Annotated in this window: 210 protein-coding genes, 1 tRNA gene, 3 pseudogenes and 1 riboswitch (2 of these 215 cut by a window edge); of the genes and pseudogenes, 85 read left to right on the plus strand and 129 right to left on the minus strand. The window is 71.0% G+C overall.

The window, feature by feature from the left end:
* The 6 genes and pseudogenes from nac to OG303_RS09815 all read left to right on the plus strand — a co-directional run.
* Positions 1–902 carry the 3' portion of a nitrogen assimilation transcriptional regulator NAC gene (gene nac / locus OG303_RS09790; protein ID WP_405866885.1) on the plus strand. 28 nt of this gene lie to the left of the window's left edge, so only the last 902 of its 930 coding nucleotides appear in the window; its start codon lies off the left edge, out of view; the stop codon is at positions 900–902.
* A 125-nt stretch (positions 903–1,027) separates the two neighbouring features.
* On the plus strand, positions 1,028–1,978 hold the full coding sequence (locus OG303_RS09795; protein ID WP_405866887.1) for a 2-hydroxyacid dehydrogenase: 951 nt from the start codon (positions 1,028–1,030) through the stop codon (positions 1,976–1,978).
* A gap of 76 nt (positions 1,979–2,054) precedes the next feature.
* Positions 2,055–2,267, plus strand: a pseudogene (locus OG303_RS09800) (ArsR/SmtB family transcription factor); the annotation flags it as partial.
* 285 nt (positions 2,268–2,552) lie between these two features.
* Positions 2,553–3,488, plus strand: coding sequence for a metal ABC transporter solute-binding protein, Zn/Mn family (locus tag OG303_RS09805; RefSeq protein ID WP_405866889.1), 936 nt, complete (start codon positions 2,553–2,555; stop codon positions 3,486–3,488).
* A 59-nt stretch (positions 3,489–3,547) separates the two neighbouring features.
* Positions 3,548–4,354 carry a metal ABC transporter ATP-binding protein gene (locus OG303_RS09810; protein ID WP_405877159.1) on the plus strand — a complete coding sequence of 269 codons (807 nt, stop codon included), beginning with the start codon at positions 3,548–3,550 and terminating at the stop codon, positions 4,352–4,354.
* Entirely contained in the window at positions 4,351–5,226 is an 876-nt protein-coding gene (locus tag OG303_RS09815; RefSeq protein ID WP_405866891.1) for a metal ABC transporter permease, read from the plus strand. The genes OG303_RS09810 and OG303_RS09815 overlap by 4 nt, the downstream gene beginning before the upstream one ends.
* 14 nt (positions 5,227–5,240) lie before the next feature.
* Here OG303_RS09815 and OG303_RS09820 read toward each other — a convergent pair whose 3' ends face one another.
* From OG303_RS09820 to OG303_RS09845, 6 genes are all read right to left on the minus strand, one after another.
* Entirely contained in the window at positions 5,241–6,389 is a 1,149-nt protein-coding gene (locus tag OG303_RS09820) for an acyltransferase family protein (protein WP_405866893.1), read from the minus strand.
* Positions 6,390–6,533: 144 nt separating this feature from the next.
* Positions 6,534–7,454, minus strand: a complete 921-nt coding sequence (locus OG303_RS09825) for an SGNH/GDSL hydrolase family protein (protein ID WP_405866895.1) — start codon at positions 7,452–7,454, stop codon at positions 6,534–6,536.
* Between the two features lie 186 nt (positions 7,455–7,640).
* Positions 7,641–9,041 (minus strand): acyl-CoA reductase, encoded by a 1,401-nt coding sequence (locus OG303_RS09830; protein WP_405866897.1) that lies wholly within the window; start codon positions 9,039–9,041, stop codon positions 7,641–7,643.
* Positions 9,038–10,381, minus strand: coding sequence for a hypothetical protein (locus OG303_RS09835; protein ID WP_405866899.1), 1,344 nt, complete (start codon positions 10,379–10,381; stop codon positions 9,038–9,040). The genes OG303_RS09830 and OG303_RS09835 overlap by 4 nt, the downstream gene beginning before the upstream one ends.
* A gap of 10 nt (positions 10,382–10,391) precedes the next feature.
* Positions 10,392–11,117 (minus strand): ABC transporter ATP-binding protein, encoded by a 726-nt coding sequence (locus OG303_RS09840; protein ID WP_405866901.1) that lies wholly within the window; start codon positions 11,115–11,117, stop codon positions 10,392–10,394.
* 16 nt (positions 11,118–11,133) lie between these two features.
* The gene (locus tag OG303_RS09845; RefSeq protein WP_405866903.1) at positions 11,134–12,375 is read right to left on the minus strand and encodes an ABC transporter substrate-binding protein; all 1,242 of its coding nucleotides are present in this window, start codon (positions 12,373–12,375) and stop codon (positions 11,134–11,136) included.
* A gap of 186 nt (positions 12,376–12,561) precedes the next feature.
* Between OG303_RS09845 and OG303_RS09850 the strand changes: the two genes are divergently transcribed.
* Complete coding sequence (locus tag OG303_RS09850) at positions 12,562–15,261, plus strand: ABC transporter permease subunit (RefSeq protein ID WP_405866905.1); 2,700 nt, start codon at positions 12,562–12,564, stop codon at positions 15,259–15,261.
* A gap of 310 nt (positions 15,262–15,571) precedes the next feature.
* Here the strand turns inward: OG303_RS09850 and OG303_RS09855 are convergent, their stop codons facing one another.
* The 5 genes from OG303_RS09855 to fabG are packed head-to-tail and all read right to left on the minus strand — an operon-like array spanning position 15,572 to position 21,070.
* Positions 15,572–16,366: an SDR family NAD(P)-dependent oxidoreductase gene (locus OG303_RS09855; RefSeq protein ID WP_405866907.1), complete on the minus strand. Its 795-nt coding sequence runs from the start codon at positions 16,364–16,366 to the stop codon at positions 15,572–15,574.
* A 16-nt stretch (positions 16,367–16,382) separates the two neighbouring features.
* Positions 16,383–17,591, minus strand: coding sequence for an acetyl-CoA acetyltransferase (locus tag OG303_RS09860; RefSeq protein WP_405866909.1), 1,209 nt, complete (start codon positions 17,589–17,591; stop codon positions 16,383–16,385).
* Positions 17,588–19,027 carry an OB-fold domain-containing protein gene (locus tag OG303_RS09865; protein ID WP_405866911.1) on the minus strand — a complete coding sequence of 480 codons (1,440 nt, stop codon included), beginning with the start codon at positions 19,025–19,027 and terminating at the stop codon, positions 17,588–17,590. The genes OG303_RS09860 and OG303_RS09865 overlap by 4 nt, the downstream gene beginning before the upstream one ends.
* A 1-nt stretch (position 19,028) precedes the next feature.
* Complete coding sequence (locus OG303_RS09870; RefSeq protein ID WP_405866913.1) at positions 19,029–20,279, minus strand: acetyl-CoA C-acetyltransferase; 1,251 nt, start codon at positions 20,277–20,279, stop codon at positions 19,029–19,031.
* 44 nt (positions 20,280–20,323) lie between these two features.
* A complete protein-coding gene (fabG, locus tag OG303_RS09875; protein ID WP_405866915.1) occupies positions 20,324–21,070 on the minus strand; it encodes a 3-oxoacyl-ACP reductase FabG in 747 nt (248 codons plus the stop codon).
* Positions 21,071–21,183: 113 nt separating this feature from the next.
* Here fabG and OG303_RS09880 point away from each other — a divergent pair, with 113 nt between their 5' ends.
* From OG303_RS09880 to OG303_RS09890, 3 genes are read left to right on the plus strand one after another with little or no spacing between them, the layout of a single operon-like run.
* Positions 21,184–22,461, plus strand: coding sequence for an acyl-CoA dehydrogenase family protein (locus OG303_RS09880; RefSeq protein ID WP_405866917.1), 1,278 nt, complete (start codon positions 21,184–21,186; stop codon positions 22,459–22,461).
* Between the two features lie 46 nt (positions 22,462–22,507).
* Positions 22,508–22,756, plus strand: coding sequence for a hypothetical protein (locus tag OG303_RS09885; RefSeq protein WP_405877161.1), 249 nt, complete (start codon positions 22,508–22,510; stop codon positions 22,754–22,756).
* 15 nt (positions 22,757–22,771) lie between these two features.
* Positions 22,772–23,956, plus strand: coding sequence for a flotillin family protein (locus tag OG303_RS09890; protein WP_405866919.1), 1,185 nt, complete (start codon positions 22,772–22,774; stop codon positions 23,954–23,956).
* Here OG303_RS09890 and OG303_RS09895 read toward each other — a convergent pair.
* Together OG303_RS09895 and OG303_RS09900 are read right to left on the minus strand one after the other, a co-directional pair.
* Positions 23,953–24,522, minus strand: a complete 570-nt coding sequence (locus OG303_RS09895) for a DUF2889 domain-containing protein (protein ID WP_405866920.1) — start codon at positions 24,520–24,522, stop codon at positions 23,953–23,955. The genes OG303_RS09890 and OG303_RS09895 overlap by 4 nt on opposite strands.
* On the minus strand, positions 24,519–25,337 hold the full coding sequence (locus OG303_RS09900) for an enoyl-CoA hydratase-related protein (protein WP_405866922.1): 819 nt from the start codon (positions 25,335–25,337) through the stop codon (positions 24,519–24,521). The genes OG303_RS09895 and OG303_RS09900 overlap by 4 nt, the downstream gene beginning before the upstream one ends.
* A 138-nt stretch (positions 25,338–25,475) precedes the next feature.
* Here OG303_RS09900 and OG303_RS09905 point away from each other — a divergent pair, with 138 nt between their 5' ends.
* Positions 25,476–26,279, plus strand: coding sequence for a FadR/GntR family transcriptional regulator (locus OG303_RS09905; protein WP_405866924.1), 804 nt, complete (start codon positions 25,476–25,478; stop codon positions 26,277–26,279).
* A 115-nt stretch (positions 26,280–26,394) separates the two neighbouring features.
* Positions 26,395–27,576 carry an amidohydrolase family protein gene (locus OG303_RS09910; protein ID WP_405866926.1) on the plus strand — a complete coding sequence of 394 codons (1,182 nt, stop codon included), beginning with the start codon at positions 26,395–26,397 and terminating at the stop codon, positions 27,574–27,576.
* Between the two features lie 35 nt (positions 27,577–27,611).
* Here the strand turns inward: OG303_RS09910 and OG303_RS09915 are convergent, their stop codons facing one another.
* Genes OG303_RS09915 through OG303_RS09940 form a run of 6 tightly spaced genes read right to left on the minus strand, consistent with a single transcriptional unit; the run spans position 27,612 to position 32,457 of the window.
* Positions 27,612–28,709, minus strand: a complete 1,098-nt coding sequence (locus OG303_RS09915; protein ID WP_405866928.1) for a serine hydrolase domain-containing protein — start codon at positions 28,707–28,709, stop codon at positions 27,612–27,614.
* Positions 28,702–30,174, minus strand: coding sequence for a class I adenylate-forming enzyme family protein (locus OG303_RS09920; protein ID WP_405866930.1), 1,473 nt, complete (start codon positions 30,172–30,174; stop codon positions 28,702–28,704). The genes OG303_RS09915 and OG303_RS09920 overlap by 8 nt, the downstream gene beginning before the upstream one ends.
* Entirely contained in the window at positions 30,171–30,593 is a 423-nt protein-coding gene (locus tag OG303_RS09925; RefSeq protein WP_405866932.1) for a MaoC/PaaZ C-terminal domain-containing protein, read from the minus strand. Before OG303_RS09925 ends, OG303_RS09920 begins: the two co-directional genes overlap by 4 nt.
* Positions 30,590–31,036: a MaoC family dehydratase N-terminal domain-containing protein gene (locus OG303_RS09930; protein ID WP_405866934.1), complete on the minus strand. Its 447-nt coding sequence runs from the start codon at positions 31,034–31,036 to the stop codon at positions 30,590–30,592. Before OG303_RS09930 ends, OG303_RS09925 begins: the two co-directional genes overlap by 4 nt.
* Positions 31,037–31,076: 40 nt before the next feature.
* On the minus strand, positions 31,077–31,934 hold the full coding sequence (locus tag OG303_RS09935; protein WP_405866936.1) for an enoyl-CoA hydratase-related protein: 858 nt from the start codon (positions 31,932–31,934) through the stop codon (positions 31,077–31,079).
* A gap of 4 nt (positions 31,935–31,938) precedes the next feature.
* A complete protein-coding gene (locus OG303_RS09940; protein WP_405866938.1) occupies positions 31,939–32,457 on the minus strand; it encodes a PaaI family thioesterase in 519 nt (172 codons plus the stop codon).
* A 146-nt stretch (positions 32,458–32,603) separates the two neighbouring features.
* Here OG303_RS09940 and OG303_RS09945 point away from each other — a divergent pair, with 146 nt between their 5' ends.
* Positions 32,604–33,815 carry a CaiB/BaiF CoA transferase family protein gene (locus OG303_RS09945; protein ID WP_405866940.1) on the plus strand — a complete coding sequence of 404 codons (1,212 nt, stop codon included), beginning with the start codon at positions 32,604–32,606 and terminating at the stop codon, positions 33,813–33,815.
* An 86-nt stretch (positions 33,816–33,901) separates the two neighbouring features.
* Here the strand turns inward: OG303_RS09945 and OG303_RS09950 are convergent, their stop codons facing one another.
* Genes OG303_RS09950 through OG303_RS09965 form a run of 4 tightly spaced genes read right to left on the minus strand, consistent with a single transcriptional unit; the run spans position 33,902 to position 37,535 of the window.
* A complete protein-coding gene (locus OG303_RS09950) occupies positions 33,902–34,666 on the minus strand; it encodes an SDR family NAD(P)-dependent oxidoreductase (protein ID WP_405866942.1) in 765 nt (254 codons plus the stop codon).
* Positions 34,666–35,184: a nuclear transport factor 2 family protein gene (locus OG303_RS09955; RefSeq protein WP_405866944.1), complete on the minus strand. Its 519-nt coding sequence runs from the start codon at positions 35,182–35,184 to the stop codon at positions 34,666–34,668. The genes OG303_RS09950 and OG303_RS09955 overlap by 1 nt, the downstream gene beginning before the upstream one ends.
* The gene (locus tag OG303_RS09960) at positions 35,181–36,395 is read right to left on the minus strand and encodes an acyl-CoA dehydrogenase family protein (RefSeq protein ID WP_405866946.1); all 1,215 of its coding nucleotides are present in this window, start codon (positions 36,393–36,395) and stop codon (positions 35,181–35,183) included. Before OG303_RS09960 ends, OG303_RS09955 begins: the two co-directional genes overlap by 4 nt.
* A gap of 21 nt (positions 36,396–36,416) precedes the next feature.
* Positions 36,417–37,535 carry an acyl-CoA dehydrogenase family protein gene (locus OG303_RS09965; protein ID WP_405866948.1) on the minus strand — a complete coding sequence of 373 codons (1,119 nt, stop codon included), beginning with the start codon at positions 37,533–37,535 and terminating at the stop codon, positions 36,417–36,419.
* Between the two features lie 142 nt (positions 37,536–37,677).
* On the opposite strand from OG303_RS09965, the gene OG303_RS09970 reads away from it, so the two are divergent.
* Entirely contained in the window at positions 37,678–38,499 is an 822-nt protein-coding gene (locus OG303_RS09970) for an enoyl-CoA hydratase/isomerase family protein (RefSeq protein WP_405866950.1), read from the plus strand.
* A gap of 28 nt (positions 38,500–38,527) precedes the next feature.
* Entirely contained in the window at positions 38,528–39,028 is a 501-nt protein-coding gene (locus OG303_RS09975) for a MaoC family dehydratase (protein WP_405866952.1), read from the plus strand.
* Here OG303_RS09975 and OG303_RS09980 read toward each other — a convergent pair.
* Together OG303_RS09980 and OG303_RS09985 are read right to left on the minus strand one after the other, a co-directional pair.
* Positions 39,007–40,422 carry a family 1 glycosylhydrolase gene (locus OG303_RS09980; protein WP_405866954.1) on the minus strand — a complete coding sequence of 472 codons (1,416 nt, stop codon included), beginning with the start codon at positions 40,420–40,422 and terminating at the stop codon, positions 39,007–39,009. The two genes, OG303_RS09975 and OG303_RS09980, sit on opposite strands and share 22 nt — an antisense overlap.
* A gap of 132 nt (positions 40,423–40,554) precedes the next feature.
* Positions 40,555–41,421: a crotonase/enoyl-CoA hydratase family protein gene (locus tag OG303_RS09985; RefSeq protein WP_405866956.1), complete on the minus strand. Its 867-nt coding sequence runs from the start codon at positions 41,419–41,421 to the stop codon at positions 40,555–40,557.
* Positions 41,422–41,511: 90 nt separating this feature from the next.
* Here OG303_RS09985 and OG303_RS09990 point away from each other — a divergent pair, with 90 nt between their 5' ends.
* The 3 genes from OG303_RS09990 to OG303_RS10000 are packed head-to-tail and all read left to right on the plus strand — an operon-like array spanning position 41,512 to position 44,480.
* Positions 41,512–42,285 carry an enoyl-CoA hydratase/isomerase family protein gene (locus OG303_RS09990; RefSeq protein ID WP_405877163.1) on the plus strand — a complete coding sequence of 258 codons (774 nt, stop codon included), beginning with the start codon at positions 41,512–41,514 and terminating at the stop codon, positions 42,283–42,285.
* 36 nt (positions 42,286–42,321) lie between these two features.
* The gene (locus OG303_RS09995; protein WP_405866958.1) at positions 42,322–43,458 is read left to right on the plus strand and encodes an acyl-CoA dehydrogenase family protein; all 1,137 of its coding nucleotides are present in this window, start codon (positions 42,322–42,324) and stop codon (positions 43,456–43,458) included.
* Positions 43,455–44,480 carry an LLM class F420-dependent oxidoreductase gene (locus tag OG303_RS10000; RefSeq protein ID WP_405866960.1) on the plus strand — a complete coding sequence of 342 codons (1,026 nt, stop codon included), beginning with the start codon at positions 43,455–43,457 and terminating at the stop codon, positions 44,478–44,480. The genes OG303_RS09995 and OG303_RS10000 overlap by 4 nt, the downstream gene beginning before the upstream one ends.
* Positions 44,481–44,498: 18 nt before the next feature.
* Here OG303_RS10000 and OG303_RS10005 read toward each other — a convergent pair whose 3' ends face one another.
* From OG303_RS10005 to OG303_RS10025, 5 genes are all read right to left on the minus strand, one after another.
* Positions 44,499–45,248 (minus strand): FadR/GntR family transcriptional regulator, encoded by a 750-nt coding sequence (locus tag OG303_RS10005; RefSeq protein WP_405866962.1) that lies wholly within the window; start codon positions 45,246–45,248, stop codon positions 44,499–44,501.
* 17 nt (positions 45,249–45,265) lie between these two features.
* Positions 45,266–45,691, minus strand: a complete 426-nt coding sequence (locus OG303_RS10010; RefSeq protein ID WP_405866964.1) for a Zn-ribbon domain-containing OB-fold protein — start codon at positions 45,689–45,691, stop codon at positions 45,266–45,268.
* Positions 45,688–46,839, minus strand: a complete 1,152-nt coding sequence (locus OG303_RS10015) for a thiolase family protein (protein WP_405866966.1) — start codon at positions 46,837–46,839, stop codon at positions 45,688–45,690. The genes OG303_RS10010 and OG303_RS10015 overlap by 4 nt, the downstream gene beginning before the upstream one ends.
* 4 nt (positions 46,840–46,843) lie before the next feature.
* Positions 46,844–48,460: an AMP-binding protein gene (locus OG303_RS10020; protein ID WP_405866968.1), complete on the minus strand. Its 1,617-nt coding sequence runs from the start codon at positions 48,458–48,460 to the stop codon at positions 46,844–46,846.
* Positions 48,461–48,782: 322 nt separating this feature from the next.
* Positions 48,783–49,925 carry an acyl-CoA dehydrogenase family protein gene (locus tag OG303_RS10025; RefSeq protein ID WP_405866970.1) on the minus strand — a complete coding sequence of 381 codons (1,143 nt, stop codon included), beginning with the start codon at positions 49,923–49,925 and terminating at the stop codon, positions 48,783–48,785.
* Positions 49,926–50,010: 85 nt separating this feature from the next.
* Between OG303_RS10025 and OG303_RS10030 the strand changes: the two genes are divergently transcribed.
* From OG303_RS10030 to OG303_RS10060, 7 genes are all read left to right on the plus strand, one after another.
* Positions 50,011–50,766 (plus strand): SDR family NAD(P)-dependent oxidoreductase, encoded by a 756-nt coding sequence (locus OG303_RS10030; protein ID WP_405866972.1) that lies wholly within the window; start codon positions 50,011–50,013, stop codon positions 50,764–50,766.
* A 1-nt stretch (position 50,767) separates the two neighbouring features.
* Positions 50,768–51,547: an enoyl-CoA hydratase/isomerase family protein gene (locus OG303_RS10035; RefSeq protein WP_405866974.1), complete on the plus strand. Its 780-nt coding sequence runs from the start codon at positions 50,768–50,770 to the stop codon at positions 51,545–51,547.
* A 46-nt stretch (positions 51,548–51,593) separates the two neighbouring features.
* Positions 51,594–52,748, plus strand: coding sequence for a CaiB/BaiF CoA transferase family protein (locus OG303_RS10040; protein ID WP_405866976.1), 1,155 nt, complete (start codon positions 51,594–51,596; stop codon positions 52,746–52,748).
* Positions 52,749–52,811: 63 nt separating this feature from the next.
* Entirely contained in the window at positions 52,812–53,723 is a 912-nt protein-coding gene (locus OG303_RS10045) for an SDR family NAD(P)-dependent oxidoreductase (protein WP_405866978.1), read from the plus strand.
* Positions 53,720–54,244 carry a DoxX family protein gene (locus OG303_RS10050; protein WP_405866980.1) on the plus strand — a complete coding sequence of 175 codons (525 nt, stop codon included), beginning with the start codon at positions 53,720–53,722 and terminating at the stop codon, positions 54,242–54,244. The genes OG303_RS10045 and OG303_RS10050 overlap by 4 nt, the downstream gene beginning before the upstream one ends.
* An 18-nt stretch (positions 54,245–54,262) precedes the next feature.
* Positions 54,263–55,420 carry an acyl-CoA dehydrogenase family protein gene (locus OG303_RS10055; protein ID WP_405866982.1) on the plus strand — a complete coding sequence of 386 codons (1,158 nt, stop codon included), beginning with the start codon at positions 54,263–54,265 and terminating at the stop codon, positions 55,418–55,420.
* Positions 55,421–55,452: 32 nt separating this feature from the next.
* On the plus strand, positions 55,453–56,295 hold the full coding sequence (locus OG303_RS10060; protein ID WP_405866984.1) for a class I SAM-dependent methyltransferase: 843 nt from the start codon (positions 55,453–55,455) through the stop codon (positions 56,293–56,295).
* An 18-nt stretch (positions 56,296–56,313) separates the two neighbouring features.
* Here the strand turns inward: OG303_RS10060 and OG303_RS10065 are convergent, their stop codons facing one another.
* The 7 genes from OG303_RS10065 to OG303_RS10095 form a co-directional block, all read right to left on the minus strand.
* Positions 56,314–57,429: an acyl-CoA dehydrogenase family protein gene (locus OG303_RS10065; protein WP_405866986.1), complete on the minus strand. Its 1,116-nt coding sequence runs from the start codon at positions 57,427–57,429 to the stop codon at positions 56,314–56,316.
* Positions 57,426–58,685 carry an acyl-CoA dehydrogenase family protein gene (locus OG303_RS10070; protein WP_405866988.1) on the minus strand — a complete coding sequence of 420 codons (1,260 nt, stop codon included), beginning with the start codon at positions 58,683–58,685 and terminating at the stop codon, positions 57,426–57,428. Before OG303_RS10070 ends, OG303_RS10065 begins: the two co-directional genes overlap by 4 nt.
* Positions 58,686–58,746: 61 nt before the next feature.
* Entirely contained in the window at positions 58,747–59,895 is a 1,149-nt protein-coding gene (locus tag OG303_RS10075) for a thiolase family protein (protein WP_405866990.1), read from the minus strand.
* Entirely contained in the window at positions 59,892–60,419 is a 528-nt protein-coding gene (locus OG303_RS10080; RefSeq protein WP_405866992.1) for a Zn-ribbon domain-containing OB-fold protein, read from the minus strand. The genes OG303_RS10075 and OG303_RS10080 overlap by 4 nt, the downstream gene beginning before the upstream one ends.
* Position 60,420: 1 nt before the next feature.
* Positions 60,421–61,332, minus strand: a complete 912-nt coding sequence (locus OG303_RS10085) for an SDR family oxidoreductase (protein ID WP_405866994.1) — start codon at positions 61,330–61,332, stop codon at positions 60,421–60,423.
* A 14-nt stretch (positions 61,333–61,346) separates the two neighbouring features.
* A complete protein-coding gene (locus OG303_RS10090) occupies positions 61,347–62,066 on the minus strand; it encodes a hypothetical protein (RefSeq protein WP_405866996.1) in 720 nt (239 codons plus the stop codon).
* The gene (locus OG303_RS10095; protein ID WP_405866998.1) at positions 62,066–63,388 is read right to left on the minus strand and encodes a phenylacetate--CoA ligase family protein; all 1,323 of its coding nucleotides are present in this window, start codon (positions 63,386–63,388) and stop codon (positions 62,066–62,068) included. Before OG303_RS10095 ends, OG303_RS10090 begins: the two co-directional genes overlap by 1 nt.
* Before the next feature lie 159 nt (positions 63,389–63,547).
* On the opposite strand from OG303_RS10095, the gene OG303_RS10100 reads away from it, so the two are divergent.
* From OG303_RS10100 to OG303_RS10115, 4 genes are read left to right on the plus strand one after another with little or no spacing between them, the layout of a single operon-like run.
* Positions 63,548–64,627, plus strand: coding sequence for an amidohydrolase family protein (locus OG303_RS10100; protein ID WP_405867000.1), 1,080 nt, complete (start codon positions 63,548–63,550; stop codon positions 64,625–64,627).
* A 23-nt stretch (positions 64,628–64,650) separates the two neighbouring features.
* Positions 64,651–67,107, plus strand: a complete 2,457-nt coding sequence (locus tag OG303_RS10105; protein ID WP_405867002.1) for a GNAT family N-acetyltransferase — start codon at positions 64,651–64,653, stop codon at positions 67,105–67,107.
* Positions 67,104–68,078: an LLM class flavin-dependent oxidoreductase gene (locus tag OG303_RS10110; RefSeq protein ID WP_405867004.1), complete on the plus strand. Its 975-nt coding sequence runs from the start codon at positions 67,104–67,106 to the stop codon at positions 68,076–68,078. The genes OG303_RS10105 and OG303_RS10110 overlap by 4 nt, the downstream gene beginning before the upstream one ends.
* 16 nt (positions 68,079–68,094) lie before the next feature.
* Positions 68,095–68,634 carry a PaaI family thioesterase gene (locus OG303_RS10115; protein ID WP_405867006.1) on the plus strand — a complete coding sequence of 180 codons (540 nt, stop codon included), beginning with the start codon at positions 68,095–68,097 and terminating at the stop codon, positions 68,632–68,634.
* Here the strand turns inward: OG303_RS10115 and OG303_RS10120 are convergent.
* The 10 genes from OG303_RS10120 to OG303_RS10165 all read right to left on the minus strand — a co-directional run bounded on the left by OG303_RS10120 (position 68,628) and on the right by OG303_RS10165 (position 84,263).
* Positions 68,628–69,779 (minus strand): acyl-CoA dehydrogenase family protein, encoded by a 1,152-nt coding sequence (locus OG303_RS10120; protein WP_405867008.1) that lies wholly within the window; start codon positions 69,777–69,779, stop codon positions 68,628–68,630. The two genes, OG303_RS10115 and OG303_RS10120, sit on opposite strands and share 7 nt — an antisense overlap.
* A gap of 54 nt (positions 69,780–69,833) precedes the next feature.
* Entirely contained in the window at positions 69,834–70,898 is a 1,065-nt protein-coding gene (locus OG303_RS10125) for an N-acetylglucosamine kinase (protein WP_405867010.1), read from the minus strand.
* Positions 70,891–72,177: a 6-phospho-beta-glucosidase gene (locus OG303_RS10130; protein WP_405867012.1), complete on the minus strand. Its 1,287-nt coding sequence runs from the start codon at positions 72,175–72,177 to the stop codon at positions 70,891–70,893. Before OG303_RS10130 ends, OG303_RS10125 begins: the two co-directional genes overlap by 8 nt.
* A gap of 33 nt (positions 72,178–72,210) precedes the next feature.
* Complete coding sequence (locus OG303_RS10135; protein WP_405867014.1) at positions 72,211–73,056, minus strand: carbohydrate ABC transporter permease; 846 nt, start codon at positions 73,054–73,056, stop codon at positions 72,211–72,213.
* Positions 73,057–73,070: 14 nt separating this feature from the next.
* Positions 73,071–74,069: a carbohydrate ABC transporter permease gene (locus OG303_RS10140; protein WP_405867016.1), complete on the minus strand. Its 999-nt coding sequence runs from the start codon at positions 74,067–74,069 to the stop codon at positions 73,071–73,073.
* Positions 74,070–74,071: 2 nt separating this feature from the next.
* Positions 74,072–75,394 (minus strand): ABC transporter substrate-binding protein, encoded by a 1,323-nt coding sequence (locus OG303_RS10145; RefSeq protein ID WP_405867018.1) that lies wholly within the window; start codon positions 75,392–75,394, stop codon positions 74,072–74,074.
* Between the two features lie 149 nt (positions 75,395–75,543).
* Positions 75,544–76,761: an ROK family transcriptional regulator gene (locus OG303_RS10150; protein WP_405867020.1), complete on the minus strand. Its 1,218-nt coding sequence runs from the start codon at positions 76,759–76,761 to the stop codon at positions 75,544–75,546.
* A gap of 410 nt (positions 76,762–77,171) precedes the next feature.
* On the minus strand, positions 77,172–79,364 hold the full coding sequence (locus OG303_RS10155; protein ID WP_405867022.1) for an MMPL family transporter: 2,193 nt from the start codon (positions 79,362–79,364) through the stop codon (positions 77,172–77,174).
* A gap of 207 nt (positions 79,365–79,571) precedes the next feature.
* Positions 79,572–80,390 carry a DUF817 domain-containing protein gene (locus tag OG303_RS10160; RefSeq protein WP_405867024.1) on the minus strand — a complete coding sequence of 273 codons (819 nt, stop codon included), beginning with the start codon at positions 80,388–80,390 and terminating at the stop codon, positions 79,572–79,574.
* Between the two features lie 126 nt (positions 80,391–80,516).
* Positions 80,517–84,263 carry a helix-turn-helix domain-containing protein gene (locus OG303_RS10165; RefSeq protein WP_405867026.1) on the minus strand — a complete coding sequence of 1,249 codons (3,747 nt, stop codon included), beginning with the start codon at positions 84,261–84,263 and terminating at the stop codon, positions 80,517–80,519.
* 256 nt (positions 84,264–84,519) lie between these two features.
* Between OG303_RS10165 and OG303_RS10170 the strand changes: the two genes are divergently transcribed.
* On the plus strand, positions 84,520–85,818 hold the full coding sequence (locus tag OG303_RS10170) for a glycosyltransferase 87 family protein (RefSeq protein WP_405867028.1): 1,299 nt from the start codon (positions 84,520–84,522) through the stop codon (positions 85,816–85,818).
* A gap of 73 nt (positions 85,819–85,891) precedes the next feature.
* Here OG303_RS10170 and OG303_RS10175 read toward each other — a convergent pair.
* Positions 85,892–85,965: transfer RNA gene (locus OG303_RS10175), tRNA-Pro, on the minus strand.
* A gap of 156 nt (positions 85,966–86,121) precedes the next feature.
* Between OG303_RS10175 and OG303_RS10180 the strand changes: the two genes are divergently transcribed.
* Positions 86,122–86,829: a transketolase gene (locus OG303_RS10180; RefSeq protein WP_405867030.1), complete on the plus strand. Its 708-nt coding sequence runs from the start codon at positions 86,122–86,124 to the stop codon at positions 86,827–86,829.
* A gap of 61 nt (positions 86,830–86,890) precedes the next feature.
* Positions 86,891–87,814: a transketolase family protein gene (locus OG303_RS10185; protein ID WP_405867032.1), complete on the plus strand. Its 924-nt coding sequence runs from the start codon at positions 86,891–86,893 to the stop codon at positions 87,812–87,814.
* Between the two features lie 191 nt (positions 87,815–88,005).
* Here the strand turns inward: OG303_RS10185 and OG303_RS10190 are convergent, their stop codons facing one another.
* The 12 genes from OG303_RS10190 to OG303_RS10245 form a co-directional block, all read right to left on the minus strand.
* Positions 88,006–89,469: an MFS transporter gene (locus tag OG303_RS10190; RefSeq protein ID WP_405867034.1), complete on the minus strand. Its 1,464-nt coding sequence runs from the start codon at positions 89,467–89,469 to the stop codon at positions 88,006–88,008.
* 251 nt (positions 89,470–89,720) lie between these two features.
* Positions 89,721–90,080 (minus strand): MmcQ/YjbR family DNA-binding protein, encoded by a 360-nt coding sequence (locus OG303_RS10195; RefSeq protein WP_405867036.1) that lies wholly within the window; start codon positions 90,078–90,080, stop codon positions 89,721–89,723.
* A gap of 30 nt (positions 90,081–90,110) precedes the next feature.
* Complete coding sequence (locus OG303_RS10200; protein WP_405867038.1) at positions 90,111–90,644, minus strand: GNAT family N-acetyltransferase; 534 nt, start codon at positions 90,642–90,644, stop codon at positions 90,111–90,113.
* Positions 90,641–91,225 carry a helix-turn-helix domain-containing protein gene (locus OG303_RS10205; RefSeq protein ID WP_405867040.1) on the minus strand — a complete coding sequence of 195 codons (585 nt, stop codon included), beginning with the start codon at positions 91,223–91,225 and terminating at the stop codon, positions 90,641–90,643. The genes OG303_RS10200 and OG303_RS10205 overlap by 4 nt, the downstream gene beginning before the upstream one ends.
* Positions 91,226–91,272: 47 nt before the next feature.
* Positions 91,273–92,646: a B12-binding domain-containing radical SAM protein gene (locus tag OG303_RS10210; RefSeq protein ID WP_405867042.1), complete on the minus strand. Its 1,374-nt coding sequence runs from the start codon at positions 92,644–92,646 to the stop codon at positions 91,273–91,275.
* 36 nt (positions 92,647–92,682) lie between these two features.
* Complete coding sequence (locus OG303_RS10215) at positions 92,683–93,585, minus strand: LysR family transcriptional regulator (protein WP_405867044.1); 903 nt, start codon at positions 93,583–93,585, stop codon at positions 92,683–92,685.
* 36 nt (positions 93,586–93,621) lie between these two features.
* Positions 93,622–94,818, minus strand: a complete 1,197-nt coding sequence (locus OG303_RS10220) for a glycine C-acetyltransferase (protein WP_405867046.1) — start codon at positions 94,816–94,818, stop codon at positions 93,622–93,624.
* Positions 94,819–94,869: 51 nt separating this feature from the next.
* Positions 94,870–95,898 carry an L-threonine 3-dehydrogenase gene (gene tdh / locus OG303_RS10225; RefSeq protein ID WP_405867048.1) on the minus strand — a complete coding sequence of 343 codons (1,029 nt, stop codon included), beginning with the start codon at positions 95,896–95,898 and terminating at the stop codon, positions 94,870–94,872.
* Positions 95,899–96,023: 125 nt separating this feature from the next.
* A complete protein-coding gene (locus tag OG303_RS10230) occupies positions 96,024–96,233 on the minus strand; it encodes a hypothetical protein (protein WP_405867050.1) in 210 nt (69 codons plus the stop codon).
* A gap of 88 nt (positions 96,234–96,321) precedes the next feature.
* Positions 96,322–96,699 carry a YybH family protein gene (locus OG303_RS10235; protein WP_405867052.1) on the minus strand — a complete coding sequence of 126 codons (378 nt, stop codon included), beginning with the start codon at positions 96,697–96,699 and terminating at the stop codon, positions 96,322–96,324.
* 33 nt (positions 96,700–96,732) lie between these two features.
* Positions 96,733–97,446 (minus strand): SDR family NAD(P)-dependent oxidoreductase, encoded by a 714-nt coding sequence (locus OG303_RS10240; protein WP_405867054.1) that lies wholly within the window; start codon positions 97,444–97,446, stop codon positions 96,733–96,735.
* A 169-nt stretch (positions 97,447–97,615) separates the two neighbouring features.
* The gene (locus OG303_RS10245; RefSeq protein ID WP_405867056.1) at positions 97,616–98,554 is read right to left on the minus strand and encodes a LysR family transcriptional regulator; all 939 of its coding nucleotides are present in this window, start codon (positions 98,552–98,554) and stop codon (positions 97,616–97,618) included.
* Positions 98,555–98,729: 175 nt separating this feature from the next.
* Between OG303_RS10245 and OG303_RS10250 the strand changes: the two genes are divergently transcribed.
* From OG303_RS10250 to OG303_RS10260, 3 genes are all read left to right on the plus strand, one after another.
* Positions 98,730–99,032 carry a muconolactone Delta-isomerase family protein gene (locus tag OG303_RS10250; protein WP_405867058.1) on the plus strand — a complete coding sequence of 101 codons (303 nt, stop codon included), beginning with the start codon at positions 98,730–98,732 and terminating at the stop codon, positions 99,030–99,032.
* Positions 99,029–100,213, plus strand: a complete 1,185-nt coding sequence (locus tag OG303_RS10255) for a YbfB/YjiJ family MFS transporter (RefSeq protein WP_405867060.1) — start codon at positions 99,029–99,031, stop codon at positions 100,211–100,213. The genes OG303_RS10250 and OG303_RS10255 overlap by 4 nt, the downstream gene beginning before the upstream one ends.
* Before the next feature lie 70 nt (positions 100,214–100,283).
* Entirely contained in the window at positions 100,284–100,889 is a 606-nt protein-coding gene (locus OG303_RS10260; RefSeq protein ID WP_405867062.1) for a GPP34 family phosphoprotein, read from the plus strand.
* 11 nt (positions 100,890–100,900) lie between these two features.
* Here the strand turns inward: OG303_RS10260 and OG303_RS10265 are convergent, their stop codons facing one another.
* The 10 genes from OG303_RS10265 to OG303_RS10310 form a co-directional block, all read right to left on the minus strand.
* Complete coding sequence (locus OG303_RS10265) at positions 100,901–101,494, minus strand: TetR/AcrR family transcriptional regulator (protein WP_405867064.1); 594 nt, start codon at positions 101,492–101,494, stop codon at positions 100,901–100,903.
* Between the two features lie 57 nt (positions 101,495–101,551).
* A complete protein-coding gene (locus OG303_RS10270; RefSeq protein WP_405867066.1) occupies positions 101,552–102,133 on the minus strand; it encodes a GAF domain-containing protein in 582 nt (193 codons plus the stop codon).
* A 60-nt stretch (positions 102,134–102,193) separates the two neighbouring features.
* Positions 102,194–102,793, minus strand: coding sequence for a GTP-binding protein (locus OG303_RS10275; RefSeq protein WP_405867068.1), 600 nt, complete (start codon positions 102,791–102,793; stop codon positions 102,194–102,196).
* Positions 102,771–103,142 (minus strand): DUF742 domain-containing protein, encoded by a 372-nt coding sequence (locus tag OG303_RS10280; RefSeq protein ID WP_405867070.1) that lies wholly within the window; start codon positions 103,140–103,142, stop codon positions 102,771–102,773. Before OG303_RS10280 ends, OG303_RS10275 begins: the two co-directional genes overlap by 23 nt.
* A 2-nt stretch (positions 103,143–103,144) precedes the next feature.
* Entirely contained in the window at positions 103,145–103,582 is a 438-nt protein-coding gene (locus OG303_RS10285) for a roadblock/LC7 domain-containing protein (protein WP_405867072.1), read from the minus strand.
* A 74-nt stretch (positions 103,583–103,656) separates the two neighbouring features.
* Positions 103,657–105,795: an ATP-binding protein gene (locus tag OG303_RS10290; protein WP_405867074.1), complete on the minus strand. Its 2,139-nt coding sequence runs from the start codon at positions 105,793–105,795 to the stop codon at positions 103,657–103,659.
* Between the two features lie 389 nt (positions 105,796–106,184).
* Positions 106,185–106,595 carry a VOC family protein gene (locus OG303_RS10295; protein ID WP_405867076.1) on the minus strand — a complete coding sequence of 137 codons (411 nt, stop codon included), beginning with the start codon at positions 106,593–106,595 and terminating at the stop codon, positions 106,185–106,187.
* A 48-nt stretch (positions 106,596–106,643) separates the two neighbouring features.
* The gene (locus OG303_RS10300) at positions 106,644–107,036 is read right to left on the minus strand and encodes a helix-turn-helix domain-containing protein (protein ID WP_405867078.1); all 393 of its coding nucleotides are present in this window, start codon (positions 107,034–107,036) and stop codon (positions 106,644–106,646) included.
* Positions 107,037–107,131: 95 nt separating this feature from the next.
* On the minus strand, positions 107,132–107,935 hold the full coding sequence (locus OG303_RS10305; protein ID WP_405867080.1) for a DUF429 domain-containing protein: 804 nt from the start codon (positions 107,933–107,935) through the stop codon (positions 107,132–107,134).
* Positions 107,936–108,015: 80 nt separating this feature from the next.
* On the minus strand, positions 108,016–109,275 hold the full coding sequence (locus OG303_RS10310; protein WP_405867082.1) for an MBL fold metallo-hydrolase: 1,260 nt from the start codon (positions 109,273–109,275) through the stop codon (positions 108,016–108,018).
* Positions 109,276–109,636: 361 nt separating this feature from the next.
* Here OG303_RS10310 and OG303_RS10315 point away from each other — a divergent pair, with 361 nt between their 5' ends.
* From OG303_RS10315 to OG303_RS10325, 3 genes are all read left to right on the plus strand, one after another.
* Complete coding sequence (locus OG303_RS10315) at positions 109,637–110,815, plus strand: Glu/Leu/Phe/Val dehydrogenase dimerization domain-containing protein (RefSeq protein ID WP_405867084.1); 1,179 nt, start codon at positions 109,637–109,639, stop codon at positions 110,813–110,815.
* A gap of 229 nt (positions 110,816–111,044) precedes the next feature.
* Positions 111,045–111,335 carry a hypothetical protein gene (locus OG303_RS10320; RefSeq protein ID WP_405867086.1) on the plus strand — a complete coding sequence of 97 codons (291 nt, stop codon included), beginning with the start codon at positions 111,045–111,047 and terminating at the stop codon, positions 111,333–111,335.
* Between the two features lie 45 nt (positions 111,336–111,380).
* Positions 111,381–112,001 carry a TetR/AcrR family transcriptional regulator gene (locus OG303_RS10325; protein WP_405867088.1) on the plus strand — a complete coding sequence of 207 codons (621 nt, stop codon included), beginning with the start codon at positions 111,381–111,383 and terminating at the stop codon, positions 111,999–112,001.
* Positions 112,002–112,075: 74 nt separating this feature from the next.
* Here OG303_RS10325 and OG303_RS10330 read toward each other — a convergent pair whose 3' ends face one another.
* The 4 genes from OG303_RS10330 to OG303_RS10345 form a co-directional block, all read right to left on the minus strand.
* On the minus strand, positions 112,076–112,861 hold the full coding sequence (locus OG303_RS10330; RefSeq protein WP_405877165.1) for an SGNH/GDSL hydrolase family protein: 786 nt from the start codon (positions 112,859–112,861) through the stop codon (positions 112,076–112,078).
* A gap of 144 nt (positions 112,862–113,005) precedes the next feature.
* On the minus strand, positions 113,006–113,719 hold the full coding sequence (locus OG303_RS10335; protein WP_405867090.1) for a DUF6250 domain-containing protein: 714 nt from the start codon (positions 113,717–113,719) through the stop codon (positions 113,006–113,008).
* A gap of 172 nt (positions 113,720–113,891) precedes the next feature.
* Positions 113,892–114,815, minus strand: a complete 924-nt coding sequence (locus OG303_RS10340; RefSeq protein ID WP_405867092.1) for a peptidoglycan DD-metalloendopeptidase family protein — start codon at positions 114,813–114,815, stop codon at positions 113,892–113,894.
* A gap of 4 nt (positions 114,816–114,819) precedes the next feature.
* Positions 114,820–114,996: riboswitch (cyclic di-AMP (ydaO/yuaA leader) on the minus strand.
* 325 nt (positions 114,997–115,321) lie between these two features.
* A complete protein-coding gene (locus OG303_RS10345; protein ID WP_405867094.1) occupies positions 115,322–117,400 on the minus strand; it encodes an alpha-galactosidase in 2,079 nt (692 codons plus the stop codon).
* A gap of 170 nt (positions 117,401–117,570) precedes the next feature.
* Between OG303_RS10345 and OG303_RS10350 the strand changes: the two genes are divergently transcribed.
* Positions 117,571–118,368, plus strand: a complete 798-nt coding sequence (locus OG303_RS10350) for a tyrosine-protein phosphatase (protein WP_405867096.1) — start codon at positions 117,571–117,573, stop codon at positions 118,366–118,368.
* Between the two features lie 35 nt (positions 118,369–118,403).
* Here OG303_RS10350 and OG303_RS10355 read toward each other — a convergent pair whose 3' ends face one another.
* The 20 genes from OG303_RS10355 to OG303_RS10450 form a co-directional block, all read right to left on the minus strand.
* Complete coding sequence (locus tag OG303_RS10355) at positions 118,404–118,538, minus strand: DUF6126 family protein (RefSeq protein WP_405867098.1); 135 nt, start codon at positions 118,536–118,538, stop codon at positions 118,404–118,406.
* Positions 118,535–119,158: a helix-turn-helix domain-containing protein gene (locus tag OG303_RS10360; RefSeq protein WP_405867100.1), complete on the minus strand. Its 624-nt coding sequence runs from the start codon at positions 119,156–119,158 to the stop codon at positions 118,535–118,537. Before OG303_RS10360 ends, OG303_RS10355 begins: the two co-directional genes overlap by 4 nt.
* Positions 119,159–119,231: 73 nt before the next feature.
* A complete protein-coding gene (locus tag OG303_RS10365) occupies positions 119,232–120,617 on the minus strand; it encodes an aspartate aminotransferase family protein (RefSeq protein WP_405867102.1) in 1,386 nt (461 codons plus the stop codon).
* Positions 120,614–122,563, minus strand: a complete 1,950-nt coding sequence (gene dxs, locus OG303_RS10370) for a 1-deoxy-D-xylulose-5-phosphate synthase (RefSeq protein ID WP_405867104.1) — start codon at positions 122,561–122,563, stop codon at positions 120,614–120,616. Before dxs ends, OG303_RS10365 begins: the two co-directional genes overlap by 4 nt.
* Before the next feature lie 31 nt (positions 122,564–122,594).
* Entirely contained in the window at positions 122,595–123,770 is a 1,176-nt protein-coding gene (ispG, locus tag OG303_RS10375; protein WP_405867106.1) for a flavodoxin-dependent (E)-4-hydroxy-3-methylbut-2-enyl-diphosphate synthase, read from the minus strand.
* A 4-nt stretch (positions 123,771–123,774) separates the two neighbouring features.
* Positions 123,775–124,797 carry an adenosyl-hopene transferase HpnH gene (gene hpnH, locus OG303_RS10380; protein WP_405877167.1) on the minus strand — a complete coding sequence of 341 codons (1,023 nt, stop codon included), beginning with the start codon at positions 124,795–124,797 and terminating at the stop codon, positions 123,775–123,777.
* Positions 124,798–124,802: 5 nt separating this feature from the next.
* Positions 124,803–125,444 (minus strand): 1-hydroxy-2-methyl-2-butenyl 4-diphosphate reductase, encoded by a 642-nt coding sequence (locus tag OG303_RS10385; RefSeq protein WP_405867108.1) that lies wholly within the window; start codon positions 125,442–125,444, stop codon positions 124,803–124,805.
* A complete protein-coding gene (shc, locus tag OG303_RS10390; RefSeq protein ID WP_405867110.1) occupies positions 125,444–127,450 on the minus strand; it encodes a squalene--hopene cyclase in 2,007 nt (668 codons plus the stop codon). The genes OG303_RS10385 and shc overlap by 1 nt, the downstream gene beginning before the upstream one ends.
* A 120-nt stretch (positions 127,451–127,570) precedes the next feature.
* Positions 127,571–128,698 carry a polyprenyl synthetase family protein gene (locus tag OG303_RS10395; RefSeq protein WP_405867112.1) on the minus strand — a complete coding sequence of 376 codons (1,128 nt, stop codon included), beginning with the start codon at positions 128,696–128,698 and terminating at the stop codon, positions 127,571–127,573.
* Positions 128,698–130,128: a hydroxysqualene dehydroxylase HpnE gene (gene hpnE, locus OG303_RS10400; RefSeq protein ID WP_405867114.1), complete on the minus strand. Its 1,431-nt coding sequence runs from the start codon at positions 130,126–130,128 to the stop codon at positions 128,698–128,700. Before hpnE ends, OG303_RS10395 begins: the two co-directional genes overlap by 1 nt.
* A complete protein-coding gene (locus OG303_RS10405) occupies positions 130,125–130,262 on the minus strand; it encodes a DUF6380 family protein (RefSeq protein ID WP_405867116.1) in 138 nt (45 codons plus the stop codon). The genes hpnE and OG303_RS10405 overlap by 4 nt, the downstream gene beginning before the upstream one ends.
* Positions 130,262–131,212 carry a presqualene diphosphate synthase HpnD gene (hpnD, locus tag OG303_RS10410; protein WP_405867118.1) on the minus strand — a complete coding sequence of 317 codons (951 nt, stop codon included), beginning with the start codon at positions 131,210–131,212 and terminating at the stop codon, positions 130,262–130,264. Before hpnD ends, OG303_RS10405 begins: the two co-directional genes overlap by 1 nt.
* Positions 131,209–132,111 (minus strand): squalene synthase HpnC, encoded by a 903-nt coding sequence (gene hpnC, locus OG303_RS10415; protein WP_405867120.1) that lies wholly within the window; start codon positions 132,109–132,111, stop codon positions 131,209–131,211. The genes hpnD and hpnC overlap by 4 nt, the downstream gene beginning before the upstream one ends.
* A gap of 390 nt (positions 132,112–132,501) precedes the next feature.
* The gene (locus OG303_RS10420) at positions 132,502–133,299 is read right to left on the minus strand and encodes an ABC transporter ATP-binding protein (RefSeq protein ID WP_405877169.1); all 798 of its coding nucleotides are present in this window, start codon (positions 133,297–133,299) and stop codon (positions 132,502–132,504) included.
* Positions 133,300–133,330: 31 nt separating this feature from the next.
* Positions 133,331–134,260: an ABC transporter permease gene (locus OG303_RS10425; protein WP_405867122.1), complete on the minus strand. Its 930-nt coding sequence runs from the start codon at positions 134,258–134,260 to the stop codon at positions 133,331–133,333.
* A 96-nt stretch (positions 134,261–134,356) separates the two neighbouring features.
* Positions 134,357–135,229 (minus strand): glycosyltransferase family 2 protein, encoded by an 873-nt coding sequence (locus OG303_RS10430; protein WP_405877171.1) that lies wholly within the window; start codon positions 135,227–135,229, stop codon positions 134,357–134,359.
* A gap of 5 nt (positions 135,230–135,234) precedes the next feature.
* A complete protein-coding gene (locus OG303_RS10435; RefSeq protein ID WP_405867124.1) occupies positions 135,235–136,014 on the minus strand; it encodes a CDP-alcohol phosphatidyltransferase family protein in 780 nt (259 codons plus the stop codon).
* The gene (locus OG303_RS10440) at positions 135,992–137,053 is read right to left on the minus strand and encodes an iron-containing alcohol dehydrogenase family protein (protein ID WP_405867126.1); all 1,062 of its coding nucleotides are present in this window, start codon (positions 137,051–137,053) and stop codon (positions 135,992–135,994) included. The genes OG303_RS10435 and OG303_RS10440 overlap by 23 nt, the downstream gene beginning before the upstream one ends.
* Positions 137,041–137,793 (minus strand): sugar phosphate nucleotidyltransferase, encoded by a 753-nt coding sequence (locus tag OG303_RS10445; protein WP_405867128.1) that lies wholly within the window; start codon positions 137,791–137,793, stop codon positions 137,041–137,043. The genes OG303_RS10440 and OG303_RS10445 overlap by 13 nt, the downstream gene beginning before the upstream one ends.
* Positions 137,790–139,577, minus strand: a complete 1,788-nt coding sequence (locus OG303_RS10450) for a DUF5941 domain-containing protein (RefSeq protein ID WP_405867130.1) — start codon at positions 139,575–139,577, stop codon at positions 137,790–137,792. Before OG303_RS10450 ends, OG303_RS10445 begins: the two co-directional genes overlap by 4 nt.
* A gap of 279 nt (positions 139,578–139,856) precedes the next feature.
* On the opposite strand from OG303_RS10450, the gene galE reads away from it, so the two are divergent.
* The 3 genes from galE (at position 139,857) to idi (ending at position 142,764) form a co-directional block, all read left to right on the plus strand.
* Positions 139,857–140,843: a UDP-glucose 4-epimerase GalE gene (gene galE, locus OG303_RS10455; protein WP_405867132.1), complete on the plus strand. Its 987-nt coding sequence runs from the start codon at positions 139,857–139,859 to the stop codon at positions 140,841–140,843.
* 130 nt (positions 140,844–140,973) lie between these two features.
* On the plus strand, positions 140,974–141,915 hold the full coding sequence (locus tag OG303_RS10460) for a cation diffusion facilitator family transporter (protein WP_405867134.1): 942 nt from the start codon (positions 140,974–140,976) through the stop codon (positions 141,913–141,915).
* A 255-nt stretch (positions 141,916–142,170) separates the two neighbouring features.
* A complete protein-coding gene (gene idi / locus OG303_RS10465; RefSeq protein ID WP_405867136.1) occupies positions 142,171–142,764 on the plus strand; it encodes an isopentenyl-diphosphate Delta-isomerase in 594 nt (197 codons plus the stop codon).
* A gap of 3 nt (positions 142,765–142,767) precedes the next feature.
* Here the strand turns inward: idi and OG303_RS10470 are convergent, their stop codons facing one another.
* Positions 142,768–143,277, minus strand: a complete 510-nt coding sequence (locus OG303_RS10470) for an ATP-binding protein (RefSeq protein ID WP_405877173.1) — start codon at positions 143,275–143,277, stop codon at positions 142,768–142,770.
* 310 nt (positions 143,278–143,587) lie between these two features.
* On the opposite strand from OG303_RS10470, the gene OG303_RS10475 reads away from it, so the two are divergent.
* On the plus strand, positions 143,588–144,337 hold the full coding sequence (locus tag OG303_RS10475) for an enoyl-CoA hydratase/isomerase family protein (protein WP_405867138.1): 750 nt from the start codon (positions 143,588–143,590) through the stop codon (positions 144,335–144,337).
* Here the strand turns inward: OG303_RS10475 and OG303_RS10480 are convergent.
* Positions 144,324–144,959, minus strand: a complete 636-nt coding sequence (locus tag OG303_RS10480) for a DJ-1/PfpI family protein (RefSeq protein ID WP_405867140.1) — start codon at positions 144,957–144,959, stop codon at positions 144,324–144,326. The genes OG303_RS10475 and OG303_RS10480 overlap by 14 nt on opposite strands.
* 10 nt (positions 144,960–144,969) lie before the next feature.
* Positions 144,970–145,935: a GlxA family transcriptional regulator gene (locus OG303_RS10485; RefSeq protein WP_405867142.1), complete on the minus strand. Its 966-nt coding sequence runs from the start codon at positions 145,933–145,935 to the stop codon at positions 144,970–144,972.
* A gap of 112 nt (positions 145,936–146,047) precedes the next feature.
* Between OG303_RS10485 and OG303_RS10490 the strand changes: the two genes are divergently transcribed.
* The 4 genes from OG303_RS10490 to OG303_RS10505 all read left to right on the plus strand — a co-directional run bounded on the left by OG303_RS10490 (position 146,048) and on the right by OG303_RS10505 (position 150,743).
* Complete coding sequence (locus tag OG303_RS10490; RefSeq protein ID WP_405867144.1) at positions 146,048–146,917, plus strand: SCO6745 family protein; 870 nt, start codon at positions 146,048–146,050, stop codon at positions 146,915–146,917.
* 418 nt (positions 146,918–147,335) lie between these two features.
* The gene (locus OG303_RS10495) at positions 147,336–147,467 is read left to right on the plus strand and encodes an LPFR motif small protein (protein ID WP_405867146.1); all 132 of its coding nucleotides are present in this window, start codon (positions 147,336–147,338) and stop codon (positions 147,465–147,467) included.
* Between the two features lie 100 nt (positions 147,468–147,567).
* Positions 147,568–150,045, plus strand: coding sequence for a Tex family protein (locus OG303_RS10500; protein ID WP_405867148.1), 2,478 nt, complete (start codon positions 147,568–147,570; stop codon positions 150,043–150,045).
* Between the two features lie 134 nt (positions 150,046–150,179).
* On the plus strand, positions 150,180–150,743 hold the full coding sequence (locus OG303_RS10505) for a putative glycolipid-binding domain-containing protein (protein ID WP_405867149.1): 564 nt from the start codon (positions 150,180–150,182) through the stop codon (positions 150,741–150,743).
* Between the two features lie 10 nt (positions 150,744–150,753).
* On the opposite strand, the gene OG303_RS10510 is transcribed toward OG303_RS10505, so the two are convergent.
* The 3 genes from OG303_RS10510 to OG303_RS10520 form a co-directional block, all read right to left on the minus strand.
* On the minus strand, positions 150,754–151,230 hold the full coding sequence (locus OG303_RS10510; RefSeq protein ID WP_405867151.1) for a DUF1003 domain-containing protein: 477 nt from the start codon (positions 151,228–151,230) through the stop codon (positions 150,754–150,756).
* A 293-nt stretch (positions 151,231–151,523) separates the two neighbouring features.
* Entirely contained in the window at positions 151,524–153,164 is a 1,641-nt protein-coding gene (gene abc-f / locus OG303_RS10515; RefSeq protein ID WP_405867153.1) for a ribosomal protection-like ABC-F family protein, read from the minus strand.
* A gap of 36 nt (positions 153,165–153,200) precedes the next feature.
* Positions 153,201–154,223: an oxidoreductase gene (locus OG303_RS10520; protein WP_405867155.1), complete on the minus strand. Its 1,023-nt coding sequence runs from the start codon at positions 154,221–154,223 to the stop codon at positions 153,201–153,203.
* A gap of 66 nt (positions 154,224–154,289) precedes the next feature.
* Here OG303_RS10520 and OG303_RS10525 point away from each other — a divergent pair, with 66 nt between their 5' ends.
* Positions 154,290–155,243 (plus strand): FAD-dependent oxidoreductase, encoded by a 954-nt coding sequence (locus OG303_RS10525; protein ID WP_405867157.1) that lies wholly within the window; start codon positions 154,290–154,292, stop codon positions 155,241–155,243.
* 25 nt (positions 155,244–155,268) lie between these two features.
* Here the strand turns inward: OG303_RS10525 and OG303_RS10530 are convergent, their stop codons facing one another.
* Complete coding sequence (locus OG303_RS10530) at positions 155,269–157,212, minus strand: Xaa-Pro dipeptidyl-peptidase (protein WP_405867159.1); 1,944 nt, start codon at positions 157,210–157,212, stop codon at positions 155,269–155,271.
* 229 nt (positions 157,213–157,441) lie between these two features.
* Between OG303_RS10530 and OG303_RS10535 the strand changes: the two genes are divergently transcribed.
* Positions 157,442–158,929 (plus strand): M1 family metallopeptidase, encoded by a 1,488-nt coding sequence (locus OG303_RS10535; RefSeq protein WP_405867161.1) that lies wholly within the window; start codon positions 157,442–157,444, stop codon positions 158,927–158,929.
* A 109-nt stretch (positions 158,930–159,038) separates the two neighbouring features.
* On the opposite strand, the gene OG303_RS10540 is transcribed toward OG303_RS10535, so the two are convergent.
* Together OG303_RS10540 and OG303_RS10545 are read right to left on the minus strand one after the other, a co-directional pair.
* A complete protein-coding gene (locus tag OG303_RS10540; RefSeq protein WP_405867163.1) occupies positions 159,039–159,953 on the minus strand; it encodes a PfkB family carbohydrate kinase in 915 nt (304 codons plus the stop codon).
* The gene (locus tag OG303_RS10545) at positions 159,950–160,438 is read right to left on the minus strand and encodes a macro domain-containing protein (RefSeq protein ID WP_405867165.1); all 489 of its coding nucleotides are present in this window, start codon (positions 160,436–160,438) and stop codon (positions 159,950–159,952) included. Before OG303_RS10545 ends, OG303_RS10540 begins: the two co-directional genes overlap by 4 nt.
* Before the next feature lie 367 nt (positions 160,439–160,805).
* Here OG303_RS10545 and OG303_RS10550 point away from each other — a divergent pair, with 367 nt between their 5' ends.
* Positions 160,806–161,519 (plus strand): MerR family transcriptional regulator, encoded by a 714-nt coding sequence (locus OG303_RS10550; RefSeq protein WP_405867167.1) that lies wholly within the window; start codon positions 160,806–160,808, stop codon positions 161,517–161,519.
* Here OG303_RS10550 and OG303_RS10555 read toward each other — a convergent pair.
* A complete protein-coding gene (locus OG303_RS10555; protein WP_405867169.1) occupies positions 161,496–162,221 on the minus strand; it encodes an SDR family NAD(P)-dependent oxidoreductase in 726 nt (241 codons plus the stop codon). The genes OG303_RS10550 and OG303_RS10555 overlap by 24 nt on opposite strands.
* 146 nt (positions 162,222–162,367) lie before the next feature.
* Here OG303_RS10555 and OG303_RS10560 point away from each other — a divergent pair, with 146 nt between their 5' ends.
* The 3 genes from OG303_RS10560 to OG303_RS10570 are packed head-to-tail and all read left to right on the plus strand — an operon-like array spanning position 162,368 to position 165,963.
* Positions 162,368–163,396, plus strand: coding sequence for an ABC transporter permease (locus OG303_RS10560; protein ID WP_405867171.1), 1,029 nt, complete (start codon positions 162,368–162,370; stop codon positions 163,394–163,396).
* A 34-nt stretch (positions 163,397–163,430) separates the two neighbouring features.
* Positions 163,431–164,492, plus strand: coding sequence for a sugar ABC transporter substrate-binding protein (locus OG303_RS10565; RefSeq protein WP_405867173.1), 1,062 nt, complete (start codon positions 163,431–163,433; stop codon positions 164,490–164,492).
* A gap of 1 nt (position 164,493) precedes the next feature.
* Positions 164,494–165,963 carry a sugar ABC transporter ATP-binding protein gene (locus OG303_RS10570; RefSeq protein WP_405867175.1) on the plus strand — a complete coding sequence of 490 codons (1,470 nt, stop codon included), beginning with the start codon at positions 164,494–164,496 and terminating at the stop codon, positions 165,961–165,963.
* Here the strand turns inward: OG303_RS10570 and OG303_RS10575 are convergent.
* The 7 genes from OG303_RS10575 to OG303_RS10605 form a co-directional block, all read right to left on the minus strand.
* Complete coding sequence (locus tag OG303_RS10575; RefSeq protein WP_405867177.1) at positions 165,955–166,695, minus strand: IclR family transcriptional regulator; 741 nt, start codon at positions 166,693–166,695, stop codon at positions 165,955–165,957. The two genes, OG303_RS10570 and OG303_RS10575, sit on opposite strands and share 9 nt — an antisense overlap.
* Before the next feature lie 79 nt (positions 166,696–166,774).
* Positions 166,775–168,403, minus strand: coding sequence for a thiamine pyrophosphate-binding protein (locus tag OG303_RS10580; RefSeq protein WP_405867179.1), 1,629 nt, complete (start codon positions 168,401–168,403; stop codon positions 166,775–166,777).
* A 252-nt stretch (positions 168,404–168,655) separates the two neighbouring features.
* Positions 168,656–170,830, minus strand: a complete 2,175-nt coding sequence (locus tag OG303_RS10585; RefSeq protein WP_405867181.1) for a 3-hydroxyacyl-CoA dehydrogenase NAD-binding domain-containing protein — start codon at positions 170,828–170,830, stop codon at positions 168,656–168,658.
* Positions 170,831–170,904: 74 nt separating this feature from the next.
* Entirely contained in the window at positions 170,905–172,119 is a 1,215-nt protein-coding gene (locus OG303_RS10590; protein ID WP_405867183.1) for an acetyl-CoA C-acetyltransferase, read from the minus strand.
* Positions 172,120–172,140: 21 nt separating this feature from the next.
* The gene (locus OG303_RS10595) at positions 172,141–173,283 is read right to left on the minus strand and encodes an acyl-CoA dehydrogenase family protein (protein ID WP_405867185.1); all 1,143 of its coding nucleotides are present in this window, start codon (positions 173,281–173,283) and stop codon (positions 172,141–172,143) included.
* A complete protein-coding gene (locus OG303_RS10600; protein ID WP_405867187.1) occupies positions 173,280–174,437 on the minus strand; it encodes a CaiB/BaiF CoA transferase family protein in 1,158 nt (385 codons plus the stop codon). The genes OG303_RS10595 and OG303_RS10600 overlap by 4 nt, the downstream gene beginning before the upstream one ends.
* 147 nt (positions 174,438–174,584) lie before the next feature.
* On the minus strand, positions 174,585–174,965 hold the full coding sequence (locus OG303_RS10605) for an MmcQ/YjbR family DNA-binding protein (RefSeq protein WP_405867189.1): 381 nt from the start codon (positions 174,963–174,965) through the stop codon (positions 174,585–174,587).
* Positions 174,966–175,056: 91 nt separating this feature from the next.
* Here OG303_RS10605 and OG303_RS10610 point away from each other — a divergent pair, with 91 nt between their 5' ends.
* On the plus strand, positions 175,057–176,235 hold the full coding sequence (locus OG303_RS10610; protein ID WP_405867191.1) for a saccharopine dehydrogenase family protein: 1,179 nt from the start codon (positions 175,057–175,059) through the stop codon (positions 176,233–176,235).
* A 7-nt stretch (positions 176,236–176,242) separates the two neighbouring features.
* On the opposite strand, the gene mmpA is transcribed toward OG303_RS10610, so the two are convergent.
* On the minus strand, positions 176,243–176,389 hold the full coding sequence (gene mmpA, locus OG303_RS10615; protein WP_405867193.1) for a morphogenic membrane protein MmpA: 147 nt from the start codon (positions 176,387–176,389) through the stop codon (positions 176,243–176,245).
* Between the two features lie 89 nt (positions 176,390–176,478).
* Complete coding sequence (locus tag OG303_RS10620) at positions 176,479–177,174, minus strand: endonuclease V (protein ID WP_405867195.1); 696 nt, start codon at positions 177,172–177,174, stop codon at positions 176,479–176,481.
* Between the two features lie 42 nt (positions 177,175–177,216).
* Between OG303_RS10620 and OG303_RS10625 the strand changes: the two genes are divergently transcribed.
* Positions 177,217–177,513, plus strand: coding sequence for a YciI family protein (locus tag OG303_RS10625; protein ID WP_405867197.1), 297 nt, complete (start codon positions 177,217–177,219; stop codon positions 177,511–177,513).
* Positions 177,514–177,570: 57 nt separating this feature from the next.
* Here OG303_RS10625 and OG303_RS10630 read toward each other — a convergent pair whose 3' ends face one another.
* Positions 177,571–178,647: a WD40/YVTN/BNR-like repeat-containing protein gene (locus tag OG303_RS10630; RefSeq protein ID WP_405867199.1), complete on the minus strand. Its 1,077-nt coding sequence runs from the start codon at positions 178,645–178,647 to the stop codon at positions 177,571–177,573.
* A 249-nt stretch (positions 178,648–178,896) separates the two neighbouring features.
* Here OG303_RS10630 and OG303_RS10635 point away from each other — a divergent pair, with 249 nt between their 5' ends.
* Positions 178,897–179,310, plus strand: coding sequence for an SsgA family sporulation/cell division regulator (locus OG303_RS10635; RefSeq protein ID WP_405867203.1), 414 nt, complete (start codon positions 178,897–178,899; stop codon positions 179,308–179,310).
* A gap of 81 nt (positions 179,311–179,391) precedes the next feature.
* Here OG303_RS10635 and OG303_RS10640 read toward each other — a convergent pair whose 3' ends face one another.
* Positions 179,392–180,237, minus strand: a complete 846-nt coding sequence (locus tag OG303_RS10640) for an isocitrate lyase/phosphoenolpyruvate mutase family protein (protein ID WP_405867205.1) — start codon at positions 180,235–180,237, stop codon at positions 179,392–179,394.
* A 90-nt stretch (positions 180,238–180,327) separates the two neighbouring features.
* The gene (locus tag OG303_RS10645; RefSeq protein ID WP_405867207.1) at positions 180,328–180,999 is read right to left on the minus strand and encodes a GPP34 family phosphoprotein; all 672 of its coding nucleotides are present in this window, start codon (positions 180,997–180,999) and stop codon (positions 180,328–180,330) included.
* Positions 181,000–181,304: 305 nt separating this feature from the next.
* Here OG303_RS10645 and OG303_RS10650 point away from each other — a divergent pair, with 305 nt between their 5' ends.
* The 3 genes from OG303_RS10650 to OG303_RS10660 all read left to right on the plus strand — a co-directional run bounded on the left by OG303_RS10650 (position 181,305) and on the right by OG303_RS10660 (position 185,023).
* A complete protein-coding gene (locus OG303_RS10650) occupies positions 181,305–182,918 on the plus strand; it encodes an ABC-F family ATP-binding cassette domain-containing protein (protein WP_405867209.1) in 1,614 nt (537 codons plus the stop codon).
* Positions 182,919–183,057: 139 nt separating this feature from the next.
* The gene (ddaH, locus tag OG303_RS10655; RefSeq protein ID WP_405867211.1) at positions 183,058–183,834 is read left to right on the plus strand and encodes a dimethylargininase; all 777 of its coding nucleotides are present in this window, start codon (positions 183,058–183,060) and stop codon (positions 183,832–183,834) included.
* 214 nt (positions 183,835–184,048) lie between these two features.
* On the plus strand, positions 184,049–185,023 hold the full coding sequence (locus OG303_RS10660) for an acyl-ACP desaturase (RefSeq protein WP_405867213.1): 975 nt from the start codon (positions 184,049–184,051) through the stop codon (positions 185,021–185,023).
* Between the two features lie 103 nt (positions 185,024–185,126).
* Here OG303_RS10660 and OG303_RS10665 read toward each other — a convergent pair whose 3' ends face one another.
* The gene (locus OG303_RS10665) at positions 185,127–185,372 is read right to left on the minus strand and encodes a WhiB family transcriptional regulator (protein WP_405867215.1); all 246 of its coding nucleotides are present in this window, start codon (positions 185,370–185,372) and stop codon (positions 185,127–185,129) included.
* Between the two features lie 269 nt (positions 185,373–185,641).
* On the opposite strand from OG303_RS10665, the gene OG303_RS10670 reads away from it, so the two are divergent.
* Positions 185,642–186,427 (plus strand): VOC family protein, encoded by a 786-nt coding sequence (locus tag OG303_RS10670; protein WP_405867217.1) that lies wholly within the window; start codon positions 185,642–185,644, stop codon positions 186,425–186,427.
* Between the two features lie 108 nt (positions 186,428–186,535).
* On the opposite strand, the gene OG303_RS10675 is transcribed toward OG303_RS10670, so the two are convergent.
* Positions 186,536–187,585: a LacI family DNA-binding transcriptional regulator gene (locus tag OG303_RS10675; RefSeq protein WP_405867218.1), complete on the minus strand. Its 1,050-nt coding sequence runs from the start codon at positions 187,583–187,585 to the stop codon at positions 186,536–186,538.
* Positions 187,586–187,696: 111 nt separating this feature from the next.
* The gene (locus OG303_RS10680) at positions 187,697–188,668 is read right to left on the minus strand and encodes a multicopper oxidase domain-containing protein (RefSeq protein WP_405867220.1); all 972 of its coding nucleotides are present in this window, start codon (positions 188,666–188,668) and stop codon (positions 187,697–187,699) included.
* A 189-nt stretch (positions 188,669–188,857) separates the two neighbouring features.
* On the opposite strand from OG303_RS10680, the gene OG303_RS10685 reads away from it, so the two are divergent.
* Together OG303_RS10685 and OG303_RS10690 are read left to right on the plus strand one after the other, a co-directional pair.
* A complete protein-coding gene (locus tag OG303_RS10685; RefSeq protein WP_405867222.1) occupies positions 188,858–191,353 on the plus strand; it encodes a ThuA domain-containing protein in 2,496 nt (831 codons plus the stop codon).
* Positions 191,353–193,548, plus strand: coding sequence for an OmpL47-type beta-barrel domain-containing protein (locus OG303_RS10690; protein ID WP_405867224.1), 2,196 nt, complete (start codon positions 191,353–191,355; stop codon positions 193,546–193,548). Before OG303_RS10685 ends, OG303_RS10690 begins: the two co-directional genes overlap by 1 nt.
* On the opposite strand, the gene ligD is transcribed toward OG303_RS10690, so the two are convergent.
* Both ligD and OG303_RS10700 read right to left on the minus strand, forming a co-directional pair.
* A complete protein-coding gene (gene ligD, locus OG303_RS10695) occupies positions 193,535–194,587 on the minus strand; it encodes a non-homologous end-joining DNA ligase (RefSeq protein ID WP_405867225.1) in 1,053 nt (350 codons plus the stop codon). The two genes, OG303_RS10690 and ligD, sit on opposite strands and share 14 nt — an antisense overlap.
* A gap of 60 nt (positions 194,588–194,647) precedes the next feature.
* Complete coding sequence (locus OG303_RS10700; RefSeq protein ID WP_405867227.1) at positions 194,648–195,016, minus strand: VOC family protein; 369 nt, start codon at positions 195,014–195,016, stop codon at positions 194,648–194,650.
* Positions 195,017–195,206: 190 nt separating this feature from the next.
* On the opposite strand from OG303_RS10700, the gene OG303_RS10705 reads away from it, so the two are divergent.
* Together OG303_RS10705 and OG303_RS10710 are read left to right on the plus strand one after the other, a co-directional pair.
* Entirely contained in the window at positions 195,207–196,277 is a 1,071-nt protein-coding gene (locus OG303_RS10705; RefSeq protein ID WP_405867229.1) for an ATP-dependent DNA ligase, read from the plus strand.
* Positions 196,278–196,469: 192 nt separating this feature from the next.
* The gene (locus OG303_RS10710) at positions 196,470–197,450 is read left to right on the plus strand and encodes a DUF3048 domain-containing protein (protein WP_405877175.1); all 981 of its coding nucleotides are present in this window, start codon (positions 196,470–196,472) and stop codon (positions 197,448–197,450) included.
* Between the two features lie 14 nt (positions 197,451–197,464).
* Here OG303_RS10710 and OG303_RS10715 read toward each other — a convergent pair whose 3' ends face one another.
* Positions 197,465–197,929, minus strand: a complete 465-nt coding sequence (locus tag OG303_RS10715; RefSeq protein WP_405867231.1) for a MarR family winged helix-turn-helix transcriptional regulator — start codon at positions 197,927–197,929, stop codon at positions 197,465–197,467.
* Positions 197,930–198,139: 210 nt separating this feature from the next.
* Between OG303_RS10715 and OG303_RS10720 the strand changes: the two genes are divergently transcribed.
* The 8 genes from OG303_RS10720 to OG303_RS10755 all read left to right on the plus strand — a co-directional run bounded on the left by OG303_RS10720 (position 198,140) and on the right by OG303_RS10755 (position 205,455).
* Complete coding sequence (locus OG303_RS10720) at positions 198,140–198,895, plus strand: CoA transferase subunit A (RefSeq protein ID WP_405867233.1); 756 nt, start codon at positions 198,140–198,142, stop codon at positions 198,893–198,895.
* Positions 198,895–199,539 carry a CoA transferase subunit B gene (locus OG303_RS10725; protein ID WP_405867235.1) on the plus strand — a complete coding sequence of 215 codons (645 nt, stop codon included), beginning with the start codon at positions 198,895–198,897 and terminating at the stop codon, positions 199,537–199,539. Before OG303_RS10720 ends, OG303_RS10725 begins: the two co-directional genes overlap by 1 nt.
* Entirely contained in the window at positions 199,536–200,738 is a 1,203-nt protein-coding gene (locus OG303_RS10730; RefSeq protein ID WP_405867236.1) for a thiolase family protein, read from the plus strand. Before OG303_RS10725 ends, OG303_RS10730 begins: the two co-directional genes overlap by 4 nt.
* Before the next feature lie 20 nt (positions 200,739–200,758).
* Positions 200,759–201,532: a protocatechuate 3,4-dioxygenase subunit beta gene (gene pcaH / locus OG303_RS10735; RefSeq protein WP_405867238.1), complete on the plus strand. Its 774-nt coding sequence runs from the start codon at positions 200,759–200,761 to the stop codon at positions 201,530–201,532.
* A gap of 6 nt (positions 201,533–201,538) precedes the next feature.
* Positions 201,539–202,144: a protocatechuate 3,4-dioxygenase subunit alpha gene (gene pcaG, locus OG303_RS10740; RefSeq protein ID WP_405867240.1), complete on the plus strand. Its 606-nt coding sequence runs from the start codon at positions 201,539–201,541 to the stop codon at positions 202,142–202,144.
* Entirely contained in the window at positions 202,141–203,475 is a 1,335-nt protein-coding gene (pcaB, locus tag OG303_RS10745; RefSeq protein WP_405867242.1) for a 3-carboxy-cis,cis-muconate cycloisomerase, read from the plus strand. Before pcaG ends, pcaB begins: the two co-directional genes overlap by 4 nt.
* Positions 203,472–204,593, plus strand: a complete 1,122-nt coding sequence (gene pcaD / locus OG303_RS10750; RefSeq protein ID WP_405867244.1) for a 3-oxoadipate enol-lactonase — start codon at positions 203,472–203,474, stop codon at positions 204,591–204,593. The genes pcaB and pcaD overlap by 4 nt, the downstream gene beginning before the upstream one ends.
* A 70-nt stretch (positions 204,594–204,663) precedes the next feature.
* Positions 204,664–205,455 carry an SDR family NAD(P)-dependent oxidoreductase gene (locus tag OG303_RS10755; RefSeq protein ID WP_405867246.1) on the plus strand — a complete coding sequence of 264 codons (792 nt, stop codon included), beginning with the start codon at positions 204,664–204,666 and terminating at the stop codon, positions 205,453–205,455.
* Positions 205,456–205,557: 102 nt separating this feature from the next.
* Here OG303_RS10755 and OG303_RS10760 read toward each other — a convergent pair whose 3' ends face one another.
* A complete protein-coding gene (locus OG303_RS10760) occupies positions 205,558–208,242 on the minus strand; it encodes an ATP-binding protein (protein ID WP_405867248.1) in 2,685 nt (894 codons plus the stop codon).
* Positions 208,243–208,423: 181 nt separating this feature from the next.
* Here OG303_RS10760 and OG303_RS10765 point away from each other — a divergent pair, with 181 nt between their 5' ends.
* The 3 genes from OG303_RS10765 to OG303_RS10775 are packed head-to-tail and all read left to right on the plus strand — an operon-like array spanning position 208,424 to position 212,041.
* Positions 208,424–209,716, plus strand: a complete 1,293-nt coding sequence (locus OG303_RS10765; protein WP_405867250.1) for an MFS transporter — start codon at positions 208,424–208,426, stop codon at positions 209,714–209,716.
* Between the two features lie 4 nt (positions 209,717–209,720).
* Entirely contained in the window at positions 209,721–210,875 is a 1,155-nt protein-coding gene (locus OG303_RS10770) for an anhydro-N-acetylmuramic acid kinase (protein ID WP_405867252.1), read from the plus strand.
* Between the two features lie 50 nt (positions 210,876–210,925).
* On the plus strand, positions 210,926–212,041 hold the full coding sequence (locus OG303_RS10775; RefSeq protein WP_405867253.1) for a DUF2510 domain-containing protein: 1,116 nt from the start codon (positions 210,926–210,928) through the stop codon (positions 212,039–212,041).
* A gap of 162 nt (positions 212,042–212,203) precedes the next feature.
* Here the strand turns inward: OG303_RS10775 and OG303_RS10780 are convergent, their stop codons facing one another.
* A complete protein-coding gene (locus tag OG303_RS10780; protein WP_405867255.1) occupies positions 212,204–212,818 on the minus strand; it encodes a TetR/AcrR family transcriptional regulator C-terminal ligand-binding domain-containing protein in 615 nt (204 codons plus the stop codon).
* Positions 212,819–213,044: 226 nt separating this feature from the next.
* Here OG303_RS10780 and OG303_RS10785 point away from each other — a divergent pair, with 226 nt between their 5' ends.
* Together OG303_RS10785 and OG303_RS10790 are read left to right on the plus strand one after the other, a co-directional pair.
* Positions 213,045–213,854, plus strand: coding sequence for a phosphatase PAP2 family protein (locus OG303_RS10785; RefSeq protein ID WP_405867256.1), 810 nt, complete (start codon positions 213,045–213,047; stop codon positions 213,852–213,854).
* Positions 213,851–214,807 (plus strand): hypothetical protein, encoded by a 957-nt coding sequence (locus OG303_RS10790; RefSeq protein WP_405867258.1) that lies wholly within the window; start codon positions 213,851–213,853, stop codon positions 214,805–214,807. The genes OG303_RS10785 and OG303_RS10790 overlap by 4 nt, the downstream gene beginning before the upstream one ends.
* An 81-nt stretch (positions 214,808–214,888) precedes the next feature.
* Here the strand turns inward: OG303_RS10790 and OG303_RS10795 are convergent, their stop codons facing one another.
* Both OG303_RS10795 and OG303_RS10800 read right to left on the minus strand, forming a co-directional pair.
* Entirely contained in the window at positions 214,889–215,806 is a 918-nt protein-coding gene (locus tag OG303_RS10795; RefSeq protein ID WP_405867260.1) for a phospholipid scramblase-related protein, read from the minus strand.
* 77 nt (positions 215,807–215,883) lie between these two features.
* Positions 215,884–217,938 carry a phosphocholine-specific phospholipase C gene (locus tag OG303_RS10800; protein ID WP_405867262.1) on the minus strand — a complete coding sequence of 685 codons (2,055 nt, stop codon included), beginning with the start codon at positions 217,936–217,938 and terminating at the stop codon, positions 215,884–215,886.
* A gap of 276 nt (positions 217,939–218,214) precedes the next feature.
* On the opposite strand from OG303_RS10800, the pseudogene OG303_RS10805 reads away from it, so the two are divergent.
* The 4 genes and pseudogenes from OG303_RS10805 to OG303_RS10820 form a co-directional block, all read left to right on the plus strand.
* Positions 218,215–218,371, plus strand: a pseudogene (locus OG303_RS10805) (MFS transporter); the annotation flags it as partial.
* A 137-nt stretch (positions 218,372–218,508) separates the two neighbouring features.
* Positions 218,509–219,582 carry a Rieske 2Fe-2S domain-containing protein gene (locus OG303_RS10810; RefSeq protein ID WP_405867264.1) on the plus strand — a complete coding sequence of 358 codons (1,074 nt, stop codon included), beginning with the start codon at positions 218,509–218,511 and terminating at the stop codon, positions 219,580–219,582.
* Positions 219,579–219,779 (plus strand): hypothetical protein, encoded by a 201-nt coding sequence (locus OG303_RS10815; RefSeq protein ID WP_405867266.1) that lies wholly within the window; start codon positions 219,579–219,581, stop codon positions 219,777–219,779. Before OG303_RS10810 ends, OG303_RS10815 begins: the two co-directional genes overlap by 4 nt.
* The gene (locus OG303_RS10820; protein ID WP_405867267.1) at positions 219,776–220,711 is read left to right on the plus strand and encodes a PDR/VanB family oxidoreductase; all 936 of its coding nucleotides are present in this window, start codon (positions 219,776–219,778) and stop codon (positions 220,709–220,711) included. Before OG303_RS10815 ends, OG303_RS10820 begins: the two co-directional genes overlap by 4 nt.
* Here OG303_RS10820 and OG303_RS10825 read toward each other — a convergent pair.
* Complete coding sequence (locus OG303_RS10825) at positions 220,626–221,477, minus strand: IclR family transcriptional regulator C-terminal domain-containing protein (protein WP_405867269.1); 852 nt, start codon at positions 221,475–221,477, stop codon at positions 220,626–220,628. The genes OG303_RS10820 and OG303_RS10825 overlap by 86 nt on opposite strands.
* A 168-nt stretch (positions 221,478–221,645) precedes the next feature.
* Between OG303_RS10825 and OG303_RS10830 the strand changes: the two genes are divergently transcribed.
* The 4 genes from OG303_RS10830 to OG303_RS10845 are packed head-to-tail and all read left to right on the plus strand — an operon-like array spanning position 221,646 to position 225,011.
* Positions 221,646–222,620 (plus strand): ABC transporter substrate-binding protein, encoded by a 975-nt coding sequence (locus OG303_RS10830; RefSeq protein ID WP_405867271.1) that lies wholly within the window; start codon positions 221,646–221,648, stop codon positions 222,618–222,620.
* Entirely contained in the window at positions 222,617–223,390 is a 774-nt protein-coding gene (locus OG303_RS10835; RefSeq protein WP_405867273.1) for an ABC transporter permease, read from the plus strand. The genes OG303_RS10830 and OG303_RS10835 overlap by 4 nt, the downstream gene beginning before the upstream one ends.
* Complete coding sequence (locus tag OG303_RS10840) at positions 223,390–224,169, plus strand: ABC transporter permease (RefSeq protein WP_405877177.1); 780 nt, start codon at positions 223,390–223,392, stop codon at positions 224,167–224,169. The genes OG303_RS10835 and OG303_RS10840 overlap by 1 nt, the downstream gene beginning before the upstream one ends.
* 20 nt (positions 224,170–224,189) lie before the next feature.
* The gene (locus OG303_RS10845) at positions 224,190–225,011 is read left to right on the plus strand and encodes an ABC transporter ATP-binding protein (protein ID WP_405867275.1); all 822 of its coding nucleotides are present in this window, start codon (positions 224,190–224,192) and stop codon (positions 225,009–225,011) included.
* Here the strand turns inward: OG303_RS10845 and OG303_RS10850 are convergent.
* Both OG303_RS10850 and OG303_RS10855 read right to left on the minus strand, forming a co-directional pair.
* A pseudogene (locus tag OG303_RS10850) lies at positions 224,980–225,414 on the minus strand (discoidin domain-containing protein); the annotation flags it as partial. The gene OG303_RS10845 and the pseudogene OG303_RS10850 overlap by 32 nt on opposite strands.
* 231 nt (positions 225,415–225,645) lie before the next feature.
* Positions 225,646–226,368, minus strand: partial view of a glycoside hydrolase family 13 protein gene (locus tag OG303_RS10855; RefSeq protein WP_405867277.1) — the 3' end only. The gene runs 885 nt beyond the window's last position; 723 of the gene's 1,608 nt are visible here — the last part of the coding sequence; its start codon lies beyond the right edge, outside the window — the gene reads right to left on this strand; the stop codon is at positions 225,646–225,648.

A 226,368-nucleotide genomic window follows, 5' to 3' on the forward strand; every position in this document is an offset into this window, starting at 1 on the left:
TGAAGATCGTGGATGCCGGGAGCATCACGCGCGCGGCCGACATCCTGCACATCGCGCAGCCCGCGCTCAGCCAGCAGCTCTCCGCGCTGGAAGCCCAGTTCAAGCAGCAACTGCTGATCCGCAGCAAGCGCGGGGTCGCCCCGACCGAGGCGGGCCGCGCGCTGTACCGGCACGCCCAGCTCATCCTGCGCCAGGTCGAGCTCGCCCACTCGGCGGTCGACGTCTCCGGCCGGGCGCCGGCCGGGAACGTCTCCGTGGGCCTGGCCCCGTACAGCATGGGCGCGGCACTCGCGCTGCCGTTGCTGAGGAGCGTGCGCGAGCGCTACCCCGACATCCTGCTGCACATCAACGAGAACTTCGGCGGTGTCATCAGCGAGGCGATCATGACGGGCCGTATGGACATGGCGTTCATCTACGGTGCCGGGCCCCTGCGAGGCGTGCAGTTCGAGCCGCTGCGCACCGAGGACCTGTTCCTGATCGCCGCGCCGGGCGCGGCCGCGCCGCCCGGAGAGGGCGACGTCCCCCTCGAAGCCCTGGCCGACGTGGGCCTGCTGCTGCCCAGCCGCATCCACACCATCCGGCAGGTCGTCGACGGCGCCTTCCAGCAGGCCTCGCTGAAGCCGCGGGTGGTCGGCGAGATCGAGTCGGTGCTGACCCTGGTCAGCGCGGTCGGCGCCGACCTCGGGGCGACGGTCCTGCCCTGGTCGGCGGCGCGCGCGATCCTCGACGTACGGAATCTGGTGGTGCGCCGGATCGTCGACCCGGCCATCCCGGTCAAGCTGTCGCTGTGCACGTCGGACAGTCAGCCGCTGTCGGAGCCGGCCCTCGCGGTGCACGACCTGTTCCACGAACTGATCACGGAATTCAGTGAGCCCGGAGCGGAGCCCGATGCAGGGATATGAATTAACGATGGCGTCACGCGAAATTCTTATTTGTTGCCCTGCTGTGTGCTGACTAGCGTTTCCCGCGATTATCCGCCGTTGAATTCATCCCGTTCATACGGCTCGGACAGCCACAGGAGAGACAGATGAAGCAGCGTGTGCTCACCACCCGTGCGAGCCTTCCCGGCGGCGGTCTGGCCCGCCTGGCCTCGTCCGCGGACGTCGTGACCGACGCGGAAGGCGTGAGCGGGATTCTGGCGCTCGGCAATGACCGGGTGGATGCCGCGCTGCTGGACGCCGCGGGCCCTTCGCTGCGTGTCGTGGCGCTCGCGAGCATGGGGTACGACGCGGTCGACCAGGAGGCGGCGGCCGAGCGCGGCGTCGTCGTCACCCACACTCCCGGTGTTCTGGCCGAGACCACCGCGGATCTGACCTTCGCCCTCGTCCTCATGGCCCGCAGGCGCCTCGGTGCCGCCCGCGACTCGCTGGCCGCCGGGCAGTGGGACCTGTTCCGGATGGGCGACTACCTGGGCCTGGACGTGCACGGCGCCACGCTCGGCCTGGTCGGCTACGGCCAGATCGGCCGGGCGGTGGCACGCCGGGCCCAGGGCTTCGGCATGCGACTGCTGCACCACGACCCGTACGCACCCGCCGACGCGCTCTCCACGTCCGTGGACCTGCCCACCCTGCTCGCCGAGTCGGACGTGGTCTCGCTCCACGTCCCCCTCACCCCGGCCACCCGCCACCTCATCGGCGCCGCCGAACTGGCCGCCATGAAGCCCACCGCCACCCTGATCAGCACCTCGCGGGGTGGCGTCGTCGACGAGGACGCGCTGCTGCGGGCGCTGCGCGACGAGGTCATCCACTCCGCCGGGCTGGACGTCTTCGAGCGGGAACCGATGGGTGCCGAGCTGTCACCGCTGGTCGGTGACCCCCGGGTGGTGACGCTCCCGCACATCGGCTCCGCCACCGAGGCGACGCGGGCCGCCATGGTGGACCTCGCGGTCGACAACATCCTCGAGGTGCTCGCCGGCCGCCCGGCGAGGACCCCGCTGCCAGGAAGCGCCGCATCACCGGGCGCACCGAGCCTGGCCTGAAAGGACGTCAACCCTCAAAGGACGTCAACTCGCCTTCGAATCCTGCGCCGCAGGCTCTCAGCCGCCACCCTCCGAGTCCGCCTGCTCCCACCAGTTGCGCCTGCTGCGCAACCTCGGCCTGGTCACAGGGGAGCGCCGCGGCCGCTCAGTCATCTACGCGCTCTACGACAACCACGTCGCCGAACTCCTCGAGCAGGCCCTCTTCCACGTGGAGCACCTGCGGCTCGGTCTGCGCGACGCGGCGAGCGCTGCCGACGCGACGACGGCCCCGAACGCGACCTCGGACTGACCCGGCGCCCGGCCGACACCTACAGAGGAACCCACTCCCCCGGCTCGACGCCATGCCGAGCCGGCCTTTCGCGCACCCCGAGCAGCCCCGATTCCCCGTGGGCACATCGCCCCCGGCGTGCGAGATCACGGTGACGCGGCGCGTCAAGACTTGGCAACGGTTTTCATCTAGGGCCGGGATCGATGTAGTACTGACATTCGTTTTCATCTAGCGTGACGTGCGCCCGGCCGACACCGGACCGGCCCACCCCTCGCGAACTCCCTGTTCCCACCTGTCGGAGGACCCATGCCCACGCCCCCGTCCCGGCGCCTCGCCCTGATCACCGGCGCCTCCCTGGCCCTCCTTGCAGGCTGCGGCAGTTCGTCGGACTCCGGCAGCGACGCGAGCGGCTCGCAGAGTCCGGCCGCCTCCACCGCGGTCCCGGTGGTCGCCTCGACGAACGTCTACGGCGACATCGCCCGGCAGATAGGCGGCGCGAAGGTCGACGTCACCTCGATCATCGCCGACCCCGACCAGGACCCGCATTCCTACGAGGCCGACACCCAGAACCAGTTGGCGCTGTCGAAGGCGAAGGTCGTCATCGAGAACGGCGGCGGCTACGACGACTTCGTCGACCGGATGCTGAAGAGCGGCAACTCCTCGGCCGAGGTGATCAACGCCGTCAAGGTCTCCGGAAAGACCGCTCCGAAGGGCGGCGAGCTCAACGAGCACGTCTGGTACGACTTCCCCACCGTCGCCAGGATCGCCGACCGCATCGCCGCCGCCCTCGGCAAGGCCGACCCGGCCAACGCCGCCGGCTTCACCAAGAACGCCGAGACCTTCAAGGCGAAGCTCCGGCCGCTGGAGACGAAGGAGGCGCGGATCAAGAAGGACCACGGCGGGGACGCGGTGGCCATCACCGAACCCGTGCCGCTGTACATGATCGAGGCGAGCGGACTGAAGAACGCGACACCCGCCGAGTTCAGCGAGGCGATCGAGGAGGGCGACGACGTCTCCGCCAGGACCCTGCAGGCCACGCTGGCCCTGTTCAGCGACAAGCAGGTAAAGGCGCTGGTCTACAACGAGCAGACTTCCGGCCCCCAGACCGAGAAGGCCGAGGCGGCGGCCAAGGCGGCCGGCATCCCCGTCGTCCCCGTGACCGAGACCCTGCCCAAGGGCAAGGACTACCTCGGCTGGATGACCGCCAACGTCGACGCGCTCGCGAGCGCGCTGGACAAGTGAGCCGGCCGGCCACGGCGTCCGTGCCCGCGCCCCGTCGGGGCACCGGCGACACCGGCCCGCTGATCAGCCTGCGCGGGGCGGCCCTGTCGTACGGCGAACGCGTGATCTGGGACGGCCTCGAACTCGACGTGCGGGCAGGGGAGTTCGTGGCCGTGCTCGGTCCGAACGGAGCGGGCAAGACGAGCTTCGTACGGGCCCTGCTGGGCCGGCAGCCGTTGTCCGCCGGGACGCTGACCGTCCTCGGCCGCACTCCCCGCGAGGCCGCCCGGCACATCGGATACGTGCCCCAGCAGGCGGAGTTGACCGCGCAGGCGATGCTGCGCGCCCGCGACCTCGTGCGCTTCGGGATCGACGGGCACCGCTTCGGGCCGAGGCTGCGCACGGGCGCCGTACACCGCCGGGTGGACGAGATCCTCGAGTCCGTCGGGGCGTCCTCGTACGCCGATGTGCCGCTCGGCCTGCTGTCCGGCGGTGAACGGCAGCGCGTGCGCATCGGGCAGGCCCTGGCCACCGATCCGCGGATCCTGCTGTGCGACGAGCCGCTGCTCTCCCTCGACCTCCACCACCAGCGGGCCGTCACCGACCTGGTGGACGCCCGGCGCCGTTCCCAGGGGACCGCGGTGGTCTTCGTGACCCACGAGATCAATCCCGTGCTCGGCCTGGTGGACCGCGTGCTGTACCTGGCGCGCGGCGGTCACCGGGTCGGGACGCCGGAGGAGGTCCTGACCTCCGCATCCCTGTCGCAGCTGTACGGCACCCGGGTCGACGTCGTCCGCGTCGGCGGCCGTGTCGTGGTCGCCGGAGCCCCCGACGAACCGGCCACTCCCCCGCACCACGCCCACGAGACGGAAGCAGTACGCCCATGACGCTCGCCGACGGGGTCTGGCAGCAGATCTTCAGCTTCGACCACTACGGCGAACTCCTGGCGCTGGTCCGCAACTCCCTTGTCGCGGGCGCCGCGTTGGGCCTGGTCGGCGGACTTGCCGGGGTGTTCGTCATGATGCGCGACCTGCCCTTCGCCGTGCACGGCATCAGCGAACTGTCCTTCGCGGGCGCGTCGGCGGCGCTGCTGCTGGGGGTGAACATCGTGGCGGGCTCGATCGTCGGCTCGCTGCTCGCGGCCGGCGTGATCGGTGTCCTGGGGGCGCGTGCCCGGGACCGCAACTCGGTGATCGGCATCATCATGCCGTTCGGCCTCGGCCTGGGCGTGCTGTTCCTCGCCCTCTACAAGGGGCGGGCGGCCAACAAGTTCGGCCTGCTCACCGGTCAGATCGTCGCCGTCGACACCCCGCAGATGACCTGGCTGCTCGGCACCTCGGCGCTGGTCCTCGTGGCCCTGGCGGTGATGTGGCGACCGCTGGCCTTCGCCAGTGCGGACCCGGACGTCGCCGAGGCACGCGGTGTTCCGGTGCGCGCGCTGTCGTTCGCCTTCATGATCGTGCTCGGCCTCGCGGTCGCCCTGTCGGTGCAGATCGTCGGCGCGCTGCTGGTCCTCAGCCTCGTCGTCACCCCCGCCGCGGCCGCCGCCCGCATCACGGCGTCACCGGTGCTGCTGCCCGCGCTCAGCGTGCTGTTCGCGGTGCTCTCCATCGAGGGCGGCATCCTGCTCGCCCTGGGCAGCAGCATCCCGATCAGCCCCTACGTCACCACCATCTCGTTCACGATCTACGTCGTCTGCCGCGTGGCAGGCACGCGGCGCACCCGCCGGTGGGGAGCACGCAGGACGGCCGTGGCCTAGGCGTCTCCGGGGTGTCAGGCGTCCTGCTGCCGGACGACCCGCCGGCTCCTGGCGGAGCGGCGGCGGAGCACCAGCCGTCTCGCGGGACGCTCCACCGCCTCGTACAGGACCCAGGCCAGGCCGAGGGACACGGCGAACGCGACGGCGGTGACGGCCAGCCCCGCCACAAGACCGAAGTGGGGTTTGGTGTCGATGAGGTTGGTCCCGGCCCGCAGCACCAGCAGGTGGATCATGTAGAAGGCGAACGAGAGTTCCCCGAGCCGTACCAGCCGCCGGTGGCGCCACAGTGAGGGCAGACCGCGCAGGTCCGCGACGGCCGCCGCCGGGATGAGCAGGGCGAAGCCGATGACGGTGCAGGTGGTGGCCGGGTACCCGGAGGTGACCTGGGGGACGAGGAAGTAGCCGATGATCGCCAGGGCGAGCGAGGCCTCCAGGCCGGGTCCGCGCCACCGGTCGAGCAGCACCAGCCGGGCGACCGCGACGCCGAGAACGAACTCGGGCAGGCGTGCGGCGGGGAAGGAGGCGATCTGCTGGTCCAGCCAGTGGTGCGCGTCCACCCAGGCCAGGGCCAGGACCGCGAGCACGGACGCCCCCGCCAGCGCGGCCGATCCCCGCGCGCCGAGACGGCGCAGGAGCAGCGCCAGCAGCGGGAAGACGGCGTAGAAGAAGGCCTCGCAGGCCAGTGACCAGCTGACCGGGTCCAGGGTCTGCCACCACGGGCGCCACCAGGAGTGCACCAGCAGGACGTTGGCCGCGACCTGGTGCAGCGTCGGCTTCGTCTGATGGGCCAGCGTGTACGCCATGAGCAGCGCGATCGCGGCGGTGACCAGATGCACCGGCAGGACGCGGGCGATGCGCCGCCGCCAGAAGGCGGGTGCGCGGTCGCCCGGCCGGGCGGACCAGGTCAGGACGAACCCGGACAGCACGAAGAAGAACGACACACCCGAGGCGCCCGCCCCGAATCCCCAGGTCACGATGCGGCCCGCGGTGCCGCCGAAATAGCCGAAGTTGTTCACGTGGAGCCCGAAGACCAGCAGCGCGGCGACCCACCGCAGTCCCGTGAGGGACGGCAGTGAGGGCGCCGCAGCGGGTGGAGGACTCTTGGCGGCGGTCGCGGCTGCGGTGGCGGACGGCGTCCCGGGCGCCCTGGTCGCCGTCGTCATCGAATCACCGGCCGGGTGCTGTTCGTACTGGGCGTGAAACGGGGCATGAAGGGGAACGTTGCCCGTTCAGCACCTTTCATTCAGTCCCGTACCCAACGTCACACCAATGCCGAAGAACAACGGGCGTTCACGCCGCTCGGCCGCTCAACCGCGGCCGTGCCCCTTGTCCAGGCGTTCGAGTACGGCACGCGCCATCGCTTCCTCACCCTTCGCGTTGGGGTGGGCGGGGGCGGCGGGTGAGGTCGGCTGTAGTGGTTCGATCCAGCGGACCGCGGGCGCCTTGCACATGTCGTGGCCCACCGTGGGCCCGTAGGTGTCGACGTACTCGGCGCGGTTCCACCCGGCCACCAGGCGGAGCATCAGGTTCAGTCGCTTGCCGGTGTCCCGAAGATAGGGGAAGTCCTTGGCCGCGAACGGCACCGAGGGGTAGCAGCCGCTGCCGTCGTCGGGCAGGAGGTCCGGGTAGCCGACGACGAGCACCCGGGCGTGCGGCGCCCTGGCGTGCACGGCGCGCAGCACCCGGTCGATCTTCGGTGCGGTCTTCGCGATGTCGACGGCGAGCTGGTCGATCCCGGAGGAGGCGTAGTACCGCCGGCACGGATCGCCCGTCGGATCCTGCGAACCGAGACGCGCGCAGGTGCCGATGATGGAGCTGAATCCGACGTCGTTGCCGCCGATCTGCACCGTCACCAGATCGGTGTCCCGGTGCACGGCGTTCAGCTGGGGGTCGTTGGTGCCCTGCGCCTTCCACATGTTCTCGGTCGTCGCTCCGCTGCAACTCACGTCCTTGAACGCGGTCACCCTGCGCTCCGCCGCCACGATCGAGGGGTAATTGTGGTCGGAGCGGGCACAGTTGGCGTCCACCTGTGTCGGGATGAGCGGGCCCGAAGTGTAGGAGTCCCCGAGCGACACATAGCGCGTGTCGCGGCCGTGCCCGCCACCGTGCGCCGCCGCGGGCGTCGCGGATACGGCGAGGAGGGCACAGCTGCCGAGCGCCGCCCCCACCGCCGTCCCCCGCCGCCGCGCACGTCTCGCCGCTCCGCCCGAACGCGTGTCGTCCGCCATGCGATTCCTCCCCCTCGGACCCGGTTGTCGCGCGGAGCCGGCACCGAGGGTGTGGGCATGACACGCGACGGAGTCTGTATACCGTCCGGTATGTCTCCGGGGCCAGAGGCAGGAAGCAAGCAAATGTTCGAAGGGAGCGGCGTCCGGCTTCCGCTTCCGCCGGGCCGGGGCGCCGGCCCGGCGGGATCACTCGTCGTTCACCCAGCGCATGAGCCGCTGCAAGGGGTAGAAGCCGTCGTGGGAGAGGCCCGGTGGCATGCCGCCCGCCTTGCCGAGGGACACCACGCGCTGAACTCCGGCGCAGGCGAGGGCGTCACGCAGTTCCGCCTTGCGGGTGTCGGGGTAGACGCCGACCGTCTGGGTCGCGACTCCGGCGTGTGTGACGGCGTCGGTCAGCGCGGCGACCGGGACGACGTTGACGATTTTTCCGTCGGGGTGGAAGTCCACCGGCTCCGGGGAGCGGATGACCAGGCCGCGGCCGTCGTAGCCGCCCCACACCCGGTAGTCGGGCGCCAGGGAGCGCAACACGTCGATCTCCTCGCGGAGTTCCGTGGCGACCCGCGGGCCGTCCGCCGAGCTGAACTCCCTTGCCACACCGAGGCGTTCGCACAGCAGGGCGGCGTAGCGGTCGGCGTCCTGCTCGCAGCCCTCGACGAACTGGAAGCGACTGGCCACGCACGCCTGCTGGTTGAAGAACGTGGCGTCCGCGGCGCCGGTGTCGGCGGCGTGCGCCAGAGCCTCTTCGGACGCGAAGGCCTCACGGCCGATCAGCGAGATGGACGTCTTCGGGTCGAAGGAGACGAGCTCGAATCCCGGGCCGACGTATTTCAGTGCTCCGCGGATGGTGGCCTCGCCGCCCCAGGCCACCAGTTTGTCGAAGAACTGCGGGCGGAACAGCACGCTCTCCACCGCCTCGTCGCCGCCGCGCCAGTACACCGCGGAGAACGAGCGCACCACGGGGTGGCCGGGGGCGACCGCCGCCATGGTGCGCAGGATCGCGGTCGCGGTGAACAGGTCGTTCGAGGGCAGCTTGAGCAGGTTGACGCCCTTGGTGAGGGCGCCGCGCACGACGGACATTGCCGCGACGCCGGGTGCGTTGCCGGCGATGATGTGCACCAGACGTGGCGGGAACGCGCGGGTGGCCGCGATCCGGTTCTCGGGCAGCCGCACCTCGCGCCAGCCGTCGAGCACGTCCGCCCCGCCGAGTTCGTGGTCGATCTGGGCGTACAGGCTGTGGCGCTGGAAGCTGCGCCACAGCACGGCGTAGGCGCGCTCGAGCACCTCGCGGGGAAGCGGACTGACGCGGACCATGCGTTCGAGGGCCTCGGCGAGGAGGCCCTCCCGGTCCGCCTTCAGGGCCTCGCCCGTCTCCACCAGCAGGTCCACGATCTCCGCGGTGGGCACGTGGAAGGCCGGTCCGGGTTCGCTGCGGGGCCACACCAGGCGGTCCAGGTCGAGGGCCGGTGCGGTGAAGGCGGATCCCGGGCGGCCGTGGCCGACGGGGGCACTCTCGTCGACCTCGCCGCGGATCATGTGGACGACGGACACCGCGTCCGCCGCGGTGCTGTCGAGGGTCGTGCCGCTCATCCGTGGATCATCCCCCGCACATAGGAGTCGAGTGTCGCGGCGCAGGTGATCTTGTCGTCGCCGCCGAGGTCGCCGTAGCGCTGGATGTCCGGCAGGACGGCAGGACCCGACCTGCCGCAGCCGCACGGCGAGAAGTCCACGAAGACCCGGTCGCCGCTGATCAGTCCGCCCCAGCGGCCTGCCAGGGAGACGTCCAGGAAGGCGAACCGGCCCTCCACGACGCCGAGTTCGGGGTTGAGCAGCGTCTCGCCCGCCTGGTCGAGGACCAGCGGGATCACCCATGGCGGGATGTGGTAGTTGCCCTTCTCGCAGGCCAGGCAGGAGCCCTGGAGCTCCGTCATGCCGTAGCTGCGCACCCGCCGTACGCCGTCGTAGAAGTCGGCGAACTGCTGCTGGTAGTCGTCGGGCAGCGCGCGGCCCTTGTTGCCGCCGCCGCTGAGCACCAGGGTGTCCGGGTGCAGGCTCCCGTCCGGGACGCCGCGCGCCCGCAGTGCCTGGATCAGGTGGAACTGCTGGTTGTTCATCCCGGCGATCAGCAGCGGCTCGTCGCGGTGCGCGGCGATGTCGTCGACGATCCGGGTCACCGCCGCGTCCAACTCCTCCTCGCGGGACGCGGAGGTGGTCTCGAAGGAGCTGATCTCCTGCGGGGTCGCGGTGCCCTCCGCCATCCGGCGGCGCAGCAGTGCGCTGCTCATCAGCTCGGACACCCGCAGTGGGTCCTCGGTCAGCAGCCGGGTCTCCCCGGGCCGTGCGAAGACCTCCGCGTGCCACCGGTAACCGTCGATGGAGCGCATCGGGCCGCTCGCCGGGGCGAGCAGATAGCCGCGGCGGGCCGGCTTCGGCGGCAGCGGGTCGGGCCAGCAGGTGAGGTGCTCCAGGATGTCGCGCAGGAAACTCAGGTCGCTGGCATCGCAGTTGAGGAAGGAGACCTTTCCGGAGGTGCCGCTCGTGATGTACGGGCGGTGGCCGGCGGCCGTGATGCGGTCGGTCCACTCGTCGATGTCGCGCACACCGTCGACGTCGACGTCTCCCGGCTCGACCACCGAGACGGTCGTGTACCAGCGCAGCAGCCGGTCCCATCGGCCGGCGGTGATGAGGGAGACGGGGTACGACTTGTAGCTGGTGTGGGAGAAGAGGAGCGGGACGAGGTCCTCGAGGGCCGTGACCTCGCGGACCCCGGTCTCCTCCGCCCGGGTGCGCAGCAGCGGGATGCGCTCACGGTGGGCGGCGAAGGCCTCCCTTGCGGCTTCGAGCTGCAACTTCCGTAGTTCTTCTGCGGGTTGGTCGAAAGTGTCGTCGGACAGGACCAGGGATCGGATCTGCTCGCGTGCGCCGGGCACAGCATCCACCTCAATCGGTTACGTACGACTTCTTTTCCTCAGCGGTCTTTTCGGCGAGATACGAGGACTCGATCGCGTCCAGGTTTCCGCGCAGCTCCTTCGGGGTGCCGGCCAAGGTGATGCGGCCCCGGTGCAGGACGTAGACGCGGTCCGCGATGTCCAGCACCTTGCGCACGTGCTGTTCCACCAGCAGGGCGCCCAGGCCGCGGTCGGCCGCCTCGCGCACGGCGCGCAGGAGGCGGTCGACCACCAACGGGGCGAGACCGAGCGACAGTTCGTCCGCCAGGAGCAGCCTGGGGGTTCGGCAGAGCGCGCGTGCCAGCGACAGCATCTGCTGCTCGCCGCCCGACAGCATGCCCGCGCCGGTCCTCAGACGTTTTTCGAGTTCGGGGAAGAGTTCCAGGGCCTGTGCTGTGCTCACCCGGCCGACCCGTAGGTTGTCCGCGGTGTCCAGGCGGGTGAAGACCGCCCGTTCACCGACGTACGCCAGGCCCTGGCGGGCGCGGCGGTGCAGCGGTGCGCGGGCGGTGTCGCCCAGCCAGCGCACCTCGCCACCCATCGGGGCCAGGTCGCCCGAAAGCACCCTCAGTGTCGTGGTCTTGCCCGCGCCGTTCGGTCCGAGGAGGGCGACCACCTCGCCGGGGCGGACCTCCATGTCGAGGTCGCGTACGACGGGTTGGCTGCCGTATCCGGCGGACAGGGAGCGGGCTTCGACCAGGGGCTCGGTGTCGTGCACGGACGTTCTCCTTCGGTCAGCCGGCCGACGTCGCCGTCAGCGCCTTCCGGACGTCGACGAAGGTCGAGCCCTCCTTGGCCCACACGACCTTCCCGTCGCGGATGGTCAGTTCGGTGGCGGTCGTGTTGTGGATGCGGTTCAGGCCCTTGATGGGCAGGGCCGTCGAGGCCTTCCAGTTCAGCGGCGGAGTCAGACCGCCGGTGTCGATGCCCGACGAGGTGTTGAGTTCCTGCACCAGGGCCTTGGCCGAGATCGCGGGCAGCTTCTTGGCCGCCTCGGTGAAGACCTTGAACGCCACCCAGGTCGTCTCGTTGGCGCCGTTGCTGGTGTCGATGTCCTTGTTGCCCTTGGTGGCGTCGAGGAAGTCCTTCCAGGCGGCGTCGGAGGTCGGCGGGAAGTAGCCGGTGATCGCGGCACCCTCCAACGGGCTGCTGCTACCGCCGGTGCTTGCGGCCAGTTGCGGGGTGAGGTTGCCGACGACGCTGCCGAGCTTCGTCTTGGCACCGGACTGGACGTACGACTTCACGAACAGGTCCGAGTGCGTGCCGAGGATGACGCTGACGCAGTCACTGCCCTTGGTCGCGGCGGCGACCTGGGGGGCGAGGTCGGTGGCGGTGACCGGCACCTTCAGGTCCTTGGGCGCCGACCCTCCGGCGGAGACCGCGCCGAGCGTGAGGAACTGCGAGACGATGGCGGCGGCCGCCAGGTCGTACCGTACGCCGGAGATCTTCTTGCAGCCCTCCTGCACCAGCTGCCGGCCGTGTGCGGCGAACACCACCGGGGTGCCGCCGTTGACCGGGAACGACAGCGGGTTGGAGAACTCCGCCGCCGAGACGCCGGTCCCCCCGATGTACGGGATGCCCGCCTTTTGCAGGATGGGCATGTAGCGGTCGCCGGCGAGGCTGTACGACCCCACCACCGCGACGACCTTCTCGGCCACCGCCTGCTGGGCGCACTTCTCGGCCTCGTCGGGGTCGTTCTTCTCGTTGCAGGTGAGCACCTTCAGCGGGCCACCCTTGATCCCGCCGTTGGCGTTGATCCACTTCTCGTAGGCCTGGGCCGTCAGCCGGACCCCGGGCTGTGCACTGCCCTGGGTGTTCTCCGGTGCCCAGACCATCACCTTGACCGGCGTGCCCTTCAGCGACGAGGTCTCGGCCGAGCTGCCGGACGCCTCTCCCCCGCATCCGGCGGCAAGCAGGGCTCCGGTCACCGCGAGACAGGTCGCTGCGGCAGTTCTGCTTCGGCGTGAGTCGTTCATTGGTCCCTCCGCGGGGCTCGCGCCCGGATGGGCGACGTCGAGATGCCGACAGCATGGAGTGCCGGGATTCGTTAGTGAAGTACCTTGGACACAATTATTTAAATAAATACGCTGTCTGGCTTGCCGCGGCGTCGGGCGTTCGCTACTCATGGAGCCCTGAGAGGTAGGCCCTGGGAGGTTTCTCGGATGGACGACATCCTGCGTTTCGCACTGCTCGGCCTGGGGCTCGGTGCGCTCTACGCGCTCACCGCGCACGGCATCGTGCTGGTCTACCGGGGCTCCGGCGTCCTGAACCTCGCGCACGGCGCGATCGGGATGGCCGGCGCCTACGTGCAGTGGGAGCTCGCCACCAATAACGGTGTGCCGTACTGGCCGGCCGTCGCCTGCGGGGTGCTCACCTCCGCGGCGCTGGGCGTGCTGACCCATCTGCTGGTGATCCGGCCACTGCGCCGGGCGTCGACCCTGGCCCGGCTGGTCGGCACCCTGGCGGTGTTCATCGTGCTGACCGCCGTGGCGGTCAAACGCTACGGCGACAGTCTGGAGCTGGTGCCGGGCAAGCTGCCGACCAAGCTGCTGACGATCGCCGGCGCGACGGTCTCCGAGGACCGCGTCTGGCTGCTCGGCATCGCGGTCGCCGTCACCGCGGTCCTCCATCTCCTGTACAGGCGCACCCTGTTCGGGCTGGGCACCACTGCGGTCGCGGAGAACGAGAACGCCGCCGCCTCGCTCGGCTGGTCCCCGGACCTGATCGCCGCCGGCAACTGGGCCCTGGGCTCGGCGCTCGCGGGCCTGACGGGCATCCTGATCGTGCCGGTCATCGGACTGTCGGTGACCGGACTGACCACGCTGCTGCTGAGCGCGCTGGCCGCGGCCCTGGTCGGCAGGTTCTCGTCCTTCCCCGTCACCCTGGCGGGCGGACTGGTCATCGGCATCGTGCAGTCGGAGCTGACCCGCTTCGGCTCCGACGTCACCGGGCTCGCCTCGTCGGTGCCCTTCCTCTTCATCGCCCTGGTGCTGGTCGCGCGCGGCCGGGCGCTGCCGCTGCGCGGCACGTTCCTGGACCGGCTGCCGGCCCTGGGCACCGGACGGGTGCGCCCGGTGCCGCTGGCTCTCGCCGTCGCGGTCGGGCTGCTGCTGGTCAGCCTGTCGACGCCGCTGTGGGCGGACGCGATCACCAGCACCTTGGTGCTGTCGCTGATCATCCTGTCGATCATCGTCGTCACCGGGTACGCGGGACAGGTCTCGCTCGCGGCGTACGCCCTCGCCGGCACCGGCGCCTTCATCGCCGGACACGCGGCGGCGGACTGGGGCTGGCCGTTCGAACTCGCCCTGCTGGCAGGTGTGTTGGGCACGGTGCCGATCGGGCTGCTGTTCGCGCTGCCGGCCGTCCGCACGCGCGGGGTCAACCTCGCGATCATCACCCTCGGGCTGGGCACCACGCTGGAGGCGATGGTCTTCCAGAACACCGATCTGTCGACGACCGCCGGCAGTGACGGCATCGCGGTGGGCAGACAGACGCTGTTCGGCATCAGCATCTCCGGAGTCGACCACCCGCAGCGGTACGCCGCCGTGGTGCTGGTGATGTTCGTCGCCGCCGCGCTCGTGGTCGCCAACGTGCGGCGCAGCCGGACCGGCCGCCGGCTCATCGCCGTACGGGCGAACGAGCGGGCCGCCGCCGCCCTCGGCATCGACGTCCGCGCGGCCAAGCTCTACGCCTTCGGCCTGTCCGCGGCCATCGCCGCGCTCGCCGGCGTCCTCACCGGCTTCCGCTCGACCTCGGTGGTCTTCTCCGACTTCGCGAGCTTCGACTCCATCACCGCGCTCGGGCTCGCCGTCATCGGCGGTGTCGGCTTCCTCGTCGGCCCGCTGTTCGGCGCGACGTTCGCCGCGGGCACGGTGGGTGCGCGGTTCGGGGACTGGGTGTTGCCCGGGCTGAGCGAGTGGATGCCGCTGATCGGCGGGATCATCCTGGTGCTGACGCTGGTCGGCAATCAGGACGGCATCGGCAAGGAGGTCGGCAGGCAGGCGGCGGGAGTCCGACGCCGGCTGGCCCCCAAGCGCGGTACCACCGTGCTGCGGGAGACCGGGGAAGCAGCCGTACCGGACGTCCACCGCGCCACGCCGCTCCCCCTCCAGGTGCGGGACCTGACCGTGCGCTACGGCGGTGTGGTGGCCGTCGACGGGCTCTCGCTGGACGTCGAACCGGGCCGGGTCGTGGGCCTCATCGGTCCCAACGGCGCCGGCAAGACCTCCGCCATCGACGCCGTCACCGGCTTCACCCGGGCCGCGGCCGGCAGCGTGCGCCTCGGCGAGCGGGACGTGACCCGGCTGCCGGTGCACCGACGGGCCGCGGCCGGGCTGAGCCGGTCCTTCCAGTCGCTGGAGCTGTTCGAGGACATGACCGTTCTGGACAACCTGTACGCGGCCTGCGACCGGCCCGGCCGGTGGGCGTACCTCACGGACCTGCTCCGTCCCGGCAGCCGCCCGCTGCCCGCCCAAGTGCTCGTAGCGGTGAGGGAGTTCGGACTCCAGGACAGTCTGGACCGTCCGGTCGGCGACCTGTCGTACGGAGAGCGACGGCTGCTGGCCATCGCCCGCGCGGTGGCGGCCTCGCCGTCCGTGCTGCTCCTGGACGAACCGGCCGCGGGACTGTCGGACGACGAGACGCGCGAACTGGCCCGTCTGGTACGGCGCCTGGCCGAGGACTGGGGCATGGGAGTGCTGCTCGTCGAGCACGACGTCGACATGGTGATGAGCGTCTGCGACCAGGTCGTCGTCCTGGACTTCGGACACCGGATCTGCGCGGGCACACCGGAGGAGGTACGCCGCGATCCGGCGGTACGGGCGGCCTACCTGGGCGACCTGGAGCCGGAGGCACTGACCTGACCACCCTCGCAGCACGACCATGAGCCGGAGGCGCCGCCCCGAGCGCCTCCGGCTCTCGCCGTGCCGAGCCTTTTCAGGCCTCCCGCAGAGCCACGACGTACAGCTGGTAGGACAGCAGGCCGCCGTCCTGAACCTCGGCGCCGCCGGATCTGCGCGAGCACACCGGAGGAGGTGCGCCGCGAACCCGCAGCGCGGGCGGCCTCTTTGGGCGACCTCGAACCCGAGGCCCTGACCTGACCACCCTCGCAGCACGACTACGAGCCGGAGGCGCCATCCCGGGCGCCTCCGGCTCTTGCCGCGCAGACCCCTGTCAGGCGTCCCGCAGATCCGCGACATACGGCGCGTGGGACAGCAGGCCGCCGTCCACGCGGAGGGTGTGGCCGGTGATGAAGGCGGACTCGTCGGAGGCGAGGAAGACGACCGCCGAGGCGACGTCCTCCGGGCGGCCCAGGCGCGGGGTGAGGTGATGGCGCAGCATCGCGTCGCGGATCGCGTCGTGGGCCGAGCCGGAGCTCGCCGGGGTGACGATGAACCCCGGCGCGACGGCGTTGCAGCGCACGCCCTGCTTGCCGTACTGGGTGGCGACGTACTGCGTGAGGTTGATGAGGGCGGCCTTCGAGGCGCCGTACGCGGGGTTGCGCAGGTCGCCGGCGAGGCCGGACCCGGACGAGGTGTTGATGATCGAGCCGCCGCCACGGGCGATCAGGTGCGGGAGGGCGGCCTGGATGGCGACCATGGTTCCGCGCAGGTTGATCCGCATCGTGTCGTCCCAGACCGCCGGGTCGGCCTCCAGGACGGCCAGGTCCTGGCGGGCGGCCAGGTGGGTGGCCGCCGCGTTGTTGTGCAGGATGTCGAGGCCGCCGTACGTCTCGACCGCCGCGGCCACCATGGCCCGTACGCTCTCCACGTCGCCGAGGTCCACCGGAACCGCCGTCGCGGATCCTCCGGCGGCACGGATCTCCTCCGTCACCGCTTCGGCGCCGTCGAGGTTCAGATCGGCGACCACCGTGTGCGCACCCTCGGCCGCCAGGCGGCGGGCCGTGGCCGCGCCGATGCCGGACGCGGCCCCGGTGACGATCGCGATCTTGCCTTCGAGTCGTCCCATGGCCGAACCGCCTTTCCTAGTCGGTGAGTTCGCTGCCGACGACGGAGACGAAGGAGACACATTCGCCGGGTCCGCCGCCGAGGTTGTGGGTCAGGGCGAGCGAACGGCCCTCGGCCAGGGACTTCACCGTCCGCTCGGGCGGTGCCTCGCCGCGCAGCTGCAGCCAGGCCTCGAACATCATGCGCAGGCCCGAGGCACCGATGGGGTGACCGAAGGCCTTCAGTCCGCCATCCGGGTTGACCGGCAGCGCGCCGTCCAGGTCGAACGCCCCGCTGGTCACGTCCTTCCAGGCCTGTCCGCGCCCGGAGAACCCGAGGTCCTCCATCAGCACCAGCTCCGTGGGCGTGAAGCAGTCGTGGACCTCGGCGAGCGCGAGTTCGGCGCGCGGGTCGGTGATGCCGGCCTGCCGGTAGGCCTCCTGGGCGGAGGCGACGACCTCGGGGAAGGTGGTGAAGTCGTACTCCGGGTCGAGGAGCCCGTCCGCCGGGCCGGCGACGAAGGACAGCGCCTTCACGAAGATCGGCTTGTCCGTGTACTTGTAGGCGTCCTCGGCGCGCACGACGATCGCCGCCGCCGAACCGTCCGAGACGCCCGAGCAGTCGAACACGCCGAGCATGCCCGCCACGATCGGAGCCGACCGGATGCGCTCCAGCGGCACTTCCTTGCGGAACTGGGCGCGGGGGTTGCGGGCCCCGTTGACGTGGTTCTTCCACGCGATACGGGTGATGACGTCCTTCAACTCCTCGTCCGCGAGGCCGTACTTGGCGGCGTAGGCGGGGGCGAGGAGGGAGAAGTTGGCCGGGGCGGTGATCTCGCCGCGGCTGTCGTCGCCCGCGCCCGGAACGGCCGTCCCGGACAGCCCGGACATGCCGGAGTCCTTGAGTTTCTCCACGCCGACCGCCATCGCCACGTCGTAGGCGCCACAGGCCACCGCGTAGCAGGCGTTGCGCAGGGCCTCGGAGCCGGTGGCGCACATGTTCTCGACGCGGGTGACCGGCTTGTTGGGCAGGCGGAGCGCCCGGCTCAGGGTGAGGCCGGACACGCCGGAGGCCTGGGTGCCGAACCAGAACGCGTCGATGTCGTCGAGGGTGACGCCGGCCGAGGTCACCGCCTCGCCCACGGCGTCGACCAGCAGATCGTCGGCCGAGCGCGTCCAGTGTTCGCCGAAGGGCGTGCAGCCCATGCCGACGATCGCGACCCGGTCCCGGATTCCGTGCGAACTCATCCGCGTGCCTCCCCAGCCTCGCCCGTGCGCACCGGCCGGGCCTTCCAGAAGTAGTTGTGGATGCCGGACGCCGTGACCGTGCGCCGGAAGGTCATCTCCACCCGGGCGCCGATGACGGCGTCGGCCTCGGTCGCGTCGGTCAGCTGGCAGCGGAACCGGCCGCCGCCGTCGTAGTCGACGACCACGACGAGCATCGGCGGACTCGGCGTGTGGGCCAGCCGGTCCACGGTGAACGTGGCGACCGTGCCGAGCGCGTGCTCCATCGGCTCGTCGGTCATGGCGTCGACGCTGTGGCAGGACACGCACACCCGGTCCGGCGGCAGATGCCGCGTCCCGCACTTCTCGCACCGGGAGGCGACGAAGCCGTACTTCCAGCCGGCGCGGCGGTGCGCGGGCGGGGCGTAGGGCGGTTCGGGGTCCGGGCGGCGGGGCGGCTCGCGGTCGAGCAGGCCGCGCCAGGAGAGATACGTGGCGTACGGCATCGGGGCGCTGCCCGCGGCGATCTGTGCGGCGACCGGGCGGGCGCTGCGATGGTCCGGGAGCGCGTCGGTGGTGCGCAGCAGCAGGACTCCGGCGCCGTCGCCGAGCACCACGAGCGCGATGACCTCACCGGGCCGGGCCCGGTCGAGGACGTCGGCGAGGAGCAGGCCGGGCTGGGCGGTACCGGCGTTGCCGATCGCCCCGGTGAGGTCCGGGGTCACCGTCTCGGGACGCGCACCGGCCGAGCGCCGCACCGACGCGCACGCGCGCGCGTGCAGGCCGGAGACGATCAGGTGGTCGATGGCCCCGCGCTCCAGCCCCGCCTGGTCGAGGGCGGCGGTCAGTGCCTTCTCCGCGAGAGACACGTAGATCTCCTCGGCGAAGCGCTCCTCCCACACGCGGGAGGCCGGTGCGCCCGGCAGCCGCCAGCGGTCCAGGATCTCGTCGCTGACCGTGTCGTGGGCGAGGAGCTCCGCGACGACCGGGGCGCCGTTGCGGTGGCCGCCGAAGACGAAGGCCGCCGCGCCGTCGCCGCCCGCGACCTCCTCCGCGCCGCCGGGCAGGCCGGTACGCAGGTCCGACAGGACCGTGAGGGTCGGGACCGGGGAGCGGGCGGCGCCGACCAGCGCGCCGAGGCCCGAGCGGACCGAGCCCGCCATGTCGACGGCGAGCACGTGCTCGTCCAGGCCGAGTGCGGCGTGGACGGCGGTCGCGTTCGTCTTGTCGAGGTAGGCGGGAGCGGCGGTGGCGAGGAAGAGCTGGCCGATGCGGGGGCGCAGGCCGCCGCGGGCCAGGGCGCTTCGGGCCGCCTCGACGGCCATCGACGTGGTGTCCTCGTCGTAGCCCGCGACCGCGCGCGTGCCGCGCCCCGCCGCCGACCCGAGGGTGGCGGCGACGTCGGCGCGGGCGAGGCGGTGGTACGGCACGTAGGCGCCGTATGCGATCAGTCCGGCCATATCAGCGTCCTCCATTGGCGTTGGTTGCGTCCGTCGGCCGTTCGAAGACCGCGGCCAGGCCCTGGCCGCCGCCGAGGCACATGGTCTCCAGGCCGTAGCGGGCCTGGCGGCGGTCGAGTTCGCGCAGCAGGGTGGCGAGGATGCGGCCCCCGGTGGCACCGACGGGGTGGCCCAGCGAGATACCGGAGCCGTTGACGTTGAACCGCTCGAAGTCGGCCTCGGTCAGGGCCCATTCGCGGGTGCAGGCCAGCACCTGGGCGGCGAAGGCCTCGTTGAGTTCGATCAGGTCGATGTCGGCGAGCTTGAGTCCGGCTCGCTCCAGTGCCCTGGCCGTGGCGGGCACCGGGCCGATGCCCATCGTCTCCGGCGGCACGCCGACTACGGCCCAGGAGACCAGGCGTCCCAGCGGGCGCAGGCCGAGTTCGGCGGCGCGCTCGGGATGGGTCACGACGCAGAGCGAGGCGCCGTCGTTCTGCCCGCTGGCGTTGCCCGCCGTGACGGTCGCCTCCGGGTCCTGGCGGCCGAGCACCGGTCGTAGCGCGGCGAGTTTCTCCAACGACGAGTCGGGGCGCGGGTGTTCGTCGGTGTCGACGATCGTCTCGCCCTTCCGAGTCCGTACGGTCACGGGCACGATCTCGTCGGCGAAGCGGCCCTCGCGCTGGGCGGCGACGGCCTTCTCGTGGGAGCGGAGGGCCAGTCGGTCCTGTTCCTCGCGGGGAATGGCGTACTCGCGCCGCAGGTTCTCGGCGGTCTCCACCATGCCGCCCGGGACCGGGTGGTCGACGCCTCCGGACGTGACCCGGCCGCGGGCTATCCGGTCGTGCAGCGTGGTCCCTGTACCGCGCACGCCCCAGCGCACGTCCGTGGTGTAGAACTCGGCCTGGCTCATCGACTCGACGCCGCCGGCCAGCACGAGGTCGCTCGCGCCGGTCTGCACCTGCATCGCCGCCGTGATGATCGCCTGGAGGCCTGAGCCGCAGCGGCGGTCGATCTGGAGGCCGGGCACCTCGACGGGCAGTCCGGCGTCCAGGGCGGCGACGCGGCCGATGGCGGGTGCCTCGCCGTTGGGGTAGCACTGGCCCAGCAGGACGTCGTCGACGGCGGCGGGCGGGACGCCGGTGCGCTCCAGGACGGCGCGTACGACCGTGGCCGCGAGCTCGGCCGCCGTCACGTCGCGGAAGACGCCGCCGTAGCCGCCGACGGGGGTACGCACGGGTTCGCAGATCACCGCGTCACGCAGGAGGGCGGGCATCGCGTGGGCCTTTCGTGAGGGGGCCGTTTCTGGTTCGAGGGGGCTCACATGTACCGGCCGCCGGTCACCTCGACCACGGCTCCGGTGATGTAGCTCGCCATGTCGGAGGCGAGGAAGAGGACGACCTGGGCGACCTCGGCGGGCTCGCCCGCCCGGCCCAGGGGAATCTCGGCGAGCTTCGCGTCCCAGGCCGCCGGGGGCATCGCCTCGGTCATGGCGGTCCGGATCAGGCCGGGCTGCAGGGCGTTGACGCGGATGCCGGCCTTCGCGAGCTCCTTGGCGGACGCCTTGGTCAGACCGACGAGGCCGGCCTTGGCGGCGCTGTAGTTCGTCTGACCGAAGTTGCCGACCTTGCCGGCGATGGAGGAGATGTTGACGATGCTGCCGCCCTGTCCGTGCGCGCGCATCGCCTCGGCGGCGTACCGGGTGCCGTTCCAGGCTCCGGTGAGGTGGACGTCGACGACGGCCCGGAAGTCGGCCAGAGCCATCTTGCGCAGGGTCGCGTCGCGGGTGATCCCGGCGTTGTTGACCATGACGCCGACCGGGCCGAAGGTGTCGGTGCAGTGGGAGACCAGGGCGGCGACCTCGTGCTCGTCGGTGACGTCGCAGCGCAGCGAGGTGGCGGTGACGCCGTTCTTGGCGAGGCGTTCGGCCGCCTGTGCCGCGGCGTCCTCGTTGATGTCGCCGAGGACGACGCGGGCGCCCTCGCCGCCGAGGACGCCGGCGATCTCGTAGCCGATGCCCTGTGCGCCGCCGGTGATCACCGCGTTCCGGCCGTCCAGCAGTCCCATGTCAGCCCGCCCCTGGCTCGCCGCTATTCCTGTTAAATAGATAACCTATTATGCTGAAACAATCAATACAGCGATCGGCTGTGCGAGCGGGGCCGGACGAGGAGAGCACCCAGGTGGACATCAGCTATCCCGCGGAGACCGAGACGTTCCGCACCGAGGTCAAGGGGTTCCTCGCCGAGGCGCTGCCGCCGGACTGGAGGGGCATCGGCGCGCTCGACGAGGAGGCGGCCTGGGCCTTCGCCCGGGACTGGCGCCGCCGGCTGGCGGGGCGCGGGTATCTCTCCCTCACCTGGCCCGAGCAGTACGGCGGCCGTGGCCTCTCCAAGCTCCACCAGGTCGTGATGATGGAGGAACTGGCCCTGGCGGGCGTGCCGTTCGGGCTGCCGCAGGACACCTTCGGCGTGAAGATGCTGGCGAACACACTGCTGCGCTGGGGCACCGAGGAGCAGAAGAGCCACTTCCTGCCGCGCATCCTCAGCGGCGAGGACACCTGGTGCCAGGGCTACTCGGAGCCGGACGCGGGCTCGGACCTGGCCTCCCTGAAGACACGCGCCGTGCTCGACGGTGAGCAGTGGGTGATCGACGGCCAGAAGGTGTGGACGTCAGGCGCCCACCACAGCGACTGGATCTTCGTCCTGGCCCGCACCGACCGCGACGCCCCCAAGCACCGGGGCATCTCCTTCCTGCTCGTCCCGCTGGACCAACCGGGCGTCGAGGTACGCCCGTTCCGCATGATGAGCGGCCAACTGCACTTCAACGAGGTCTTCTTCACCGGCGCCCGCACCCGGGCCGACCTCGTCGTCGGCGGCGTCGACAACGGCTGGACCGTCGCCCAGAGCCTGTTGGGCGTGGAGCGCGGCGAGGAGGCGGCGACCAACCCCATCCTGTTCCGCGCCGAGGTGGAACGCCTCGTCGAACTGGCCCGGCAGTACGGCAAGGACAAGGACCCGGTCGTCCGGCAGCGGATCGCCTGGTGCTGGTCCAAGGTCGAGATCATGCGCTACCTCGGCTACCGCATCCTCACCGGCTGGCTCAAGGGCGCCGAGCCCGGACCCGAGACGTCGATCGCCAAGCTGTACTGGAGCGAGTACCACACCGAGGTCACCGATCTGGCGATGGACATCATGGGCCTGCACGGCCAGGTGCCGGTCGGCAGGCCTCCCCTGCGCACCTACCGCACCGACGATCCCGGCGCCGCCAACTCCTCGGCGTCCTGGTCGACGACGTACCTGATCGCCCGCTCCGGAACGATCTACGCGGGGACCTCGCAGGTTCAGCGCAACATCCTCGCGGAGAAGGTGCTGGGGCTGCCGCGTGAGCCCAGGGCCACGGCGGGGCAGGACCCTCCCGTGGGCCGAATCGTCGAGCCCTTTGGCCCCCGGCCCTGGTAGGTCTATCGTCTGAATCGTGGGCCAGAGCGATGGAGGGCGGCCGGTGATGCCGCAGGACGAGGCCGTGATCGGCTGTACGGGGAAGGTGCTCGTCGGCACCCGCGGATCCGCGGGGCCCGGCGAGATCCTGGTGCGGGTCAGAGGCGGCTCCGAGACCTTTCTCGCCTGGTCGGAGGATCCACTGCCCACGGGGGCGACGGTGCTCGTGATCGAGTCACGCGGATGTCGCGAGGTCGCCGTCATCGAGTGGGTGGATCCATTGGACGCGCTCGGCGATCTAGCCGACGCCGACTGAGGAGTAGAAAGAGAAATGTTCGGATACCGCGTTCCCGCTCCCGACGAGGCGATGTTGATCTCGGGGGGCAGGCGGGGACTGGGGGGCGCGCCGTTCCGAGTGGTGACAGGGCACGGCAAGTTCGTGCTCCCGATCTTCCGCAAGACCCGTTTCCTCACCCTTTCCATGTGTGAGTCCGAGGTCACCGAGACCTGTGTGACCAAGCAGGGCATCGCACTGCACGTCCGCGCCGTCATCGCGTTCAAGGTCGGCAACGACCACGAGAGCATCATCAACGCGGGCCAGCGCTTCCTCTCCGACCAGGACCAGATGTCGGTCCTGACCGGCCGGATCTTCGCCGGTCACCTGCGGGCGATCATCGGCTCCATGACGGTCGAGGAGATCGTCACCGAGCGGCAGAAGCTCGCCGCGGAGGTCCTGGACACCTCGAAGATCGAGATGGCGAAGATCGGCCTGATCGTGGACTCGCTGCAGATCCAGTCGATCGACGACGGCGACACCGGCTACATCGAGGCCATGTCCGCACCGCACAAGGCGGCCATCCAGCGGCAGGCCCAGATCGCCCAGGCGCAGGCCACCCAGGCCTCGGTCGAGGCGGAGCAGGTCGCGGCGCGCAACCAGGCCGAGTACGCCCGGCAGACCGCCATCGTCAAGGCGGAGTACTCGGCCGAGGTGGACCGCGCCCAGGCGAAGGCCGCACAGGCCGGACCGCTGGCGCAGGCCCACGCCCAGCAGGAGGTGCTCAACGCCCAGACCGAACTGGCCCAGCGCCAGGCCAAGTTGCGTCAGCAGCAGCTGGTGGCCGAGATCGTGAAGCCCGCCGAGGCCGAGGCCGAGCGGATCAGGGTGCTCGCCGCCGCCGACGCGCAGCGTATGAAGATCCAGGCCGAGGCGGCCGCCTCCTACGACCGGGTCGCGCTCGACCGGATGCTGATCGACCAGCTCCCGCAGATCGTGAAGGAGGCGGCCGGCGGCCTCGCCGGCGCCAACGTCAACGTCCTCAACGGCGCGGACGGCCTCGGCGAGATCGCCGCCGGCCTGGTGTCCCAGGGCCTGACGATCCTCGACTCGGTCCGGCAGAACCTCAACGGCGACGCCACCGAGGACCGCCGCCCCGAGGGGGGCAACGGCGCCGGCCTCCTCCAGCTGCACTCGGGCAAGGACAAGAAGACCGACGACGGACCCGTGGACGTCGACTAGTCGGAGCTCTCGAAGGTGCTGAGCTCGGGGACCGGCCGCCGGCCGGGACCCGGGCGCCAGCCCGCTGCGAGTTTGCGCAGGCCCACGCCTTCCGGTGCCCAGACGTGACAGCTGTTGAGCACCCAGGCGGTGGAGCGCGGGTCGTGGGGAGTCCGGTTGGCCGTGCGGCGGTTGCGGGCCGAGATGGCCGACTGGACCACGGCCGGGCCGAGCGCGCGGGTCAGTTCGTACAGGTGCGTGCACCCGGACACCCCGCGGAACCGCTCCTGGATGGCCCGGTTGTAGCCGGCGGCCACGCTCAGCCCGACCAGGCCCTCGAAGGCCGGGGCGATCAGCGGGCACTCGGCGTGCGGGAAGTCCCGCATACCGGCCTCGGCGCCCACGATCACCATGTCGTCGAGCCGTACCCGCACGGCCATCACCATCCGGTGCACGATCCCACCCGGGGGCTCCTCCCAGGGGCGCTCGTCCCGCAGTTCCGCCTCGACCGAGATCTCGGCGCCGTCGTCCTCGTAGGCGGTGACGGTGATCGTGCGACGGTGCAGGGGAATCTCGGAGCGCGTCACGACGCGACCTCCGGGACCTCTTGCCCCAGCGCCGCGAACTCCGGTCGGCGGCGCTCGACGAAGCTGCGGACGCCCTCGCGGTAGTCCGGGGCACGCTTCGCCGTGGCCAGCAGCGCGGCCGCGCTGTCGCTGCTCTCGGTGAAGGTCCTCGCCTGGTCGTCGGCGAGCTGCCGTTTGATGAGGGACATCGCGTACGGGCTTGCCGAGCGGGCCAGTTCGGTGGCGTACCCGAGTGCTGTCGACAGGAGTTCCTCCGGCTCGACCAGGCGGTTGACCAGGCCCATCGCCAGGGCCTCGGTCCCGGTGATCCGGCGCGAGGACAGCAGCAGATCGGCGGCGTTGCCGTAGCCGACCAGCCGCGGCAGGATCCAGGACACGCCGTCCTCCGCCACCAGCCCGCGGGCGCTGAAGGCGGCGGCGAACTTGGCGTGCGGCACGGCGAACCGGACGTCGCACATCAGCGCCTGGTTGAGGCCGATGCCCGCGCACGCGCCGTTGACGGCCGCCACGACGGGCTTCGGGAAGGACATGGGGCGGGTACGCGGGGGCAGTTGGCCGGTGGGCCACGGGCGGGCGCCGGACGAGGCACCGTCCAGCACGCTCATGTCCATCCCCGGGCAGAAGCTGCGTCCGGCACCGGTCAGCACCACGGCCCGTACCCGCGCATCCGCCTGAGCCCGGTCGAACAGCTCGTTGTAGAGCAGCTCCATCTCCAGCGTCCAGGCATTGTGCCGCTCGGGCCGGTTCAGGGTGAGGACCATGACCCCGTCGTCGGTGAGTTCGGTGAGGATCACCGGGGTCGGCTTCTCGGTCATCGAGGTCACTCCCAGCACCTAATAGATAGATGAATCATCTATATCTGAGAAAGCCCGGCAAGGGAAGATCCACCCAACCCTTGACCTGGTACCCTCGATGCACTAAGACGATTCATTTTGCTATATGAGGAGCCCACCGTGGCCGAGGCAGCCCGCGCAAGCGAAGCGGCGACCGTACCCGCCCCCTCCCGCAGCCGCGTCGGCCGCCAGGTGCGGGTGCCGAAGACCGCCGAACTGGTCGCCGCGCACCTGCGCCGCCAGATCGTGCGGGGCGAGCTGAACCCCGGCGACGCGCTGCCGCCGGAGTCGGGCCTGATGGAGCAGTTCGGCATCTCACGGCCGACCCTGCGCGAGGCCTTCCGGGTGCTGGAGTCGGAGTCCCTGATCACCGTGCGCCGCGGCGCCCACGGCGGCGCCCGGGTGAGCGCGCCCGACGCGGACGTGGCCGCCCGTTACGCCGGCCTGATCCTCGAGTACCGCGGCGCCACCCTGGGCGACATCTACCGCGCCGCGGCCCTCATCGAGCCGCCCTGCGCCCGCCAGCTCGCCACCAAGCACACGCCGGACGACATCAAGCGGCTGCGCGACGCGGTGGCGGCCGAGAAAGCCGCCCTGGAGGACCCGCTGGCCCTGGTCGACGCCCAGGACACCTTCCACGCCCTGCTGGTCGAACTCACCGGCAACCAGACCCTGATCCTGCTGTGCAGCATGCTGCGCAACATCATCGACCGGGCCAACGCCTCGTACACCGTGGCCGCCACCGATGCCGAGGCCCAGAAGACGCAGGCCCTCAAGGGACACCGGGCGCATGTGCGGATGGTCGGGCTGATCGAGTCCGGCAAGGCCGACGAGGCCGAGAAGCTCTGGCAGCGGCACATCTCCAGCGCCGACGACGTCGTGAACGCGGCCGGACCCAAGACGGTGCTCGAGCTCATCGACTGAGCCGCCCCCTCCATCGCCGAACAGCACTCGCCTCCGCTCACCTCTTGCGCTCGATAAACAGTTAGATAATTATAGGAGGCGTACTGAATAGCTCAGGGGTCCGGAGGCGACGGCCATGGCCGAACAGCGCAAGCGCATCTTCGACTGCGACCAGCACATGTACGAGGAGCGGGACTCCTTCACCCGCTACCTCCCCAAGGAGTTCCTCGGCGCGGCTGTCGCACCGGTGACACTGCCGGACGGGCGGGAGGTGATCCTCGCCGGGGACCGCATCGTCGTATGCCTGGAACCGGAGTTCGGGCAGGTCTACCGTCCCGGCTCGTTGAAGGAAATGCTCAAGGCGATGGCCTCGGGCAATCCCGCGGAGACGTACCAGTTCGAGCCGATGCACGAGTCGTACCAGAACCGCGAGGCCCGGCTGCGCGTCATGGACGAGCAGGGACTCGACCAGACGATCATCTATCCCGGCGGCTGGGCACTGGTCGCCGAGGAGTACGTGAAGGGCGTCGAGCCGCTCTACGCCAACTACCACTCGTTCAACCGCTACATGAACGAGGTGTGGGGCTTCAACCACCAGGGCCGCATCTACGCGCCCGCCCTGCTCTCGCTGCGTGATCTGCCCAGTGCGGTCAAGGAGTTGGAGTACGTCCTCAACCAGGGCGCCCGCTTCATCCTGCTGCCCACCGGTCCGGTGTACGGCCGCTCGCCGGGCGACCCGTACTTCGACCCGTTCTGGAAGCTGGTCAACGAGGCCAAGGCGAGCGTCTGCTACCACATCAGCGAGTTCTACTACAACTCGCAGGTGGCGCCCTCGTGGGGCTACGACCCCCACCCCATCCACTTCCGGATGTCGGCCTGGCAGTGGCAGAACACCTACGGCCAGCGCCCGATCGAGGAGACGCTGTCCGCGCTGATCTTCGACAACCTCTTCGGCCGCTTCCCCGACATCAACGTCCTGGTGTCCGAGTTCGGCGCCGAGTGGGTGCCGCACTTCGTACGGCACATGGACAAGAGCCGGGGCATGGGCCGCAACGGCCCCTGGATCGGCGGGCAGTTGGACGAGCGCCCCAGCCAGATCTTCCGCAAGCACATCCGCGTGGTGCCCTACCCCGAGGACGACACCGTGAGCGTCGTCAAGCGCCTCGGCTACCACGAGTCCATCGTGATGGGCTCCGACTTCCCGCACGCCGAGGGCCTGGCGAACCCGGCCGACTTCCGCAAGCTCATCTCGGAGCTCGGCGAGTCCGCCCAGGACGACATCATGTACAACAACGCTCAGCAGCTGATCAGCCGCTGAGCGTCGTAGCCCCCCCGCCTGGCGGCGGGCCTGGTCTAACCGACCAGGCCCGCCGCCAGGTTCGCGATGTCGGTGAGCAGGGCGGTGCCGTGCGGGGAGTGGTCGTACCCGGCGAGCGGGTAGCCGTTGCTCAGGCAGGCGAAGGACAGCCCGGACTCCGGGTCCATGAAGCCGAGTTGGTAGGCGGCGCCGGCGCTGCCGAAGAGCGCGGGCGAGCCGGTGGACGGCAGGTTGCTGCCCGCGTCCGGGCCGGCCACGGTGACGAACAGCCCCATGCTGGTACGGCGTCCCCCGCCGCCCCCGTAGATCTGCTCCCCGTAGGGATGATCGGTCAGCCTGATCCGGGTGCCCTCGGCCACCGCCTCCGGCTTCCACAGGCCGGAGTGGACCAGCGCCTGGAAGTAGAGCGCGACGTCGGCGGCGGTGGCGACCAGGGCGTGGCTGGGCTCTCCGGCCGCCAGGACCTCGGGAGTGGACAGGTACCAGGGCCCCCAGGGGTCGGGTTCCTGGTCGTCGTCGGTGCGGTCGGTGGCGAGCATCGGGGCGACGCTGCCGGGCTGCCGGTCCACCGGCACCCCCAGCTCGATCGACGCCAGACCCAGTGGCTCCACGACCCGCTCGCGCAGGTAGTCGGCGAAGGCGAGCCCCGTGCGCCGCTCGACGATCTCGGCGACGAGCCAGGCCGCCGAGGTGAGGTGGAACTGGAAGCGGCTGCCCGGCGGGTAGTCCAGCCGCCAGCGGCCGAAGGCGGCGAGCCGCTGCTCGCGGTCGAGCATCTTGGGGTATCCGAGGGGCGCGAAGGGGAAGCCGGCGGTATGTGTGAGCACCTGCTCGACCGCCACCGCCTCCTTCCCGTTCGGCGCGAACTCCGGGATGATCGCGGCGACTTGCTCGCCCACGTCCAACAGCCCGTCGCCGATCAGCTTCCACACCACGCCCGCGACGATCGACCGTCCCACGGACTGCAGGACGTACCGGGTGCCGGGGTGGGCGTCGCCGTAGGTCTCGAAGGCCACCAGCCGTCCGTCGTGCGCGACGGCGACCTGTGCGGACGGCAGGGGGCCGTTGTGGACCTCCCGGCGGATCCGGCTCAGGAGAGCGTCGAGGCGGAGCGGGTCCACATGGTCAGGCACTTGCTTCTCCTTCGTACGGCTCCCGCAGGCCACGGCGGACGACCTTGCCGTTGGCGTTGCGCGGCAGGTCGTCCACGAACCACCAGCGGACGGGGATCTTGAAACCGGACAGCCGGGCGCGGGCGTACCGCCTGAGCGCCTCCGGCCGGGGTGGGGCATCGGGGTCGGAGGGCACGACGAAGGCGACGACGGTCTGGCCGAGCCGCTCGTCGGGCACCCCGGTGACCGCCACGTCCGCCACGCCGGGATGTGCCGCGAGGAGCGTCTCGACCTCCAGGGGGTGGACGTTCTCGCCACCGCGGATGATCATGTCGGTGCCCCGGCCGTAGAGATAGAGATAGCCGTCGGCGGCCAGTCGGCCCAAGTCTCCGCTGTGCAGCCAGCCTTCGGCGTCGATGCGGAAGAAGTGGTCTGCGCGGGCATGGATCTCGCCGATGCCGTCCGGGCCGGCGTCGTGCACCCGGAGTTCGACCCCGGGGGCGGGCCGCCCCACCGACCGCAGGAGCTCGGTGCGTCCGGCGACCGCCTCGCGGTGGTCCTCGGCGGTGAGCACGCTGATGGGCGAACCCTCCGTCTGCCCGAACATGTTGAGCATGCGGACGCCGGGCATCGCCTCGTACGTCCGCCGCAGGGTGCCGGGGCGGACGGGTGCGCCGCCGTACTGGAGGGTCCGCAGGGTCTCGTGGCGTGCCTCGCCTGCAACCAGCAGGGTTTCCAGCATGGCCGGGACCATGCTGGTGTGCGTGGTGCCGAGGTCCCGCAGCAGGGTCCAGCCCTCCACGGTGAAGCGGGGCAGGCCGGTGACCAGCGCGCCGGCGGCGAGGGCGACGGCGATGTTGCCGAGGCCCGCGATGTGGTGGAAGGGCGCGCTGCCGCCGTAGAAGCTGTCGGAATCGAGGCCGCAGAGCCGTCCGTTGACGCGAGCACGGGCGGCCAGGCGTCCTTGGGTCATGGGGACGGGTTTGGGCAGGCCGGTCGTGCCGGAGGTGTGCAGGACGGCGGCCAGGTCGTCCGGCTCGGCGCTCAACTTCCGTGAGACCGAGGGTAGTTCGGGCACGATGTTCAGCTGTCGGCCCGCGAGTGCGGCGACCTGCCTGCCGAGTTCGGCGAACTCGGGCTGTGCCAGCAGGACTTCGGAGCTCGTCGCCCGCACCACGGTGGCGATCTCGTGCGCGGTCATCCGGACACCGAGCGGTGCGAGCGGATGGCCGGACCCGGCACCGCCGATCACCAGCGCCAGGGCATCGGCCGAGGTGGCGACCAACGCCGGTACCGGAGCGCCGGGTTCGAGGCCGAGTGTGTCCAGCCAGTCGGCCGCGCCGCCCGCCCGGTCGAGGAGTTCGCGTCCGGTCCAGATCAGGTCCGCGAACCGGACGGCGGGTCGGGCGTGGTCGTAGGCGCGGCTCACCATGGCGGTCCAGGTGGCCGCCGGTCCGGGCTCCGCCGCGCCGCCCACCGGGCTCACTGCTCCAGGCGGGCCGTCGCGGTGCCGGCGACCACCTCGACGCCGTTCTGGTTGACGGTGACGAGGGAGAAGTGGGCGACCGGTCCGGCCGGCGCGTCCTCGACGGACTCGACGATCGCCGTGGCGGTGAGGGTGTCGCCGGGCCAGACCTGGGCCTTGAAGCGCACGCCGTAGGTGAGCAGGGCCTCGATGCCGACCCAGTCGGTGAGCACCCGCCCGGCCATGCCCATCGTCAACATGCCGTGGGCGAACACCCCGGGATAACCGGCGACTTCGGTGGCGTACACCTCGTCGGTGTGCACCGGGTTGTAGTCGCCGCCGGCGCCCGCGTACTGGACGATCCGGGTGCGCTTGAGGTCGTCGACGAGCACGCGCTCGCGGCTCTCTCCGACCTTGACGTCGTCGACGTGCAGAGTCATCGGGTCTCGTCCTTCCTGGTGACCGGTCCCTCGGGCACGACGGCCACCTGCCGGGCGGTGACGACCGGTTCGCCGGCCGCGTCCCGGTACTCGGTGACCCGCTCGCTGAACAGCAGGCGTCCACTGCGGCCCTGCTTCTCCCAGCTCTCGCCCGGCACGACGTGGGCGTACAGCGTCTCGCCCGTACGCACCGGACGGTGGTACTCGTAGTGCTGCTCGGCGTGCAGGCCTCCGCCCCACTCCGGCATCACCCCCGGTTCGCGGCCCGAGCCGAACCACTCGCTGCCGGGGCCGGGGCGCATGCGGTAGTCCGGGTCGTACTGGGCGCTCGCGATGGTGAAGGTCGGCGGGGCGAACTCCTCGTACGAGGGGTTCTCGTCGCCGATGGCGCGGGCGAACATCAAGACGTGCCCGGCCTCGACGGGGAACGGCTGCCCTGTCATCGTCCAGTCTCCTCAGTCGGTGCGGTGGTGGGGAACGCCTTCAGTACGGCAGGAACGCGTCGCGGGTGGCCTCGTCCGGGTCGAACTCCGGCGGCAGGCCCTCGAACTTGGGCTCCCGCTTCTCCACGAAGCTCGCCACGCCCTCGCGGAAGTCCGGCGAGCCCGCGAAGAACTCCATGGCGGAGTAGGAGCGGGCGAGGGCGTCGGCGAACGGGCGGTCCAGGTCGCCGTACACCTGGTGGCGTACGACGGCCATGGCGCGCGGGGAGCAGTTGCGGGCGATGTCCCGGGCGTAGGCGCGGGCGGCGTCGAGCAGGTCCTCCGGTTCGACGACGCGGCTGACGAGGCCGAGCTCCTTCGCCTCGTCGGCGTCGAAGACCCGGGCGGACAGCAGCAGGTCGAGGGCGTTCTCCAGACCGATGACGCGCGGGAGCACGTAGGGGAGGTTGTACTCGCCGGCCAGGCCGCGCCGGGTGAAGGCGGTGGTGAAGCGGGCCCCGCGGGCGGCGAAGCGGACGTCGCAGATGAGCGCCTGGACCAGGCCGATGCCCGCGCAGGCGCCGTTGACGGCGGCGATCAGTGGCTTCGGCATGGTGCGCCTGCTGTACATCGGGACGCGCGCCCGGAGGTTGAGGGACTGGCCCGGCTGCGCGTTCTGCTCCAGGCGCTGGACGTCCATGCCGGGACAGAAGGCCCTGCCCGCACCCGTGATGATCACGACGCGGACGGCGGGGTCGGCCGCGGCCTCGTCCAGGAGCGCGAAGAAGCGGCGCTCCATGGGAATGCTCCACGCGTTCTTGCGCTCGGGCCGGTTGAGGGTGACGGTGGCGACGCCGTCCTCGTCGACCTCGTACAGCACCAGGTCGTCCTGGGTGTCCCGGGCGGACTCCTCGGTCATCGCGTCACTCCTCCGTCAGCGGTTCGATGGGGTCGACGGGGTCGACATGGGCGATCGGATCGCCGACGCCCGGCCTCTCCCCCGAGATGGTCACCACCACCTGGCCCCGCGCGCAGATGCGTCCGTCGGTCATCACGTCGACGTCGGCGAAGTGCAGCCGGCGGCCCCGCCGGACACAGCGCGCGTAGGCGACGGCCTCCCGGCCGCGGGCGGGGGCGAGGTACTGCACCGACATCGACACGGTGCTGAGCCGGCTGCCCTTGGTGAAGTCGTGCCCGGCGATCACGGCTCCGGCGCCGGCGGTGTCGATGAGCGCCGAGACGACCCCGCCGTGGAAGAGCCCTTCGTGCGCGGAGAGGGTCTCGGTGTAGGGGAGCACGATCTCGACGCCGTCCGGGTCCCAGCGCGTCACGCGGAGACGGCAGTAGCGGTTGAAGGCGACCCCCCGCTCCCAGCGGGCCCGGAACCATTCGCGGCGTTCGCGCTGTTCAAGGTCGGTGAGGGTCCTCGCCGCGACAGTCATCAGCACGGCCTCCGGTCTCGGCCTGAAGGCCGATCCATATAGTTACATGAATTGGATAGTTGAAGCAATCATTCGGGATGCGATCTGGGCGCCAGATGTATTATTTATATAACTCATTCGCCGTCTGTGAACAGAGGGAGACCTCGATGCCGTCGACCGCCCTGGCCGGGATCCGCGTCCTCGACCTGTCCCGCATCCTCGCGGCCCCGCTCGCCACCCAGATGCTGGCCGACCTCGGAGCCGAGGTGATCAAGGTCGAGCGGCCCGGCACCGGCGACGACTCACGGACGTACGGCCCGCCCTTCGCGCACGGTCCGGAGGGCGACCGGACCGACACCGCCGCCTTCTACCTCGCCTGCAACCGCAACAAGCGGTCGGTCACCGTCAACCACGCCACCGCCGAGGGGCAGGAGTTGATCCGCGCCCTCGCCGCCCGGTCGGACGTGCTGGTGGAGAACTTCCGGGCGGGCACCCTGGCGAAGTACGGGCTCGACCACGAGAGCCTGCGGGAGCTCAACCCGCGGCTGGTCTATCTCTCCGTGACCGGCTTCGGGCAGACCGGGCCGTACGCCGAACGCCCCGGCTACGACGGCATCTTCCAGGCCATGTCCGGGATGATGAGCGTCTCCGGGCACCCCGAGGAGCCGATGAAGGTCGGGGTCAGCATGGTCGACATCCTCACGGGTCTGTATGCCTCCACGGCCGTGCTGGCGGCACTGCGGCACCGGGACGTCACCGGTGAGGGCCAGTTCATCGACCTGTCGCTGCTGGACTGCGGGCTGGCCTCGCTGTCCCACTTCGCCATGAACTACCTGATCTCCGGGGAGGTTCCGCGGCGGCGGGGCAACGGCGGGTACGGCGGGATCCCCTCGCAGGCCTTCCAGTGCGAGGACAAGCCCCTCTTCCTGGTGGCGGGCAACGACAAGCAGTTCGCGGCCTTCTGCACGGCGGCCGACCGCACCGACCTGCTCCAGGACCCCCGGTTCGCCACGACGTCCGCCCGGATCACCCACCGCGAGCAGATCCTGCCGGTGCTGGAGGCGATCCTGCGCACCCGGACCCGGGACGAATGGCTGACCGTACTCGACGAACACGACGTCCCGGCGGGCCCGTTCAACGAGATGCCCGAGGTCTTCGCGGACCCGCAGATACGGCACCGGGAGATGCTGATCGAGATCGAGGACCCGGTGTCGGGACGGCTGCCGCTGCTCGCGAATCCGATCCGGTTCACGGCGACACCGGTGGAGGGGTACGCCCCGCCACCGGCGCTGGGCGAGCACACGGCGGAAGTCCTGGGCAGGCTGGTCGGGGTGACGGAACATCAGCTGGCGGAGCTGCGGGGGCGGGGCGTTGTGTGAGGTGGGTGTTTCAGCCCGTCCGGCGTTGAGGACGAGCCCGAAGGGCGTCGGCGGGGGTCTGCGGGCGCACCCCGCAGACCCCCGCCTCACCCGATGAGGGTCCGTCCACCCTCCAGCATCAGCGTCGCCCCCGTCAGATAGGCCATGTCGTCGCTGACGAGCGCGGCCACCGCCCGGCCGATGTCCGTCTCCGGGTCGCCCATCCGCCCCAACGGGATGCCGGCCAGCACCTGTTCGGCCTTCTCCGGGTGATCCGCGAAGTACGCCTCCGCCGCCGGGCTCAGCGCGGCCGGGCAGACGACGTTCACGCGGATCCCGTACGCGCCCCACTCCCGCGCGGCGACCCGGCTCAGCCCCCGGACGGCCTCCTTGGCCATCGCGTACGCGGCGAAGCCCACCTCGCCCTGCACCGCCGCCGAGGAACCGAGGTTCACCACGCTGCCGCGGCTCGCCTTCAGGTGGGGCAGGGCCGACTGCATGGCGTGGAAGGCGGCCAACGGGCCGCTGCGGTAGGTGAGTTCGACATCCTCGTACGAGGTCTGCTCCAGCCGGCGCTGCACGGAGGTCTGGGCGTTGTTGACCAGCACGTCGAGGCCGCCGAACTCCCGTACGGTCTCGGCCACCATGCGGTCGACGTCGCCGCGCTCGCCCACGTCACCGACCACGATGTGCGCCCTGCCGCCGCGCTCGACGATCTCCCCGGCGGTGTCCTTGAGTTTGCCCTCGGTCCGGCCGGTGATCGCGACGGCCGCGCCCTCGGCGGCGAGGGCGAGCGCGATGCCACGGCCCACGCCCTGGCCTCCGCCGGTGACCAGTGCCGTCCTGCCCGCCAGTCGTGTTCCTCGGTCCATCAGGTCGTCTCCTTCCAGAAGGCCGCCCAGGAGGGGAAGGCCTCGGGCAGCGCCGGTTCGCCGGATCCCTCCGCCCAGCCGTTGAAGCCCACCGTCTGGGGGCGTTCGGTCACGTCGGCCGCGTACCAGTGCTGCTCGCGGCGCCGGGAGAAGTACCACTCGCCGTCCACGCGCGCGTACTCGTCGAGATAGCGGATCGCCATCACGATCCACCGCTCCCCCACCTCGTGCTCGGCACGGCAGTAGACGGAGCCGGTGGCGGTGTCGCGGTCGGTGAACTCGACGCGGTGGCCGCAGATCTGGTGGACCGAGCGGTGGAAGCCGCGGACGAGGGGGTCGATGTAGGCGCGCAGTGTTTCCCGGCCGCTGCCGAGGCGCCCCATGTCGACGTCGGGCCGGAAGCAGCCCACCCAGGCGTCGAGGTCGCGGGCGTCCACGGCCAGGGCGTATCGGACGGGCAACTGCTGGACGGCCAGCTGCGATTCGATGCGGTCGATGCGTTCCTCGAGCGAGGTCATGGCCGGGGCTCCTTCGGCAGCCCGAGGAGCTGCTCACCGATGATGTTGCGCTGGATCTCGCTCGATCCGCCGTAGATGGTCTCCGCGAGGGAGAGCAGGAAGGAGCGCTGCCGGGTGTCGAGGCCGTAGTCCTCGCCGACGATCTGTCCGGCGGGCCCTGCCAACTCCTGCGCCAGATGGCCGAGTTGCTGGTGGCGGGTCGAGGCGTAGAGCTTCGCGGTGGTGGCCTGGGCTCCCGGTGTGCGGCCCTCGGTCAGTTCGGCGAGGGTGCGGAGGTTGGTGGTGCGCATGATGCGTACGGAGATCCAGGCGTCGACGATCCGGCGGCGCAGCATGGGGTCGTCGAGCGCGCCGCGCTCCCTGGCCAGGTCGATCAGCGCCTCCGCCTCCCGCTCGAAGGTGAGCTGCTGGGGCAGCAGCGTGGTGCCGCGTTCGATGCCGAGGGTGGCCATGGCCGTGCGCCAGCCCTCGCCGACCTCGCCCACGACCATGTCCGCGCCGGTGCGCGCGTCGGAGAGGAAGACCTCGGCGAACTCGTCCTGGCCGGCGAGGTTGCGGATGGGGCGGATGTCCACGCCCGGCTGGTGGGCCGGGACGAGCAGCATGGTAAGTCCCTTGTGCCGTACGGACTGCGGGTCGGTGCGGGTGAGGATGTAGAGCCAGTCGGCGTGGGCGCCGAAGGAGGTCCACACCTTCTGCCCGTTGACCACCCAGTCTCCCCCACTCTCGGCTCCGCTCGAGCGGGAGGTGCCCCCATCTTCGCGTTCGGCCCGGGTGCGGACCGAGGCCAGGTCGGAGCCGGCGCCGGGTTCGCTGAAGCCCTGGCCCCACAGTTCCTCGACGGCGAGGATCGGCGGCAGGAAGCGCTTCTTCTGCGCCTCGCCGCCCACCTTGAGGAGCATCGGGCCGAGCAGGTCGAGGGCGTTGGTCGTGGCCCGGTAGGGGGCGTTCGCGCGGGCGTACTCGTACTCGAAGACGATCTCTTCCAGGAGGCCGAGCCCCCGGCCGCCGTACTCCCGCGGCCACCCGACGCCCAGCCAGTTCCCGGCGGACAGCTCGCGGTCCCAGGCGAGGCGGACCTCCCAGGCCGCGCCGTCGGTGGGGCCGCCCACGCCCCGGTGCTCGGCGAACTCGCCCACGAGGTGGTCCGCGAGCCAGTCCCGCAGCTCGTCGCGGAAGTCGCGCACCGCGGGCCCGAAGTCCAGCTCCATGCCGGCTTCCTTCCTTGAGGTTCAGATGCCGAGCCGGGCAGCGAGCAGCTCCCGGTGGTACGACGGCGTACCGAGCAGCACCTCGGAGCTCTTGGCCCGCTTGAAGTACAGGTGCGCGGGGTGCTCCCAGGTGAAGCCGATTCCGCCGTGGACCTGGATGTTGTCGCCGGCCACCCTGGTGAACGCCTCAGAGCAGAAGGCCTGCGCCAGGGCCGCGGCGACCGCGATCTCCGTCTCGTCGCCGGCGTCCAGCGCCCACAGTCCGGCGTACGCGGCCGAGCGGGCGGACTCGATCTCCACCAGCATGTCCGCGCACTTGTGCTTGATCCCCTGGAACGAGCCGATGGCCCGCCCGTACTGCACCCGGATCCCGGCGTAGTCCACGGCGGCGTCCAGTGCGGCGGCCGCTCCCCCGACCTGTTCGGCGGCGAGCAGGACGGAGGCGGTGGCGAGGGTGCGTGCGAGGGCGGGCCATGCCGTGCCCTCGGTGCCGAGCAGGCGGGCGGGGGTGTCGCTGAACTCCAGCCGGGCCTGTTTGCGGGTCTGGTCGAGGGTGGGCAGCGGGGTGCGGGTAAGGCCCGGCGCGTCGGCGCCGACCGCGAAGAGGGTGACGCCGGCGGGGGTGCGGGCGGCGACCAGGAGCAGATCGGCGAGGTGGCCGTCGGGGACGTAGCTCTTCGTGCCGGTCAGCCGCCAGCCACCCGGCGTCTCGCGTGCGGCGAGCCGGATGCCCGGCTCGTCCCAGCGGCCGCCGTCCTCGGTGAGCGCCAGCGTGGCCACCGTCTCGCCGGAGGCGATGCCCGGCAGGAGGTCGGCCCGGGCCTGCTCGTCGTCGCAGCGCAGCAGGGCCTCGGCGGCCAGGGCCACGGTCGCGAAGTACGGGGCGCACAGCAGCGCGCGGCCCGCCTCCTCGAAGACGACGCCGAGGTCGACGTAGCCGAAGCCCGAGCCGCCGTACTCCTCCGGTACGGCGAGACCCTGCAGTCCGAGTTCGCCTGCCATCCGCCGCCAGACGACGGCGTCGTAGCCGCGCGGGTCGGCGGCGAGACGGCGCACGTCCGTCTCGCCGGAGTGCCTGGTGAGGAACGACCGTACGACCGTGCGCAGTTCGTCCTGTTCCTCGCTGAAGGTGAGATCCATGCCGAGCTTCCCGTCCTCGGTGGGGCCCGCTTGTCGACCCGCTGTCCGTCGACCCAGTGCCTGTCGATCCAATGCTTGTCGACCCGTCCACGATACAGTTAGATAATTATAGTATCCGCACTGAATACACCAGGAGCGCGACGTGACCGATCTCTACGCCCCGTTCACGAGCCTGACCTTCGAGCGGCCCGCACCCGGCGTGCTCCGCATCGTGCTCGACGCCCCGAACCTCAACGCCGTGGATCCGCGGATGCACGGTGAACTCGCCGACATCTGGCCGGTCGTGGACCGGGACGAACAGACCCGAGCGGTGCTGGTCCAGGGCGCGGGCCGGGCGTTCTCGGCGGGCGGGACCTTCGACTCCATCGAGGCCATGACGGAGGACTACGCGGTACGTGCCCGGGTGATGCGCGAGGCGCGGGACATGGTCTACGGGGTGATCAACTGCTCCAAGCCGGTGGTCTCCGCGATCCACGGTCCGGCGGTCGGTGCCGGGCTGGTGATCGGCATGCTGGCGGACATCTCCATCGCCGCCCGTACGGCGAAGATCGTCGACGGGCACACGCGTCTCGGGGTCGCGGCCGGCGATCACGCCGCCATCTGCTGGCCGCTGCTGTGCGGCATGGCCAAGGCCAAGTACTACCTGCTGACCTGCGAGGTGCTCACGGGTGAGGAGGCCGAACGGATCGGGCTCGTCTCGAAGTGCGTGGACGACCAGGACGTGCACACCGAAGCCCTGCGGGTGGCGACCGCTCTCGCCGCCGGGCCCACCAGCGCCATCAGCTGGACCAAGCGGTCCCTCAACCACTGGTACCGCACCGCCCAGCCGCTCTTCGAGGCCTCGCTCGGGCTGGAGTTCTTCGGCTTCGCGGGACACGAGGTCGTCGAGGGGCTGGCCGCCCACCGCGACAAGCGCGCCCCGGACTTCGAGGGCGTGGCCGGCAAGCACCCGCTCGACCTGTGACAGGGAACCACACGGAGAGGACGACACCATGACGACGGAAGACACCATCACCGAAGTGCCCCCGCTGGTACGGGGATTGACCTACGAGGAGATGCCGGTCGGGCAGGTCTTCCGGACCGCCCGTCGGACGGTCACGGAGACCGATCTCGTCAACTTCGTCACCTGGGGGGGCTTCAACGAGCCCCTCTTCTGGGACGCCTCGCACGCCGCGGACGGCGGCTACACCGGCCGGCTGGTCCCGGGGGCGCTGACGTACTGCCTCGCCGAGGGACTCGTGCTGCAGACGAACGTCCTGCACGGCACCGGACTCGCCTTCCTGCACATGGAGTTGACCGTGCAGGGTCCGGTGTACGTCGGCGACACGCTGTACGCCGTCGTGGAGACCACGGACTGCCGGCCGTCCAGCAGGCCCGGCCGGGGCGTGGTGACCAGCCGGATCACCGTGCGCAACCAGCGGGACGAGGACGTCCTCGTCTACACCCCGGTCCGGCTGATCCGCGGCAGGGACTACGAGGCCCCGGCGCCCTGAGTCCGGGAAGCGGCCGGCACCAGACGCAGACCGGCGGCCCGGCCTGCGTCGGGTACGGCGGTCTCGGCGAACGCACCGCCGTGCAGCCAGTCGGAGGGCATCGGGGGGCGCGGCGAGAGCTCGTGGTCCGGGACCGCCATCGCGTACAGGCGGGTGTAGCGGAACTTCGCCTCGAGGTTGTCGAGGACCGACCAGTACTCGTAGCCGCACACGTCCACCCCGGCGTCGACGAGTCCCGCCAGCCAGGAGAGCCTGGCGCGCAGCAGGGACCGGCGCCGGGTGTCGTCGCGGTGTCCCGTGTCGTCGACCAGGTCCAGGTCACCCATGCCGTTGTCGACGACGGAGAGCGGTGGCAGCAGGCCTCCGTAGAGGTCGCACAGGCCGGCGACGGCGTCGGCGAGCCCCTCGGGGATGATGGGCCAGCCGTAGGCGGTCGTCTCCACGTCGTCGAAGGGGACGATCGCGAAGCCGAGGCCCACGAGCAGGCGGTTGACCTCGTTGAGGGCGCTGCGGCACTTCGTGGTCGGCAGTACGCGGGGCAGGTTCTCCGGTGCGGTGACGCGGAACGGGGAGTGCCAGGACAGGCCCAGCAGGTCCTGGGCGGTGGCGATGACCTCCAGGTCACCGGGGCGTACGCAGCCGGTGACCGCCACGGGTGAGACGTCGTCCTCGGTCACCATGTGCTCGCCGAGCAGCAGGGGGTCGAGGAAGAGGCGGTTGGTCCAGCTCTCCAGGCGCTCCACGGCAAGGCGGTCGAAGGGGTCGTCGGTGGCCGCGTAACAGCCGACGAGGGTGACCGTGGTGCCGATGCGGCCGCTCGCGCCCGTGGCCCTGAGAGCCTGGGCGGCGAGCCCGTTGGCGAGCAGGATGTGGTGGACCGCGGGCAGCCCGGCCCGGCCGGCGCCCCGCCCCGGTGAGTACATTCCGGCCACGTGGTCCGCGAGGGTGGGGCCGGCCAGGTCGGTGGAGGTGATCCAGCGCTCCACCCGGTCGCCGAAGCGGCGGCCCAGCTCGGCGGCGTACGCGGCGAAGTGCTCGGCGGTGTCGCGGGCCAGCCAGCCGCCCGCGGCGTCCAGCCACGGCGGCAGCGAACGGTCGAACAGCGTGAGACTCGGGCGCTTCCCGTGCGCGAGCAGGGCATCGAGCGCGCGGTCGCAGCGGTCCAGGGCGGCCCGGTCCCAGCTGTCGGGCCCGTCGGGCTGGAGCTGCGGCCAGCCGGCGACCATCCGGTGGGTGTCGGCGGTGAGGCCGGTCACCTGCCGGATGTCCTCGGTCCACTGCCCGAAGTGTCCGCCGCGCTCGGGCGGGGGTGGCAGTGGGGCCGCGACGGTGTCCGCGGTGGCGACCCCCCAGTCGACACCGCTCAGGGATTCATGCAGGAAACCATCGCTCATGGTTACCGTCCAGGCGGTCAATGGTTCAGCGCATTCAACTGAATGCCCGCCGACCGGACGCTAACACTTCGAGCAAACTACGACAATGTTTCGGCCAGATCTCGTCAGTCTGTAAAGCTCAGGCCGGTCCGGCTACTCCCCGAAGGGCCGGAACTCCTCGTCCTGCCACCAGGGGTAGACGGGTGGCATGTCCTTGCCGACCCGGCCCGGGAACTCGGGCGGCCGCTTGGCCAGAAACGACTGGACGCCCTCCACCGGGTCCGGGCCGCCGCCGATCTGGCTCATGATCCGTGAGTCGAGCCGGTGCGCGGTCATCGGGTGGGGCTCGCCGAGCATCCGCCACATCATCTGGCGCGAAAGGGCGACCGAGATCGCCGAGGTGTTCTCGGCGATCTCACGGGCGAGTTCGTATGCCGCGGGCAGCAGTTCCTCGGGGGGATGGACGGAGCGGACGAGGCCGGCCGCCAGCGCCTCGTCGGGGCCGAAGACACGGCCGGTCGCCACCCACTCCATCGCCCGCTGCATGCCCACGGCCCGCGGCAGGAACCAGCTCGCGGCGGACTCCGGCACGATGCCGCGGCGCGCGAAGACGAAGCCGAACTTGGCCGAGGTCGACGCGAGCCGGATGTCCATGGGCAGGGTCATGCTGGCCCCCACGCCCGCCGCCGGGCCGTTGATCGCCGCGATCACCGGCTTGGTGCTGGAGAAGATCCGCAGCGCCACCCGGCCGCCGGTGTCCCGGTGCCGGGCGCCCGCCTTGCGGTGATCGAAGGACGAGCCGCCGGAGCTGACGTCGGCACCCGCGCAGAAGCCGCGCCCGGCACCGGTCACCACGACCACGCGCACCTCGTCGTCGGCGTCCGCGGCGTCCAGCACGTCGAGCAGGTCGGCCATCATCTGCGGGTTGAAGGCGTTGAGCTTCTCGGGCCGGTCGAGGGTGACGGTGAGGATCCGGTCCGCCACCTCGGCCCGCACGGTCTCGTACTTCTGCTCCGGCATGCGCGTCCTCCGTCACTCCGCGAACCTGTTTTCAGAAAGCTTAATTAGTTATAGCATTCAACTCTACTGACTCATTCTTGATCGTTGGCGGTGGAGATGACGGATCTGGTGGTGACGGCCGTCGGGCCGGTCCGGCTGCTCGAGCTGAACCGGCCCGACCAGCTCAACTCGATGAGCGAGGAGCTGCACCTGGGCCTCGCGTCGGTGTGGGAGACGGTCGCCGACGACCCCGAGGCACGGGTGGTCGTGCTCACCGGACGCGGCCGCGCGTTCAGCGCCGGGGGCAACTTCGACATCATGACGCGGGTCCAGCGCGACCGCGCCTTCCGGGAGCAGAACGTGGACGAGGCCCGGCGGATCATCACCGGCATGGTCCGCTGTCCGCTGCCGGTGATCGCGGCGGTCAACGGGCCCGCGGTGGGCCTGGGTTGCACCCTGGCCCTGCTCAGCGACCTGGTGCTGATGGCCGACGACACCTATGTCGCCGACCCGCACGTCCAGGTCGGACTCGTCGCGGGCGACGGCGGCGCGTTCGTCCTTCCCCTGCTCGTCGGGCTGACCCGCGCGAAGGAGCTCCTGTTCCTCGGCGACCGGCTGAGCGCGCAGGACGCCGTCCGGCTGGGCGTCGCCAACCGCGCCGTCCCCAAGGACAGGCTCCTGGACGAGGCCATGGAGCTGGCCGGGCGGCTGGCCGCGCTGCCCGTACAGGCCCTGCGCGAGACCAAGCGGGCGGTCAACCGCCACCTGGAGCAGGCGCTCGACACGGTGATGGAGCCCGCGCTGCTCGCCGAGCAGGACAGCATGCAGACGCCGGAGCACATCGCCGCCGTCGAGAAGATCATCGCGGCGCGCGGCCGTCGCTGAGCGCGCGGCCGGACCGGACCGGAAAGGAGCAGTCGGGTGGACTTCGCGTTCAGCGACGAGCAGCAGGAACTGGGGCGCACGGTAAGGGCGTTCCTGGCCGACACCTCGCCCGAGACCGAGGTGCGGCGCCTGATGGAGACGCCCGAGGGCTTCGACCGGGCACTGTGGCGCCGGATGGGGACGGAGCTCGGCCTTCAGGGGCTGGCCGTCCCCGAGGAGTACGGCGGCGCCGGGTGCGGGCCCGTCGAAGTGGGCGTGGTGATGGAGGAGATGGGCCGGGCGCTGCTGTGCGCACCGTTCCTGTCCTCGGCCGTGCTCGCGACGACCACGCTGCTGCGCTGCGCCGACGAGGACGCCCGGAAGCGGCTGCTGCCGGGGCTGGCCGCCGGCGAGCTCGTCGCGACGCTGGCGCTGACGGAGGACTCCGCCCGCTGGGACGCGGCAGGTGTTCAGCTCACCGCCCGTGAATCCAACGGGAGTTGGCTGCTGTCCGGGCACAAGACGTTCGTCCTCGACGGTGCCGCCGCCGATGTCGTCCTCACCGTGGCCCGCACCGCCGACGGCATCGGTGTCTTCAGCGTGGACGGCGACGCGGCCGGGCTGACCCGCCAGCCGCTGCCCACGATGGACCCGACCCGCCGGCAGGCGCGCCTCGACTACGACGGCGTACGGGCGACCCGGCTGCGTACGCACGGCGACGGCTGGGACCTGGTGTCCCAGGTGCTCGACCGGGCAGGTGTGGCACTGGCCGCCGAGCAGGTCGGAGTGGCCTCCCGCGCGCTCGACATGGCGGTGGAGTACGCCAAGGTGCGCCACCAGTTCGGGCGGCCCATCGGCTCCTTCCAGGCCGTCAAGCACCTCCTGGCGGATGTCCTGCTGGAGGTGGAGTCGGCGCGCGCCGCCGCGCACTTCGCGCTGCTCGCAGCGGAGAACGAGGACCCGGAGCTGCCCGCCGTGGCGAGCCTGGCCAAGGCGTTCTGCTCGGACGCCTGTCTGCAGGCGACCGCCGAGAACATCCAGGTCCACGGCGGTATCGGCTTCACCTGGGAACATCCCGCCCATCTGTATCTGAAGCGGGCCAAGACATCACAGCTGCTGTTCGGCGATCCCGCGTACCATCGCGAACTGCTCGCACAGCGCATCGGCATGGAAGCGGTCAGGGGAGCGGCATGAAGGTCGACGGCAAGCTCAACGTGTGGAGCACGGCAGAGGTCGTGGAGGAGGCCCGGCACCACGAGAAGGCGGGCTACGACGGGCTGTGGGCCTCGGAGTCCAAGCACGACCCGTTCCTGCCGCTGACGCTCGCGGCGGAGCACACCGACCGGCTCGAGGTGGGGACCGCCATCGCGGTGGCCTTCGCCCGCTCCCCCATGCAACTCGCCTACACCGCCCACGACTTGCAGACCTACGCCGGCGGGCGGTTCTCGCTCGGCCTCGGCAGCCAGATCAAACCGCACATCGAGCGGCGCTTCGACATGCCGTGGAGCCGGCCGGCGGCCCGCATGCGGGAGTACGTGAGCGCGCTGCGCGCCATCTGGGCTTCCTGGAACGAGGGCGAACGGCTCAACTTCCGGGGCGACTTCTACTCGCACACCCTGATGTCCCCGTTCTTCTCGCCCCCGCCCGCCACGGGCGGGGCGCCGAAGGTGTTCGTGGCCGCCGTCGGGGAGGCGATGACGCGGGTGGCGGGCGAGGTGGCGGACGGGCTGCTCGCACACGGCTTCACCACGGAGCGGTATCTGCGCGAAGTCACCCTGCCGACCGTCGGGACCGGCCTCGCGACGTCGGGCCGCACGCGCGCCGACTTCTCCGTCTCCCATCTGCTGCTGACCGCGACCGGCCGGACCGAGGAGGAGATGGCCCGCGCGATCGACGGCACCCGTGGGCAGATCGCCTTCTACGGCAGCACGCCCGCCTACCGGGGTGTGCTGGAGCTGCACGGCTGGGGTGAACTCGGCGACGAACTGCACACGTTGTCGACGTCCCGGCGCGAGGACAAGTGGGAGGCGATGAGCGGGCTCGTCGACGACGAGGTCCTCCACACCTTCGCGGTGGTGGCGGAGCCGGACCAGGTCGCCGGCGAGATCCGCCGCCGCTACGGGGCACTGGTCGACCGCGTGTCCTTCTACACCGCGTACGAGATCGACGCCGAGGTGTGGGAGCCCATCGTGCAGGAGCTGCGCAAGCCCGACTGACGGTCGGCCTTGCGGCGGTCAGCCGAGCAGGTCCAGGACGGTCGTCATGGACCTGCTCTGCAGCAGATAGTTCTCGGCCTCCTGGAGATGGACGCGCCACAGTTCCTCGGCGGCCTCCGTCCGGCGCGCGGCCACGAGGTCGACGAGCGCGCCGTGGGCGCGGAAGCCCCGGCGGTTGGCCCGGATGTTCTCGGGGCTGCCCGCGTCGAGATCGACATGGGACCAGTTCGCCTGGTCGATGATGTGCCGGACCATGCCGTTGAGGACGCTCAGCGTCTCGTTGCCCGCGAGTTCGACGACAAGGGCGTGGAACTCCATGTGGGCGCGGATGAAGGCCGACGGGTCGTCCATGAGCTGCTCGGCCTCGTTCACGGCGGCCCGCAGTCGCTCCAGGTCGTCGTCCGTACGCCGCTCGGCCAGCAGACCGGCGCACGGCGCCTCGATCACCGTACGGGCGTCGTAGACGTCCTTGAGGGTCGTGCCCCGGTACTCCAGCACCACTCCGGCGTAACGGGCGGCCACCGTGCCTTCCGGGGTCTGCACCCGCGCCCCTCCCCTGGCGCCCCTGCGCACCTCGATCAGCGACTCCGACTCCAGCACCCGGAACGCCTCGCGCAGCGTCGGGCGGGAGACGGCGAACTCCGCCATCAGCGCCGTCTCGGCGGGCAGCGCCTCCCCCACCGCCAGCTCCCCGCGCACGATCTTGCGGCGCAGCTGTGCCGCGACCAGCTCGGCCATCTTGGGGACCCGTACCGGCGTGTTCGCCACCGTGCCCACCTCCACCCTCATTCGGTTGTCACTCGCTCGTGTCCGGTGCTCGGGTCCGGGACGAAGTACGGCAGCGTGATCTCGTCCGTGAAGGGCCGGAAATCCACGCGGACGCGCATGCCGATGACGACGTCGTCCGGATCGCCGGCGTCGACGTGGGAGAGCAGGGTGGCGCCGTCGTCGAGGTCGATCACGGCGAGCGCGAAAGGCGCGTCGAACCCGGGTCCCGGAGCGCGGTGCACCACGGTCACCGAGTAGACGGTCCCCCGGCCCGCGCTCGGCACGTACCGCCAGTCCCGCGCCATGCAGCCGGGGCAGGCGGGCTCGGGGACGAAGAAGCGCAGACCGCAGGTCGAGCAGTGCGGCACGACCAGGTCGCCGCGCAGGGCCGCGTCCCAGAACGGCCGGGACAGTTCGGTGGGGACGGGTACGGGCCGGCTCATCGCATCCTCCCGAGGACGCTCGTCTCGTAGTGCTGCGCTCCGGAGCCGGCGTTGCCGACCACCGCCAGCTCCGCGCCCTCGACCTGGTGCACGGCGGTGCCGCGCAACTGCCGTACGGCTTCGACGACTTTGAGGGTCATCTGCTGCGTCCCGTTCCACGCGTACGCGAGGCAGCCGCCGTCCGGATTGACGGGATGCTTGCCGCCGACGGCAATGGCGCCCTCGGCCGCGAGGGGCCCGCCCTCGCCTTCCCCGCACAGGCCGAGGATCTCCAACTGCCGTATGACTTCGAAGGAGTTGGGGTCGTAGAGGGAGAAGACGTCCACGTCCTGCGGGCCCACGCCGGCCATGGCGTAGGCGCGGGTGGCGGCGTCCCGGCCGAGCTGCCCGATCTCGCGGTGCAGCGCCGGGTTGGCGTAGGCGGCCTGGTGGTACTCCATGCCGCCGCCGAGTACGGCGACGGGTGTGTTGGGCAGGTCCCTGGCCCGTTCGGCGGTGGTCACCACGAGAGCCGCACCGCCCTCTCCCACGATGCAGCAGTCCAGCAGGTGGAACGGCGTGGCCACCATGCGGGAGGCGAGCACGTCCTCGGCGGTGTACGGGCCGCGGCCGTACATCATCGCCTCCGGGTTGGTCGTGCCGTTGTTGCGGATGGTGGCGGCGACCTCCGCGAGCTGGCGGGAGGTCGTGCCGTACTCGTGCATGTGCCGGGCAGCCACCAGCGCGAACTGGGCGACGACATAGCTGCCCCACACATCGGTGAACTCCAGCGGCACCCCGGCCCCGACCGGGCCGGCCCCGCGTGAGACCAGCTTGCAGCCGCCGACCACGACGGTGTCGGCGAATCCGGACTGGACGGCTGCCGCCGCCTTCAGCAGGCCCCGCGAGCCCGCGTTGTCGAGCATCGAGTCGCTGGTCCAGCGCAGGTCCCGGCCGAGCATGCGGGCCCAGGAGCTGCCCTCGCCGGGGACGCCGCCGGGGCCGGGCCAGTCGACCTGGGCGCCGTCGACGTCCGCCGGGGTCAGCCCGGCGTCCTCGATCGCCCCGGACACCGCTTCGAGGGCGAGGTCCATGGCGTCGCGGTGCGGGAGGGACAGGGCCTGCTCGGTGGCGTGGATGCCGACGACGACGGGCCGGCGGTCGTTCACGGCGTCACCGCCCCGCGCCGAGCGTGTCGCCGCCGGGATACCCGCCACCGCCGAAGCGCTCGTCGAGCGTCTCGTAGTCCTTGGCGAACTCCTTGGTGCGCGGCAGTGCCTCGACGAACTCCACCGTCTTCGGCTTCTTGTACGAGGCGATACGCGCCCGGCAGTGCTCGATGACGTCCTCCGCGGTGACCTCGCCGGCGTCCTGGTGCAGGACCACGACGGCCTTGACGTCCTGGGCCCAGCGTTCGTTGGGCACGCCGATCACGGCGGCCTCCTTGACCGCGGGGTGCGCCTCGATGCAGTTCTCCACCTCGGCGGGAAAGATGTTCTCGGCCGCCGACTTGAGCATGCGGGTCGTGGTGCCGAGGAAGCTGACCGTGCCGTCGGGTTCGCGGCGGCCGAGGTCGGTGGTGTGCCACCAACCGAAACGGAAACGCTCCTCGTTGATCTCGGGACGGTTCCAGTAGCCGAGGTGGACGAGGTCGCCGCGGACGCAGATCTCGCCCGCCTGGCCGACCGCGCACTCCGTGCCGGTGGGGTCGAGGATGCGTACGGCGGTGAAGGGCCCGGGCCGTCCCGCGTTGCCGGCGCCCGTGCCGCCGTAGGCGCCGGTCACGGCGAAGCCGGTCACCTCGGTCTGCCCGTAGCCGCGGCCCTCGCCGCCGCCGTTGCGGGTGAAGCGGCTCTGGTCGGTGGGGACCGTGCCCTGCCACAGCGGGGCGGCGACGCTCGCCCGGAGATGGGAGAGGTCGTGCCCGGCCTCGCGGTTGAGGGCGACGAGCTGCGCGATGGTCGGCGGCATCAGGTAGGCGTGGCTGCACTGCTCCGCCGCCAGCAGCGGGAGCAGTTCCTCGGCGACCACGCGGCGCACGATCACGTTCTTGCCGCCGTGGACGAAGGCCGGGACGCCCCAGAACTGGTAGTTGCCGATGTGGAACATCGGTCCGGCGCCGAGGAAGGCGGTCTCCGTGCCGATGTCGCCCATCCAGGCGGCGCTCGCGCCCATGGCGAGCAGGTTGCGGTGCGAGAGCATCGAGCCGGACTGACGTCCGGAGATCGCCGCGGTGTAGATGACCAGGAGTGCAGAGTCGGGGTCGACGTCGGCGGCGAGGTCCTCGGGTGAGCCGGAGGCCACGAAGGACTCGTAGGAGTCGGGGCCCGAAGCGCTCTCGATGTCGTGCCGCAGCCACAACGCCCGGTGGTCGCTGCCCAGTTCGGCCCTCGCCTTGCTGACCGTGTCGCCGATCTCCTCGTCCTGCCAGACCACCACGCGGGGGTCGAAGTCCTCGACGGCGAAGGCCATTTCGGGGGCGGCCCAGCGCCAGTAGCCCGGACAGACCATGGCGCCGATCTTCGCGGCGGCGCCGATCAGCTCCCAGATGCGGAAGGAGTTCTGGCCCAGCCACAGGACGCGGTCGCCCGGCCCGACGCCCGCGTCCGTGAGGGCGTGGGCGAGCCGGTTGGTGCGCTCGTCGAGCTCCGGCCACGTCAGCCGGATCTCGCCGTCGACGAGGGCGGTTGTGTCGGGGAAGGACCTTCGGTGCTCGCGGATGACGTCGCCGAACGTCAGGCGCCGGGCGGCCCGAGGGTCCGGGGGCTGTCCCCCGGTGAGATGCTGCACGTCAATCGCTCCTGTGAGGTGTCGTCCGGGGTGTCGTCAGACGCGGCCGACGCCGCCGCCCTCGACGTTGATGAACTCGTCCAGCCCTGCCTTGCCGCCCTCCCGGCCGAACCCGCTGATGCCGACACTGCCGATCCAGCGGGCAGATCGCCGCGAAGTCGGGGATGTGCCGGCGCAGCAGTCCGGCGAACCGGGTGAGCAGTCGGGACCCGCGAGTGGGAGTGACCACGGTGCCTCCTGGAGCCCGCATGCCTCACATCCGTACAGCTTAAATAGATAACCTATTTAGCCGAACCAATCAATGGTCTCCACAGTCCCGGCGTCACAGACCCAGGGAGCGCCCGATGATCTCCTGCATGATCTCCGAGGTCCCGCCGAAGACCCGCTGCACGCGACTGTCGCGCCAGATGCGCGCGATCTCGTACTCGTTGACGTAGCCGTAGCCGCCGAACAGCTGCATGCAGCGGTCGATGACCTCCCAGCCGGTCTCCGAGGTCCAGTACTTGGCCGCGGCGGCCTCGTCGGCGGTCAACTCGCCCTGGAACAGGGCCATGATGCAGCCGTCCAGGTAGACGCGGGCGGCGCCCAGCTTGGCCTTGATGTCGGCGAGCGCGAACCTGTTGGCCTGGAACTCGCCGATCGGCCGGCCGAATGCCGTGCGGGACTTGGCGTACTCCAGCGCCAGTTCGTAGGCGCGCTCGGCGGACGCGAGCGAGGAGACGGCGATGGCGAGGCGCTCGGTGGGGAGGTTGCCCATCATGTGGTAGAAACCGCGCCCCTCCTGCCCGATGAGGTTCTCGGCGGGGACGCGGACCTCGCGGAAGAAGAGTTCGGCGGTGTCCTGGGCCTTCATGCCGACCTTGTCGAGCTTGCGGCCGCGCTCGAAGCCCTCGGTGCCGCGCTCGACGGCGATCAGGCTGATGCCCTTGTGTCCGGCCTCCGGGTCGGTCTTGCAGGCGACGATCACCAGGTCGGCCAGGATGCCGTTGGTGATGAAGGTCTTGGACCCGTCGATCACCCACTCGTCGCCGTCCCGGCGGGCGGTGGTGCGGATGGCCTTGAGGTCGGACCCGGCGGACGGCTCGGACAGCGCGAGCGCGCAGATCGTCTCGCCGCTGGTCACCCCGGGGACCCAACGGGCCTTCTGCTCCTCGGTGGTCAGGCGCATCAGATAGGGCGGGATGACGTCGTTCTGCAGGCCGAGCCCGATGCCGACCGAGCTCGTGGCCGCCATCTCCTCCGCCATGATCGCGTTGTAGCGGAAGTCCCAGATGCCCTGGCCGCCGTACTCTTCCGGGAACTGCCAGCCGATGAGCCCGGCCTTGCCGGCGGCCGCCCACGCGGCCCGGCTCACCTGTCCGTCGCGCTCCCACTGCTCGGCATACGGGGCGCATTCGCGCAGGTAGTAGGAGCGGGCGGTCTCCCGGAACTGCTCGTGCTCCTCATTGAAGATCGTACGGCGCATGCTCGACTCCGCTCACGCATCTCGCTTATTTAGCTGAAGTAGTTATACGATAGCGCTGTATCGAGGTCTGGGCGAGGGAGGGCGCGTGAGCGAACGGGACAAGGTGGCACTCGTCACCGGAGGGGGCCGCGGCATCGGCGCGGCGATCGCCGACGCGCTGGCCGCCGCCGGAGCCTCGGTCGCCGTCTGCGACATGGACGCGGAGGCAGCGGACAAGGTCGCGGCCGGGCTCGTGGAACGGTACGGGGTGCGCGCCACAGGAGTCGGCGCGGACATATCCGACGGTACGGCCGTGCGCGCCGCCGTGGAACAGGTGGCCGCCGAGCTCGGTCCGGTGGACGTCCTGGTCAACAACGCAGCCGTCGACGTCATCGGCCGCTTCGTCGACAGCACCGAGGAGACCTGGGACCGGATCATCGCCGTCAATCTGCGCGGCACGATCACGATGACCCGGGCCGTGCTCGACTCGATGATCGAGCGCGACGACGGCCGGGTGATCCTCATCGCCTCGGACGCCGGCCGCGTCGGCTCGTCCGGCGAGGCCGTGTACTCCGCGACGAAGGGCGGGATCATCGCCTTCGGCAAGGCCCTCGCCCGCGAGGTCGCCCGGCACGGCATCACCGTGAACAGCGTCTGCCCCGGGCCGACCGACACCGCGCTGCTCGGGCAGGTCGCCGACTACAGCCAGAAGATGTACGACGCGACCGTGCGGGCGATCCCGCTGCGCCGCGTCGCCCAGCCCGCCGAGATCGCCGGCGTGGTCGCCTTCCTCGCCTCCGACGCCGCCGCGTACATGACCGGGCAGACGCTCTCGGTCAGCGGCGGCCTGACGATGGTCTGAGGTGAGCACCGTGCTGCGCGTCGAACTCCGCGACAGGATCGCCGTGTTGACCCTCGACCGGCCGAGGCAGCTCAACGCCGTCGGCTCCGAGACCGTGGACCGGCTCACGCGGGCGCTGAGAGACATACGGGACAACGACGACGTACGGGCGCTTGTCGTGACCGGGGCGGGCCGCGCCTTTTCGGCGGGTGCCGACCTCGGGGAGATCGAGTCGTTCACGACACCGGGGCAGTTCCGTGCCTTCGTGGGGCGGCTGACCGAGGCGTACGGGCTCCTGGAGGACTTCCCCAAGCCGTCCGTCGCGGCGGTCCACGGGTTCGCCTTCGGTGGCGGTCTGGAGCTGGCCCTCGCCTGCGACCTGCGGGTGGTGGAGCGGGGCGCACGGCTGGGCCTGCCCGAGATGAAGCTCGGCGTCCTGCCGGGCGCGGGCGGCACGCAGCGGCTGCCGCGCCTGGTGCCGCCGGCGATCGCCAAGCAGATGATCCTCACCGGCGAACCGATCGACGCCGAACGGGCCTGGGAACTGGGGCTGGTCAACGAACTCGCCGAACCCGGCGGCGCACTCGCCGCCGCCGAGGCACTGGCCAACACCTTGGCCGCCGGGGCGCCGCTGGCGCTCGCCGCGGGCAAGCGGCTGGTCGACCACGGGCTCGGCATGGGCCTGGAGGCGGCGATCGCGTACGAGCGCGAGACGGTCTCCGTGCTGTTCTGCACCGAGGACCGGGCCGAGGGCCTCAAGGCCTTTCGGGAGCGCCGCCCCGGCGACTTCCGCGGCAGGTAGCCGGCGTACCGGCATACAGGCGTAGCGACATCAAGGGAGGTGGGCCGTGCGGCCACTTGAAGGCTATTCCGTCGTCGAGCTGGGCATGTGGGTGGCGGCTCCGGCCGCGGCCACCATGCTCGCGGACTGGGGCGCGGACGTGGTGAAGGTGGAGGCGCCGACCGGCGACCCCAACCGCTACACGCTCCGGCACGTCGGCCAGGACATCGACAGCGCGCCCCCGTTCGAGACCGACAACCGCGGCAAGCGCGGGATCGTCCTCGACCTGCGCTCGCAGGACGGCAAGGACGTACTGGAGCGGCTGTTGGAGCGCGCCGACGTGTTCGTCACCAACCTGCGCCCGGGCGCCCTGGAGCGGCTGGGCCTGGCGCCGGACGATCTGAGGGAGCGTCATCCTCAGCTGGTCGTCGGCACGTTGACGGGTTACGGATGGACAGGCGCCGAGCGCGACCGCGCCGGGTACGACGTCTCCGCCTTCTGGGCGCGGCCGGGCATCGCAGCCATGCTCAACCCGGCCGGGGAGCCGCCGCCCGGCATCCGTCCCGGCCTCGGCGACCGTACGGCCGCCGCGAACCTGGTGGCAGGGGTGCTGGCCGCGCTGCTCCGCCGCGAACGCACCGGCGAGGGCGGCGTGGTGGACGTATCACTGCTGCGCTCCGGGACGTACGCCAACGGGAACGACCTCGCCCTGCAGAACTTCTTCGGCAAGCGCGGCCGTACCCGCCACCGCACCGAGCACGAGTCCCCGCTCTACAACTCCTACCGGGCCGCCGACGACCGCTGGTTCTGGCTGGTCGGCCTGGAGGGCAACCGGCACTGGCCGGGCGTGATCAAGGCGCTCGGCCGCGAGGACCTGGAGACGGACGAGCGGTTCGCCACCGGCAAGGCGCGGCGCGCGCACGTACGGGAGCTGATCGCCGTCTTCGACGAGGAGTTCGCGAAGCGGCCGCTGGACGAGTGGGCGGAGCGTTTCGACGCCGAGGGCGTGTGGTGGGCGCCCGTGCAGACCCTGGCGGAGGTGGCGGCCGATCCGCAGGCGGAGGCGGTGGGGGCGTTCGTCGAACAGCCCGGCATGGGTGACGCACCGACCCTGCGGACGGTCGCGACGCCGGTCAGCTTCTGGGGCGTCGACGACAAGCCGCGCAGCGGCGCGCCGACGCTCGGCGAGCACACCGACGACATACTCCGCGAGCTCAACTGACGCGATTCATCTGCCCAATTCATCTGTCCAATTCATCTGCTGCATCTGCTCTGGAGGTAGGTCGTGGGCATCCTCGACGACAAGGTCGCCATCGTGACCGGCGGTGGCAGGGGGCTGGGCCGGGCGCACTGCCTGGCACTCGCCGAGGCGGGCGCGACCGTGGTGGTGAATGATCTCGGCTCGGGCCTGCACGGCGAGAGCACGGGCGACTCCCCCGCCGACGACGTGGTCACCGAGATCACCAAGCTCGGCGGCCGGGCGGTCGCCAACCACGCCTCGGTGACGGACTGGGCGGCGACCGAGACCATGGTCGCGGACACGGTCGCGGAGTTCGGACGCCTGGACATCGTCGTGAACAACGCGGGCATCGTCCGCGACCGCATGCTGTTCTCGATGAGCGAGGCCGAGTTCGACGCGGTCATCGCCGTACATCTGAAGGGCACCTTCGCACTCACCCGGCACGCGTGCGCGTACTGGCGCGAGGCGTCGAAGCGGGGTGAGCGCGTCACCGGCCGCGTCATCAACACGACGTCCGGTACCGGCCTGTTCGGCAATCAGGGGCAGTCCAACTACGGTGCGGCGAAGGCCGGGATAGCCGGGCTCACCGTCCTCACCGCCCTGGAGATGCGCAAGTACGGCGTCACGGCGAACGCCGTCTCGCCGATCGCGGCCACGCGGATGACCGAGGGGCTGCCGGTCGGCACCTCGCAGGAGGCTGGCGACAGCTTCGACCCGCGCGATCCCGCCAATGCCTCCGGTGTCGTCGTCTACCTGGCCTCCGACGCCGCGGCGTGGCTGACCGGACAGGTGCTGCGCGTCGACGGCAACCGGCTGAACCGGCTGCAGGGCTGGACCATCGCCGGCGTCCACCCCAGCCAGTCGGGCAGGGCCCTCAGCTACGACGAACTCGTGGACGCCGTACCGCAGTTGTACGGCGTCGCACCCGCGGGCCGGGCCACGGGAGTCGGCCAGTGAAGGGGCGCGGCCATGACGTCGCCGCCCTCGTGCTGCGCGCGACGCTCGGCCCGATGCTCTTCGCCCACGGCTGGAACAAGGTCGCCGGGCCGGGCGGGCTGAAGGGGACCACGGGCTGGTTCGAGGCGCTGGGCCTGAAGCCGGCCGAGGTGCACGCCCGGATGGCCGCCGGGACCGAGATGGCGGCGGGAGTGGGCATCGCCCTGGGAGCGGCCAACCCGCTCCCGGCCGCGGCGGCCGTCGGCCTGATGACCGTGGCGGCGCGCACCGACCACCGCGGCAAGGGCTTCTTCGTCTTCAAGGGCGGCTGGGAGTACGTCGGTGTGGTGGGCGGCGCGGCCGTCGCGCTGGCGGCGTTGGGCAACGGCAGGTACTCGCTGGACGGGCTGCTGCGCCGCCAACGCGCGGGCGCGGGGCCCGCGTTGCTGGCCGCAGGACTGGGCGCGGGAAGCGCGGCGGCGCTCCTCGCCGTGTGCTACCGGCCCGCGAGGCAGCCGGACGAGACAGATACCGATCAATGAAAGCAATAGGGAGTCGACATGGACGCAGCTGACTTCAGCGCGGTGCTGTCCGAGGTCCGGCGCTTCGTGCGCGAGCGCGTCGTGCCGCACGAGGCGGAGATCGACGAGAAGGACGAGATGCCCGCGGACATCCGCGAGGCGGCGAAGAAGATGGGCCTGTTCGGCTTCGCGCTGCCCGAGGAGTACGGCGGGCTGGGGCTGTCGATGTACGAAGAGGCCCAGCTGATGTTCGAACTCGGCTATACGACACCGTCGTTGCGCTCGATGTTCGGCACGAACAACGGCATCGCCGGACACGTCCTGATGGTCGGCGGCACGGAGGAGCAGAAGACGGAGTGGCTGCCGAGGATCGCCTCGGGTGACGTCCTGGCCTCGTTCGCACTCACCGAACCCGAGGCAGGCTCCGACCCCTCGACCCTGACGACACGCGCCCATCTCGACGGTGACCAGTGGGTGATCAACGGCGCCAAGCGGTACATCACCAACGCCCCGCTCGCCGACGTCTTCATGGTCTTCGCCCGCACCGACCCCGACGCCCCGCGCACCCGCGGCATCTCGACCTTCCTCGTCCCGGCCGGTACGCCGGGCCTGACCGTGGCGCCCAAGGACCACAAGATGGGCCAGTTCGGCGCCTGGACGGCGGACGTGTTCTTCGACGACGTACGCGTGCCGGCCGCCGCCCTGGTCGGCGGAGAGTCCGGGCTCAACCGGGGCTTCTCCACGGCGATGGGCTGCATCGCGCACGGACGGGTCCACATCTCCGCGCTGATGGTCGGCATGGCCGAGCGCCTGGTCGACGAGTCGGTCGCGTACGCGAGCACCCGCAGGCAGTCCGGGAAGCTCATCGGCTCCTTCCAGCTGGTTCAGGGCTTGATCGCCGACTCGCAGACCGATTACTACGCCGGACGCGCCACCGTTCTGGAGGCCGCCCGCGCCTTCGACGCCGGCACTGACACCAAGATCGGACCGTCCTGCACCAAGTACTTCGCCAGCGAGATGGTGTGGCGGGTCGCGGACCGCGCGGTGCAGGTCCACGGCGGGGCGGGCTATATGCGCGGGGTCGCCGTCGAGCGCTTCTACCGCGACGCCCGCCTGTTCCGTATCTACGAGGGGACCAGCCAGATCCAGCAGGTGATCATCGCGAAGGCGCTGCTGGGCGAGGCGGCGCGGGGCTGAACGCGGCCGCCGCGGTGTGACATTCTCGGCGCATGCCCGAAACCAGGCCGAGTGACGACGACGGCGTTGCGCTCAATCGTGCGCTGTGGGACGAGCGTGCCCGCATCCACGGTTCGACTCCCGCGGACAGGTTCTACGACGTCGAGTCGTTCCTCGCCGGGCACCAGACGCTCTACGGCCTGGAACGCGAGCTCGCGGGGGACGTGACCGGGAAGGAACTGCTGCACCTGCAGTGCCACTTCGGAATGGACACGCTGAACTGGGCCCGTCTGGGTGCCCGGGTCACCGGCGTCGACTTCTCATCGGCGGCGATCGAGCGGGCGCGGCTGCTGGCCGCACGAGCCGGTCTCGCGGCCACCTTCGTCGAGGCGGACACCCAGCGACTGCCCACGCACCTGGCGGGCGGCTTCGACCTGGTCGTCGCGACGTACGGGGTCCTGTGCTGGATCGGCGACGTCACGGCCTGGATGCACGGTGCGGCCATGGCGCTGAAGCCCGGCGGGAGCCTCGTGCTGGTGGACATGCATCCGGCGTTCCAGACCGTCGCCGCCCTCGACCCTCTGGTCGTCGACTGGCCCTACGGCGGGGGCGAGCCCCAGCGCGAGCCGGTCACCAGCACCTACGCCGTGCCCGGCCTGACGACGCCGGCCCAGGACACCGTCCAGTACCCGTACTCGCTCGGTGAGATCGTCACCGCGGCGGCGGACGCGGGCCTCACGACGAAGCACCTGGGCGAACACATCGCCACCGAGCTCGACCCTCGCGGCATTCTCCGCCAGGGCGAGGACGGCCTGTACCGACTCCCCTTCGGGGACTCCCACCTGCCGATCCTGTACTCGCTCCGCGCGGAGACGCCCGCCGCGGCCCGGTCCTAGGGCGGCGCACCGGTCCGGTCAGATCCCGAGCCGGTCCAGCAGCCGCTCGTGGTACACGGCAGGCCCGCCGAACAGCAGCTGCGAGGACTTGGCCCGGCGGAAGTAGAGATGTGCCGGGTGTTCCCAGGTGAAGCCGATGCCGCCGTGGACCTGGATGTTCTCCGTGGCCGCGAACACGTACGCCCGTGAGCAGCAGGCGTGCGCCACCGCCGCGGCGACCGCGAAGTCCGTGGAGCCCTCGGCGGCCAGCCGCGCCGCCTCCCGGGCCGAGGCCTCGGCCAGTTCCACCTGGACGAGCATGTCGGCGCACTTGTGCTTGACCGCCTGGAAGGAGCCGATGGGCCGGCCGAACTGGTGGCGGGTGCGCGCGTACTCCGTGCTCGTCTCCAGGCACCGGCGCGCCCCGCCGGCCTGTTCGGCGGCGAGGGCGACCGAGGCGAGGTCCAGGACCTTGGCCATGATGCGACCGCCCGCACCGTCCGCGCCGACGAGCGTCGCGGGGACGGCGTCGAAGGTCAGCCGGGCCATCGCCCGGGTGGCGTCGAGGGTCTCCATCGGTTCAGCGGCCACCCCCGTCGCCTCCCGGTCGACGGCGAACAGCGACGGGCCCGCGACGGTACGGGCGATCACCAGGACCAGATCGGCCGTCGTACCGTCGATGACGAAGGACTTGCCGCCGCTCAGCCTCCAGCCTCCGTCCCCGTCCGGCACGGCGCGTGCGGAGATCAGGACGGGGTCCCAGGACCCGCTGTCCTCGGCGACGGCGAGGGTGGCCGTGGTCCGCCCGGCCGCGATGCCGGGCAGGTGGCGTGCGCAGGCCTCCTTGTCGTCGGAGGCCAGCAGCGTCTGAGCGGCCAGCGCGACCGTGGCGAAGAACGGCGAGCACAGCAGGGCGCGGCCCATCTCCTCCAGGACCACGCCGAGTTCGACCGCGCCGAAGCCGTCGCCGCCGTACTCCTCCGGGATGGCCAGACCCGGCAGCCGCAGTTGGTCGGACGCCTGCGCCCACACCGCCGGATCGAAGCGCGGTTCGCTCTCCATGAGCTTGCGCACGGCTTCCTCGGGCGACTTGGACTCCAGGAACTCTCGTACGGAGGAGCGGAGTTCCCGCAGTTCGTTGTCGTCGGCGGTCACTGACGCACCTCCTTGGCAGCGGTGGTCACCGGTTCCTTGGGCAGGCCGAGGACGCGTTCCGCGAGGATGTTCTTCATGATCTCCTCGGTGCCGCCGAGGATGCGCAACGCCGGGGTGGCGAGAAGGAGTTCGGTCCAGGCGTACGTGCCCCACTGGCCGGTGTCGGCGATGGCACGCGGGCCGAGGGCGTCGGCCACGAAGTGGGCGGCACGGGTGAGGTTCTGGCCGTACATGAGCTTCGAGACGGACATCTCCGGGCCCGGCGTGCCCCCGCCGCGCAGCGTGCGCAGGGCGCGGGCGTTGAGGTGTTCGGTGGCCATGGCGTCCACGAGGAGTTCGGCGAGGCGGGCCCGCAGGGCTCGGTCGTCCCAGGTCCAGGTGGCGCGCATCAGGGCCGAGAGCCGGTCCGGGGAGAGGGCGGCGGCGACCGGTCCTGCGCCCTCGCTGCCGACCGTGGCCCGCTCGTTCATCAGGGTGGTCAGGGCGACGGTCCAGCCGCCGTCGACCTCGCCGAGGCGGTGGTCGTCGGGGATGCGGACGTCGGTGAGGAAGACCTCGTTGAAGTCGGCGCCGCCGGTCATCTGGCGCAGCGGCCTGACCTCGACGCCGGGGGCGTCCATGGGGACCAGGAAGGCCGTGATGCCGCGGTGCTTGGGCGCGTCGGGGTCGGTGCGGGTCAGCGCGAGGCCTATGTCGCTGTGCTGGGCTACAGAGGTCCACACCTTCTGCCCGTTGAGCACCCAGCCGTCGCCCTCACGGACCGCCCGGGTCGCAACGCTCGCCAGGTCGGATCCGGCGCCGGGCTCGCTGAACAGCTGGCAGGCGATGGCGTCCCCGCGGTACATCGCGGGCAACCAGCGGTCCTTCATGGCGGGTTGGGCGTGGGCGAGGATCGTCGGGCCGATCATGCCGAGGCCGACGACGCTGAGCGTGCCGGTGTCCGGGACGTCGTACTCGGACTCGATGGCGTCGTAGAGCAGGTCGTGGACCGGGGTCAGGCCCCGGCCGCCGTACTCGGGCGGGCCGGTGATCCAGCCGAAGCCGTTGTCGTGGCGGATCCGCTGCCAGGCGCGGGCCCGCTGCACGTCCTCCCGTTCCTCCTCGGGCGGGAGGCTGTTGAAGTACGCCATCGAGTCGTCGCCCTCGCCCCAGGTGAAGGCTGTGCGGTCGGGGGCCTTCGCCACGTGTGCGTCGAGGAAGCGGCGCACCTCGGCGGCGAAGGCCTGCGTGTCATGCGTGTCATGTACCAAGCCCATGGAGGGTTCCCTGTGCTCTCGGGTCGCTCTCGGTCGCTCTGAGGTCGCTTCGGGGTCGCTCTCAGGTCGAGAGGATCGTCACCGCCGACACGCCCGGCGCGCCGTACAGGTGGGTGTAGCCGACGCGGGGTGTGCCGGGGATCTGCCGATCCCCCGCCGTGCCGCGGAGTTGGAGGACGATCTCGTGGATCTGCCGCAGGCCGGACGCGCCGATCGGTTCACCGTTGCCGAGCAGTCCGCCGTCGGTGTTGACCGGGAGGCGGCCGCCGATCTCGGTGGCGCCCTCGGCGATGAGGCGTTCCTGCTCGCCGTCCTTGCAGAGGCCGTTCTCGGCCATGTGGATGATCTCGGATCCGGCGTCGGTGTCCTGGAGCTGGGCGACGTCGACGTCCTCGGGTCCGATGCCGGCGAGTTCGTACGCCGCCCTGGAGGCGTCCACCGTCGGGCTCTCGACGACCTCCCCGACCGGGAAGGACGGGCTCTGTACCTCGAAGGCGCCGAGCCTGCGGCTGCGCAGGGCGGTGGACCGGACGCGGACGGGTGTGGAGGTGTACTTGTGGGCCTGGTCTGCGCGGCACATCACGATGGCCGCGGCGCCCTCGTCCGGGCCGCAGTACATGTACTGGCGGAGCGGGTAGTTGAGGACCGGGGAGGCGAGGATCTCCTCGGGTGTGAGCGGCGTGCGGCGCCAGGCCTTGTCGTTGCCCGCGGCGTTGCGGAAGTTCTTCGACGCCACGCGGGCGAGCGTCTCGTGGGAGATGCCGTGGTCGTGCATATAGCGGTTGATCTTCATGCCGAAGTAGTGGGTGGTGAGGAAGAGGCCGGTCTGCCCGTACCAGGAGGGGATGCCGGCCACGGACGGGTCGGCGGCGAACGCCCCGCGCGGGTGCTTGTCGAGGCCGATCGCGATGGTCAGGTCGTGCTCGCCGGTCTCGATGGCGCGGGCGGCCAGCGCCACCGCCGTACCGGCCGTGGCACAGCCGTTGAACACCCCACGCAGCGGCACGCCGGTCAGGCCGAGCCGGGCGACGATCGCGTCCGGGTTGGCGACCTCATAGCTGCCGATGTAACCGCCCTGGATCTGCGGCCAGTTGACGCCCGCGTCGGCAAGCGCCAGCCGTACGGCGTCCGCGCCCATGTCCAGTGCGGGCTTCCCGGGGAACCGGCCGAAGGGGTGCAGCCCCACACCGATGATGACGGCCTCGGTCATGACGGCTCCTCCTCGAACTGGTCGAACTCTTCGGGCTGACCGACCTCTTCGGACCGACCGATCTCTTCGGCCGGGGCGAACGCGAACGTCATGACCTCGGTGCCGTCGTCCTGCACGGTGTAGGGCACGAGCGTCAGCCGCATGGGCTGCCCGATCCGCAGCTTCTCCGGGTCGGGTTCGGTGAGGCGGGCCTCGACCAGCAGCTCGCCGGGGAGCTCGACGTAGCCGACGGCGTACGGCTCGAAGGCCTCGGGACCGTCGTACGGCGGGGACGGCGGGCGGAAGTTCTGGGTCGTGTACGTCCACAGCGTTCCGCGGTCCGACAGCAGCCGTTGCTTCGACTCCGCGCTCGCGCACCTGACGCAGTCCGGGACGGCCGGGAAGCTCACCAGGCCGCAGGCCGTGCACTCGGAGCCGATGAGCCGGGGCGGTGCGGACGTGGCCGGCGGCCAGGTGAACAGGCCTTCGGCGACCGGCCGTTGGGGCGCTGTTTTCTCGGTGGTCGTTCCCTCGGTCGTCGTCATCTCACGCCCCGTTCCGGCTGCCCAGGACGTCGGCGTTCGGCGCCGCCTTGGCCACCAGGTTCGGGACGACCGAGGACAGCTCCTCCAGTGTCCAGCGGGACTCGGCGCCGACGCCGGGACCGTTGACCCAGCCCTCCAGGACCGTGATCCGGTTTCCCACGACGCCGAAGACGCGACCGGTGACCTCGCGGGAGGCGGCCGAACCCAGCCACACCACGAGCGGCGAGATGGCCTCCGGGGTGAGGTCCTGAGCCTCGGCGGCCTGTTTCATCATCTCGATGTCCTCGGTCAGCCGGGTGAGGGCGGTGGGCGCGATGGCGTTCACCGTCACGCCGTAGCGGGCGAGTTCGGCCGCCGCGATGAGGGTGAGGCTCGCGATGCCCGCCTTGGCCGAGCCGTAGTTGGCCTGGCCGGGGTTGCCGAAGATGCCGGACGGCGAGGTCGTGTTGATGACCCGCGCGTCGTTGTCCTGACCGGACTTGGCGCGCTCGCGCCAGTACGCGGCCGCGTGGTGCAGGGTGGCGAAGCTGCCCTTGAGATGGACGGCGAGCACGCTGTCCCAGTCCTGCTCGGTCATCGACACGATCATCCGGTCACGCAGGATGCCGGCGTTGTTGACCAGCACGTCCAGGCCGCCGTACGTCTCCACGGCCTGCTGGACGAGCCTGCCCGCTCCGTCCCAGGTGGAGATGTCGTCCGTGTTGGCCACGGCCTCGCCGCCCGCCGCGACGATCTCGTCCACCACGGCCTGGGCGGGTCCGGACGAGGCGCCCGCCCCGTCGCGCGAGCCGCCCAGGTCGTTGACCACGACCTTCGCCCCGTGCGCGGCGAACGCCAGGGCATGCGCCCTGCCGATGCCGTTGCCGGCGCCGGTGACGACCACGACCCGGCCGTCGACCACTCCTTCAGACATGCTCAACTCCTTGCTCATGAAAGCTGGTTGGCCTCGGCGAACAGAACCCGCGGGTCCTCGCTGCCGCAGGCGCACCGTCCGGTGACGACGCGCCCCGCGATGCCGAGCGGTGTCTCCGAGAGCGCCGAGGCGCGCCGCTCCCCCGCCGCGACGGACAACTGCCCGTCCCGCTCACGGACCCGCCATTCGGCGGCGTTGACATGGGCGCCGCACCGCTCGGGGCACTCCAGCGCGAGGGCGGGTCCCACGGCCGAGATCAGGGCGGCGGGCACACCGGCGCCGCGCAGGAGCGGCACGGCGGTGGGCCGGGCCAGCACGAGGGGCGTCGACCGGAACATCTCGCCGATGTCGGCCGATCCGGCGAGTCCCTCCAGGGTCTCCGCCGACAGGCCGATCATGGCGTGCGGCTGGAGTTCCCGGTGGAAGACCGCGGTACGGCGGTGGTCCCAGCCCATCGCCTCCGCGATGCCGTACGTCACCCGCAGGTCGCGCAGCGCCCCGACCATCGCGTGGCACCAGAAGCCCTCGAACCCGGAGGCGGTCAGCACCGCCCGCCCGCCGGCGGCCAGTCCGTGCCCGCGCAGTCGGTCGGCGATCCAGGCGGTGTCCCGGGCGATCTCCGCCCAGGTGAGGTCGGTCTCCCGCATGCCTTCGGCGGCGGGGAAGCGTACGAGGTAGGCGAGTTCGGGCCGGTCGAGTTCCCGGGCCCGGGCCAGGGTGTCGGCGCGCGCCATCAGCTCTTCACCACCCGTGGGAACTTGGCGACGCTGGTCATGGTCTGCAACAGCTCCTCCTCGGTGCGCAGATCGAGCACGGGCGCCACACCGGTCCGCTCGTGCACGGCCTTGCCCAGCCGTCCGGCCAGGGCGTCGACGTCGCCGGTGATCCCGGGGTCGTAGCCGACCCGCAGCCGCAGTTCGTCGACCTCACGGCGCTCTCGTACGATCTGGAACACTCCCGCGACGGTCTCGGGCTGGTCCTCCACGGCCTGCCAGATGTCCGCGAGGACCACCGAGCGGCCCTGGACGAGGGTCTCGTCGCCGCGCCGGCCGCCCACCCACATACGGGCGTGGGTGCGTCCGCATCCGCAGCGGTCCCGGGACATCCGTACGAGGTCCTCGCTGCGGTAACGGATCAGCGGGGCGGCCCGGTTGTCCAGGTCGGTGGCGACCAGTTCGCCGAGCTCACCGTCCGGGACGTCCTGCCAGCCCTGCTCCTCGACGTCCAGGCACTCGGCGAAGACGGTGTCCTCCCAGAGGTGGAAGCCGTCGTGCTCGCGGCATTCCCAGGCGGTGCCGGTGTCGGCCGCGCTGGTGTACTCGTAGACGTCGATGCCCCAGTCGCCGCGGATCCTCTCGCGCATCTTCCGGCTCAGCGGCTGGCCGGCGCACGAGGCGCCCTTGAGCGAGGAGAAGGCCTCCTTGAGGTCCACCTTGTCGGCCAGGTGCTCCAGCTCGACCATGTGCGGATACATCATCTGCAGATAGGCGGGCCGGTACTCGCGGATGGCCTCGACGATCTCGTGCATCCGGCCGAGCCAGATGTCCACCTCGATGACCACTGCGCCGAGGGCCTGGTATCCGTGGTCCATGAGGTTGCGGAAGTTGCCGGCGGCGCTCAGCACCCGGTCGCCGGGGCGAAGCCCCAGCTCCCACAGGTCCCGCACCTGCGCGGTCACCAGGGGCGGTGCGTCCTGCCAGATCTCGGCGAAGAACTCCGGGTCGCCGGTGGTGCCCGAGCTGGAGGAGACCGAGGTCAGGTCCTCGACGGGGACGCAGAGCAGACCGCCGAAGGGGTCACCGGTGCGGGCCCGGTAGGAGCGCACCATGTTCTTGGTGATGAAGGGGACCCGCGCCCGGAAGTCGTCCAGCGAGCGGATGTCGCGCGGGTGCACCCCGTGCTCGTCCCACAGCTCGCGGTAGAAGGCGGAGTTGGCGTAGGCGTACTCCACCAGCTCCAGGACCCGTTCCTCCTGCCGCGCGCGCAGCAGCTCGCGGGGCATGGTCTCCACCTGTGGCTCGAAGTACCTGTCACGGGCGTCCCTGTCACCGACCATGGCTCCTCCTCGCGGCTCGGTGCCCAGATCTTCCAGCTATCAGCGCAATCAGTCAACCAATTGGACGGATTCAAGGCGAGGGCCCGCACCTTCTTCCCTTCGGCCGCCGATACAACTAAAATCGCTAACTGATTACATCCATTCCCCTTAAGGAGCGTCATGGCGAAGATCTGGGTCAACTCCGGGGACTCCCATGTGATGGAACCCGCCGACATGTGGACCGAGAGGATGACCGCGCGGCTCGGGGCCCGGGCGCCGCGCAGCGAGCGCGGCGAGAAGTACGAGGTGCTCTACATCGACGGCGAGCGCATCGACCGCCAGCTCGGCGACTTCATGGACGCGATGCGTCCGCCGGGCGCCAGGGACCTGAAGGTGCGGCTCAAGGACCTCGACCAGGAGGGCGTGTGGGGTCAACTGGCCTTCCCCTCCATGGGGTTCTGGCTGGTGTCGATCACCGACCGGGAGCTCGCCCGGGAGACCGTCCGGGCCTGGAACGACTGGGCCTACGACGAGATCCTCAGCAAGAACAAGCGCGTCATCACCACCGCCTGCGTCTCGACGGCCGACATCGAGGATGCGGTCGCCGAGGTGGAGCGGGTCGCGGAGATGGGCTTCCAGGCGATCTTCCTGCCGTGCTCGACCCGGCCGGGCGAGGAGTACGCCCTCGACCGCTGGGAGCCGCTGTGGACGGCGGTCGAGCGGGCCGGCCTGGTGCTCGGCTTCCACATCGGCACGGGCGGCGAGAACGTCGTCTTCCGCGGGCCGGGCGGCGCGGTCGTCAACTACATGGAGACGACCTACCCGGGCATGCGCGTGGTGTCCCACATGGTCGCGGGCGGAGCCCTCGACCGCCACCCGGACCTGCGCATCCTCATCGCGGAGGGCGGCGCGGGCTGGATGCCGGCCATCGGCGACCGGATGGACGAGGCGTACCGCCAGCACGGCATGTTCGTCCGTCCGAAGCTGAGCCGACTGCCCAGCGAGATCATCCGGCAGCAGGTGTACGCGTCCTTCCAGCACGACAAGAGCTCGGTGGAGATCGTCGAGTCGACCGGGTACCGCAACGTGATGTGGGGCGACGACTACCCGCACCTGGAGGGCACCTACGGGCACACCCAGTCCACGCTCCATGAGCTGTTCGACGGGGTGCCGGACGACATCCGCGAGCGCGTCACGCGGGGCACCTTCAACGAGCTCTTCCGCCTGCCCGAGCAGACTCCCCAGCAGGCGGCCGTCTGACCGGCGCGGGCGGCGACACACCCGTGACCACTCCCCCGTACCCCTCGGTTCCCGCGCCTGCGCCGCATGCCTCGTATCCCGAGGACCTGGAACGGCCCGGGCTCGTCAGGACCGGGCGGTCGACCTTCGTCCGCCCGGTCAGGCCCGAGGACGCCGACCGTCTGGTCGCCTTCGTCGGCAGCCTGTCCCGGGCCACCCTCGCCTACCGCTCCCTCGGCCCGGTGGTCCGCGCCCGCGACGACGTCATCCGGCGCGGCGCGCACGTGGACTACCTCAACGAGCTGGCGCTCATCGCCCTGGCCGGCGACGAGATCGCCGGCCTGGTGCGGTACGTCCGCGACCCCGAGGAGCCGGAGCACGCCGAGGTCACGTTCACCATCCGGGACGACCACCAGAGCGAGGGGTTCGGCAGGCTGCTCCTGGAGCACATCGCGGCCGCCGCGCGCGCCCGGGGCATCCGGGTGCTGGAGGCCGACGTCCTCGCCGACAACACCCGGATGATCAATGTGTTCCTCGGCTCCGGCTACCGGATCGAGGCGGGGCCGCCCGGCCAGATCATCCACTTCGAGATCGCCGTCGACCCGCAGGCCCTTGCCGTGGCGCGGGCCGAGCGCCGTGAGCAGACAGCCGTACGGCGCTCCCTGCGACCCCTGCTCGAACCGCGGTCGGTCGCCGTGATCGGCGCCAACCGCAACCCCCTGACCATCGGGCACGAGATCGTGGCCAACCTGCTGCGGGGCGGTTTCGGCGGCAGCGTGTTCCCGGTCAATCCGGGGGCCGACGAGATCGCCGGGGTGCGGGCGTATCCCCGGGTCCGCGAGCTGCCCGAGCCACCGGACCTGGCGCTGGTGGCCGTGCGCGCCGAGGCCGTGCCCGAAGTCGTACGGGAGTGTGCGGAGGCCGGGGCCAGGGCGGTGGTCGTGGTGTCGACGGGGTTCGGGGAGACCGGAGCCGAAGGGCGGGCGACGGAGCTGGAGTTGGCCCGTTTCGCCCGTGCCTCCGGAATGCGGCTGGTGGGCCCCAACTGCATGGGTGTGCTCAACACGACGCCCGCGGCGCGGCTGGCCGCGACCTTCTCGCCCGCGCTGCCGACGCCCGGCCGGGTGGCGATGTCCAGTCAGTCCGGGCCGCTGGGGCTCGCGGTGCTCGACTTCGCCCGGCGGCTTCGCCTCGGCTTCTCCGGTTTCGTGTCGGTGGGCCACGCCGTGGACGTGTCCACCAACGACCTGCTGCAGTGGTGGGAGGAGGACCCCGCCACCTCGGTGATCCTGCTGCACGTGGAGACCTTCGGCAATCCGCGCCGGTTCGCCCGTGTCGCCCGCCGGATCGCGCCGCGCAAGCCGATCGTCGCGGTCCATCCGGGCCATGCGGACTCGGCGGTGAGTTCGCTGTTCGCCCAGTCCGGAGTGATCCGCACCCGCAGTCTCCAGGAGCTGTTCGACGTCGCCCTGCTGCTGGCCCACCAGCCTCCGCCGCCCGGCAACCGGGTCGCCGTGATCACCAACGCGGGCGGTCCGGCGGCGCTGACGGTCGGGGCGTGCGCGGCGAGCGGACTGCGCGTGCCCGCGCTCGGTGAACGCACCCGGCAGCGGCTCCGCCCTGCCCTCGCGCCCCACGCGGACGTCGCCAACCCGATCGATCTGACCCCCACGGCCACCGCCGCGCACTACCGGCAGGCACTGGACGCGGCACTGGCCGACGACGACATCGACGCGGCCGTCGTCCTGTTCATGCCGCCGCTGGCGGACAAACCCGACGAGGTCGCGTCGGCGATCCTGGACGCGGCCGCGGGCCGGCCCGAGAAGCCGGTGGTGGCCAGTTTCCTGGGCGGCGCGGGCGTCGCCGATCTGCTCCACCGGGGCGAACTCGTCGTACCCACCTACACGTTCCCCGAGGCGGCGGCCGCCTCGCTCGGACACGCGGCGGCCTACCAGGCCTGGCGCAGCACCCCCGCGGGCGTCGTACCGGACCTCGCGGGAGTCGACGCCGAGCGCGCCCGCGCGCTGGTCGCCGCATGCGCCCCGGGCTCGGTCCCCGAGGCGGTCGCCGCCGAGTTGCTGGCCGCGTACGGAATCGCCGTACGCGACACCGGACCGGGAGACGGCCCGGACGCGTTCCTCTCCGTCAGCTCCGACCCGGTCTTCGGTCCGGTGGTCTCCTTCGGTCTGACCGGGGACTACGCCGACCTGATGGCGGACGTCGCGCACCGCGTGACCCCGCTCAGCGACCGTGACGCCCGGGAGATGGTCCGCTCGCTGCGCGCGGCCCCACTGCTGGACGGCAGGGCCGGCGGCAGGGGTGTGGATCTGGCGGCTCTCGAGGAGACCGTCCTGCGGATCTCGGCGATGGTCGACGACCTCCCCGAGATCGAATCACTGGAACTTCGCCCGGTACGGCTGCTGCCGCCCGGCGACGGGATCGCGGTCGCACACGCGACGATCCGACTGACGCACCACACAACAGGAGGCGGCCCCGCATGAAGGTGGGCATCTACTTCGACCTGCGCAACCCACCGCCGTGGCGGCAGAGTTGGTCGCGGGTGTACGGCTTCGCACTGGAGATGTGCGAGGAGGCGGACCGGCTCGGCCTCGACTCGGTCTGGTTCTCCGAGCACCACGGCTTCGAGGACGGATACCTCCCCCAGCCGCTCACCATGGCGGCCGCTGCAGCCGCGCGCACCCGCCGGGTGCGCCTGGGCACCGCGGTCATCCCGGCACCGCTGCACGCGGCCCCCGAACTCGCCGAACAGGCCGCGATCGTCGACATCATCAGCGACGGCCGCCTGGACCTCGGCCTGGGCACCGGCTACCGGGTGCCCGAGTACCGGCTGTTCGGCGGCGACCTCACCAAGCGCTACTCCACGACCGACCAGCGGGTACGGGAGATCCGCGGCCTGTGGGCCGAGTCCCTGGTCACCCCCGGCCCGGTCCAGAGCCCGCTGCCGATCTGGCTCGGCTACCAGGGTCCGCAGGGCGCGCGCCGGGCCGGCCGCCTGGGCACCGGGCTGCTGTCGCTCAACCCGGCACTGCTGACGCCGTACCGGGACGGGCTCGCCGAGAGCGGGTACGACCTGTCGACGGCCCGTATGCAGGGCTCGTTCACCACGTTCGTCACGGAGGACCCGGACGGCGACTGGCCGGTGGTGCGCAAGCACTTGCAGTACCAGTGGGACAGCTACCGCCGGTACATGGTCGAGGGGACCGATCAGCCGCTCCCCCGCCCCATCGATCCCGAGAAGTGGCGGGAGACGGGACTGAGCGCGACCGGCGTCGGCCAGTTCCTTTACGGCACCCCGCAGGACGTCGCCGAGGCCATCAGGGCGTACGTGGCAGGGTTGCCGGTGGAAGGGGTGTTCCTGTGGGCCTCGCTGGCCGGGATGCCCGAGGAGATGGTGGCCCGGCAGGTCCAGCTCATCGCCGGGAAGCTGCGTCCGCTGCTTGCCGATGTCTGACACGAGGAGTTCCAGCATGTCGAGTACGGCGCCCGGGACCGGGCAGTGGGCCGGCGCGGACTTCCAGGAGCCGCCCCGCACGCCGGGCGGGGTGGCGCTGTGCGGTGCGTGCCGGGGCGCCGGTTCCTGCCGGCTGGGCGTGGAGCGCGAACGGCTCGACGAGGACGGCTCGGCGTGGTTCGAGCTCACCTGCCCGCGCGACCAGGAGGGCGGGCCCGATGTCGCGCACGGCGGCTGGACGGCGGCCGTGCTCGACGACTGCCTCGGTCATCTCCCGCTGCTGCACCGGGTGTTGAGCGTGACGGCGGAACTGAGCGTGAGCTTTGTGAAGCCGGTGCCGGTGGAGCGGCCGCTGGAGGTCCGGGCCTGGGTGGAGAAGCGGGAGGGACGGCGCTGGTACATCGCGGGCGAGATGGTGCTGCTGCCGACCCGCGCCGTGCTGGCCCGGGTCTCCGGGATCTGGGTGACCCGGGACCAGGGCCATTTCGTACGGCACCAGGAGTGGCTGGCGGGCCAGGACGGCGAGGCCGCCGGCCAGGACGGCCGGGCTCAGTAGGACCGCAGTCCCATGCTGCGGGCGATGCCGTTGCGCTGGATCTGGCTCGTCCCGCCGGAGATGGTGGCCACGATCGACTCCCGGTAGCGGAAGCTCATCACGCTCTCCGTCGAGAACCCGTGGCCCGCGCAGACCTGCATCCCGAGCCGGGCCGCCGCCACATACGTCTCCGACCCCTTCAGCTTCGCCATCGAGCCCTCGCGGGTGCACGGCTTGCCCTGGGCGAGCAGCCAGGCGGCGCGATAGGCGAGCAGCCGGGCGGAGTCGATCTCGGTCTGCAGGTCGGCCATGGCGTGGGCGAGCGCCTGGAAGTTGCCGATCGGACGGCCGAAGGCGTGCCGGGTGCGCGCGTACTCCAGCATCTCGTCCAGGGTGGACTGGGCGGCGCCCAGGTAACCGCCGGTGATGATCACCTTCTCCAGTTCGATGTTGGAGAGCATGACCTTCCAGCCCTCGTCGCGCGGGCCGACGAGGTTCTCCTTCGGGACCGGGGCGTCGTTGAAGAAGACCTCGTTGGTGCCCAGGATGTGCCGGGCCAGCGTCGGCGTACGCCGCACCTCGACACCCTGGGTCGAGGGGTCGACGAGCAGCAGGCTGATGCCGCCGTGCTTGGGCTCGCGGGGCCCGGTGCGCACATAGGTCGCGATGGTGGTGTCGGGCAGTCCGGCCCCGGTGCACCACGCCTTCTGGCCGCGCACCAGGAAATGGTCGCCGTGGTCCTCGGCGGTGGTGCGCAGGGCGGCCGCGTCGGATCCGCTGTCCGGCTCACTGAGGCCCACGGCGAGCCGGTGGCGGCCGGTCATCACCTGCTCGCGGATGAAGTCGCGCTGCGCCTCGCTGCCCCACCGGAACACCGTGATCCCGGGGATGAGCACGCCGATGTAGCACATGGCCACGTCGAAACTGGCCCGCCCCAGCTCCTCGGCGATCAGGATGAGCTCGAGCGGACCGCCGCCGTCACCGCCCTCCTCCTCGCTGAACGGGAGGGAGAACCAGCCCAGTTCGGCCATGCCGCGGAACAGCTCGGGCGGTACGACGCCCTCCTCGTCCCACTGTTTGGCCTTCTCGGCCGGACACACGTCGGCGACGAACTGCCGTGCCGTCGCGCGCAACAGGTCCTGCTCGTCGGTCAGCCCGAAGTCCACGGCCACTCCCTCGACTAAGCCCGCTCCAAAAATCGTCTATCTAATTATTCTATATTAACTGATAGGGCGGGAGTGGCCCACCTGGCGATCCGCATCCGCATCCGCATCCGCCGGTGCGTCATGGTGAACGGTCGACGGCGGTCGCATCCCCGCGATCGTCCTGCGCAGGCGCTGTCGTACGTCCGCCGGAGCGCCCGTCGCGTGCAGCGCCGCGGCGACCGCGCCCGCCACCGGGGGCACGTCGAGTACGCGGGACTCGGCCCACGGGGCCTCGGCGGCCAGCCGGTCGCGGATGTGGTCGTGCAGCATGACCTGCCCGTTCTGGAGTGTGCCGCCGCCCAGCACGACCGGCGTCGGCGTCCGCAGCAGGCGCAGCCGGCGCAGCAGCGCGATCACCATGGCGACGATCTCGTCACCGAGGCGGACCACGATGCCCCGCGCCACCGCGTCGCCGTCGGCCGCGGTGGCGAACACCAACGGGGCGAGCCCGTGGAGGGCCACGACAGGTATCTCCCCCTTACTGACGGCGAGCGCGACGGCCTCCACGGACGGAAGACCGAAGTGGCCCGGCAGCTCCCGCCGCAGCCCGGTGGCCGGACCGCGCCCGTCGCCCGCGCGCACCGCGGCGCCCAGCCCGGCGCGGGCGACGGCGAGACCGCCGCCCCAGTCGCCCGTGATGTCGCCGAGCGAGAGGAAGCGGGCCGAGCGGCCCTGTGGATGGACCGCGGCCGCGTTGATGCCGGCGCCGGAGACCACCGCCACGCCCCAGCCTTCGGGTGCGCCGGCCTGCAGTACGGCGAGCGTGTCGTTGTGCACGAGGACGCGTTCGGCCACCCCCAGCTGCGCGAGGCCACTCAACGCCGAGCGTTCCTGGGCCCGTTGGTCGACATTGGCGAGGAAGTACGCGCCGACGGCGACCGGGGTTCCGGCCTGCAGTCCGGCCGTCGACAGCGCCCGGCGCCCCAGGTGCGCGAGGCGTTCGGTGGTGACCTGCATGCCCTCCCGATGCGGACGGGTGCCGTCGCCGCGCACCCACGCCAGCAGACGGCCCTCGGTGTCGGCGAGGACGAGGTCGGTCTTGGAGTTCCCGCCGTCCACCCCCACCACGAGGTCAGGCATCGGCTGCCTCGCGGTCGAAGAACCGGGGCAGGTGGCCGCGGTTGGCCTCCAGCAGTGCGTCCAGCAGCGGTTCGGCGCGATCCCACTGGCGTACGAGCGGGTTGGCGATGAGCGCGCGCCGCGCCACCGTCCGGTCGCCGGTCAGCGCGGCCTCGACGGTGAGGGTCTCGTACGCGGTGACCGCCTGGACGAGGCCGAGCATCTCCGGTGCCAGGGGCGGCACTTGGACCGGGTGCGGTCCCGCGGTGTCCACGTCGGCCGGGACTTCGACGACGGCCTCGTCCCCAAGGCCCGCCAGCACCCCGTTGTTGCGGACGTTCACGTAGTGGTGTGCGCCGTCGCCGGTGAGCAGGCTGGTGACCAGGGCCGCGGCGGCCTCGCTGTAGTACGCGCCGCCCCGCTGCTCCAGCAGCCCGGGTTTGCGGTCCAGGCCGGGGTCCGCGTACAGGGTGAGCAACTCCCTCTCGATGGCGAGGACTTGTTCGGCTCGGCGCGTTGTCCCGGACTGCTGGCTGCGGACCTCGTCGTCCGTGCAGTAGAAGTAGTGGAGGTAGTAGGAGGGGATCGCACCCAGGTCGCGGAGTACCCCGGCGGGGACCCGGGTCTGCGCGGCGAGTTCGTCCAGCGCGTCGCCGCTCAGCAGCTCCGGCAGGCGGTCGACTCCGTCGACGGTGACCGAGCGGATCCAGGACAGGTGGTTCAGGCCGGCGTGGCCGAGCCGGACCCGGTCGGGGTCGGTGCCGAGCCGTGCGGCCAGCCGGCGCTGGAACTTGATCGCCACGTTGCACAGGCCCACCGCGCGATGCCCGGCGTCCAGCAGCGCCCGGGTGACGATGCCGACCGGGTTGGTGAAGTCGACGATCCAGGCGCCGGGTCGAGCCCTGCGTCGTACCTCCTCGGCGATGTCGAGCACCACCGGCACCGTGCGCAGGGCCTTGGCGAAGCCTCCGGGGCCGGTGGTCTCCTGGCCGAGCAGGCCGAAGCGGTTCGGCAGGGTCTCGTCGACCAACCGGGCGGCCTGTCCGCCCACACGGAGCTGGACGAGCACCGCGGCGGCCGCCTCCACCGCCGCGGAGAGGTCGGTCGTGGTGGTCAGCCGGCCGGGGAAGCCGTGCCGGGCGAGGATACGGCGGGACAGCGCGCCGATCACGCGCAGCCGCTCGGGATCGATGTCGTGCAGGACGAGTTCGTCGACCGGCAGCACGTCCGCGCGCCGGGCGAAGCCCTCGATCAGTTCGGGCGTGTAGGTGCTGCCACCGCCGACAACGGTGATCTTCATCGTGCTCCCAGGAATGTGTGCGGGCGCGGGTGTTCAGCCCTTGACGCCGGTCAGCGCGATGCCCTCGACGAAGACCTTCTGCGCCAGGAAGAACAGCACCAGGACGGGCAGCAGGAACATCAGCGAGGCCGCCATCTGCAACTCGTAGGCGTTCTGGTGCCCGTTCTTGGCGAGCTGGCTGAGGGCCACCGCGAGGGTCTGGCCGGTGTCGCTGTTCCCCGTATAGAGCAGCGGGTTGTAGAAGTCGTTCCAGGCGTAGAGGAACGCGAAGAGGCCCACGGCGGCGATGGCCGGCTTGGCCATGGGGATCAACACCCGCCACAGGATGCGCAGTTCGCCCGCGCCGTCGACCCGGGCCGCCTCGGTGAACTCGTCAGGGATGGTGAGGAAGAACTGGCGCAGCAGGAAGATGCTGAACGCGTCGCCGAAGAAGGACGGAACGATGAGCGGCTTGAGGGTGCCCACCCAGCCGATGTGCGCGTACATCACGTACAGGGGCAGGCTGGTGACCTGGGCCGGAATCATCATCGCAGCGAGGACGACCAGGAAGACGCCCTCCCGACCGCGCCACCGGAGCCGGGCGAGCGCGTAGGCCACGGGCACCGAGGAGACGACGACGCCGATCGTGGAAAGTCCGGCGTACAGCATGGTGTTGAGCAGGTCCCGGCCGAACGGCATGGCCGAGAAGACCTTGCGGAAGTTGCCGAACTCCCAGGGCGAGGGCCACAGCGAGCCGGTGCCGGCCTGGTGCTGGGTCATGAACGCGGTGAGCACACCGATGGTCAGGGGGAGAAGGAAGCACAGCGCTATGGCTACGGCGGGGGCGTGCTCGGCGAGCACGTACAACGCGCGTCGCCCGAACCGGGGTTGACGCTTCATCAGGTTCAGGGTGCTCATCGGCCACCGCCCGCGTGGTGCACGAAGCGGCGCGAGGCGCGGATGAACACCACGGTCGCCGCGAAGATGACGAGGAACAGCAGCCAGGCCATGGCCGAGGCGTAGCCGGTCTTGAAGTAGGCGAAGCCCTGGCGGTACAGCTCCGTGGAGTAGAAGAGGAGCGAGTTGGCGGGGTAGCCGATCAGGTCGTTGCTGGAGGAGGTCGCGTTCGCGGAGCTGGACGCGACGAACGCCTCGGTGAAGTACTGGAAGGTGTAGATCATCCCGGTCAGCAGCGCGAAGAAGATCACCGGGGAGATCGCCGGGAGGGTGACGCTGCGGAACTTCTGCAGCGCGTTCGCGCCGTCGAGTTCGGCGGCCTCGTACAACTCCCTTGGTACGTCCAGCATCGCGGCGGAGAAGATGACCATCACGTTGCCGCTGGCCCACAGGGCCATCAGGACGAGGCTGGGCTTCGACCAGGCGGGGTCCGAGAACCAGCCGGGGCCGTTGACGCCTACCAGGTCGAGCAGCCGGTTGAGCGGGCCAACCGGGTTGAGCAGCACGATGAATGACAGCGCGGCGGCGACGACCGGCACCATCGACGGCAGGAAGAACAGCGTGCGGTACACCGCCCTGCCGCGCTTGACGCGGATGATCACCCACGCGGTGAGCATGGCCCACGCGGTGCGCAGCGGCACCATGACGGCGACCATCCACAGCGTGTTGCGTACGGCGACCCAGAAGGTGTCGGACTGGCTGAACAGGGTGCGGTAGTTGCGCAGTCCGACGAACTGCACCGGCCGGTAGGAGCCGGCCTGGAAGTCGGTGAGCGAGTAGTAGAGCGTGGCGGCCACCGGGTAGAGCACGAAGACGCAGAACCCGATGACGAACGGGGACAGGAAGGCGAGTACGACCCACCAGCGGGCCCTGCTCGGACGGCGCCGCCCGCCCCGGGCAGGGCGCGTGCGCACCGTGCCCGGGGGGTCGCCGACGGGGGCGAGGACGGACGTCATCCCTACTGCCCGCTCTCGGAGTTGAGGTCGTCTATTTTCTTCCCGACCCCCGCGAGGCCGCTCGCGACGTTCTTCACCTTGCCCTGCTCGTACTCGAGCAGGAACGCGCGCCAGGTGTCCATGTCCTCGACGCCGGCCGGGGTGACCGCCTTGTAGGAGGAGTGCGGGTTCTCGAAGATGTCGACGAACGGCTTCCAGTGCGGATCGTTCCGCTTGTCCCAGGCCTTGAGCGCGGCGAACGTCGTCGGGATGTTGTAGACCGTGTCGGCGAGGGTGTTGAGGAACGTGGTGTCGGTGGTGAGCTGCTGGAGCGCGAAGAACGCCTCCTGCTTGTGCTGCGAGCCGGCCGACAGATAGGCGACGGTGCCGAGCGTGCTGCCCGCGCCGTAGGTGCCCGAGGATCCGTCCAGGACCGGCATCGGGACCACGCCGTAGTCGAAGTCCTTCTTCGACGTGGCGATTTCACCGACGTGCCATTCGCCGTCGTACTCCATGGCGGCGGCGCCGGTCAGCAGCGGGTTGCCCGCGTCGTCGGCGTGCGGCTGGTACTGGCCGACGAACTTCTGGACGTTCGCCTTGCCGTAGTAGTCGATGAGCTCCTGGTCCCACTTGAGGATCTGCTGCCACTTGGGGTCGGAGGCGAAGGTGGTCTTGCCGTCCTTGCCGTAGAAGTCGGTGCCGCTGTGCGCTCCGACGAAGAGGTACCGGTTGACGTCGAAGTCGGAGCGGGGCATGAAACCGAAGGTCTTGATGGAGCCGTCGGCGTTCTTGACGGTCAACTTCTTCGCGTCGGCGGTCAGTTCGGCGAGCGTGGTGGGCGGCTTGGTGATGCCGGCCGCGGCGAACATCTTCTTGTTGTAGTAGAGCGCGAACGCGTCGGTCAGCAGCGGCAGCGCGCACTGCTTGCTCTGGTAGCGGGTGTAGACGAGCGTCGCGGCCGGGAAGGTCTTGGCCGTGTCGATCTTGGCCGAGGACAGATACGGGCCCAGGTCGGCGACCGTGCCGTTGTAGCAGAACTTCGCCACATTGTCGGGCGTGGAGCTGATGAACACGTCCGGCGGATCACCCGCGGCGACCGCCTTGGCGTAGGCGGCGTCGTCCTTGTTGGGCACGAACTTCACGGTGAGCCACGGGTACTTGGTGTGCAGCCGGCTCAGGGTCGCCTTGAACGCCGCCACCTCGTTGGGCAGGTGGTTGAACGTCCATACGGTGACGGTGGTGGGCGCGTGCGAGGCGCCGGGCGAGATGGCGGACGCGGGCTTCGAGTCGGTGGGCCCGCCGGAGGTACAGCCTGCCAGCAGCACGGCGGCGGCCGTGCCGGCCACCCCTCTGGTGATAAGTTTGAACACTGATCGTCCTCTCTCGGAGATGGCATTCCCTGGGTGACGGATCGGTCGATCGGACCCGGGCGCTGCAACGCACGGAGTCCTCGAGCGGCGGCGCTGTCCTGCAAGACGGCGTCGCCGTTGGTGCATCAGGGCAGAGACGGCTGTGGCTCCGCCGTGGCGGTGGAGGCGGGGGTCGTGGCGGCTGCGAACGCCGCCTCCCTGGCGAGTTCCGCCGCCTTGGTCGTGGTTCCGGTCAGGACCGCGTCCTGACCGAGGTCGGACACGACCACGGGGGGCCGGAAGTCGCTGAAGTCGGCCAGGTGCCGGACGACCGGTTCGAGGAGCAGGTCGCCGTTGGCACCGATGGCGCCGCCCAGCACGATGAGCGCCGGGTCGATCAGGGGCACCACGCAGGCCACCACGTAGGCGAGGCTGCGGGCGGTGTCGTCGACGATCTGCGCCGCGGAAGGGTCTCCCCCGCGGGCGAGTTCGAAGACGCTGCGCGGGCTCCCGTCGCCGGGCAGCCCCAACTCACGTGCGCGTGCGCTGATGTAGCGGGCGCCGAGATGGTCCTGTACGAGGTCCCGGCGCTGTCCCGTCGGCGCGATCATCCGGTCGCTGGGCAGATATCCCGCCTCGCCCGCGACGCCCGTCGCTCCGCGCCTGACCCGGCCGTCGACCACCAGGCCGAGGCCGAGGCCCACCCCGAGGCTCAGCAGGACGAAGTCGTCGGCCTCGGTGCCGCGTCCATGGATGCGCTCGGCCAGCGCCGCCAGGTTCACGTCGTTCTCCAGCAGCAGCGGCACCGGTACGGCACGGCTGAGCGCCTCGCCGAGCCCGCGTCCCGCGTCGGGCAGCCCTGTGGTGTACGAGAGACTGCGCCCGTCCGTACCGACCACCGCGGGCAGTCCCATGACGACCTGGGTGATGTCGTCCAGCGGCAGACCCACCTGTCCGGCCAGGTCGACACAGACACCGAGGATCTGCTCGATGAGGGCGTCGCGTCCTCGGTGACCCTGCTGTTCGGTGCGGACCCGGGCGCGTTCCCGGCCGGTCACGTCCACCACCGCGGCGCGGATCTGCCGGTGTCCGACGTCCACGCCGATCGCGAAGGCGCAGTCGGCATTCACCTGGTAGAGCGCGGGCGCGGGCCCCTTGCGTCCGGTCACCGGGCCCACCTCGACGACCACACCCTGCTCCGTGAGCTGTGCGATCGCGGCGGCCACCGTCGGCCGCGACAGGGTGATCCGCCCGGCCAGGTCAGTGATCGTGATCGGACCGTCCCGGCCGACCGCCTCCAGGACCGCACGACCGTTGAGTGAACGCAACAGCCCTTGCGGGCCTGCGGGATACCGGCGGGCCATGTCGGCCTCACCTCTCCGTCTACTGTAAGAAAGAAAGTTGCTTATTTATACGCCGGTCCATGGTGGGGCACAACCCTGGCCGACCAGGAAAACCGCCGCCCGCCCCGGCCCGTGCAAGGCGTGGGTGGACGGCGGGGACGCGAGAAGGGCTGAACAGCCGCGATGAACAGCCGTGCGGACGTGCCGGGGTGGCCGCTTGGGCGTGGGGGACAACTCCTGTGCGGACGCATACCTGCGCCGCCTCCCGGACAGCGAAAGGCTGACTGAAGGTTCAGCCGAGCATGCCGGACTGACCACTTGCGGTGATCTCGTCCAGATCCAGAAACGGCATCGGCCAAGAGCCTCCGAGCCAAGGTCCGGCTGGTCTGCCGGACCTTGCGGCCCGGCAGACCTGCCTCCTCACGCTGCCGCTAGCCGAGGCGCCCCGACGGATCGGACGCGACCGTGTCCCGGTCCTCACCGGCGAGCGGCTCGGAACCGCCGAGTCCGGCGCCCATGCCGGCCGGCGTTCCCGCCGCCCGGTCTCCGTGTCCCGGCCACCACGCCGCGTGGCCGATCAGCGCGGTGAGGCTCGGGGTGAAGAACATCGCCATCACGAAGGCGGCCACCGCGATACCGAAGGAGACGGCGAAGCCCATCTCCGTGAGCAGCGCGTTGCCCGCCAGCATCATCGTGGCGAAGGTCGCCGCCAGGATGAAGCCCGCGGCGGCCACGGTCGGGCCGGCGTACCTGAGTGCCATGCCGGCAGCCTCACGCGGGCTACGACCCTCTCGGGCCTCCTCGCGCAGCCTGGCGATCATCAGGATGTTGTAGTCGGTGCCGATGGCGACCACGAAGAGATACATGATCACCGGGAGCATGAACATCAGACCCGAGTGTCCCTGCCCCTCCTGGAAGATCCACACGGTGGCGCCCAGAGTGGCGCCGAAGCCGAGGCCCACCGACGCCATCAGATACCAGGGGGCGACCACGCTGCGCAGCAGCAGTCCCAGGATGACCATGATCAGGAGGGCGGCCACGGGGAAGACCGTCCGGTAGTCGTGGTTGACCGCGGTGTTGATGTCCTTGTAGATCGACGACATACCGCCGACGAGGGCTTCGGTGCCGTCGGGGGCGTCCGAGTGCGCGACATCGCGCACCCTGCCCACGGCATCGATCGCCTTGTCCGTCGACGCCTCGTACTTGAGCGTGACGGTGAAGTCGGCGGTCGTGCCGTCCTTGCTCACCTGGGTCATACGGGCGCTCGCGACGCCGTCCACCGCCCCGAGCTTCTGCGCGTACGCGGTGAAGTCGGCCTTGTCCAGCGGCTTGCCGTCGGTGCTGGAGAGGTAGACGTCGGTGGGTGCGGCGGCGCCCGCCGAGTACGCCTTCTGCATCTCGTCCTGGACGACCATCGACTCCTTGGTCTTGGGCATGGAGCCCGATGCCAGGTCGAAGGTGGCCTTGTAGCCGAACGTACCGAGCGACAGGGCGATCAGGACGAGACCGGACGCCACGGCGGCGAGCGCCGGGCGGCGCTGCACACCGCGGCCGAGGGCGGCGAACCGGGCGTTGGCCGGCTCGCGCTGCCACGACTTGGAGGGCCAGAAGACCTTCGGCCCGATGAGCGAGACCACGGCCGGGATCAGGGTCAGGCCCGCGACCAGGGTGGCGGCGACCGCGATGGCGAGCGCCGGGCCCATCTGTTTGAGGAAGCCCAGCGTGGACAGCACCAGCGCGAGGAAGGCGATGATGACCGCCCCGGCGGCCGAGGCGATGGCCTCACCCACCCGGTCCACCGCGTTGACCATGGCCTCCTTGGCCTCGTCGCCGGCCCGCAGGCGTTCGCGGTAACGGAACATCAGGAAGAGGAAGTAGTCCGTGCCCACGCCGAAGAGCACGACGATCAGGATCGACGAGATCGAACTGTTCGCCTGCAGATCGAAGAGCTTCGTGGCGTACGCGATCAGTCCGTTGGCGATGGCGGAGACCAGGCCGATCAGGACCAGTGGCAGCAGGGCCAGGATCGGCGCCCGGAAGATGATCAGCAGAGTCACCAGGATGATCACGAAGGTGCCGATACCGATCAGCGCCTGGCCACGTTGGGACGAATCCTGCTGGTCGAGGGCCTGCGCGGCGGAACCGCCCAGTTTGACGTCGAGGTTCGTGCCCTTGGCCAGCTCCTTGACGTTCTCGCGCAACACCTTTGCCGCGTCGGCCTGTTTGGGCTGGCCGGCGTTCTTGCTGTCCATCTGGACCAGGGTCAGGTCATACCTGCCGTCCTTGGACGGCTGGCCGGGGACGACCTTCTGCACCTGGTCGATTTTCTTCTGGCCCAGCTCGGTGGTGATCCGGGCGACATCCTTCTTGTCGGCGGCGGTCAGCTTGCCGCCGTCGGTGCGCTGGTACAGCGCGATCGCGGACGGGGTGAAGGCGCTGGGGAACGCCCTCTCCTGAAGATCCGCCGCTTTGATGGACTCATAACTCTTGGGCAGGAAACTGCTCTCGTCACTGTTCGAGGGCAGGCTCGGAGCGGTGGCAACGATGGCCACCGCAGCAATCAGCCACGCCACGATCGTCCAGACGGGATGTCGGACGACCGTGGTGCCAATACGTCGGAACATGCGGGGGGTCCTCCTGGGCAGGAAGATCACCGCAGCCCGGGGAGCGGACCCCGGCATCGGCGACCCCGACCGGCCCGCACCAGCGGGCCGGTCGAATGGTTGTCTTGAGCCCGATCGTAGTGACCATGTGCCGAGAACATCATCTGGGTTTCCCGCCGCGGCGAGAGGCGGGATGAGGGCTGGGCGGTGTCGCGCATGCGCTGCACGTCACGCCTGCTGATCGAGCTGGACACCGATGGTGTCGTTTCTGGAGCCCGATCGGCCGACCGCCGCCAGGACGAAGGTGATGCTGATCAGCAGGGACCAGGCACCGAACTTGTCCACTCCGACCGGCTGCCAGCCATGGAGCTGGTAGGGGTAACGCCAGGCGCCCACGTAGGTGGCGAGGTTCTCGGCGACCCAGAGGAAGAAGCCGATCAGGACGAACGACAGGGCCAGCGGCATCCGTCGGCGTACACCGCGCACCGTGTAGCGCACCGAGGTTCCCGCGGTGACGGCCAGGAGCAGCCCGGCCAGCAGCCAGCGCACGTCGGGCAGCCAGTGATGGCTGAAGAAGTTGACGTAGACGGCCGCGGCCACCACCGCCGTCGCCCGCGGGCGGTAGCGGACCAACTCCAGGTCGAACAGGCGCCAGGCCCGGCAGACATAGCTGCCGACGGCCGCGTAGAGGAACCCTCCGTACAGCGGGACGCCCGCGAACTTCAGTACGGCCGGCTCCGGATAGCTCCAGGAACCGAGGGAGACCTTCACCAGCTCGAAGGCCAGGCCGATGACATGGCACAGGGTGATGACGGCGATGTCCCGCCCGTTCTCCCAGCCGCGTCGCCAGAACAGCAGCGTGAGCAGCACCCCGTAGACGACGAGCAGGTCGTAGCGAGCCACCGGGAGATGGGGCAGCGCGGTGGACACCGCCAGCCCGGACAGCAGCGCGATCGCGAAAGCGCAGGCCCGGGCGTGTATCCACGCGAAATCAAGCAGCTGGCGAACCGATGAGGCCAGGGGGCCGGTGATGTTTGTGGTGAGCATGATGCCTGTAGGACGGGCCTGCGCCTTCCTCCGGTTGCCACGCGAACGACGGCGCGTGCCGCCGCGAGACCCGCGGAAACGGTCACGGCGCGGCAGTTGGGGGCGGATGCGTTCCGAAGCCAGGAGTCAGCAGGTCCGCCGATACGGGATGTCCGGGAGGTACGTCGTCCAGTCGGCCCTCGACAGGCCGGAGCCGGCGCGGTCGCAGACCTCGGTGGCCAGGTGGGCCGGGTTCAGGTCGTACGTCTGCACCGGAACGTTCACGCCCGTGGCATACAGGGTGTGGTCGTCGGGGGCGAAGGCCAGGGCGAGCACCCGGTCGCCGGGGGTGGGCAGGGCGGAGCCGAGCGGCCGTGAGGAGGGGACGTCCCACAGCTGCACGGTGCCGTCGGCTCCCGCGACGGCCAGGGTGCTGCCGTCGTGGGAGAAGGCCAGCGCCGTCACCTGCCTTGACGCGTCCGTGGCGGTGTTGTCCAGGACGCCGAGTCGCTTGCGCACCTTGCCGTCCCAGAGGGTGACGCGGCCGAGGACGTCGCCCGCGCTCAGGCGCGTGCCGTCGGGGCTGAAGGCCACGGCGCTGACCAGGTCGTCGCCGAGCACGCGTGGCTCCAGGCGTCCCGTGCGGAGGTCCGCGACCAGCCCCTCCTGGGTCACCAGTCGGTCCCCGTCGGGGCCGATGACCATGCCGACGCCACCGGGCCCGTAGGAGACGGAATCGGCGGGTCGAGCGCTGCGCACGGTCTTCACCCGCTTCGCCCGGCGCATGTCCCAGATCTCGACGGACGGGCGTTCCGTGGCCCGGTACACCAGCAGGGCGCGGCCGTCCTTGTCGAGGGCGAGCCCGTTGACGGCGGGGGAGCCCTCGGCGTCGGACCGGATGCGCACGGTGGCATGCGCGCGCCGGGTCTTGAGATCCCACACCGTGATCGGCAGTTCGTCCGGTGTCCCCTTCCGGTGCCTGACCACATTCCCGCTGCGCGCGAGGTAGCGGCCGTCGGCGGACAGCGCCATGAAGTCGGCGCAGGGCTCCCCCTTCTTGGCCTCCGCGGTGGGGCAGGTGTCTCCCGGAGGCTCGAAGACGACCCGCCCGCTGCGGGTGTCCACGACCTGCGGCCGTCGTGCGCCGTCCCGGTCGAAGAGGCGCACCAGGGTCCTGCCGTCGGCGGAGAGCGCCGCCCCGTCCGCCGTCGCCTCCGCCCACTGCTTCGTCGTCGCTCTGCCGAGGGCCAGCGATCGGACGACGGTCCCGGATCCGTTGAGGTAGCGCACGGCTCCCGTGGCACGGTCGAGGGTGACGTCGCTCCATTCGTCGGCGATCAGCGGCTGCCGCAGGACGGGTGCGTAGGGGTACGCAGCCCGGTACACGAGCAGTTGGCGGGGTCCCGTGGCCACGAGGAACTTGGTGTCCGCGCCGAACCACACCTTGGTCAGCCCGTTCTGTTCGAGGAACAGGGTGCGGTGTCCGGTGCTCAGATCCCACTCGCGGATTCCGTCGCCGGTGACGACCGCGAGCGATCTGTCGTCCGGGGTGAAGGCGAAGGAGTGCTCGGTGCAGTCGCCGGTGCGGACCTTCGCCACCCAGGGAGCGGAGACCGTCCGTCGGTGCTCGATGTCCCAGATCCGCAGGGGATGCCGGCTCGTGCACAGGGCGAGCCATCGGCCGTCCGGGCTGACGGCCAGGGACTGGGTGATGTCGCCGTCCGGTTCGGGGATGCGCAGCACTCGGCGGTCGCTGCGCAGGTCCCAGGCCTGGACGCCGCCCCCGTCCCAGTCGTCGACGACGAGGGTGCGCCCGGTGAAGCTCAAGGGGGTCTCCATCGCGTCCACGCCGGGAAGCGTCCCCGTCACGCGCGCGGTCCGCACGTCCCACAGCTTGATCCCGTCGCTCGCCAGCAGCGCGAGCGTGCGACCGTCCGGACCGACGGCGGCCGGGACGCCGTCCATCAGCTTCCCGGGCCCCGTCGCGGAGAGCGTGAGCCGTCGCGTCCGCACGTCCCAGATCCGGACCCGGTCGGCGGTGACGGACACGACGGATCTGCCGTCCGCCGTCAGCCGGCGTACGTCGTTGCCCGAGCCGTCGAAGCCGTCGTCCGCGCCCGGCACCGCGAACACGTCCTCCTCGCGCTGCGCCATCGCCCCGATCAGCGCCGACCGCGTCTCCGTGGTGTCGGCCAGCCGGGCGGCGGCCACACTGAGCCGCATCGCGGTGCGGGGGTCGGAGAAACGCATGCTGTCGGCGACCGCGGCGACGCGGCGGGCCTCGGCCTCCACCCGGCGGCGGTCGCTGGTGCTGCCCTGCTGCCAGGCCACCGCTCCGGCGACGAGGGCGAGGACCAGCAGCGTGACGAGGGCACCGACGAGCCCGCGTCGCCTGCGGCGTTCGCCCTTGCGGGCAGTGCTGCTCGCCGTGAGGAAGGACCGCTCCAGCACGGTGAGCCGGGCCACGGCGAGTTGTTCCTCCGCCGCGGCCAGGCGCGTGCCGCGATACAGGGCGCCCGGGTCGCTGCCGAGCTCGTCCCAGGTGCGGGCCGCCTCGGTCAACCGCCGGTGCACCCGGAGCTGTTCGCGTTCGGCGTCGATCCAGCCGGACAGCCGGGGCCAGGCGGTGATCAGTGCCTCGTGGGCGAGGTCGACGGTGTCGTGGTCGAGGGTGATCAGCCGCGCGCGGGCCAGCCGGTCCAGGACCAGGGCGACGTCGGCCGTGTCCACGGAGGCGGGCGCGAAGTCGAGTTCGGAGCGGTCGACCGGGCGGCGGGTGTCCTGGGATCCCTCGCCGGGGGTGATCAGCCGGAGCAGGACGAGGCGGGCGAGTTCCGCGTGTTCGGCGGAGAGCCCCGCGTACACCTCCTCGGCGGTCTGGGCGATGGCGCCGTGGACGCCGCCCGCGGCCTCGTACGCCTCCTCGGTCAGCGCCCGGCCGCGGCGGCGCCGCCAGGTCTCGCGCAGCACGTGCGACAGCAGCGGGAGGCCGCCGGGTTCGTCCGCCATCTCCTCGACGAGGCGGGCGGTCAGCGTGCGTTCGACGATGAACCCGGCCGTCTGGGCCGGTTTGACGATCACCTCGCGCAGTTCGGCCGGATCCATCGGACCGACCAGCAGGCCGGCCTCCCCCAACGCGTCCGCCAGACCCCGGTGTTCGGCGCACCGGCCGTAGAAGTCGGCGCGTACGGCGATGACGACCCGCAGCCGGGCCGTCGGCTCCCGCGCGGCGAGCAGCAGATCGATGAACGCGCGGCGCTCGGCCGCGTCCCGGCAGAGGGTGAAGACCTCCTCGAACTGGTCGACGACGACCAGGGTTTCACCCGTTTCCGCCGGTTCCAGTACGGCGGCGTGCGTACGGGCCGGATGCTCGCCCGGGGTGAGGACGCGGATCGCGGCCAGCTCGCGCTCGGCGCGCAGCGCGGGGATCAGTCCGGCGCGCAGGAGGGAGGACTTGCCGCTGCCGGAGGGTCCGAAGACCGCGGTGAACCGGTGGTCGTGGACCCGTTGGAGCAGGGCGTCGACGAGCCGGTCGCGTCCGAAGTACCGGTCGTGGTCGTCCGGTTCGAAGCGGGCCAGACCCTGGTAGGGCGGCTCGGCGTCGTCGTCCTCGCGGGCGGCGGCATCGCGGACTTCCCGGTCCGCCTCCTGCCACCGCTTCTCCCACTCCTCCTCGTCGCCACCGCAGGCCCGGACGTAGGCCAGGGCCACCTGGAGCGAGGGGAGCTGTTCTCCGGCGGCGGCCTGGGAGAGCGCGGTCACCGAGTAGTGGGCCCGGCGGGCGAGTTCGCGGTAGGTGATGCCGCCGGCCTCCCCGCGCAGCTTGCGCAGTTCGTAGGCGAACCCGGGCACCGGCCCGGCTGCAGGATCGACAGGAGTCTCCCGACGGCCCATGTCCGCTCCGTCTCCCCCGCTTCCGCCTGTCCCCTCGCGACACAGGCGCCTGTTCGACCGCCGCCACCCTAGGGAACCGTCCGGACCGCCCGCAAGCCGCTCCCGCGCCGACGACCAGGCACTTTCGGTTTGTTCAGAGTGGCGTGCGGTGGCTGCTGAACAACGCGCCGGCCGCTGAACTCGTTGTCGCGGGTCTCGCTCCAGGGGCCGCACCGCCTTCGAGCGGTCCCTGCACGCAGACGCCACGAGAGGCGACATGACGATCACGAAGAGGGCCGAGCCACAGCCCTCGCGGACTGCCCGAGGTGTCCTCACGGGGGTGGGACACCTCGGGCAGTCCGCCCCTTTCGCCTACGACACCGCAGTCCCCGTCCGGCGGGCCGGCGCCGTGGCCCGCTGGGCGTGGGCGTACTGGCTGGCGTGTGCGGGATTCGCGCTGGCGCTGTCGATGACGACCGGGCTGGGCCCGCATCGGGTCTGGGGCGCCTGCGCGGCGGTGGGGTACGCGACGGCGGCGGCGTTGGCGCGGCCTTCCTGGCACCGCGTCAGTGCCCTCGCCGCGCTCGTCGGGGCGGTCGTGGTGCCCCTCGCTCTGCTCGTCGCGTCGGGCGCGGCCCAGTCCGAGGTCGGCGTCGTCGAGCGCTCCGGGGCTCTGCTGCTGCACTCCGGCAGCCCCTACCTGTCGGATCCGACGCGGACGGTGGACTACAACCCGTACCTGCCCGGCATGGCGCTGTTCGGCATACCCCGCGCCGTGTTCGGCACGAGCGTGTTCACCGATGCCCGCATCTGGTTCGCGGTCGCCTTCCTCACCTGCATGGCCTTCGCCGCACGGCGGACCGCCCAGATCCCCGGTCCCTCGTCGGTGCGTCCCGGGAACGCGGTGTCGTTGCTCGCCACGTTCCCGGCGGTCGCGCTGCCGCTGGCCGTCGGCGGGGTCGACCTGCCGGTGGTCGGGCTGATGTGCCTCGGCCTGGCGCTGGCGGGCCGGGGCGGCTCGGGAACGGCGGCCGGTGTCGCCATGGGCGCGGCGGCCGCCCTGAAGTGGACGGCGTGGCCGCTGCTGCCGGTGGGGCTGGTCCTGCTCGCGGTCACGGCGGGCCGCCGGACCGTTCTGCGTGCGGCCGTCGCCGCCCTGTCGGTGGCGGTGCTGGTCGTGGTGCCCGTCGCCCTCGCCGACCCGCACACCTTCGTCGAGCACGTGGTGCTCTTCCCGCTCGGCGAGGGTGGCGCCCACTCGCCGGCGACCAGCCCGCTGCCGGGGCACCTACTGGCCGCCCACGTCCCCGGCGGCTCCGCCCTCGCCACGGCATCCCTCGCGGCCGCCGCCCTCGCGGTGGCGGTCTCGCTCCTGATACGCCCGCCCCGCACCGTCCGCGCCGCGGCGGACCGGCTGGCCCTCGGGCTGGGGCTGGCCATCTGCCTGATCCCCGCGACCCGCTTCGGCTACCTCGTCCTCCCCCTGGTCCTCGTGGCCTGGTTCCGCTTCCCGCCGCTCCCCGCCCGCCACCCGGCCCGCGACTACTCGGTCGCCGCACCGGCCGACGGCACGTAGCCCGCCCGACCGGAAAGGACCCACGCGAAAAAGGGCCCCCGCAGGCTCTCGCCTGCGAAGACCCTTCGCACCGTCGGGACGACAGGATTTGAACCTGCGACCCCTTGACCCCCAGTCAAGTGCGCTACCAAGCTGCGCCACGTCCCGGTGCCTGTCTGACCTGGGGTTTCCCCCGGCCGAACGTGCATGGAAACCATACCGCACTCGGGTCGGTGGTCGCGCATGGCTTTTATGCCGGGCCGACGGGGGCGGTTGGCGGCGGAGCTTGACCTTGAGTTTGGTTGAGGTTGCACGATCGTCCGCATGACGACCACCGAGGAACAGCGGCGTACGTACGCCTACGAGGATCTGCCCCGGCTCATGGGGTCGATGACGGGAGACGAGAAGCACGGCCCGGCGGCGACGTCCACGCTGGACGTGCTGTGGGTGCTGTACGACCGTGTGCTGCGGGTGGGGCCGGAGCGGATGGGCGACCCGGAACGGGACCGGTTCCTGCTGTCCAAGGGGCACGGGCCGATGGCGTACTACGCGGTACTCGCCGCCAAGGGTTTCGTGCCCGTGGACTGGCTGCCGGGGTTCGGTACGTACGACTCTCCGCTCGGACACCACCCCGACCGTGTGCTCGTGCCGGGCGCCGAGATCGGCAGCGGGTCGCTGGGGCACGGGCTGCCGATCGCCGTCGGTACGGCGCTGGGACTGCGTGCCCAGGGGCTCGACGAACCGCGCGTCTGGGTGCTGATCGGGGACGCCGAGCTGGACGAGGGCAGCAACCACGAGGCGATCGCCTTCGCCGGGCCCGCCGGGCTGGAGCAGCTGCACACCGTCGTCGTCGACAACTCCTCCGCCAGCCATGCCCGGCCCGGCGGCATCGCCGCCCGCTTCGAGGCCGCCGGCTGGTCCGCGGTCACGGTCGACGGCCGTGACCACGAGGCGCTGCACGCCGCCTTCACCGCTCCGCATCCCGGCCGCCCACGCGTCGTCGTGGCCCGGGTGGAGCCGAAGCACTCCTGAGTCCCCCAAGTCCCGCTCCCTTCATGGCACTTCCTCGACCACAAGAAAGGCCCGGCCTTCCATGGACACCATGCGTGACCGTTTCGCCCCCGTCGTCTCACGGCTGCTCGACGAGGATCCGCGGGTCGCGGTCGTCCTCGCCGAGATCGGCAAGGACGGCTTCACCGAGGCGCGGGGGCGGCACCCGGACCGGGTCGTGAACGTCGGCATCCGCGAGCAGCTCCTGATCGGGACCGGTGCGGGGCTGGCGCTGACCGGGCTGCGGCCCGTCGTGCACACGTTCGCCAGCTTCCTCGTCGAGCGGCCCTTCGAGCAGGTCAAACTGGACCTCGGACATCAGGACGTGGGCGCGGTGCTGGTCAGTGCCGCCGCGTCCTTCGACTGGCCCGCCGGCGGCTACACGCACATGGCTCCCGGCGACGTGGCCCTCCTCGACACCCTGGACGGCTGGACCGTGCACGTGCCCGGGCATCCCGACGAGGCCGAGACTCTGCTGCGGCACGCGGTCGCCGCGGGCGACGACAAGGTGTACGTCCGGCTGTCCGTGCAGGCGAACCGGGAAGGGCGCCCGGTCGACGGCGAGCGGTTCCTCACCGTCCGCGAGGGACGCTCCGGCGTCGTCGTCGCCGTCGGGCCGACGCTGGACGCCGTGCTCGCCGCCACGGAGGGGCTCGACGTGACCGTGCTGTACGCGACGACCGTACGGCCCTTCGACTCGGCCGCCCTGCGACGGGCCACGGACACGGCCGGGATCGACGTCGTCCTCGTCGAGCCGTACCTGGCGGGCACGTCCACTGCAGCGGCGAACGACGCGCTCGCCGACCTCCCCCATCGCGTACTGGCCCTCGGCGTGGGCCGCCGCGAGCTTCGACGGTACGGCCGCGTCGAGGAGCACGTGGCCGCCCACGGCCTCGACGCCCGCTCGCTCCGGGAGCGGATCGGCGGCTTCGTCTCGGCCGGGCGGGTGGCTGTGCACGCCGGTTAGGCGCGGCTGTTGGCGGGTGCTCGTGCACTCCAGCTGAAGCGGGGCCGTTGTCGGGTGGCGGTGCCCGACCGCCGGACACGGAGCACGCGGCCATGTGCCGCCGGAGGAGGCCGAGGGGTGGGGAGGCATACTCCTCCGCCGCCAAACGCGGGCGCACCGCCACCCTCACCGCTGCGGGACGCCCCGCGCGGTCAGCCGGTTTTCTCCCGGCGCGCCCGGCCCCGTTTCGCCCCTGAGCGCGAGCCCGCGTCCGAGCCCGTTCCCGAGCCCGCCGTCGGTGCGTCGGCGCGTATCAGTCCGCGTATCGCCGGTACCGAGAGCAGGGCTATCGGGATGACGAAGCTCATCGCTCCGGAGACCAGGAGGACATGGTCGGCGCCGAGGGCCGTGGCGGCGGGGCCGGCCAGGGCCTGGCCGACGGGCATCATCGCGAGGGAGCCGGCCACGTCGTACGCGTGGATGCGGTTGAGGACGTCGGGCGGGACCTGGGTCTGCACGCTGGTCGCCCACATCACGCCCCAGAACGACATCCCCGCCCCGGCCACGGCCGCTCCGGCCGCCATCGCCGGTACGCCCAGCCCGGCCCCGACGGTCGCCGGAAACCCGGCGAAGGCGAACAGGGCGAGCGCGCCGGCGCGCAGCATGCGGCGCGGGCGCAGCCGCAGGGCGAACAGGCCGCCGACGACAGTACCGGCGCCGAGGGCGGAGTTGAGCAGGCCGTAGGCTCGCGGGCCGTGCTGCTGCACCACCTCCGTGGCCACCAGTGGGACGGTCGGGCCCCAGACGGCGATCATGTACAGGCACCAGACGGCGATGACGCCCCAGAGCCAGGTCCGCGATCTGAACTCCCGCCATCCTTCGACCAGATCGGCCCTGAAGGCGCTGCCGCCGCCGTGTCCCGTCGGGCCGCTGCCGGGGGCGAGCGGGGGCAGGCGGAGCAGCAGGAGACACAGGGCACTCACCGCGTAAGTGGCGGCGTGGGCCGCGAAGACGCCGCCGGGTGAGGCGAAGCCGACCAGGAGGCCGGCGAGGGCGGGGCCGGCGAGCTGTGCGGCGGATTCGGCGATGCGTATGGCGCCGTTCGCGCCCTGGATGTCGGAGGCGAGCCGGGGCACCGTACTCGCGACGCCGGGCTGGAACACGGCGCCCGCGACGCCGTTGACGAAACCGATGGCGCAGATCTGCCAGAGCACGACGTGGCCGGAGTAGAACAGCGCCGCGGCGAGGGACTGCGTGCCGAGGCGGACCAGGTCGGCGCCGATCATCAGCTTCCGCGTGCTGAAGCGGTCGGCGATGACCCCGCCGAAGACGACCAGGCCGGCGAAGGCGGCGGCTGTCGCGGCCATCGCCAGGCCGACCGCACCCGCTCCGTACCCGTGCTGCAGCAGGCCCGCGGCGAGGGCGACGGGGAGCATGGTGTCGCCGAGCCGGGCGACGGCCCGGGCGACGAAGAACAGCGCGAAGTCCCGCGACCAGACCGGCCGGGCACCACCCTCGCGCCCCCTGCTGTCCGGTGCCACGGCACCGGCCGCTTCCGCGTGGGCAACGATGTCATGCTGCTCGCACACCGCACCGTCCGAGGGCTCGGCCTCCTGCGCCCCGACCCTGGCTCCCTCGTGCGACGGCTGTGACGGCTGTGAAGACGTCCCGGTCATCCCCTCCCGCTCCCCTCCCCGACCGATCCCCGGCCGATCCCCCGCCAGCCCAGCAACCGACCCCGGAAGCCCGGCAACCGTCCCCCACAAGCCCTGCAAACAACCACGCCCCGGTGGCAGCCGAAGCCCCCTCCGCCGCGGCCCCCACACTCGTCTTCGGATCATGCCACGCGGCACTGACAACGCCCGAGGGGTTTTCAGTCCTCGCCGGTTCCTCAGTCCTCGCCGGTTCCTCAGTCCTCGCCGGGTGGTCAGTCCGCGTCCGGAAGTCCCAACTCCGGGTAGGAGTCGAGCAGTCGGGGCGGGGCCGCCTGGCGCCAGGAGTCGGCGAGGATGGCGCACAGCTCGCCCTCGTCCTCGATCGCCGAGAGCCAGGCTCTCACCCAGGCGAACTGCGCCTCGTGGTCCGCGATCCAGAACTTCTCCGGCTCGGCCAGCACCAGTTCGTCGCGCTCCTCCTTGGGGCAGCGCACGGCGATGGAGGTCTCGTCCTCGGGCAGCGTGGCGAACATCTTCCCCGCCACCCGGAACGTGGGCATGTTCCAGGCGATCTTCTCCGTCGTGTCCGGCAGGGACAGGGCGATACGGCGTACGTCTTCGGCGTCCGGCATGACAGGCACCGTAGCCGCTGCCACTGACAATCACCTGGTGAGAGCGTCGGCCCGCAGCTTCTTGAAGTAGATCGACGTCGGCCGCAACTCGCCGTCCGGGGCGGCCGCGTAGTCCGGTATCGCGCCGATCCGGGTCCAGCCGGCCGCCTGATAGAGGTGCTCGGCGAGGCTGTCGGTCTCGGTGTCCAGGTGGAGCAGGGTGATGTCCGCCGCCGCGGCCGCCTCCTCGGCAGTGGTCAGAAGTCGGCGGCCGAGGCCCTGCCCTCGGGTGTCCCGGTGCACCATCAACTTGACCAGTTCGGCGCGGTGGCGGCTGTTGGGCTTGTCCGGGAAGGCCAGGCTGACGGTGCCCACGACCCGTTCCCCGTCCTGCGCCGCCCACACGGCGAGCCGCCCGGCGGCGACGCCCGCCGCGCGCTCCTTCCACCAGGCCAGGGCCTCCGCACGATCGAGCGGTGCGAGGAAGCCGACGGAGGCGCCGTCGTCCACGGTGTCGACGAGGAGGTCCGCCAACTCGTCCACGCGCGCGTGCAGTTCACCGCGGTCCAGCCGGTTCACGATCACGGCAGCACCACCGCCAGGACGTAGCGCACGTCCTCGGGGCCCGCGCACCAAAAGCGCGTCGGCCCCCACACCCGAAGCCGCAGGCAGTCGCCGGTGTCGAGATGGTGTTCCACGTCCTGTGCCGTCACGTCGAGTTCTCCTTCCAGAACCCAGATGTGCTGTTCCAGGCCGGGCACGGGCGGCCGGTCGTAGGCGATGTCGGCGCCCGCGGTCAGCCGCCCCTCGACGAGTTCACCGCGCAGCCCGGTGTGCGGCGGCGACACGGAACGTCGTACGAAACCGGAGGACCTGTCCTGCCAGACCTGCTGCTCGGCGGCCCGCACCAGCTGCGCCGGCTCCGCCTCGACCTCACTGAGCAGCTGGGACATGGTGCGTCCGTACACATGGCAGAGGCGGTTCAGGAGCGAGGCGGTGGGGCTGATCTCCGCCCGCTCGGCCCGGGACAGAGTCGAGCGGCTCACTCCGCTGCGCTCCGCCAACTCCCCCAGCGACCAACCCCGTTCGGCCCGCAGCTCGGCCAGCCGGGCACCGAGCCGGGCGTCGACGGGGTCCGGCCCGCTCTCGACCACCTCTTGCTTCATATACGGGATGCTATCCCAGATAAGACACATGAGCTCTGTGGGTCCCGTCATTCCCTCCCCCCGAACGCCGCCAGCGTCCGCTCCAGCGCCGGCATGGCCCGCACCACCCGCTTCGAGCGGATCAGCATGTCCCAGGCCGGTTCGAACTTCTTCCAGCCACCTGCGTACGCGAGATGCCGCAGCCGCTCGTGCCCGCCCGGCTGGGCGCCGGAGCCCCGCCAGATGTTGGACCAGCGGTAGAAGTCGCGGTACGCGCGCCAGTAGCCCTCCTCCAGCTGACGAGGCGTCATTCCCTTGGGCCGGTGGACGACATGGCGGGTGTCGTAGAGGTCCCAGTCGCGGTGGACGATGCGGTTCTCGGACTCCAGTTGCTTCCACAGTCCGGTCGACGGATACGGCGTCATGATGTGGAAGGTCGCCGTCTCGATGCCCTGCTCGACCGCCCAGGCCACGGTGCGGTCGAAGACGTCGGGCCCGTCCTGGTCGAGCCCGAAGACGAAGCTGGCGTTGACCATGACCCCGGCGTCGTGCAGTCGTCGTACCGCCGCCGCATAGTCGGTGCCGATGTTCTGGTTCTTGCGGCGCTCGGCGAGGTTGGCGTCGTTGACGGTCTCGAAGCCGACGAACAGGCTGCGCAGCCCGGCCTCGACCGCCCGCTCCAACAGGTCCGGTTTCAGTACGGAGTTGACCGTGCCCGCGGCCTGCCACAGCCGTCCCATGCCGCGCATGCCGTCGAACAGTGCTTGGGCGAAGCGGCGGTTGCCCAGCAGGTGGTCGTCGAGGAAGTAGAGGTGGCGGCCGGGCAGTCGGTCGATCTCCGCGAGGGCGTCGTCGACGGTCTGCGTGTAGAAGGACTTGCCGCCCTCGAAGAAGGCGTCCTTGTAGCAGAAGTCGCAGTGGTGCGGGCAACCACGCGAGACGACGATCGAGTTGGGGACGAGATAGAGGTGACGCTTGATCAGATCCCGTCGTACCGGCGGCAGTCCGACGAGCGTGCGCTGTGTGGAGTCGTAGCGGCGGGCCGGGACGCCGTCACGGAAGTCCTTGAGGAACAGCGGCCAGATGTCCTCTCCTGGCCCGGTGAAGATCGTGTCGGCGTGCGCCGCCGCCTCGTCGGGGACCGAGGTGACGTGGAGGCCGCCCATGGCAACGTGCACACCGCGGGCGCGGAAGTGGTCGGCTATCTCGTAGCTGCGCCGGGCCGAGGTGATGTACGGCTGGATCACCAGCAGATCGGGGGTGTCGAGGGCTTCGAGGTCGATGCGTTCCACGTGCTCGTCGTGGAGGGTGACCTCGTCGTCGGGGTCGAGGTAGCCGGCCAGGGTCGCGAGGCCGAGGGGCGGGAACAGCGAGTACTTGATGGGCCGGAACAGCGGGCTGGTCGCCTCGGTCAGGGCCGGGAGGATCATCGTCACACGCATGACACCCCAGACTGCGTGCGACCGGTGGCCGGTTCCCTACGCTCGCGCCGCCTCGCCCAGCGCCTCGAGCACCGGCCGGATCAGCGGGTGCCCCTCGGCTCCCCGCCGTACCGCCGCAAAGACCCGGCGGGTGGGCGCGACCCCGTCCACCGGCCGTACGACCACGCCCGCGAGATCCATGCCGCGCAGCGCCGAGCGCGGGACGAGAGCGACGCCCGCGTCGGCCGAGGCGAGCGCGACGACGGCGCGGAAGTCGTCCGAGGAGTGTTCCAGGCGTGGCTGGAATCCTGCGCTCTCGCAGGCCAGCACCACCACCTCGTGGCAGGGGTTGCCGGGGTACGGGCCGATCCACGGGTCCTTGGCCAGGTCGGCGAGAGGGACCTCGGCGGCGTCGGCGAGGCGGTGCGTCACCGGGACGACCGCGTCGAACGGCTCGGCGTACAGCGGTACGTGGATCAGGCGGGGGTCGTCGGCGGGCGGCGCCCCGCGGTACTCGACCGCCACCGCGACATCGACCTGGCGGTCCAGGACCATCGGCAGGCTGGCGTCGCCCTCGGCGTCCTGGACGCGGATGCGGATGCCGGGGGCCGACTCGGCGAGGCGGGCCACCGCGGGGGCGACGACCTGGGCGATGCCGGTCGCGAAGGACGCGACGGTGACCGTGCCTGCGGCGCCCGAGCTGTACGCGGCGAGCTCGGCCTCGGCCCGCTCCAGCTGGGCGAGGACCGCGTTGGTGTGGTTGAGCAGGATCTCGCCCGCCGGGGTCAGCCGTACGCCCTTGGCGCTGCGCTCGACCAGGCGGTGGCCGGTCTCCTGTTCCAGTGCCGCCAGCTGCTGGGAGACCGCGGAGGGCGTGAGGTACAGCGCGGCGGCAGCCGCCGTTACGGTGCGGTGGTCGGCCACCGCACGGAGGATGTGGAGCCGCCGCGCTTCGATCATGCGATCGATTGTCTCAAATGCCCCCTGTCCCCGGGCTCAGGCCGCCTCCAGCTCCGCCCACGCGGCCACGAACGCGTCCACCGCCCGGTTCACGTCCTCCGTCGAGTGCCCGGCGGACAGCTGGACGCGGATGCGGGCCTGGCCCTGCGGCACGACGGGGTAGGAGAAGCCGATCACGTACACGCCGCGTTCCAGCAGCAGTTCCGCGAGGCGGCCCGCCTTGGTCGCGTCGCCGATCATCACGGGCGCGATGGCGTGGTCGCCGGGGAGGATCTCGAAGCCCTCCTCGGTCATCCGGCGGCGGAACAGCGCGGTGTTCTCGGCGAGCCGGATGCGTAGATCGTCCGCCGACTCCAGCAGGTCGAGCACCTTCAGCGAGGCCGCGGCGATCACCGGGGCGAGCGTGTTCGAGAAGAGGTACGGGCGGGAGCGCTGGCGCAGCAACGCGACGATCTCGGCGCGGGCCGCCACGTAGCCGCCGGAGGCGCCGCCGAGCGCCTTGCCCAGCGTGCCGGTGATGATGTCGACGCGGTCCATGACGCCGTGCAGTTCGGGCGTACCGCGGCCGCCGGGGCCGACGAAGCCGACGGCGTGCGAGTCGTCGACCATGACCATGGCGTCGTAGCGGTCGGCGAGGTCGCAGATCTCACGGAGGGGCGCCACGTAGCCGTCCATCGAGAAGACGCCGTCCGTGACGACCAGACGGCGCCGGGCGTCGGAGGCGTCCTTCAACTGCCGTTCCAGATCGGCCAGATCACGGTTGGCGTAGCGGAAGCGGCGGGCCTTGGACAGGCGGATGCCGTCGATGATCGACGCGTGGTTGAGCGCGTCGGAGATGACCGCGTCCTCGGGGCCGAGCAGCGTCTCGAAGACGCCGCCGTTGGCGTCGAAGCAGGAGGAGTACAGGATCGTGTCCTCCTGGCCGAGGAAGGCGGACAGTCGCGCCTCCAGCTCCTTGTGCACCTCCTGGGTTCCGCAGATGAAGCGGACCGAGGCCATGCCGTAGCCCCAGCGGTCCAGGGCCTCGTGCGCGGCGGCGACGACCTCGGGGTGGTCGGCGAGGCCGAGGTAGTTGTTGGCGCAGAAGTTGAGGACCTCGCCGGGGCGGCCGCCCGCGGTGACGTTCACGGTCGCGGACTGCGGGGTGCCGATCACGCGCTCGGGCTTGTGCAGACCGGCGGCGCGGATCTCGTCGAGGGTGGCGCGCAGGTCGTCGCGCACGGAGTCGAACATCTCAAAGCTCCTAGAAATGCGGGTGAGTTGCGCGGTGAGGGATGCAGTGACTTACGCGGTCCAGTCGAGGATGACCTTGCCGCCGCGGCCGCTCGCCGCGTCGGCGAACGCCGCCTCGAAGTCGCCGTAGCCGTACCGGCCGGTGATCACGGGTGACAGGTCGAGGCCGCCTTCCAGCAGCACCGACATCGCGTACCAGGTCTCGAACATCTCGCGGCCGTAGATGCCCTTGATGGTGATCATCGAGGTGACGATCCGGGCCCAGTCGACGGGGAACTCCTCGGCGGGCAGGCCGAGCATGGCGATACGGCCGCCGTGCGTCATGTTGGCGATCATGTCGCGCAGGGCCTCGGGGCGGCCGGACATCTCCAGGCCGATGTCGAAGCCCTCGCGCAGGCCCAACTCCAGTTGTCCGTCGGCGATTTCGGCCTCCGACACGTTCAGCGCGAGGCTCGCGCCGATCTTGCGGGCCAGCTCCAGGCGCTCCTCGCTGACGTCGGTGACGACGACGTTGCGGGCGCCCGCGTGCCGGGCCACCGCGGCGGCCATCAGGCCGATCGGGCCCGCACCCGTGATGAGCACGTCCTCGCCGACCAGCGGGAAGGACAGTGCGGTGTGCACGGCGTTGCCGAACGGGTCGAAGATCGCGGCCACGTCGAGGTCGACCGGGACACGGTGCACCCAGACGTTGGCAGCGGGCAGGACGACGTACTCGGCGAAGGCCCCGTCCCGTCCGACGCCGAGCCCGACCGTGGCCCGGCACAGGTGCCGCCGCCCGGCGAGGCAGTTGCGGCACTTCCCGCAGACCAGGTGCCCCTCGCCGCTCACACGGGCGCCGACGTCGATGTCCGCGACATCGCGCCCGGTCTCCACGACCTCGCCGACGAACTCGTGCCCGATCACGAGCGGGGTGCGGATCGCCTGCTGCGCCCAGCCGTCCCAGGACCGGATGTGCAGATCGGTCCCGCAGATGCCGGTGCGCAGCACCTTGATCAGTACGTCACCGGGCCCGACGGTCGGCTCCGGGACGTCCACGAGCCACAGTCCGGGCTCCGCCTTCTCCTTGACCAGTGCCTTCACCGCTACGGCTCCTGTGGGTGCGACCCCCGGGTCCGGGCATGCCGAAGGCGCCCGCATCCGGGGAGAGGGGTGGAATTGCTCAGCAATCTTCCGTATCACGCCGCCCCCGGTCCATCGAGGATTTCTTAAGCCGCGCCGCAGCTCCGCTTCACACCTGCCCCCGCTCGAAGTACGCGGCCACCTCCGCATCCAGTGCCAGTACGTCCTGTACGGCGCCGCCCGGGCGAGGTGTCGGTGCGCCCTCCCTGCCGTACGAACCGCAGGAACTCGTCGACGATCCGGGCGAGGGAGCCGCGCAGTCCGTAGTCGAGGGCACCGAGACGCAGGTCGGTCATGGCGGGCCTTCCGTAGGGGTGCGGTGGCGGACGCCAAGTGCGGTATGCCCGCCCGGTCCCGGAAACCGTCACCCCTACGCGGCCCTCATCACTGTTCCAGGCGCGAGACCTGGTAGTGGGCGAGGTACCAGCCGTCCTCCAGCCGCTTCGCCAGGACGGCGAGCTTGACGGGCACCGGCGCCCGGTCGGTGAACGTGAACTCGACGTCCAGGTACCCGAGTACGAGGTCGTCGGCGAACCGCCGGGTCTCGAGGATGCGGTAGGCGGCCTTCATGCCGAGCGGCTGGGAGGCGTAGTACTCGGCGACTCCCGGCCGGCCGACGCTGTAGGGGTGCAGCCCCTGGAAGACCGCGTCCTCGGTGAAGACGGCCGCGACCTCCTTGGGCTCGTGGGCGTCGACGGCCGCCTTCCAGCGGTCGAGGACGTCGCGCAGGACCAGTTCGTCGTCCTTCGTCGAGCTGTTCATGACGTCATCCTTCCTCGGTTGTCCGGCGGCTGCTCAGTGACCGGCGCTCATGCCGCCGTCGACGTGCAGGATCTCGCCTGTGACGAACGGCGCCGACTCCAGGAAGAGCACCGCGTCGACGATGTCACTCGTCTCGCCCATCCGCTTGACCGGGTGCAGAGCGGCGAGGAAGTCGTGGGTCTCCTCCGCGTGCATCGGGGTCTTGATGGTGCCGGGCGACACCGCGTTGACGCGGATGCCGCGGGTGGCGTACTCGACGGCGAGGGACTTGGTGGCCGACTGCAGGCCGCCCTTGGTCAACGAGGCCAGGACGGAAGGGACGTTGGCGTCCGCGTTGTCGACCAGGCTGGTGGTGACGTTGACGATGTGGCCGCCGCCCTGGGCGAGCAGATGCGGCACGGCCAGCTGGGTGATGTGGAAGAAGCCGGCGACGTTGATGCCCGTCACGGCGGCGTAGTCCTCGGCCGTGTAGTCCGTGAAGGGCTTGGCGACGAAGATGCCCGCGTTGTTGACCAGGGTGTCCACGCGGCCGAACCGCTCGACGGCGGCGGCGATCACCCGCTCCGCGGTGGCCGGGTCGGCGATGTCGCCCTGCACGGTGAGGACGTCGGCGTCGTCTGCGGGAGCGATGGTGCGCGAGGTGGCGACGACCGCGTATCCGAGCTTGCGGTAGCCCTCGACGAGGGCAGCGCCCATGCCCTGCGACGCGCCGGTGATGACCGCGACCTTCTGGTTCTGCGTGCTCATGGTGACCTTCTCCGAAGTGGATGACCGGTTACTAGCCGACCGGTCGACTATTTGGAAGGTAGGTCGGCGGAGAGGCAACGTCAAAGGTCGGAAGGGGTTTGCGCGGGACTCGTTTCCTCCCGCCTGGGAGGTGCAGGCTCGCAGTGCAGATCAGCGCGGTCCCACGCGTTCAGCGCGGGACCGCGTACGGGTCGTCGGCGGGCAGCCAGGCGTCCGGGGCGTGGATCCCGAGATCGGCGACGCCGTCGCAGAGGGCGTCGACGGCGGCGAGGACCCCGGCGCGGTCCTCGCTCTCGCGCCACACCAGGGACCAGGTCCAGTGGACCTTCGGCGCGACGACCTCCCGGCGGACCAGGTCGGGCGGGAGCGGAGTGGTCTGCCCCTTGGGCGAGTTGAGGACCGGGCGGCGGCTGCGGCGGACGTGGTCGAAGAAGGCGGGGCCGGTGATGGCACCGTCCGAGATGCGCACGGCGCGGGCGCCGGTGTCCCGCGCCAGTTCGTCGGCGTACACGTTCCAGGACTGCCAGGAGGTGATGTCGTCGCTGACGAGGACGTCGGTGTCCCGGGCCGCCACATCGGGTACGTCACTGGAGTCGCCGCCCCTGGACACGGCGTACAGCCGGTCGGCGCCGATGAGCCGGGCCCGCAGCCCGAGCCGCTCGAGGTCCTCGGTGCGTACCCAGCACACGGCGAGGTCCAGGCTGCCGTCGGCGACCCGGGCGGCCTGGGTGTGGGAGGGCGCGACCCAGGCGTCGACGTGCACCTGGGCCACCGTGGCCGTACGCGAACTCAGGTCCGGTGGCAGCCAGTTGACGTAGCCGAGCCGCACCGACTCCGAGCCCGACAGGCGGCCGGCCCGGCGCTTGAGGTCGTCGGCCCGGTCCAGCAGGGCGCGGGTGTGCGGGAGGAGGGCGGCGCCGGCCGGGGTGAGGGAGACCGAGCGGCGGTCCCGGTCGAACAGCCGCACCCCCAGGTCCCGTTCGAGCGACTTGATCTGCTGGGAGAGCGAGGGGCCCGCGATGAGCAGTCGCTCGGCGGCCCGGCCGAAGTTCAGTTCCTCGGCGACCGCGACGAAATACCGCAGCTGACGCAGTTCCACGCGCGCCATGCTACGCGCGCTGGGAGGCTGCGCCTATCAGCAGCGAGAAAGCCGGTCGTGGCATCGGCGCAGGTGACAGGCGCACGATGAGGGCCACAGCGGAGTTCTGGAAGCCGTGGAGCACGACTTCCGAGAGCCGTGGAGCAACCGACTTCCGAATGCCACCGAACAACGGGGAGAGATCATGCGAGAGTTCCTGGTCGAGATCACCACGACCGTCCCCGAGGGCACCAGCCAGGACGAGGTCGACCGGCGGCGGGCCGCCGAGGCCGTGCGCGCCACGGAATTGGCCGCCACCGGCAACCTGGCCCGGCTGTGGCGCCCCGTGGGCGAGCTGCGCAGCATCGGCGTGTGGCGGGCCGCCGACGAGGCGGAGCTCCACGAGAAGGTGCTCGGCACGCTGCCGCTGCGCCCGTGGATGACCCTCAAGGTCACACCGCTCGAGTCCCACCCCAACGACCCGGGCCGGGGCGACGGCACGCGATGAGCGCACCCTCCCCCTGGACCCATGTCGCCCAGGCCGCCGCGGCGCTCGCCGCGGGCATGGGCGTCGGCCGCTTCGTCTACACCCCGATCCTGCCTCTGATGCACAGCCAGGCGGGCCTGTCCGCCGGCGCCGGCGCGAATCTGGCCACTGCCAACTACGTCGGTTATCTCGTCGGGGCCCTCGCGGGCATCCTGCTCCCCGCGCTGGTCCGTTCGCGCACGGTCCTGCGCGGCTCCCTGCTCGTGCTGACCGCGACACTCGCCTGGATGCCCCTCACCCACAGCACCGCGGTGTGGGCCGCCCTGCGGCTGCTGGCGGGAGTGGCGAGCGCCCTGGTCTTCGTCGTCGCGGCCGGGTCGCTCCTGCACCACCTGCGGGAGCACCCGCCGCACCTGTCCGGCTGGGCCTTCGGCGGCGTGGGCGGCGGCATCGCGCTGTCCGGCCTGCTGGTCCTGGCCCTGCGCCCCGTCGCCGACTGGCGGGCCGCCTGGTGGGCGGCGGCCGCGCTCGCCGCGGTGCTCGGCGCCGCCTCGTGGCACCTACGGCCGGAGGATGCGCCCGTCGCCCCGGCGGCCAAGAGCGACACGCGTACCCGCACACACCGCTGGTTCGGAGCGCTGTTCGTCAGCTACACGCTGGAGGGCATCGGCTACATCGTCGCCGGGACCTTCCTGGTCGCGGCGATCGGGCAGGGCTCCCCCGGCTGGGTCGGCAGCGGCGCCTGGGTGCTCGTGGGGCTGGCCGCCGTACCGTCCTCGGCGCTGTGGGCCCGGCTCGGGCGCCGGTGGTCCCGCCCCGGACTGCTGACCACGGCGCTCGTGATCCAGGCCGTCGGCATCGCCCTGCCCGCCCTGGTGAGCGGCACGGCTGCCGCCCTCGGCTCGGCCGTGCTGTTCGGCGCCACGTTCATCGGCGTCAGCACCCTCGCCCTCGCCGCCGGCGCCCACCTGCGTTTTCCCCGCTCGGTCGCCCTGCTGACCACCGGATACTCGGTCGGCCAGATCCTCGGCCCACTGGTCGTCGCCCCGCTGCTGCACCACGGCTACCACCAGGCCCTGCTCCTGGCCGCCCTCATGGTGCTCGCCGCGGCCGCGGCCGCCGCCGTGCTGCGGATCGGCTTCCCGCACCACATGGTCGTAGTACGACACACGGTTCCCGAAAGGCAGCGAGAATCGACATAGGGCACCCGGACCGCACAGGCCGGTCACCTACGCACTCGCCCGCACTCGTCCGACTGACGTGGAGCCGCTCATGAACACCGCACGAGACCTCGCGATCGTCGCCCTGGAGACGGCGCCCGGCAGGCCCGTGGAGCAGGGCGATCTGTCACTCGCGCTCGCGGGGGCCGAGGTGGTCGACCTCATCGAGGCCCAGGCGCTCGCCCTGGACGGCGACCGCATCCTGCCCAGCGCCCAAGCACCCACGGGCGACCGCCTGTTGGACGAGGCCGCCTCCTCGCTCGTACGGCTGGAGCCGTACGAGTCGGTCGAGGACTGGCTGTGGCGCCGGGGCCGCGGGCTGTCCTCGGCCTACGTCGACGACCTGGAACGGGTGGGGCTGACGACCCGCGCGCGGGGCCGCCGGATTCCGCTGCGGACCGGGCGGACGGAGCTGGTCGACTCGGACGCCCGGCGCCGGGCGGAGGAGCGCTGGACGGCGGGTGAGCCCGTCCTCGTCGCGCTGGCGACCGCCGCCGGGATCCGCGACGAGCCCGCCGAGGCCCGCGAGGACCTCGACGACGACGCGGTCTCGACCGTGCTGGCCGCCGTCGGGGGCGCGGTGCAGGAGCTGGAGGCCGTACGGCAGCGGAAGGAGATCGAGGACGCCGCGTTCGACAACGTCTGGCGGGGGCTGTAGGACCGCCCGGGTCAGCGGGCGCCGAGCAGGGCCCGGCAGTTGTCCCACAGGGGGCCGAGCCGTTGGGTGCTGTTGTACAGCTTGGCGAACATCACCTGGCCCTCGAGCTGGGCCACCACCGCCCGCGCCGCCTCCCGGGTGTCGGTGACGGTCACGTCGCCGCGCTCCCGCGCTTCGGCGACGACGGACTCGACCATGTCGACCTGCGCGTCGAAGATCTCCTGCAGCCGTCCGCGGACGGCCTCGGTCTGGTTGCTCAGCTCCAGGGTGAGGTTCCCGAACAGACAGCCCGAGACGGTGCCGCAACCCTGCTGAGCGGCGCGCTGGCCGGCCTCCGTCTCCTCGAACAGCTGCCGCAACCGCTGCATCGGTTCCGCGTCGCCGCCCAGGACACGCGCCCAGTCGCGCTGCTGGGCCGCCCAGTGCTCGTCGACGACGGTGAGCGCGAGGGCCTCCTTCGACTCGAAGAAGTAGTAGAAGCTGCCCTTCGGCACCCCTGCCGCCTTGCAGATCTCGGCCACGCCCAGGGCTGTGTAGCCGCGCCCCTCGATGAGCGAGCGTGCGGCGGCGAGGATCTTCGGCTTGGCGTCACTGGTGCGTCCCACACCACCAGTCTAGGTCGGTAATAGACCGGTCGGCTAGCAAATGGGCTGTTCCCGCCGTCACAGCAGCGGGAGCCCGTCGGCCTCCCGTCGCTCCAGCCGCGCGACGAGGTCCGCGGCCGACGACTTGATGGTCTCCAGGCCGGGCCTGCCCCAGGGCCGCGGCTCCACGTCGACGACGCACACCGTGCCGAGCACCATCCCCGTACTGTCGATCAGCGGCGCGCCCAGATAGGAGCGGATGCCGAACTCGTCGACGACCGGATTGCCCGCGAACCGCGGGTAGTCGCAGACGTCCTCCAGGACCAGCGCCTTGCGCCGGACGACCACATGGGGGCAGAAACCGTGGTCGCGGGCCAGCTCACGGCCCAGGACCGGCCTGGTGCCGTCCGGTTTCACCACGGGTGGCGCCACGTCCGAGAGATGCAGGCCCGCGAAGAACTGCCGGTTCTCGTCTATGAAGTTGACCATGGCGTACGGCGACCTGGTGAGCTCGGCGAGGTGGTCCGCATAGGCGTCGAGGGCGGGGTCCGCCTGTTCGCCCAGGCCCAGCCGGCTCAGGCGCCGGGCCCGGGCGGGGGCCTCCTTGTCATCGGGGGTGAGCAGCAGACGCCCGGCCGGGCGCGACGGGTCGTACCTCATGGGCGGGCTCCGTCACTGTGGACGCAGGGCATATACGGGCTCCGTGGCGGTGTGCGGGGATCACATGTGGGCGCCGTGGCTCGGCGCGTGTGCCGGGGCGTGGGCGATGAGATGGCGTACGAGGGTGAGCAGGGTCTGGACGCCCGAGCTGGAGATCCGGGCGTCGCAGCGCACGATCGGGATCTCCGGGGGCAGGTCTATGGCTGCGCGCACCTCCTCGGGGTCGTAGCGGTAGGAACCGTCGAACTCGTTGATCGCGACGATGAAGCCGAGGCCGCGCTGCTCGAAGAAGTCGACCGCCGCGAAGCACTCCTCCAGGCGGCGGGTGTCGGCGAGGATGACCGCGCCGAGCGCGCCCTCGGAGAGCTCGTCCCACATGAACCAGAACCGCTCCTGGCCCGGCGTGCCGAACAGATACAGCACGTGCTCCGGGTCGAGGGTGATGCGGCCGAAGTCCATGGCCACCGTCGTCTCGACCTTGTTCTCGATCCCGTCGAGACTGTCGGTCGCGGCGCTGACCGTGGTGAGCAACTCCTCCGTGCTGAGGGGCGCGATCTCGCTGACCGCGCCCACGAAGGTCGTCTTGCCTACTCCGAACCCTCCCGCCACCAGGATCTTCAGCGCGGTGGGGAAGGGATCAGAGCTGTCGTCGTAGTCCATCGAGCACTGCCTCCAGAAGGGCCCGGTCAGTCGGGTTGTGGTGGAACTCGGGGGGCTTGGTGGTCAGCGCCCCGCAGTCGACGAGGTCCGACAGCAGCACCTTGGTGACCACCGCCGGCAGCTTCAGGTGGGCGGCCACCTCGGCGACCGAGACGGGCCCGCGGCACAGGTCGAGGACCTGCGCGTGCTCGGGGCCGAGGTAGCCGAGGGGGGTGGCTCCGGTGGCCATCACGTGCGACAGGAGGTCGAGTGCGATGGTGGGCCGGGTGCGGCCGTTGCTGACCGTGAAGGGGCGCACGAGCCGACCGGCCGCGTCGTCGAGCCAGGGCCCGTCGCCGACCGTCGCCACGCTCAAGGCCTCATCGCCGTGGGTTCGACGGCGTGCTGCCGGGGCGCGGTGACCAGGTAGGGGCGGACGCTCTTGACGAGCATCGCCATCTCGTAGCCGAGCACCGCCGCGTCGGCCTCGCGGCCGGCCAGCACGGCGAGACAGGTGCCGGAACCGGCGGTGGTCACGAACAGCAGCGTCGAGTCGAGTTCGACGACGACCTGGCGGACGTCTCCGCCGTCGCCGAAGCGGACTCCGGCGCTGCGGCCGAGGGAGTAGAGGCCGGAGGCCAGCGCGGCCATGTGGTCGGCGCTGTCCGGATCGAGGCCGTGGACCGACTTCACGAGCCCGTCGCAGGAGAGGAGTACCGCACTGGTCGTGTGGGGTACGCGCTGCACGAGGCCGCTCATCAGCCAGTCGAGATCGGATACATGGCCGCCGGTCGGCGCATCGCTCGCCATGGTGGATCGACTCCTTGGGGTACGAAGGTCTGCGGGAGCGGTGGGGGTGAAGACAGGGGTGGGGACTGGGGTGGTCATCCGGCTGGTGCGCTCCCGTCGTGCCGGGTGGGGTGGTCGATGCCGCGCGCGGATGCGGGGCGCGCCTCGGCTATGTGGTGCGGGTCCATGGGCGGTACGTCCATGGAGGGCGGCGGAGTGGTGGCGGTGACGTCCGTGCGGGGAGCGTCCAGGGGCGAGATCGGGAGCAGGGGTGCGGATCCCGAGGCCGGTTCCGAGTAGGCCGGGTCCATGAGGGGGCGCAGGTCGATGTGCCCCGTCTGCGTCATGGTCTGCGGCTCCATGTGCGCAGAGGCCGTGTGTTCGGGCTCCATGTGGGCCGACGCCGTGTGGTCCTGGTCCATGGGCGGGGACGCCATGTGGACCGAACCCGTGTGCTCCGACTCCAGGTTCTGCTGGGCCTCCGCCAGTCCGATGCCACGCTGGAAGGCCGCCATCAGGCCGGGGTCGTGGCCGGCGAGGTGCTCGGTGTCCTGGCGCGGGGCCGGGCCGTCCCGCAGCTGGGGTGCGATGTGCTCCTGGGCGCGGCGACGGGGCAGTTGAGGCTTGCCCATGGTGCCGCGGACGGCACCGGTGCGGGGCACCGGCGGCGCGGCCGTGTTCTCCCCGACGAGAGGCCGGTCGTCCGGCCTGATGCCGGGCACGGCCTCCGCCGGGTTGGCCCGCTCCTCGTGGGCGCCGCGCAGGGGAAGGGGGGCGGGTCCGCTGCCGCCCGCCGTATCTCCGTTGAGCACGGTGCCGTTCGGCACGGGACCCGCGGGCCGAGCGGCCTCCTGCTGCCGCACGGGTCGCGGTGCGGGCGGCTCAGGTGCGACGCGCCGCCCGAGGGTCTCGGGTCCGGGCCCGAGCGGCACCTGCGGCTGCGGGGACCGCGGTGGTCCCGACGGCCCCGCCACCCCCATCGACCCCGTGGCTTCCTGCGGCTGCGGTGCGATTCCGGGAATGCCCGGTGCCGAGCCGAGCAGCCCCTGCGGTACGACGAGCACGGCCTGTACCCCGCCGTAGATGTTGGTCTGCAGACGGACGTTGATGCCGTGCCGCCGGGCGAGCTGGGAGACGACGAACAGTCCGATGCGGCCGTCCGCGAGCAGGCTCGCGACATTGACCTGGTCGGGGTCGGCGAGCAGGGCGTTCATGTTCTTCTGCTCGGCGACCGGCATGCCGAGCCCGCGGTCCTCCACCTCGACGGCGAGTCCCGAGGTGACGAGGTTGGCGCGCAGCAGGACCTGGGTGTGCGGGGCGGAGAACACCGTTGCGTTCTCGACGAGTTCGGCCAGCAGGTGGATGACGTCGGCGACGGCGTGACCGCGCAGGGTGCCGTCGATCGGGGGCACCAGCTTGACCCGTGAGTACTGCTCGACCTCGGCGATGGCGGAGCGCAGTACCTCGGTCATGGAGACGGGATGGCTCCACTGCCGGCGGGAGACGGCGCCGCCGAGGACGGCGAGGTTCTCGGCGTGCCGGCGGATCCGGGTGGCGAGGTGGTCGACGTGGAAGAGGCCCTTGAGGAGGTCGGGGTCCTCGATCTCGTTCTCGAGTTCGTCGAGGATCGAGATCTCCCGGTGCACCAGCGACTGGAGGCGCCGGGCGAGGTTGACGAAGACCTCGAGCTTCTGTTCGCTGCCCGCCTGGCTGGAGAGCTGGGCTGCTTGCACGACGGCGGTGACGGCGCCGTCGTGCGCCCGGGTCAGGTCGGCGGCGAGCAGCTCGAAGTCGTCGGCGTCGTCGGGGGGACCGCTGCGGGGCTTGCGCTGGGGCGGGGCGTCGCCGCGGCGCAGTGCCTCGACGAGGGCGCGCAGCTCGGCCTCGCCGCGGGCGCTGCTGCGGCGCAGCGCGCCGATCCGGTCGCTCACGGACTTGGCGGCACGGTCGGCGGCCACGGTGGCGATCAGGATGCCCGCGAGAGCGACGGAGGTGGCGCCGGCGAGCACCCCCCACAGCGTGAGACCGGGCCGAGCGCCGGTGGAGCGGACGGTGAACAGGACGGCCGCGCCGGCGCTCAGGGCGACCGCGATCGGTGGCAGCACGGCCAGCCGCATCAACTGGGGCCGTATCTGGGTCTCGGGCAGCGAGGGAACGGGACGGGTCACCGGCCGTCCGTGCCGTCCGCCCTCACGGCGGTCTGCGCGTGCGGCCGGTGCGCGGAGGTGAGACATCGGTTTCCTCGTCGTACTGGTCCGTCGGTGCCTGGAGGGAGCGCGGGCTGCGCGGTTCGGACATGCATCGCCCGACGGACACTCACAGTAGTCGCCAACGCATCATGTGCGGTGGGCAGTTGACAAAGTCCCACGCACAGCATCCCGCTCTGGTATGAGGCGTCGTACGACAGACCGATAAACCCAGCGGACACGTGATCCCGCTGAACAAAGGATCGATCAGAGCTGGTCAGAAGTGGTCGCTGAGAAACGGCGAGGGCCGAGGAGCAACCGCTCCTCGGCCCTCGCCGACTGCTTCCCTCTGGCCGACCACAGTCGGCCGGGACCGCTTCGAGGCGCGCCCGCCCCCTCGAAAACGTTCCCCCGAGCGTCACTCAGCGTATATAACTTCAGGCCTTCGGCTGGGTGAAGCGAATGCTGTTGCCGAAGGGGTCGCGGAGGCCGCAGTCGATGCCGTACGGGCGCTCGGTGGGCTCCTCGGTGAACTCGACGCCCTTCCCCCGCAGCGTCTCGTACGTCTTGCGGCAGTCCTCAGTGCTGAAGATGAGGTGGCCTCCCACCGCACCCTTGGTCAGCAACTCGCGGACCTGTTCCGCCGTCTCCTCGGACAGCGCCGGAGGGCCCGGCCTCTCCAGCAGGATCTGGCGCTCGGGATGACCGGGGACGCTGACGGTCAGCCAGCGCATGAAGCCCAGGTCGACATCGGCGTTGACCTCCAGGCCGAGTTTGCCGACGTAGAAGTCGAGGGCTTCGTCCTGGTCGAGGACGTAAATCTGCGAATGCGTGATGGCGGTGAACATGGGCACCACGCTACGAGGTGAGCCGGACGAAAACTTATCCAAAACTGCTCAGGCGCGCGGCCGCGTCCACGCCATGGTGAAGCAGGTCGGGACGGCCACGGTCGCCGCTTCCTTGCGGTACGTCCGCGGCGACCGGCCGACGATGTCGCGGAACGTGCGGCTGAACGTTCCCGGGCTGGAGAAACCGACCTCGAAGCAGATGTCCGTGATGCTGCGGTCGGTCTCCCGGAGCAGGAACATGGCGCGCTCGACGCGTCGGCGCTGCAGGTAGCGGTGGGGCGTCTCGCCGAACGTGGCCCGGAAGGTGCGGGTGAAGTGCGCCGGTGACACATGGGCGATCCGGGCGAGGGCGGGGACGTCCAGCGGCTGGGCGTAGGAGCGGTCCATCGCGTCACGGGCCCGGAGCATGCGGCGGTTGGTCTCTTCTGCGGCGCGGCTCACGGCGCCATCACACCACGGTTCTCCGCCGGGGGTGACGGCCCGGGGCGGCCTGGTGATGAGACCTGACCGCCGCTGTTACCGCGCGCAGTCCACGGTCAGCGTCGACGGGCCTGCAGGGCGGTCAGGTCCCCGCCCGGCAGGTGGATCCACCCTTCCTGCCGTGCGGCCGCACGCTCGTGGGAGGTCTGCGGCCACCGGGTGTCCCCGACCAGGACGGCGCGGGCGACCAGGGCGCAGACCAGAGCGTCGAGGTGGTCGTGGCTGTCGGCGCACGTCGCGCGGACCTGCTCGGGCAGGGCTGCCGGCCCCAGGCCCGCCTCGACCATGCCGAGGATGTGCTCCCGGACCGCGCGAGCTTCGGGCCTGGCGTTCTTGTAGCTGCCGGTCAGGCGGATCCCCCACAGGCGCAGTGCGGCGGCCGGATACACCTCGGCTACCGGGCCGGACCCGTCGCGGGGCACGGGGGTGCCCGTCGCGTCGAGGGCGTCGAGGAGACGGGCCGCACGCAGCGCGACGACGCCGAGGAGGTCGGTGGACACCGACAGTGGCGGCCGCATCGAGGTCGCCTTCCACGTGAGGTCGTCGGTCAGCCGGAACCGCAATGCGTCCAGTCCTGGCCGGCCGTCGGCCCGCCCCTCGAACCGGGCCGACGGTGGCAGCCGTACGCCCTGGTGGTGGGCCAGGACCGTCGCCACGAAGCTCGACGGCCAGCCGAGCGGGCAGTCGAGGCCGGTCTTGTCGGCGGCCCGGACCAGCGCGAGCAGGTCCTCGTCGTCTTCCGGCACGACGAACTCCGCCGTGAGGACACCCTCGTCTCCCCACACCACCCGGCACACAGCGGTACGCCGCGCACTCGCGGCCAGGTCGACCCCGACCGTCACCGCCCGCCGTCGCGTCATCCCGGAATCCTCCCCAAGCACACCGGGTCGACTCACGGCCTCCCCTCCCCCCATCCCCCGAGGAGGTCAGCCCGCCGAGGTCAGCCCGCCGATACGGTCTCGGGCTCTCCCGTGCCCTCCGCGGACTTCCCCTGTACGGCACTGTCCGCGCCGGCCTCGGCGGCGGAGTCGGAGGCGGTCTTGGTCGCCGCCTCCGTCGGGGTGTCCGCGTCCGGCCAGCCGCCCGCCGGGGCCTGGGCCACAGCGCGCCACCACGGGTCGGACGGGACGGTCTCGGCGGTGGGCTCGAAGGGCTCGCCGGGACGGGGCACCGCTATGCGGGAACCCGTCGCACGGGCGGCCGCGACCGTGCCCTCGCCGGGCTCCGCCCACGGGTGCGTCGCGAGGTTGAAGGTGGCCCAGTGGATCGGCATCATCACGCCGTGCGGCCGGCCGCCCTGGAGGTCGAGGTGGGCGCGCATGCCCTCTTCCGGCGTCATGTGGATGTCGGGCCAGAAGTCGGAGTAGGCACCGATCTGGATCATCGTGGCGTCGAACGGCCCGTGCTCCGCGCCGATGTCCGCGAAGCCGTCGAAGTACCCGGTGTCGCCGCTGTGGAAGATGTGGTGTTCGGCGCCGGCTACGGACCAGGAGGCCCACAGCGTGTGCTGGGTGTTGCGCAGTCCGCGGCCGCAGAAGTGGCGGGCCGGGGTGGCGGTCAGGGTGAGGCCGCCGACCTCGGTCGCCTCGTGCCAGTCCAGCTCGCGCAGCCGGTCGGCGGAGACCCCCCAGTGTTCGAGGTGGGCGCCGACGCCGAGCGGGACGGCGAACAGCGTGTCCGTGCCGGCCAGTGCCTTGATGGTGGGCAGGTCCAGGTGGTCGTAGTGGTCGTGCGAGATGACGACGACGTCGACCGGACCCAGCGCGGCGAGCGGCAGCGGCACCGGGTGCAGGCGCTTGGGCCCGACGAAGGAGAACGGGGAGCAGCGCTCGCCCCACACGGGGTCGAAGAGCACCCGCTTTCCGTCGATCTCGGCGAGCACGCTGGAGTGCCCCATCCAGGTCAGTCGCAGTCCGGTCGCGGGCGGCCTGGCGATGTCGGCGAGCGTCGTGGGGTACACCGGCACCGTGCCCTTGGGGGCGCGCCTGGGCCGCTCGTCCTTGTCGAAGAAGACCTTCGCGAAGTCCACCGTCGAACCGGAGGGCCGGGTCCTGGCGGTACCCCCGGGATTCTGGAAGACCCCGTCCTTGAAGTGCGGTGATCTGCGGATGCGCGTGAGGCGCTCACCGCTCGGGTCCGCGCCGAAGGCCGCGGGCTGCAGCGCGCGGAGCCCGGAGCTCAGGGAACGGAAACCGGACACGGTACCTCCAGGTGGAGTCGGTGAGGCATTCCATTATGGTCGGCCCCACTGACAACACCGGTGTCGTCCGGGTCAGGGCGGACTGATTCCAAGGAAAACCCAAAGTTTGCAACGAAGGACCTCTACGACGTAGAGCCCACGGCCTCATGAACCGCGGATCGTCGGCGTCCATTCCCGTCACGGGTTCCGTGGACCTCGCGTCACAGGGTTGTGTGGACCGCCGTCCTGGCGTCCGTGCGGCATCCGGCCCTCGCACGCTCGATGATCCGTTCAGCACGTTGACAGGGAGTGCCTCCGATTCCGATACTGACTGACTATTCAGTAATTGCCCATCGGTGAGCACCCCCTGCGAGGAGATCGCATGACCGCCCCCCTGTTGTCGCTCACCTGGACCGATCACGTCACCGGCCGCCAGGGCTTCCTGGTGGTCGACCGGCTGGTGCGCGGCGTTTCCAGTGGCGGACTGCGCATGCGCGAGGGCTGCTCCCTGGACGAGGTCGCCGGGCTCGCCCGTGGCATGACCATGAAGGAGGCGCTGCACTACAACCCCGAGGGCCGTTACGTCCCCCTGGGCGGCGCCAAGGGCGGCATCGACTGCGATCCCCGGGACCCGGCGGCGTACGCGCTCCTGGTGCGCTACCTGCGCGCCATGAAGCCGTACATCGAGAGCTTCTGGACCACGGGAGAGGACCTCGGTCTCACCCAGGACCTGGTGGACCGGGCGGCCGCGGAGGCCGGGCTCGTGTCGTCCATCCAGGCCGTGTATCCGCTGCTCGACGACGAGGCGACGGCGCGGCGGCGGCTCGCGGACGCGTTCACGGTCGAGGTGGACGGCATCGGCCTGGACGAACTGGTCGGCGGCTGCGGGGTCGCCGAATCGGCGTTGGCGGCCCTGGACCGGGCGGACGTGCCGTACGCGGGGACGCGGGTCGCCGTGCAGGGTCTGGGCACGATGGGCGGGGCCACGGCACGCTTCCTCGCGCGCGCGGGGCTCACCGTCGTCGCCGTCGCCGACATCAAGGGCACGATCGCCAACCCGGCGGGCCTGGACGTCGAGGCGCTGCTCGCCGCGCGGGACGCCTACGGCACCGTGGACCGCGCGGCCCTGCGCCCCGGTGACCGTGAACTGCCGGGCGACGCCTGGCTGTCGGCCGATGCGGAGGTGCTCGTGCCGGCGGCGGTCTCGTACGCGATCGACACCGCCAACCAGGAGCGCGTCACCGCCCGCTGGATCGTCGAGGCGGCCAACATGCCCGTGCTGCCCGAGGCGGAGGAACTGCTGGCCGCGCGCGGGGTGACCGTGTTGCCCGACGTGGTCGTCAACTCCGGGACGAACGCCTGGTGGTGGTGGACCCTGTTCGGCGACATCGGCCCGGACGCGGACGCGGCGTTCGCGCACACCCGCCGCTCGATGCGCGCCCTGATCGAGCAGATGCTGGCCCGCGCGGAGGCCGACGGGACGACCCCGCGGGCGGCGGCACACGCCATCGTCGCGGACCGGCTGCCGGTGATCGCGGAACGCTTCGGCTGGTACCGGTGACGGCGGTTGGACAACCGAAGCCGGACGCCCTGTTCGCCCCGGGCTCAGTGGCCGTCGTGGGTGCCTCGCCGCACGCCGTGGTGCGAGACGCCGACTCGCCATGGCCTGCCGGGACTTGAGACGAAGGGGCGGCAACAGTCAGCAATGGCAGGACAAGAGGGGCGAGTGACCGGGGGACGGGCAGGCGGGTGCGTACAGGAGCAGGACGGTGCCGATATGGTCGGGCGCCATGACGGTCCAACTGTGTGTTCTGCTCTGGGCTCGGCCTGGTGCCGCCGAGGCGCTGGTCGCGTACGAGGACAAGGTCCTGGCGCTGCTCGGCGAGCATGGTGGCCGGATCGTGCAGCGCGCCCGGGCCGACGGCGCCGACGGCCGGCCGGACGAGATCCAGCTGATCGAGTTCGTCTCACAGGCGGGCTACGACGGCTTCATGGGCGACGAGCGGCGCACCGCTCTGTCCGGCGAGCGCGACGCGGCGATCGCGCGAACCGATCTCTACCCCGTGGAACTCGCCAAGTAGTGCCCTCACCCGGCACCATCAGCGGCGACGCAATAGGGTGACCGCGTGGCGAGAGTGCGGTTGAGCGTGGCCGAGCGGCGTGAGGAGTTGCTGCGGGCCGCCATCGAACAGATCGAGGCGCGGGGCGTGGCGGCGGTAAGGATCGCCGACGTCGCGTCGGCGCTCGGCGTGAGCAACGCGCTGGTGCTGTACCACTTCTCCACCAAGGAGAAGCTGGTCGCCGCCGCGTTCACCTTCGCGGCCGAGGACGACCTCGGGCAGCTGCGCAAACTGCTGGGCCGCCGCACGACGGCACTGCGGCGGCTGCGGTCGGCGGTGCGCTGGTACGCGCCGACGGGCACTGCCAAGGGCTGGCGCCTGTGGATCGAGGGCTGGGCGGCGGCGCTGCGCGAGCCCGCGCTGCAGGAGGTCACCCGCGACCTCGACAAGCAGTGGAAGGCGGCGATCGCCGAGGTCGTCGCGGAGGGCGTGGCCGCGGGCGAGTTCCGCTGCCCGGACCCGCACGGCGCGGCCCTGCGCCTGACGGCCCTGCTCGACGGCCTCGCCGTACAGATGACGTCGTACGCCGGCGCGGTGTCGCGCGCACGCGCGCAGGAATGGGTGGACGAGGCGCTGGCGCGGGAACTGGGGCTGGAGCGGGCCGCCTTGACGGCTTCGGAGCGCTGAGCCCCCGCTCGACGCGGGGGCTCATGCCATCAGAGCGCTCTCAACCCAACGAACGGCCCATCCTCCAGCGGCAGTCAAGCCACCGAAGAGATCCGCATCTTGATGTCGTCCGGCGACAGAGCGCCCTTCGCCGTGACGTGGTCCCCGGAGGACTCGCCCCGCAGCCGCCGTCCGATCCACGGCACCAGGTACTCGCGCGCCCAGTGCACATCGTCCCGGCGGACCTCGAGGGTGCCGCGCGGCGGGAGCGGTGGCCAGGGCTGGTCCGGGTCGGCCGGAACCTCCAGGCCGAGGACCTGTCCGGCGCGGAGCGCCACGCGCGTGTGCCCCTCGGGCGAGAGGTGGAGCCGGTCGCCGTCCCAGGCCCTGCGGTCCTGGACGGTCTTCAGGGACCACAGGTCGAGCACGGGACAGCCGTACCGGTCGGCGATGGCCCGGACATGACCGTTGTAGGTGGCGATCTTGCCGCGCAGGTGCTTGAGCACGGGGACGCCACGGGTGTCGAAGCCGGTCGTCACCATGACGGTGCCGACGGAATCGGTGAGCCGGACGAGCGCCCGCTCGAAGCGCTCGGCGACCTCGTCGGGGTCGGTTCCGGGCCGGATGATGTCGTTGCCGCCCGCACAGAAGGAGACCAGGTCCGGCGCCAGTTCGATGGCCTGCGGGACCTGGTCCTCCACGATCTGGTCGAGCAGCTTGCCGCGCACGGCGAGGTTGGTGTAGCCGAAGTCGCCCTCGGGTTGCCGGTCCGCGAGAAGCACCGCGAACCGGTCGGCCCAGCCGACGAACGCCCCGTCGGGGCCGGGGTCGCCAACGCCCTCGGTGAAGCTGTCCCCCACCGCAACGTACGACCCGATCACTGATCTGCTGTCACTCTTCGAATCGTCTGCCACGTCGGCCATGATTCACCTTCGAATGTGACCTACGCGACCGTAAGCAGGGGTTGACTGGCGGTGAGATAAGCCACTCCTAAAGTGTTCGCCAAGCCCGGAATAACTGTTCGATCAGCGCTGTTGAGCGGTCAACCGCCAGACCCTGAAGTCGGCGATCCGGAAGTGGCTCCACGTGGTCCGGAACGCGAAGTGCCCGTTCCTGTACGGCTCCGGGTCGCTGTAGTCGAAGACGAGCCGTCCGTTGTTCCACCAGCGGACCGTCGAGCCGTCGGAGACGATACGGACGCGGTTGGGCTCGTTCGCGACGAGCAGCGGCTCCGTGTAGTCGTAGATCAGCGGCCGGACCCCGGCCTGGCCGACGTAACGGCGCAGCCGGGTCGTGGTGTTGTAGTTGGCGCCGTAGCCCGCGTAGTAGGTCGTGAGGTAGTCGTACCCGTCCAGGGCCCCGTCCCGCGGGGTGGCGAAGAGGTCGTCCGGGGAGCGGGCGTCGGTGGCGTTCCAGAAGTTGTTGAGGTCGGAGACGCGGTCGTTGGCGCCGCCCTCGGAGACGGGCGTGGCGGTGTACTCGAGGACGTACGGCCCTTCGAGCCGCTCCCTGAACCAAACGGTGGCACCGCTCGGCACGTCGACCTCCAGGACCCCGCGGGACGCGGTGACCCTGCCACCGTCCTGGAGTTCGGTCACCCACTGGTGGAGGCCGTGACGGAAGTCGTCGTGGGCGACGAGGCGTCCGCGGCCGGACGCGTTCGCCGTCGCGGCGGGGGCGAGGGTCGCCAGGGCGGCACCGGCGGCCAGTGCTCCGAAAGCTCTGCGCGTGGTCGTCACGTCGGAGGACCCCTTCTGCGGTAGAAGCGCTAGAAAGCGCTTGCATCACGGACGGGGATCACTGTGCCGTCCGCACCCCGCGCTGTCGACACCCCGGACACACCGAAGGCCGGACCCGGGGATCGGGGTCCGGCCTTCGGCAGCGTGTCAGGCAGGTGGTTCTGAGGGGGCGTCAGCCGACGGCGACGCCCTTCGAGCGGAGGTAGGCGACCGGGTCCACGTCGGAGCCGTAGTCCGGCGTGGTGCGGATCTCGAAGTGCAGGTGCGGGCCGGTCACGTTGCCGGTCGCGCCGGAGAGGCCGATCTGCTGGCCCTCGGTCACGGTCTGGCCGGCCGAAACGGAGAGCTGGGAAAGGTGGCCGTACTGCGCGTAGTAGCCGTCGGCGAGCTTGATGACGACCTGGTTGCCGTACGCGCCGCCCCAGCCCGCGGAGACGACCGTGCCCGCGCCAACGGCCTTGAGGGACGTGCCGGTCGGGACCACGAAGTCCACGCCGGTGTGGTACCCGCTGGACCACATGCTGCCGGCCACGTGGTAGCCGGTGCCGATGGTGGCACCGGTCACCGGGAGGGTGAAGCCGGTGGAGTCGGAGGCCTGCGTGGCGGCCGTCTGGTTCGAGGAATTCGAGGAATTCGACGAAGCGGACGTCTTCGAGGCGGACGAAGAGGAAGGCGAGGACGAGGACTTGGCGGTGCTCGCCGGGGCCTTCTTGCCGATCGAGAGCTTCAGGCCCGGGTGGATCAGGGACGGGTCGTCGCCGACGGCCCGTCGATTGTCCGAGTAGAGCTTCTTCCAGCCGCCGGCGACGTGCTGCTCGTCGGCGATCTTCGCGAGGTAATCGCCTGCCCGCACCGAATAGGTCCGTGCACCCGCCTTGTTCGCGGCGCTCTTCTTCTCGGCGGCCGGAAGGGACTGGACGGTCTTTTCCGAAACCGACTGGGAAACGGACTGAGAAACGGACTGCGCTGTGCTGGCATGGGCGCCGGTAGCACCTATGAGTGGAAGAGCGAGTGCGGCGCCACCGGTTCCGGCGACGGCGATGGTGCGGGTGAAGCGCTGGGGCTTCGGGCGGCGGTGCTTACCCTTGGCGGGCATGGCGAATTCCTCTCCGGCGCCTACGAGGTGAGCTGTCGGGTGCGGGCTGGAGATGCCCGGCCGCGCTGCACGCGGCTTTACCCCTAGCCGTTCCGGAGACCGGAACAGGCGGTAAGTCCTGTGGGTCCCCCGCTCCTGCCGTTCACGGGTGAGTTGTGCGGATTCCGGGCGGCGGCAGGATTGGGCGTCCGTCCGGATTGGTGGCGAACGTAAGCGACCGGGACGCAAAGGGACAAGCGACGGTTCCCTATGAATCCGTTTCTGTAGATCCCCTGAGAAAATTCCCGGTCACCCTGCGTGAATTCCGAGGGCGCCGCCTCACCCAAATCCCCATGTAAAGCACGTGAATTACGTGGACATGACGGGCCACGCACGGTCACGAATATGACGCTCCTCACGCACCCTCACCCCAGGACTCCCTATTCCGGAGCGAGTTGGAGCGAAGGCATGCGAAGGCAACTGAACAGGACTGAATCCCAACCAAGATACCAATTCGGACAGAACACTCAGATGCGACGCAGGCGGAAAACTGCGGCGTCGAGGTCGCCACGCAATCCGGTACGCAGTCCGTGATGCAGCAGTACGGCACCTCTGTGAACTTCGCCCGTTTCACGGCATTCATACGAGGCTGTCGGGTCGAGGCCGCGCAGTCGCAGCGCCGGAACGGGTTCGCCGTAGCTCTGCGCCTGGAGCCAGGCGAGGACGACCGCCTCGTCCCCGCGCACGTACTGCACCGCACTCAGCCCGCCCCGCGGAGACCGCAGCCGATAGAGGTCCCCGTGCTGCACGAGCGGCCGGATCTCTTTGTAGAGCCCCACCCACCCACCGGCCTCGGCGAGCTCCTCCTCGGTCCACCGGGTGAGGTCCCCGCCGACCCCGAGCACGCCGGCCATGGCACTCACGAACCGGAAGCGCAGCGAGCTGACCCGGTCGTTGAGCTGGGTGTTGGGGCTGTCGGTGACCCAGGCGGCCATCACGCGCGCGGGGTGGATCTGGCTGAAGCCGTGCTGGATGGCGAGCCGGTCGAGCGGGTCGGTGTTGTCGGAGGTCCACACCTGGTCCGTACGGCTCAGGACGCCGAGGTCGATACGGCCGCCGCCGCCCGAGCAGGATTCGAAGGCGACGCCCGGGTGGGCCGCCCGCAGGCGGTCCAACAGCGCGTAGAACCCGCGGACATGGTCGACCCAGAGCCGCTGCGGGTAGGGCTCGCCGGGCCAGCCCGCGTCGGTGAAGCAGCGGTTGAAGTCCCACTTCACGTAGTCGATCGGGGCACTGGAAAGGAGCGCGTCGAGCTGCCCCCAGAGGTACTCCTGAACGTCCTCCCGGGCCAGGTTCAGTACGAGCTGATTACGGAACTCCGTCCGCTTTCGTCCCGATTGGAACTGCACCCAGTCGGGATGGGCGCGGTAGAGATCGCTGTCCGGATTGACCATCTCGGGCTCGACCCAGATGCCGAACTGCATGCCGAGGGCGTGCACATAGTCGGCGAGGGGCTTGAGGCCGTTCGGGAAGCGGTCCGGGTTGACCGTCCAGTCGCCGAGTCCGGCCCGGTCGCTGACGCGCTTCCCGAACCAGCCGTCGTCGACCACGAACAGCTCGACACCGATCGCCGCGGCCCGCCGGGCGAGCGTCCCCTGCTGCTCCTCGGAGATGTCGAACTCCGTGGCCTCCCAGGAGTTGAACAGCACCGGCCGGTCCCGGTCCGCGTCCGGGACGACGTACGCGCGCTGGTAGGCGTGCCAGGCGCGGCTCGCACCGCCGAAGCCGCCGTCGCTCCACAGGCCGGCGAAGACGGGGGTCGTGTACGACTCCCCCGCCTCCAGGCGCAGCAGCCCGGAGTCGTCGTATCCGGCACCGCCGGTGATCTGCACGCGCGCGTCCGGGAGTTGTGCCACCGCGATCCGCCAGGAACCCGACCAGCCGAGAGCGCAGCCGTAGACCTCGCCGCGCTCCTCGGTCGCGTCGGTGTCGAGCGCGACCCACGGCAGGTGCTGATGCCCGGTGTGGCCGCGACGGCTGCCGATGATCTTCTCACCGTAGGTGAGAGGGGACGCGGTCAGCCGGGACTCGGCGGCCCAGCGCCCGTGCAGCTGCGACAGCCGCCAGTCCTCCCGGTCGGGCAGCGTCCAGACGGCGGAGTCGGCCCGCAGCAGCTCCAGGGCGGACCCCTCGTTGTCGAGGGTCACCCAGCGTTCTACGACGTCGTGTCGCATCCGGTAGTGGAGCGTGACCGTCAGCCCGCCGTCACGGAAACGCAGGCGCAGCTCGCCGTCGTCCCCGCCCTCGACGTCGTACGCCTCGAAGTGCCACTCGGTGCCGCGCCGCTCGTCGGTGCGCACCGACAGGGCGGGCCGTGCGAAGCGGGGTCCGCCCTCGACCGGGTACTCCTCGCGCCCGTCGAGCGGGGCCTCGAAGGGCCGGTAGTCGGGCAGCGGGCGGACGGCGAGGGCCTCGGCGTCCGCGAGCGCGATCCGCGGCCCCCAGTGCAGGTGCAGGAGCTCGTCCGCCTCGGTGAGGTGGACGGCGTAACTGCTGGTCGTCCCGGAGAGGAGCCAGGTACGGCCGTTGTCGGAGATCTCCAGCATCAAGGCCTCACACATCCGAACAGGTGCGATCAATGACCAACATCATCAAGGGCCGTGGGGCCTGTCGGCAACGCCTGTGGACAACTCATTGCCCAAGGAATCCATGTCGTATCGTCGAGAGCGTGCCCGCCGACGAGCCGCGCCGGCGGGGCGGACTGGGAGGAGCCCCCGTGACGCAGCAGATCCCGTCGACCGAGCCCGAGCTGGCCGGAGTCCGCAACTTCCGCGATGTGGGTGGACTTCCGACCGTGGACGGACGGCGGGTGCGGCACGGAGTGCTGTTCCGCAGCGGCCACCTCGCACACGCGACCCAGGAGGACGCCGCCTTCCTCAGCTCCCTGGGGCTGCACACGATCTTCGACTTCCGCAACGCGGCCGACCAGAAGCTGGAAGGGCCCGACGTCGAGCTGCCGGGCGTGCGCAATGTGAACCTGCCCCTGAGCGACCCGGCGGACGGCTCCGAGTTCTGGAAGATGGTCCGCGACGGCGAGATCGACCAGCTGCGCGCGATCCTCGACGACGGCAAGGCCGCGAACCGCATGATCGTCTCGTACCGCACGATCATCAAAGAGCGCACCGGCGAGCACGCGCGCGTGCTGCGCTCGCTCGCCGACGACAGCGTGCCCGCACTGATGCACTGCGCGGCGGGCAAGGACCGCGCGGGCCTGTCCATAGCCGTGACGCTGCTCGCCCTGGGCGTCGAGCGCGAGGCGATCGTCGCGGACTACCTGGAGTCCAACGCCAAGCACCGCCGCTACAAGGTGCACCGCAGCAGCAGCTCCGCCGCCGGTTACTCCCCCGAGGTCATGGAACTGCTCAGCCCCCTCTTCGAGGCGCGCGCCGAGTATCTGACGGCGGCCTTCGAGACGATCGGGGAGACGTGGGGCGACGTCGACACCTACCTGGAGCAGGGACTGGGACTCGGCCCGGAGCTGCGCGAGAGCCTTCGCGAGCGGCTGCTCGACTGAGCCGGGGGCGGCTGCCGGAGCGGGCGCCGGGCCGCCTACTTCGCCCCCACCTCGAACAGCAGGTACATGAAGGCCGCGAAGAGGTGTCCGACGGCGATGTAGATGATCAGGCGCACCCACAGGGCGCGGGGGAACTTCTCTTCCATGTCGCTGTTGTCGCTGTTGCTCATGGCGTGCCTCCGGTGATCGGGCCCAGGCACAGCGTGGCCGTGGGGCTCTGCAGCAGGGTGTGGACGAAGAGGAGTTCGACGCCGTCGGGATCCTGGGCGGCGATCCGGTGCGGGGTCAGCGAGTCGAAGTGCGCGCTGTCGCCGGGGGCGAGCCGGTGCGTGGTGTCTCCGAGGCGCAGCCGCAGCCGCCCCTTGAGGACGTACAGCCACTCCTCGCCGGGGTGCACGCGCACGATGTCGCCCTGCGCTCCGTGCGGCACATGGACGCGCAGTGCCTGCATGCCGCGGCCGGAGGCGCCGGCCTGCCAGTAGGTCCAGCCGCCCGCGGCGGTCGGTTCCATGTCTGCGGCGCGTACGACGGCGTCCCGGTCGGCGACCGTCTCGCCGAGCAGCTCCGAGACGGTCGTACCGTAGACACGGGCGAGGGCGAGCAGCATAGGCAGCGAAGGCTGGCGCTGCCCGGTCTCGAGCCGGGAGAGGTGGGCCGGCGACAGCCCGGCGGCGCGGGCCGCGGCCTCCAGGGTGAGGGAGGCACGGCGGCGCAGCGCGCGGAGCTGGGGTGCGACGGCGGGCAGGTCCGGTCCGGCCTCTGGCTCGGACTCGGCTTCCGGGGAGCTCATACCTCCATTGAGCCGCAGCCTTGCCCCTGGGGCAATTTTCTTGCCTCAGAGGCAAAAGCCGCCGCTGTGGCGCCTACCGGTTGGCGACCGCCTGCTTCACCAGCGTCTTGCTGAAGTCCCACATCAGGCCGCCGCCGCTGTGCGCGTCGTCCATGACTGCCGTGAAGGCGTCGACGAACCGATCCACGTCCTGCTCCCCGATGATCAGCGGTGGGATCAGCTTGATCACCTCCAGGTGGTCGCCGGAGACCTGGGTGAGGATCCGGTGCCGCTGGAGCAGCGGTACGACGACCATCTGCGCGAACAGGCCCTTGCGCGCGGCCTGCAGCATGGTCCAACGGCTGCGCAACTTCAGCGACTTGGGCCTGCCGAACTCGATGCCGATCATCAGGCCCCGGCCGCGGACGTCGGCGAGCAGCTCGTACTTGTCGGTCAGCGCCGCGAGCCGGGACCTCAACTGCTCGCCGGTGGCACGGGCGTTGGCGACGACCTGCTCGTTCTCCATGACCGACAGCACGGCGAGGCCGGCCGCCATGGCCTGGGCGTTGGCCCCGAAGCTCGCCGAGTGGACCAGCACCCGGTCCATCGACGAGTAGACCTTCTTGAAGATCCAGTCCTTGCCGAGGGTGGCGCCGACGGGCACATAGCCGCCGGAGAGTGCCTTGGCCACACACACCAGGTCGGGTTCGACGCCGTCCTCGTGCTGGTAGGCGTAGAAGTCGCCGGTCCTGCCCAGGCCCGTCTGCACCTCGTCGGCGATGAGCAGGGCCTTGTGCTTGTGCAGGAGTTCCTGGGCTGCGCGGAGATAGCCGGGCGGGGCCTCGTGCACGCCCTTGCCCTGGATCGGCTCGACGATCAGGGCGGCGACGTCGCCCTTCTTCAACTCCCGCCCCAGGGCGTCGAGATCACCGAGCGGGACGGCGGTGTCCGGCAGCAGAGGGGCGAAGCCGTCCCGGAAGCCGTCCTCGCCGTTGACCGAGAGCGACCCGGTGGTCAGGCCGTGGAAGGCGTGGTCGCAGTACAGGATCCTGGGCTTCCCGGTGACGTACCGGGCGAACTTCAGCGCGGTCTCCACCGCCTCCGTACCGCTGTTGCCGAAGAACACGCGGTCCAGGTGCGGGCTGTGCGTGAGGAGCTTCTCGGCCAGCAGCCCGGGCAGCGGCTGGCAGTCGAAGCGGGTGAGGTCGGCGAGGCCGGCGTCGAGGACGTCGTGCAGCGCCTTGCGGACGACCGGGTGGTGGCGGCCCAGGCCCATCACCCCGAACCCGGCGAGCATGTCCAGGTAGTCGTTGCCGTCCGCGTCCCAGAAGTGGGCGCCCTCGGCGCGCTCGTAGACCTTGTCGAAGCCGATGGTGTGCAGCATGCGCGGGAGTTGGTGGTTCAGGTACTTCCCGTGCAGCTCGTAACGCTCGGATCCGCGCTCGGCCAGGAGAGCGCAGAGGTCGAACTCCTTGGTCATTCAGCCTTCTCCTTGACTGGCGCGGCCGCCTCGCTGCTCGCGGCCGCCTCCTTGACGGCCAGGGTGTCCTCGGCCTCCTTGACGGCGAGGCTCGCGCTGATCCGTCCGGCGACCTCCACCGGCGTGAGCCCGATGTCGGCGAGCACCTCCCCGCGCTTGGCGTGCGCGAGGAACTGCTCCGGGATGCCGAACCGCCGTACGGGGACGTCGACTTCGGCGTCACCGAGGGCCAGCGCCACCGCGGCGCCGACTCCGGACGCGCGGCTGTTGTCCTCGACGACGGCCACCAGACGGTGTTCGGCGGCGAGGCCCGGGAGCGCCGGGTCGACGGGCTTGACCCAGCGCGGGTCGACGACGGTGCACGAGATCCCGCGGGCCTCCAGCAGTTCGGCGGCCTGCAGACAGACGGGCGCCATCACGCCGACGGCGACGAGCAGCACGTCGGGCGTGTCCTGGCCCCGGTGCAGGACGTCGAGCCCGCCCACCCGGTCGATCGCCGGGACCTCCGGACCCACCGACTCCTTCGGGAAGCGGACCAGGGTCGGCGCGTCGTCGACGGCGACGGCCTCGCGCAGCTGGGCGCGCAGCTGGTCGGCGTCGCGGGGGGCGGCGATCCTGAGCCCGGGCACGACCTGAAGGATGGACATGTCCCACATGCCGTTGTGGGAGGGCCCGTCGACACCCGTGACGCCGGCCCGGTCCAGGACGAACGTGACCCCGCAGCGGTGCAGCGCCACGTCCATCAGGAGCTGGTCGAAGGCACGGTTGAGGAAGGTGGCGTAGACGGCGACGACCGGGTGCAGTCCGCCCGTCGCGAGCCCGGCCGCGGACACGGCCGCGTGCTGTTCGGCGATGCCGACGTCCCATACGCGGTCCGGGAAGCGTGCGGCGAACTTGCCGAGCCCGACCGGGTGCAGCATGGCCGCCGTGATCGCCACGACGTCCTCCCGTTCCTCCCCGATCGCGACGATCTCGTCGCCGAACACCGAGGTCCAGGAAGGGCCGTTGGACGGTGCGAGGGGCTCGCAGGTGAGCGGGTCCATCACGCCGACGGTGTGGAAGTGGTCCTCCTCGTGGGCGAGGGCGGGCTCGTAGCCGCGGCCCTTCTCGGTCAGGCAATGAATGAGCACCGGCCCGTGGAAGCGTTTCGCGCGCCGCAGCGCGGACTCGACGGCGCCGATGTCGTGCCCGTCGATCGGACCCACGTACTTCAGGCCCAGGTCCTCGAACATGCCCTGCGGGGCGAACGCGTCCTTGAAACCCTTCTTCGCGCCGTGCAGCGACTCGTAGACGGTGTGGCCGACGACGGGCGTGCGCAACAGCACGTCCTTGCCCCAGGCGAGCACCTTCTCGTAGCTGTCGGTGGTGCGCAGGGTGGCCAGGTGGTTCGCCAGGCCGCCGATGGTCGGCGCGTACGAGCGCTCGTTGTCGTTGACGACGATGATCAGCGGCCGGTCCTTGGCGGCCGCGATGTTGTTCAGTGCCTCCCAGGCCATGCCGCCGGTGAGCGCGCCGTCGCCGATGACCGCGACGACGTGCCCCTTCTCGCCCTGCACCTGGCGGGCCTTGGCTAGGCCGTCGGCCCAGCCGAGCGCCGTGGAGGCGTGGCTGTTCTCGACGATGTCGTGCTCGGACTCCTCGCGCGACGGGTAGCCGGACAGGCCGCCCTTGCCGCGCAGCTTGGAGAAGTCCTGACGACCTGTCAGCAGCTTGTGCACGTAGCTCTGGTGACCGGTGTCCCACACGATGCGGTCGACCGGCGACTCGAAGACCCGGTGGAGGGCGATGGAGAGTTCCACCACCCCCAGGTTCGGTCCGAGGTGTCCGCCGGTCCTGGCGACCGCGTGCACCAGGAACTCCCGGATCTCTTCGGAGAGTTCACCGAGTTCCGCCTCGGACAGCGCCTTCAGGTCGCGTGGTCCCCGGATGTTCTCCAGAATCGTCACGCTCGGGCCCCCTCTCGGTCCGTGCCTCGCTTCAGCTCACCGTCACTGCCGGTTTGCCCGTGACGGTGGGGGCGCCCGATGCGGCCCCGTCCTGTTCCATCTGCTCGGCGATCTTCATCGCCTCGTCGATGAGGGTCTCCACGATCTTCGACTCGGGGACGGTCTTGATGACCTCGCCCTTGACGAAGATCTGGCCCTTGCCGTTGCCGGAGGCGACCCCCAGATCCGCCTCCCGTGCCTCGCCCGGGCCGTTGACCACACAGCCCATGACCGCGACCCGCAAGGGGACTTCCATGCCCTCGAGGCCTGCCGTGACCTCGTCGGCCAGCTTGTAGACGTCGACCTGGGCGCGGCCGCACGACGGGCAGGAGACGATCTCCAGCCGCCGCTGCTTGAGGTTCAGCGACTCCAGGATCTGGAGGCCGACCTTGACCTCCTCGGCGGGCGGGGCGCTCAGCGAGACCCGGATCGTGTCGCCGATGCCCTGCGAGAGCAGTGCCCCGAAGGCTACGGCCGACTTGATCGTGCCCTGGAAGGCCGGACCGGCCTCGGTCACCCCGAGGTGGAGCGGGTAGTCGCACTGCGCCGCGAGCTGCTTGTACGCCTCGATCATCACGACCGGGTCGTTGTGCTTGACCGAGATCTTGATGTCCCGGAAGCCGTGCTCCTCGAAGAGCGACGCCTCCCACAGCGCGCTCTCGACGAGGGCTTCCGGGGTCGCCTTCCCGTACTTCTGCAGCAGCCGCTTGTCGAGCGAGCCCGCGTTGACCCCGATCCGGATCGGCGTGCCGTGATCCTTCGCGGCCCGCGCGATCTCCTTCACCTTGTCGTCGAACTGCTTGATGTTGCCGGGGTTGACCCGCACCGCCGCGCAGCCGGCCTCGATCGCCGCGAACACGTACTTCGGCTGGAAGTGGATGTCCGCGATCACCGGGATCTGCGACTTGCGGGCGATGGTCGCGAGCGCGTCCGCGTCGTCCTGCGTGGGACAGGCCACGCGGACGATCTGGCAGCCGGACGCGGTGAGTTCCGCGATCTGCTGCAGGGTGGCTCCGATGTCGGAGGTACGGGTCGTCGTCATCGACTGCACCGACACCGGGGCCCCGCCCCCGACCGCCACCGGCCCGACGTGGATCTGCCGCGACACGCGCCGCTCGGCGATCGGACGGGCCGGTACCTCGGGGACGCCCAAGGAGATGGCGGTCATCGTGTCACTCCCGGTTTCCGGAGACCGTCTCGCGCATGGCGCGCAGGGACTCCTTCAGGGACCCCATGGTGGCGAGGACGGCGGTGGGCTCGTAGCCGCAGTGCGCCATGCAGTTGGCGCAGCGCGGGTCCTTGCCGCGGCCGTACTTGTCCCAGTCGGTGTCCTCGATCAGCTCGCGGTAGGTCGGCACGTACCCGTCGCTCATCAGGTAGCAGGGGCGCTGCCAGCCGAAGAGCGAGTAGTTCGGGATCGCCCACGCCGTGCACGGGAAGTCGACCTTGCCCTCGAGGAAGTCGAGGAACAGGGGCGAGTGGTTGAGCCGCCACTTCTTGCGGTTGCCGCCCGCGAAGGCCTTCTTGAACAGCTCTCGGGTCTGCTCGACGCCCAGGAAGTGCTCCTGGTCGGGCGCCTTCTCGTAGGCGTAGGCGGGCGAGATCATCATCTCGTCGACGTGCAGGTCGTCATTGAGGAAGTTGAGCACCTCGATGATGGTCTGCGGAGTGTCGGTGTTGAAGAAGGTCGAGTTGGTGGTGACCCGGAAGCCGCGCTTCTTGGCCTCCTTGATGGCCTCCACGGCCTCGTCGAACACACCCTCCTTCGCCACGGACTCGTCGTGCCGCTCGCGCAGCCCGTCGATGTGCACGGCGAAGGCGAAGTAGGGAGAGGGCTTGAACTTGTCCATCTTCTTGCGCAGCAGCATGGCGTTGGTGCAGAGGAAGACGTACTTCTTCTTGGCCACCAACTGCCGTGCGATCTCGTCGATCTGGGGGTGCATCAGGGGTTCGCCGCCGGCGATGGACACCATCGGCGCACCGGATTCGAGCACCGCCCCGACAGCCTGCGCGACCGGCATGCGCTGCTTGAGCACGCCTGCCGGGTGCTGGATCTTGCCGCAGCCCTCGCACTTCAGGTTGCATGCGAAGAGGGGTTCCAGTTCCACGATCAGCGGGAACTTGTCCCGCTTGCGGAGCTTCTGTTCAGCCAAGTACGTAGCAACCTTGATGGACTGACGCAGCGGCATGGCCATCTGGCTCACCTCCTGGGGAGCAGCAAGGAACGGTGCCATTCGAAGAAAGCTGGAAGAACGGAACGAAGGACGCGGAAAGCTGATATTCCACCGCGCACCGTGCCGATCCGGACGAGTTCATGTTCAGGAGCGTCCACGACCACTCGGACGGCCGCAACCGGGCGCTCGCCGGTGCGAACGGCGCTCAGGAGCGTCGCAGCGGATTCCATGTCGACCGCGATTGCGCCGGTCGCGAGCAGATCCGACCGTTCGTGACCGCGCACGACGTGATCGGAGCCGGTGACGGGGCCGGTGTGGACGGTGCGCCCGGGCACGGCCCGCGCGAGCTCCTTGACGAGTAGGTCGGTCGCGAAGCAGGGAACGGTTCCGTCCGGATCCCGGGTCTCCTCGGCGACGACCAGATCGCCGGGGTGCATACCGGGAGCGAGCCCGGCGCAGAAGCCGGTGGCGAGCACGGCGGCCTCGCGCAGGGCCGGGTCGGTCAGGGCCCGGGTGACGGACCGCTCGGCCGCCTTGGGCCCCATGCCGGTACGCACGATGGTGACCGGCCCGCCGGCCCCGCCGCGGTCGCCCGTGCGCAGGGCAAGGTGCTCGATGCCGAGCGCGCAGGCGATCAGCAGCGGGGCCGGAGCGGGCTGTGTGCTCATCAACCCCCCTTGACCACGGCGAGCGGTTTTTTGGCGAAGGGCTCTCCGTGCACGTACCGGCCGAGTGCGGTGAGCGGGAACACCTGCCGGTAGAGGTGGTAGTTGATCGAGAAGTCCCAGGGGAAGCCGGTCCCGGTGAAGTACGGCTCGTCCCAGGAACCGTCCTCGAGCTGGGTGGCCGCGAGCCACTCGACACCGCGCTCGACGGCCTTGGAGTCCTTCTCGCCCGCCGCCAGCAGGGCCATCAGCGCCCAGGCCGTCTGCGAGGCGGTGGAGGCGCCGCGGCCGCTCCACTCCTTGACGTACTTGTACGAACGCAGGTCCTCGCCCCAGCCGCCGTCGTCGTTCTGGACCGACTCCAGCCAGGTCACGGCCCGCCGGATCGCGGGGTGCGAACCGGGGAATCCGGCCGCGACGAGGGCGGGTACGACGGATCCGGTGCCGTAGACGTAGTTGACGCCCCAGCGCCCGAACCACGAGCCGTCCGGCTCCTGTTCGGCGAGCAGCCACTCGATGCCGCGCCGGGTGCGCGGGTCGTGGGAAAGCCCCTCGACCGCCAGCATCTCCACCACATGGGCCGTCACGTCCGCGGACGGCGGGTCGATGACCTCGCCGAAGTCGCAGAACGGCAGCCGGTTGGGGAACGGGCTGGTGTTGTCGACGTCGAAGGCGCCCCACGCCCCGTTCTTCGACTGCATCCCGAGGTTCCAGCGCACCCCGCGCCCGATCGCCTTCTCCAGCCGCTCCGGGTCGTGGTGGCTGACGCGGCGCAGCGCGAGGACCACCTCGGCGGTGTCGTCGATGTCGGGGTAGTTGTCGTTGTGGAACTCGAACGCCCAGCCGCCGGGCGGCAGTTGGGGCCGCTTGACCGCCCAGTCGCCGGGCCGGACGATCTCCTCGCCGAGCATCCAGTCCGCCGCCTTGACGAGCTGGGGGTGATCTGCGGGCACGCCCGCGTCGGCGAGCGCGATGGTGGCGAGGCACGTGTCCCACACCGGTGACTGACAGGCCTCGATCATCCGGGCGCCGTCCTCGCGCCACACGGCGAAACGGTCCAGCGAGGCCAACCCCTCGCGCATCACCGGGTGTTCGAGGTCGTAGCCCAGCAGGTACAGCGCGATCACCGAGTACACGGCGGGCGGCTGAATGCCGCCCCAGCAGCCGTCGTTCTCCTGCCGCTCGATGATCCAGCGGGCGGCGGAGTTCATGGCCGCCTTGCGCAGCTTTCGCGGCGCGACCTTGCGCAGCTGGTGCAGCGCCTTGTCGAGGCGCTCGAAGACACCGTCCCAACTCGCCACCGGGGCAAGGGGCTTGGGCGGGTTCGGGTGGTCCGGGTCGGTGTGCAGCTCGTCGAGCGGAAAGGGCGCGGGCCGTACCGGCCGCTTCGCGGACACGACGGTCAACGGCACGATCGTCTGCCGGGCCCAGCACCCGAAGTCGTAGATGTTGAGCGGCATCCACTTCGGGAAGTAGATGAGTTCCGGCGGGAGTTCGGGCAGGTCCTCCCACTTCCACCAGCCGAACAGGGCGAGCCAGATCCGGGTGAAGACGCGGGCCGAGGCGACGCCGCCCTGCTCGCGGATCCACTCCGAGGCCTTCGCCATGTGCGGTGCGTCGGGTGTGTCGCCGGCCAGGCGCAGGGCGACGTACGCCTCGATGGTGGTGGAGAGTTCGCCCGGTCCGCCGTAGAAGCTGGCCCAGGTGCCGTCCTCGCGCTGCTCGCCGCGGACGAACAGGGCGGTGGCCTGCGCGGTGGCCTCGTCGAGGATCCCCAGGAACTGCCGTAGGAGCAGGTCCTCGGCGTCCATCGTCACGTTGGTCTCGAGGTCGCCCTTCCACCAGCCCTGGGCGTCCTGCTGGGAGAGCAGGAAGTCGGTGGAACGTTGTGTGGCGCGTACGGCGGCATCGCGTACCCCCGCCGCCACGGGGGTGGTGCTGTCGGTTTCGCTGGCCGAGGCAGCGCGGGGCGGGAGAGCCCCGGTGCTTCCGTCGGTCGTCGCTGTCATGGCTTCCCCTTCGTGCAGTGTGCAAGTGGTGCTCTGCTGTGGGTCCGCCGTCGGCCGGTGCTCTTCCTTTCCTCGCAGCACCGGCCGGCGACTACGCGAGGGCTATTCGACCGATAGTGATCATCTCTTTCGTACGACGACGAAGTCGGCGAGCGCCGTGAACTGAGCCCGCACCCGGTCGGGCATGTCGATGGCGTCGAGGGCACCGATGGCGATGGTGTGCTGGCGGCGCGCCTCCTGGGCCGTCCACTCACGGCCGCCGGCCTTCTCGATGAGGTCGGCCCGGGCCGCGAACTCCTCTTCGGAGAAGTTCTCGAAGTCGCTGCTCTTGGCGTCGGCGGCGAGCAGCTCGCCGAGCCGCTCGGCGGCGGGGCCGTCCGCCGCGAGCGCGGCCACGACCGGCAGGGACTTCTTGCGCTGACGCAGGTCGCTCCAGGTCTGCTTGCCGGTGGAGACCGGGTCGCCCCAGATGCCGAGGAGGTCGTCGACGGCCTGGAAGGCGAGGCCCAGGTGGTAGCCGTACTTCTCCAGGGTGTCGGCGGTGCGGTCGTCCGCGCCGCCGAGCACCGCGCCGATGGAGCTGGCGCAGGCGAGCAGGGCGCCGGTCTTGTTGCCCTCCATCTCCAGGCACTCCTCGACGCTGACACGGTCGCGGTGCTCGTAGGAGATGTCCTGCGCCTGGCCGTCGATGAGGGCGCGGGTGGCGGTGGTCAGGCGGCGGGTGGCGCGGCCGGCCTCGACGGTGCCGAGTTCCAGCAGGATCTCGTTGGCGAGAGCGAACAGGGCGTCGCCGACGAGGATCGCCTGGGCGGGGCCGTGCACCTTCCAGACGGTGTCGCGGTGGCGGCGCTGCTCGTCGCCGTCCATCAGGTCGTCGTGCAGGAGTGAGAAGTTGTGGACGAGCTCGACGGCCACGGCGCCGGGGATGCCGACCTCGGGAGCGGCGCCGGTGACCTCGGCCGAGAGCACCGCGAGGGCGGGGCGAACGGCCTTGCCGCCATCGCCGTCGGCGGGGTTGCCCTCGGCGTCGATCCAGCCGAAGTGGTAGGCGGAAACGGTGTCCATGGGAGGGGCCAGGCGGTCGACGGCCGCCCGCAGTACCGGTGTGGCAAGGGTCCGGCCGCGCTCCAGGAGCGCGGTCACGTCCACCGCGTCGGCAGCCGTCTCGGCCGGGGGCACAGTGGGCACAGTCTCTCCTCTTGTTGCGGTACCGGGGGTGCGGGGGCCTGCCGCGTGCTGATCGAGCATCAGGCCGCCTCCTCGAACTCGAAGAGATGGCGGGGGCGGGGCCGGCCCAGGGCGCTCAGCGCGGCGTCCGCCGCACTCACGCCACTGCGGACCGCACTCTCCATGGTCGCGGGCCACCCGGTGGCGGTCCACGCTCCGGCCAGGTACAGGCCGGGAGCTTTGGTGCGGGCGCCGGGCCGCAGCCGTCCGACGCCTGGGGCGGGAGCGAACGTCGCCGTGCGCTCCCTGGTCACGAAGAAGTCCTTGACCTCGGCACCGCGGGTGCCGGGCAGCAGTCGTTCCAGTTCGGGCAGGTAGCGCTCGCGCAGCGCGGCGACCGGTTCCTCGATCTCGTCGTGGGCGGCCGACTGCGACAGCGCCAGGTACTGGCCCTCGCGCAGGCCGGACGCGTCGGTGCGGTCGAAGACCCACTGCACGGGGGTGCCGAGGGCCGCGAAGAACGGCTGGTTCAGCACCTTCCGGTCATAGACGACGTGCACGTTGAGGATCGGCGCGGTGCCGATGTCGAGCAGCTGGTCAGGGGCGTCGAGGGCGCCCGCGGGCAGAAGATCGTGGGCCTCGCGTTGGGGTACGGCGAGGACGACGGCGTCCGCCCGGAGGGTCTCGCCGGGAACCTGAACGCTCCAACGCCCGTTCTCGTCAGTAGAGATGGAGGTGACGCGTGTACGGACCTCGGTACGCACGCCCGCGGAGTCGAGCGCCTTGTGGGCGAGCCGGTCATGCAGTTCGCCCAGCGGGACGCGCGCCCATCCGATGTCGGCCGCGCCCGGTTCGGACAGCAGACCGGTCTTGAACACCATCGCGGCGAGCCCCAGCGAGGAGTCGCCCGCGACCGCGTTGAGGGTGGCGACCCCGACCAGGTCCCACAGGGCCTCGACGGCACGCGCCGACTGACCGTGGGCGGTCAGCCAGCTGCCGAAGTTCTGGGTGTCCAGGTTCGGATCGGCGAGGTCGAGCCCCTTGAGCGCGAGCGCGGCACGCCCCACTCTGGCCCGCTCGGCGAGCGAGAGATGCGGGTACGTGGCGAGGCTGCGCCCCAGATGCAGAGGCACCGGCAGCGCGTCGCGCCGCAGGCGGCCGAGCCGCCGCCCCTCGGGCTTGTCGACGTCGAGTACGGGCACGTCGAGACGATCCTGCAGCGGCGCCAGCGCCGTTCCCTCGATACGGTCGAGGAACCAGCGGTAGGCGGTGCAGCAGCGCAGGTACACATGCTGTCCGTTGTCGACGGTCAGTTCGCCGCGCTGGAAGGAGAAGGCCAGGCCACCGAGTCTCGGCCGGCCCTCGATCAGGGTGACGCGCACTCCGGCGTCGGCGAGCGCGAGCGCGGCGGTGATGCCGGCGAGCCCGCCGCCGATCACGACGGCGTCCCTTCCGGAACGCCCCGCCGGATCCGCGAGCGGCTCGTCGGACCGCGTGCCGTCGTCGCTCATCGTGCGCCCTCCCCTGCGCGACTGCCGTGGTTGAACCGTGCACGGCAGACCGTTGCAGTCAGGGACGCCGTCCCCGTCCGGAGGGTTGCGTGCCGCTTTTCGCCAGTGGCATCACCTTGGACCGTTTTGTCCATCAGGCGCGCCTCCTGACGGTCCTCCGCGTCACATGCCGCGCATCCAGGCCGGACAGGCCGCGGACGGCGACATACGCCTTCTCCCGCCCGGGCAGCGAGACCCGGCCGCGCAGCACGGCCTCCGGGTCGCGCTCGATGCGGTCGAGCAGGCGGCGGTAGATGCCGGCCATCGCGGCGACGCAGGCGCCGCTGCGCCGGTCGAGCATGGGCAGCAGCCGATAGCCCTCGGCGAAAAGAGCGCGGGCCCGTCGCACTTCGAAGTGCACGAGGCCCGCGAAGTCGGAGCCGTCCGGCGGGGTCGGCCCGCTGAACCCGGCCGAGCACCCGAATTTCGCGAGGTCGTCGGCGGGCAGATAGGTACGGCCGCCCTCGGCGTCCTCGCGGACGTCTCTGAGGATGTTGGTGAGCTGCAGCGCGAGCCCCAGCGTGTCGGCGTACTCCGGGGCACGCTCGGCGCCGCGCGCCCCCGGTTCCGTGCCGAACACGCCGAGCGAGAGCCGCCCGATGGCGCCCGCGACACAGCGGCAGTAGACCTTCAGGTCGTCCCAGGTCTCGTACGTCTCACCGCGCACGTCCATCAGCACGCCGTCGATGAGCTCGTCCAGACCGTCGAGCGGGATCGGGAAGGTGTCGGCGGCATGGGTCAGGGCGACCGCCACCGGGTCGATGTCGTCCTCGGCGACCGAGCCGTCGCGCACCCGGGTCAGCAGCGCCCTGGTGTCCTCGAGTCTTGCCGCCTTGACCTCGTCGGCCAGCGCGCCGTCGCCGATGTCGTCGACGCGCCTGGAGAACGCGTAGAGCGCCGACATCGCGCGGCGCTTGGACGTCGGCAGCAACCTGATGCCGTACGCGAAGTTACGGGCCTGCTGTCCGGTGACGGCCTCGCAGTAGCTGTAGGCGGCGAGTACCGGTGCGGACACGTGTTGTTCCGACTCCACGGTCCGGATCACCCCTCTCCTCGCAGAGTCACGCCCACCTCGCGCAGCAGCTGTACCTTGCCGGGCTTGGGCGGGCCGGGAAGTACGTCGTATTCCGCGGCGGCGATCGCACGGATCGCCGCCCTTCCCCCCGCCACGAACCCCGCGAGCAGCAGCTTCAACCTGCCGTGGACGCTACCCACCAAGGGGGCGCCTTCATTCAGGAGATCGCCGGCGCGTTGTGCTTCGTATGCAACCAGTGCGCGCAACGATGCGCCCGCGGTGGACGTGGCGAGATCCGCCTCTTGAACATGGAACTGCTTCATGTCCTCGGCGGGCAGATAGATGCGGTCGCGGCCGAGGTCCTCGGCGACGTCCTGCAGGTGTTCGACGATCTGAAGCGCCGTGCAGATCGCGTCCGAGAGCCGGACGCGTTCGGGGGTCGAGGTGCCGGTCACGGAGAGGACCAGGCGGCCGACGGGGTTGGCCGACAGTTCGCAGTAGGCGAGCAGGTCGTCGTAGGTCTCGTACCGGCTGACGAGCTGGTCCTGGCGGTTGGCGGCGATCAGGCCGAGGAAGGGCTCGGGGGTGAGCGCATGGCGCGCGACGGTCGGCTGGAGGCGGCGCAGGATCGGGTGGCGCGGGGTCGAGTCGAAGACCCGGTTCAGGTCGGTTTCGAAGGCGTCCAGGAGCAGCAGCCGGTCCTCGGCCTCCTCGGGCGACACGCCGAGCAGACGGGCGTCGGCGCCGCCGGGGGCCAGGTCGCCGTCGCCGATGTCGTCGACGAGGCGGGCGAAGCCGTACACGGCCATGAGGTCGGCGCGCCAGGCTTTGGGCAGGAAGAAAGGCGCCACGGGGAAGTTCTCGCCCGCGGCCTTGTCGAGCGTGCTGCGCTCCGGATCAACGGCGTGCGACGTGCCGGTTCCCGTCACCGGTGACCGCCCGGGGCAGCGGGGACGGCACGTGCTGCGTTCAGCTGGGGAGTTTCCGTAGCCATTGCCGTCACATCTCCCGTTCTACACTGCCGACGCAATGCATACTATTTCGGACACGCCGCCCGGCTGTCCGCGCGACGGTCCCCGTTGAGGGTGTCGCGCATTATCGCCCCACTTGCCGCGTTTCGGGACCGGTACAGCTTACGTTGTACAACGCAGCGAGGTTCCCTGGGGTGTCCTGCACATCACAACAACACACCGATTGGCGTCAAGATTCCTTGGGCGAAACCGAGTTGACGTTTCCTTTGCAGACGCGGGGCCCCACCGAAGCAGTTCCGGTGGGGCCCCGCGAAGCGTGCTGGGCCTGTCTGCCCATATCGCAGTGGACTACTTGCCCGTGAACTTCTCGTACTCCTTGAGGACCTCTTCGGTGGGCCCGTCCATGCGCAGCTCGCCGCGTTCCAGCCACAAAACGCGGTCGCAGGTGTCCCGGATCGACTTGTTGTTGTGACTGACGAGGAACACGGTGCCGGCTTCCTTGCGCAGCTCACGGATGCGTTCCTCGGAGCGCTTCTGGAACTTGCGGTCACCGGTGGCGAGGGCCTCGTCGATCATCAGCACGTCGTGATCCTTGGCCGCGGCGATGGAAAAGCGCAGGCGGGCCGCCATGCCGGAGGAGTAGGTGCGCATCGGGAGGGTGATGAAGTCGCCCTTCTCGTTGATGCCCGAGAAGTCGACGATCTCCTGGTAGCGCTCCCTGATCTGCTCGCGGGTCATCCCCATCGCGAGCCCGCCCAATATGACGTTGCGCTCGCCCGTCAGGTCGTTCATCAAAGCCGCGTTCACGCCCAGCAGCGAGGGCTGGCCGTTGGTGTAGACGCGGCCCTTCTCCGCCGGGAGCAGGCCGGCGATGGCGCGCAGCAGGGTCGACTTGCCGGAGCCGTTGGATCCGATCAGGCCGATGGCCTCGCCGCGGTAGGAGACGAAGGAGACGCCCTTGACGGCGTGCACCTTGCGCACGCCGCGCGCCGTGTCGTCGGAGCCTCGCTTGACGATGCGGCTGAGGGCGGCGGTGGCGCTGCCCTTGCCGGTCTTCGCGCCGTGGACGCGGTAGACGATGTGCAGTTCGTCGGCGATGACGGTGGGGATCCGCTCGCCGGTCTGCTGGTCGATCGGCTGATCGATCTGCTCGTCGATCTGCTGGTCGGTCTGCTGCTCAGCCACGGCCGTACCTCTCCTCCGCCTTCCAGAAGTACACGAAGCCGCCGAGGGCGATGAGCAGGGCCCAGCCGCCCGCGGCCGCCCAGACGTGGTCGGGGAGGTTCTCCGCGTCGTAACCCTCGATCAGCGCGAAGCGCATCAGGTCCATGTAGATGGAGGCCGGGTTCCACTGCAGGACCGTCGCCACCCACTGCGGCTTGTCGGCCAGCATGATCGGGATGGAGAACATCACGCCGGACGCGTACATCCACGTCCGCATGATGAAAGGCATCAGCTGGGCCAGGTCCGGGGTCTTGGCGCCCGCGCGGGCCATGATCAGCGCCAGGCCTGTGTTGAAGAGGAACTGCAGCGCGAGAATCGGGACGATCAGCGCCCAGGACAGGTCCGGATAGCTGCCGAAGCCGATCGCGACGGCGAACAGCACGATCATCGAGAACAGCAGCTGCTGGAGCTGCTGCAGCGCGAAGGAGATCGGCAGCGAGGCGCGCGGGAAGTGCAGCGCGCGGACCAGGCCGAGGTTGCCGGAGATCGCGCGTACGCCCGCCATCACCGAGCTCTGCGTGAAGGTGAACACGAAGACGCCCGTGACCAGGAACGGGATGTACACCTCCTTCGACATGCCCCGGCTGGCGTTCAGGATGACGCCGAAGATGAAGAAGTACACGGCCGCGTTCAGCAGCGGCGTCGCGACCTGCCACAGCTGGCCGAGCTTGGCCTGGCTGTACTGGGCGGTCAGCTTCGCGCGGGAGAAGGCGAGGATGAAGTGACGCCGGTCCCAGAGCTGGCGGACGTACTCGACGAGGGACGGCCGGGCACCGCTCACGGTCAGCCCGTACTTGGTGGCGAGTTGCCCCGCCCCGAGGCCCTCGTCGGGCGACACGGAGGCGCTGAGGGCGACCGTGCCGTCGTGTGTTGTCTCACTCACTAGTGGAAACTTTCGTCTTCGAGATGCGCAGCCTGTACGGGCATGGCATGAGCCTGGGACCCCGGTGGGGCCCGATTGCTCTCAGGAACGAGCTTGTCAGATCACCGGAGGCCGGCCCAGTCGAGTCAGCCGCCACACCGTACGCCACTTCATGGGCCTGCGCGGCCCGCACGGAGTGGTCCAGCCTTCCCGGAACCCGCCGAACCATGCTTTCAGGGCGGGCCGCGAGGGGCGGCGGACGAGGGTGAGCAGCAGCCAGACGCCGAGGTAGACCGGAACCAGGAGCGCCGGGAGGTTGCGGCGGGCCAGCCAGACGCGGTTGCGGGCGACCATGCGGTGGTAGACCGCGTGCCGCGAGGGTGCGGTCGTCGGGTGGTACAGCACCATGTCGGACCGGTAGTCGATCATCCAGCCCGCGTCGAGGGCACGCCATGCGAGGTCGGTTTCCTCGTGGGCGTAGAAGAATTCGTCCGGGAGCCCGCCGACTTCGGCGAAGACCTTCGTACGGACCGCGTTGGCGCCGCCGAGGAAGGTGGTGACCCGGGAGGAGCGCATCGGGTCGGCGGCCCGCAGCCGCGGGACGTGGCGGCGCTGGGTGACCCCCGTCTCGGGGTCGGCGATACGGAAGCTGATGATGCCGAGCTTCGGGTCCGCCTCGAAGGCCTGGCGGCACAGCTCGGCGGTGTCGTGCTGGGCGAGGAGCCCGTCGTCGTCGAGGAACATCAATATGTCGACGTCGCGGCCGCTGGGGCCGAAGGCTTCCATGCCGACGTTGCGACCGCCGGGGATGCCGAGGTTCTCGGGCAGCTCGATCGTACGGACGCCTTCGGGGACGTCCGGGACGGGCGAGCCGTTGCCGACGACGACCGCCTCGACCTTGTCGCCGTCCTGCTTGGCGACCGAGTCGAGCAGGGCCCTGAGTTCGTCGGGGCGGTTGCCCATCGTGATGATCACCGCGCCGACCTTCATGCCGCTCACTTCAGCCTGCTGGAGGCGAGGATGGACACGAGGTGCAGCAGCGTCTGCAGGAGCGCGATGCCGGCCAGCACCGCGACGCCGAGCCGTGTGAAGAAGAGGTCGCCGCGCATCTGGTCCACGATCGCCAGGACCAGGATCAGCAGGGACGCCTCGATGCCGAGGACCAGCCGGTGGAACTTGAACGCGGCGGCGGCCCGGCGGGCCAGCGCCATGCCCGAGGAGCGCATCTCGGCGGCGGCCTCCTGGACGGGCGGCTTCCCGGCCTGGTGCCGGGCGACGCCGACCAGGTCGGTCTCCGCCTTGATCAGGATGGCTCCGAGCGCGGCCAGGGTGCCGAGGAAGGCCCACAGCCAGTCGATACGGCCGCTGCCCCACGGATCGGCGGCGCGCAGCCCGAAGCCGACCAGCACGGCGGCGTCGGTGAGGTAGGCGCCGACGCGGTCGAGGTAGACCCCGTTCAGCGAGTACTGCTTCTTCCAGCGCGCGATCTCGCCGTCGACGCAGTCCAGCAGCAGATACATCTGGACGCACACCACGCCCAGCACCGCGCCCGCGATCCCCGGCACCAGCAGGGCCGGGGCCGCGAGCACGCCGAAGACGGTCATCAGGTACGTGAGCTGGTTGGGCGTGACCCTGGTGTTCACCAGGTAGCGGTCGACCCGCAGGGACACCTCACGCATGTAGAGGCGTCCCATCCAGTGCTCACCGCTTCGCCGGTCCTTGACCCCTGCGGGGTGGACGACCGGGCGGAGTTCAGCTACCGATGGCCTTGACATAGTCGGCGTAGATGTCCTTGATCTGGTCGGTCTTGAGGTCGAGATGTTCGATGATCGTGTAGCGGCCGGGCCGGGTCTGGGGAGCGAACTCCACGACGCGGACGAACTCGTCCACGGTGAAGCCGATCTCCTCCGGCAGTACCGGCAGCCCGTGCCGGCGCAGCACCTCTGCCATGTACGCCGACTCCTCGTGGGCGCCGCGCAGGTACATCGCGAAGGCCGCGCCGAGTCCGCACTGCTCGCCGTGGGCGGCAGCACGCTTGGGGAACAGCAGGTCGAAGGCGTGGTTGATCTCGTGGCAGGAGCCCGAGGCGGGGCGTGAGTCGCCCGAGATCGACATCGCGACGCCCGTGAGGACCAGGGCCTCGGCGAGCACCTGGAGGAAGCGGTTGTCCCCGACGCCGCCCGGGTGCCGCAGCACCGCCTCGCCGGCCTGGCGGGCCATGGCGGCCGCGAGCCCGTCGATCTTCTCGCCCTTGACACGGTTCGCGAGCTCCCAGTCCGCGATCGCGTTGATGTTGGAGATCGCGTCGCCGATGCCCGCGCGCACGAAGCGCACCGGCGCCTCGCGGATGACGTCGAGGTCGATGACGGCCGCTATCGGGTTGGGCACACCGTAGGAACCGCGGCCCGCGTCGTTGTCGAGGGTCGCGACCGGCGAGCACAGGCCGTCGTGCGCGAGGTTCGTCGGTACGGCGACCAGCGGCAGGCCGATGCGCGCCGCGGCGAACTTGGCACAGTCGATGATCTTGCCGCCGCCGAGGCCCACGACCGCGTCGTAGTGCCCGGCCTTCATGTCACCGGCCAGTCGGATCGCGTCGTCGAGGGTGCCGCCGCCGACCTCGTACCAGGTGGCGCCCGGCAGGGTCGGCTCGAGCCGGCGGCGCAGCTTGGCGCCGGAGCCGCCGCTGACCGCTACGGCGAGCTTCCCGGACTGCGAGATCCGCTCGTCGGCCAGCACGCACGCCAGGTCGTCGAGGGCACCCGGGCGGATGTCCACGACGAGCGGCGAAGGAATCAGCCTCGTCAGTACTGGCACGCGATCTCCCGTCCCTTGGCCAGATCGTCGTGGTTGTCGATCTCGACCCACTTGACGTCGCCGATCGGCGCCACGTCGATCCGGAAGCCGCGGTTCACGAGTTCCTGGTACCCGTGCTCGTAGAACTGCTGCGGGTCGGTCTCCCAGACCGCCTTGAGGGCGTCGGCCAGTTCGGGTGCCGCGTCGCCCTCGATGAGGGTGACGCCGATGTACTCGCCGGTGGCCTCGGCCGGGTCCATCAGCTTGGTGATCTTCGTCATCCCCTGCGCGGGGTCGACGACGACCTTCATCTCCTCGTCCGCCAGGTTCTTCACCGTGTCCAGGGCGAGGATGATCTTCCTGCCCTCGCCGCGGGCGGCGAGCAGCGTCCTCTCGACGGAGACCGGGTGCACGGTGTCGCCGTTGGCGAGGATCACGCCGTCCTTGAGGGCGTCACGGCCGCACCACAGGGAGTAGGCGTTGTTCCACTCCTCGGCCTTGTCGTTGTCGATGAGGGTGAGCTTGAGGCCGTACTTCTGCTCCAGGGCGGCCTTGCGCTCGTACACGGCCTCCTTGCGGTAGCCGACGATGATCGCGACCTCGGTCAGACCGATCTCGGCGAAGTTGCCGAGCGTCAGGTCCAGGACCGTCGGTTCGCCCTCTATGCCCGCGGGCCCCACCGGCACCAGAGCCTTGGGCAGGCTGTCGGTGTAGGGGCGCAGACGCCGTCCGGCGCCGGCCGCCAGCACGAGGCCGATCATGCGGGTTCTCCTTCATCGTGTACGGCGGGCGCCCCAGCGGACACCCAGAAGCGGATGCTCTCCACGAGCACCAGCAGGGCCACGGCCACGGCGAGCACCGTGAGCGCGACCGTGAACTGCGACGCGGTGAGCGCGGCGGCGAGAACGGTGACGAGCAGCGTCCGCCCGTCGTGCCCCCCGATGGCGCGCACCAGCCAGGCCGGGGGCGCTCCGGCGTTGCCGCGGATGCGGTACACCGTGTCGTAGTGATGGTAGGCGACGGCCGCCACCAGGCCGAAAGCCGCAGGAAGGGCTCCGTTCACGTCCGCTTTGGCTGCGAGTACGAGGACGGTGCCGTATTCGGCGAACCGGAACAGCGGCGGGACCAGCCAGTCGAGGGCGCCCTTGAGGGGGCGGTGCAGCGCCTGGCCGGCCGCGAACGTGTAGACGACGGCACCCGCGACGGGCGCCCAGGTCACGCCGGAGAAGAGGGCGACGGCCAGGACTGCCGTGCCGCCCAGCGCCACCAGCAGCGGGGCTCCGAGAGGGGCGCGCGACACACGCGCCGTGAGTCCGGCCAGGGGTCCGTTGTCCGCGAGGTCCGCCAGCGCCTGCGCCGCCCGGTCGGTGCGCCGGGCCTTGCGGGTCAGCGACCGCAGCACGCGGCCCGCCGTCGTGTACGTCGCCGCGAAGGCGCAGCCGATCAACAGGACGTAGAAGGTGATGCGGGGAGTCGTCACCGCGGTCAGGACGGCGATCATCGCCCAGCGCTCGCCGATCGGGAGCACGATCATGCGCCGTACCCACACCGTCCAGCCGACGCTGTCCAGCTTGTCCGAAAGGGCCGCTGTGGGGCTGGTGTTGGCGGTGGCGTCGTGGTTCGCCTCGTTGAAGGAGAAGTCGACGACGTGCCGGCAGGTCTGCAGGATCATCGCGCCGAGGGCGAGGGCCCATACGTCGTCGCCACCGCGGGCCGCTCCGAGGGCGAGGCCGGCGTAGTAGGCGTACTCCTTGGCCCGGTCGAAGGTGGCGTCGAGCCAGGCGCCGAGCGTGGAGTACTGCAGGGAGTAGCGGGCCAACTGGCCGTCGGTGCAGTCCAGGACGAAGGACGCGATGAGCAGGACGCCGGCCGCGACGAAGCCGAGGCGGGTGCCGGTGGCCGCGCAACCCGCCGCGATCAGCGCGGTGAGCAGGGAGGCGGTGGTGACCTGGTTCGGAGTCAGGCCCCGGCGGGCACACCAGCGGGCGATGTAGCGGGAGTACGGGCTGATGCAGAACGTGGTGAAGAAGCCGTCACGGGACTTCACGGCCGACTTCAGGCGTACGGCCTCGTCGTCGACGGCGGCGACCGCCTGCCGTGCCTCGTTGCGGGCCTGCGGGTCGGCCGGAACTTCGGCCACCAGGCTGCCCAGTTCGGGGCGGTGGACGTCGGTGCCGTCGGCGTCGAGGGCGGTGACTATGCGGTCGGCGAGGCTGTCGACGGCGACCGCGGTGCCGCCGCCCGCCGAGTTCTCGCGAGCCATCGCGCGGGTCAGCGCCTGGCGGCCGGCCGGCTGGGCCGTGAGGGCGCCGGAGACCGCGGCGAGCGGGAAGCGGGGGTCGGTGAGGCCGAGGCGCAGTGCGTGCACGTGGCCCACGAAGCGGGAGTCGACCACGGCGACCCGCTGGTCGCCGGGGACCTGGGCGAGGAGCGTCTCGGCGTCGACGGCGTCGGAGGCGACCCGTACGTCGTAGCCGAGGGACCGCAGATCGCCCTCGATCGACGATCCGGGGACCGGCTGACCGGTGAGGATGGCGGTCGACAACCGAACTCACTCCCTGGGTGCCGACGCGCTGGCGCCGGTCATGTGCACGATGGGGGCGCCCCTTGGCTGCACCAGGCGGGCGGCATGTCGGCAGAGGCTATCGGATGCTCGGAGAGCTCCGTTCACCGCCCGTTCACGGACTGATCAACGCCGTCTCCACTGGCCTTTGCCGCGATCATCATGGGTGATTCGACGTCCCGCCCACAAACCGCGCTGCCCAGATCACGGCATCCCGGACATTGGGGATCGCCTCACGATGTCGACATAGGGTGGGCGACCATGACATGGCTGATCACAGGCGGAGCGGGATACATCGGGGCCCATGTGGCGCGGGCCATGACCGACGCCGGGGAGCGCGTCGTCGCGCTGGACGACCTCTCGGCCGGATTCCCCGCGCGACTGCCGGCGGACGTGCCGCTCGTCGAGGGCTCGTCGCTCGAGGGCGACCTGCTGAAACGGGTCTTCGGCCAGTACGGGGTGACCGGCGTCGTCCACCTCGCGGCGCGCAAGCAGGTCGGCGAGTCCGTGGCGCAGCCCGCCCGCTACTACCGGGAGAACGTCGGCGGTCTCGCGACGCTCCTCGATGCGGTCGCCGAGGCCGGGATCAGGAAGTTCCTGTTCTCCTCGTCCGCGGCCGTCTACGGCAACCCGGACGTCGACCTGATCACGGAGGACACCCCGTGCGCGCCGGTGAACCCGTACGGCGAGACCAAGCTCACCGGCGAGTGGCTGGTGCGGGCGGCGGGCAGAGCGCACGGCATCTCGACGGTCTGCCTGCGCTACTTCAACGTGGCGGGCGCGGCCGCACCGGAGCTGGCCGACACGGGCGTCTTCAACATCGTCCCCATGATCTTCGACCGGCTCACCCGTGACGAGGCCCCGCGGATCTTCGGCGCCGACTATCCGACGCCGGACGGCACCTGCATCCGCGACTACATCCACGTCGCCGACCTCGCTGAGGCGCATCTGGCGGCGGCGCGCAGGCTGGGCAAGAACGCGAGCGGCGATCTGACCGTGAACATCGGCCGGGGCGAGGGCGTCTCCGTGCGCGAGCTGGTCACGGTCATCGCCGAGGTCACCGGCGACCGCCGCCCGCCCCTCGTCGAGGCCCGCCGCCCCGGGGACGCGCCCCGTGCGGTCGCGTCCGCCGCCCGGGCCACCGAGGAGCTGGGCTGGACGGCCCGGCGCGGGGTGCGCGAGATGGTCGAGTCGGCATGGCAGGGCTGGCTGCTGCACCACGGAGAGCAACGGCCGGAAAGCAACTGAGGGTGCCCTGACCTGCATATCGTTTCCGCAGGTCAGGGCACATGACAACGGTGTTCAGTGCCGCGTTGCTCAATACCCCCCACCCGTAGTTCACTGTGATCCCGGGACGGAATACAGGAGGGCGGCTGTCATGGGGGCTGGGCACGATCACGGGCACTCGCACGCGCATGCGCCGCCCACCGGTACGGCCGCGCAGGCGTACCGCGGGCGGCTGCGCGTAGCGCTGTCGATCACGCTCACCGTCATGGTGGTCGAGATCGTCGGCGGCATGCTCGCGGACTCGCTCGCACTGATCGCGGACGCCGCCCACATGGCGACCGACGCGCTCGGCCTCGGCATGGCACTCCTCGCCATCCACTTCGCGAACCGCCCGCCGACCGGCAACCGCACCTTCGGGTACGCCCGCGCCGAGATCCTCGCCGCGCTCGCCAACTGCCTGCTGCTGCTCGGCGTCGGCGGCTATGTCCTGTACGAGGCGATCCAGCGGTTCGTCACGCCGGCCGACACCGAGGGCGGGCTGACCATCGTGTTCGGTCTGATCGGCCTGGTCGCGAACATGATCTCGCTGACGCTGCTGGTGCGCGGCCAGTCGGAGAGCCTGAACGTGCGCGGGGCGTTCCTGGAGGTGGCGGCGGACGCGCTCGGTTCGCTCGCCGTGATCGTCTCGGCGCTGGTGATCCTCGCCACAGGCTGGCAGGCCGCCGACCCCATCGCCTCGCTCGTCATCGGCCTGATGATCGTGCCGCGCACCTGGAAGCTGCTGCGCGAGACCCTGGACGTCCTGCTGGAGTCGGCCCCCAGGGACGTCGACATGGCGGACGTACGCGCGCACATCCTGGGTCTGGACGGCGTCGAGGACGTCCACGACCTGCACGCGTGGACGATCACGTCCGGGATGCCGGTGCTGTCGGCGCACGTGGTCGTGCGCTCCGACGTCCTCAGTGCGATCGGCCACGAGAAGATGCTGCACGAGCTCCAGGAGTGCCTGGGCGACCACTTCGACGTGGCGCACTGCACCTTCCAGCTGGAACCGGGCGGGCACGCGGAACACGAGGCGAAGCTGTGCCATTGAGACAACTGAGGCGCCCCCTGGCCGGAATGCAGCCGTCCGGCGCGACCCTGCGTCGTTAAGCCTCACAGCGCTGCCCGGACGGTTCCCCGCCGATCGCACCGGGCACGATCAACCACCGGGCCCCTCTTCCGGTCTCCTACCGGTGACGGCCGTGGCCCGCGCCGCGCGCGGGACATGCGGTCGTGCCGTGAAGTGCCGGGAGTGCCGGTTTCGTACGGCAGACTTGGGGCGCGAAGACCGATGTGAAGGATGGGTATGCCGATCACACCTGCCACCGCGACGCACAGTCCGTCGAACGGCACCGCAGACGCGATTTTGCTGGAACTGGTCGACGAGAACGGCGTCACGATCGGCACCGCGGAGAAGCTCGCCGCCCACCAGCCGCCGGGGCAGTTGCACCGCGCCTTCTCCGTCTTCCTCTTCGACGAGCGCGGCCGGCTGCTGCTGCAGCAGCGGGCGCTGGGCAAGTACCACTCCCCCGGCGTGTGGTCCAACACCTGCTGCGGTCACCCCTACCCCGGCGAGGCGCCCTTCGCGGCGGCGGCCCGGCGGACGTACGAGGAGCTGGGCGTGTCCCCGTCGCTGCTCGCCGAGGCGGGCACGGTCCGCTACAACCACCCCGACCCGGACTCCGGCCTGGTCGAGCAGGAGTACAACCACCTGTTCGTCGGCCTGGTGCAGTCCGCGCTGCGGCCGGACCCGGAGGAGGTCGGCACGACGGCCTTCGTGACCCCCGCGGAACTCGCGGAGCGGCACGCGCAGGACACCTTCTCGTCGTGGTTCATGACCGTGCTGGACGCGGCCCGTCCGGCGGTCAAGGAGCTGACGGGTCCCTCGGCCGGCTGGTGACGGTCAGGGCACGCGTACGGGTTTGAGCGGCAGGGCGGCCCAGATCACCTTGCCGCCGCTCGCCGTGTGCTCGACGTCGCAGACACCGCCCGCCTCCCGGGTGACCTCGCTCACCAGAAGCAGCCCCCGGCCGCCGGTCTGGCCGTGGTCGGCCTCCAGGGCGGTCGGGCGGTAGGGGTGGTTGTCCTCCACGGACACCCGCACCCACTCGGCGCCGACGGCGACCTCCACCGCGAGTGTCGGTGACAGCAGCGCGGCATGCCTTACGGCGTTGGTGACCAGCTCCGAGACGATCAGCAGCAGGCTGTGGACGAGGTCCTCGGAGACGGGCACCCCTTGGCGGTACAGCAGGTCCCGCACGGCGTGTCGCGCCTGCGGGACGGAGGCGTCGACGGCGGGAGCGGTGAACCGCCAGACACCTTCGTACGGCAGCGGCTCGGCCGGCCCCGGGTCGCCGGGCTCGTCGGCGCCGCCCTCTGGGCGTGGGTCGGTCCCCCGCCCGTGGTTCTCCATCGTCCGGTCGCCACCCTTGCGCTCGATTGTCACCACACGTCGAGTGTTGGTAACGATCCGCTGTGCCCCGGATGACTGAACACAAGTCAGCGGATATCGAGCACTTATGACCGTTGGCGTATGACACGGTCAGTTGTGGGACTACTCCTGCCCCCTTCAGCCGACTTCGCGAACTTTTCGGGTTGTACGGGTTTGACGGCCTTCTCGTCCGATTCATCCCGCGCGTCGCCCTGGGCGTGGTGCAGCGCGGGCGGGCAGTAGCAGCCGACTACTTGATCACGCGGTCGGCAGGGCGGCTAGCATCCGGCTCATGGAGCCCCAGCTGCTGCACGGTGTCACCGACTCGGTCGCCACCGTCGTCATCCACCACCCGGCCAAGCGCAACGCCATGACGGCCGCGATGTGGGCCGCGCTGCCGCCGCTGCTCGACACCCTCGCGGCCGACCCGGACGTACGGGCGCTGGTGCTGACCGGGGAGGGCGGGACGTTCTGCGCGGGGGCCGACATCTCCACGCTGCGAGGGTCGCCGGAGGAGGCGCAGGGGCTCGCGGTGCGCGCCGAGGAGGCCCTTGCCGCCTTCCCGAAGCCGACGCTGGCCGCGGTCCGCGGGCACTGCGTCGGTGGCGGGTCGCAGCTGGCGGCGGCCTGTGATCTGCGGTTCGCCGAGGAGGGGTCGCTGTTCGGGGTGACGCCGGCGAAGCTCGGGATCGTGTATCCGGCGTCCTCCACCAGGAGGTTGGTGTCGCTGGTGGGTCCGGCCGCCGCGAAGTACCTGCTGTTCTCCGGCGAGTTGGTCGACGCGGAGCGGGCGCTGCGCACCGGACTGGTGGACGAGGTGCTGCCCGAGGGCGAACTCGCCAAGCGGGTCGCGGAGTTCGCCCGGATCCTGGTGTCCCGCTCGCAGCTCACCCAGGCCGCGGCGAAGGAGTTCGCGAACGGGCGCACCGACCGGGACGCCTACTGGACTCAGCAGGCGCGCGGCAGCGGCGACACCGCGGAGGGGGTCGCCGCCTTCCTGGAGCGCAGGCAGCCGCGCTTCGGCTGGACTACGTCAGGATGAAGCGGCTCCTGGAGCGGCACTCCGCAACCAGGCGTGCGGGCGCCTTCTCCGGAGAGCCCGCGTCGTAGGGCGGCTGCGGGTCGTACTCGGTCAACAGCTGGACGGCCTGGGCGTGTTCGTCGCCGGCGATCCTGCCGAGCAGGGTCAGGCCCATGTCGATGCCGGAGGAGACACCGGCCGCGGTGACGTACTTGCCGTCGGAGACCATCCGCTCCCCGGTGGGCTCGGCGCCGAACTGCTTCAGGAAGTCCAGGGCCAGCCAGTGCGAGGTGGCACGCCGGCCCTCGAGCAGGCCGGCCGCGGCGAGCAGCAGGGAGCCCGTGCACACGGACGTCGTCCAGGTGCTGGTCGCGTCGGCGGTGCGCAGCCAGTCCAGGAGGACGGTGTTCTCCATCTGCGGGGTCTGGCCGGGGCCGCCCGGCACGACCACGATGTCGGGGGCGGTCACCTCGGCCAGCGTCCGGTCGGCGACCAGGGCGAGGTTGCCGGACTCGTTGCGGACGGGGCCGGTCCGCTCGGCGACGAAGACGGTCTCCGCGTCCGGGAGGCGCCCGAGGGTCTCGTACGGGCCGACGGCGTCGAGGGCGGTGAAGCGGTCGAAGAGCACGATGGCGATCTGCATCGAAGTCCTTTCAGTGGGTGGGTACGGAGCGGAACCGGCGGCGGTACTCGGCCGGAGCCGCTCCGAGGGTTCTGACGAAGGCGCGACGCATGGCCTCGGAGGTGCCGTAGCCGCTGGCGCGGGAGATCTCCTCGACGCCGTCGGCGGTGTCCTCCAGGAGGCGCCGGGCGTGTTCGAGGCGGACCCGGTCGACGTACCGTCCGGGCGTCATGCCGGTCTCGGCCCGGAACGCGCGGGCGAAGTGGCGCGGAGAGAGGCTCGCGCGGGCGGCGAGCGACTCCACGGTGAGGTCTCCGGCGGGGTGCTCGGTGATCCACTGCTGGACCTCCCGCAGCGGTTCGCGCTGGGCGGTCTGCGCGGCGAGCTGGGCGCTGAACTGGGCCTGGTTTCCGGGCCGGCGCAGGAAGACGACCAGGTGGCGGGCGATGGACAGCGCCGCCTCGCGGCCCAGGTCCTCCTCGACCAGGGCGAGCGCGAGGTCGATGCCCGAGGTGACGCCGGCCGAGGTGGCGACGTGTCCGTCGCGGACGTAGATGGGGTCGGGGTCGACCTCGACGGCCGGGTGGTCGCGGGCGAGTTTGTCGCAGTACGCCCAGTGGGTCGTGACGCGGCGGCCGTCGAGCAGGCCCGCCTCGGCGAGCAGGATCGCCCCGGTGCAGACGGAGACGAGGCGCTGCGCGCGGGGGCCGTGGTCGCGCAGCCAGTCCGTCAGGCCGGGGTCGCGCCGCGGACGCCGGGTGCCCTGGCCGCCCGGGACGAGCAGGGTGTGCGGGTCGGACGCCTCGGCGAGGGACGTGTCCGGTACGAGGGTCAGGCCGCTGGAGGTGCGTACCGGGGCGCCGTCCAGGGTGGCCGTACGGATGCGGTACGTGCCGGGGGTGTGGAGCTCGGCGCCCGCGAAGACCTCGACGGGGCCGGTGACGTCGAGGCTTTGGACGTCGTCGAAGAGGAGCACCAGGACCGTTCGTTGCGCCATGCGACCGATTCTTCGCGGGTGCGGGCATGGCCGCAATGACGAGGAGCCCACCTTTCCTGCCATCGCGACGCACCACTGGAGTCCGTACCGACCAGTCGGTAATGTGCCGGGCATGACTACTGCCGCCCTTGAGCCGCGCGCCGGCCGCCGCTGCCACAACGGGCTCAACTCCCTGCACGCGACGTACTACTTCTCACCCGACGTGGGCAGGGAACTGGGCGCTCTCGGTATCACGCGCCCGAGGGCCGTCAACTTCGCCGTGCGGGCGGCCGCCCTGGGGCCGGTCGGGCCGGGCACGGTGACGGCGACGTTCTACAACTACAAGTACGAGCTCGTGGCCCGGTACGTGCCCGCCGTGTGGGAGACCGCCACGCCCGCGCAGATCCTGGGCGCACGCGCGCGTGCCGTCGATGCGACTTTGCGTCGGCTGCTCGGCGAGGAAGCCGTGGCGTCGCCGGAGATGGCGGAGGCGGCACGGCTGGCACTGCGGGCCGCCGACGCCTGTTCGCGCCCCGCCCGGCCGCTGTACTCCGCCTACGCCGACCTGCCGGTTCCCGAGCAGCCGCATCTGGCGTACTTCCACGCGGCCACACTGCTGCGCGAGCACCGCGGCGACGGACATCTCGCCGTCCTGATGTCCGCGGGTCTTGACGGCCTGGAGGCCATGGTGACCCACACCGCGACCGGCAAGGGCATGACGCCGAAGTGGGTGTTCGGCACGCGCGGATGGAGCCAGGAGGACTGGGACGCGGCGTCCGGGCGGTTGCGCGAGCGCGGGCTGCTGGACGGGGAGGGCGAGCTGACGGAGCGGGGCGTCGCGCTCCGCGCGGAGATCGAGACGGAGACCGACCGACTGGACCGCGCCCCGTACGAGCACCTGGGCACGGAGGGCGTGGCACGGCTGACGGAGCTGGCAACGGAGTTCGCACGGGCCGCACTCGTCGCGGGGGCTTTTCCGGCGGATCTGATCGGCAAGGGTTGACGGTTGCGGGCAACCGGCTTCTCTCCCGGCCGCTGGGCGGCTACGGCGGCGGGGGGCTGGATGAGGCGGCGAGTGGACGGAGCACCGCGACGCGCGCGGGCGGAGCCGACGGCAGGTCTCGCGCGAGGCGCACTCGTCGCGCGGACTTCCCGGCAGATCTCACCGGCAAGCACTGACGAAAGCGGGGCACCCCGCCCTCTCCCAGCCACCGGGCAGCTACGGCAGCGCAGGCCGCTGGACGGGGCGAGCGAGTGGACGGAGCACGGCGACGCGCCATCGACGGAGCCGGCAGCAGCCCTCGCGCGGGCGCACTCGTCGCGCGGACTTTCCCGGCTGATCTCACCGGCGAGGGCTGACGGCTGCGGGGTACCCGGGCCCCTCCCGGTTCACCTCGGCCGAGTGAGGACAAGGGAGTTGTGTGTTCCGTGCGGTCGCGGGCATCCTGCGACAGGTCGGTGGTGCGAACGGCGCCGTCGTCGCTCTGCCCTTCCGGGCCCCGGCCCGGCTGTTCGGTGGGGTCTCGGCCTCCACGCGGCGCCGCAGGGCCTGATGGCGCCGCGCCGCCCCGCCGGGTGCTGCCCTGATCCCCGACTGTCGGTGCCACCTGCCACAATTGCCGCGCAACCCCAGTGAGAAGGCGGTACGGGATCGTGACGACAGCCGGGTCCAGCGCAGCAGTGTCCATCGAAGGCAGGATCGCCGAGGAACTCGGCGTACGGGAGCGGCAGGTCAAGTCTGCCGTCGAGCTGCTCGACGGCGGTTCGACGGTGCCCTTCATCGCTCGCTACCGCAAGGAAGCGACCGAGATGCTCGACGACGCGCAGCTGCGCACGATCGAGGAGCGGCTGCGCTATCTGCGGGAGCTGGAGGAGCGGCGGACCGCGATCCTCGACTCGGTGCGCGAGCAGGGCAAGCTCACCGAGGAGCTGGAGGCGCAGATCCGCGCGGCCGAGACCAAGGCGCGGCTCGAGGACATCTACCTGCCGTACAAGCCCAAGCGGCGCACAAAGGCGCAGATCGCGCGCGAGGCCGGCCTCGAACCGCTGGCCGACGGACTGCTCGGCGACCCGACGGTCGAACCGCTCGCGGCCGCCGCCGCGTTCGTCGACGCCGACAAGGGCGTCGCCGATCCGCAGGCCGCCCTCGACGGCGCCCGCGCGATCCTGACCGAGCGGTTCTCGGAGGACGCCGACCTGATCGGCGAGCTGCGCGAGCGCATGTGGGTGCGCGGACGCCTCGCCGCCAAGGTGCGGGACGGCAAGGAGGAGGCGGGCGCCAAGTTCGCCGACTACTTCGACTTCGCCGAGCCGTTCACCGAGCTGCCCTCGCACCGCATCCTCGCGATGCTGCGCGGCGAGAAGGAGGAGGTCCTCGACCTCGTCCTGGAGCCGGAGGAGGCCACGGACGGCCCTTCGTCGTACGAGGGCATCGTGGCCGGGAGGTTCCAGATCGCCGACCGCGGGCGTCCGGGCGACAAGTGGCTGAAGGACACGGTCCGTTGGGCCTGGCGCACCCGCATCCTGGTGCACCTCGGCATCGACCTGCGGCTGCGGCTGCGTACGGCTGCCGAGGACGAGGCCGTCCAGGTGTTCGCGGCCAACCTGCGCGACCTGCTCCTCGCCGCCCCGGCCGGCACGCGCGCGACGCTGGGGCTGGACCCCGGGTTCCGTACGGGCGTGAAGGTCGCCGTCATCGACGCCACCGGCAAGGTGGTGGCCACGGACGTCATCTACCCGCACGTCCCGGCGAACAAGTGGGACGAGGCGATCGCCAAGCTGGCCCGCCTCGCGAAGGAGCACGCGGTCGACCTGGTCGCGATCGGCAACGGCACGGCGTCCCGCGAGACCGACAAGCTGGCCGGCGAACTCATCACCAAGCACCCGGAGTTGAACCTCACCAAGGTGATGGTGTCCGAGGCCGGCGCGTCCGTGTACTCGGCGTCCGCGTTCGCCTCGCAGGAGCTGCCCGACATGGACGTGTCGCTGCGCGGCGCCGTCTCCATCGCGCGCCGGCTGCAGGACCCGCTCGCCGAGCTGGTGAAGATCGACCCCAAGTCGATCGGTGTCGGCCAGTACCAGCACGACCTGTCCGAGGTGAAGCTGTCGCGCTCGCTGGACACGGTGGTGGAGGACTGTGTGAACGGCGTGGGTGTGGACGTCAACACCGCGTCGGCCCCGCTGCTGTCCCGCGTCTCCGGCATCACCTCCGGGCTGGCCGAGAACATCGTGGCGCACCGCGACGCCAACGGCCCCTTCAAGTCGCGTACGCAGCTCAAGGGCGTGGCGCGGCTCGGCCCGAAGGCGTACGAGCAGTGCGCGGGCTTCCTGCGGATCCGTGGCGGCGACGACCCGCTGGACGCGTCGAGCGTGCACCCGGAGGCATATCCGGTCGTCCGGCGCATGGTGAAGACGTCCGGGCAGGAGGTGGCGTCGCTCATCGGCAACACGGGTGTGCTGCGTTCGCTGAAGCCGGGTGAGTTCGTGGACGAGACGTTCGGTCTGCCGACCGTCTCGGACATCCTCAAGGAGCTGGAGAAGCCCGGGCGCGACCCGCGGCCCGCGTTCAAGACGGCCACCTTCAAGGAGGGCGTCGAGAAGATCTCCGACCTGTCGTCCGGGATGGTCCTGGAGGGCGTGGTCACCAATGTGGCGGCCTTCGGTGCCTTCGTCGACGTCGGTGTCCACCAGGACGGCCTGGTGCACGTCTCCGCGATGTCGAAGACGTTCGTCAAGGACCCGCGGGACGTTGTGAAGCCCGGGGACATCGTCAAGGTGAAGGTCCTCGACATCGACATCCCGCGCAAGCGGATCTCGCTGACGCTGCGGCTGGACGACGAGGCGGCCGAGCAGGGCGAGCAGGGCGGGGGCGGCGACCGTCGTCAGCGCGGCGGGCGGCCGCCTCAGCAGCGGCAGCAGCCGCGCCAGGGCGGTGGCCGGGGCGGCCAAGGTGGCGGCCGCGGCGCCCAGGGCGGCGGTCGTGGTGGCCAGGGCGGCGGTCGTGGTGGCCAGGGCGGCGGTCGTGGTGGCCAGGGTGGCGGGTCGCGTCAGGCGGCGCCGCCGGCCAACAGTGAGATGGCCGATGCTCTGCGCCGGGCCGGGTTGGTGGATCCGAAGAACGGGCGGCGCTGACGGATCCGCCCGGGGGGCCGCGGGGATCTGCGGCTGGTTGTGGCTCGTCGCGCCCACGCGGCTGAGCCGCATGTCGGAACAGCCCCGCGCCCCTGAAGAGCGCGTCCTCCCGCGTCCGGTTTTACAGTGACGGTATGACCGCTTCGCGCGCCATCACCTGGGAGGTTCTCGAGAGCCGGGGGTTCGAGACCGCCTGGGTGCGGCTCGGGGAAGGCGGGTTGCGCGCCCATGGCCGGGCCGTCGGTACCGTTCCCGAGCCGTACTGGATCTCGTACGAGCTGGAGACGGCCGAAGGCTTCGTGACCCGGCGGCTCACGGTCACGGCGGAGACCGAGAGCAGTACGCGCACTCTCGATCTACGACGCGACGACGCTGGCCGGTGGACCGCGGACGGTGAGCCGCTGCCCGCGGTCGACGGTGCGCTCGACTGCGATCTCGGCCTGTGCCCGCTCACCAACACCATGCCGGTGCTGCGGCACGGGCTCCATCTGGCGCCCGGCGAGCGGGAGTTCCTCATGGCGTGGGTGTCGGTGCCGGGGCTGGTCGTGCGGCCGTCGCAGCAGGTCTACACGCACCTCGGGCGGACGGACGGCGGCGGGCACGTCCGGTACGCCTCCGGTGACTACCGCAGTGACCTGGAGTTCGACGCGGACGGGTTGGTCGTCGACTATCCGGGGCTGGCCCGGCGGCTGCCCTGAGCGGACACGCTCAACGGCCCTCGGCGGAGCCGGCCGTGCCGTTCATCCGGGCGCGGTTCTCCGTGAGGAGTTCCTGCACCCGCCGCTCGACCTCGACGGGGTCGACGCCGAGGGCCTGGCCCATGTGGACCGACCACACCTCCGAGCGCACGTTGGTCTCGAAGTCCAGGTCGGCGCGTACGTTCTCGCGGGCGGCCTGACGGTTCTGGCTCACCATGACGAAGGTGGACAGGAAGATGGCCTCCAGGCTGACGATCATGGTGAGCAGTCCGAAGGGGTACGGATCCCAGACGGCGCCGTGGCCGAACACCCCCTCGTTGCACACGATCCACACCGTGAACCACAGGACATGCAGGTAGACGAAGAGCATGGTCCCCGAGAAGGCGGTGATCGCGTCGGCGACCCGGTCCTGGGTACCCCGCATCCGCGCGACGATCTCCTGCTCGCGCCGCATCCGCGGACCCGGCCGGTTCGCCGAAGTACCCATGAAGTCTCCCTGACCGGTGGCCTACGAGGAATCGCCGCCAGCGTACGGGGCGGATGGAGACGGGCGAGGCGGCGGGTCGAGCCCGCTAGGGCCTGTCTGACAATTCCCGTCGTCGCCCGGAGGGCGGCCTCGCGGCGTCAGGTGCGTGCTCTCGGCGTGCCGGGCGTAGACCCTCGTACTGGACGTACTTGGGTCTGCGCCCGGTGCGGCGAGTGGGGGCACCTCCCACGCCCTTAAGGCAGTGGGGGAGCGTGCATGGCGTCGCGCGGCAGACGGGAATTGTCAGACAGGCCCTAGCGCTCGGTCACCTTACCGTCAGCCACTTCCAGGCGGCGGGTCACGCGGACCGCGTCCAGCATGCGGCGGTCGTGGGTGACCAGGAGGAGGGTGCCCTCGTAGGCGTCGAGGGCGGACTCCAGTTGCTCGATCGCCGGCAGGTCGAGGTGGTTGGTCGGCTCGTCGAGTACCAGGAGATTGACTCCCCGGCCCTGGAGTAGGGCCAGGGCGGCCCGGGTGCGTTCGCCCGGGGACAGGGTCGCCGCGGGGCGCAGGACGTGTTCTGCCTTCAGGCCGAACTTGGCCAGCAGGGTGCGGACTTCGGCCGGCTCGGTGTCCGGGACCGCGGCGGAGAAGGCGTCGAGCAGGGCCTCCGTGCCGTGGAACAGCTTGCGGGCCTGGTCGACCTCTCCGACCAGGACGCCGGAGCCGAGGGTGGCGTGACCGGCGTCCAGGGGGATCCGGCCGAGCAGGGCGCCGAGCAGGGTCGACTTACCGGCGCCGTTCGCTCCGGTCACCGCCACCCGGTCCGCCCAGTCGATCTGCAGGGAGACCGGGCCGAAGGTGAAGTCGCCGCGCCGTACCTCGGCGTCCCGGAGGGTGGCCACGACGGCGCCCGAACGCGGGGCCGACGCGATCTCCATGCGCAGCTCCCACTCCTTGCGGGGCTCCTCGACCACGTCGAGCCGCTCGATCATGCGCTGGGTCTGGCGGGCCTTCGCGGCCTGCTTCTCGCTGGCCTCGCTGCGGAACTTGCGGCCGATCTTGTCGTTGTCGTTGCTCGCCTTGCGGCGCGCGTTCTTGACGCCCTTGTCCATCCAGGAGCGCTGCATCTGGGCCCGGTCCTGGAGGGCGGCGCGCTTGTCGGCGTACTCCTCGTAGTCCTCGCGGGCGTGCCGTCGGCTCACGTCCCGCTCCTCCAGGTAGGCCTCGTAGCCGCCGCCGTAGAGGGTGATCTGCTGCTGGGCCAGGTCGAGTTCGAGGACCTTCGTCACCGTGCGGGTGAGGAACTCGCGGTCGTGGCTGACGACGACGGTGCCCGCGCGGAGGCCCTTCACGAACCGTTCCAGGCGCTCCAGGCCGTCCAGATCCAGGTCATTGGTCGGCTCGTCGAGCAGGAAGACGTCGTAGCGGGACAGGAGGAGGGAGGCGAGGCCGGCCCGTGCCGCCTGGCCGCCGGACAGGGACGTCATCGGCTGGTCCAGGTCCACCGCCAGACCGAGCGAGTCGGCAACCTCCTCAGCCCGCTCGTCCAGGTCGGCGCCGCCCAGGTCGAGCCAGCGCTCCAGGCTCGTCGCGTACGCGTCGTCGGCGCCGGGTGCGCCGTCGACCAGGGCCTGCGTGGCCTCGTCCATCACACGCTGGGCCTCGGCGACGCCGGTGCGGCGGGCCAGGAACTCGCGGACGGTCTCGCCGGGCCGCCGCTCCGGCTCCTGCGGCAGGTGGCCGACGGTCGCGGACGGCGGGGAGAGCCTGAGCTCCCCCTGCTCCGGTGCGAGGAGGCCCGCGAGCATCCTGAGCAGGGTGGACTTGCCCGCGCCGTTGGCACCGACCAGACCGATCACGTCGCCCGGCGCGACGACGAGGTCGAGCCCGGCGAACAGGGAGCGGTCGCCGTGCCCGGCGGCGAGGTTCTTGGCGACGAGAGTGGCAGTCATCAGGTCGTCGATCCTAGCCGCCGTGTGCCACCGCCTTCAGCGCGCCATCGCCTCCACCAGCACACTCCCGGCCGTCCGCGCCACCACGAAGGACTCCCCCTTCACCGCCTTGGCGTCCAGGGCGATGCGGTGGCGGCCCGATTCGAGTACGCCGTCGAAGACCTCGTGGGCGTGGGTGCGGTAGAGGCGGTCCAGACGGTACGCGGTGAGGCGCACCCGGCAGGGCGAGGTGACCTCGACGCCCGCCTCGCCGTCGGCCGCCACCAGCCGGGTCAGACGGCGCTGCTCCACCGGGCTGCGGTCCAGGGCGTGTTCGATCTGGGCGACGAGGAGGGGAACGATCGGGGCCAGGCCCTCGACGTAGGCGACGTCGACGCCGGCCTGCTCGAAGGAACGGCGTACGGCGGCACGTTCCTGCTGGGTGATCGCACGGCCGAAGGCGACGGCACCATAGGCGCGCAGTTCGTCGGCGGGGACGCCCTGTGCATCGTGGGCGATGTCGGCGCCGATGCCGATGATGCGCAGGGCGGCGGCGAGCTTGGCGAGCAGGGCGACGCGGGCGCCGATCAGCAGGACGCGGCGCCGCTTGCTCGTGGAGCCGCCGTTGAGCAGCCTGCCCAGCGCCTCGCGGTACTCGGCGCCGTGGAAACGGAACGGCCCGATGCCGTGGTAGCCGTTGAGCTCCAGGTCGGCGTGTTCCTCGGTCTGCCAGGCGAAGTCCCGCCAGATGTAGTCCTCGCCGTCCCGCTCGATGATCGCGGTGACCGCCCCGCAGGCCAGGTCGGCGCACTCGGGACAGCCGTAGATGATGGAGCGGCCGTCCGGAAGCGGTGGCTCCGCCTCCAGGAGAAGGCCCCGGACCTGCTCGGTGAAGATCGCGGGTGGGACATCGGAGGCGAGTGGGGAGACGGCGTCGAGGTCGGAGAGCTGGAACAGCAGCGGGCGTCCTTCGACGATGAAGTCCACGAAGTCCCGGTGAACCTGGTAGTCACCGTTGGCAAGGACTCCACCGGCACGCATCGCCGGTGCCAGGCCGAAGGTCGCGTACTCGGCAGACATGCTGTGAGTATCCCCAGAGTGGGAGCACTCTGAGCACGGCATGACACATTCCGCTAACGTCCCCGCGTGGAGAGCGCACGGAACAACGATGTCATCGTGGTCGGCGGCGGAGTCATCGGACTGACCACGGCCGTCGTCCTCGCCGAGCGGGGCGTACGGGTGAGGGTGTGGACGCGGGATCCCGTCGAGCGGACCACCTCGGCGGTTGCGGGGGCGCTGTGGTGGCCGTACCGGATCGAGCCGGTCGCGCGGGCGCGGGCTTGGGCGCTGCAATCGCTGGACATGTACGAGGAGTTGGCGGCGCGCCCCGAGGCGACCGGCGTACGCATGGCCGAAGGGGTACTGGGCGAGGCGGACCTGGACGGTGCCGAGGAGTGGGCGGCCGCCCGGCTGCCGGGGCTGCGGGCGTCGACGGTCGAGGAGTACGCCGGGGCCGGGCTGTGGGCGCGGCTGCCACTCATCGACATGTCGACTCATCTGCCGTGGCTGCGGGAGCGGTTGCTGAAGGCGGGCGGGGCGATCGAGCAGCGGACGGTCGGCGGCTTCGCGGAGGTGGACGCGTCGGTCGTCGTCAACTGCACGGGGCTGGGGGCGCGTGAGCTCGTCCCGGACACGTCCGTGCGGCCGGTGCGCGGGCAGTTGGTCGTCGTCGAGAACCCCGGCATCCGCACCTGGCTCACCTCCGCCGACGCCGACGGCGAGATGGCGTACTTCTTCCCGCAGCCCGGAAGGCTGCTGCTGGGCGGCACGGCCGACGAGGACGCCTGGTCGCTGGAGCCGGATCCGGAGGTGGCCGAGGCGATCGTGAGGCGGTGTGCGGCGCTGCGGCCGGAGATCGCCGGGGCGCGGGTGCTGGAGCACCGGGTGGGGCTGCGGCCGGCTCGGGATGCGGTCCGGCTGGAGCGTGAAGTCCTGCCCGACGGGCGGGTGTTGGTGCACAACTACGGTCACGGCGGGGCGGGCGTGACCGTGGCCTGGGGATGTGCGGAGGAGGCGGCCGGGCTGGCCGCCTCCTCCTGAACCGACGGGTTTTCTGCCGGGTTTTCTACGGCACGCGGTGGGCCGTTCGCGGTGCCGTCACGCCCTTGAGCGTCCTCGCCGCGGGAGTGGCGGACGCCGTACCCGACGTCGCGTGGGCGAACGCCGCCGCGCCTCCGACGAGCGGGACGCGAGCCTGCGTGCGGGACAGGTCCACGGTGAGCGTCGGCTTGTCGGCCGGCGGGTCGATGAGGTCCTTGTCGGTGCCCGCGACGATCAGCGCGAGGCGGTGGCCGGCCGGGACGACGTGGTCGGTGGCCGCGAGGTCCAGGGTGATGGTGTAGGCCTTGCCCGGGGTGAGCGGGACGCCCTTGCGGTCGGAGGCGTAGTTGCCGAGGTCGGCCCAACCGCGGCTGAACACCGTGTAGTCGACGTTCACCTTCTTGGCCTCGGTGGCCTTGAAGCAGGCGCTGTCGCCCGCCGAGCTCGCGCCCCAGCAGGTGCGGTCGGTGAGGGTGGTGATGCCCTCGGCGGCGTCGGCGTAGTCGCGGATGGTGTCGGGGCCGAGGTCCACGAGGACGGCGGAGAGGTGGGCCGTCGGGGTGGTCGGGGTCGCGGTGACGGTGACCTTGGAGGAGCCGGACAGGCGCAGGTCGTGGCTGAGCGGCTTGGTGACGAACCCGGCCTTGTCGGGTGTCGATGTGTCGATCTTCGCGGCCCAGTCGGTCTCGCTCAGCTGCGGGTTGTCGGTGAAGGTCTCGGTGCCGTCGCCCTTGGTGAGACCGAGGGTGCCGACGCCGGACCGGTTGCCCTGGTCGGGGCGCAGGGTCGTGGCCTGTGTACCGCTCGGGGGCCAGACCTTGGAGGTGACCCACTGGTCGGGGTGGCGCTCGATGTCGGCCATGGGCTCGCGGTCGATGCCGTTGTCGTAGCCGAGGAGTTCGTGGTCGAACCAGCGGTGCAGGGTGTCGACCCAGGCGCCGCGGCGGAAGTCGAAGGGGTCGACGTGGCCGGTCTGGGAGAGCCAGATCTTGCGCTCGACGCCGTTCTTGGCAAGGGCGTCCCACCACTGGCCGAAGTGCTTGGTGCGGACGTTGAGGTCCTGCATGCCGTGGGTGAGGAAGACGCTCGCCCTCACCTTGCTCGCGTCCTTGACGTAGTCGCGCTCGGTCCAGAACGACGTCCAGTCGCCGGTGCGCGGGGCGCCGTCGACGATCTTCTGCTGGACGGCGGCGCACTTGGCCTGGGCGTCGGGGCTGTCGACGTAGTTCGACAGCCAGTCGGGTCCGGAGTCGTAGAGCGGGGCGCCCTTGGCGAAGTAGTAGTCGTACCAGGAGGAGATGCCGCTGATCGGGACGATGGTCTTCAGGCCCTTGACGCCGGTCGCGGCGACGCCGTTGGCGATCGTGGCGTCCCAGCTCTTGCCGATCATGCCTGTCCTGCCGTTGGTCCAACTCGCCTTCGCCCGGGCGCTCCCCGTGCGGGTGGTGTACGCCTTGGCCCGGCCGTTGAGCCAGTCGACCACGGCCTTCGCGGACTGGATGTCCGAGCGGCCGCCGACGTCGACGCAGCCGTCGGAGCGGTTGGTTCCGGCGAGGTCGACGCCGACGAAGGCGTAGCCGCGGGGCACGAAGTAGTTGTCGTAGAACAGCGGCATCTGGACGACGTCGCCGTTCGCGTCGTACGTCTTCAGCTGGCTCTCGTTGCCGCGGCCGCAGCAGGAGTAGTACGGGCTGGCGTCCATGATGACGGGTATCTTGCGGCCCTGCTGGGCGGGTTCGCGGGGGCGGACGATGTCGACGGCGACGCGGTCGGTCTTTCCGTCGCCGTCTCCGTCGAGTCCGGTGTCCACCCATACGGCCTCGCGGACGGCGTTCGCGTACGAGTAGACGGGTTGGCTCTCGCGTGGGGCGCCGTGGGCTGCCGCCGGGGTGAGGAAGGCAGCCATGAGCGCGGCGACGGCCACCGTCGCGAGCGATCTCCAGGTCGTGAAGCGCATGCGTATCGGCATGCGCGGGACGGTACATCGGTCAACTCCCGTGCAGAAGAGGGCAGTAGGGAGCGAGAAGGGACGTCCGTGGTCGTGCGGGAGGCCGGTGGCCGGTCAAGGCCCGTGACACGGGGTCGCTCATGACGGCCGAATGGCGATCGTGTGACAGGCGGTGCCATGGACATGCCCGGGGTCACAGGGACTCAATAGGCTCCGAACAGACTTCGGGCCCCTACGACTTGGAGCTTTCGTGCACCGCAGAATCATCGCGCCGGGCGCACTCGCTGCGGCGTCCCTGATGCTGGCGATCCCGGCGTCGGCCGCGAGCTGGTCCCCCGGCGCTCCGGGCATCGGCGACCCCTACTACCCGGCCTACGGCAACGGCGGATATGACGTCTCCCACTACGACCTCCGGCTGAAGTACCAGCCCAGCACAGATGAGTTGGAGGGTACGGCGACGATCCTGGCGAAGACCACGCAGGACCTGTCGAGCTTCGACCTGGACTTCCTGCTGGACGTCGGCGAGGTCCGGGTCAACGGCGCCAAGGCCTCCTTCGCCAAATCGGGCCAGCACGAACTGGTGGTCACGCCGAAGACGCCGCTGGCCAAGGGCACACCGATCACCGTGGTCGTCCGCTACAGCGGGGTGCCGTCCACGAAGAGCGCGTACGGCTTCAACACCTGGCACCGCACGCCGGACGGGGCCATCGCGGCGGACGAGCCCGAGGCCGCCTGGTGGTGGTACCCGAGCAACGACCACCCGCTCGACAAGGCGACCTACGACGTGTCGGTGGCCGTGCCGGACGGCACGCAGGTCATCTCCAACGGCACGCTGCAGTCCACGAGTTCGCAGCGGGGCTGGACGCGCTACAACTGGCGCGAGAACAAGCCGCAGGCGACCTACCTCACCACGCTGGCCGTCGGGAAGTTCGACATCACGACCAGCACGTCCGAGGGCGGGGTGCCGGTCGTCAACGCCTACAGCAAGGACCTCGGCGACAACGACGGGGCCGCGCGGGCGAGCGTGGAGCGCACCGGCGAGCTCGTCGACTGGCTGACCGGCTACTTCGGGCCGTATCCCTTCAGCTCGGCCGGCGGATACGTGCCCAACACGACCACCGGGTACGCACTGGAGACGCAGACCCGCGTCTACTACAGCCCCAAGCAGTTCGCGAACGGCTCCAACACCTCTGTCGTCGTGCACGAGTTGGCGCACCAGTGGTACGGCGACAGCGTGTCGCTGAAGGGCTGGAAGGACATCTGGATCAACGAGGGCTTCGCGCGGTACGCGCAGTGGCTGTGGTCCGAGCACGAAGGCGAGGGCACGACGCAGGAACTCGCGGACTACGTGTACGCCTCGCACCCGGCCGACGACGCGTTCTGGACGGTCAAGCCCGGTGACCCGGGGCCGGACAACCAGTTCGACATCGCCGTCTACGACCGGGGCGCGCTCGCCGTGCAGGCGCTGCGCAACGCCGTCGGGGACGACGCGTTCTTCGCCATCCTGAAGGGCTGGCCGCAGGAGCACGCGTATGGCAACGCCTCCGTCGCCGACTTCCAGGCGTACGCGGAGCAGGTGTCGGGGAAGTCGTTGTCGGCGCTGTTCGATGCGTGGTTGTTCCAGCCGGTGAAGCCGGCGGCGTCCGCGGCCGGGGCCGCGTCCATCGTCAGGTCGGCGGCGGTTCCTGAGCAGCCGAAGTCGTGGAAGAAGATCGCGGCGACCAACGGCGTGCACTGAGGAACTGCCGGGTTCGGTGGTGTGGGGGCTGCGGGGTTGGTTGTGGCTGACCGCGCCCCACGCGGCGGGGCCGCAGATCAATGCGGCTCCGCGACCCCGACGGGGGCGCTTACGTCGCCGCCTCCAAATCCGCCACCCTGGACAGGAGTTCCTCTCCGCGTATCGCCTGTGCCTCCGTGGACGGCACCGTGCACGCGTACGCACCTGCGACGGCGCCGTACTGGGCGCAGCGTCGCGGCGGCTCTCCGTTCAGCCGGCCGTAGAGGAAGGCCGCCGCGAACGCGTCGCCCGCGCCGTTGGAGTCCACCACCGGTGCGGGCGGTGCGACGGCCGGTACGTGGGTCAGCTCGCCGTCGGCCAGCAGGTACGCGCCCTTGGCGCCGGCCGTGGCGACGACCAGCTCGGCCCGGCCCCGCTCGACGATGCGGCGCATCGCGCGCTCGGGGTCGGGCAGGGCCGCCGTGGACACGAAGACGATGTCCGCCGCGAAAGCGAAAGCCTCCTGGTACGGGTTCTCCCCGTCCCAGTTGTGCAGGTCGGTGGAGAGAGTGACGCCGGCCTCGCGCAGTACGGGCAGGGTGAGCGCGCACGGCTGGGTGATAGAGACGTGGGCGTGGCGGCTCGTCGTGGCCAGTGCGCGGACCAGGGGCTCCGGGAACCGGTCCTCGGCGCGAGTGCGGCTCGTGTCGTAGAGGGACAGGCGTCTGCCATCGGGGCCGACCAGGTTGACCGCGCGCTTGGTGCCGGCGGGCTGGGGTACGGCGGTGAGCGCGATGCCCTTGTCGCGGTGCAGCGCGCGGACGAGGTCGCCCTCCGGGTCGTCGCCGAGCATGTCGAGGTGGTGGACGCGCAGGCCGAGCGCGCTGAGGCCCAGGGCCACGAAGTCGCCGGTCTGTCCGGCACGGGGCCGGATCCCGGACTCGATCATGTAGCTGTCGGCGTACGGCAGCGGCAGTTCCGGCACGTACACGATGGTGTCCACGCCCGCGCCGCCCAGCACGAGCACGTCGGTGTCACGGCTCAACTCAGGCCCTCCCCATGGTCGTAGACCGTGACCTGGACGCCCCGCCGCACCAGCCGCTCGGTGATCAGCGGTTCGACGCGGGACCACTTGCCGCCGGCCAACCCGCAGCCTATCCGGGGCATGTGGACGGAGGCGTCCAGCTCCAGGGCCTTGTCGGCGAGCCTGCCGAGGGCCGTGTCGATCGCCTCGTAGCGCACCGGCACGCCCTTGCTGCCCGTCCGTGTTCCGCGCTGGCCGACCAGGTTGGCCACCCACACATACGGCTCGACCTGGATGAACTGGGCGGCGCCCAGCCCGAAGTCGTTCCCCGCCCGGCCCCGGTGCCAGGCGCGGTACGCGGCCTCCGGCTCGGGCCAGCGGCGCGATATGGCCAGGACGAAGCCCTTTCCCCAGCCCCCGATGTCGTTGCAGACATGGGCGATCACCTTGACGCCCTTCACCGACGGAACGGTGGCGTCACCGCGGACGTAGTTGATCTCCGACATGACGCCACCGTAGACGCCGCCACTGACAACGGCCCCTGGTCGTCGCGCGGGCTACTTCGCGAGGTCGGTCAGCTCGGGGTGGGCGGCGGCCTGTGCCGTGCGTACGGCGTCCTTGCTCACGGGTGGTACCACTCTCTGGTGCGCCCGGGCGGGGTGTGCCCGGGTGTCCGTACGTGCCTGGGTCCGCGCCACCTTTCTCGCGGCACGGACCTGGGGGGCAGCTTCCCAGAGGCATCGGGCGGCATGCGGTGTGCCATGTCACGCAGCTGCGCTTCTCACAGGAGTCCCTCCCGCACCACGAGGACGGACGTGGCTGCCGTGGCTGCACGGGTTTCACAGTTTTGGTGAGACAGCGATACTGCTGCACATGACGACCGACACCGGGGAGCCGGCGCTCACCATCGACGAACTGGCCGCGCGGGCCGGCATCACGGTCCGCACGGTCCGGTTCTACGGCACCAAGGGACTGCTGCCGCCGCCGGTGATCGGTCCGCGGCGGGTGGGCCACTACGGCACGGAGCACCTGGCCCGGCTGGCGCTCATCGAGGAGCTGCAGCACCAGGGCATGACGCTGGCGGCGATCGAGCGCTACCTGGATCAGCTGCCGCCGGACCTGAGCGACCGCGACCTCGCCATCCACCGGGCCGTGGTGGCCTCCTGGGCGCCCGAGATCGTGGACACGATGACGGCTCAGGAGCTGCAGCGGCGGGCGGGGCGGCCGCTGAGCGAGGGTGAGCTCGAGCGGCTGGCCGCGATGAACGTGGTCCGGCCGGTCGAGGGCTCGTACCGCGTCGACTCGGGCCTGCTGCGGCTCGCCGTCCAGCTCCTCGACGTACCGCTGTCCGAGGAAGCGATCCTCGCGGCGCGCAACGTCCTGATCGAGCACTCGCGCGCGGCGGCCCACGAGCTGTCGCAGCTCTTCAGGGGCGAGGTGTCCGAGCGGGACGAGGAGGACGTGAAGTCCCTGTCCGCGCACATGCGGCCCATCGTGGTGCAGGCGCTGCTGACGACCTTCCAGCGGTCGCTCAAGGAAGAGGTGCACCAGTGGCTGTCGGAGTCACAGGAAGGCCGACCCGCCTGACACGTTGAGCGTCTGCCCGGTCAGGAAGCCGCTGCCCTCGTCCACCACGTACAGCAGGGTCGACACCAGGTCGGGTGTCTCCTGGGTGCGCCGGACGACCTGCCGGTCGCGGATGAACTCGAAGCCGCCGTCCGCGCCGACCGTGCGCTCGGCGGTGCTGGTGCGCACCATGCTGGGCGCGATCGCGTTGACGGTGATGTCGTAGGGGCCGAGGGCCGCGGCGAGGGCGCGGGTGAAGCCGATCAGGCCCGTCTTCGAAGCGACGTAGGGGACCATCGTGGGCGGCGCGGTGAACACGGCCGCCGAGGCGATGTTGACGATACGGCCCCAGCCGGCCGCCTTCAGGTACGGCAGCGCGGCCCGGGTCACCAGGAACGGCGCCTCCAGATTGACGCGCATGACCCGGCGCCAGTCCTCGGCCGTCGTCTCCTCGAAGGGTTTCGCGGGGTAGACGCCGGCGTTGTTGACCACGACGTGCAGCACGCCGAACTGGTCGATCACGCGCTCCAGTCCGGCCTGTACCTGGTACTCGTCGGTGACGTCGGCGACCACCTCCACGTAGTCCAGGACCTTCCCGGCGGTCTCGGTCTGCGGCACGAGATCGAGCCCGGCGACCCGGTACCCCCGCCCGGCGAGCGCGACGGCGAACTCCTGCCCGAGGCCCTGTGCCGCTCCGGTCACCAGCGCGGTACGCGTCTCCATGGGCCGAGTGTGATGACGCGTCAGGCACTCGGCAAGGGTGCATTCCACTCGCTGAAACGGCGCTGTTGCCGCTCGGGCCCGTGAGGTCGACGCTGCGGGACGGACAGGCCCGATCGCCAGCGCCAGCCGTACGGGAGCCGTGCCCGATGACCGAGACCGAGCGTGCCGTGGACGACGCCGAGCGCGCCCGCGATCAGGGTGGCGGGCTGCGCCGGCTCGGGCCACTGCCCCGGCGGCTGGTGCGGGACGAGCTGGGTGTGCTGCTGGTGCTGGGTCTGCTGATCGCCGGGATCGGCATCCCGTACCCGGACTTCCTGGACACCGACAACCTGCTGTCCACGGCGCACAACTCCGTCTACATCTCGCTGATGGCGTGCGGGATGGTCTTCGCCCTCTCCATGCGCGAGGTCGACCTGTCGGTGGGCGGCAGTTACGCGATGTGCCTGGTCGTCGGGGCGCTGCTGGTGCGGGACGGTCTCGCGCCGTGGCTCGCGGTGCCGGTGATGCTGGTGACCGGGATCGTGCTGGGCGTATTCAACGCGCTGGTGACGACGCTGCTCGCGCTGCCGTCGTTCATCGTGACGCTGGGCACGCTGATGCTGTACCGGGGGGTCGGGCTCGCGCTCGCGGACGGCAAGCAGATCACCGATCTGCCGCTGAACGACTCGTTCTTCACCGTCGCGGGCGGTGATCCCGGCGGGGTGCCGTTCGCGTTGTGGGTGCTGCTCGCGGTGGTCGTCGTGCTCGCCGTGGTGCTCACCCGCTCCCGTTTCGGGGCCCGGGTTCGGGCGATCGGGTCCAATCCCGACGCCGCCGCGTTCAGCGGCATCCCGGTCGTCCGCACGCGCATCCAGGCCCTGGCCCTGTCCGGGCTGACCACGGCGTGCGCCGCCGCGCTCGCGCTCGCCTTCTACGGCGCCGGCGACCCGACCCTGGGCCAGGGCTACGAGTTGCAGGCGATCGCCGCGTGCATCATCGGCGGCACCCCGCTGGCCGGCGGACGCGGTTCGGTCGTCGGGGCGGTGGCCGGGGCGATGATCCTGTCGATCGTCGCCTCCGGGCTCGTGTTCTTCGAAGTACCCATCAACTGGACGTCGTTCGCGACCGGCGGGGTCATCCTCGTCGCCGTCGCGGCCGACAGCGCGCTGCGGCGCACCGGACGCCGACGCAAGTGAACACCCAGCCTGCGCAAGGCTCTTGGAGGCCGTGATGCACCCCCGACTCCGTACGACCGCCGCCGCGCTCGGCGCTCTGGTACTGCTCGGCGCCGCGGGCTGCGGCAACAGCAGCCCCGGCAAGGGCGACAAGCTGAACATGGGCATCGCGGTCGCCAACATCTCGCTCAACTTCGCCCACGAGATGGTGCTCGGTGCCGAGAGCGCCGCGAGCCACGCGGGGAACATCGACTTCAAGGCGGTCGGACCGCCGAACACCGACGGACCCGCCGAGGTGCAGCTCTTCCAGAACCTCACCGCCCGCGCGAAGGACGGCATCGTCCTGGAGAACCTCGACCCGCCCATCTTCACCCGTCCCGCCGCCCGCGCCGTCGACCAGGGCATCCCGATCGTGGCCCTGGACACCTCCCCCACCGACGGCAGCAAGGTCAACTTCTATGTGGGCAACGACAATTACGCGCTCGGCGAGCTCATGGCCAAGGAGGCTCTGAAGCGGCTGGGTTCCGACCCGAAGGGCGAGATCGTCATCGGCGTGCCCAACCCGGGGACGCCGGTGCTGGACAACCGGGCGAAGGGCATCTCCGACACGTTCAAGAAGCAGGCGCCGAACGTCAAGGTGCTGGGCCCCTTCCAGACGTACAGCGATCCCGGGCAGAACTACAGCTCCTGGTCGGCGCAGGTGAACGCGCATCCCAGGGCACTGGCCTTCCTCGGGGTCGGGGACGCCGACAGCTACAACCTCGCCAAGATCAAGAAGGCGGAGAACGGGAAGTGGCTGACCGCCGGCTTCGACGTCGATCCGAAGACGCTCGACGCGGTCAAGGACGGCTCGAACTTCGTCACCATCGACCCGCAGCACTTCCTCAAGGGCTACCTGTCCACGGCGATGCTGATCGAGGCGGTGCGCGACAAGGACGGCAAGCTGGCCGACGGCTGGTTCCTTTCCCCCGGCGGGGTCGTCGACTCCTCCAACATCGACGAGATCATCGCCCGGCAGAAGTCCTCGAAGGCGGCCTACGACTGGTACAAGCCGACGATCGACAAACTGCTCGGCGACCAGAAGGCCAACCTCAAGCCGCTGAAGGACGCCCGCTGAGATGACGTACGGCGACATCCTCGTGGCGCAGGGTCTGGTCAAGTCCTACGGCGGCGTACGGGCGTTGGACGGCGCCGGCATCCGGCTGCGGGGCGGTGAGGTGCACGCGCTGGTCGGGGAGAACGGCGCGGGCAAGTCGACGCTCGTGCGGATCCTGTCGGGGGTGCTGGCGGCGGACGAGGGTGCGGTGCGCTCGGCCCGGGACACCAGGATCGCCGTGGTCTCCCAGGAGTTGAGCCTGTTCCCGGACCTCACCGTGCGCGAGAACCTCTTCCCGCAGGGACCCCCGCGGCGCTTCGGTCTGCTCGACCGGGGCGCGATGGACCGCGCGGCCCGGCCGGTCCTGACCGAACTGGGACTGGACGTCGACCTGAGCATGGAGCTCGGCGAACTCCCGCTCGCCGACCAGCAGTTGACGGAGATCGCCCGAGCGCTGCTGCGCACCCCCCGGCTGCTGATCCTCGACGAGCCGACATCGGCGCTCCCGGCCGCCGCCGTCGACCGGCTCGAACACGTCCTCAGCGCCCTCACCGGGCGGGGCATCGCCGTCCTGTACGTCACCCACTTCCTGGACGAGGTCATGCGCTTCGCGCACCGCGTGACGGTCCTGCGGGACGGGCGGGTCGCCCTGCCCGGAGCGCGCCGGACGGACGTCGACGTACCGGAGCTGGTCACGGCCATGCTGGGCGGGCGCCCGGAGCAGCCGCCGCGCCGGACGCGGACCCTCGTCGACCTGCCCCCTCCGGTGGTGCTGTCCGGGGTGAGCGTGCCCGGGCGGCTGACGGACGTGACCTTCACCGTGCGGGCGGGCGAGGTGGTCGGGGTCGCCGGGCTGCAAGGGGCGGGGCATCTCAGCGCGTTGGAGGTGGTGTGCGGGCGTACGGCGATCTCGGCGGGCCGGGTGGACATCGCCGGCCACGGACTGCCGCGCTCGCTGCGGGGAGCGGTCCGCGCGGGCGTCGCCTTCGTACCGAGCGACCGCAAGCGGTACGGGCTGATGGCGGACCGGACGGTGTGGGAGAACACGACGACGGTGAGCTGGCTGGCGCTGGGCCGCGGCGGCGTCCTCCCCAGCCGCTCCGAACTGGTCCGCCGCACGGCCGACCTGACGGAGCGGTTACGGCTGCGCGGTGGCCCGTACGACATCGTGGCGCGGTTGTCGGGCGGCAACCAGCAGAAGGTCGTCTTCGCCAAATGGCTGGCGACGGAGCCGAAGGTCGTGGTGCTCGACGATCCGACGCGGGGCGTGGACGTCGGCGTACGGGCCGAAATGCACCGCATCGTGGGCGAGTTGGCGGCCGGCGGGGCGGCCGTGCTGATCGCGTCGACCGACCTGGCGGAGCTGACGGAGGTGTGCGACCGGGTGCTGGTGTTCGTGCGCGGGCGCATCACCGGTGAGGTGCACGGGGGTCGGCTGACCGAGCACGCGTTGGCGGTGGCGATGCAGCAGACGGTGCCCGAGTCAGGCTGAGAGAGTGCGCATCAGGGCCCTTGCCGCCGCGCACACCCGGGCGCCGACGCGGTCGACGTCGAGGCGGCGGGTGCCGCCGGTGACGGAGATGGCGGCGATCGGGCGGGAGCCGTGTTCGCGGACATAGATCGGGGCGGCGACGGCGGAGATACCGACCTCGGCCTCCTCCAGGTTGACGCCGTAGCCGCGGGCCCGGGTCAGGGCGAGGTCGCGGGCGAGCTGGCCGGGCAGGGTCAGGGTGCGCGGGGTGAGACGGGGCAGCGTGCGGTGCGGCGGGCGCGGGTCCTGGGCGAGGAACACCTTGCCGGTGGCCGTGCAGTGCGCGGGCAGCCGGCCTCCGGTGCGGGAGACGATCGGGGTGGCACGGCGGCCGGTGACCTTCTCCAGGAAGAGGGTGTCGGTGCCGTCGGGGACGGCCAGGTGCACGTTCTCCTGGGTCACCTCGTGCAGATCGCCGAGGTACGGCAGCGCCGCGTCGCGCAGTTCGCGCACGGTCGGCGCCGACTGGCCCAGCACGAACAGCCCGAGCCCGATGCGGTAGCAGCCCTCCTCGGTGCGCTCGACCAGCCCGAGCCTGACCAGCTCTCCGATCAGACGATGTGCGGTCGGCTTGGGCAGCCCGGTGCGCAGCGCCAGCTCGGCGAGGGTGAGGGCGGCACCGGAGTCGCCGCAGGCGCGCAGCAGCAGCACTCCGCGCGCAAGCACCGACTTCGGCAGCTGACCGTCCGTCATGCACCGATGGTGGTCGCTCGCGCGGGCGGGTGACAAGGCGTGCGGGGCTGTGAATCCACCGCGCCGCAAAGCGGCTCGATCACTGCCGCAGCGGTACGTCGACCAGCAGCGGCCGCGTCAACTCGCTTGCCCCTGAGACCAGTTCACGCAGGTGGTCCGCGCTCGCCGCCCGTACGGCATCCACCCCGAAGAAGCGGGCCGCCTGGGTGAAGTCCAGCTGCCCCAGCTCGGTGCCGGGGCAGACACCCTGGTTGCCCATAGCGTCGTAGGTGTCCTGGAGGGTGCGGTAGGCGCCGTTGCTCATCACGACGAACAGGACGGGGGCGTGCTGTCGCGCGGCGCTCCACAGTCCCTGCAGGCCGAACAGGGTGCAGCCGTCGCCGAGGACGGCGACCACCGGCCGGCCGGGTTCGGCGAGCGCGCGACCGACGGCGGCGCCGATGCCCCAGCCCAGGCCGCCGCCGACGGTGTGCGTGTAGCTGCCGGGGCGTTCGAGGCGGACGAGGCGGCGGAGCAACAGGCCGACGGTGATGGCCTCTTCGACGACCACGGCGTCCGACGGCAGACCGCGGGCCACGGCGTGGGCGGCGGCCCAGGGGGCGAGCGGTGCCGGGGAGTAGGCGGCGCGGGCGGCGGACTCGGCGCGGTCGCGGTCGGCGGTGTGGCGTTCACCGGCGCGCAGGATGCGGGCCTTGGCGGTGTGGGCCGGGACGCGGTCGCGCAGCAGCTCGGCCAGGCGGTGGAGGGAGGGGGCGAGCGCGCCCACGCACCCTGCGGTGGCGGGGAAGTTGCGGCCGATCTCGTGCGGGTCGGAGTCGAGCTGGACGACGGTGAGGCCGGGCGGCAGCGCGGGTCCGGGGCTGTAGTGGTGGGGCGTGAAGGCGTGCGCTCCGACGATCAGCACGGTGTCGTACGCGGCGAGTGCGGCGCGGATGGCGTCGTGGCGGGGCGGCAGCATCCCGGCGTACAGGGGGTGGGTGGTGGGGAAGTTCAGGCAGTCGGCCATCGGCTGGTGGTGGACGACGGCGCCGCACACCTCCGCCGTACGCACGAGCGCGCCGAGCGCGTCCTCGCGGCCCACCCCGTCACCGGCGACGATCGCGGGGCGGGCGGCGGCGCCGAGCAGGAGCGCGGCGCGCTCGAGGCCGGCGGCCGTTGCGGGCGCAGGTGCGGGGGTGCGGGCCGGGACCTCGATCTCTGTGTCCTCGCCGAGCACGTCCATGGGGACGGACAGGAACACCGGCCCGGCGGGCGGCCGTACGGACAGGGCGAAGGCGCGGCGCAGGGCGAGCGGCAGGTCGTGGGCGTGCTGGACGTCGTACGTCGCCTTCACCGCGGGTGTCGCCAGGCCGATGAGGTCGCCGGAGAGCATGGGGTCCTGCTGGAGGTGGCGGCGGTCCTGCTGGCCGGCCGTCACGACGAGGGGGGTGCGGGAGCGGCGGGCGTTGAGCAGGCCGATGAGGCCGTTGGCGAGGCCGGCGGCGATGTGCAGGCTGACGAAGGCGGGCCGGCCGGTGCCGCGGGCGTAGCCGTCGGCCATGGAGACGACGGCGCCCTCGTGGACGCCGAGTACGTACTCGGGGGCGCCGTGGGCGTTCGCCAGGGCGGCCAGGAAAGGGAGTTCGGTGGTGCCGGGGTTGCCGAAGACGCGATCCACGCCCTCGCCGCGCAGGATGTCCAGGACGGCGAGGGCGGGACGGTATCCCATGGGGGGCTCCTCGTGGAGGCGGGCCGGACCGTGCGACCGGTACGCGGGTCAGCGTGGGGGGCTTCGGCGTCCGGGGCAAGGGGAGCGTGTCGCTCAGCGATACAGATGCCTCCGGCGGTTCTCGCCCCCGCCGCCCCTTCGACCTCGCCAAGGGGCTCCGCCCCCTGGACCCGTATCGGCCTCAACGGCCTCGTCCTCGAACGCCGGACAGGCGGAAAGGATCCAACCCGTCCGGCGATCGAGAAGCAGCCGTCACGCGTCCGCGAACCGCTCCCCCTTCTCCGCCTTCTCCACCAGCAACGCCGGCGGCGTGAACCGCTCCCCGTAGCGCTCCGTCAGCTCACGCGCGCGTGCCACGAAGCCGGGCAGGCCGCCCTCGTAGCCGTTGATGTACTGGAGGACACCGCCCGTCCAGCCCGGGAAGCCGATGCCGAAGATCGAGCCGATGTTGGCGTCGGCGACCGACGTCAGGACGCCCTCCTCCAGGAGCTTCACCGTGTCGAGGGCCTCCGAGAAGAGCATGCGTTCCTGCATGTCCTCGAAGGGGATCTCCGCGCCTTCGCGGGTGAAGTGCTCCCGCAGCCCGGGCCACAGTCGGGCCCGCTTGCCGTCCTCCCCGTACTCGTAGAAGCCCGCTCCCCCGCTGCGCCCGGTGCGCCCGAACTCGTCGACCATGCGGTCGATGACGGCCTCGGCGGGGTGTCCCGGCCAGGTGCCGCCCGCTTCCTCGACGGCCCGCTTCGACTCGTTGCGGATCTTGCGCGGGAGGGTGAGCGTCAACTCGTCCATCAGGGACAGGACCTTGGCCGGGTAGCCCGCCTGCGCCGCCGCCTGCTCGATCGACGCGGGCTCGATGCCCTCGCCGACCATCGCGACGCCCTCGTTGATGAAGTGGCCGATGACGCGGGAGGTGAAGAAGCCGCGCGAGTCGTTGACGACGATCGGGGTCTTCTTGATCTGGCGGACCAGGTCGAAGGCGCGCGCGATGGCCTCCTCGCCCGTCCGCTCGCCCTTGATGATCTCGACGAGCGGCATCTTGTCGACGGGCGAGAAGAAGTGCAGTCCGATGAAGTCGGCCTGGCGCTCGACGCCTTCGGCCAGCACGGTGATCGGCAGGGTCGAGGTGTTGGAGCACAGCAGCGCGTCCGGCTCGACGATGTGCTGGATCTCCTGGAACACCTTGTGCTTGAGCTCAGGGTTCTCGAAGACCGCCTCGATCACCGCGTCGCAGCCCGCCACGTCCTGGGGGTCCGCGGTCGCCGTGATGCGGGCGAGCAGTTCGTCCGCCTTCTCCTTCGTCGTACGGCCCCGGGAGACGGCCTTCGCGCACAGCTTCTCGGAGTAGGCCTTGCCCTTGGCGGCCGCTTCCGGGGACACGTCCTTCAGGACGACGTCGATGCCCACGCGGGCGCACGAGTAGGCGATGCCGGCGCCCATCATGCCGGCGCCGAGGACGGCGACCTTGCGGACCGGGCGGGGCTCGATGCCCTTGGGGCGGTTGGCGCCGGAGTTGACGGCCTGGAGGTCGAAGAAGAAGGCCTGGATCATGTTCTTCGAGGTCTGGCCTGCGGCGAGTTCCACGAAGTAGCGGCCCTCGATGACCTGTGCGGTCTCGAAGTCGACCTGGGAGCCCTCGACGGCCGCGGCGAGGATGTTGCGCGGCGCCGGGTAGGGCGCGCCGTTCGTCTGCTTGCGCAGGTTGGCCGGGAACGCGGGCAGGTTGGCCGCGAACTTGGGGTTGGCGGGGGTGCCGCCCGGGATGCGGTAGCCGGGCTTGTCCCAGGGCTGCTGCGACTCGGGGTTGGCGTCGATGAAGGCGCGGGCCTTGGTGAGCAACTCGTCCGGGGAGGCGGCCACTTCGTGGATCAGGCCGTTGTCGAGCGCGCGCTGCGGGTTGTACTGGGTGCCCTGCAGCAGCACCTTCAGCAGCGCGTCGGCGATGCCCAGCAGGCGTACGGTGCGGGCGACGCCGCCGCCTCCGGGCAGCAGACCGAGGGTGACCTCGGGGCAGCCGATCTTGGTGCCGGGCGCGTCGAGGGCGATCCGGTGGTGGCAGGCGAGGGCGATCTCGAAACCGCCGCCCAGGGCCGCGCCGTTGATCGCGGCGACGACGGGCTTGCCCAGGGTCTCGATGCGGCGCAGGTTGCGCTTGATCTCCATGCCGCCGTCGAACAGGTTCTGCGCGGTCTCGGGGGTGACCCGGATGAGGTCGCGCAGGTCGCCGCCGGCGAAGAAGGTCTTCTTGGCGGAGGTGAAGACGATGCCGCGGATGGAGTCCTTCTCGGCCTCCAGGCGGTTGGTGATCACGGCGAGTGACTCGCGGAACGCCTGGTTCATGGTGTTCGCGGACTGGTTCGGGTCGTCGAGGACGAGGGTGACGACGCCGGTGCGGTCCTGTTCCCAGCGGATGGTGGTGCTCTGTGTCATGACGAGGGTCTCCGTAGAGGTCATCGGGATCCGGGTTCCGCGAGGTCTGCGGGCTCCGGATGTCCGCCGGGAAGTCAGATGCGTTCGACGATCGTCGCAATGCCCATGCCGCCGCCCACGCACAGCGTGGCGAGGCCGTACCGCTTGTCCTGGCGCTCCAGTTCGTCGACGAGCGTGCCGAGGATCATGGCGCCGGTGGCGCCGAGCGGGTGGCCGAGGGCGATCGCGCCGCCGTTGACGTTGACCTTGTCCAGGGACAGGCCCATGTCCCGCACGAAGCGCAGGACGACCGCCGCGAAGGCCTCGTTGATCTCGACGAGGTCGATGTCGTCGATGGTCAGGCCGGCCTTGGCGAGGGCCTTACGGGTGGCGGGCGCGGGGCCGGTGAGCATGATCGTGGGCTCCGAGCCGGAGACCGCGGCCGACACGATCCGCGCGCGCGGGGTGAGGCCGTACCGGTCGCCGACCTCCTTCGAGCCGATCGCGACCAGCGAGGCGCCGTCGACGATCCCGGAGGAGTTGCCCGCGTGGTGGACGTGGTCGATCTTCTCGACCCAGTGGTACTTCTGCAGGGCCACGGCGTCGAAGCCGCCGAGGTCGCCGATGTCCGCGAAGGACGGCTTCAGCCTGCCGAGGGAGTCGGCGGTGGTGCCCGGGCGCAGGTGCTCGTCCTGGTCGAGGACGACGAGGCCACCGCGGTCCTTGACCGGGACGACCGAGCGGTCGAAGCGGCCTTCCTTCCAGGCCGTGGCCGCCCGCTCCTGCGAGAGGGCCGCGTACTCGTCGACGTCGCGGCGCGTGAAGCCCTCGATGGTGGCGATCAGGTCGGCGCCGATGCCCTGCGGCACGAAGTTGACGGAGAGGTTGGTCATCGGGTCGTTGAACCAGGCGCCGCCGTCGGAGGCCATCGGCACCCGGGACATGGACTCGACGCCGCCCGCGAGGACCAGGTCCTCCCAGCCCGAACGGACCTTGGCGGCGGCCATGTTGACGGCCTCCAGGCCCGAGGCACAGAAGCGGTTCTCCTGTACGCCGGCGACCGTGTCCGGCAGCCCTGCGGCGACTGCGGCGATGCGGGCGATGTCGGAGCCCTGGTCGCCGACCGGTCCGACGACGCCGAGCACGATGTCGTCGACGGCGGCCGGGTCCAGGTCCGGGAAGCGGTCGCGGATCTCGTGGATGAGTCCGACGACCAGGTCGATGGGCTTGGTGCCGTGCAAGGAGCCGTTCGCCTTGCCGCGTCCGCGCGGGGTGCGGATCGCGTCGTACACGTACGCTTCGGTGCTCACTGGAAAGCCTTTCAACGAGGGTTAGCCGAGCAGGGAGCGGCCGATGATCTCCTTCATGATCTCGGTCGTCCCGCCGTAGATGGTCTGGATGCGGCCGTCGGTGAAGGCACGCGCGACGGGGTACTCCGTCATGTAGCCGTAGCCGCCGTGCAGTTGGAGGCAGCGGTCGGCGACCCGCTTCTGCAGCTCGGTCGCCCACCACTTGGCCATGGAGGCGTGCACGGCGTCGAGCGTGCCGTTCGCGTGGTCCTCGACACAGCGGTCGAGGAAGGCGCGGGTGACGGCGCACTCGGTGGCCATCTCGGCTATCTCGAAGCGGATGTGCTGCTTGGTGGCCAGCGGCCGCCCGAAGGCCTCGCGTTCCTTGACGTACTCGGTGGTGATCTCCAGCAGGTGCTCGGCGGCGGCGATCGCGGAGACGGCGATGCTCAGCCGCTCCTGCGCGAGGTTCGTCATCAGGTGGACGAAGGCGCCGTTGTGCTCGCCGAGCAGGTTCTCCTTGGGCACGCGCACGTCGTGGAAGAACAACTCGGCCGTGTCCTGCGCCTTCTGGCCGATCTTGTCGAGGTTGCGGCCGCGCTCGAAGCCCGCCATGCCGCGCTCGACGACCAGCAGCGACAGTCCGTGGGCGCCGCCCTCCGGTGTCGTCTTCGCGACCACGATCACCAGGTCGGCGAGGATGCCGTTGGAGATGAACGTCTTGGTGCCGTTGAGCAGCCAGTGGTCGCCGTGGTCCTCGGCGTGGGTGCGGATGCCCTGCAGGTCGGAGCCGGCGCCGGGCTCGGTCATGGCGATGGCGGTGATCAGCGAGCCGTCGCAGAAGCCGGGCAGCCAGCGCCGCTTCTGCCCGTCGGTGGCGAGGCCGGTCAGATACGGGCCGATGATGTCGTTGTGCAGCCCCAGGGCGAGCCCGGGAGCGCCCGCGCGCGTGAACTCCTCGGCCAGTACGGCGCTGTAGCGGAAGTCGCGGGTGCCGCCGCCCCCGAACTCCTCGGGCACGTCGAGCCCGAGCAGGCCCTGCTTGCCGGCCGCCCGCCAGGCGTCGCGGGAGACGATGCCGTCCTTCTCCCACTGCTCGTAGTACGGCAGCACCTCCCTGGCCAGGAAGGCGCGCACGGTCTCGCGGAACGCGTCGTGCTCGGGGGCGAAGATCTGCCGCTTCATTCGGGGCCCTTCATGAGTTCCTGGTCCTTCATGAGGTCGGGTACGTCCCAGTCGCGCGCCACGTCGGCGGTGTCGGCGCCCGGCCGGGCGGGGCCGGTGCGTACGGCCGTCGGGGTCGCGGAGAAGCGGGGGGCGGGCGCGGGCTGGGTGATGCCGCCGTGGTCGGTGAAGGTTCCGCGGGCGGCGAGATGCGGGTGGTGCGGGGCCTCACTCAGCGACAGCACGGGCGCCACGCACGCGTCGGAGCCCTCGAAGACCGCCGCCCATTCATCCCTCGTACGGGACTTGAAGCGGGCCACGACCGCCTCGCGCAGCTCGCCCCAGCGGGCCCAGTCCTTGCGGGCCTCGGCCTGGTCGGGGATGCCGAGGAGCCGCACGAACGCGTCGTAGAACTGCGGCTCCAGGGCGCCGACCGCCATGTACTTCCCGTCGGCCGTCTCGTACGTGCCGTAGTACGGGCACCCCCCGTCCAGGAGGTTGGCGCCCCGCCGGTCCTGCCAGCCGCCCGCGGCGAACATGCCGTGGATCATCGCGGCGAGGTGGGAAGTGCCGTCGACGATGGCGGCGTCGACCACCTGGCCGGCGCCGCCCGCGCGCGCGTGGTGGAGGGCGGCGAGGACGCCGACGACCAGGTAGAGGGAGCCGCCCGCGTAGTCGCCGAGCAGGTTGGCGGGGACGGCCGGCGGCGCGTCCGGGTCGCCGATCATGCCGAGGGTGCCGGTGAGCGCGATGTACGCGATGTCGTGGCCGGCGCGGTGGGCCAGCGGCCCGTCCTGGCCCCAGCCCGTCATCCGGCCGTAGACCAGCCGGGGGTTGCGGGCGTGGCAGGCCTCGGGGCCGACGCCGAGGCGCTCGGCGACGCCCGGGCGGTAGCCCTCGATGAGGATGTCGGCGCGTTCGGCCAGGTCGAGCACGCGCGCGGGGCCGCCCGCGGACTTCAGGTCGACGATCACCGAGCGCTTGTTGCGGTTGGTGATGTCGTACTCCGGGTCGATCGCGAGCCCGATGCCGCCGGGGCGGTCCACGCGGACGACGTCGGCGCCCAGGTCGGCGAGGAGCATGGCGGCGAACGGGCCGGGCCCGATCCCGGCCAGCTCGACCACGCGCACGCCGGTGAGAGGGCCCTGCCCGGGCGGCGTCTTTGCCGTTGTCATCCAGCCCCCAGCTATGTGACACAACTGATGTAACACCAGTGATGCTAAGAACGCGTTCCCGTCAGCACAAGCCCTGAGCGAGCAAGCGCTTAGACAAATACAGCAAGCCAGGCCGCGCGGCTCACCGCAAGACCGGCGTTGCGGTGCTCAGTCCGCGTCCAGCTCCGCTATCAGCCGCTTCGGTGCGATCACCCGGTAGCTCTCCTCCACCCAGTCGCACAGCAACTCCGCCGCCGGGGCGCCCTGTTCCGCCAGCGGGACGCGGACCCAGCCGGCCTTGCCCAGGCCGTATCCGGCGGGTTCGGCGCCCGGCGAGGTCAGGGCGTGGGCATGCGCCGCCTCGTCCTTGAGCTTCACCGTGACGCCCAGCGGATAGCTGCCGTCGTCGACGCCGAGGAAGACGAACACCTTCTTGTTGACCTTCGCGACGCTCTCGCCCCACGGGAACTCCTCGGCCGCGCCCGGCAGCCCGAGGGCGAACTCGCGCACTTTCTCCCATTTCTTCAGGGCGTTCCTGGGCACGGCCACCGTCCTACCTCCGGGCTCGTCGTCGGGCTCCGCACTCCTCACGCTAGCCTCGGCCACCGACAACGGCGCGTGCTGCGAACCAAGGGGTGTCATGAGCAGGCTGAGCAGGACGGATCGTCCGTACGACATCGTGCTCTTCGGGGCCACCGGCTTCGTCGGGACGCTCACCGCGGAGTATCTCGCCGCGCACGCGCCCGACGACCTGCGCTGGGCGATCGCCGGCCGCAGCGAACAGAAGCTCGAGCGGCTGCGCGAGGCGCTGCCCGGCGCCGAGAACATCGGGGTGCTGCGGGCGGACGTGTCCGATCCGGCCTCGCTGCGCGAACTCGCCGCGCACGCGCGCGTGGTGGCCACGACGGTGGGCCCGTACGTGACGTACGGCGAGGAGCTCGTCGCCGCCTGCGCGGACAGCGGTGCGGACTATCTCGACATCAGTGGTGAGCCCGAGTTCGTGGACCTGACGTACGTACGCCATGACGCACGCGCGCGGGAGACCGGTGCGCGGCTGGTGCACGCCTGCGGCTTCGACTCGATCCCGCACGACCTGGGCGCGTACTTCACGGTGCGGCAGCTGCCGGAGGGGGTGCCGCTGAGGGTGGACGGGTTCGTGACGGCGGACGCCACCTTCTCGGGCGGTACGTTCGCCTCGGCGCTGAACCAGTTCGCGCGCGTGCGTCCGATGCTGGCCGCCGAACGGGACCGGAAGCGGCACGAGCCGCGCCTGGTGGGCAGGCGGGCCGCCGCTCCCACCGGTGTGCCGCGGTTCGCGAAGGAGGTCGGCGCGTGGGCGCTGCCGCTGCCGACCATCGACGCGCAGATCGTGGGCCGGTCCGCGAAGGCCCTGGAGCGCTACGGCCCCGACTTCCGCTACCGGCACTACGCGGCGGTGCGGCACCTGCCCGTCGCGCTGGGCGGCATCGCGGCCGCCGGAGGCATCTTCGCCGCGGCCCAACTGCCGCCCGCGCGGCACTGGTTGTCGGACCGGCTCAAGCCCGGCGACGGGCCGAGCGCCGAGAAGCGGGCCAAGAGCTGGTTCAAGGTGCGCTTCGTGGGCGAGGGCGGTGGCCGACGGGTGCTCACGGAGGTCGCGGGCGGCGACCCCGGCTACGACGAGACGGCCAAGATGTTCGCCGAGTCGGCGCTGTCCCTGGCCTTCGACGACCTTCCGCCGACGGCCGGTCAGGTGACCACGGCGGCCGCGATGGGCGACGCGCTGACCGAGCGCCTGCGCACGGCCGGCATCACCTTCCGGGTCGCCGCGAGCCGGTGAACCGGCCCTACATCGACCATCCCGCCACCGTGTAGATCATTCCGCCGATCCAGCCGAGACCCGCCAGCACGGCGAGGACCAGCGCGGCCGTCACGGCACGCTCGACGGGACGGTTCGGGTCGGCGAGGGGCTTCGGGGCGCGGTGCGTCGTCATGCGGGACAGCCTGCCGACCGGCGCGGCGCGCCCACATCCGTACGGGTACTCAGTCCAGGTACTCAGATCGCACCCGGCGCGCACCCGTGTCAGCCACGGACGGTCGCCTCGCGAAGCGCCCGACGGCACAGCGCGTCCGCCTTGCGGGTCGTCTCCGGGAGGCGGTACGCGGGGGTCAGCGCCAGCGTGTGGGCGCAGGCGTTGTCGAGGCTCACGCGATGGCCGACGGACACGAAGACCGGCTTGACGGCGTCCCGGGTGCGCAGGGCGCGGCCGACCTCCTCGGAGCCCGCGAGGAGCGGTGACGCGCTCCCGCGCGGGGCGCCCGGATCGTCGTGGGCGAAGGTGAAGGGGTTCTTGGCGACGCCGATCGTGGGCAGGCCCGTCAGGACGCCGAGGTGGCTGGCGAGGCCGAAGCGGCGCGGGTGGGCGAGGCCGTAGCCGTCGCAGACGACCAGTCCCGGCGGGCACGGCAGGGCGTCGAGGGCGGCGAGGACCGTCGGGATCTCTCGGAAGGCGAGCAGGCCGGGCACGTACGGGAAGGAGATCCGGCCGACGGCCGTCGCATCGGCGACGACCTCCAGGGTCGCCGCGTCCAGGACGACCGCCGCGGCCGCGACGACGTCCCGCTCGTCGTCGTAGGCCACGTCGACACCGGTGACATGGCCCGTACCGGGCGGCGGTCCCGGCTCGTCGAGCAGCACGCGCGCGCGTAGCTCGTCCTGGACGGTGCGGGCCTCTTCCTCGGTCGCGGGCCAGCCCGCCGGGATGCGTACGGTCGTCATGATGGGGACGAGCGTACGGCCGGGCGGCGTAGGCTCGCGATCATGTTCGTACTGGAGCTGACCTACACCGCCCCGCTCGATGCCGTCGACGCGCTGCTTGACGCCCACCGGGCGTGGCTCGACGAGCAGTTCGAGAAGGGCGTGTTCCTCGCCGCCGGGCGCAAGAACCCCCGCGACGGCGGGGTGATCCTCGCCGTCGCGGAGGACCGCGCGCGGGTGGCGGAGATCGCCGCCGGCGACCCGTTCTCGACCGGCGGCGTGTGCACGTACCGCATCACCGAGTTCGTCGCCGTGAAGACGGCACCGGCCCTGGAGCGGTACCGCGAGACGCTCGACTGAACCCCGGCGTCGGGGTCAGCTCTTCTCGGTCTTCGACTCGCAATCGAGCCCGCTGGGTCACCGCTCCAGGCGAGCCACCCGCCCCTGCTCCCCCGCCGCCCAGCAGCCCAGGTCCGCCGTGCAGTCCACGGTGTCGTACGAGCCGGTGTCCACCGTCCGCCAGGTGCGGCCGGCGTCGGTGGTCAGGTCGGTGCCGGTGGGACCGACCGCGAGGGCCGCGGTGCGGCTGTGCGGGAGCCAGGCGGCGCCGGAGCGGTAGGCGGGCGGCGGCTCGGCGGCGGGCTGCCAGCTGCGGCCGCCGTCGGCGGTGCGTGCGGCGGCCTGCGGCGACGACTGGTCGGGGCGGTAGTCGCCGCCGACCGCGAGCCCGTGGGTGCGGTCGCGGAAGGCGAGCGCGAAGACGCCCTTGGCCGGGTCGCCCGCCGGGACGGGTGTGTCGGTGGCCGTCCAGGTGAGCCCGCGGTCGCGGGAGTGCAGCACGCGCGCGCGTGCGGCCCCGCCGGTCGCCAGCCAGACGTCCGACGGCCCGGAGGCGACCAGACACTGGCCGCTCGCCGCGAAGCCCGCCTCGCCGTCCAGGGCGGCCGGCATTCCGGCGTTCGGAAGCACCTTCCAGGAGCGGCCGCCGTCGCTGGTCGACAGGATGCGGAACTTCCCGTCCACCGGGTCGCTCATGGCGAGGCCGTGGCGGCGGTCGAAGAAGGTGAGGCAGTCGTAGAAGGCCTTGGCGTCGGTGTTGCGGAAGGACTCGTTCCAGGTCGCGCCGCCGTCGTCGGTGCGGTAGACACGGGACGCCTCGCCCTCGCCGATGGCCAGCACCACGGCCCGCCGCGCGTCGAACGCCTCGATGTCCCGGAACTGCAGCTCGGCGGCGCCCGGCGGCGAGACGTTCCGCCAGCTCGCCCCGCCGTCGGTGGTGCGCAGCACGGTGCCCTCGGTTCCGGCCACCCAGGCGGTGTCCCGGCTGACGGCCGACAGCCCGCGGAAACGCACCTCGGGCGTACCGGTGTCCTTGAGCTCCCAGCGCGGCGCCCGGTGCTCCGCCTCCCGTGCCTGCGCGGGTACGGCGGTCAGCGCGGCCAGCGCCGCCGAGCACACCGCCCCCGCGGCCACCGTGCGAAACGTACGTCTCATCCGTCGCGTGTTCCCCAAGCGCCTCATGGCGGGCGAAGCTAGCCGACCGCCCGGACGCCGTCCAGATGCCTGCCCTCGCCACAACTGCCCATCGCGACACGGGAAGTGGACCTCGTCACTCCTGTGAATGAACGCGGTGACGGAGGTCACTCGAATTTCGGGTGCACGGATTGGCTGGTTCCGGCGTCTCTAGCAGTGCCCGGACCGATCCGCCCACAAGCCCGTCCAGCCGTCACAAGGGAGCAGGCGTTGTCCACCGTCATCGAGCAGCCCGTAGAGGCCCGCCTCGTCGCGGCCGCGCCGCGTATGCCGAGCATCCCGGCCAAGCTGCACTACGACCGCAGCGACCCGTTCGCGGTCCGCATGACCTTCCCGGCCCCGGCCACCCTGGAGGGCGTGGAGGTCTGCTGGACGTTCGCGCGCGAACTCCTCGCGGCCGGCCTGCACGGCTCCGAGGGCCACGGCGACGTGCGCGTGCGGCCGTACGGCTACGAGCGCACCGTCCTGGAGTTCCACGCCCCCGAGGGGACCGCGGTCGTGCACGTCCACTCGGACGAGATACGCCGGTTCCTCGACGCCACGAGTGCGCTGGTGCCGGTGGGGCTGGAGCATCTGCAACTGGATCTGGACCATGATCTGGCGGAGCTGATGCGGGACGCTTAGCGCCGTGCCGGCTGGGGCCGCTCCGGGTCGTCTGTCGACTGCGGGCGCGTCGTGGCTGGTCGCGCAGTTCCTCGCGCCCCTTCAGGGCGTTTGGCGCACCGCTCCCAGCAGCGCGTTGAGCTCGCCGTAGTCCAGCCCGCCCTCCAGCGCCTCGTACGTCCCCGTCTCCAGCAGCTCCCGTGCGGCGCGGCGGACCAGGGCGTGTGCGGCCTGGGCGACGCCCGAGCCGACGCTCACGCGCGCGACGCCGAGGGCGGCCAGTTCGGGGACCGGCGGAGCGCCGGGTCCGGCCATCACGTTCAGCGGACCGTCGATGCCGTCGGCGAGGACCTTGACCGTCTCCGGGTCGACGGCCCCGGGGACGAAGATCCCGTCGGCACCCGCGGCGAGGAACGCGGCGGCCCTTTCCAGGGTGAGGTCCACTCCCCCGGCGCCTCTGAGGAAGGTGTCGGTCCGGGCGTTGACGAACAGCGGCACCCCTGCCGCGTCGGCGGCCTCGCGGGCGGCGGCGATGCGCTCGACCTGCTCGCCGAGGGGGCGCAGCGGCCCCGCTTCGGCCTCGTACAGCGCGTCCTCGATGTTCACGCCGACCGCGCCCGCCGCGAGCACCGCGCGGATCGTGTCGGCGACGCCCGCCGCGTCCCGCGCGTAGCCGCTCTCGATGTCCGTGCTGACGGGCACGTCGACCGCGGCAGCGATGTCCGCGGCGGCGGCCAGCGCCCGGTCGCGGTCCAGCCGGTCGCCGTCCGCCGAGCCGAGGGCCCAGGAGAGCCCCGCGCTCGTGGTGGCGACCGCGGTGGCGCCCGCGTCCTCGATGATGCGGGCGCTCGCGGTGTCCCAGGCGTTCGGCAGGACCAGCGGCCTGCCCGGGACGTGCAGCGAGCGGAAGGCGAGAGCACGGTCGCGCAGCGGGTTCGGGGTCGTCATGCAGCCCACTCAACCAGCCGCGGCGGGTCGGGGCTGGCAGGAATCCGCCGTATACGTGACGCGCCCACAACGCCCCGGTCGCCGCTCGCCTCAGTCGCCGCCCGCCACGGCGACCGCCGTCAGCGATGCGATCAGCGCCGTGTGCACCTCGCCGACGACCTTCCGCAGCGCGGGCGCCGCCGCGCCGCTGCGCTCGGTCAGCGCCTCCACGCGCGCCTTGTGGAGTTTGCGGTCCTTGCCCGGCACCAGCGTGGGCAGCTCCGCGGCGGCGGCGAGGGCGACGACGGCCGCCTCCCGGTCGGAGACCTCCGAGACGGGCACGGGTCCCTCCAGGACCTGCCGTGCCTCGTCGCGCAGCGCGTCCACGACGGCAGCCTGCGCGAGCACGTGGTCCACGCTCGGGAAGAGGCCAAGAACCCGCTTCTTCTCCGCCCGCAGATACCCCTCGGCGGTCAGCTGCTCCCGTACGGCGTCGAAGGTCACGCGCGCGTGCAGCGTCACCCACGTCCGCCACCGGTGGGGCCGGGACTCGCGGACCAGTTCCAGCAGCCCGTCGAGGACGGCGTCACCGGTGAGGGAGTCCATGTCGACGGGGGTGGCGATGCCGTCGTCGTCGGTGAGCAGGCCGCGCTGGGCCAGTTCGGTGAGGGCGCCTGCCCGCACCAGGTGAGGGAGGCGGGCGGCGCCTGTGACCTCGGTCCTGTTCGTGTCCCAGGCCAGCAGGTAGAGCCGGGCGGGCAGTGAGAGCGAGCCGTTGGGCACGGGGCCTCCTTGGTGCGGTGAGGTCGGGGATCACGTTAATTCGTTGACAGCCCTCCGGCCTCCTCCTACGTTGTAAAGCGCTTCTGTTGCCGTCGATCGGAGAAGGACGTTGCTCGTCTGAGGTTCTGAGACACCGCGTCACACCCGCGAGGTGTGTGCGCAGCGTGCGACCTCGGCAGTCGAGCCGTCCTGATGACGGAGCGGGGCTTTTTTCATGCCCCAGGGCTCACCTCTCTCCCGCCGTTGGTCTCCGGTGTCTCGATACGCGTTTGCCCCTGACCGCACCGAGCAATCGCGAGGCCCGCATGTCTACATCCATCACTTGTACGTCCCTCTCCTTCACCTGGCCCGACGGCACCCCCGTCTTCGAGGACCTCGATGTCGCCTTCGGCACCGGCAGGACCGGGCTCGTCGGCGTCAACGGATCGGGGAAGTCGACCCTGTTGAAGCTGATCGCCGGTGAACTCGCCCCGGCCGACGGCACCGTCCGCGTCGCGGGCGAGGTCGGCTACCTCCCGCAGAACGTCACGCTCGACACACAGCTGCGCGTCGACCAGGCGCTCGGCATCTCGGCACAGCGGGCCGCGCTGCACGCCATCGAGGCGGGCGACGTGGCCGTGGAGCACTTCGAGACCGTCGGCGACGACTGGGACGTGGAGGAACGCGCCCTCGCCACCCTCGGCGAACTCGGGCTCGGCCACATCGAGTTGGACCGCACCATCGGCGAGGTGTCGGGCGGCGAGTCGGTACTGCTGCGGCTGGCCGCACTGCTGCTGCACCGCCCGGACGTCCTGCTCCTGGACGAGCCGACGAACAACCTCGACCTGTACGCACGCAGGCGGCTGTACGCGGCCGTCGACTCCTGGCCGGGCGTGATGGTCGTGGTCAGCCACGACCGTGAACTCCTGGACCTCGTCGACCAGATCGCCGACCTGCGCTCCGGGGAGGTCACCTGGTACGGCGGCAACTTCTCGGCGTACGAGGAGACCCTGGCCGGCGAACAGGAAGCGGCCGAGCGCATGGTGCGCGTCGCGGAGGCCGACTTCAAAAAGCAGAAGCGGGAACTGGCCGACGCGCAGGTCAAGTTGGCCCGGCGCAAGCGGTACGGGCAGAAGATGTTCGAGCAGAAACGCGAGCCGAAGATCGTCATGGGGGCGCGCAAGCGCTCGGCCCAGGAGTCCGCGGGCAAGCACCGCATCATGCACGAGGAGAAGCTCGGCGAGGCGAAGGAACGGCTCGACGAGGCGGTGGACGCCGTACGGGACGACGACGAGATCCGCGTCGACCTGCCGCACACGGCCGTACCGCCGGGCCGTACCGTCCTCACCACGCTGGACCTGGAACTCGCGTACGGCGCGCGCGTGGCCGGCGGGCTCGACCTGCGCGGCCCGGAGCGGGTCGCGCTGATCGGGCGCAACGGCGCGGGCAAGACGACGCTGCTGCGGACGATCGCCGGGGAGCTGGCGCCGGTGTCGGGCGAGGCACGCGCGCACGTGCCGCTGCGCTTCCTGCCGCAGCGGCTCGACGTGCTCGACGGCGAGCTGTCGGTCGCCGAGAACGTGGCCCGGTTCGCGCCGGGTGCCACCAACAACCGGGTCCGGGCGCGGCTGGCCCGCTTCCTGTTCCGGGGCGCCCGCGCCGACCAGAAGGCGGCGACGCTGTCCGGCGGCGAACGCTTCCGGGCGGCCCTGGCCGCACTGATGCTGGCCGAGCCCGCGCCGCAGCTGCTCATGCTCGACGAGCCGACCAACAACCTCGACATGGCGAGCGTGCGGCAGCTGACGACGGCCCTGGAGTCGTACGAAGGGGCGCTGATCGTGGCCAGCCACGACCTGCCGTTCCTGGAGTCGATCGGGATCACCCGGTGGCTGCTGCTGGACGGCGAACTGCAGGAGACCACCCCGGAGGCGATCGGGTAGCCGTCCGGTCACGCATCTCAGGAGGGGCACAGCCTGGCAATGAGGGTTTTGCCGTCGTGGATCGGCGCTGCATGATGGCGGACCGGGCGTCGCGTCATGGGCGCCCGGTCTGCCGTCCCGCCGATTCGGAGTCCCCCTCGTGCCCAGCAAGAAGGCCCTCGTCCGCCGCCCGAGCCCCCGCCTCGCCGAAGGGCTGGTCACGCACCTGGAGCGGGAGAAGGTCGACGTCGATCTCGCGGTGGAGCAGTGGGAGGCGTACACCGAGGCGCTGCGCGAGCACGGCTGGGAGACCCTCGAGGTGGACCCGGAGGACGACTGCCCCGACTCGGTGTTCGTCGAGGACACGGTCGTCATGTACAAGAACGTCGCGCTGATCACCCGGCCCGGCGCCGAGTCCCGGCGGGACGAGACGGCGGGGGTCGAGGAGGCCGTGGCGCGCCTCGGCTGCTCGGTGAACTGGATCTGGGAGCCGGGCACCCTGGACGGCGGCGACGTGCTGAAGATCGACGACACGATCTACGTCGGCCGGGGCGGCCGCACCAACGCGGCCGGCGTGCAGCAGCTGCGGGCCGCCTTCGAGCCGCTGGGGGCGCGGGTCGTCGCCGTACCCGTCAGCAAGGTGCTGCACCTGAAGTCGGCGGTCACGGCCCTGCCCGACGGGACGGTCCTCGGGCACATACCCAAGGTGGACCGGCCCTCGCTGTTCCCGCGCTTCCTGTCGGTGCCCGAGGAGGCCGGCTCCCACGTGGTGCTGCTCGGCGGCAGCAAGCTGCTGATGGCGGCGAGCGCGCCGAAGACGGCGGAGCTGCTCGGCGACCTCGGCCATGAGCCGGTCGTGGTGGACATCAGCGAGTTCGAGAAGCTCGAGGGTTGTGTGACATGCCTCTCGGTGCGACTCAGGGACCTGTACGCCTGACCGGTGAGTCGATCACCCTTTCAGCCCTGGGACCTGCGGCCCTCGGGCTCCCCGCATGTCCTTGGAAGTCCTAGCACATACGGCCTGATCAGGGATCTTTACGCGCTACTTAACCTACGGCAACGTAACCTACGGTTTCGTAGCCTACGCTTTCGTAAGTTCCGGCACCGCTCGCCGGTTTGTCCCACTTTGCCGTACGTCCCCTGGAGTTCCTATGACGATCACTTCCCCGCACATCAACAGCTCCGCCGTCTGGACCGACGCCCGTCTGCTGTACGCGCTGGAAGAAGTGGTCGAGACGGAACTCAACCGGCACCTGAAGGTCGCCAAGGACTGGATGCCGCACGAGTACGTCCCGTGGTCGGACGGCCGTAACTTCCCCGGCCTCTTCGAGGACGGCGAGGCCTGGGACAAGGAGCAGTCCAAGGTCACCGAGCTCGGCCGCATCGCGCTGGTCGTGAACCTCCTCACCGAGGACAACCTCCCGAGCTACCACCACGAGATCGCCTCGCTCTTCGGCCGCGACGGCGCGTGGGGCACCTGGGTGCACCGATGGACCGCGGAGGAGGGCCGGCACGGCATCGTGATGCGGGACTACCTGCTCGCCTCGCGCGCGGTGGACCCGGACAAGCTGGAGCAGTTCCGCATGGCCCACATGAGCGAGGGCTTCGAGTCGGACAACCGCCACTCGATGCTGCACTCGGTCGCGTACGTCGCCTTCCAGGAGCTGGCCACCCGCGTCTCGCACCGTAACACCGGCCACCAGTCGGGCGACCCGGTCTGCGACCGCATGCTGGCCCGCATCGCGACCGACGAGAACCTGCACATGGTCTTCTACCGCAACCTCCTCAAGGCGGCCTTCGAGCTCGCGCCCGACCTCACCATGCAGGCCGTACGCGACGTGATCGTCAACTTCCGGATGCCCGGCCACGGCATGCCCGGCTTCGAGCGGGCCGCCGCGCAGATGGCGATCGGCGAGGTCTACAACATGCGCATCCACCACGACGACGTGCTGCAGCCGGTCCTGCGCTTCCTGAAGGTCCTGGACATCGACGGCCTCGGCCCCGAGGGCAGCAAGGCACAGGAGGAGCTCGGCATGTACATGGGCGGCCTCGACGCGGAGGCCGCGAAGTTCGACGAGAAGCTGGCGGCCCGCAAGGCGCGGATGGCGGCGCGCGCCGCGGGCTGACGCCACACCTGACCGCGGACGCGGCCGGTACGAGCGATTCGTACCGGCCGCGTCTTTGCGCGCGTACGGAGGCGACGGTGCCCCCGCCGGGACGCGGCGCCCGTCAGTGCGTCGTCCGCCTGAGCTCCAGCCGTTCCTTCTCCGACAGGCCGCCCCAGACGCCGAAGCGTTCGTCGTTCTGCAGCGCGTAGTCGAGGCAGGCCGGGCGCATCTCGCACATGCCGCAGATGCGCTTCGCCTCACGCACCGAACTGCCCGGCTCGGGAAAGAAGAAGTCCGCCCCGGTCTGCGCGCACAGGGCCTGGGCCTGCCAGGCGAGGTCGGCCGGGGGGATCGTGTCGATGTGCATGGGCGAGATCGTGCCGCGCGGCGAAAAACGTTCGATCAACGCGGGATCAACGCGGCCCCGCAGGGCCTCCGGCCACCCGATGGTGGCGCCCCCGCACACCGCCGCGCACGGCGGCGCGCGGAGGGATGCGGAAACAATGAGAAGCCTGTCCGTGACCCACGGTGAGTGCCGCCCCCGCTTCGACAGCTCTCGCACTCCGGCAGCGATTGTCAGTGGGCGGTGCAAGACTCGGCAGTGCAGAGAACGGGACCCTTCCGAGGAGGGCGAAGATGCTCACCACCCGTTTCGTCAACGGCGCTCCCAACTGGATCGATGTCGGCACATCCGACATCGACGGCGCCATCTCCTTCTACGGCGGTCTCTTCGGCTGGACGTTCCAGTCGGCGGGCCCCGACGCCGGCGGTTACGGCTTCTTCCAACTGGACGGGAAGACCGTGGCGGGCGGGATGCGGACCACACCCGAGCAGGGCCCACCGTCCTGGACCGTGTACTTCCAGAGCGCGGACGCCGAAGCCACCGCCAAGGCGGCCGAACAGGCGCACGGCAGCGTGCTCATGCAGCCCATGGACGTGATGGGCGAGGGACACATGGCGATCCTCGCCGACAAGGCGAGCGTGCCGTTCGGCATCTGGCAGCCGGGCCGCACCAAGGGCGTCGACGTGGCGAACGAGGCGGGCGCCCTGTCCTGGGTCGAGCTGTACACCCTGGACATCGCCGCGGCCGCGTGGTTCTACCACGAGACGCTCGGCCTGGAGACCTCGGCGGTGCCCTTCCCGGGCGGCGCGTACACATGCATCAACCCGGCCGGCGCCGGCGAGGACGCCATGTTCGGCGGCATCGTCCCGCTGGCCGAGGACCCGATCGAGGACAGCCCGTACTGGCTGCCGTACTTCGAGGTCACCGACACGGACACCACGGTCGCCAAGGCACAGCAACTGGGCGCCGAGATCCGCGTTCCCGCCACCGACATCGAGGGCGTAGGCCGCTTCGCGAAACTCGCAGACCCATACGGGGCCAGGTTCGCGGTGATCAAGAGCACCCCGCAGCAAACGTAAGGGGGAGCGCCCCAAAGGGGCGCGAGGCTGTATCGCTGTGCGGCTCCGCCGCGTGGGCGCGACCGGCCCCCACCGGCCGGCAGACACATGACCGGCCGAGCGCAGCGCCTACGCCGAGGCGCGCCGCACCAGTGTCGTAGGCAGCACAACACTGGACGGCGCGCCTCCAACCCCCTGCTCGCCACCGCCGGCATGCGCACCGGCCCCGAGCCGCCGCAGCAACAGCCGAGCCATCAACCGCCCCATCTCCTCGATGTCCTGACGGACAGTCGTCAACGGCGGATCGGCCTGCTCGGCGACAGGCAGCATGTCGTCGAAGCCGATGACAGCGACGTCGTCGGGCACCCGGCGCCCCCGCTCACGCAGCACGCGCAACGCACCCGCCGCGGTGAGGTCGTTGGCGGCGAACACGGCGTCCAGGTCGGGCCGGCGGTCGAGGAGTTCCCGCATCGCCCGCTCGCCGCCGGCCGGGGTGAAGTCGCTCTCGACGATCAGCCGGGGGTCGGCATCGACCATGACGTCCCGGAAGCCGTCGAGCCGGTCCGCCGCGGACGTCTGGTCGAGGGGGCCGGTGATGTGCGCGATCCGGGTGCGGCCGAGGCCCGCGAGGTGGCGGACGGCCTCGCGGGCGCCGCCGCGGTTGTCACTGTCGACGTACACCACGCCGCTGCGGCCGTCGCTCCAGCCGGGCCGCCCGCCGAACACGGTCGGCACACCGGCGTGCTGGATCAGACCGGGCAGCGGGTCGTCGAGGTGCAGGGAGAAGACGAGCGCGCCGTCGACATGGCCTCCGGCGAGATAGCGGCCGACCCGGGCATGGTCGTCGCGGCCCTCGGTGAGCAGCAGCACGAGCTGGTTGTCGTGGGCGGCCAACTCCTTACTGATGCCCCGGAGTTGAAGGGCGAAGAAGGGGTCGGCGAAGACTCGGGTCTCCGGCTCGGCGATGACCACGGCGACGGCGTCGTGCCGCCTGGTCACCAGGCTGCGGGCGGCCTGGTTGGGCACGTACCCCAGTTCCTCCACCGCCCGCCGGACCCGCGCGACGAGGGCTTCCCTGACCCCGTCCCCGCCGTTCACCACACGTGAGACGGTGGCCCGGGACACACCCGCCAGGGCGGCCACGGCCTCCAGCGTGGGGCGCGGCGCTGTGTCGGTCACTTCGGGCTCCTCCTCGGCGGTTGCCGATCAGGATAGCCCCGGGTGGGCAGGGAGGTGAGAGCGCTCTCCACTCGGCGAAAACGCTCGACCACGTGCCCCGTCCACGGCCCGTCAGTGCTGGTGCGCGGCCCCCTGCGCGTGCTCGTGCGGCTCGTACCCCGGAATCGTGCCGTCCGGCTTCTTCACCAGGAACAGCCCGACCATCCCCATGTCGGAGTGACTCTGGACGTGGCAGTGGTACATCCACGCGCCCGCCCCGACGCCCTCGCCCGCGATCACCTGGAAGCCGAACGAGTCCGCCGGACCCACGATCTTGTTGTCGACGACCTGGCTGGGGTCGTCCGGGCCGGTCAGCATGCCCGTGCGGTTGTCGGCCCAGCGATGCCCGTGCATATGGAACGTGTGGTAGTACTCGCCGTGCGTGATCATCACGAACTCGACCCGGTCGCCCACCGTGGCCTCGAAGTCCGGCCCGGTGTGCGGCGGCCGGTTGTTGATCGTCATGTCGTTGAAGACGATCGCGTGCGTCCGGTCCGGCAGGACGTCCCCCTTGCGGCGGACGATCACGGCGCCGTAGAGGCCCTTGCGGATGCCGCCGGTGCCGTGTTCGGTGCCGATGACGTGGTCGTGGTAGTGCCAGTAGCCCGCGCTGCCCGCCCGCCAGGTGCCGTCCGACCGGCGGCCGGGGACGTGGGTGCGCCAGGTGTAGGTGCGGGTGCCGCCGGGTTCGACATCGCTCTTGTTCAACTTCGTTCCATCGCTGGAGACTTCGTAGTCCAGGCCGTGGACGTGCAGGCTGGCGGCCACGTCCATGGTGTTCTCGAACTCGATGTGCAGCGTGTCGCCCTCGTTGAGTTCGATGAGCGGCCCGGGGATCGTCGCCCTGCCCTTGTCGAGGCCGTAGCCCATCTGTCCGTCGGCGAGCTTCTCGGCGTACAGCTTGATGCGCTTGACCTCACCCCCGGCCGGTGCGGTCTTCGCCGGTCCGGTGGCGCTCACGGCCTCCGGCGACAGGGACAACGATGTCGCCACGGCCGCGCCGCCCAGCAGCACGCGCCGCCGGTTGAACCCGTGCCTGTCCATGCAGAACTCCCCACGTCGTTACGGGATTTGCGGAGACGTACCTGTGATGAACCTGTGAGACGGTACCGGTCGCCGAGCCGTTTATCCACACTCAGGACAAAGTTCGTTCCATCGCGGTCATAGGTATTGGCGAGTTACTCAAAGGGGTCTAGCTTCCTTGGCGTTGTTGCTGTGACCGAGGAGGTGCCCATGCACTTACGAGGGTTGAGCACAGGAAGCGCGAGAAACAGAAGAAGACGGGCCTGGGCGGCCACCGTGACGGCGGGGGTTCTCGGTGCCGGGTTGCTGTCGGGCCCTGTCGCGAACGCGCGCCCGGCCCCCGAGCCGTCTTCGACAACGATGTCTGTCAAGTCGCCACCGGGCGGCGCGAATGTACGGGTGCTGATCTTCTACGGTTCCGCGGCGGCCGGGGACGAGTCGCCGGTCGTGAACGCGGGTATCGAGGCGATCGAGAAGATCGGTCTGTCGGGGCCCGCGAACCAGCGGTTCAAGGTCGAGGCGACCGACGACGGCTCGGTCTTCACCAACGAGACCAGGCTGGGCCGTTACAACGCGATCGTGTTCCTGACCGGCGGTGGCGACATCCTCGAGCCGGAGCAGGAGGCGGGGCTCGAGGCGTACATGGAGGCGGGCGGCGGGTTCGTCGGCATCCATGACGCGGCGCGCGCGGAGCCGTACTCGGACTGGTTCACCGGTCTGGTCGGCGCACGGCCCGCCGCCTCCAGCCCAACGGCCGTGCAGCGCGCGGTGGTTGAGGTCGGTGATCGGCAGCATCCGGCAACCAAGGACCTGCCGCTGCAGTGGAAGCGCCCCGACCTGTGGCCGAACTGGGTGAGGAACCCGTCCGGCGACGTGCACACCGTCGCGCGGGTGCGCGAGTCGACGTACAAGCCGGGTACGAGCGCCAACGGCTGGGACCATCCGGTGAGTTGGTGCCGCGACTACGACGGCGGGCGTTCCTTCTACACGGGCATGGGCGGCACGGTCTCGTCGTACGACGAGACGGACTTCCGTGACCATCTGCGCGGTGCGCTGCTGTGGACGACCCGGTTGGTGCAGGCCGACTGCAAGGCCACGATCAACGCCAACTACAAGGCGGAGCGCCTGACCCAGCCCAACCAGGCCGGCCAGAACGACCAGATCGGCGAGCCGCACGGCCTGGTCACCGCGCCCGACGGACGCGTCCTCTACATCGGGCGCGGCGGCGCCGACTCCTCCCGGCCCGTGATCACCGACTGGGCCAACCCGGACGTCGGCAAGGGCAAGGGGCAGATCCACGTCTACGACCCGAAGACCAAGAAGGTCACCCTGGCAGGCGAGTTGACCGTCTTCGGCAACAAGGGCGGCGGCGACGAGCTGACCAAGGTGGAGGAGGGTCTGCTCGGTATCGAGCTCGACCCGGCCTTCGAGCAGAACGGCTGGGTGTATCTGCACTACACGCCCCACTCCCAGCTCAACCGCGACACGCAGATGGCCGAGCGGCGCGTCTCCCGCTTCACGCTCGACCTCGCGACGAACAAGCTGGACCTGAGCAGTGAGAAGGTGCTGCTCAAGTGGCCGGTGCAGGTGCACAGTTGCTGTCACGCGGGCGGCGGGATGACCTGGGACTCCAAGGGCAACCTGTACATCGCGACCGGCGACAACAACTCCAGCGGTTTCAGCGACGGTTACTCCGGCAACAACCCGCAGCCCACCTACAAGGGCGTGTCCTTCGCCGACGCACGCCGCACCGCCGGCAACACCCACAACCTCAACGGCAAGATCCTGCGCATCCACCCGGAGCTCGACGGGACGTACACGCTCCCGGACGGAAACCTCTTCACCGGCAGGGAGACCGACGAGGGCGGCGGCAAGACGCGCGGCGAGATCTACGCGATGGGGGTCAGGAACCCCGCCCGCATCTTCGTCGACAAGAAGACCGACGTCCTGTACGCGGGCTGGGTCGGCCCGGACGCGAGCGCGCCGTCGACGACCTGGGGGCCGGCCAAGTACGACACGTTCGCCGTCATCACCAAGGCGAGCAACCGGGGTTGGCCGTACTGCATGGGCAACAAGCAGCCCTACCGGGACCGCAACCTGCCGGACCCGACGAAGCCGCTGGGCTGGTACGACTGCGACCACCCGAAGAACGAGTCGCCGAACAACGACGGCCTCGTCAACCTCCCGCCGGTCACCGGCAACAACATCTGGTACTCGCCCCAGGGCGGCGCCCCGGACTACCCGCGCGACGCGAGCGGCATCCCCTCGTACAAGCAGGAGGAGGCCACCTATCTGCTGCCGTGGCTCAAGGGCGGCGGCCAGGCGGCGATGAACGGGCCGGTCTACCGCTACGACGCGGCGAACACCAGCGAGACCAAGTGGCCCTCGTACTGGGACGGCAAGTGGTTCGTCGGCGACTTCTACGACGCCGACCAGCCGCGCAACGCCGTACTCACCGACCCGAAGACACAAGGAGACGGCGGTCTGCCGGTGCACTCCGAGTCCCTGAAGAAGATCGTTCCGATCGGCAACGACGGCATCAAGAACCTCATGGACTGGAAGTTCGGCCCGGACGGGGCGTTGTACGTCCTCGACTACGGCCGCGGCTTCTTCACCTCGGACGCCAAGTCGGCGCTGTGGAGGGTCACTTACACGGGCGGCGGGCCGACGCCGGCCGTCGGCCAGTTGGCGAGGGGAGGGCAGTGATGCGGCAACGAAGACTCCTGACAGCCCTGTTGGCCACCGTACTGATGATGCTGGGGCTGCAGACGAACGCCGGCGCGCAGCCCGAACGGACGGCTGCCGCCGCCGCTCAGGTGCTCAACTGGACGGCGGGTGACGACATCACCAAGTACATGTCGGCGCCCGTGACGGCGGTGGCGGGCACGACGACGATCGTCTTCGAGAACAGCGCGGCGACGGGCAACACCACGGGAATGCCGCACACGTTGACGTTCGACACGTCGGATCCCGAGTACAACAACGACGTCCAGCTGAACATCCTCGCCAACCCGAACGACGACCAGGGCGGCCGCCACACCGCCGAGGTCACGCTCACTCCGGGCCGCTACTTCTACCACTGCACGATCCCCGGTCACGGGCAGATGCAGGGCATCCTGGTGGTGACCGAGGGCGGTGGCGAGGACACGACCGCGCCCGAGACGTCGGCGGCCGTGACCGGGACACAGAACTCGCAGGGCCAGTACGTCGGTTCGGCAAGCGTCGCGGTCGGCGCGACCGACACGGGCGGCTCCGGCGTCGACCGCGTCGAGTACGCGATGGGTGACGACGGCGCCTGGCAGCCGTACACCGCACCCGTCGTGGTCGATCAGGTCGGCAGTCACAAGGTCCGCTATCGGGCCACCGACAAGGCGGGCAACGTATCCGCCGAGAAGAGCGTCGAGTTCACGGTCGTGGCGCCTCCGTCGGACGACACGACCGCGCCGGACACCTCGGCGACGGTCAGCGGTGAGCGGAACGCCGACGGGGCCTATCTCGACATGGCCACGGTCACCGTCTCCGCCTCGGACACCGGGTCCGGGGTCAACACGATCGAGTACGCGGTCGACTCCGGTGCCTGGCAGCCCTACACCGCCCCCGTGATGGTGCATCAGCTCGGCAGTCACGCCGTGCGCTACCGGGCCACCGACAAGGCGGGCAACGTATCGGCGGAGAAGAGCGTGGAGTTCACGGTGGTCGCGCCGCCCGCGCAGGACACCACGCCGCCGGTGACGGGCGTGAGCGTCGACGGGACACGGAACTCCGACGGGGCGTACGTGGGCAACGCCAAGGTGACCGTGAGCGCCACGGACGACGGTGGTTCGGGTGTCGACCGGATCGAGTACTCCCTCGACGCCGGGCCCTACATCGCGTACACCGCCCCCGTGACCGTCGACCGCGCCGGTGCCCACACCGTGGCGTACCGGGCGAGCGACAAGGCCGGCAACACGTCCGCGTCGCGCACCGTCAGCTTCACGGTCGTGCCCGGTGGCGGGGTGCCCGCGCCCAACTGCCCCGAATACGACGAGCGGTTGACGGTCATCGTCGGCGCGGTCGACTCGGGTGTGCCGAACCGGGTCACCAACAACCGGTGCCGGATCAACGAGTTGATCGAGGACGAGAAGGAGTGGACGTCCCACGCGCTGTTCCTCAAGCACGTGAAGACGGTCCTGGAGAAGCTCTTCAAGGAGAACGTCGTCGATCAGCGGGAATCCAACGCCATTCAGAAGGCGGCCCGCCAGTCCGGGATCGGCAAGCCCGGTCAGACCGACGGCTACCGCGGGATCTTCGACGGGACCGCGGACTCCTTCGCCAAGTGGCAGCACGTGGGCGGCGGTTCGTTCGGCCTCAACGCCGACGGCTCGATGACCAGCGGCACCACGAAGGACGGCCTGGGCATGCTGTGGTTCCCGCAGCGCAAGTACGGGGACTTCTCGCTCCGCCTCCAGTGGCGTGACGACGCTCCCGGCACCGGCAACGCCAACTCGGGCGTGTTCGTGCGCTTCCCCTGGGTCCACGACCACCCGGAGGAGTCACGGCCGGAGTGGGTCGCCATCAAGTACGGGCACGAGGTGCAGGTGCTCGACCGGCCCGACGGCGACATGTACAAGACGGGCTCGATCTACGGCTTCGACCGGGTGGGGCTCGCCGGCGCCGGCGTCACCCAGAAGGGCACCTGGAACGACTACGAGATCCGCGTGGTCGACCAGCACTACTCGGTGTACCGCAACGGCGTGCTGATCAACGAGTTCGACAACATCGGCGGCCAGGAGTTCTCCCCGCCGCGCTCGGACGACCCGGGCACGGACGGGCGGCGGTTCTCCTCCGGCTACATCGGGCTGCAGGTGCACAGCACGACGGACGTGGTCTCCTACCGGGACATCAGGATCAAGGAGTTGTAGCGTCCCCGGGAGGCGCCTTGGCCGGGGGCGCCTCCTTCTTCGCCCTGCTCGGCTGCACCCGCTTCGGCTCGCCCGGCATCTTCGGGTACTCCGGCGGGTACGGCAGGTCGCCCAGCCCGTGGTCGTGCTCGTCACGACGGGCCAGTTCGAGCAGGGCCTCCAGCGAGAAGCGATGGTCGTCCATGTCCGCGTGCACGTCGCCGAGTTCGGCGAAGCGCGCGGGCATGGTCGCGATGTCGAAGTCCTGGGGGTGGGCGACCCCGACCTCGTCCCAGCGCAGGGGCGCCGAGACAGGGGCGTGCGGGCGCGGTCGCACGGAGTAGGCGGAGGCGATGGTGCGGTCCCGGGCCGTCTGGTTGTAGTCGACGAAGATGCGTTCGCCCCGCTCCTCCTTCCACCACTTGATGGTCACCTGCTCGGGCATCCGCCGTTCCAGCTCGCGGCCCACCGCGATGGCCGCACGCCGTACTTGGGTGAAGGTCCACTGCGGCTCGATCGGCACGAAGACGTGCAGGCCGCGGCCGCCGGACGTCTTGGGGAAGCCGCGCAGGCCGCCGAACTCGTCGAGGACGGCGCGCAGTTCGTGGGCGGCGCGGACCGCGTCGTCGAAGTCGGTGCCGGGCTGCGGGTCGAGGTCGATGCGCAGTTCGTCGGGGCGGTCGACGTCGTCGCGGCGCACCGGCCAGGGGTGGAAGGTGAGGGTGCCGTACTGCGCGGCCCACAGCACGGCGGCCTGCTCGGTGGGGCACATCTCGTCGGCGCTGCGTCCGCTGGGGAAGGTGATGTGAGCGGTCGGGATCCAGTCGGGCATGTTCTTGGGCGCCCGTTTCTGGAAGAAGTTCTCGCCGGTCACCCCGTCCGGATAGCGCTCCAGGGTGGTGGGCCGGTCGCGCAGGGCGCGCAGGATGCCGGGGCCGACCGCGACGTAGTACCGGGCGAGGTCCAGCTTGGTGAAACCGCGCTCGGGGAAGAACATCTTGCTCGGGCTGGACAGCCGGACGGTGCGGCCGCCCGCTTCCAGTTCCACCGCTTCGCCCATGCGGCCACGGTAGGCACACCTCGTAAACCTCGCATACCGGGCGATGGTGTCCGCCCGCCGTCACCGTCCCGCGGGCCGCTGGTGCAGCCCGAAGGCCGAGCCCTGGTCGTCGCGGCACAGCTTGAAGCGACCGAACCGGGCGACCGACCCCTCGTCCTCGTCGCCCTCCTCGCCGAGTTCTTCGACGGTGCCGCCCAACTCCCGCACCCTGGCGACCGCGGCGTCCAGGTCGTCGACGCGGAAGAAGAGGTAGGGCGACGCCCCCGCGTCACCGCCGTGCATGCCACCCGGCAGGCCCTCGGTGGTGAGGGCGAAGCCGCGGCCCGTGGGGCCGGGTTCGAAGTCCCAGCCGAACAGGGCTCCGTAGAAGGCGCGACCGCGCTCGGGGTCGGCCACACCGAGTTCGAAGAAGGACGGTTCGCCCGCCATCTCACGCCTCCTGCCCGTGCCGAACGTACGGCTGACTCCGTCGTCCGAGTCCGTCGTCCGACTCCATCGTCCTCCTGGACGGGCGATGGAGCAGCCGAGTCGCGCGTACGGCAGCCACGCGCCCCTGACCTGGACTTTGTGGGCGCGAGCTCAACAGGCGCAGGCCACGTTCGGCTCCTACAGTCGGAGGATGGACCTGCCGGTGATGCCGCCCGTGAAACCGATGCTCGCCAAGTCGGTGGCGAGGATTCCGCCGGGCATGCAGTACGAGGCGAAGTGGGACGGGTTCCGGGCGATCGTGTTCCGCGACGGCGACGAGGTCGAGCTCGGCAGCCGTACCGGCAAGCCGCTCACCAGGTACTTTCCCGAGCTGGTGACGGCGGTGCGGGAACGGGTGCCCGAGCGCTGCGTCCTGGACGGCGAGATCGTGATCGCGCGCGAGGGGCAGCTCGACTTCGACGCGCTCACCGAGCGCATCCACCCGGCGGACTCCCGGGTGCGGATGCTCGCCGAGAGGACCCCGGCGTCGTTCGTTGCCTTCGACCTGCTCGCGCTCGCCGACGAGTCCCTGCTGGACATGGAGCTGACCGACCGGCGGGCGCTGCTGGCCAGGGCGCTGGCCGAGGTCACCGCGCCGGTCCACCTCGCGCCGTCGACGACCGACATCGACGTGGCCCAGGGCTGGTTCGAGCAGTACGAGGGAGCGGGCCTGGACGGCGTCATCGCCAAGCCGCTCACCCTGCGCTACCTCCAGAACGAGCGCGCCATGTTCAAGATCAAGCACGAGCGCACGGCGGACGTCGTCGTCGCCGGCTACCGCCTCCACAAGAGCGGCCCGATCGTCGGCTCGCTGCTGCTCGGCCTGTACGACGACCGGGGCACCCTGCAGCACGTGGGCGTGTCGGCCGCGTTCCCGATGAAGCGGCGCGCGGAGCTGGTGGAGGAGCTGGAACCGCTGCGCATGGAGGACGTCTCGGGTCATCCGTGGGCGGCCTGGTCCGAGGAGGCGGCGCATGAAACGGCGCGACTGCCCGGCGCCCCCAGCCGCTGGTCGGGCAAGAAGGACCTGTCCTGGGTCCCGCTCCGACCGCAGAGAGTGGCCGAGGTGGCGTACGACCACATGGAGAACGGGGCGCGTTTCCGGCACACGGCCCGCTTCCGCCGCTGGCGCCCGGACCGGACCCCGGAAAGCTGCACCTACGCACAGCTGGAGGAGCCGGTGCGCTACGACCTGGGCGAGATCCTCCACTCCCCCGCGTGACTCAGGGCGTCATCAGCACAGATGCAGGTCGGGTCGAACGGCAGGGTCCGGGTACCCGGGCGCCCCAGCGCCGATTCGTGATCAAGGCCGATCGGCGTATTCAACGCGCGCAATCAGAACCGAGCGGGTATGGCCATCAATGAACTTATAAGCGCACAATCATTGACACGGGATGTGATGGCCACGGTGAGTATGGGACGGAAGGCGCGCCCACGACGCGCCTCGACGACAGTGGCGCTGCTGGCCGCCACGATGACGGCCGCACTGGCCGCGGGCTGCACGGGCCAGAGCGGCCCGGCGGACGACGGACGCGGGCAGCTGAAGACACCGGCCCCGCAGCAGCAGCCCGCCGTCGGCAAGGGCCCCGTACTCGCCGTGAAGATCGACAACGCGCCCGCGGCCCGGCCGCAGACGGGGCTCGACTCGGCGGACGTCGTGTACGCGGAACAGGTCGAGGGCGGGCTGAGCCGACTGATGGCGGTGTACGCGAGCACGCTGCCGAAGGCCGTCGGGCCGGTGCGCAGCGCGCGCGAGTCGGATCTCGAGCTGCTGCGCCAGTTCCACGATCCGACGCTCGCCTTCTCCGGGGCGCAGGGCAAGTTGCTGCCGCTCATCGACGACGCGCCGCTGCGCGCGGAGCCGCCCGGAAAGGCGACCGACGCCTACTTCCGCGGCACCGCCAAACCCGCACCCCACAACCTCTACCTTCGCCCCGCCCGCCTGATGCCGTCGGCCCCGGGCGCGGACGCGCTGACGAACGGTTTCCGCTTCGGCGCCGCACCCGCCGGCGGCAGGGCGGAGACCACGCGCACCATCCGCTACCCGGCCGCCGGCTTCACCTTCACCTGGTCCGCGAGCCTCCACCGCTACCTGGTCGCGATGGACGGAACGCCCACCGTGACGACCGAGGGGAAGCGGGTGACACCGGCGACGGTCGTCGTGCAGTACGTGAAGGTGCGCAAGTCCGCCTTCCACGACTTCCTCGGCAACAACACGCCGTACACCGAGACGGTGGGCTCCGGGACGGCGAGGGTCCTGCGCGACGGAAAGGTCTACGACGTCAACTGGAAGCGCGGGAAAGCCACGGACGGCACCGAGTTCACGACGAAGGACGGCAAGCCGGTCAACTTCGCGAAGGGCCAGGTGTGGGTGGTGCTGGCGAAGGCACCGTGATCAGCTCGGAGCGCTCACCCCTGCGCCACGAGGGGTTCCGCCGGGTTGCGGAGCCCCTCGGCGGCGTCGGCGACCCGCCGGATGAGATCGAAGAACACCGTCTGCTCCTCGGCGGACAGCGGCGCCAGGAACACCTGGTTCATCCGGGCCGTGCGCACGGTCAGCTTGCGGTGGGTCCGCACGCCCTCGTCGGTGAGGCGCAGCAGGAAACGGCGGCCGTCCTGCGGGTCGCGCACCTTGTCGAGCAGCCCGCGGCGGCCGAGCCGGCTGATCACCTCGGCGATGGTGGACCGGTCGAGCCCCACCCGCTCCCCCACCGTGCGCTGGTCCAGGCCGGGCTCGGCGACGAGCGCGTTGAGGACCGCGAACTGCGGCGAGGTGATCTCCTCCGAGACCATCGCGTTCCACAGCAGGTAGTGGGCCTGCTGCAGCCGCCGGGCCAGGTGCCCGGGGTGGGTGGTGAGGTCCACCGCGGCCATGTGCGCTCCCGAGGTCGAATTCGTTGGTGCACTGAACGATACCCGGCGGCCCGTCGACTGTCTGTACAGCTGCACACACCTTTGACCTTGTACTTCTCCGGGGTCTTGACGCTGCGCCGCGACAGTGACAGCGTGAAGGAAACTTCACCGAAATACTCAGTGCCCTGATTAAATCGTGACCGGGCGCTCGGACGGGATGGGGCTTCGCGGATGGACAAGGTGGTCGCCACAGCCGCTGAGGCGGTGGCCGATGTGCCGGACGGCGCGTCGCTGGCGGTGGGCGGTTTCGGGCTGAGCGGTGTGCCGAACGTGCTGATCGGGGCGCTGTACGAGCGTGGTGTCGGCGGGCTGTCGGTCGTCTCCAACAACTGCGGGGCGATGGAGACCGGTCTCGCGGTGCTGCTGGCGGCCGGGCGGATCGCCCGGGTGACCGGCTCCTACATCGGCGCGAACAAGGAGTTCGCCCGGCAGTACCTGGCCGGGGAGCTGGAGGTGGAGCTGATCCCGCAGGGCACTCTGGCGGAGCGGCTGCGGGCCGGCGGGGCCGGTATCCCCGCCTTCTTCACCCCCGCCGGGGTGGGCACGCAGGTCGCCGACGGCGGACTGCCCTGGCGCTACGACGGGGACGGCGGCGTCGCCCTGGCCTCACCGCCCAAGGAGGTCCGCGAGTTCGACGGCACCGAGTACGTGCTGGAGCGCGGCATCCGCACCGACTTCGCCCTGGTCCGGGCCGCCAAGGGCGACCGGCACGGGAACCTGGTGTTCAACAAGTCCACCCGCAACTTCAACCCCCTCGCCGCGATGGCCGGGCGGATCACGATCGCCGAGGTCGAGGAACTCGTCGAGCCCGGCGAGATCGACCCGGACGCCGTGCACCTGCCCGGCATCTTCGTGCAGCGGGTGGTGGCACTGAGCCCGGAGCAGGCGACGGACAAGAAGATCGAGCAGCGGACGGTGAGCAGCTGATGGCCTGGACACGCGAGCAGATGGCCGCCCGGGCGGCGCGCGAGCTTGAGGACGGGCAGTACGTCAACCTCGGCATCGGCCTGCCCACCCTGATCCCCAACTACCTTCCGCCGGGCGTCGAGGTGATCCTGGAATCCGAGAACGGGATCCTGGGCACCGGGCCCTATCCGACCGAGGACGAGGTCGACCCCGACCTGATCAACGCCGGGAAGGAGACCGTCACGGTCCTGCCCGGCGCCTCCTTCTTCGACTCGGCGCTGTCGTTCTCGATGATCCGCGGCGGGCACATCGACGTCGCGGTGCTCGGCGCCATGCAGGTGTCCGCCGGCGGAGACCTGGCGAACTGGGCCGTCCCCGGCAAGCTGATCACCGGGATCGGCGGGGCGATGGACCTGGTCCACGGTGCCCGCACGGTCATCGTGGTGATGACCCACACCGCCAAGGACGGCAGCCCGAAGATCCTCGAGGAGTGCGTGCTGCCGCTGACCGGCAAGGCGTGCGTGAACCGGATCATCACCGACCTGGGCGTCCTGGACGTCACCGACAACGGGCTCGTCCTGGTGGAGACCGCGCCCGGGGTGAGCGTCGAAGACGTCGTCACCAGGACCGACACCGCCATGACCATCGGGGAGAACGTGCTGTGAACACCGTGTACATCGTCGACGCGGTGCGCACCCCGGTCGGCCGCTACAACGGCGGCCTCGCATCGGTGCGCCCCGACGACCTGGCCGCCCACGCCCTCCGTGAACTCCTCGCCCGCACCCCGGAGTTGGACCCGTCGCGGATCGAGGACGTGTACTTCGGCAACGCGAACGGGGCCGGCGAGGAGAACCGCAATGTCGGCCGGATGGCCGCCCTGCTGGCCGGCCTGCCCACATCCGTGCCCGGGGTGACGGTCAACCGGCTGTGCGCCTCCGGCCTCGAAGCGGTCATCCAGGCCGCCCGCGCCATCGCCGTCGGCGACGCCTCCATCGCCGTAGCCGGTGGAGTGGAGTCGATGACCCGGGCGCCGTACGTGCTGCCCAAGAACGACCGGCCCTTCCCGGCCGCGCACACCGAGCTGTACTCGACCACCCTGGGCTGGCGCATGGTCAACCCGAAGATGGACCCGCAGTGGACGATCCCGCTGGGCGAGTCGGCCGAACTCATCGCCGACAAGCACAAGATCAGCCGCGAGCAGCAGGACGAGTTCGCGCTGAACAGTCACCAGAAGGCGGCGGCCGCACAGCAACAGGGCTTGTTCGATGCCGAGTTGGCGCCGGTGTCCATTCCGCAGCGCAAGGGCGACCCGGTCGTCTTCGCCGCCGACGAGTCCGTACGGGCGGATGCCTCCCTGGCGGCGATGGCCAGGCTCAAGCCATCCTTCCGCACCGAGAACGGCACGGTGACGGCCGGGAACGCCTCGCCGCTGAACGACGGCGCCGCCGCCCTGCTCCTGGTCGACGAGGAGGGCCTGGCCGCCACCGGGCGCGAACCCCTCGCCCGTGTCTCGGCGACCGGCGTCTCCGCGATCGACCCGCAGTACTTCGGGCTGGCCCCGGTGGAGGCCGTCAACCGCGCACTCGCCAAGGCGGGCAAGGGTTTTGACGACCTGTCAGTGCTGGAACTGAACGAGGCGTTCGCCGCCCAGGTGCTCGGATGCGTCGCCGAATGGCCCGAGTTCGATCCCGCCGTCCTCAACCCGCAGGGCGGCGCCATCGCCCTGGGGCACCCGCTCGGCGCGTCCGGTGCCCGCCTCGCCGGCACCGTCGCCCACCAACTCGCCGCCAAGGGCTCCGGCATCGGCGTCGCCACCCTCTGCATCGGCGTCGGCCAGGGCCTCGCCCTCGTCCTCGAACGTTAAGGAACCCCCGAGGAACCCCCATGACTCTCACGCAGCACGACATCGACCAGGAGATCGCGGCCGAGCACGCCGCGTACGAGAAGCGGATCGCCGACGGCGCGCCCGTCGAGCACCAGCCGCGCCGCGACTACGCGCCGTACCGCTCCTCCGTCCTGCGCCACCCCAAGCAGCCGCCGGTCGCCATCGACGTCAGCAAGGACCCGGAGCTGGTGGAGCTGTCCTCCCCCGCCTTCGGCGAGCGGGACATCACCGAGATCGACAACGACCTCACCCGGCAGCACACCGGCGAGCCGATCGGTGAGCGCATCACCGTCTCCGGCCGGCTCCTCGACCGGGGCGGCCGCCCGATCCGCGGCCAGTTGGTCGAGATCTGGCAGGCGAACTCGGCGGGCCGCTACGCGCACCAGCGTGAGCAGCACGACGCCCCGCTGGACCCGAACTTCACGGGCGTCGGCCGCACGCTGACCGACGACGACGGGCACTACCACTTCACCACCGTGCAGCCGGGCCCCTACCCGTGGCGTCAGCACCTCAACGCCTGGCGGCCGGCCCACATCCACTTCTCGCTCTTCGGGTCGGCGTTCACGCAGCGGCTCGTGACGCAGATGTACTTCCCGAGCGACCCGTTGTTCCCGTACGACCCGATCATCCAGTCGGTGACGGACGACGCGGCCCGGCAGCGGCTGGTCGCGACGTACGACCACGGTCTGTCTGTTCCGGAGTTCTCGATGGGCTACCACTGGGACATCGTGCTCGACGGGCCGACGGCCACCTGGATCGAAGAAGGGCGCTGACCTGCCATGACGAAGATCGACACGAGCCGTCCTGAGACGGTGCTCCCGACGCCGTCGCACACGGTCGGCCCCTTCTACGGCCACGCCCTGCCGTTCCCCGGCGGCGGCGACATCGCCCCGCTCGGCCACCCGGACACGATCACCGTCCAGGGATATGTGTACGACGGCGAGGGCAACCCGCTGCCGGACGCCTTCGTGGAGCTGTGGGGCGCCGACCCCGACGGCAACCTCCCGCAGGTGGACGGCTCGATCCGGCGCGACCCCGCGAGCGGCGGCTATCTGGGCCGCAACGGCGTGGAGTTCACCGGCTGGGGGCGCATCCAGACGGACGCCAACGGCCACTGGTACGCGCGGACACTGCGGCCCGGCGCCCGCGGGCGCAGCGCGCCGTACCTCAGCGTGTGCGTCTTCGCGCGCGGACTGCTGGTGCACCTGTTCACGCGGATCTATCTGCCGGGCGACGAGGCGGCGCTCTCCGCCGACCCGCTGCTCGCGCAGGTGGACTCGGAGCGGCGCGGCACGCTGATCGCCGCGGACGACGGCAAGGGCACATACCGTTTCGACATCCGCCTTCAAGGCGAAGGCGAGACGGTCTTCCTGGAGTTCCAGTGACTTCTGTCGGTTCCGACGACACCGGCCTGCTCGCCCCCGGGTGGGCAGGCTCCCCCGCCGCCTCCGCGACGGGGGATGTGGCCTGCCTGCAGGCCCTGCTCGACGCGGAGGCCGCCCTCACCCGGGCCCAGGCCTCCCTGGGCCTCGCCCCTGCCGAGGCGGCATCCGCGGTGACCGAGGCGGCGGACGCCGACCGTTTCGACGTACGCTCCCTCGCCGAGCGTGCCCGCGGGGGCGGCAACCCGGTCATCCCCCTGGTCGCCGATCTGACGGAGGCGGTCGGTGAGGAGCACGGGCCGTACGTCCACCGGGGCGCGACCAGCCAGGACATCATGGACACGGCGACGATGCTGGTCGCCGTGCGCACCCTGGACCTCGTCCTCGCCGACCTGGATCGCACCGGACGCGCCCTGGCCCGGCTGGCCGCCGACCACCGCGACACCGCGATGCCCGGACGGACGCTCACCCAGCACGCCGTCCCGACGACGTTCGGGCTGAAGGCGGTCGGTTGGCGGTCGCTCACTCTCGACGCACGGGACCGGATCAAGGCCGTACGGGACTCGCTGCCGGCCCAACTCGGGGGCGCGGCGGGGACCTTGGCGGCTTTCACCGCGTACGGAGCCCGGGACACCCAGGCCCTGACGGCGACCTTCGCCCGTGAACTCGGGCTGCGGGAGCCCCTTCTCCCCTGGCACACCCTGCGTACGCCGATCGCCGATCTCGCGGGGTGCCTGGCCTTCGCGGCCGGGGCGCTGGGCAAGGTGGCCGCGGACGTGCTGGTGCTCGGCCGTACCGAGATCGCCGAAGTCGCGGAGGGCGGGGGCGGCGGTTCGTCGGCCATGCCGCACAAGGCGAACCCCGTGCGGTCCACGCTGATCGCGGCCGCGGCCCGGCGGGCTCCGCAGCTCGCGGCCACGCTGTACGGGTCGCTGGTCGCCGAGGACGAGCGACCGGCCGGGGCCTGGCACGCCGAGTGGGAGCCGCTCAGGGATCTGCTGCGGCTGGTGGGCGGTGCCGCCCGCGACGCGGCCGAACTGGCCGAAGGGCTGCGCGTGCACGCAGACGTCATGTGTGAACACCTCGGCCTCACCCACGGGTTGATCGTCTCGGAGCGGCTGTCCGCCGAACTCGCCCCCGTACTCGGCCGCGCCCGCGCCAAGGCCCTGCTCACCGACCTCGCCAGGCGCACCTACACCGAGGGCCGCCCGCTGGCCGAACTGCTCGCTGAGGAGCCCGAGTTGAAGGACGTGGACCTCGCCGAGGTCACCGATCCCGCCCGTTACACCGGCTCCGCCGGAGTCCTCACCGACCGTGCACTGGAGCGACGTTGACCGAGAAACTCCTCAACCACCGTGCCGAGGGGCCTACTTCGGCTCCCCCGCTGCTGCTCGGGCCCTCGCTCGGGACCTCGTACGCCCTGTGGGACAAGGTGGCGCCCGAGCTGTCCATCACCCATCGCGTAGTGCGCTGGGACCTGCCGGGGCACGGCGGGTCGGCACCCGGCCTGATCGGTGCGGGCGCGACCATGGGTGACCTGGCCGGCCTGGTGCTCGCGCTCGCCGACTCGCTCGGTATCGAGCGGTTCGCCTACGCGGGGGTGTCGCTCGGCGGCGGGGTCGGTCTGCATCTCGCCGTGCACCACCCGGAGCGCGTGTCGTCGCTGGCCGCGATCTGCTCGTCGGCGCACTTCAACGGCTCGAAGCCGTGGGAGGAGCGGGCCGAGCTGGTACGGCGCGAGGGGACGGGCCCGCTCGTGGAGAGTGCCGACGCCCGGTGGTTCACGCCCGGGTTCACCGTGCCGGAGCTGGTGCGGGACCAACGGGACGCCGACCCCGAGGCGTACGCCGCCTGCTGCGACGCGCTGGCCGCCTTCGACCTGCGCGACCGGCTCCCGGAGATCTCCGCGCCCACGCTGCTGATCGCCGGGCGCGAGGACAAGGCGACTCCGCCGCCGCATCTGCGGGAGATCGCGGACGCAGTGCCGGGCGCCGCGCTCGTGGAGCTCCCGGGGGCCGCGCACCTCGCGCCCGCGCAGTGCCCGGAGGCCGTGCTGACAGCCCTCCGCGCGCACCTCGGCGGGGGTGCCAGGCGCGGCATGGAGGTGCGGCGCGAGGTGCTGGGCGACGCGCACGTCGACCGGGCGCAGTCCCGGCAGACGCCTTTCACCGCCCGCTTCCAGGACTTCATCTCGCGCTACGCCTGGGGCGAGATCTGGACCGACCCGACGCTCAGCCGCCGTGAACGCAGCATGATCACGCTGACGGCGCTCGTCGCGCACGGGCACTACGACGAGCTGGCCATGCACGTGCGGGCGGCGCGGCGCAACGGGCTCACGCCCGAGGAGATCGGCGCGGTGCTGCTGCAGACGGCCGTGTACTGCGGGGTCCCGGCGGCGAACTCGGCGTTCGCGGCCGCCCAGCGGGTGCTCGCGGAGGACGACGACCTCTGAGGGTGTCCCTGCTGGTAGTAGCTTCAGCAGCACCTCGCACATGTCTCCACCGCATGCCTACGGTGGAGACATGTCCACGATTCTGATCACCGGCGCCACCTCCGGCCTCGGCCGCTACCTCGCCTTCGAACTGGTCCGCTCCGGACACGCCGTCCTCGCCCACGGCCGCGACCCGGGCCGCACTCAGGCCCTGGTCGAGGAACTGCGCACCGAGGGCGACGCCGAGGGGTTCGTCGCCGATCTCGCCTCGCTGACGCAGGTACGCGAACTGGGCGCGCACGTGGCCGACGCACACCCCGACCTCGACGTACTGATCAACAACGCGGGCGTGGGAGCGGGCGCCCCCGACACGGGACGCGAGTTGAGCACCGACGGACACGAACTGCGGCTCGCGGTCAACTACTTGGCGCCCGTGACACTGACCCGCACCCTGCTGCCGGTACTGCGCGCGAACACGCCGTCCCGGATCGTCAACGTGGGTTCGGTCGGCCAGGAGCCCCTCGACTTCGACGACGTCGAGTTCCGGCGCGGGTACGCGGGCTTCGCGGCGTACTGCCGCAGCAAGTTCGCCCTGGCGGCCCATACGTTCACGCTGGCCGAGGAGTTGGCGGGCACCGGCGTCGCGGTGAACGTCCTGCACCCGGCGACCTTCATGGACACGGCGATGGTGCGCGAGGGCGGGGTCACCCCCTGGAACACCGTGGCCGACGGAGCACCGGGCGTTCTGGCCCTGGCGACCCAGGACCTGGGCACGGGCGGCTACTTCGACGGCACGAGCCCGTCACGGGCACACGAGGCGACGTACGACCGCGACGTACAGAAGCGACTGTCGGCGGTCACAGACCAACTGCTCGCGCTGTAGCGGCTTTTGGTCCTTGGGGGCGCGGGCTGTGTCGATGTGCGGCTCCGCCGCGTGGGCGCGACCAGCCACACACAACCCGCAGCCGCGCTTCCGGCCGATCGCTCATCGAAGTCCGCGCCCTGTCTCCAAAACCTCCCGCGCCTGCGCCACCAACCCGTCCGCCCCACACGAACGAGCAAGCGCCAACCCCCGGTTGAGCTCGGCAACAGACCGCGCGGCGATCCCGTACTCGACGCGGGCCGCGGCATGTTCGTACTGGCAGGGCGACGCCTCGAGGTAGGCCACGGCCTGCGCGGCCAACCGCACGGCCCGCTGCCCGGTCTCCAGCGCGGCAGCGCACCGCAGCGCCTCACCGATGGCGGTGTCCGTACCGAACCGCTCGGCCTGCCGGCGGGCGTCACCGGCGAGCCGGGCCGCTCGGGCCGGATCCTCCGTGGCGAGGGCCCGGGCGAGATCCAGGGCCCAGGGGACGACGATCGGATGGTGATGTCCGCGCGCGGCGGCCGCCTTCTCGGCCTCCTCCAGTTCGTTGATGCCGTCCTTGGTGCGGCCGACGGCGAGCAGCAGCCGGCCGCGCACGGACCGCGGGTCCGGCATCACGATGGTGGACGGGTAGGCCGGCGCGAAGCCGTACTGCTCGGCTATCGCCTGGGCCTCGTCGACGTGACCGCGGGCGAGCAGGACGTCCACGAGGTTGCAGGTGGCGGTCCAGTACAGGGGCAGGCCGCGGCCGACGCGCTCGGCGATGCGCAGCGACTCGCGCAGGCTGGCCTCCGCCTCCCTGAGCCGGCCGCGCCTGCGGTGTCCGAGGCCGACGTAGGCATGGGCGAGGGAGAGATGGCCGCCGCTCCAGCCGGCCGACTCGTAGGTGCGCAAGGCCTCGTTGTAGAGGCTCTCGGCGCGGTCGAGGCGGTCGCTGTAGGCATAGGAGTTGGCGAGCATCAGCAGGAGTTCGATGCCCCACTCGGTGTCGGTCCAGCCGAGTCCCGGTGCGAGCCGGCCGTTGACGAGGGCGCGGTCGCACAGTTCGACGACCTCCTCGGCGTTCTCACCCTGGATCAGGGCGTCGAAGCCGCGCAGCATGAGGAGGGCGCGCTCGGAGTTGTTGCGGCCGGTGCAGGTGCGGGCGAGGTCGGACAGGCGTTCGGAGCGTCCCGGTGAGTTCGCCTCGCCGGCGTAGATGCCCTCCCACATGTACTGCACGGCCTGCAGCCGCATCTTGGCGGGGCCCTCCGCGTGCCGGGCGGCCTCCGCCTCGACCGTGCGGACGGCCTCCTCCAGCTGGTCGTTGTGGAGGAGGGCCTGGGAGAGGCGGACGACGGCGTCGACGCGCTCGTCGCCGTCGAGGCCGGGCATGCCGAGCGCGGACTGCAGGTGGTCGATGGTGGTGGCGGGCGCGGTGAGGAGGGTGGCGCAGCCGAGTTCGTAGAGCACGCGCGCGTGGACCTCGGGGATCGGCGGTTCCAGCAGGGCGCGTTCGAGACAGCGGCGGGCCGCGTCGGGGGCGCCGACGGCGAGGTGTTCGCGGGCGGCGTCGCGCAACTGCTCGACGAGTTCCTCGTCGTCGTCCGGGTGCACCTGGAGGAGGTGCCGGGAGGCCATGGCGGGGCCGAGTCCGGAGTCCGTGACGACCTGGGCGGCGATGCCGTGCATCGCCGTGCACAGGGCGTCGGGGATGGAGTTGTAGACGGCGGAGGCGATCAGCGGGTGCACGAACTCCAGGTCGCCGGCGTCGACTTGGGCGCTTGCCGGGTCGGGTTCGGTGAGGATGCGGGCGCCCTGCAGCAGTTCGGCGCAGCGCACCGCGTCGTCGTGGTCCATGCTGGCGAGCTTGGCCACCAGCCCGACGGAGATGCCGGTGCCGAGGATCGCGGCCGCCCAGGCGAACCGGGTGGCGTCGATGCCGAGTTCCTCGAGGCGGGCGACGAGTCCGCCGCCGCGGGCCGAGCGGTTGAGGGCACGCAGTTCGGCGGCCGCGCCCTCGGTCGGTTCGAGTTCGCTCTCCTGGACCTTGGCGAGGAGTTCCACCGTCTCGTACGGGTTGCCGCCGGTGACGGCCCAGACCTCGCGGCAGAACGGGGCGTCGGCGTGCGCGCCCAGGGTGGCGCGGGTGAGGCCGGCGGTGGCCGCCGGGGTGAGGGCGCTCAGGGTGGCGTCGGGGCGGCCCGCGGTCGCGGCGATCGCTTCGAGGTGGCGGGCGCTCTCGCCACTGACCTCTCCGGGCCGACGAGCCACCACGACCAGGACGGACAGGTCGTCGAGCCGCTCGGCGAACGCGGCGAGCCAGCGCAGCGTCTCCTGGTCGGCCCAGTGCGCGTCGTCGATCAGCAGGACCAGCGGCCAGTCCCGGCGGGCCAGCCGGCGCACCCCGGCGACCAGGCCGTCGCACACGCCCTGCGGGTCGGCCTGGCGCTCGCTCGGCTCCGTGACGCCGAGGGCGGGGCCCGCGATCTCATACCAGTCGCCGAGGTACTCGCGGGCCTCCTCCGGCATCAGTGACACCAGCGCGGGCTGCAGCAGTTGGCGTACCACGTTGAAGGGGACGGACCTGAGCGTCTCGCCGCCGCGGGCCGACCACACCGTGCAGCCGAGCCGTTCGGCGATGCGGCGGGTCTCGGCCAGCAGGGCGGTCTTGCCGATCCCCGCCTCGCCCCGGACCATCAGCAGGCTGCCCGAGGAGGAGCGGTCGGCTCGCAGGGTGTCGACCGCGTGTGCGACGGCGGCGAGTTCCTCGTCGCGCTCCCACAGGGAGGCCGAGGCGGCCTCCGTGGGCCTGACCTCCGTCATCCCGCTACCTCCCCAAGTCGCCCGAACGACGTACAGATCTCGAGCGTAGCCGTCCGATTGCGGATGTGGAGGCCGGTCCGGGTACCTGTTGCCGTGATGGGTGACAGCGGATGCGAGCAGGCGACGCACGGAGCCTGTGATCTGCCTGTGTGAAGGTAACCGACAGTCAAAAGGCGCTGAAATGACGCTGTTTTTCGGACAATGCCGGGGCACGCGGGACTCCTCTGATGTACGGGCCCGGGTGAGGGCACTGGTAGCGGGTTCGGTCGGCAACTTCGTCGAGTGGTACGAGTTCGGGGTCTACGGCTACTTCGCGACCGTCATCGCGGCACGCTTCTTCACCCCGGAGGGCGGCGGCGAGGCCGAGGCGCTGGTGAAGACGTACGCGTCGTTCGCGCTGGCGTTCTTCTTCCGGCCCGTGGGGGCGGCTCTGTTCGGCCGGCTGGGCGACCGGATCGGCCGCCGTCCGGTGCTGATCCTGGTGATCGTGCTGATGACGGTCGCGACGACGCTGATCGGTGCGCTGCCGACGTACGCCACGGTCGGGGCCCTGGCTCCGTGGCTGCTCACGTTTCTGAGGGTGCTTCAGGGACTGTCCGCGGGTGGGGAGTTCGGTGGCGCGGTGGCGGTGATGACGGAGTTCGCACCGCCGGGCCGGCGCGGGCTGTACGGGTCGTGGCAGTCGTTCACGGTGGCGCTGGGGCTGCTGGGCGGTGCTGGGGTGGCGGCTGCGCTGGCCTCTCTTCTGACGGAGGATCAACTGGGCGACTGGGGCTGGCGGGTGCCGTTCCTGCTGACGTTGCCGCTGGGGCTGGCGGCGCTGTGGCTGAGGCTGCGGCTGGACGAGACGCCGGAGTTCCGGCGGGAGACGGAGGCCGCGAGCCCGCCCCCACGGGAGGTCGCGGGGGCCATCGCGCTGGGCGCCGCAAGGATCATGGGCTGGGCGGCGGCCGGGTACACCTTCCTGGTCGTCCTGCCCTCGTATCTGCAGAGCACGCTGGACGCGAGCTTCCAACAGGCGCTGATCGCGACCGTGTTGGCCAATCTGGGCTTCGCGGTGACGATCGTCCCGGCGGGCCTGCTGAGCGACCGGGTCGGGCGGCGGGCGGTGATGCTGACGGGAGCACTTCTCGTGGCTCTGCTCGCGCTGCCCCTGCTCGACCTCCTCCAGGACACGGGCACTTCGACCATCGTGAAGGGCGCGGCGGTGTTCGTCGCGGGGGCGGTGGTGGGCCTGATGGCGGGGCCGGGACCGGCCATGCTCTCGGAGCTGTTCCCGGCGAACGTGCGCTACACGGGCCTGGGACTCGCCTACGCCCTGTCGAATGCCCTGTTCTCGGGCTGTGCCGGGCTCATCATCACGGAAACCGTCAAGCACACGGGGAACGTCGACATCCCTGGGTACTACGCGGCGGCGACGTGCGCGGTGAGCGTCCTCGCCCTGCTCAAGGCACCGAAACGGAAAGCGAGTTGATCGGATGCGGGTCATCGGCCTGATGTCGGGCACCTCGTACGACGCCATCGACGCGGCGGCGGCCGACCTGAGCCTCGCCGGCGACAGCCTCGTACTGGAGCCGCTGGGGATGGTGAGCCAGGCGTACGACGAGGAGCTGCGGGACGCGCTCGCGGCCGCGCTGCCGCCGGGCGCCACGTCGTTGGCAGAGGTGTGCCGCCTTGACACGGAGATCGGGCGGGCCTTCGCGGCGGCGGCCGTGCGGGCGGACCGTGAACTGTGCGACGGGAGCGCGGAGTTGGTCGCCTCGCACGGGCAGACCGTCTACCACTGGACGGACGGCGGCAAGGTGCACGGCACGCTGCAGCTGGGGCAGCCCGCCTGGATCGCCGAGGCGACCGGGCTGCCGGTGGTCGCCGACTTCCGGCCGCGCGACATCGCCGCCGGCGGGCAGGGCGCGCCCCTGGTGAGCCTGGTCGACCTGCTGTGGCTGCGCGGCCGCCCGGGCACCCCCGTCGCCCTCAACCTCGGCGGCATCGCCAACCTGACGGCCCCCGACGGCACGGCCTTCGACACCGGGCCCGCGTGCGCGCTGATCGACGCGGCGGCGCGGGGGTTCAGCGGCGGGACCATGGCGTACGACGTCGACGGCGCGCTGGCCGCTCGCGGCAGCGTGCACGAGCCACTGCTGCGCCGGCTGCTCGATGAGCCGTACTACGCGCTGCCCGCGCCCAAGACGACGGGCAAGGAGCTGTTCCACCTCGGCTATCTGCGGGACGCGCTGGCCGGGTTCGGGACGCTCAGGGCCGAGGACGTGGTCGCCACGCTGACGATGCTCACGGCCCGGACGGTCGCGGATGCCGTGCTCGCAGTGGGCGCCACCGAGGTGATCGTCTCCGGGGGCGGGACTCTGAACCCGGTGCTCATGGAGATGCTGGGCCGGCGGCTGCCGGGGACGGCGGTGCGCACCTCCGACGAACTGGGGCTGGCGTCGGACGCGAAGGAGGCGTACGCCTTCGCCGTGCTCGGGGTCCTGACCATGCACGGTCTGGCGGGCACGGAGCCCGCGAGCACGGGGGCACGACATGGGAGTGTGCTCGGATCGATCACACCCGGCCGGGACGGGCTGCGGCTGCCGCCGCCGGGCGCTCAGCCGCCGAAACGGCTGGTGGTGGCCTGAAGCCGGGATCCTCTCATCCCTCTTTCACCGAGGCCTCATACGGTGGGGGCATGACGCAGGTGACTCCTCCCGGGTGGTATCCCGACCCCGGGCAGACAAGTGAGGGTCCCGCCACCGAGCGCTGGTGGGACGGCAAGGCATGGACGGACCGGACCCGCCCCGCGGGGTCGGCCGCCGTAGGGGGTCCCCCGGCGCAGGCGCCGACTGCCGGGGCCGATCCGGCGCATTCCGCCTACCCGGCGCATTCCGCCTACCCGGCGCATTCCGCCTATCCGGCGGATCCGTCCGTCTACCCCACCTATCCGGCGTTCCCCGCCCAGCCGCCGGCCGCGCCGCGGCGCGGTCTGCGCACGGGCATCGCCGTCGGGGTGGCCGTGGTCGTCCTCGCGAGCATCGGTGTGGGTGTCTACGCGCTCGCGGGCAACGACAGCTCGGGCGGCGGCAACGCCAACTCGCAGCAGGGGCCAGGCGGCAGTGGTGGCCAGGGTGGTTCCGGCGGACAGGGCGGTTCCACGGGCGGTCAGGGCGGGCCGTTCGGCGGATCGGGAGGTTCCGGTGGCTCCGGCGGTTCCGGCGGTTCCGGTGGCTCGGGAGGGACCGAGTCGCCCGCTCCCGGTCAGTCCGAGGCACCGAAGATCGAGAGCGGGTCGGTGACGGACGCGCTGTCCGGGATCAGCATCCCGATCCCGGACGACTGGTACGGCCAGGAGTACGCGGCGGGCGCGCAGATCACGTCCAACGACTCCTACAAATGCCCCGGCGAGACCTCCCAGGTCTGCACGAAGGGCGGCGCCTCCTCGACACTGGCCGCGGTTCTCAAGACCGCGGGCGACACGGCCGAGGCGGTCGCCAAGGCCGACATCAAGGCGAACGCCGAGGAGTCCTACGGCGGCAAGACCTACGGCTCGATCACCTCGCACGACGTGCTCGAGTCCAAGGCGGTGACCGTCGCCGGGCAGAAGGGCTACCTGGTCCGCTGGAAGGCGGTCACCAGCAAGGGCTCCGACGGCTATGTCGAGTCGCTCGCCTTCCCGTCCCCTGCGGAGTCCTCACAGATCGTCGTGGTGCGCTTCGGCGTCGACGTGGGCGAGAAGCAGTCGGTCATCGACACAATCACCAAGGGCATCAAGGTGTCGACCGGCAGCGGCAACGGCCAGAAGGTCTGAGACCCGGGCTTTCGAACCGCCCCCGGACAGCAGTCGGCCGGGCGGGGCTCCCCTCCGCTCAAGGGGAGTCCCACCCGGCCGGGGGGTGCGCGCCGCCCCCGTCCCCACGGTGCGGCGCGATCAGGTCACCGTCCAGTCATCCCATGGACGGCGGCCTGGTTCTCAGGTGAGGCCGAGTGCCGGCAGCACGGCGGCCTCCACGAAGCGGACCAGGTAGTCGGGGTCCGCGTACTCGCCGTCCACGACGGGCCGGGCGCGCACGACGCCGAACATCTGCGCCGGGATGTACTCCAGCGCCGGATGGTCGGCGACGATCTCGCCGCGCTCGACGCCACGCTTGAGGATCTCCCTCAGTGCGGCGATCTCCGGGTCGACCAGCGCCTCCCGCAGCGCCTTGGCGAGATCCACGTCCTGGGTGACGGCGTGCCCCAGGGCCTGCAGCAGCTTGGTGTCGTTCGTGGACCAGCGGCCCACCGCCCGCGCGGCCTCGCGCAGGTCGTCCGCGAGGGATCCGGTGTCGATGCCGCCGAAGCGGGACTGACGGCGGGAGCGCAGGGCGGCCACCACGAACTGGGGCTTGGTCTTCCACTGCCGGTACAGCGTCGACTTGCTGCAGCGCGTACTGGCGGCGACCCCCTCCATGGTCACGGACTCGTATCCGCATTCGCGGATCTGCTCGAGCACGGCGTCGAAGAACTCCTGTTCACGCTCGCGCGTGAGTTTGGAGCGGCTCGAAGCGGCGACCGTCTCCGGTCCGTCCGCGGCCTGCGACGTCATCTGCTCTTCTCCCTCACTCCCGGTCGGGCTTTATCCGCTGTTTATTCCCCGGATCCAGTGTGTCGTACCTCAATCGATACGCCACTGTACCGGAACGCCCACGTATCGGTACAGTGGCGTATCGGAACGCCTTCGTTTCGGGACGGACGCGTACCGATGAGTTCGGGCCCCAGTCCGAGTCTCACCACGTACCAGCACAGCACCACGTCAGCGAAGGGGCCGGGGGATGAATGCCCGCACCGAGCCTGCAGAGGGAGAGACCGACGCGATAGCGCGGCCTCCGGTCGTCCGTGAACTCCTGCTCGTCGCAGGGCTCTTCCTCGTCTACAAATTCGGCCGACAGCTGGCGACGGGCCACACCGGCGAGGCCCTGCGCAACGCGCACAGGGTGTGGGACCTGGAACGGACGCTCCATCTGCCCGGCGAGGGCTCGGTGCAGTCCCTGCTGCTGCACAGCGACACAGCGGTGCACTTCGCGAACACCTACTACGCGACCGTCCACTTCCCCGCCACCGCGGGCTTCCTGATCTGGCTGTACCTGCGGCGTCCGGCGCACTACGTGTGGGCCCGCCGGGTCCTCGCCACGGTCACCTCCGCGGCTCTGGTCCTGCCCTTCGTGCTCCCGCTGGCGCCGCCGCGCATGCTGGCCGCCACGGGTCTCGTCGACACCGCGCACGTGTACGGGCCTTCGGTGTACGGCCCGCCGTCCTCGGACCATCTCTCGAACCAGTTCGCGGCGATGCCGTCCCTGCACTTCGGCTGGGCCCTGATGGTCGCGATCGGTCTGATCGCGGCGACCCGTTCCCGCTGGCGCTGGCTGTGGCTGCTGCATCCCCTGGTGACGCTGCTGGTCATCGTGGGGACGGCGAACCACTACTGGCTCGACGCGATCGTCGCGACCGCCATGCTCGGTGTCGCCCTCGCGCTGATCCACCGGCCGCACCGGACGGCGACGACCGCCGGACGCGGCACCGACAGGCTCGTACCGGCCGAAGCGCCGGCCGAGGAGCACGTGCTGGTCGGAGCGGGCCGATGAACGCCACCGTCCTCGCCGTCGTCCTGTCCCTCTTCTCCGCCGTCGCCTACGCGGCCGCGGCCGTCGCCCAGGAGCGGCTGGCCTCCCGCAACCCCGGCTCGGGCCTGGCGAGCATGCTGAGGGCGGGTGCCTGGTGGGGGTCGGTCCTGCTGAACGCGTCCGCCGCGCTGCTGCACGTCGTGGCCCTCAAGTACGGTCCGCTGACCGTGGTGCAGCCGCTCGGTGCGCTCACCCTGGTCGCGGCGGTGCCGATGGGGGCGCGGATCGCCGGGCGGAAGGTCAGCGCCGTGGAGTGGCGGGGCACCGCGCTCACGCTGCTCGGCCTGTCCGCGATCCTCGTGACGGCGTCCGGGCACGCGCCCGAGGCGGTGCTGAGCGCGCCCGAGGCACTGGCGGTCGCGGGCGTGACCGCCACGCTGATCGGCATGCTGGCGCGGCCCGGTGCCCGGCCCGGGCTGCGGCACGCGACCGCGTCCGGCTTCGCCTCCGGTGTCGCCTCGGCGCTCACACAGACGGTGACGGTGGCCGCGACGGACCGCTCGGGACCGCTGCTGAGCTGGCAGGTGATCGGGGTGGCACTGCTGGTCGCCGCCTTCGCGACGGGCGGACTGCTGCTGTCGCAGACGGCATACCGGGGCGGCCTCGGCGCACCCCTCGCCATGGTGACGCTGGCGAATCCGGTGGCCGCCGCGGCGATCGGGCTCGCCCTGCTCGGCGAGCGCCTGCAGGGCGGCGCGGCAGGCGTGCTGCTCGCGCTCGCCGGAGCGGGGCTGGCGTCCTGGGGCGTGGTGCTGCTGAGCCGGGTGACGCCCGATGTCGCCCTCGTGGACGACGAGCACCCGGTGGCGGCCGTACTGGCGCTGGAGCCCGGGACGGCGTTGCTGGAAACCCCGGTGACCGAACCGGCTCTGCTGCCCCGGCAGCCGGGGCCGGGGCACCTCACAGCACTGTGACGCTCGGCGCTGTGGGCGGCTCAGCGCTCTGAGGTTCAACGCTGTGAGGTTCAGCGCTGTGAGGCTCGGGCCTCCGCGCTGTCAGCCGAGGCCGCGCGAGTCCTGCTTGAGCGCCGTGTCGACGGTCAGGGCGGTGGCGACGACGAGGCTCAGCAGCGGCTCGGGCAGCTGGTAGTGGATCTGCAGGACATAGTTGTCCGCGGTCGTGAACATCGTCTTGGCGAGGCCTTCCCAGGTCTTGGTGATCCGGGCGACCTCGTTGTCCGCGTGGTCCACGATGGCGAAGTTCCAGGCCCGCCAGTTCTCCGCCTTGATCGCGCCGACCTTCTGGCCGTCCACGTTCATCGCGAAGTTGATCTTCCCGATCATGTTCTGCTGGACGATCTCGCCGACCGGCGAACCGTCCGGACGCGACACGACCACCTTGGACTTCATGAACTTCGCGGGCCGGGTCAGCAACAACTGCGGCTGACCGTGGGCGTCACGGATCTCCAGCCGGTGGGTCATGAACTGGTCGAGGCTGGAGACGAAGCGCAGCACCTTCTTCAGCGCGCTCTGCCCGACCTCGGTGACCGAGCCGATCTGGTTGCCGTTCTGATCCATGACCTTGTACTCGTTGGTCACCTCGATCAGCTTGGCCTTCTGGTTGACCACCAGGACCGGCTCGGTGAACAGGCTGCCGCCGCCGGGGCCGCCCCCGGCGACCCCGGCCTGCTGCTGCACCTGACGCTGCACCCGCGAGTCGGGACCCGCGGCCTGCTGCGGCACGTGCTGTTGCTGCACCTGCTGCTGAGGTACGTGGTGCTGAGGTGCCTGCTGCTGAGGTGCGTGCTGCTGAGGTACCTGCTGCTGTGGCACCTGCTGTTGAGCGGCCTGCGCCTGCTGCTGGTCCGTGTTGGTGTGCTGGGTCCACTGGGCGCCGTCCCAGTACCGGAGGGTCTGGGGCGCTCCGTGCGGATCCGGGTACCAGCCTGCAGGAGTGTTCGAATGCGTGGTCACCGGGGCACACTACCCCGGGCCCACCCTCACCTGGCCACCCCCCACGATGCGGTATTCATCAGTCCTTACCCGTCGGTTCACGTCGTAATGATCGCCGGGTCGCTCACGCCGGGACGTCCGTTCTCGACATGTCCGGCGAATCGGCGAAGGAACGCCGGGTCCGCGTCGGACGTGACGGTGAGGTCGTACCAGCGGCGGCTCGCCGCGAGGTCGACGGTGTGCCGGACGGTGGCGCCGGGCCGGACCGTGAACGTCTGCGGCCGGCACCCGTAGCCACCCGCCAGCTTCAGACGCACCGCGCCGGAGCCTTTGTTGGTGAAGGTCAGCTCGACGTCGTCGCCGGTGTGACGGGCGGTGACCTCGGGCCCGGCGGTCTTGTTCGGGCCCTTGAAGACGCGCAGGAAGCCGTTCGGGCCGTGCACGGTCAGATCGTACGAGCCGTTCGAGTACGCCGAGTTCCAGGCGTCCGAGACGGTCTTGCCGGCCTCGGTGGTGTAACTCCACGGGCCGTCGGTGCGGTTGCCGGAGGTCACCAGGAAGGCTGCGCCCGCCTTCGCGCCCGAGGCGAAGGTGAGCGTGAACTTCCCGGTGCCGGTGTCCGCCGAACCGTCCACGTACGGGGCGTACTTGAGGGGACGCGCCGGGCGCAGGCCGCGCTCCTGCCTGGGCAGGACCGGGTTGGCGGGCGGGGTCGGCCTGTAGTCGGGGTGGCGGTCCTTGTCCGGCGGCTGGTAGCCGTCGGTGTCCGGCAGGGCGACCGGCCTGGTGTCCTTGCGGGAGAAGTCGAAGGCCGACGTCAGGTCGCCGCAGATGGCGCGTCGCCAGGGCGAGATGTTCGGCTCGTGCACGCCGAAGCGGCGCTCCATGAACCGGATGATCGAGGTGTGGTCCATCGTCTCCGAGCAGACGTAACCGCCCTTGCTCCAGGGCGAGACGACGATCATCGGCACGCGCTGGCCGAGCCCGTAGGCGCCGGCGGGGTTGGTGCTGTTGCCCTTGAACAGGTCGGGGCCGACGTCCACCGTCGACTTGCCCTGCGCGTCGGAGCCCGGCGCGAACGGCGGGACCAGGTGGTCGAAGAAGCCGTCGTTCTCGTCGTACGTGATGAACAGGGCCGTCTTCGCCCACACCTTCGGGTCGGAGGTGAGCGCGTCGAGGACCTGTGCGACGTACCAGGCGCCGTAGTTGGCGGGCCAGTTGGGGTGCTCGGTGAAGGCCTCGGGGGCGACGATCCAGGAGATCTGCGGCAGCTTGCCGCCCTTGACGTCGGCCTTCAGCTGGTCGAAGAAGCCCTCGCCCTTGCGGGCGTCGGTGCCGGTGCGGGCCTTGTCGTAGAGCGGGTCGCCGGCCTGGGCGTTGCGGTACTGGTTGAAGTAGAGCAGCGAGTTGTCGCCGTAGTTGCCGCGGTAGGCGTCCTGGATCCAGCCCCAGGAGCCGTTGGCGTCGAGGCCGTCGCCGACGTCCTGGTAGATCTTCCAGGAGACCCCGGCCTTCTCCAGGCGCTCGGGGTAGGTCGTCCAGCCGTAGCCCGCCTCGTCGTTGCCGAGGACCGGACCGCCGCCCTGACCGTCGTTGCCGGTGTAGCCGGTCCACATGTAGTAGCGGTTCGGGTCGGTCGAGCCGATGAACGAACAGTGGTACGCGTCGCAGATGGTGAAGGAGTCGGCGAGCGCGTAGTGGAACGGGATGTCGTCGCGGTTCAGGTACGCCATGGTCGTGGAGCCCTTGGAGGGCACCCACTTGTCGTACTTGCCCCCGTTGAAGGCGGCATGTCCGTCGTTCCAGCCGTGCGGGAGGTCCTGGATGAACGCCAGGCCCAGGTCGTCCGCGTCCGGGTGGAAGGGGAGGATGTCCTTCGTGCCGTCGGACTGGTACCAGACCGGCTTGCCGTCCTGCCGGGTCACGACCGGGCGCGGGTCGCCGAAGCCCCGGACGCCTCTGAGCGAACCGAAGTAGTGGTCGAAGGACCGGTTCTCCTGCATCAGGACGACGATGTGCTCGACGTCCTCGATCGACTCCGAGCGGTGGTTCGCGGGCAGCGCGGCGGCGCGCTGGATGCTGTTGGACAGTGCGGTGAAGGCGGTGGTCGCGCCCGCGAGTTGCAGGAATCGGCGGCGATTGACTTCGGGCATGGGTGGGTGCCTCTCATCCTGGTGCGGATGGCCGGATCGTGACGGAATGCGCGCGGTGCGAGTGTTCCAAGAGCAACAAACGTCAGGGAAGGGCCCGGTGGCGTCTGTGTGAAAGTCGTCGGTACGAGAGGTGTGCCGCGACGGTCGTGAGGTGTGCCGCGGCCACCCGCCGGGGAGGGTCGCGATCCTGACGGACACGCGCTCGGCACCCCCGCCGATGAAACGGCCCGTACGGCAGCTGCTCGCCGCCTCGGTGGGCGGTGCTCAACCTTGCGGACGGTGGCGCTCTTCGGGGGCACGGCGCCGTATGTGGGCACGCTGTTCGAGGAGTTGGGGCACTCGGGGCTGTTCTCCTGGTACGTGGCCGCTGTGTCTGCTCTCCTCGTTGGTGTATCTGCGGCTGCCGGAGACGGCGCACGGGGAGCTGCGACGCCGAGGACATGTCCGAGGAATCGCCGATCCCTTCCGCCTGACGGAAGCGGCCTTGCCGGGCTGTGGCCACCGTCACGAATCTGAGTGCAACCACGGCACGCGGGGCGAGGACGCCCCGCTCTCAGGGACGGGAACGCCATGCCTCACACGACCGCCTTCGCCAGGAACCAGTGGTACGTCGCCGCCTACAGCCACGAGGTCGGGCGCGAGGAGCTGCTCGGCCGGACGATCCTGGGTGAGCCCCTCGTCTTCTACCGGACCGAGGAGGAGGGCACCCCGGTCGCGCTGGCCGACCGCTGTGTGCACCGCCGGTTCCCCCTGCACGAGAGTCCGAGCCGGCTCGACGGTGACAGGATCGTGTGCGGCTACCACGGGTTCACGTACGACACGACGGGTACCTGCGTGTACGTGCCGGGGCAGAAGCGCATACCGCGTACCGCCCGGGTCGCCTCCTACCCCGTGGTCGAGCAGGACGCCCTGGTCTGGGTGTGGATCGGCGACCCGGGCCTCGCGGACCCGCAGACCATCCCGCGGGCCCGGCACCTCGACGCCCCCGGCTGGACCACCGTCCGCGGCATGGAGCCCATCGACGCGGACTACGGCCTGCTCGTCGACAACCTCCTCGACCTCTCCCACGAGACGTATCTGCACGGCGGCTACATCGGCACCCCCGAGGTCGCCGAGACGCCGATCACCACCGAGGTCGACGAGGGTGCGGGCATCGTGCGGGTCAGCCGGCACATGGACGACGCCGAATGCCCGCCGTTCTACGCCAGGTCGACCGGCATCGAGGGCCGGATCACGCGCTGGCAGGACATCGAGTACCACGCACCCTGCCTGTACCTGCTGCACAGCCGGATCGCCCCGGTGGGCGTACTGCCGGAGGCCGACGGCAGCGATCCGAACGGCTTCCACACCGAGATCACATACGCGATCACGCCGTCCTCCGACGGCCATGTGTACGACTTCTGGATGGTCTCGCGCGACTGGGCGACCGAGGACGACGAGGTCACCGAGTTCCTGCGGGCCAACAACCACACCGTCGTCATGCAGGACGTCGACGCGCTCAACCTGCTGCAGAAGACGCTCGGGACGGAGCGGACGGGGTACCAGGAGCTGAGCATCAACATCGACACCGGCGGCCTGGCCGCCCGCCGTATCCTCGCCCGGCTGGTCGAGGAGGGCGACAAGCCCGTGGAGAAGGTCCTGTGAGCAGCCCCACCGGCGAGATCTACCGCATCGACTGGCTGCCGGGCACCGACACCCTGCACGGCACCTGCCACTGCGGGGCCGAGCACACCGCCCAGGACCCGATCGAGATGTGGGAGTGGATGCTCGGCCACCCCGAAGGACATCAGCCGCAAGGACACGACCCTCGAGGACACGAGCCGCAAGGAAACAGCTCATGACCGTGTACGAAGCCGAACTCGTCGTCGATCAGCGGGAGTTCGCGGCCGACGGCGTGCTCGCCCTCACCCTGCGCCACCCGCTCGGCGAGGACCTGCCGGCCTGGGAGCCGGGCGCCCATGTCGACGTCGTGCTCGGTCCGGAGCTGGAGCGGCAGTACTCGCTGTGCGGCGATCCCGCGGACCGTTCGGTGTGGCGGATCGCCGTGCTGCGGGAGCCGGACGGGCGCGGTGGATCCGCCCATGTGCACGAGCAGTTGGGGCAGGGCGACAAGGTGCGGGTGCGCGGACCGCGCAACCACTTCCGGCTGGAGCCCGCGCCCCGCTACCGCTTCGTCGCGGGCGGGATCGGCATCACGCCCATCCTGCCGATGCTGGCCGCGGCTGAAGCGGCGGGCGCCGAGTGGACGCTGCTCTACGGCGGTCGGACGCGCAACTCCATTGCGTTCACCGATGAGTTGGGGCGGTACGGGGACCGGGTGACCGTCTCGCCGCAGGACGAGACCGGGCTCCTTGACCTCGGCTCCGTGCTGGACGACCTGCCCGAGGGCACGCTGGTCTACTGCTGCGGTCCCGGGCCGCTGCTCGACGCGGTCGAGGAGCGCTGCCCGGCCGAGCGGCTGCGGGTCGAGCGGTTCTCCCCGAAGGCCCAAGTGGGCGGAGAGAACAGCGAGTTCGAGGTCGAGCTGGCGCAGAGCGGCCGCAGCGTCACGGTCGCCCCGGACGTCTCCGTGCTGGACGCCGTGCGCTCTGTGGGAGTCGAGGTGCTGTTCTCCTGCACCGAGGGCACCTGCGGCACCTGCGAGACCGACGTCCTCGACGGCACGCCGGACCACCGGGACTCGGTGCTCAGCGCCGAGGAACGGGAGAGCGGGGAGACGATGATGATCTGTGTGTCCCGCTGCCGCGGGAAGAAGCTCGTGCTGGACCTGTGATTCCGAGGTCGGCGTCGATCCGGGCGACCGTCGCGAGCAGGTGCGGCAGCAGGTCCCGGCGGATCGACTCGACGGAGTTGCGGCCCGCAGGCACGGCGATGTTGACGGCCGCGACCGCCTCGCCGTCCCGGTCCCGCACCGGGGCGGCGATCGACCGGAGCCCCTCCTCCAGCTCCTGGTCGACGATCGCGTACCCCTGACGGCGCACCCGGCGCAGTTCGGCCCGAAGAGCCCGCGCCGACACGATGGTGCTGTCCGTCAGGGGGTGCAGTTGTGTGCGGGCGAGCCGTTCGTCGATCTCCTCGTCCGGGAGCTGAGCCATCAACACCCGTCCCACGGACGTCAGATGGGCCGGGAAGCGGGTGCCCACGGTGATCGTCGCGGACATGATGCGGCGGGTCGGCACCCGCGCCACGTAGACGACGTCGTCCCCGTCGAGGACGCACAGCGACGACGACTCCCTCACCTGCGCGACGAGTTGATCCAGATGAGGTTCGGCGATCTGCGGCAGGGTGACGCTGGAGAGGTAGGAGTAGCCGAGCTCCAGCACCCGCGGGGTGAGGCGGAAGAGCCGTCCGTCCTGATGGACGTATCCGAGGTCGACGAGGGTCAGCAGCAGGCGGCGGGCGGCGGCGCGGGTCAGGCCGCAGGTGTCGGCGACCTCGCTCAGGGTGCGGGCGGGATGCTCGGCGTCGAAGGAGCGGATGACGGCGAGGCCACGCTCGAAGGACCTCACGAAGTGTGGTGCACGGGCTCCCGCTGGCATTGCCACCTCCAAAAGTGTCAACAATGTTGTCGGCGAACCCATTGACCGGACCCGTTGCGGCTTCTACCTTCCCGCTGAGCGAGTCCGCGCACTACTGTGCGCCTTGCGCACAACCTGTCGGAACACCGCTGCACCGTTCTCTGCACCGTTCTGAGCACAGGAGGAGCCATGCGCCGTCTGTTCGCCGGTCTCACCGCCGGCGCCTTCCTGCTCGTCGCGACGGCCTGTGGCTCGTCGGACGACTCCAACTCGTCGTCTGCGGGCGGCACTTCGTCCGGCGGTACGACCACCGTCAAGGTGGGGATCATCCCCATCGTCGATGTCGCGCCCCTGTATCTCGGCCAGAAAGAGGGCTTCTTCAGCAAGCGCGGCCTGAAGTTGTCCATGACCCTCGCGCAGGGCGGCGCGGCCATCGTGCCGGGTGTGACGAGCGGTCAGTTCCAGTTCGGGTTCTCCAACATGACCTCGCTGATGGTCGCCCAGTCCAACAACGTGCCCATCAAGGCCATCGCCAACGGCGTCGCATCGACGGGCGTCAAGGGCAAGGACTTCGGCGGGCTGGTGGTGAAGAAGGGCAGCACCATCAAGTCGCCGAAGCAGCTGGAGGGCAAGAAGGTCGCCGTCAACACGCTCAAGAACATCAACGAGACCGTGGTGCGCGACTCGGTGCGCAGGGCGGGCGGCGACCCGGACAAGGTGAAGCTCGTCGAGCTGGCCTTCGACCAGATGCCGGCCGCGCTGGACTCGGGCCAGATCGACGCGGCGATGGCGGTCGAACCGGCGCTCACCACCATGAAGCTCCAGGGCGCCGTCGAGATCGCCTCCCCCATGGTCGAGGTGGCCCCGAACCTCACCGTCGCCATGTACTTCACCTCGAACGCGTACGCGCAGAAGAACCCGGCCATCGTGAAGAAGTTCCAGGAGGCCATGGCCGAGTCCCTCGCCTACGCCGACACCCACCCGGACGAGGTCCGCCAGATCGTCAGCACGTACACCAAGACCCCGGCGAACGTGCTGGCCGCGCTGACTCTGCCGAAGTGGCCCGCGGAGGCGAACCGTTCCTCGATCGAGGCGCTGGAGAAGCTGAGCCGGCAGGAAGGCCTCTTCAAGACGGCCCCCGACCTGGACAAGCTGCTTCCGTGAGGGGATCGAACGCCGCCCTCGGTGCGGCCGGGCTCGCGGTCTTCCTCGCCCTGGGCGAGGCGGTGCCGCGGCTCGGCCTCGTCAAGGAGGCCTACTTCCCACCGACCAGCCGTATCGCCTCGGCACTGTGGGACGAGGTCACCGACGGCGGTTTCTGGTCGGCACTCGGCGACACCCTGACCGGCTGGGCGATCGGCCTCGCGATCGCGGTCGGCGCGGGCGTGGTCGTCGGGGTGCTCCTCTCGATCGTCCCGTACCTGCGCGAGGCGACGGCCTCGACGATCGAGTTCCTGCGCCCGATCCCGTCGGTCGCGCTGATCCCGCTGGCCGTGCTGCTGTACGGGACGGAGCTGAAGTCGGTGCTGCTGCTCGTCGTGTACGCCTCGTTCTGGCAGGTACTGATCCAGACCCTGTACGGCGTCCAGGACGTGGACCCGGTCGCCGAGGAGACGGCGCGGTCGTACGGTCTCGGCACCTGGGCGCGGGTCCGGCATGTGCTGTGGCCGACCGCGCTGCCGTACGTGATGACCGGCGTACGTCTGGCCGCCGCGGTGGCGCTGATCCTCGCGATCACCGCCGAACTCGTCATCGGCGCACCGGGGTTGGGCCAGGAGATCGCCATCGCGCAGACCTCGCAGGCCGTGCCGGAGATGTATGCGCTGATCGTGGTCACCGGGCTGCTGGGGCTGCTCATCAACGTGGGCGCGCGCAGCGTGGAGCGGCGGGCACTGGCCTGGCACCAGTCGGTGCGCGGGGAGGTGGCGGTGTGATCGTGCGCTGGCTGCTCCGGCTGTTCTTCGTCCTCGCGCTGCCCGTGGTGCTGGTCGCCGTGTGGTGGGCCGCGTCGTCCGGCAGCACGGACCCGTTCTGGCCTCCCCTGCGCACGATCCTCAAGACCTTCCCGGACGTCTGGACGGCCGACCGGCTGCGCACGGACGCACTGCCGAGCATCCTGCGCCTCCTGGCGGGCTACGCGACCGCCGCCGTCGTCGGCATCGCGCTCGGCACGCTCATCGGCTCCTACCGGCGGGTCCGCGCGGTCTGCGAACCGGTCCTGGAGTTCCTGCGTGCGGTGCCACCGCCCGTACTGATCCCGGTCATCATGCTGTTCGCGGGCATCGGCGACACGATGAAGATCGTCGTGATCGCCAGCGGCTGCGTCTGGCCGATCCTGCTCAACACGGTGGAGGGCGTGCGCGGCGTCGACTCGGTGATGCTGGAGACGGCCCGCTCCTACGGCATCACCGGCCTGGCACGCCTGCGCGGCCTGGTCCTGCGCTCGGCGAGCCCGCAGATCTTCGCAGGGCTGCGCCAGGCGCTGTCCCTCGGCATCATCCTGATGGTCATCAGCGAGATGTTCGCCGCCAGCAACGGCATCGGCTTCACCGTCGTCCAGTTCCAGCGCAGCTTCGCGATCCCTGACATGTGGACCGGCATCCTCGTCCTCGGTCTGCTCGGCTTCCTGCTCTCCGTCGTCTTCCAGCTGGTCGAACGGCGGGTGCTCGCCTGGTACCACGGCCTGCGCGCGTCCACCCGGCGGTCCCCGTGAACCTCGTGAAAGGGCGGTCCATGCACGCGCTTCTTGACGTATCCGGCCTCAAGAAGGTCTACGAGGGGGCAGGCCGTCGCGTGGAGGCGGTGCGCGACCTCACCTTCACGGTGGACGCGGGCGAACTCGTCTGTCTCGTGGGCCCGTCGGGCTGCGGCAAGACGACCCTGCTGAAATGCATGGGCGGGCTGCTCGCGCCCACCGCCGGCCAAGTGCTGCTCGCGGGCAAGCCGGTGAGCGGCCCGCCGCCCGGGATGGCGTTCGTGTTCCAGGAGTACGGGCGCAGTCTCTTCCCCTGGATGCGGGTCGGCGAGAACGTCGAACTCCCCCTGAAACAGAAGAACTTGACCAAGGCGAGGCGCAAGGAACTCGTCGCGGACGCCCTGCGATCGGTCGGCCTCTCGGACGCCGCCGGCGCCTACCCCTGGCAGCTGTCCGGAGGTATGCAGCAGCGCGTGGCCATCGCCCGTGCGCTCGCCTACGAGCCCGATGTCCTGCTGATGGACGAGCCGTTCGCGGCGGTCGACGCGCAGACCCGCGCGGACCTGGAGGATCTCGTGCGGGGGCTGTGGCGGGAGCGCGGCATCACGATCCTGTTCGTCACCCATGACATCGACGAGGCCGTGTACCTCGGCGAGCGGGTGATCGTCCTGTCGGCCTCCCCCACCGTGGTGCAGGAGCAGCTGAAGGTCGATCTGCCCGACCAGCGGGACCAGTTGCACACGCGGGTGGCCCCGCGCTTCGCCGAGCTGCGGACCCATGTGTACGAGCAGATCCAGGCGGCGAAGCGCGGGGTCCCGCAGGACGCGGTCACGAAGTCGGATACGCCTCCACCTCGCTGAACTGCCCCGCGGGCCAACCGGTGTTGGCGCTGACGGACAGGCGCAGATAGCGCAGGCCGGTGTCGCCGGGCAGGGAGACGGTGGCCGTGTTGCCGGTCGCCGGGTCGAAGCGGTAGCCGGTGGAGCCGACGACGGTCGAGTAGGTCGAACCGTCGGTGCTGCCCAGCACGGTGACGGTCTGCGTGCGTGCGCCCCAGGCGGACGAGGGCGGCAGTTTCAGCACCAGCCGGCGGACGGCCTGGCTCGAGCCGAGGTCGAGCGTCCAGGACTGCGGGAACGCGTTGTTGGCCGACTCCCAGTAACTGTTCGCGTCCCCGTCGACCGCCTTGCCGGGCGTGTAGACGTCCTGCGAGCCGGTGGCGGTGGCCGGGCGGCCCTTGGCGAGATTGCGGTTCGGGTCGGGGCCGATCTTCGTGCCGGTGGTGGTCGCGGACTCCGCCTCGACGGAGGTGAAGGGCAGGGAGGCTCCGGAGGCGGCGTGCGCGGCGGGGGCCGTGGCGGTGAGCAGTCCTGCGGAGAGGGCGACCACCATTGCTGCTGGCATGCCCCTGACAGTTCTATGCATGTGCTGATCCCTTCGTGGTGGGGGGCGGGGATAGCGGGGTGCTGCGGTCGGATGCGGCCGGGTGTGGTCTCAGGCGCGCAGCCAGACCGCGGTGTCCTTCGGCAGTCGACCCTCGGCGTCCAAGGGGCCGCTGGCGAGGAGGAGTTGGGTGCCGGAGGGGAGGTCGGCGGGCCGGTCGACCAGGTTCACCAGGCACATCACGCCGTGCGCGCGGGCGAAGGCGAGGACACCCTCGGGTGCGGGCAGCCACATGAGGGGGCCTTCGCCGAACACCGGGCGGAGCCTGACGGCCGCGCGGTAGAGGGCGAGCATCGAGCCGGCGTCCGCGGACTGGCGATCCACCGCGTACGAGGTCCAGTCGACCGGCTGCGGCAGCCAGGGCTCCTCGCGACTGCCGAATCCCGCGTACGGCGCGTCGGCCACCCACGGAAGCGGCACCCGGCAGCCGTCGCGCCCCGGGTCCGTGCCGCCGGAGCGCAAGTACATCGGGTCCTCGATGCGGTCGCGCGGGATGTCGGCCTCGGGCAGGCCCAGCTCCTCGCCCTGGTAGACGTAGACGGCGCCGGGCAGGGCGAGCGAGAGCAGGGCGGCGGCGCGGGCGCGCCGGGTGCCGAGGGCGAGGTCGGTCGGGGTGCCGAAGGCCTTGATGGCGAAGTCGAAGCCGGTGTCCGTGCGGCCGTAGCGGGTGACCGTGCGGGTGACATCGTGGTTGCACAGCACCCAGGTGGCGGGGGCGCCCACGGGTGCGTGCTCGGCGAGGGTCGTGTCGATCGACGTCCGCAGTCGCCCGGC

Origin of the sequence: Streptomyces sp. NBC_00005 (assembly GCF_045160215.1) — a bacterium.
Classification (GTDB): domain Bacteria; phylum Actinomycetota; class Actinomycetes; order Streptomycetales; family Streptomycetaceae; genus Streptomyces.

Coding starts and splice junctions, on each gene's coding strand:
- OG303_RS09795 (WP_405866887.1), top strand. CDS start 1,028: ATGAAGCAGCGTGTGCTCACCACCCGTGCGAGCCTTCCCGGCGGCGGT.
- OG303_RS09805 (WP_405866889.1), top strand. CDS start 2,553: ATGCCCACGCCCCCGTCCCGGCGCCTCGCCCTGATCACCGGCGCCTCC.
- OG303_RS09815 (WP_405866891.1), top strand. CDS start 4,351: ATGACGCTCGCCGACGGGGTCTGGCAGCAGATCTTCAGCTTCGACCAC.
- OG303_RS09820 (WP_405866893.1), bottom strand. CDS start 6,389: ATGACGACGGCGACCAGGGCGCCCGGGACGCCGTCCGCCACCGCAGCC.
- OG303_RS09825 (WP_405866895.1), bottom strand. CDS start 7,454: ATGGCGGACGACACGCGTTCGGGCGGAGCGGCGAGACGTGCGCGGCGG.
- OG303_RS09830 (WP_405866897.1), bottom strand. CDS start 9,041: ATGAGCGGCACGACCCTCGACAGCACCGCGGCGGACGCGGTGTCCGTC.
- OG303_RS09845 (WP_405866903.1), bottom strand. CDS start 12,375: ATGAACGACTCACGCCGAAGCAGAACTGCCGCAGCGACCTGTCTCGCG.
- OG303_RS09850 (WP_405866905.1), top strand. CDS start 12,562: ATGGACGACATCCTGCGTTTCGCACTGCTCGGCCTGGGGCTCGGTGCG.
- OG303_RS09855 (WP_405866907.1), bottom strand. CDS start 16,366: ATGGGACGACTCGAAGGCAAGATCGCGATCGTCACCGGGGCCGCGTCC.
- OG303_RS09860 (WP_405866909.1), bottom strand. CDS start 17,591: ATGAGTTCGCACGGAATCCGGGACCGGGTCGCGATCGTCGGCATGGGC.
- OG303_RS09865 (WP_405866911.1), bottom strand. CDS start 19,027: ATGGCCGGACTGATCGCATACGGCGCCTACGTGCCGTACCACCGCCTC.
- OG303_RS09870 (WP_405866913.1), bottom strand. CDS start 20,279: ATGCCCGCCCTCCTGCGTGACGCGGTGATCTGCGAACCCGTGCGTACC.
- fabG (WP_405866915.1), bottom strand. CDS start 21,070: ATGGGACTGCTGGACGGCCGGAACGCGGTGATCACCGGCGGCGCACAG.
- OG303_RS09885 (WP_405877161.1), top strand. CDS start 22,508: ATGCCGCAGGACGAGGCCGTGATCGGCTGTACGGGGAAGGTGCTCGTC.
- OG303_RS09890 (WP_405866919.1), top strand. CDS start 22,772: ATGTTCGGATACCGCGTTCCCGCTCCCGACGAGGCGATGTTGATCTCG.
- OG303_RS09900 (WP_405866922.1), bottom strand. CDS start 25,337: ATGACCGAGAAGCCGACCCCGGTGATCCTCACCGAACTCACCGACGAC.
- OG303_RS09910 (WP_405866926.1), top strand. CDS start 26,395: ATGGCCGAACAGCGCAAGCGCATCTTCGACTGCGACCAGCACATGTAC.
- OG303_RS09925 (WP_405866932.1), bottom strand. CDS start 30,593: ATGACTCTGCACGTCGACGACGTCAAGGTCGGAGAGAGCCGCGAGCGC.
- OG303_RS09930 (WP_405866934.1), bottom strand. CDS start 31,036: ATGACAGGGCAGCCGTTCCCCGTCGAGGCCGGGCACGTCTTGATGTTC.
- OG303_RS09935 (WP_405866936.1), bottom strand. CDS start 31,934: ATGACCGAGGAGTCCGCCCGGGACACCCAGGACGACCTGGTGCTGTAC.
- OG303_RS09940 (WP_405866938.1), bottom strand. CDS start 32,457: ATGACTGTCGCGGCGAGGACCCTCACCGACCTTGAACAGCGCGAACGC.
- OG303_RS09945 (WP_405866940.1), top strand. CDS start 32,604: ATGCCGTCGACCGCCCTGGCCGGGATCCGCGTCCTCGACCTGTCCCGC.
- OG303_RS09950 (WP_405866942.1), bottom strand. CDS start 34,666: ATGGACCGAGGAACACGACTGGCGGGCAGGACGGCACTGGTCACCGGC.
- OG303_RS09955 (WP_405866944.1), bottom strand. CDS start 35,184: ATGACCTCGCTCGAGGAACGCATCGACCGCATCGAATCGCAGCTGGCC.
- OG303_RS09960 (WP_405866946.1), bottom strand. CDS start 36,395: ATGGAGCTGGACTTCGGGCCCGCGGTGCGCGACTTCCGCGACGAGCTG.
- OG303_RS09965 (WP_405866948.1), bottom strand. CDS start 37,535: ATGGATCTCACCTTCAGCGAGGAACAGGACGAACTGCGCACGGTCGTA.
- OG303_RS09975 (WP_405866952.1), top strand. CDS start 38,528: ATGACGACGGAAGACACCATCACCGAAGTGCCCCCGCTGGTACGGGGA.
- OG303_RS09980 (WP_405866954.1), bottom strand. CDS start 40,422: ATGAGCGATGGTTTCCTGCATGAATCCCTGAGCGGTGTCGACTGGGGG.
- OG303_RS09985 (WP_405866956.1), bottom strand. CDS start 41,421: ATGCCGGAGCAGAAGTACGAGACCGTGCGGGCCGAGGTGGCGGACCGG.
- OG303_RS10000 (WP_405866960.1), top strand. CDS start 43,455: ATGAAGGTCGACGGCAAGCTCAACGTGTGGAGCACGGCAGAGGTCGTG.
- OG303_RS10010 (WP_405866964.1), bottom strand. CDS start 45,691: ATGAGCCGGCCCGTACCCGTCCCCACCGAACTGTCCCGGCCGTTCTGG.
- OG303_RS10025 (WP_405866970.1), bottom strand. CDS start 49,925: ATGCGCCGTACGATCTTCAATGAGGAGCACGAGCAGTTCCGGGAGACC.
- OG303_RS10055 (WP_405866982.1), top strand. CDS start 54,263: ATGGACGCAGCTGACTTCAGCGCGGTGCTGTCCGAGGTCCGGCGCTTC.
- OG303_RS10060 (WP_405866984.1), top strand. CDS start 55,453: ATGCCCGAAACCAGGCCGAGTGACGACGACGGCGTTGCGCTCAATCGT.
- OG303_RS10070 (WP_405866988.1), bottom strand. CDS start 58,685: ATGGGCTTGGTACATGACACGCATGACACGCAGGCCTTCGCCGCCGAG.
- OG303_RS10075 (WP_405866990.1), bottom strand. CDS start 59,895: ATGACCGAGGCCGTCATCATCGGTGTGGGGCTGCACCCCTTCGGCCGG.
- OG303_RS10080 (WP_405866992.1), bottom strand. CDS start 60,419: ATGACGACGACCGAGGGAACGACCACCGAGAAAACAGCGCCCCAACGG.
- OG303_RS10085 (WP_405866994.1), bottom strand. CDS start 61,332: ATGTCTGAAGGAGTGGTCGACGGCCGGGTCGTGGTCGTCACCGGCGCC.
- OG303_RS10090 (WP_405866996.1), bottom strand. CDS start 62,066: ATGGCGCGCGCCGACACCCTGGCCCGGGCCCGGGAACTCGACCGGCCC.
- OG303_RS10095 (WP_405866998.1), bottom strand. CDS start 63,388: ATGGTCGGTGACAGGGACGCCCGTGACAGGTACTTCGAGCCACAGGTG.
- OG303_RS10100 (WP_405867000.1), top strand. CDS start 63,548: ATGGCGAAGATCTGGGTCAACTCCGGGGACTCCCATGTGATGGAACCC.
- OG303_RS10110 (WP_405867004.1), top strand. CDS start 67,104: ATGAAGGTGGGCATCTACTTCGACCTGCGCAACCCACCGCCGTGGCGG.
- OG303_RS10115 (WP_405867006.1), top strand. CDS start 68,095: ATGTCGAGTACGGCGCCCGGGACCGGGCAGTGGGCCGGCGCGGACTTC.
- OG303_RS10125 (WP_405867010.1), bottom strand. CDS start 70,898: ATGCCTGACCTCGTGGTGGGGGTGGACGGCGGGAACTCCAAGACCGAC.
- OG303_RS10130 (WP_405867012.1), bottom strand. CDS start 72,177: ATGAAGATCACCGTTGTCGGCGGTGGCAGCACCTACACGCCCGAACTG.
- OG303_RS10135 (WP_405867014.1), bottom strand. CDS start 73,056: ATGAAGCGTCAACCCCGGTTCGGGCGACGCGCGTTGTACGTGCTCGCC.
- OG303_RS10140 (WP_405867016.1), bottom strand. CDS start 74,069: ATGACGTCCGTCCTCGCCCCCGTCGGCGACCCCCCGGGCACGGTGCGC.
- OG303_RS10150 (WP_405867020.1), bottom strand. CDS start 76,761: ATGGCCCGCCGGTATCCCGCAGGCCCGCAAGGGCTGTTGCGTTCACTC.
- OG303_RS10155 (WP_405867022.1), bottom strand. CDS start 79,364: ATGTTCCGACGTATTGGCACCACGGTCGTCCGACATCCCGTCTGGACG.
- OG303_RS10160 (WP_405867024.1), bottom strand. CDS start 80,390: ATGCTCACCACAAACATCACCGGCCCCCTGGCCTCATCGGTTCGCCAG.
- OG303_RS10165 (WP_405867026.1), bottom strand. CDS start 84,263: ATGGGCCGTCGGGAGACTCCTGTCGATCCTGCAGCCGGGCCGGTGCCC.
- OG303_RS10170 (WP_405867028.1), top strand. CDS start 84,520: ATGACGATCACGAAGAGGGCCGAGCCACAGCCCTCGCGGACTGCCCGA.
- OG303_RS10180 (WP_405867030.1), top strand. CDS start 86,122: ATGACGACCACCGAGGAACAGCGGCGTACGTACGCCTACGAGGATCTG.
- OG303_RS10185 (WP_405867032.1), top strand. CDS start 86,891: ATGGACACCATGCGTGACCGTTTCGCCCCCGTCGTCTCACGGCTGCTC.
- OG303_RS10190 (WP_405867034.1), bottom strand. CDS start 89,469: ATGACCGGGACGTCTTCACAGCCGTCACAGCCGTCGCACGAGGGAGCC.
- OG303_RS10195 (WP_405867036.1), bottom strand. CDS start 90,080: ATGCCGGACGCCGAAGACGTACGCCGTATCGCCCTGTCCCTGCCGGAC.
- OG303_RS10205 (WP_405867040.1), bottom strand. CDS start 91,225: ATGAAGCAAGAGGTGGTCGAGAGCGGGCCGGACCCCGTCGACGCCCGG.
- OG303_RS10210 (WP_405867042.1), bottom strand. CDS start 92,646: ATGCGTGTGACGATGATCCTCCCGGCCCTGACCGAGGCGACCAGCCCG.
- OG303_RS10215 (WP_405867044.1), bottom strand. CDS start 93,585: ATGATCGAAGCGCGGCGGCTCCACATCCTCCGTGCGGTGGCCGACCAC.
- OG303_RS10220 (WP_405867046.1), bottom strand. CDS start 94,818: ATGTTCGACTCCGTGCGCGACGACCTGCGCGCCACCCTCGACGAGATC.
- OG303_RS10230 (WP_405867050.1), bottom strand. CDS start 96,233: ATGACCGACCTGCGTCTCGGTGCCCTCGACTACGGACTGCGCGGCTCC.
- OG303_RS10235 (WP_405867052.1), bottom strand. CDS start 96,699: ATGAACAGCTCGACGAAGGACGACGAACTGGTCCTGCGCGACGTCCTC.
- OG303_RS10240 (WP_405867054.1), bottom strand. CDS start 97,446: ATGAGCACGCAGAACCAGAAGGTCGCGGTCATCACCGGCGCGTCGCAG.
- OG303_RS10245 (WP_405867056.1), bottom strand. CDS start 98,554: ATGGCGCGCGTGGAACTGCGTCAGCTGCGGTATTTCGTCGCGGTCGCC.
- OG303_RS10250 (WP_405867058.1), top strand. CDS start 98,730: ATGCGAGAGTTCCTGGTCGAGATCACCACGACCGTCCCCGAGGGCACC.
- OG303_RS10255 (WP_405867060.1), top strand. CDS start 99,029: ATGAGCGCACCCTCCCCCTGGACCCATGTCGCCCAGGCCGCCGCGGCG.
- OG303_RS10260 (WP_405867062.1), top strand. CDS start 100,284: ATGAACACCGCACGAGACCTCGCGATCGTCGCCCTGGAGACGGCGCCC.
- OG303_RS10270 (WP_405867066.1), bottom strand. CDS start 102,133: ATGAGGTACGACCCGTCGCGCCCGGCCGGGCGTCTGCTGCTCACCCCC.
- OG303_RS10275 (WP_405867068.1), bottom strand. CDS start 102,793: ATGGACTACGACGACAGCTCTGATCCCTTCCCCACCGCGCTGAAGATC.
- OG303_RS10285 (WP_405867072.1), bottom strand. CDS start 103,582: ATGGCGAGCGATGCGCCGACCGGCGGCCATGTATCCGATCTCGACTGG.
- OG303_RS10290 (WP_405867074.1), bottom strand. CDS start 105,795: ATGTCTCACCTCCGCGCACCGGCCGCACGCGCAGACCGCCGTGAGGGC.
- OG303_RS10295 (WP_405867076.1), bottom strand. CDS start 106,595: ATGTTCACCGCCATCACGCATTCGCAGATTTACGTCCTCGACCAGGAC.
- OG303_RS10305 (WP_405867080.1), bottom strand. CDS start 107,935: ATGACGCGACGGCGGGCGGTGACGGTCGGGGTCGACCTGGCCGCGAGT.
- OG303_RS10315 (WP_405867084.1), top strand. CDS start 109,637: ATGACCGCCCCCCTGTTGTCGCTCACCTGGACCGATCACGTCACCGGC.
- OG303_RS10320 (WP_405867086.1), top strand. CDS start 111,045: ATGACGGTCCAACTGTGTGTTCTGCTCTGGGCTCGGCCTGGTGCCGCC.
- OG303_RS10340 (WP_405867092.1), bottom strand. CDS start 114,815: ATGCCCGCCAAGGGTAAGCACCGCCGCCCGAAGCCCCAGCGCTTCACC.
- OG303_RS10345 (WP_405867094.1), bottom strand. CDS start 117,400: ATGCTGGAGATCTCCGACAACGGCCGTACCTGGCTCCTCTCCGGGACG.
- OG303_RS10355 (WP_405867098.1), bottom strand. CDS start 118,538: ATGAGCAACAGCGACAACAGCGACATGGAAGAGAAGTTCCCCCGCGCC.
- OG303_RS10360 (WP_405867100.1), bottom strand. CDS start 119,158: ATGAGCTCCCCGGAAGCCGAGTCCGAGCCAGAGGCCGGACCGGACCTG.
- OG303_RS10365 (WP_405867102.1), bottom strand. CDS start 120,617: ATGACCAAGGAGTTCGACCTCTGCGCTCTCCTGGCCGAGCGCGGATCC.
- ispG (WP_405867106.1), bottom strand. CDS start 123,770: ATGACCGCCATCTCCTTGGGCGTCCCCGAGGTACCGGCCCGTCCGATC.
- hpnH (WP_405877167.1), bottom strand. CDS start 124,797: ATGGCCATGCCGCTGCGTCAGTCCATCAAGGTTGCTACGTACTTGGCT.
- OG303_RS10385 (WP_405867108.1), bottom strand. CDS start 125,444: ATGAGCACACAGCCCGCTCCGGCCCCGCTGCTGATCGCCTGCGCGCTC.
- shc (WP_405867110.1), bottom strand. CDS start 127,450: ATGACAGCGACGACCGACGGAAGCACCGGGGCTCTCCCGCCCCGCGCT.
- OG303_RS10395 (WP_405867112.1), bottom strand. CDS start 128,698: ATGCTCGATCAGCACGCGGCAGGCCCCCGCACCCCCGGTACCGCAACA.
- hpnE (WP_405867114.1), bottom strand. CDS start 130,128: ATGAGCGACGACGGCACGCGGTCCGACGAGCCGCTCGCGGATCCGGCG.
- OG303_RS10405 (WP_405867116.1), bottom strand. CDS start 130,262: ATGGACAAAACGGTCCAAGGTGATGCCACTGGCGAAAAGCGGCACGCA.
- OG303_RS10430 (WP_405877171.1), bottom strand. CDS start 135,229: ATGAAGGTCGGCGCGGTGATCATCACGATGGGCAACCGCCCCGACGAA.
- OG303_RS10435 (WP_405867124.1), bottom strand. CDS start 136,014: ATGTCAAGGCCATCGGTAGCTGAACTCCGCCCGGTCGTCCACCCCGCA.
- OG303_RS10445 (WP_405867128.1), bottom strand. CDS start 137,793: ATGATCGGCCTCGTGCTGGCGGCCGGCGCCGGACGGCGTCTGCGCCCC.
- galE (WP_405867132.1), top strand. CDS start 139,857: ATGACATGGCTGATCACAGGCGGAGCGGGATACATCGGGGCCCATGTG.
- OG303_RS10460 (WP_405867134.1), top strand. CDS start 140,974: ATGGGGGCTGGGCACGATCACGGGCACTCGCACGCGCATGCGCCGCCC.
- idi (WP_405867136.1), top strand. CDS start 142,171: ATGCCGATCACACCTGCCACCGCGACGCACAGTCCGTCGAACGGCACC.
- OG303_RS10470 (WP_405877173.1), bottom strand. CDS start 143,277: ATGGAGAACCACGGGCGGGGGACCGACCCACGCCCAGAGGGCGGCGCC.
- OG303_RS10475 (WP_405867138.1), top strand. CDS start 143,588: ATGGAGCCCCAGCTGCTGCACGGTGTCACCGACTCGGTCGCCACCGTC.
- OG303_RS10480 (WP_405867140.1), bottom strand. CDS start 144,959: ATGCAGATCGCCATCGTGCTCTTCGACCGCTTCACCGCCCTCGACGCC.
- OG303_RS10485 (WP_405867142.1), bottom strand. CDS start 145,935: ATGGCGCAACGAACGGTCCTGGTGCTCCTCTTCGACGACGTCCAAAGC.
- OG303_RS10490 (WP_405867144.1), top strand. CDS start 146,048: ATGACTACTGCCGCCCTTGAGCCGCGCGCCGGCCGCCGCTGCCACAAC.
- OG303_RS10505 (WP_405867149.1), top strand. CDS start 150,180: ATGACCGCTTCGCGCGCCATCACCTGGGAGGTTCTCGAGAGCCGGGGG.
- OG303_RS10510 (WP_405867151.1), bottom strand. CDS start 151,230: ATGGGTACTTCGGCGAACCGGCCGGGTCCGCGGATGCGGCGCGAGCAG.
- abc-f (WP_405867153.1), bottom strand. CDS start 153,164: ATGACTGCCACTCTCGTCGCCAAGAACCTCGCCGCCGGGCACGGCGAC.
- OG303_RS10520 (WP_405867155.1), bottom strand. CDS start 154,223: ATGTCTGCCGAGTACGCGACCTTCGGCCTGGCACCGGCGATGCGTGCC.
- OG303_RS10530 (WP_405867159.1), bottom strand. CDS start 157,212: ATGCCGATACGCATGCGCTTCACGACCTGGAGATCGCTCGCGACGGTG.
- OG303_RS10545 (WP_405867165.1), bottom strand. CDS start 160,438: ATGTCGGAGATCAACTACGTCCGCGGTGACGCCACCGTTCCGTCGGTG.
- OG303_RS10550 (WP_405867167.1), top strand. CDS start 160,806: ATGACGACCGACACCGGGGAGCCGGCGCTCACCATCGACGAACTGGCC.
- OG303_RS10555 (WP_405867169.1), bottom strand. CDS start 162,221: ATGGAGACGCGTACCGCGCTGGTGACCGGAGCGGCACAGGGCCTCGGG.
- OG303_RS10560 (WP_405867171.1), top strand. CDS start 162,368: ATGACCGAGACCGAGCGTGCCGTGGACGACGCCGAGCGCGCCCGCGAT.
- OG303_RS10565 (WP_405867173.1), top strand. CDS start 163,431: ATGCACCCCCGACTCCGTACGACCGCCGCCGCGCTCGGCGCTCTGGTA.
- OG303_RS10570 (WP_405867175.1), top strand. CDS start 164,494: ATGACGTACGGCGACATCCTCGTGGCGCAGGGTCTGGTCAAGTCCTAC.
- OG303_RS10575 (WP_405867177.1), bottom strand. CDS start 166,695: ATGACGGACGGTCAGCTGCCGAAGTCGGTGCTTGCGCGCGGAGTGCTG.
- OG303_RS10580 (WP_405867179.1), bottom strand. CDS start 168,403: ATGGGATACCGTCCCGCCCTCGCCGTCCTGGACATCCTGCGCGGCGAG.
- OG303_RS10585 (WP_405867181.1), bottom strand. CDS start 170,830: ATGACACAGAGCACCACCATCCGCTGGGAACAGGACCGCACCGGCGTC.
- OG303_RS10595 (WP_405867185.1), bottom strand. CDS start 173,283: ATGAAGCGGCAGATCTTCGCCCCCGAGCACGACGCGTTCCGCGAGACC.
- OG303_RS10600 (WP_405867187.1), bottom strand. CDS start 174,437: ATGACAACGGCAAAGACGCCGCCCGGGCAGGGCCCTCTCACCGGCGTG.
- OG303_RS10610 (WP_405867191.1), top strand. CDS start 175,057: ATGAGCAGGCTGAGCAGGACGGATCGTCCGTACGACATCGTGCTCTTC.
- mmpA (WP_405867193.1), bottom strand. CDS start 176,389: ATGACGACGCACCGCGCCCCGAAGCCCCTCGCCGACCCGAACCGTCCC.
- OG303_RS10620 (WP_405867195.1), bottom strand. CDS start 177,174: ATGACGACCGTACGCATCCCGGCGGGCTGGCCCGCGACCGAGGAAGAG.
- OG303_RS10625 (WP_405867197.1), top strand. CDS start 177,217: ATGTTCGTACTGGAGCTGACCTACACCGCCCCGCTCGATGCCGTCGAC.
- OG303_RS10630 (WP_405867199.1), bottom strand. CDS start 178,647: ATGAGACGTACGTTTCGCACGGTGGCCGCGGGGGCGGTGTGCTCGGCG.
- OG303_RS10640 (WP_405867205.1), bottom strand. CDS start 180,237: ATGACGACCCCGAACCCGCTGCGCGACCGTGCTCTCGCCTTCCGCTCG.
- OG303_RS10650 (WP_405867209.1), top strand. CDS start 181,305: ATGTCTACATCCATCACTTGTACGTCCCTCTCCTTCACCTGGCCCGAC.
- OG303_RS10660 (WP_405867213.1), top strand. CDS start 184,049: ATGACGATCACTTCCCCGCACATCAACAGCTCCGCCGTCTGGACCGAC.
- OG303_RS10665 (WP_405867215.1), bottom strand. CDS start 185,372: ATGCACATCGACACGATCCCCCCGGCCGACCTCGCCTGGCAGGCCCAG.
- OG303_RS10670 (WP_405867217.1), top strand. CDS start 185,642: ATGCTCACCACCCGTTTCGTCAACGGCGCTCCCAACTGGATCGATGTC.
- OG303_RS10680 (WP_405867220.1), bottom strand. CDS start 188,668: ATGGACAGGCACGGGTTCAACCGGCGGCGCGTGCTGCTGGGCGGCGCG.
- OG303_RS10685 (WP_405867222.1), top strand. CDS start 188,858: ATGCACTTACGAGGGTTGAGCACAGGAAGCGCGAGAAACAGAAGAAGA.
- OG303_RS10690 (WP_405867224.1), top strand. CDS start 191,353: ATGCGGCAACGAAGACTCCTGACAGCCCTGTTGGCCACCGTACTGATG.
- ligD (WP_405867225.1), bottom strand. CDS start 194,587: ATGGGCGAAGCGGTGGAACTGGAAGCGGGCGGCCGCACCGTCCGGCTG.
- OG303_RS10700 (WP_405867227.1), bottom strand. CDS start 195,016: ATGGCGGGCGAACCGTCCTTCTTCGAACTCGGTGTGGCCGACCCCGAG.
- OG303_RS10705 (WP_405867229.1), top strand. CDS start 195,207: ATGGACCTGCCGGTGATGCCGCCCGTGAAACCGATGCTCGCCAAGTCG.
- OG303_RS10710 (WP_405877175.1), top strand. CDS start 196,470: ATGGGACGGAAGGCGCGCCCACGACGCGCCTCGACGACAGTGGCGCTG.
- OG303_RS10715 (WP_405867231.1), bottom strand. CDS start 197,929: ATGGCCGCGGTGGACCTCACCACCCACCCCGGGCACCTGGCCCGGCGG.
- OG303_RS10720 (WP_405867233.1), top strand. CDS start 198,140: ATGGACAAGGTGGTCGCCACAGCCGCTGAGGCGGTGGCCGATGTGCCG.
- OG303_RS10725 (WP_405867235.1), top strand. CDS start 198,895: ATGGCCTGGACACGCGAGCAGATGGCCGCCCGGGCGGCGCGCGAGCTT.
- pcaH (WP_405867238.1), top strand. CDS start 200,759: ATGACTCTCACGCAGCACGACATCGACCAGGAGATCGCGGCCGAGCAC.
- pcaG (WP_405867240.1), top strand. CDS start 201,539: ATGACGAAGATCGACACGAGCCGTCCTGAGACGGTGCTCCCGACGCCG.
- OG303_RS10755 (WP_405867246.1), top strand. CDS start 204,664: ATGTCCACGATTCTGATCACCGGCGCCACCTCCGGCCTCGGCCGCTAC.
- OG303_RS10760 (WP_405867248.1), bottom strand. CDS start 208,242: ATGACGGAGGTCAGGCCCACGGAGGCCGCCTCGGCCTCCCTGTGGGAG.
- OG303_RS10765 (WP_405867250.1), top strand. CDS start 208,424: ATGACGCTGTTTTTCGGACAATGCCGGGGCACGCGGGACTCCTCTGAT.
- OG303_RS10770 (WP_405867252.1), top strand. CDS start 209,721: ATGCGGGTCATCGGCCTGATGTCGGGCACCTCGTACGACGCCATCGAC.
- OG303_RS10775 (WP_405867253.1), top strand. CDS start 210,926: ATGACGCAGGTGACTCCTCCCGGGTGGTATCCCGACCCCGGGCAGACA.
- OG303_RS10780 (WP_405867255.1), bottom strand. CDS start 212,818: ATGACGTCGCAGGCCGCGGACGGACCGGAGACGGTCGCCGCTTCGAGC.
- OG303_RS10785 (WP_405867256.1), top strand. CDS start 213,045: ATGAATGCCCGCACCGAGCCTGCAGAGGGAGAGACCGACGCGATAGCG.
- OG303_RS10790 (WP_405867258.1), top strand. CDS start 213,851: ATGAACGCCACCGTCCTCGCCGTCGTCCTGTCCCTCTTCTCCGCCGTC.
- OG303_RS10800 (WP_405867262.1), bottom strand. CDS start 217,938: ATGCCCGAAGTCAATCGCCGCCGATTCCTGCAACTCGCGGGCGCGACC.
- OG303_RS10810 (WP_405867264.1), top strand. CDS start 218,509: ATGCCTCACACGACCGCCTTCGCCAGGAACCAGTGGTACGTCGCCGCC.
- OG303_RS10820 (WP_405867267.1), top strand. CDS start 219,776: ATGACCGTGTACGAAGCCGAACTCGTCGTCGATCAGCGGGAGTTCGCG.
- OG303_RS10825 (WP_405867269.1), bottom strand. CDS start 221,477: ATGCCAGCGGGAGCCCGTGCACCACACTTCGTGAGGTCCTTCGAGCGT.
- OG303_RS10830 (WP_405867271.1), top strand. CDS start 221,646: ATGCGCCGTCTGTTCGCCGGTCTCACCGCCGGCGCCTTCCTGCTCGTC.
- OG303_RS10845 (WP_405867275.1), top strand. CDS start 224,190: ATGCACGCGCTTCTTGACGTATCCGGCCTCAAGAAGGTCTACGAGGGG.